Here is a 230686-nt window from a genome sequence, read left to right on the forward strand (position 1 = left end):
ATGCCTGGCCCGCACCACAGCCCGGACCTGGTCGGGAACATCCAATCGCCTAACCCGGGCAGCGGTCTCCCGCACACCGAACACCGACACCATGGCCGCCAGTTCGGCGCTGGGCGCCTCACTCACACGTGACAGGTATGCCCAGTCGGCCGTGGCGCTGCTCATCGCTTGTCCCGGAAGGTCAGTGCGAGCTTGACATCCTCGGCGGCCGGCAGATCCCGGCCGCCGAGGTCGGCCAATGTCCACGCCACACGTAGGCATCGATCGAGCGCCCGCACGCTGATCAAACCGCGTTCCATCGCATTGCGCAGCGGTTCCATAACGGCTCGTGATGGCCGGAACTCCCTGCGTAACAACGGCCCCGGGGCGTCGGCGTTGACCCGAAATCCGTAGTCGGCCCATCGTCGCGAAGCCCGTTCACGGGCCAGCAGTACGCGCTCACGGACAACCGCTGTGCCCTCGGCCGCGTCATTGAGCGCCGTTTGGCTGACCTGGTGCATTTTGACCCGAAGGTCGACCCGATCGAGAAGCGGCCCCGACAACTTGCCGAGGTACCGGCGACGCAGCTGCGCCGGACACGTGCAATCCCGCGGATTCGCCGGAGCGCACGGACACGGGTTCGCCGCGAGTACCAGTTGAAATCGAGCCGGGTAAGTGACCACGCCGTCACGCCGCGCAAGTCGAATTTCCCCATCCTCCAAGGGGGTCCGCAACGCCTCCAGCGCCGGGGTCGACAGTTCGGCACACTCATCGAGGAACAGCACCCCCCGATGGGCCATGCTGACCGCACCGGGCTTTGCCGTGCCTGAGCCACCGCCGACGAGCGCGGCGACACTGGACGTGTGGTGCGGCGCCACGAACGGCGGTTCGGTGATCAACGGCCGCCGAGCCGTCAAGAGACCCGCCACGGAATGCACGGCTGTCACCTCGAGCGCCTCTTCGTGGCGCAGCGGCGGCAGCAGGCCCGGTAAACGCTGCGCCAGCATTGTTTTCCCAATTCCGGGAGGCCCTGTCAACATCAGATGGTGTGCGCCGGCCGCAGCCAACTCGACGGCGAAGCGGGCATCCGCGTGGCCCACTACATCCGCCATGTCCGGAGCCTCGGTCACGTGCCGGTATTCCGACTGTGACACGGGATCCAGCTCACCGTCAGCACACAGCCACGCCGTCAGCTGGCGCAATGTCCGGACTCCCAGTACCTCAATACCTTCGACCAGCCCCGCCTCTCCCAGGTTGGCCTGCGGCACCACGACCGTCGGCCATCCGTCACGCTTTGCCGCCAGTACTGCCGGTAACACACCACGAACCGGACGCACTCGCCCGTCAAGCGCCAATTCACCAAGCAACAAGGTCTTTTCCAGCCGGTCTGGTGGAATCGCCTTGTTGGCCGACAGCACAGCGGTGGCAAGCGCGAGGTCGTACACCGACCCCATCTTCGGCAGCGTCGCCGGCGATAGAGCCAAGGTGAGTCGGGACGCCGGCCACGTGAACCCGCAATTGGTGATCGCCGCGCGCACCCGGTCGCGGGATTCCTGTAACGCGGCATCAGGCAGTCCAACCAGGTGCACTCCTGGTAGTCCGGCACTTATGTCCGCCTCGATCTCGACAGTCTGGCCGGTAACCGCCTTGACCGCGACGGAATACGCTCTGCCCAGCGCCATCTCATCCCACCCCGTGGATGTGGGTGAGCTCCGGTGTGGCTCCGGCCAGCCTTACCTCGATGACGTCGATGCGCACCGACGACCACGAACCCCCCTGTGCCGCGAGCCAGATACCCGCGAGCCGCCGCAGTCTGCGCAGCTTGGCGTACGTCACGGCCTCCGCGGGAGTTCCAAATCGCTGCCCGGTTCGGGTCTTCACCTCGACAAAGACCAGTAGATCGCCGCAGACCGCGACAATGTCGAGTTCCCCGTGCCGACATCGCCAATTGCGATCGAGAACTGTGAACCCGTGCTGCCGGAGGTAGTCGGCGGCCAGATCCTCTCCATGAATGCCGATCTGCGACCTGCTCAGGGAATGTGTCATGGCCCAAACCATTCCGATCGGGCCCGACAGCGATGCACTAGCGCGCTACGTCGATCGGTAGTTAATCCACAAGCGTGAGTTCATCCACAGACAGGGGGGTGCCCCTAGTTCCACATCTTGACCGGATGAACCACCGGCGCGACCTTGCCGATCGCTCCGGATGCGGGGGCCGGCAAGTCTTTTTCATTGGGCGCCGACTTGATCTCGGCATCGTGATTCGCGATGCAAACATCCTTGGCCGTCTTCGACGGCGCACAGTGCACCGGACTCCCCGATACCGTCGCGCCCGGCGAGCCCATCGGCAGGGCTACCACAACTACCGGCACAGTCATGGCGATCATTCTCGTCAGCAAAGCACCCATTGGCAGAGGATGGGGCACAAACACCGGGCTCGCAACTCGAACGCGGCCTCCCGGGCGGCAACTCCCATGACAACGCCAGGAAATCAGCCCGATCCCAACAGATCAGCGCAAGCCACACGCCGAACGTTAGCGCGGCGCGCCGTTCTCCAGCCGGTCCAGCAGCGATTCGAGCGCCTCTTCGAACTCGGTCGCGCTGTGATCCTCGCTGAGTTGTTTCTGCATGCGCTGCAGGTTGGGATAGCTCGACAGGCTGCGCAACGTCTTCTCCGGCAGTTCGTCCTCGACCGAACTCAGCGAGGCTCCGCGGGCGGACACCTCCAAGAGCAGCTGGCCCAGCAGGAAGGTGGTGTAGGCACGGTAGGCCGACACTGCGGCGCGATCGTCGAAACCGTAGGAGATCAGCGTGTCCAGGAATGTCTCCATCCACTTCATGCTCCGCAGCGGCGGCCGCACCCACGGGGCTTCCGGCGGCCGGGTAGCCAATGTCGGAAACAGATGCGGATGGCCAATGGCGATCTCCCGTACCCCGTGCGCAAGCCGCACCAGGTAGTCCTGCCAACCATCTTCCTGCCGGCGGGCCGCCAACTGATCGTCGTACAGCTTGTCCACCAAGTGGTCCACGATTCCGCCGAGCAGGTCCTGACGGCCATGCACGTGGCGATACAGGGCCATTGCCTCCACGCCACAGGCAGAACCGAGCCGCCGCATGGTCAGCTGATCCAACCCCTCGCTGTCCACCAGAGCTATCGCGGTATCGAGGATCTCGGCACGGGTCAGTGATCGCGGTCGACGCCCTTCAGCGCCACCGGCAACCGTTCCGCTTTCCGTCTCGTCCACTGCGTCCGTCACTCCCACCGTGCATTTCTGGGCTCGGGCCATGACGGCGTCCCCGTGGCGGCTTCGCCGTCCACAAAACGGTACCCCGGCCAGCTAAACACCTGGCCAGCGCCTATTTGTTTACTAAGTAGTTTACGTAGTACACAACCCTTGCTACGGTTGTTTCAGTTGCCTCACTACGGGGTAACCAAGAGCGGTTGCACCGCACACACGCACTGAAAAGGAGCGAGACATGAGCGATGACAACAAGGACAGCGGATTCGAAGCCGGGATCAAGGGCGTCGTCGAAGACGTCAAGGGCAAAGTGAAAGAGGCCGCCGGCAAGCTCACCGGCGACGAGTCGCTGGAACGCGAAGGCCAGGCACAGCAGGACAAGGCCGAGGCTCAGCGCGAGGTGGCGACCAAGGAAGCCGAAGCCGAAAAGGCCCGCGCCGAGGCCGCTGTGCACGAGGCCCGGGAAGACGCCGAGAAGTAGGACCGACACCGCAGCAGCGCGCCCATACCCACGAGAGTCAGGAAACCACAAATGATTTCACCACTGGCCGCGAACGTCGCGGCAGCGCATCTCGGTTTTGGCATCGGCTGGATCGCATGGATCGTGATCGGCGGGCTCGCCGGTTGGGTGGCCAGCAAGATCATGGACACCGATGCTCAGCAGGGCCTGCTGCTGAACATCGTGGTGGGAATCGTGGGCGCGTTGCTCGGCGGGTTCCTGCTGAGCCTGTTCGATGTCGGCACCTACGGCTTTGGCTGGGTCCTGACATTCATCACCGCATTGGTCGGTGCGTGCATTCTGCTGTTCCTCGTGCGTCTGGTCACCGGCAGACGGTGACCAGCACACATCCCAACAGTCCTCAACAGAAGGGTCGGTAGTGATTCCGTCCATATCGAAGAAGTTCGCAGTGGCCGTATTCGCGGTCACCGCTGTTTCGCTGGCAGGTTGTTCCGACGTCATCAATCAGGGGGGTGACACCACCTGCAAGGAATTTCTCACCCAAGACGACAACGCACAGAACGATGCGGTCACCAAGATGCTGAAGGACGAGAACCAACAAGAGCCCAGCGGTCTGCAAACCACGGCGGCCAAGAATTCCGCGATGGCCTATTGCAAGACTCTCGGCAACGAAAAAAGCAAGATCAAAGAAGCCCCACACATCTAACTCGGGAGCATCCCATGAAGACGCGAACAGTTAAGCCCGCCAAGGTTTTTGCCGGATGCGCCATCGCGCTCGGCGCAGCCTTGGCCGGATGTGGCACCAATAACGATGGCGGTCCCACAAGCACCAGCACCACAACGACCACCACGACGACGACCACCACGACCATCACGCCCGCACCCAGCGGCGCGCCCGAGGGCACTCCGGCCCCCGGACCGACTGGAGGTGGCGGGCCGGATGGCGGCTCGGGCGCCATTCCCGGTGGCCCGACTGGAGGCGGCGGCCCCGAAGGTGGCAGCGGAAGCATCCCGGGCGGCCCCACCGGCGGCGGCGGCCCCGAGGGCGGTGGCGGCCACATTCCGGGTGTCGGCGGCGGCCACGGCGGACCGGGCGGTGGCGGCGGGTGCGTCGACAACGTCGGTTGCGTCAGCATCCCGTAAATCACCCCACGGCCGAGCTGCGTCTGCAGGAGATCTACTCCGGCAGGCGCAGCTCTGGTTTGTCGACCTCTTCGATGTTGACGTCCTTGAACGTGATGACGCGCACGTGCTTGACGAACCGTGCCGGCCGGAACAGATCCCAGACCCACGCGTCGGACAGCCGCAGTTCGAAGTACACCTCGGAGTCGGTGTTCCGCGGAATCACCTCGACGCTATTGGCCAGGTAAAACCGTCGTTCAGTCTCCACCACATAGCTGAACTGCCCAACGATGTCCTTGTACTCGCGATATAGCGAGAGTTCCATCTCGGTTTCGTACTTTTCGAGGTCTTCGGCGCTCATAGGCCTTCCATTATCCCCCTGTATCCGATTCTCTTGGCGCAAGCGGCCGCATCAAAGAACTTCCCATGGCCGCGTTACGGACATTCACGAACGACTGTCGGTGCTGAGCCGATGGTCCCAGACGCCGCAATGCCTCGGTGTGGACGGCTGTGCTGTACCCCTTGTGTACCGCGAATCCGTATCCAGGGTGATCGGAATCCATGTTCACCATCACCCGGTCCCGGCTCACCTTCGCCAATACGCTGGCCGCCGCGATACAGGCCGCCGACGCGTCACCCCCGATCACCGGCAGCGACGGCACCGGCAATCCCGGCACCCGGAAACCGTCCGTCAGCACATACCCGGGCTTTACGCCCAGACCTGCCACCGCCCGGCGCATTCCCTCGATATTGGCCACGTGAACGCCAATGCGGTCCACCTCATCGGCAGGCACCGACACCACATGGTAGGCCTCGGCGTACCGGCAGATGAGAGGAAACAGCGTCTCGCGCATCTTCTCGGTGAGCTTCTTCGAGTCGTTAAGCGCGGCGAGGCTCTTACGCTGATTGGAGCCCAGCACACAGGCCGCGATCACCAACGGACCCGCGCAGGCCCCACGTCCCGCCTCGTCCACACCGGCGACCGGGCCTAAACCCACTCTGTCGAGCGTCAATTCGAGCGTTCGCAATCCGGATGCCTTGCGAATCACCGTGCGTGGCGGCCAGCTGGTACTCATCCCGCGAAAGCTAGGTCTGGGGATTAACCGTCTTGACCGCACCCCAACGACCGGGCGGCCATGCGATGAATCGCGCCTTGCCGATGACGTTGGCCACGGGCACCGTGCCGATGTTCGGGTCGCCGGTGCAATAGATCTTGTGGTCGATATCGACGTCGAGTCCGGCGTCGCGATCCCGGCTCTGGCAGTGCGCACGGGAGTCTCCGCTATGGGTACGGTTGTCCCCCATCATCCAGAGCTTGCCCTCGGGCACCTTGACCGGGCCGAACGGGAAACCCCAGCAGCCATCGATATTCGGACCGATGGTTTCCGGGTCAAGATAGGGCTCGTCCAGTTTCTTACCGTTGACGGTCAGGCCCGTGTTGGGACGACATTCCACGGTCTGCCCACCGGTGGCGATAACTCGTTTCACCAGGTCATTCTCATCGGGCGGAACCACACCGATAAAGGAAAGAGCGTTCTGCACGTAACGGACCGCGGTGTTGGACGAACGGATCGACCGATAGTTACCGTTCCATTCCGGCGGACCCTTGAAGACAACCACTTCGCCGGGCTGCGGCTCGGAAAATCGGAAGACCACCTTGTCGACCATGATCCGGTCGCCGGTGCATCCACGGCATCCATGCAACGTCGGCTCCATCGATTCCGACGGGATGAGATACGGCCGGGCGATGAAGTTCTGTGTGATGCAGTAAAGCACCAGAGCAATCAGCAGCAGAACGCCCACCTCACGCAGCATTCCGGATCCGCCCTCATCGGAGTCGGATGCGTCTTTGGAATCCTGCGCCGGGTCTTCGTCGGTGGAGTCCACCGCAGACACCTTCTCGGCGGCGTCGTGCTCGACATTGTCGCCGACGGTCTCGAACTGTCCAAGAGACTGACGGGAGTCATCCAACGTCACATCGCCGAAAACCTTCTCCGCCTGCGGATCCCATGCGGTAAGTCCAGTCTCGTCTTCGATGATCTTCGCCAGTCGCATCAAATGCTCGATGCGCGAGTCGAATTCATCGGACGTCGCCGAACCGTACGAAACTCCCATACCCACACCGTCCGGCGCATAGTTCACCTGCGCAGTGGTAACGGAGTCGGAGAGTTCCCAGGTGCCGTCCGAGCCCTCGAAAACCTCGGGCGCGTTCATGTCGGCGACGAGCCGGGAACGCAGATCCGACGATTCCTTCAGCGGATGTTCGTTCTCCGGAACGTGTTCGAAGTCCTGGGGAGGATGCTGACGCACGAAGTAGACGTCATAGGACACTATGGACGTCCTCTACCGGGGCGGGGCCAGTGTCCCGGCTCGGTCAGCGCTTCTCCTTGATCTTGGCCTTCTTACCGCGCAACTCGCGCAGGTAGTACAGCTTGGCGCGACGGACCGCACCGCGGGTCAAGATCTCGATGTGGTCGATGTTGGGCGAGTGCACCGGGAAGGTGCGCTCGACGCCAACGCCGTAGCTCTCCTTGCGGACGGTAAAGGTCGCGCTCACGCCACCGCCGGAACGACGCAGCACGACGCCCTTGAAGACCTGGATACGCTCCTTGGAGCCCTCGATCACCTTGACGTGCACATTGATGGTGTCGCCGGGACGGAAGTCAGGCACGTCCTCGCGCAGCGACGCCTGGTCGACAAAGTCCAGCGTGTTCATCGGTGATACATCCTCGCGGTCGCGCGGCCGGGTGGCATGCGAAAGTGCACCTCAGCCGATCATTAGTTGCTTAATCCTGTCTGGGTTCGCCGATACAGCGGCAGACAGCTAGTCAATTGTGCCAGACAGAGGCCCTTCCAGTGAAATCGCCCACCAGAGCACCCCTTGGGCAGGAGTTATCCAGGAAGTACTAGTAGGCTACCGTGACCGGAACACCCGTCACATGGGTAACCACGGGTAACAAAACCAGATTCTGACCGCAGAGGGGGTCCACGTCATGCGCGGCCAGCATCTGTTTGTGGGCTTGACGCTCACCGCAGCGACCGCGTTGACCTCTGGGTGTGTGGCGTCCGTGCGTAGCGATCCGGCCACTCCGGTGCTGGCCGTGGTGAGCGCTCCCGCGGAGACGCCTCCGGTCTTCGAGGTGGAGAGCCCCACCTCTTTTGAGACGCTCCCCGAGCGCACCACCGCGGCGACCACTCAGGCCAAGAGCGCCGGCGCCACGCTGACCGCCGTGATCAAGGATCGCGCGTCGGGTGCGGTCGTATCCAATGGCAACAACAGCACCATCGCCATCGCATCGGTGGCAAAGCTTTTCATCGCCGACGACCTGCTCATGCGTGAATCGCAGGGCGAGGTCACCCTGACCCCCGCCGATCGTGCGGCCTTCGACCGAATGCTGCAGTCCTCTGACGACAGCGCGGCCGAGGTCTTTTGGCAGCGTGGTGGCGGCAATTCGATCATCACCCGCGTGGCCGCGCGGTATGGGCTTGCCTCCACCAACGTGCCCTCCGACGGGATGTGGTGGAACACCATCAGCACTGCCAATGACCTGGTCCAGTACTACGACATGCTGCTCTCCGGCACGGGCGGGCTGCCCCCCGAGCGGGCAAACATCATCGTGGACGATCTGAGCCGCTCGACACCCAATGGCATCGACGGGTACCCACAGCGTTTCGGCATCCCCGACGGCATTCCCGGCGAACCCGTCGCGGTGAAGCAGGGCTGGATGTGCTGCGTGGGCTCGGCGTGGATGCACCTTTCGACGGGCGTCGTGGGCCCGGACCGGCGATTCATCGTGGTGGTGTCGTCACTGCAGACCGCCAACGATGTGACGGCGCGCAACACGCTAACTCAGGCCGTCGCCACCATGTTCCCCGGTGGGCGAATCGAAACCGAGTAGATCTGGGCGCCGCTCAATAGTGCGCTGACGCGACTGTTCGGCCCGCCAGGCCGCGATCTTGGCGTGATCTCCCGAGAGCAGCACCGGTGGCACATCCATCCCCCGCCAGCTCGGCGGTCTGGTGTACGACGGCCCCTCCAAGAGGCTGGCCATTCCCTCGGAGTGTGAATCTTCCTGTGCGGAAAGCGCGTTGCCCAGCACACCGGGAACCAGACGCAACACCGCTTCGATGATCACCAGAGCAGCGGCCTCGCCGCCGTTGAGTACGTAGTCACCGATCGACACCTCGCGCACCCGCATCCGTGTCGCGGCGTCGTCGGCGACGCGCTGGTCGATTCCCTCGTACCGCCCACATGCGATCACCAGATGATCTTCGGTGGACCACTGCCAGGCGGTCTCCTGGGTGAACGGGTAGCCAGCGGGTGTCGGCACCACCAAAAGCGTTTCAGATGTGCAGATCTCATCCAGCGCATCGCCCCAGACCGTCGGCTTCATCACCATGCCGGGCCCACCACCGTATGGCGAGTCATCGACGGACTTGTGCACGTCGTGCGTCCAGCGCCGCAGATCATGCACCGCGACATCGACCAAACCAGCGTCAATAGCCTTGCCCGGCAAGGACTGCCGCACGGGTTGCAGATATTCCGGGAAGATCGTGACGACGTCTATTTTCATGACGGGATTCTCACGACAGATCCAGCAGCCCTTCCGGGGGGTCAATCTCGATAACCTTGTCCGCCAAAGAGATCGACGTGACGATCGCGGAGACGAACGGCACCAGAATCTCCCGCCGCTCGGACCCACGCACCGAAAGCAATTCCCCACCGGGGGTATGCAAGACCTCGGAAACGGTGCCGACGGCGGCCCCGTCCAGAGTCCGCACCGCGAGCCCTTCGAGCTGGTGATCGTAGAACTCGTCAGGATCCTCGATCGGTGGGAGATCGGTGGTGTCCACCATGAAAAGGGTTCCCCGCAACGCATCAGCCGCGTCACGATCGGATACGCCGGCGAACCTGATCAGCAACCGCCCACTGTGCTCACGCACCGATTCGACGGTGAACCGGCGGCTGCCACCGCCACGGGGCAGCCGTCCGGTCAATACCGAACCAACAGCGAAACGCTCGTCGGGATCGTCGGTACGGACCTCCACCGACAACTCGCCGGTGACGCCGTGCGCCCTGGCGATACGCCCGACCACTAGCTCCATGGAGCTACCGGTCGGTGTCCACCACGTCGACCCGGATGCCACGGCCGCCCACACCTGCGACGAGGGTGCGCAGGGCGGTGGCGGTGCGCCCGCCCCGACCGATCACCTTTCCGAGATCGTCGGGGTGGACGTGAACCTCCACGGTGCGGCCGCGACGGTTCGTCACCAGGTCAACGCGGACATCATCGGGGTTGTCGACGATTCCTCGCACCAAGTGCTCGACGGCATCGACCACAACAGAACTCATCTGAGGTCCTATTCGCTTGCGGCGTCAGCAGACTCGGCGGCCGGCTCTTCGGCCGGAGCCTCGGCCTCGGCGGCCTCGGCCTTCTTGGGGGCCTTCTTCTTTTTCTGCTGGATGGCCTCGCCGGTGGGGGCGCCGTCGGCCTCGGCCAGGGCGGCGTTGAACAGGTCCAGCTTGCTCGGCTTGGGCTCCTTGACCTTCAGGGTGCCCTCAGCGCCGGGCAGACCCTTGAACTTCTGCCAGTCACCGGTGATCTTCAGCAGGGCCAGCACCGGATCGGTCGGCTGCGCACCAACGGACAGCCAGTACTGCGCGCGCTCGGAATCGATCTCGATCAGGCTGGGCTCTTCCTTCGGGTGGTACCGGCCGATCACCTCGATGGCACGGCCTTCGCGGCGGGTGCGGGCATCGGCGACCTGGATGCGGTACTGGGGGTTACGGATCTTCCCGAGGCGGGTGAGCTTGATCTTGACAGCCATGACTACAAATTCTCCTTGAGGTATCACGCGGCAATTCGGCGATTCATGCGGGAGTGCATGATCCGGTTTTGCCTCGCGTGGGTCTGACCACTGGTGGCCTTAGCCAAATCGCGGACCGGGCCATTGTGCCAGACCGGCGCCTACCAGCTCAAATCCCGCCGAAACTACGGTTTCTGATGCATCGCCCGAGTGGCCCGCACACAATACGGCGTGTCGGCGTCTAGGTGACGTCTCGGTGAGTTGGGCGGCTAGGTGAGTCGGCTGAAGCATTTCGTCTCGACCCGCCGGGTCAGGCGCCAACCGTGCCGGGTCCGCACGGCCGCATCGTCGTACCAAAGCCCAAGGAAAAGCACCTGTTCGGTATCGCCTGCGGGCACCATCGGGTTGAAACACAGGCTACGGACCTGCGCAGAGGAACGCTCTGCGCCACCTTCCGAATCGAAGGTGATCGACACGTTTCCCAGCATGTGCGCGTACATCGGGAACGCCGGCAACACCTGCGCCAACCACGCCTTGACGTCCGGGTACTCCCCGTCGATACCGCCCATCGCGCGATAGTCGATATAGGCATCGTTGGTGAACACTTCGTCCAGATCATCGAACTGGCGGGTGTCGATGGCGGTGGCGTAGTCGACCAAGAGCTGTTGAATCTGCAGGCGGTCGGAAACCTCGTCGAGAGTCCAAGCGGATGTCATAGCTTGTGAGCATGCCCACTCGGACCGAAATCATCACGCAATTCGTCCCGAACTCTCCGTTATGTCAGCATCTGGGAATCACGCTGACCGAGATCGGTGACGATCGCGCGGTGTTGCACATGCCTTTCAAATCCGAGCTGGCGACGATGGGCCAGACCGTGCATGGCGGCGCCATCGCGACCCTCGCCGATACCGCCGCCATGGCAGCGGCATGGGCCGACGACGTGGTGCCCGAGAAGTTCGGTGGCGCAACGGCTTCGCTTGCCGTCAACTACGTTTGCGCGGCCAACGCCGCCGACCTTACCGCGGTGGGCCAGGTGGTCCGCCGCGGTAAGCGGCTATCGAACATCGAGGTCACGGTGTGCGATTCCGCGGGCCAAGTGGTCGCAAAGGCGCTGGCCACCTACAACTTCGCCTAGGCGGCACCAACAGCGTCCCCGGCCAACAGCTCCCGGACGCGCGGGATGACCTCGGTGCCATAGAGCTCCACGTTCTGCATGCCCAACCCCGGCTGTGCGGCCTGATACACCAAGCTGAACCTGTCGGCACCGAGACCGCGAATGGTCTTGGCCATCTTGACCGCCACGGTGTCGGGCGACCCGACGTACAACGAGCCGGCCTTCACCTCCGCCAGATAATCCTCGTAGCGCGGGGCCGGCCACCCCCGCTCACGTCCGATCGTGGTGCGCAGCTCGCGGAATCCTGGCCAGTACTGCGCGATCGCCTCCTCATCCGATTCGGCGATATGCCCGGGACTGTGAATGCCCAGCGGCATCGGCTCGGTGACACCTAGCTCGCGCTGGGCGCGACGGTAGAGGTCCACGTACGGCTCAAACCGCATCGGATTGCCGCCGATGATCGCCAGGATCATCGGTATGCGGTACCGCACGCTGCGGACCACGGATTCGGGCGATCCGCCCACTCCGACCCAGGCCCGCAGCCCCTCGGCCGTCTTGGGGTAAACCTCGACGTTGTCCAATGCCGAGCGCAACGTGCCCGACCAGGTCACCGGCGCCCCCGGCAACAGCTTGGCCATCAGATCGAACTTCTCGTTGAAGAGTTCGTCGTAGTCGGCCAGGTCGTAGCCGAACAGCGGGAAGGAATCAGTGAACGATCCCCGGCCGAGCACCAATTCGGCTCGCCCATTGGAGATACCGTCGAGGGTCGCGAAGCGTTGGTACACCCGCACCGGGTCGTCGGTGCTGAGCACGGTCACGGCGGTCGCGAGGGTGATCCGCTCGGTACGAGCCGCGATGGCGGCCAGCATCGTCTCGGGCGACTCCCCCACGAACTCGGCGCGGTGGTGCTCGCCGATCGCGAAGATATCGACACCTACCTGGTCGGCTCGCACCCCCTCCTCCACGACCGCACGGATCGCTTCGGGGTTGGTCATGCCCGCGGGGACGTCGGCGAAGGTGTCCAAACCAAACTGCACGTGATGTGTCATGACCACATAAACGGACTGCAGTCCGCTTATGTTCCCAAGGCATTCCCAGCTGCGATTCATCCTGTGTTTACCCGATGCGCACCGCCCTCTGGTTCGCAGACGCTACGAATCAAGGATGAGCCGCACGCCCGAAAACAGTCCGACGACGGTCGACAACCTGCAAGCCCTGTCGGTCACCGATCTCCTGGCGGCCCGCGACCTCTATCACCACCACCTCACCAACAAACCCAACGTGGTAGGGACGGCTATCGGTCGCTATCTGATTCGTGAGCAACCCGGCGGCGCGCGCACACTCGTCAATTCGCGGGTGGAGCAGGGATTTTCCTGGCCATGCGTCATGGTCTTCATCAGCGACTGGGCGGCGCCCAAGTCGCTGACCCCGTACGACTATGTGCCCAAGCAACTGTTCATGCCCGACGGGCGCGTGGTCCCGGTGTGCAAGGTGCAAGTGGATCCGGCGCCCGTGTCCACCACCACCCCGCGGCACCCGGCCCCGGCGCGCTGGCCCACCACACTGCTGGGCGGCGGCCTGCCCGTCGTCGTCGATGTCCAGAACCAGTCGCACACCGCGACCGCGGGCTGCCTGGTCTCCGACGGCCACTCGCTGTACGCACTGACCAACCGGCACGTGTGCGGGCCCGCGGGGCAAGAGATCGACATGGTGCGAGGTCTGGCCCGCTCCCGGATCGGCGTATCCAGCGGACAACAGCTCACCAGGCTGCCTTTCGGCGAGGTGTACCCCTTCTCGATGACGAACACCTACCTCACGCTGGACATCGGACTCGTCGACGTCGATGACGCTGGGGACTGGACCTCTACCGCCTACGGCATCGGCGATATCGGCCCGATGGTCGACACCGGCGACATGACCAACGGGCTGGATTTGATCGGCCAGCCCGTGGTGGCACATGGCGCAAGCTCCGGCCTGGTGGGGGGCAAGGTCATGGCGCTGTTCTATCGATACAAGTCGGTGGGCGGTTCGGAGTATGTGTCGGACTTTCTCATCGCCCCGGATCCACAAGGGCCACAAACGGTTCCCGGCGACTCCGGGATGGTCTGGCACCTCACCGAGAACCGTGCGCGACCCGCGCCGCTGGCCGTGGAATGGGGTGGGCAGGCCTTTCTGGACGACGCCACCCGGTGCACGCTGAATTTTGCGCTCGCAACGAGCCTGAGCACGGTGTGCAATCTCCTCGACGTGGAACCTGTCGTCGGGCAACAAGATGGCGCCCAGCCGTTTTGGGGACAGACCGGGCACTACAGCATTGCAACCTTCACTCTCGATGCCATCCGCTCACCGAATCTGAAGACGCTGATGCAGGCCAATCTGGACGCCATCAGCTTCTCGCTGTCCGAGTTGGACCCCAAATCCATCGCCCAGCGCCTCAAGGAGGCCCGCAGCAACCCGGACGGCATCATTCCGCTGGCCGACGTGCCGGATCTGGTCTGGAAGAACCTGCCAAACAAGGTGGTGGGCGGCCGCGACGATCACATGGTCGGATATCGCTCACAGGGCCCCGAGCACCCATGCCACTACGCCGATATCGACGAACCCGGGCCCGACGGCTCGATCGTGCGAGACCTGTGTCTGCAGGACATCGCCAATCTCACGGTGACCAAATGGCAGCAGTTCTACGACGAGCGCGGACACCGCACGCCGGACAAACGCGGCCTGCTGCCATTCCGGGTGTGGCAGTTCTACGACGCGATGGTTGGCTTCGCCAAAAGTAGGCAGGTCGACCAGTTCGTTTGTGCGGCGGGTCTATTGGCGCACTACGTGGGCGACGCCTCGCAACCGCTGCACGGCAGTTACCTGGCAGACGGATATCCGGACGGAACGGGAGCCGGTGTCCACTCGTGCTACGAGTCAAAGATGATCGACCGATACGCCCGGCAGTTGGTGGCCGCCATACCGGCGGACCTCGCCACGCTGGGCGATCTGGAGCTGATAGACGATGGCCAGCACGCGGCACTGGCGACCGTCGAACTCATGGACCGATCGGCCCAGCGGTTGCCGCCGACTCAGCTGGTGGACGCCTTCGTGGCGTTGGGAGGCAAACCCGTGGTCGCAACCCAAGACGGGTTGTGGTCCCGGTTTGGTGAGCAAACGGGGCTCCTGATGGCCGACAGCGCCCGCACACTTGCCATGATCTGGGATAGCGCATGGGCAGCCGGCAGTGGGGACAAGATCAAAAAGTCTGCGCTGCAAGCTATTCCACATGATCGACTGCGAGAGCTGTATCAACAGCGGCAGTTCGTGGAATCGCTGGACCTGGATCATGTGGAAACCGCCCTGCGCTAGTGTCGGATCCGATGTCCACTCTGCGAATCCGTGCCCTGGCGGTGCTCAGCGTCCTGTTCTTGTCCACACTCCCTGTCGGCGTCGCCCGTGCGGACATGGCTGCCCCGCCGCCCGAGGGACCCGCGCAGGCCTGGTTGGTGGCAGATCTGGACTCGGGCCAGATCCTGGCCGCCCGCGACCCCTACGCGACCCACGCCCCCGCCAGCACCATCAAGGTGCTGCTGGCACTGGTCGCGCTCGATGAGGTGCCGATGGACGCCACGGTGGTGGCCGACGCCGCGGACGCGAAGGCCGAATGTAACTGTGTAGGCATCAAGGCGGGACAGACCTACACCGCGCGGGAGCTGCTGGACGCCGCGCTGTTGGAGTCCGGCAACGACGCGGCCAACACCCTGGCCCATCTGCTCGGCGGGCGGCAAGCCACCGTCGACAAGATGAACGCCAAGGCCGCTGCCTTGGGCGCCACCTCCACGCACACCGATTCGCCGTCCGGCCTGGACGCACCCGGCATGGACATGCGCACCAGCCCTCACGACTTGGCGGTCATCTTCCGGGCCGCGCTGGCCAATCCGGTGTTCGCCGAGATCACCGCCCAGCCGAGCGCGCCGTTCCCCGGGCGCGGATTGCACAATCAGAATGAGCTGATGTACCGCTATCCCGGCGTGATCGGCGGCAAGACGGGCTTCACCGATATCGCCCGCAAGACATATGTCGTGGCCGCCGAGCGCGACGGCAAGCGCCTGGTGGTGTCGATGATGTACGGCCTGGTACATGAGGGGGGCCCGACGTACTGGGATCAGGCCGCCAGCCTGTTCGACTGGGGCTTTGTCAATGACGGTTCGAGCAGTGTCGGTTCGCTCTAGCTCTTTGAGTTAAGCACCTGGAGCACGGTTTCGCCGGTGCGGACCCGGCACATCGCCTCGGCCAGCGCCACGGCGTCCCTGGGCGAGATCTGTGCCACCGCATTGCCGCCCGCGGCCGCCTCCTGAACAGCGGCCGATTTTGCTGTGTCATCCATGGCGTTGAAGTCTCGGCACAGCGTCTCGGCGTGCGCCGACGCCGGGAGCGAGACCGCCAAGATCCAGCTCGCCAGCACCACCCCGGCACAACGCATGCCGGGCACTTTATCGAATCTGCCCGCGCAGCATGACGAGGTCTGGACTCGCCAGCACCCCCGGACCGGTCCGGGGGTCCGCGCGGTATCCGAGGAGATCGGCCGGTGCCCCATGCTCCAGGCCCGGTCGGCCCAGCCAGCTCCGCGCCCGCCACGAGGCCGCACCCAGCGCATCGGTGGGACTCATGCCAATCCTGGTGAGTGCGGCAACCTCATCGGAGATGCGTCCGTGCGCGATCGAGCCGCCGGCATCGGTACCGGCGTAGATCGGGATACCCGCGTCGTACGCGTTTCCGAAGGTCGTGTGCAGACCCGCATACAGATCGCGCATGTGTTGCGCGTACTTCGGGTATTTACCGGCCTTGTCCGCAATACCGGGGAAGTTCTCGATATTGATGACGGTCGGGACGAGCGCGGTGCCATGTTCGACCATCAGGGCGATGGTGTCGTCGGTGAGACCGGTGCCGTGCTCGATGCAATCGATGCCGGCGTGAATGAGGCCAGGCAGCGCGTCCTCGCCGAAGACATGCGCGGTGACACGTGCACCATTGGCGTGCGCGGCATCGATGGCCTGTTTGAGGATCTTGTCCGACCATAGCGGCGCTAGATCACCGACGGCGCGATCGATCCAGTCCCCCACCAGTTTCACCCAACCGTCACCCCAACGCGCCTGGAGCGCAACAGCTTCCGGAAGTTGCGCGTCGTCCTCGATATCGAGGGGCAGCCCTGGGATGTAACGCTTGGGCTTGGCCAGGTGCCTGCCCGCCCGGATGATCCGCGGCAGGTCTTCTCGCTCGTCGAAACCACGGGTATCCACCGGTGATCCGGCGTCGCGCAGAAGCAGGGCACCCACCTCACGCTCGGCTTCGGCTTGCGCGACCGCCTCTTCGAGCGAGGTCGGCCCCTGCGGACCGATTCCCACGTGGCAGTGGGCATCGACAAGTCCGGGCAACAACCAGCCGCCGTCAAAGACGGTGTCGGCGTCCGCAATCGGCTCGATGCTGATGACGCCGTCGTGCACCCACAGATCGATTGGCTCCTCGGACGGGAGAGTACGTCCACGCAGGTGCGCGCGCATCGGGCTCAGTTCTTGGGGAACTTGAGCTTCGAGATGTCGATATCGGCCAGACCCGGGGGCAGTTCGCCCAGACCTTCGGGCATGCCGGACAGGTCGGGGAATCCGGCCGGCATTCCGCCGGGAAGCCCAGCCATACCGGGGAAGCCACCCTTCAGCTTCGGCGCAGTGGGGCCCCGTGAGCCCTTCTTGCCCTTCTTGTTGTTCTTGCCGCCCTTGCGGTTGCTCTTGCGATTGATGGCGCCCATGCCCATGCGGCCCGCCATGGACGACATCATCTTGCGCGCCTCGAAGAAGCGGTCCACCAGCTGGTTGACCTCGGATACCGCGACCCCGGAGCCGTTGGCGATACGCAGCCGGCGGGAGGCGTTGATGATCTTCGGATCGGCCCGTTCGGCGGGTGTCATACCGCGGATGATGGCCTGCACCCGGTCGAGTTGCTTATCGTCGACGGCGGCCAACGCATCCTTCATCTGGCCGGCGCCGGGCAGCATGCCCAGCAGGTTGCCGATAGGACCCATCTTGCGGATCGCCAGCATCTGCTCCAGGAAGTCCTCGAGCGTAAGTTCCCCCGAGGTGATCTTCTCGGCGGCTGCCAGGGATTGCTCGGCATCGAAGTGTTGTTCGGCCTGCTCGATCAGGGACAGCAGGTCACCCATGCCCAGAATGCGGCTGGCCATCCGATCGGGGTGGAAGACGTCGAAGTCCTCCAGCTTTTCCCCGGTCGACGCGAACAGGATCGGCGTCCCGGTGATCTCGCGTACGGAGAGCGCGGCACCACCACGGGCGTCGCCGTCGAGCTTGGTCAGCACCACGCCGGTGAACCCGACGCCTTCACGGAAGGCCTCGGCGGTGCTCACCGCGTCCTGGCCGATCATGGCGTCGAGGACGAACAGCACCTCGTCGGGGTCGACAGCATCGCGAATGCGGGCCGCCTGGTCCATTAGTTCGGCGTCGATGCCGAGACGGCCGGCGGTGTCGACGAGCACCACGTCGAAGTGCTGGGCCTTGGCATGTGCCAGGCCATCGCGAGCCACCGCGACCGGATCGCCGACCAGCGAGCCGACCTCCAGGCCTCCGTCCGCGGTACCGGGGTGAGGGGCGTAGACCGACACGCCGGCGCGCTCACCGACCACCTGCAGCTGGTTGACGGCACCGGGACGCTGCAGGTCGCAGGCCACCAGAAGTGGGGTATGCCCTTGTCCCTTAAGCCATTTCGCGAGCTTTCCGGCAAGTGTCGTCTTACCGGCACCCTGCAGACCCGCGAGCATGACAACGGTCGGCGGAGTCTTGGCAAAGGCCAGCTGGCGGGTCTCCCCACCGAGGATGCCGATCAGCTCCTCGTTGACGATCTTGACGACCTGCTGCGCCGGGTTCAGTGCACCGGACACCTCGGCGCCCTTGGCGCGCTCCTTGATGCGGGTGATGAAGGTACGGACGACGGGCAGGGCCACATCGGCTTCGAGCAGCGCCAGCCGGATGGTCCGGCAGGTCGCGTCGATATCGGCGTCGGACAGACGTCCCTTGCCCCGTAGGCCGGCAAGGGCGTCGGTCAACCGGTCAGACAGCGATTCAAACACGTCGACCAGCCTAGCTGGCCACCCTCTTCCTGCCGACACGCCGTGTTCTGCGCGAGCTACTCGACCGATGCGTCAACAAACGGCGTGTCGACGCTAGGAGGCGGCCGCCTTCTTCGGCTGCGGCGCGACCGCCGGCAGCACCGAGGCGATCGCCGCTTCCAATACCGCCTGCTCGGGTCCGGTGCTCAGGCAGAACGTGTCGACGACCGAAGAGCCGAGGGTGTTGACCTTGGCCCACGCGATGTCCACGCCGTGACGCTCCAGTGTCGCGGTGATGCGCGCCAGCAGACCCGGCGCATCGGACGTGCGGATCTCCACGATCTGCTGGTCGGCGTTGCCGGCAGGCTCGAACCACCGGATGCGGGGTGGGGCGGGCGCGTAGTTTGTGGGCACCGCCGGCGCGGCGTCCCCGACGACGCCGGTGGCGAACTGCGCGGACTCGCGTTCGCGCTCATCGAGGGCCGCGATGATGTCGGTATCGCCATCGATGGCCGAGATGAGTTGCTGGCGCAACAGCCCGGCCGCCGGAGGCGAACCAAACCGTGGCGACACCTCGAAGGTGTTGATGGCCGACCCGGCATGGCTGGCCACCGAGGCGGAAAACACCCGCAGCGAGTTCAGCGACAACACCCCGGCAGCTTTGGAGAGCAGGCCGCGCTGATCGGGCGCGATCAGGCTCACGATGTACATGTGCGGCGAACCGGCCGGCACCAGCCGCACCTGCACTCCCCCGTCGGCGGCCAATGAAAGCAGCTCCGGGTCAATGGGATCTGGTTCGGGCAGCTGCTCTCCACGCATCACGAGCCGGCATTTGCGCACCAACTCTCCGATCAGCGAGGCCTTCCAGTCGCCCCACACTCCGGGGCCGGTCGCCAGCGAATCGGCCTCGGCAAGCTGCTGCAGCAGCTCCAGAAGCAGCAGGTCACCGCCGAGTGTATTGACCACGCCATCAATGGTTTCCGGGTCAGCCAAGTCGCGCCGCGTCGCGGTGTTGGGCAGCAGCAGGTGGTACCGCACGATCTTGGAAAGCAGCTCGACGTCTGAGGGCCACAGCCCCAGCCTGGTGCCGATCTGCACGGCCAGATCCGCGCCGACGACACTGTGGTCACCGCCACGGCCCTTGCCGATGTCATGGACCAACGCGCCGAGAACCAACAGGTCGGGCCGGGAGACTCTGGTGGTGAAGGCGCTGGCCTGCACCACCGTCTCGACGAGATGCCTGTCGACGGTCCAGATGTGGACGATGTCGCGCGGGGGCAGGTCGCGCACCGGTCCCCATTCAGGAAACAGCCTGCCCCACAGCCCGGTTCGATCCAAAGCCTCGATGGTGGCCAACGCGGGACGCCCGGACTCCAGCAGCACCAGCAGATCCTTGAGAGCCTCACGGGGCCACGGCGTGCGTAGTTCGGGCGCCGACTCGGCCAAACGTGCCAGGGTGGACGCCGCAATCGGCAGACCGGTGGTCGCCGACGCCGCCGCCACCCGCAAGATCAGCGATGGGTCACGCTCAGGGCGGGCGTCGCGGGCCAGCACCACCTCGCCGGCATGCTCCACCACCCCTTCGTCGATCGGACGCCGAACCGTACGCCGCAGCGCCGAGATACCGCGCCGCGGAATGGAATTGGCGGCCGCGCGCAAACCCACATCCACCGAATAGCTGATGGTACGAGCGGCATCGGAGAGCATCCGGGCCAGATCGAAGCGATCACCGATGCGCAATGCCGCACCGATCTCGTCGGCGAACTGAGCCAGCAGCTGGTCGCGTTCCCGCCCGGCGACACGATGTAATTCGGTGCGCACATCCAGAATCACCGAATGCGCACCGTCGAAGGACTTGGCCAGCCCGCTGTCGGTGAGCTGGGCAATGGCCAACGCGCGCAACAACTGAACATCACGCAAGCCCCCGCGGCCCGACTTCAGGTCGGGTTCGGCGCGGTGGGCGATCTCGCCACTGCGCCGCCATCTGGCCTGGGTGTACTCAACCAGTTCGTCCAGTCGCGTCCGGATCTGCGAACGCCACTGCTGGCGCACGCCGCCGATCATCAGGCTGGACAGCTGCGCATCACCGGCGATATGCCTGGCGTCGAGGAGAGCCAGGGCCGCCGACATCTCCTGCCCGGCCACATGCAAGGTGTCGGCAACCGTGCGGACACTGTGATCCAGCCGAATATTGGCGTCCCACAATGGGTACCACAGGCCGTCGGCCACCTCGCTGAGAGTTTCCGGCGCAATGTTCTCGTCGTGCAACAGCACCAGATCCAGGTCTGAGTACGGCAGCATTTCGCGGCGACCCAATCCACCGAGTGCCACGATGGCGAATCCACTGGAGTCGGTGATGCCGACCTCGGCGGCCTTTGTCGTCAGCCACAGCTCATTGAGGTCGGTCATCGCCTCCCTGATAGCAGCGGCATTCAGCCGACCGCTATCGCCGAGCAGCTGCGCCCTGGCGGCCACGAGGTCCGTTGCGGCGCCCATGTGATTACCGTTCCGTTTGTCGTACTGAGCGGTTAGAGGGCATCGGCGCCCCGCTCGCCGGTGCGCACCCGCACCACCGAGTCCACCGGGCTCACCCACACCTTGCCGTCGCCGATCTTGCCGGTGCGTGCGGCGGTCACGATGACCTCCACCACCTTGTCGACGGCGCTATCGTCCACCACTACCTCGACACGAACTTTCGGCACGAAGTCCACCGAGTATTCGGCGCCGCGGTACACCTCGGTGTGGCCCTTCTGCCGGCCGTAGCCCTGCACCTCGCTCACCGTCATGCCGAGGATGCCTGCCTGCTCCAGGCCGGTCTTGACATCTTCGAGTGTGAACGGTTTGACGATCGCGGTGACCAGCTTCATGTCTTCCTCTTTCTCCCTAGTCCGAGCTGCCCGAGCTGACGTGGCGGCCGATGACCGAACCACTTCCCAGTGCGACAAAGTCGTATGCACCCTCAGCGTGTTGGGATTCGTCGGCGCCAGCCGCCTCTCCCTCGTCGCTGATGCGCAGGCCAATGGTGTACTTCACGATGAAAGCAACGATAGCGGTGCCTATCGCCGAGTAGAGCAGAACCGCCCCGGCACCAACCGCTTGACGCCACAACTGTTCTAGACCGCCGCCGTAGAAAAGGCCCGCCACTGCCGCTCCGGTCTCGGGCGCGGCGAACAAACCGATGAGCAATGTGCCGACAATTCCGCCCACCAGGTGCACACCGACCACGTCCAGGGAGTCGTCGAAGCCCAACCGGTATTTCAGGCCCACCGCCAATGCGCACAGGATGCCAGCGATGGCACCAATGGCAAGGGCGCCAAGCACATTCACCGACGAACAGGACGGCGTGATGGCCACCAAACCAGCGACGATTCCCGATGCCGCACCCAGCGAGGTGGCGTGCCCGTCGCGAATCCGCTCGGTGAGCAGCCAGCCGAGCATGGCGGCGGCGGTGGCCACGGTGGTGGTCACAAAGGTCGAACCGGCCAATCCGTTGGCGCTGGTGGCCGATCCGGCGTTGAACCCGTACCAGCCGAACCACAGCAGCCCCGCACCGAGCATGACGAACGGCAGGTTGTGGGGCCGCATCGGCGTGCCCGGCCAGCCCTTGCGCTTGCCGAGGATCAAGGCCAACACCAGACCCGCGGTACCGGCATTGATATGCACCGCGGTACCACCGGCGAAGTCGATTGCCTTGAGCTGGTTGGCAATCCAGCCGCCCTTCTCCGCAGCGGCACCATCGAAGGCGAACACCCAGTGCGCCACCGGGAAGTAGACGACGGTGACCCACAAGCCCGCGAACAGCAGCCACGATCCAAACTTCAGGCGGTCGGCGACCGCACCGGAGATGAGGGCGACGGTGATGATCGCGAACATGAGCTGAAACGCCACGAACACCGTGGCCGGGAGAGTCCCGACCAAGGGGATGTTGACCACCTCGGCGGCCTCGACGCCGTTGGCCGGGTCGGCCACCACAGCCTCGGCGGCGTTGCCACCGATGAGTCCCTTGAGTCCGAGGAACTGCGCCGGGTTGCCGAACAGGCCCGAGACGTCGTTCCCGAAGGCCATCGAGTACCCGTACAGCACCCACAGCACCGTCACCAGGCCCATGGCGCTGATACTCATCATGATCATGTTGAGCACGTTCTTCGCGCGGACCATGCCGCCGTAGAAGAAGGCCAGACCGGGTGTCATCAATAACACCAGCGCGGCGCTGGCCAGCATCCACGCGGTATCCCCGGTATTCGGGACACCCATTGACGGGAAACCATCCACTAGCGGCATTCCTCTCAGGAAATCTCAGCAGGTTGCGCTAGGAACAATGCGCAGCGGATGTTTCCGAGAGGGCGCGCGTGTGTTTCGCGTCTGTTACCGGTTGTCGTCTAGCCCAGTAGAGCGTCGACGAAGGCGGGCGGCTCGAACGGGGCCAAATCGTCCGGCCCCTCCCCCAAGCCAACCAGCTTCACCGGCACGCCGAGTTCGCGCTGCACGTGAAAGACAATGCCGCCCTTGGCTGTTCCATCAAGTTTGGTAAGTGCCACCCCGGTGATGTCTACCACGTCAGCGAACACCCGAGCCTGCGCCAACCCGTTCTGTCCGATGGTCGAGTCCAATACCAGCAGCACCTCGTCGACATCTGCGCGGCGTTCCACGACGCGCTTGATCTTGCCGAGCTCGTCCATGAGGCCGGTCTTGGTGTGCAATCGACCGGCGGTGTCGACGACCACCACGTCGGCGCCCTCCCGGATACCGGCATCGACGGCGTCGAAGGCGACCGAGGCGGGGTCGGCACCCTCGGCGCCCCGAACCACCTGCGCACCGACGCGCTGCCCCCAGGCCTGGAGCTGATCGGCGGCGGCGGCACGGAACGTGTCCGCCGCGCCCAGTACCACCCGGCGCCCGTCGGCGACAAGCACACGCGCCAGCTTGCCGACCGTGGTGGTCTTGCCGGTGCCGTTCACACCGACGATGAGCAGCACCGACGGTTTGTCGTTGTGCGGCAGCGCCTTGATCGATCGGTCAAGCTCGGGCTGCAATTCGTCGATCAGTACCTCGCGCAGCAGCGCCCGGGCCTGCGCCTCGGTGCGCACGCTGCGCGCTGCCATCTCACTGCGCAGCCTGTCCACGATCGAGGCGGTAACCGCGGTGCCGAGGTCGGCGATCAACAGGGTGTCCTCGACCTCTTCCCACGATTCCTCGTCCAGGTCGCCGGCGCCCAGCAGCCCGAGCAGACCCCGACCCACCGCGTTCTGAGAACTGGCCAGACGTCCCCGCAACCGGTCGAGCCGTCCGGCAACCGGCGCGATGTCATCGAGTACGGGCTCAGGCTTCGGGGCCGGCTCGGGTTCGGGTTCAGGCTCCGGCGCGGCCTCGGCCACAGTCTCACCGGGCACGGCCGCCTCCGCCGCCTCCGCCGTCTCAGCCGGCTCCGAGACCTCAACGGGCTCCGGTTCCGCAGCGGGCTCGGGCAGCTGGACGTTCGAGATGGTGCGCCGCGGCGCGTCGCGCGGAATTTCGGCGTCATCACCCACGGTGGGCAACGGGGCCGCTTGCGCGCCTCCCTCGCTGAAGGTGATGGTGGAACCGGCGGTGTATCCGCCGGATCGGTCGGTCGGTGTGGCGCCCTCGGTGATCCCCGTGTTTTTGTCCGAACGTGTCAGGCTGATACGACGGGAGCGGTAACGCACCAGTCCGAAGACCAATGCGGCAACAACCACGACGGCAACGATCGCAATGGCGATCCACACTTCAAGAGGCACCAGGGCATTGTTACAGGAACGCAAGAAGCGCCACATTGACGCCTGCCTGAGCGATCCAGTGCAGTACGTCACCCGCACCACGGGACTGGAGCGGCTCGACCTGCCCTATATGGCGTTACCCAACTCCAGTCTCGCCGGCGTCGACTTGTCCACCGAGTTCTTGGGCAGGCGGCTGGCTGCTCCGGTGCTCATCGGTGCCATGACCGGCGGCGCGAAGCTCGCGGCCACCATCAACCGAAACTTGGCCGCGGCCGCCCAGGAGCTCGGCATCGGCATGATGCTCGGTTCGCAGCGGGTGATGCTGGTGGAACCGGACAGCGCCGATACTTTCGCGGTACGTGAGGTCGCTCCCGACATCCTGCTCATCGGCAATATCGGGCTCGCACAGCTGGGCAACATAGCCCCGGCCGCTCAGCTCAACTCCCTGGTACGGCGGGTGGGTGCCGACGCGCTGGCGGTGCACACCAACCCCCTGCAAGAGGCCGTGCAACCCGGAGGCGATACCGACTTCACCGGGCAGGTGTATCGCCTCGCCGAACTGACCCATGCGGTCGAATTCCCGGTGCTTCTCAAGGAAGTCGGCCACGGCATCAGCGGGGCCGCCGCACGCCGGCTCGGCGGATGCCGACTGGCGGCGATCGACGTCGCGGGCGCCGGCGGCACCTCGTGGGCGCGCGTCGAGCAGTTCGTGCGGTTCGGCGCGATCACCTCTCCCGAACTTGCCGAGTGGGGCATCCCAACCGCCGAAGCCCTGGTCGAGGTGCATGCCGAGCTACCGCATATGCCCCTGATCGGATCGGGCGGCATCCGTACCGGCATGGACGCCGCCAAGGCGATCGCACTGGGCGCCAGCGTGGTGTCGGTTGCCCTGCCGCTCCTGGCTCCGGCGGTGCAGTCGCCCCAGGCCGTGGTCGCCTGGCTACAGCAGTTCCTGGACGAGCTACGCATCGCCATGCACTGCGCCGACGTCAGCACCATCGCGGATCTGCGGCGAATTTCCCTGCGTCCCCGTTCAAGCCCCCGCTAAACACGGGAAACCCGTCATACACTGCGGGAGTCACACCGTGTTGGCTGTGTGTTTTGGGTCCCAGGAGGTTCTTGGCATGAATATCCAATTCGGGGGACGTAAAAAGTTTCGGGCCCAGCAGGTTCGAGGGCTGACGCGCACCGTTGCGGTGGTCGTCGCTGTGTTGTTGGTATCCGCTGGTCTGGTGCGGGCCCCCAGTGCACGCGCCGATGGCCTACTCGATTTCACCGGAACCACCGTGTCGGGTGCGCCGTTCAACGGCGCCAGCCTCAAGGGCAAACCCGTAGTGCTGTGGTTCTGGGCGGCATACTGCCCGTTCTGCAATGGCGAGGGGCCGCATGTGAGTGCGGTGTCGGCGGCCAATCCCCGCGTCACGTTCGTCGGCATCTCCGGCCGCGGATCGGTCGGGGAAATGGAGGCGTTCATCTCGCGCTACAACCTCCATTTCACCAACCTCAATGACGCCGACGGCTCGCTGTGGCGGCAGTTCGGGGTGCCCTGGCAACCCGCGTACCTGTTCATCAACTCCAACGGAACCTCGGACTTTGTGAACAACCCCACATCGTCGATGTCCGAACAGGAGCTCAGTGACCGGGTGAAGGCACTGACCTGACGTCTCTGGCCTTCGCAGCGGGGCTGATCGCCGCGCTCAACCCGTGCGGCTTCGCCTTACTGCCGGTCTACCTCGCGCTCGTGGTGCGTGGGCCCGGTGCCGAGATCGGGAAGTCGCAGGCACTGGCCCGGGCGGTCATCGCCACGGTGGTGATGGCCGGTGGGTTCGTCGCGGTGTTCACCGTCTTCGGGCTGCTGACGGTCTCGGTGGCCTCCGTCATACAGCGTTATTTACCTTTTGTGACAGTGGTTTTCGGAATCGGCCTGGTGATTCTGGGCCTCTGGCTGCTGGCGGGCCGCGACATCATCGCATTGATGCCCAAGATGCTGGACGCGAACGCACCCACGACGCGGCTGGGCTCGATGTTCGGCTATGGGGTGGGCTACGCGGTGGCCTCGCTCTCATGCACCATCGGCCCGTTCCTGGCGGTGACGAGCACGACCTTCGAAAGTGGCTCCCTGTTCGACGGCGTCATGGTCTACCTGGCATATGCCTCCGGCATCACCCTGGTGGTGGGGACCCTGGCGGTGTCCACGGCGCTGGCCAGCACAATGCTGCTGAAGGCGATGCGCCGCGCATTGCCGTACCTGAACCGGGTCAGCGGCGCCATCCTCATCGTGGTCGGCGCATACGTCGGCTACTACGGCAGCTACGAAGTCAGGCTGTTCCACGCCAATGGCAACCCCGACGATCCGATTATCAACGCGGCCGGGAAGATTCAGCGCACCATCTCCGGCTGGGTCTATCTGCACGGCGCGTGGCCGTGGTTGTTCATCCTCGGGCTGGTGGCGGTCGGCGCGGCGATCTGGTGGCGCACCAACGTTTCGGAACCGCCGAGTAATTAGCCCGCAGGGCGTAGCATCATATGCATGACTAGCAATGAGACCATGGAATCCGAAAAGACTGGGTCCTGTGGCAACCCCAACTGCACCTGCACCGACTGTCAGTGTGGCGCCAGCTGCACCTGCGGTTCCGACAAATAGTCGGTTAGGGAATACCAGCGGCGGACAACCGCGTTCGCCGTGAGGTGACTACCACACCGGAGTTCGCCCCGTTCGGATTCTTCACTCATTACGCGACGGTGGACGCGGACCTGCTGCGGACCGTTGAGAGCCTTGGCTTTGACACCGCCTGGCTGGGCGGCTCGCCGCCTGCCGATTTGCCGTGGATCGATCCATTACTGTCCGCCACCGAGCGGATCCGGATCGTGACCGCGATCGTCAACATCTGGTCGGCGCCCGCACAGCAGGCCGCGCAGTCATGGCAACGGATCCAGCAGGCGCATCCCGGGCGTTTCATCCTGGGCATCGGCGCCGGACACCCCGAGATCGACAGTGGCGTCGCCTACAAGCCGTACAGCGGGCTGGTCGAATACCTCGACGTGCTGGACCAGGCCGGTGTCCCTCAGGAGGGCCGGGCCTTGGCCGCACTCGCGGAGAAGTCGCTGAAACTGGCGGCGCAGCGTTCGGCGCTGGCACACCCCTACCTCACGCCGCCTTCGCATACCCGTTGGGCGCGTGAACTTCTGGGGCCAGATGCGGTCATCGTGCCGGAACAGAAGGTGGTCCTCACCACGGACGCGGACGAGGCCCGCACCTTGGGCCGCCAGGCCCTGGATCTCTACCTGGGCCTGACCAACTACCTGACCATGTTGGAGCGGTTCGCCGGCAGCACGGATGATCTGGTCAAGCCCGGCAGCGACAAGCTGGTAGACACCCTGATCGCCTATGGCACACCGGAACAGATTGCGGCGCGGCTGCAGGAGCACCGGGATGCCGGCGCGACGCAGGTCGCCATTCAGGTACTGGGTGATCCGGCCGACCGCGCCAAGACGCTAGGCGTTTTGGCTCGCGAGCTGGGTCTCTAGCCCGCGCATGCGCTGCGAGACCACCTGCGTGATGCCGTCATCCCGCATGCTGACACCGTAGAGCGCGTCGGCAACTTCCATCGTCGGTTTCTGGTGAGTGATGACGATGAGCTGTGACTTCTCGCGGAGTTGCTCGAACAGGCCGATCAAGCGCTGCAGATTGACGTCATCAAGCGCCGCTTCGACCTCGTCCATCACATAGAAGGGCGAGGGTCGCGCCCGGAAGATGGCCACCAGCATGGCAACAGCGGTCAGCGACTTCTCGCCGCCGGACAGCAGCGAGAGGCGCTTGACCTTCTTGCCCGGCGGCCGCGCTTCCACCTCGATACCCGTGGTGAGCATGTCATTGGGGTCGGTGAGCACCAGTCGTCCCTCACCACCGGGAAATAGTGACGAGAAAACACCCTTGAATTCCCGCTCCACATCGGCGTAGGCCTCCGTGAACACCTGCAGGATTCGCTCGTCGACGTCGGCGACGACATCGAGGAGATCCTTGCGGGCCGCCTTGACGTCCTCGAGCTGCGTGGACAGGAAGTTGTACCGCTCTTCCAGCGCCGCAAACTCTTCCAGGGCAAGGGGATTCACCTTGCCCAGCTCGCGCAGGTCTTTCTCTGCACGCTTGGCACGCCGTTCCTGGGTATCGCGATCGAAGGGCATCGGCAGCGGTGCGCTCACCTGCTCGCCGCGCTCTCGGGCCTGCTCGTACTCATCGATCTCCTGCTGAGACGGCGGCAGCTCGATGTGCGGGCCGTACTCGGCGATGAGGTCATCCGCGGCCATTCCGAACTGTTCGAGCACCTGCTCGGAGAGCTGCTCGATGCGCAGTGCTGCTTGGGCTTTGGCGACCTCGTCACGGTGCAGCGCGTCGGTCAGGCGCGTCTGCGCCTGGGTGAGCTCGCGCACCTGATCGCGGACCGCGCCAATCGCCGAGGTGTGCTGTGCCCGGGTCGCACTGAGTTCATCCCGGCGTGCGGAAGCCGCCGCCACCACGTGCTCGAGGCGAGCCGCCACCATGCGTCCCGATTCGGCCACGGCCGCGGCGACGGCCGCCGCGCGCATCCGTGCCGCGGCAGCCCGCGCCGCCCTGGCCCGTGCTTCACGCTCAGCTACAGCGGCCCGGCGCAACGAATCAGCCTTACCGCGAACGGAGTTCACTCGCTCTTCGGAGGTGCGCACTGCCAGGCGCGCCTCGATCTCGACGGAACGGGCCTCTTCCAGCTCGATGGCCATATCGTCGCGGTCCAGCGGCTCGTCGTCGAATAAGTTGGGCGCCTCTTCGGCGTTGCGCAGCCTCGACTCGACCTCGGCCAGCTCCTCCAACGTCGTGGCGCGGCCCCGCTCCAGCTGATCGCGTTGCAGAGTGAGTTTTTTCACCTCTTCGGCGGCAGCCCGAACCTCCTGGCCGACACGCCCCAGCTGCTCGTACACCGCCGAGATTGCCGCGTCGGATTCGTTGAGCGCTGCCAACGCCTGCTCGGCGGTGTCCTGACGCGCGGTCTGCTCGGCAAGTGCGCCGGCCAACGCGGCGGAGATCTCCCCCACCTGAGTCTCGGTGGCCCGCAGCTCTTCTCTCGCAGCCTCGATGGCCGCCTGAACTTCCAGGGTGCTCTGCTTCTTGTCCGAGCCGCCGGCAACCCAGCCGGCACCGACCCGATCTCCGTCGATCGTCACCGCCCGCAGCAGCGGGTTGGCCAGCACCACGTCAATAGCGGCACCGAGTTCGTCGACAACCACCACCGAGGCGAGCATCGCCGACACCGCAGCCGCCAGCCGCTGGGGCGCCTCCACCAGATCGTTGGCCCAGTGCGCGCCAGGAGGCAGCGTGACGGCGGGGCGGGCACCCGTGTGTGCGGGCCAGTCGCCGAACACGATCGCAGCGCGGCCGCCATCCGAGGACTTGAGGGCCTTCACCGCCTCGTGCGCGGCGGCGGGGTTCTCCGCGGCCACCGCGTCCGCGGCCGGCCCCATCGCCGTGGCGATGGCTCCCTGATAGCCGGGCCGTACCTTGACCAGTTGTGCGATCGATCCGAAAATCCCGGCGCCGCTGCGGTTCTCGGCGAGCCACGCAGATCCGTCCTTGCGTTCCAGACCGATGGCCAGTGCGTCGATACGCGCCTTGAGTGAGGCGATCTGGCGTTCGGCCTGACGTTCCGCCGACTGCAGCTCGGCAACCCGCTCATTGGCGATCGACAACGACGAGATCGAACGCTCGTGGTGCTCGTCGAGCCCGACCTCGCCCTGATCGAGTTCGGCCACCCGCGCTTTGACGGTGTCGAACTCGGTCTGAGCCGCCTCGCCGCGCACCGTCGCCTCAACGATCGACTCGGTCAGCCGCTGCGCTTGACCGTCAATGGATTCCAGCCGGGTACGCATGGTGTCGACCTGGCCGGTGAGCCGGGCCAGGCCCTCCCGACGATCCGCCTCGGCCGCGACGGCCGCCATGTGCTGACGCTGTGCCTGGGCGACCGCGGATTCGCGGGCGGATAACTCGGCCTTGGCCGTGGCCAACTGTTCGGTAACGGTTTCCAGCTGTGCGATCAGCAGGCGCTCCTGCTCCGCGACACGCTCGGCCTGTGCTTCCAGCTCCTCGGGATCGGGTCCGGTCGGTGCGGCCGCCACCTCATCGAGGTGGCTGGCCCTCTCCCCGGCGATCCGGACCGTGGCGCTCACGCGCTCGGCCAGCGCCGAGAGCCGGAACCAGGTCTGCTGGGCCAGCTCGGCCTGCGGTAACAGCTCACCCAGGGCCGTCTCATGTTCTGCCAACAGCGCGGTTGCCACCTCGAGCCTGTCGGTGATCTCCGCGTGTTCCTTGCGTAGCGCCGTCTCGGCGTCGTTGGTCCCGTCGAAATCCGCACGACGGGAGACCAGGTCGTCGGCGGCCAGACGCAGACGGGCATCACGCAGGTCCGCCTGCACGGTGGCAGCGCGGCGTGCGACTTCCGCTTGGCGGCCAAGAGGTTTGAGCTGGCGTCGAAGCTCGGTGGTGAGATCGGTCAACCGCGCCAAATTGGCCGCCATCGACTCGAGCTTGCGGACGGCCTTTTCCTTGCGCTTGCGGTGCTTGAGCACACCGGCCGCCTCCTCGACGAAGGCGCGGCGATCCTCCGGCCGGGACTCCAGGATCTGCGAGAGCCGTCCCTGGCCCACGATCACATGCATTTCACGGCCGATGCCCGAATCGGACAACAGCTCCTGCACGTCCATCAGTCGACAGGTCTGGCCGTTGATCTCGTACTCGCCCGCGCCGTCCCGGAACATGCGGCGGGTAATCGACACCTCGGAGTATTCGATCGGTAGCGCATGGTCGGAGTTGTCGATCGTCAGCGTCACTTCCGCGCGCCCCAGCGGAGCACGGCTGGAGGTGCCGGCGAAGATGACGTCCTCCATCTTGCCGCCGCGCAGCGCCTTGGCGCCCTGCTCACCCATCACCCAGGTCAGGGCGTCCACGACATTGGACTTACCCGAACCATTAGGGCCGACGACACAAGTAATGCCGGGTTCCAAGCGCAGAGTCGTCGGCGAAGCAAAGGACTTGAAGCCCTTCAGCGTCAGACTCTTGAGGTGCACAGCGGGCCAGAATACCGGTCTCGGCGCTATCGCTCGCTAAACCCGGAGATGGGCTCGCCGGGCTCGTGCCAGCTATCCACGACGAGATCGACGCGACCTGGCGTTTCACCGCCATTCAACGTGGCAAGCAGCTGTTCACATGCGACCTGCGTACCCTGCGCGACGACATGTACCCGGCCGTCGCGCGTGTTCGCGGCATATCCGGTCAGGCCGAGTTCAAGGGCACGGGATCGCACCCACCACCGGAACCCGACTCCTTGGACGTGCCCGTGCACCCAGGCGGATAGACGAACCTCAGGGCTCAATACTGAAGTTCACCTCGGCTCCGGCCTTCAGCGTCCGTCCGACGGTGCATACCTGGTCGACGGCACGTTCCACGACGGTCAGCACCCGCTGGCGCTCCTCGGAGGTGAGGCCGCTCAGATCGATCACCATTTTCTCGTCGAGCACCGGGTAGCGCTCCTGCTCCCGATCGGCGGGGCCACTGACCTCGATGCGCACGCGGTAGTCCTCGCCGAGACGGCGCGCGAGCGGCTGGTCGCTGGACATTCCGCTGCAAGCCGCGAGAGCGATCTTGAGCAGCTCACCGGGGGTGAAGACCCCGTCCACCGTCTCCGATCCGATCAGCACTTCCGCGCCCCGGGAGCTGTGCCCCGTGTAGCGCCGATTGCCCGTACGCTCTACCCATAATGACGTCACGCCCGCAATGCTATGTAATCGCCGCCATCACAGCCGCGGCGACTTTCTGCGCTTCATTTTTCTGGGCGCAAACCGCCGCGGCCGAGCCGATCGTGGCGCTAGAGTCACTCTTGCTGCGTCCGTACAGCGAGGTACGGGCGCAGTTGTTGTCTGGTTCGTGGGCTCCCCGAATCGAAGAGCTGGTGTACATCCCGCCGGGCGATCCCAAGATCGTGCCGACATCCGCCATGCGTCAGACGTACACCGTGGTCGACACCTGCTTCACCAAGCGGATTACCCCGATGGGTATTTACGTCCTCCTCGCGTCGCCGGAAAACGTGGAGAAGGTGGGCGCCGACAATTTCCGCGCCACCTACGGGCAGTTGGTACCCAAGTACCGGCCCGGTTGCGACCCCGACGTCCAGCAGATCGATCTCGGCCGTCCGCCGTTCTGACGGATCACTCCTGGAAGCGATAGCCCATCCCCGCCTCGGTGAGCAGATGCTTGGGGTGCGCCGGGTCGATTTCCAGCTTGCGCCGCAGCTGCGCGAGATACACACGCAAGTAATGAGTTTCGGAGCTGTACGCCGGGCCCCATACCTCGTGCAACAGCTCCTTCTGCCCCACCAGCTTTCCACGATTGCGCACCAGCACAGCCAGCATCGACCATTCGGTGGGTGTCAGGTGTACCTCTCTGCCGTCGCGGATCACCTTGTGCGAGGAAAGATCCACGTCGAAGGTCTCGGTATGGACCACCGGCTCGGCACTGTCAGGGGTGCCTCGGCGTACCGCGGCCCGGAGCCGGGCCAAAAACTCATCCATGCCGAAGGGTTTGGTCACGTAATCGTCGGCACCGGCGTCCAACGCCTCCACCTTGTCCGCGGAATCGGTGCGGGCCGAGAGCACGATCACCGGCACGTCGGTCCAGCCACGCAGCCCGGCGAGTACCTCGGTGCCGTCCATATCGGGCAATCCGAGGTCCAGAATGACCACTTCGGGCTGGGTCTCGGCCGCCGCGCGCAGCGCTCCGGCGCCGGAGGAGGCTGTCACTACCTCATATCCGCGTGCCGACAGGTTTATGCGCATGGCGCGCAGAATCTGCGGCTCGTCGTCCACCACCAGCACCCGGGTCATCGGATCGCCCCGGTAGGAGCGGAACCAGCGCTGGGTAGATCCACGATCATGGTCAGTCCGCCGCCAGCCGTGTCGGTCGCATTCACCGTGCCCTCCATCGCTTCCACAAAACCCTTCACCACCGAAAGACCAAGCCCCACACCGACGGTGTTGTCGCGATCGCCGAGCCGCTGGAAAGCATCGAAGGCCGCGCCGCGCTTGGACGCCTCCAACCCCTTACCGTGATCGGCGACGATCACCAACGTGCGGTCATCCACCTCCTCGTGGCTGACCCGCACCTCGCCCTGTGAGTATCGCAGCGCATTGTCGACAAGGTTGGCCAACACACGTTCCAGCAGACCCGGATCTGCCCGTACCACCGCACCGCCCAAGTCCAGGTGCACCCGCTTGCGATCGTTCTCGGTGGCTCCCAACAGGGCGCGCTGCGCGATCTCGTCCACGTACACCGGCACCGCCCGGGGCTTGACGACGCCCGCGGCCAGCCGCGATGAGTCCAGCAGATTGCCCACCAACGCCGTGAGCTGATCGGCCGATTCCTCCACGGTGGCAAGCAATTCGGCGGTGTCCTCCGGCGAGAACTCGATATCGGGACTACGCAGACTCGACACCGCTGCCTTGACGGCAGCCAGTGGCGTGCGCAGGTCGTGGCTGACTGCCGAGAGCAGCGCCCGGCGCAGTCTGTCCGCCTCGGCAAGAGCGGAGGCCTGCGACGCCTCCTCGGCCAGGCGTGCGGAACGCACCAGACCGACTGCGGTTCCCGCGACCACCTGCAACACCCGGGCATCACTCGACGGCACCGGTGGCCCGTTGAGCGCCAACGCATACGCGCCATCGTCCACCCGGAATACCGAATCTGCCTCCGACTCCCGCGTGGGTGGGTCCTCCCCCACGCTGGCCACGGCCGGTCCCTCCGCGCACAGCAGGCTCACCGCGGTCTGGTTGTAGGTGGTCCGCACGCGTTCCAGCAGTGCCGACAGATCCGAATTCACCAGGACCCCGCCGGCGAAGAGCGCCAACAGTTCTGCCTCGCGGGAGGCACGCCGGGCCTGTCGCGCCCGCGTGGCGGCCGCATCCACCAGCGCCGCGACGGCGACCGCGGTCACCATCATCATCAAAATGGTCAGTGCATTATCGGTCTCGCCGATCGTGAAGCTGTACCTCGGCGCAACAAACAAGAAATTGAGCAGCAGCCCGGAAATTACCGCGGAGACCAGCGCAGTCGAGACGCCGCCGAGCAGTGAAACACCTAGTACCGCAATGAGAAACAGGGCACTCTTGCTGCCCACCCCGAAGGCGGTGTCAAAGAAATGGATGAATAACGCGGTGGCGGGTGGCACCAGAATCGCGGCCAGCCAGTTGATGATGAGCCGCTTACGTCCGTCCTGCGGCACCGACCAGCTGCGCAGCCGTCCGGAGGTGTGCCCGTGCGTCACCATGTGGACGTCGATGGCGCCGGAGTCCCGGATGACGGCGGCTGCCACCCCCTCGTCGAGGATCCGTGCCCACCGCGAACGCCGTGAGGTGCCGAGTACCAGCTGAGTCGCGTTGACGCCGCGCGCGAAGTCCAAGAGGGTCTGCGGCACATCGTCACCGGTGACCGCCTGCACGGAGGCTCCAATGTCGTTGGCCAGCCGACGCACCCGCGTCATGACCGCCGTGGAGGCCCCCACCAGGCCGTCACCACGCACCACGTGGACAACGAGAAGTTCGGCACTCGACTTGGCCGCAATACGACTAGCCCGGCGCACCAGCGTCTCTGATTCGGGCCCGCCGGTGACCGCGACCACCACACGCTCACGCGCCTCCCAGGTCTTGGTGATTCTGTTGTCGGAGCGGTATTTGGCCAGCGCCGCGTCCACCTGGTCGGCGAGCCACAACAACGCCAACTCGCGCAGGGCGGTGAGATTGCCGGTCCGGAAGTAGTTACTCAGCGCCGAGCCCACCTTCTCGGGCGCATAGACATTGCCGTGAACCATTCTGCGCCGCAACGCCTCCGGCGTGATGTCGACAAGCTCGACCTGTTCGGCCCGGCGCACCACTGCGTCAGGCACGGTTTCGCGCTGCACGATCCCGGTGATCTGTTCGACGACGTCATTCAGGCTTTCCAGGTGCTGCACGTTGATGGTGGTCAGCACGTCGATCCCCGCATCCAGGATCTCGTCGATGTCCTGCCAACGCTTGGGGTTTCGGCTGCCCGGCACATTGGTGTGTGCCATCTCATCGATGAGCACCAGGGCCGGCCTGCGCTCCAGCACGGCGTCCACGTCCAGCTCATACATCGCTGTTCCGCGGTGGACCATCTCCTTGGGTGGAATGAGCTCCAGCCCATCGAGCAGTTCGGCGGTCTTACTACGACCGTGGGTCTCTACCACCGCGGCCACCACATCGGTTCCGCGCCCGGCCCGGCGATGCGCCTCGTTGAGCATGGCGAAGGTCTTGCCTACACCGGGCGCGGCCCCCAGGTAGATCCGCAACGTCCCGCGTGCGCGAAGACCGTCAGGCACCGTCTCTCCTTCATCGGCAGGGTGGGCCGGTCAGACCCAGTGCCACGTTCAGTGTGGGGACGTTGACACGCGGCTCTCCCAGAATGCCCCATTGCCGGGAGGACGTGTGCGCATCCACGAGCTCTTTCACCCTGGCCTGGCTCAGGCCCGTCGCCGCCGCGACACGCGGTATCTGTAGTGCCGCGTATTCGGGAGTGATATCGGGATCCAGACTCGAGCCGGAACCGGTAACCGCGTCAGCGGGGACCCGCGCCGGGGTAACGCGCTCACGGGCAGCGATGGTCGCGCGCCGGGCATCGATATCCGCCTTCAATTTCTCGCTGTTGGGCCCCTGGTTCGAGGGTGCCCCAGCGGCAGGATCACCACTGGTCCGCGTATGGAAGTAGGGGTCCGCGCCGGAAGCCTGTGGATCCACACCGATGATGGCGGACCCGACGACACATCCGTTGCGGTCCTTCAGCGGCGAACCCTCGGCCGAACCGGAGTTGATGCGCCCGAAGAGCCATACCGCGGCCGGATAGGCGACGCCTAACACCACCGTCAGCGCCAGCAGCACCACCAGCCCTGCCACAGATTGACGCAACCACGCGATCGAGATTTTCGTCATTGCCAACTCACCCAATTCCCGGAATGAAACGCACGACCAGATCGATGAGCCAAATCCCTACGAAGGGGACGATCACCCCACCGAGGCCGTAGATCAACAGGTTTCGCCGCAGTAGTTCGCCCGCACCGACCGGCCGATAGCGGACCCCCTTGAGCGCCAAGGGGACCAACGCGATAATCACCAGGGCGTTGAACACGACGGCCGAGAGTATCGCCGATTGCGGGGTAGCCAGCCGCATGATGTTGAGGGCGCCGAGCTGCGGATAAATACCGCTGAACAGAGCCGGCAGGATCGCGAAGTATTTCGCGAGATCGTTGGCCAACGAGAAGGTGGTCAACGCGCCGCGGGTGATCAACAGTTGCTTGCCAATGGCCACCACATCGATGAGCTTGGTGGGATCGGAATCCAGGTCCACCATGTTCCCGGCTTCCTTGGCGGCCGAGGTGCCGGTGTTCATCGCTACACCAACGTCGGCCTGCGCCAGGGCTGGGGCATCGTTGGTGCCGTCACCGGTCATCGCGACGAGCCGGCCCGCCTGCTGCTCCTTGCGGAGCAGCTCCAGCTTGTCCTCGGGGGTCGCCTCGGCGACGAAGTCGTCGACACCGGCTTCGGCGGCGATCTGTTTGGCGGTCAACGGGTTATCGCCCGTCACCATGACGGTGCGAATACCCATGGCCCGCATCTGGGCGAAACGTTCGGCCATACCGGGCTTCACCACGTCCGAGAGCCTGATCACGCCGAGCAGCCGGGTCTCGGTGCTGTCATGATCGGCCACCACCAGCGGGGTGCCGCCCTCGCTCGCAACCTGGTCTGCGATCTTGCGGACGGCGACCACCACAGGGTCGTCCTCCTGAACACCGGAAAGACTTGCCACCCAGGTGAACACCGCATCGGAGGCACCCTTGCGGATCTGCCTGCCCTCGACCGTGTCCAATCCGCTCATTCGGGTGGAAGCGGTGAAGGCCACGAATTCACCGGCCACCGACTCCTCGATCGTCCCGGCCGCCAGCTCCACGATGCTGCGTCCCTCCGGGGTCTCGTCGGCGAGGCTCGAGGCCCGGGCCGCCGCAGCCAAGGTTTCGTGCGGAATACCTGGTGCCACCAGAAATTCCGTGGCCTGACGGTTGCCGAAGGTGATGGTGCCGGTCTTGTCCATCAGCAGTGTGTCGATATCGCCGGCGGCCTCGACGGCACGTCCGGACTTGGCCAGCACATTGTGCTGCACCAGGCGGTCCATACCCGCGATGCCGATCGCGGACATCAGCGCACCGATTGTGGTGGGGATCAGGCAGACGAGCAGCGCGATCAGCTTGATCGGATCCTGCTGCTCACCGCCGTAATTCCCCATGGGTCCGAGCGCGACAACCGCCAGCAAGAAAATGATGGTGAGCGATGCCAGCAAGATGTTGAGTGCGATCTCGTTGGGGGTCTTCTGACGCGAAGCACCCTCCACAAGCGCAATCATCCGATCTACAAACGATTCTCCTGGGGCGGCGGTGATCTGCACGACGATGCGGTCCGAGAGCACGGTGGTACCACCGGTGACGGCGCAGCGGTCGCCACCGGATTCACGGACAACCGGTGCGGACTCACCGGTGATGGCCGACTCGTCCACGGTGGCAATGCCTTCCACCACATCGCCGTCACCGGGTATTACCTGCCCCGCCTCTACCACGACGCGGTCACCCGGCCGCAGCGCGCTGCCCGGGACTTCTTCCTCGTTCTCATTGCCGTTACCGTCCCCGACCAGTCTGCGGGCGACGGTGTCGCGCTTGACCTCTCGTAGGCTCGCGGCCTGCGCCTTGCCACGGCCCTCGGCCACTGCCTCGGCCAGATTCGCGAACACCACCGTGAACCACAACCACGCGGTGATGGCCCACGCGAATATCGACGGATGCAGCACGGCCAGCACGGTGGTGGCCACCGATCCGACGGTGACCACGAACATGACCGGGTTACGAGCCATGTGCCGGGGATCGAGCTTGCGCACCGCAAGCGGCAGCGCCTTGATCAACTGGGCCGGATCGAAAACTCCGGTGGTTACCACTGCGTTTTTGCTCTTGGACACTAGAGGACTGCCTCGGCGATCGGTCCCAGCGCCAGCGCCGGGAAGAAGGTAAGTGCGGCCACCAAAAGCACTGTGCCGGTGTGCAGGCCAGCGAACATGGGGCCATGAGTGTGCAGGGTCCCAGCCGATGCCGGCGTCTTCCGCTGGGTGGCCAGCGATCCGGCCAGCGCCAACGTGAAGATGATGGGCAGGAAGCGGCCCAACAGCATCGCCATGCCGAGCGAAGCCTGGAACCAGTGGCTGGTCACCGTGAGGCCGCCGAAGGCGCTTCCGTTGTTATTGGCGGCCGAGGCGTACGCGTACAACACCTCGGAGAATCCATGTATGGACGACGGCGTACCCGGATCACCGCTGTTGCCTTGGTATCCCGTCGTTGTCGACAACGCTACGGAAATGCCGGTACCGACAAGCACGAGCGCCGGCATGACCAGCACAGACAGCGCGGCCATGGTGATCTGGCGGCGACCGATCTTCTTGCCGAGGAATTCCGGTGTCCGGCCGACCAACAGGCCGCCCACGAACACCGCGATGATGGCAAGAACCAGAATTCCGTACAAGCCGGTGCCCACACCGCCCGGCGCAATCTCACCAAGGAGCATATTCAGTATCAGCGCTCCGCCGCCCGCGGCGGTGAAGCTGTCATGCGCGGCATCCACCGCCCCCGTAGAGGTGCCGGTGGTAGACACCGCGAACAGCGCGCTTCCGGGGATACCGAACCGGACTTCCTTGCCCTCCATCATCGCGCCCGCTGCCTGCGCGGCGATACCGCGTGGGCTGGATTCGGCCCAGGTAACCAGGGCCAGCATGCCGCCGAAGAGAGTTCCCATCACCGACAGCACGGTAAGACCCTGACGCTTGTCACCCACCATGGTCGAGTAGGTGCGGGTGAGGCACACCGGGATGATGAGAATCGCCAGTATCTCAATGACATTCGATAGCGGCGTGGGGTTCTCGAATGGGTGTGCCGAATTAGCGCCCAGAATGCCCCCGCCGTTGGTTCCGATCTCCTTGATGGCCTCCTGCGAGGCCACCGGAGCCAGCGCGATGTGCTGCGCCGTCCCGTCGAGGGCCGTCGCCTCGAAGTGCGTGTACACCGATTGAATGGTTCCCTGCGACAACAAGATCAAGGCGACGGCGAAGGACAGCGGCAGCAAGATCCGCAGGCTGCCCCGGACCAGATCGACCCAGAAATTGCCAAGCTCGCCCCCGGATGTCGTGCGTACGACGCCGCGGATGAGCGCGACCGCGACCGTCAGTCCCACCGCGGCAGAGACGAAGTTCTGCACCGCCAGCCCGACCATTTGTGTCAGGTTGCTCATGGTGGTTTCCGGTGTGTACGACTGCCAGTTGGTGTTCGTCACAAAGGAGACAGCGGTATTGAACGCGACCGCGGGACTTACCGCGCCGAGACCACCCGAAAGTGGCAGCACTCCCTGGATACGTTGCAGCACATAAAGAAAAATCACGCTCGCGAAGGAAAACCCCAGCAGCGACAGGGTGTATCCCACCCATGTCTGCTCGGTCTCAGGATCCACTCGACCGACGCGATAGATGAGGCGCTCGACACGTGAGTGCTTGATGGTCGATAAGCCACTCGCACGAAGTGAATGTGGGCCCGTGAACACGCGCGCCATGTAGTCCCCAAGGGGGACATACGCGATGGCAAGCGCCAGTATGACGAAGCCGATCTGAAGACCGGCGGCCAGAGCGGAATTCACCGTTAGAACCTCTCCGGGTCAAGCAGAGCCACCACCAGATACACGACAAGGGCCGCCGACAGGACAATCAGCAAGATGTCGACGGCAGCGTTGACGGTGCCGCTCATGACAGCGCCTGTAATCCACGCACCACAGCGACGCACAAGGCGAAGCCCACGACCGTAAGGACGAGGTACCAAAAATCAGTCACGGCCAAGATCATGGCCCCGGCCAAGGGCCCTACCTGCGTTCTTTACGACCCCTTGACGCGCCCATGTGGCGCCATTGACGCGCTATTAACGCGGTTCAACCAGCCGTTGACAGCTCGGGCAGAAGTAGGACGACCGGTTCATGAAGGCCTCCCGGCGCATGGCGCGTCCACACCTGCGGCACGGTTCGCCCTCGCGCCCGTAGGCCTCCAACGAGCGGTCGAAATAACCGGATTCACCATTGACGTTGACGTACAGATCGTCGAATGACGTGCCGCCCTGAGCCAGCGCCAGGCGCATGACCGCGGCAGCGCTGTCGAGCACTTCGGTGAGCTTGGCCCGGCTCATGCCGTCGGTGAGGCGTCGCCCATGCACCCGCGCCTGCCAGAGAGCTTCATCGGCGTAGATATTTCCGACGCCGGAGACCACCGTTTGATCGAGCAGTGCGCGCTTGATCTCGGTGTGCTTCCCCCGCAATCGGGTGACAACGGCGCCTATCTCGAACAGTTCGTCCAGTGGGTCACGCGCGATATGCGCGACCGGCTCGGGAAGCTCGCTGCCGTCCACGGTGACCAGGTCGGTCACCATCCAGCCGCCGAATGTGCGTTGGTCGACGAAGCTCAATACCGATCCGTCATCGAGGGTCGCGGCGATACGCAAATGCTGAGGCCTGGAGATCGGCCCGATGAGCATCTGTCCGCTCATTCCCAGGTGCACCACCAGGGCCTGTGCGCCGCTCGAACCTTCCAAGGTCAGCCACAGGTACTTTCCCCGTCGGCCTGTACCGCTGATCTGTTGTCCGGCAAGCAGTCCGGCCAGTTCGACGGCCCCGCCGGACTGTCTGCGCACAGCACGCTCGTGGTACACCAGCGTCGATGCGATGGTCTTGCCGACAAGGTGGTGGTGCAGTCCGCGGCGAACCACCTCCACCTCGGGAAGCTCAGGCACTCACCGTGCCTTCTGCTCTTCCCTCAAGAGGCTCATCGCCGCCTTCTGCTCTTCCCCCAAGAGGCTCATCGCCGCTGATGCTGTTCCATGCCTCTGCGGCGGCCTTTTGTTCGGCCTCTTTCTTTGACCTCCCCACACCCACGCCATGTGCGGTGTCGTTGACCATCACCGTGGCGGTGAACTCCTTGTCATGGTCGGGCCCGGTTGAGGTGACCGCATACGATGGCGCACCCCAACCCTTTTCCGCAGTCAGCTCCTGCAAGCTGGTCTTCCAGTCCAGGCCGGCGCCGAGTTTGGGCGCGGTCTCCAGCAGCTCGCCGAACAACGTCAGCACCACAGCGCGCGCGGTCTCCAGACCGTGTTCCAGGTAGACCGCACCCAGAATCGACTCCATGCCATCGGCCAAAATGCTCGATTTGTCACGGCCACCGGTGTTCTCCTCACCCTTGCCCAGCAGCAAATGGGCGCCCAATCCGTCGCCGGTCAGCCCGCGCGCGACCCCGGCAAGCGCCTGGGTGTTGACGATGCTGGCACGCAACTTCGCCAAATCGCCTTCCGAACGGTCCGGGTGGCTGTGGTAAAGCGTCTCGGTAATCGTCAGACCCAGAACGGCATCCCCGAGAAACTCCAGCCTTTCGTTGGTGGGCAGGCCACCGTTCTCGTAGGCATAGCTGCGATGCGTGAGCGCAAGCGTAAGCAGCTCATCGCCGAGCTGTACACCGATCGCCGCGCGCAGGTCGTCGTGACGATGTTCGGGGGTCCGACTCACTGGTCATCACCGAAGTTGGCAAGTTTGGCCCAGCGTGGATCGATCTTGTCGTGATGATGGCCCGGTTCGGCTGTCGCCAAGGCGATTCCGCAGTCGGGGCACAGCCCCGGACAGTCGGGGCGGCACACCGGAGCAAGCTCCAAGTCGGGCACAATCGCGTCGACGATCGTCTGCTCGAGGTCGACCAGACCGTCGACGACCCGATGCACTTCGTCTTCCTCGGTGGTCGCCTCGGTCTCGCTGTCCGGATACGCGAAAAGCTCGGTGATGGTCGCATCCGCGTGTCCGGTGATCGGTTCCAGGCAGCGTGAGCATTCCCCAGCCAGATCACCGGTGATCGTTCCAGTGACGAGAACGCCCTCGGACACCGATTCCACCCGCAGGTCCATATCCACGTCCGTGCCCTCGGGGATCGCGATGAGGTCGTTGCCGATGCGCACCGGGCTTGCAAAGGTGCGCTCAATCTCCCGCATCGACCCGGGACGGCGCCCGAGCCCAAGGGCCAGGACATCAAGAACGAAAGGTCCCGGCATGTCACTTATGTTAACGCTCTTCCCCCCAGCGGCTCATCGCGAGTTAACGCTGCACGTAATCGTGCGTACCCGCGCCGGTACGCAGCTGATGGCGCCCACGGCCCACCGAACGCAGCGTGCCGTTGAGGTAATCCTCGAACTCGGCCAGCTTGTTGTCGACGTAGATGTCGCATTCACCGCGCAGCCGATCGGCCTCGGCGTGTGCCGCGTCGATCAGCCGGGTGGACTCGGCGTGAGCCGCCTGGACGACCTCGGTCTGGGCCACCAAGCGCTGCTGCTCCTTGATGCCCTCCTGCACGGCCTTGTCGTAGGAGGCATTACCGGAATCGACCAGACGGTCCGCCTCGGCCTTGGCACGTGCGATGGTGCTCTCCTGCTCACGCTTGGCGTTGGCAATCGTGCGCGCCGCCTCTTCCCTCGCCTCGCCGACGGTCTGCTCAGCGTGGTTACGCGCCTCGGCGACCATGCGATCGGCCTGCGCCTTGGCGTCGGCCAGCAGCCTGTCGGCCTCGTTGCGGGCATGGCTGAGCGTCTGCTCGGCCTCGGCGTTCGAGTTGCCGATCACCGTCTCGTGATGCTCCTTGGCCTCACGCAGCAGTGAGTCACGCGCATCGAGGACGTCCTGGGCGTCGTCGAGCTCGCCAGGAATCGCGTCCTTGATGTCATCGATCAGTTCGAGGACATCGCCGCGGGGCACGACGCATCCGGCGGTCATCGGAACGCCGCGCGCTTCTTCCACAATGGCGCCCAGTTCGTCGAGCGCTTCAAATACTCGGTACACGGCTACACCCTTCACGCGAGTTTCCACTGTTACCAGTGTGCCTGGTGTGACTGCTGTGACCGTGCTAGCTGACCGGTGTGTCGGCTATTTCTGCGCGGCCTGTTTTCTATTGTGCCTGGCCACGCAGTTTCCCGAGAAGTCGTTGGTGAACGGAAGCAGGCAGCAACGCCGAGACATCTCCCCCGTACGTCGCCACCTCCTTCGCGAGCGACGACGAGACGAACGAATACGCGGGCGCGGTAGCGACGAAAAATGTGTCGACCCCGGCGATGTGCTTGTTCATCTGAGCCATCTGAAGCTCGTACTCGAAGTCGGTGCCGGTACGCAGTCCCTTCACGATCGCGTTCAGGCCCCGTTCCCTGACAAAGTCCACCAGCAGACCCTGCCCCGACTCGACCCGCAGATTGGGCAGGTCGGCCGTGGACTCGCGGATCATCTCGATGCGCTCGTCAACGGTGAACATGCCCGCTTTGTTCGGGTTGATGAGCACGGCGACAATCACCTCGTCGAACTGCGCCGCGGCTCGTTCGAACACATCCAGGTGCCCAAGGGTCACCGGATCGAACGAGCCGGGGCACACCGCTCCCGTCATACGGCCGATTTGGTGGCCGCGCGAATGCCGATACCGCTTCCGATTTGCATCACGCCGATCACGATAAGCCAGATGCCCACTACCAGAGTGAGGGTGACGATCGAGCTGATCGGGTAAACGATGAGCACGATGCCCGCGAGGGTGGAGATGATGCCGCTGAAGATCTGCCATCCGCGTCCGGGAATATCCTTATCACTGACGGCCGTGATGGTGCCCGCGATGCCCTGTGCAATCCAGCCAACACCAATCCAGATGGCCAGCAACAGAATCGAATTCAGCTCATCCTTGAAGCACAGCACACCGAGGACGAAGGAAGCCGCCCCGGTGAGGAACAGCAGCACCCGCATGCCCGCGGACGACACCGGCAACGCAAAGGCGAACACGATCTGCGCAACACCGGATACCAATAGGTAGACGCCAAAGAAGATCGCCGCGACGAACACGGAGATCTGGGGCCATATCAATATGGCGGCACCAACGATTACCGCCAACACTCCTGACACCACCGCTGACTTCCAGAGGTGCTTGACGAGGTCCTGCCCGACATTTGTAGTCATAGGACCCAGGGTATTTCCTTGAGAACACCGATGCTGACTTATGGGCCGTAATCGGCACAGTGCGTTACGCGCTCAACATGATTCTGTTATCTCCCGGCCGGGCAGGTGAACTCAAGCTCGAAGGTGGCGGGCGTGCTCAGGCCGGCCGTTGCCGGTCCGGCAATCTTGTAGGACCGGCCCGACTTCGTGACCTCAGGCTTGGCCCCGCCATTCGACGGGCTATAGATCACCGGCTGACCATCGATGACGCCGAGGGTCAGGCTTTCCAGCGATGGGCTCTCGCCCGCCGTCAGCCTGGCGGCAATGCCGTCGCTATCGCTGCCGATATTGACAAAGGTCATCTCCCCGGCAGTAACACACTCGACGCGATTCTCGACCGTCCTGACGGCCCCGTTGACGACGACGCGAGGCCCGGCCGCAGGGGTGACGCTCGCCGAGTTCGATACCCGCTGACTGGTCTGAGACGAGTCTCGGTGCACGCCTTCCCCCGACGAGCAACCAACGAAACATGCGCCAGCCAAGACCGCGCCGCCCATCACCACTGCACTGCCGTAACGCATTAACACCCTCCCATCACCCCGCATTGTTCTGGCCCAGAATAGTTCGGCCAGGCGCTAGTCCCACCAGAAATCCCAGGTTCGGGTATCACTGATCTGGCGGGCGTAAGCGCTCAGTGTGCCCGCACCCTGATCGATGTTGTCCGGGCAGAAGCCATAGTGCTCATAGCCGACCGGAACCGCGAGGTCGGCGCCCGGCGGGCGGGTCACCTCCACCTCAATGGCATCGAAATCAACCGTCGTGAGCACGGCGCCGAATCGGTCTTCCCATGAGCGCAGCACGGCCGACAACGCCGTATCGGCGACGCCGTAGTTCACGGCATGGGCCCAGCCCAGGGCGTTCAGCGCGTCGGCCGGACGGCTTACTGGTGCCAGGATCAGCAATGAGCCCTGCGGCAGATGATCGCCGGTCAGCGGGAGCGCACGCTGCGGCGGCTGGGTGCGCTGTGCCAGCGTGATGGGCGCAACGGGCACATCGACGGTTGCCGCACCGGCCGATGAAATCTCTTTGGCCAGGAAGGATTTGATATCGACGGAACCGACATCTCCCGGCTCGGCGAGGTGTCGCAGGTCTTCGGGATCCGACCACGGCCGGCGTAAATCTCCACCCAATCCGCGAGATGCCAAGGGCCACAGACCAGTTCGGTCGAATCGGCCTGCCAGCCGAAGCCAGAGAGATTGGATGTCGACCACCGCGGTGTCGCTTACCCAGGCCAGTGGCCGGCCTGCAGGGCCGACGATCACATGTCCCGCTGGCAGCTTGATGCCGTCCACACTCCACTTGACCGCATTCTCGGGACGCGGCAGCCCTCCCGCCCGCTCAGCGTGCACGGGCACCAAAAGCTCGGCGTACGCGGGCAGATCATGCGCAGGTTGGGGGTCGCCGAACACTGTGCGCTTGCTCCAGTAGGCCTGACCGAAAAGGTAGGTCAGCCCGAGAACGAGGACGACGACCATTGCGCTCAGCGATGTCCACCCTTTTAGCCCCACCGGGCAAGATTAGCTGAGCGCGCGATTTGAGGCGCCGATCGGCACGCGGAGGGTTGGCCAGCCGCACCGGGCAGGTAGTCCCGTCGGGGCGAAACCGGCGGTACTAGAACCTCATTGGCCGGCAGCCACCGCCCCCTCTATCGGCGCGTCTTTGCGCGGGGCACGCCGGGCCCGGTTGTCCCGAAGTGCTTGCCGTGCGGATTCGAGGGTGATGTTGCGTGGATCGATCCCTTCCCTCTCAAAACCTCTCACCGCGGTCGGCAAGTAGAAACACTTCACCGGGAGGAGACGCTCGAGGACCGCATAGCACCGTCGATACATATCCATAAACCGGCGCAGCATCTCCTCGTCCTCGGGGGTCCACTCCAATGCGAACAACTCGCGCACGTGGGGCGGGTAACTACTGACAACGACCTGCCGCCGCCCAACCAGCCAGGGCCACACAAATTTCTTCATGGCCGTAGGCCACCACCGCGGCGCCAGGCGACGCTCCATGAATTGCTCCAGCATGAGCTGAGTTACCTGCGATCTCACTAAATGATTGCGCTCTACATTTTCCAGATACCGCTCGAAATCGTCGTAGGTATCCGGCTGGGGACCATCGTCCACACCCCACATGCTGTACCACTCCTTGGATTCCTCAAATATCTGCTCCTTCACCGCCCGCGGCATGTCCCCATCGAAATGCAGCCGCTCGGTCACCACCATCAAATGGTGATAAAAGAAGGTGACATGCGCGAAGTAGAAGGTTTCCGCGTTTAATGCATGAAATGTGCCATCCTGCAGGGTGCCTTTGACGGACTTATGCATATTCCGGGTCTTCAGCCCATATTTCTTGGCGTCTTCCGGAGGGTCATACACCGAGCCGTAAATGTACTCGCGGGATCTCTGGCGCCGTTTCTTGTATATCTTGGCGCGCGCCCGGAAGGAACTGTCACCGTTGAACAGGACAGACCCCGCGGTCCCCCGCCCCATCTGCGGCCACGCCCCGGCAATGGGGCCCAACACCCCGCTGCCGAAATACATCACATCAAAGCGCCCCCAATATTTCCAGATCAGGGAATCGGCAGGAATCGGATGCTGACAAAGGTCTTTCCGTGACAAACTGTTGTCGCCGGTAAATTCCGTAACCCTGACCTCTTCGGGAATCACCAGCTCTGGATCAAACGTTGTCTGCATGATTTTCTTGAATGCCTTGATACCCCGGACCACCACGTCAAACTCCTCGCGCTTGCCGATACCCCGCCACTTGCTCAACCCAGTGCCTGGCCCCTCATATGAGCACCGCCAGTTTGACTGTGACTCAGTTCACATCAGAAAGTGATGATGCTCCCGGTGACGCCCAAAAATCAAGTGAGGGCGTGAAAGGTTTCGGTGTAGACCGAATCAAGTAAGCCAAGAATGGTTGGCAGAGGGGGCTCGGCGAGGAAACGGGTGATCCCCCGATCACAGAACCGCACCGCCGCAGATTACCGAGCGACTAATTCCCGGGTTGATCGGCGGGCGGAGCTTGATCATCTGCCGTCGGCGCCGCGGGGCACTTTGCGGTGCCGACGGGGTGCTGATTCTGCATCGAGGCCAGTGTGCTCTCGGGGATCACTCCCGAGAATCTGTCGGTCACGGACTTCAGCAGCGAACCCGATCCGCAAATCTCGTTGACGGGTGACACCGGACTGGTCGGTGAAAGTACCGGGCCATCAGCCGATAACGGACCGCCGGAGGCCGTCAGGGGCCCGTTGGCCGACAGCGGGCCCGTGGGCGACAACAGCGGTCCCTCGGCCGACAACGGCCCACCGGGTGCCCCCAACCCCGCGACCGGCGCCGGCAATCCGGCAGACAGCGCATCGCTGGCCACCGACGGTGCCACCGCTGTCTTCGCGCCTCCGGGCAGCAAGTCGGCCACCGGCGACTGAGGAGTGGGCGGAGCCGGCGCATCGCCATCATCGGCCAACGCGACCCCGGCGGCAGCCAGCGACACCGCGCCGGAAGCCACCGCCACCACTACCGCTCTACACCACACGACCGGCCAGTCTAGGTGCCATCTAGCCGATGTGCTGGCCGAGCCACCCGAGGAGGCGTTGCCAGGCATCCACCGCCGCGGACGCGTTGTAGCGCGGTCCGCTGTCGTTGAAGAAGGCGTGATCGGCGCCCGGTTCGACGGCGATCTCATGCAGCAGCCCGCCCCGCCGCAGGGCGTCGGCGGCCTGATCTTTGGACGCCGTGACGCGCTCGTCGAGCTCTCCGTAGAAGGCCAGGACCGCGGCCTTGGATCGTGAAAAATCAGGATTGTCCGGAAGCGGACCATAAAACGGGGCAGCGGCGGCCAGTCTCGGCTCTCCCGCCGCCAGCAGCTGCCAAACCAGGCCGCCGCCGAAGCAGAATCCGACCGCGCCGGCGGGCTTGCCGGGAACCCGTCGCAGAATCTCGTCCACTCCGGACTTCAGGTCAGCGATAAATCTTTCCGGCGCGATCCTGCCCAGTGTTCCCGTCGCCTCGGCCGGGTCCTTAAACGCGGACGCACCACCCTCTTCCGACAACAGGTCGATGGCCAGCGACGAATATCCGACGCCCGCAAGCCGTCCCGCGACGGACCGAACCCAGTCGTTGAGCCCCTTGTTCTCGTGAATCACCAATACCGTGCCGCGAGGCTCCGCTGCCGTCGCCCAGGCACCTTGCAACGTTCCGTTGGGGCCACGCCAGGTAATCGGCTCTGTCACCACGACGTTATCCATGCCAGGCGGTGGCGCCCCGGAGTTGGCGGGCGCGGGCGCAGCGACCGGCTTGTTCCCGGTGCCACACGCCGAGATCAGCGCGCCGGCAGCGGTGGCGCCCACGCCCAGCAGGGCGAGCCGCCGAAAGGCCTCCCGCCGCGTCAGCAGTCCCTCGATATGGTCCGTGGCGATCTCTTCGGCGATATATCGCTGCAGCGGGGTCATGACGAGCAGTCTGCGCTCGACAAGTAAACGGTGGCTGTGGATCGCCTGGACGCTTACAGGGATCCCAGCTCTAGCCGGGTGCCGCCGTACTTGCGGGACATCAGTTCCCAGCCGTCCGGCCACACCGCCTCGGGTCCTGACGCATCGCGCTCCAGCACTACCAGGGCCTCGTCGGTGACCCAATGATCCGTCAACCGCGATAACAGCGCGGAAACCTCCTCGGCCGAAACCGAGTACGGCGGATCGGCAAGAACAAGGTCATAGGCGCGGTCGGGTGACATCGAAAGAAAGGTCGATACCGGGCATTGCCGCAGCACGGCACCGGGCAGCCCCACCGTCGCAATGTTGGCCGATATCACCCTGGACGCGGCGGCATTGGACTCGACGAATGTCACGTGTTGGGCTCCGCGCGAGAGCGCCTCCAGCCCCAACGCGCCAGAACCGGCGAAGAGATCGAGCACCGCGATCCCCTCAAAGTCCAGGCGCGCCTCCAGCATGCTGAACAACGCTTCTCGCACCCGATCCGTGGTGGGCCGGGTTCCCTTTGGCGGCACCGCGATCCGGCGCCCGCCCGCGACACCGGCGATAATCCGGGTCAGCTGATCACCACCAGCAGATCTCCGCCCTCGACCTGAGCAGTCTCGGTCAGCGCCACCCGCGCGACGGTACCCGCCTTGGGCGCGGTGATCGAGGCCTCCATCTTCATGGCCTCAATGGTGCCGATGGTCTCCCCTGCTGAAACCTCTTGGCCCGAGACCACGTTGAGCGTCACCACACCCGCGAAGGGCGCTGGGACATGATCGGCGTTCGCCCGGTCGGCCTTCTCCGCACTGGCCACCGCGCTCTCGATGCTTCTGTCGCGTACCTGCACCGGGCGCAGCTGCCCGTTCAGGATGCACATCACGGTGCGCATTCCATGCTCGTCTGCGTCGGATATCGCTTCGAGCCCGATGAGCAGCTCGACACCCTTCTCCAGTTTGACCCGGTGCTCCTCGCCGTATCGCAGGCCGTAGAAGAACTGGTTGGCCGAAAGCCGCGAGGTGTCGCCATACTGCTCACGGTGTGCCAGAAATTCCTTGGTGGGCCCGGGGAACAACAGACGGTTTAGCGCCGCACGCCGCGTCGCGCTATCACCGTCGAGCTGGGACTCGTCATCGGCCGTGAGCGCCACCTCGGCGCGCGCCGGCCCACGGCCTTGTAGTGCCCGGGTACGGAACGGCTCGGGCCAACCGCCGGGGGGATCGCCGAGTTCGCCGCGCAGGAATCCGATGACGGATTCGGGGATATCGAAACGACCTGGGTCAGAAGCGAATTCGTCGGCGCTCACGCCGGTGCCCACGAGTGCCAGCGCCAGATCGCCCACCACCTTGGACGACGGTGTCACCTTGACCAATCGGCCGAGCATCCGGTCAGCTGCGGCATAGCGTGCCTCGATCTCTTCGAACTGGTCGCCCAGTCCCAGCGCGATGGCCTGCTGACGCAGGTTCGACAGCTGCCCGCCCGGAATCTCGTGCGTGTACACACGGCCGGTCGGTGAGGGAAGCCCGGACTCGAAGGGGGCGTAGACCTTTCGCAATGCCTCCCAGTACGGTTCCAGATCGCATACCGAGGTCAGGGACACTCCGGTGTCGTACTCGCTGTGTGCGGCCGCTGCGACAATCGCCGACAGGGAGGGCTGGCTGGTGGTCCCGGCCATGGGTGCCGCGGCACCGTCCACCGCATCGGCACCCGCCTGCCAGGCCGCCAGGTACGTGGCCAGTTGTCCACCCGCGGTGTCATGTGTGTGGACGTGCACGGGCAGGTCGAACCGAGAGCGCAGCGCCGTCACCAAGGTCGCCGCCGCGGGCGGGCGCAGCAGGCCCGCCATGTCCTTGATCGCCAGCACATGCGCGCCCGCATCGACGATCTGCTCGGCGAGCTTGAGGTAGTAGTCCAGCGTGTACAGGTTTTCACCGGGGTTGGACAGGTCGCCGGTGTAACACATGGCCACCTCGGCCACCGAGGTACCGACCTCGCGCACCGCATCGATCGCGGGCCGCATGGCCTCGATGTTGTTGAGTGCGTCAAAGATTCGGTAGATGTCCACCCCGGTGGCACTGGCCTCGCGAATGAACGCCTTGGTCACCGTCTCGGGATACGGCGTGTACCCCACCGTGTTGCGGCCGCGTAGCAGCATCTGCAGACAGATGTTCGGGACCGCCTCACGCAGGTCGGCGAGCCGCTCCCACGGGTCTTCCTTCAGAAAGCGAAGAGCCACATCGTATGTCGCTCCCCCCCAGGCTTCGATCGAGAGCAACTCCGGTGTCAACCGTGCCACGTACGGCGCGACGGCAAGCAGACCGGTGGTGCGCACTCGGGTGGCCAGCAGCGACTGATGAGCATCTCGGAACGTAGTGTCGGTCAGGCCCACGGCCTTCTGCTCACGCAGCGCCTTCGCGAAACCCTCGGGCCCCAACGCCAACAGACGCTGACGCGAGCCGTCCGGAGGCGGTACCGATAAATCGATGGGCGGCAGCTTATCGTGCGGGTACACCGTCGAAGGCTTGGCGCCGTGCGGCTTGTTGACGGTGACGTCGGCCAGATAGTTCAGGATCTTGGTGCCGCGATCCGCGGAGGATCGCGCCGTCAGCAGCTGCGGGCGTTCCTCGATGAACGACGTCGTGACGTGTCCGGCGCGGAAGTCCGGGTCGTCCAGAACTGCTTGCAAAAACGGGATATTGGTGGCCACACCGCGGATGCGGAACTCGGCGACCGCGCGACGGGCACGAGCCACCGCAGTCTGGAAGTCCCGCCCGCGACACGTCAGCTTCACCAGCATCGAATCGAAATGCGCACCCACCTCGGCGCCGAGGGTGGTGCCACCGTCGAGGCGGATGCCCGCGCCACCGGGGCTGCGGTAGGCGGTGATTCGACCGGTGTCGGGCCGGAAGCCATTGGCAGGATCCTCGGTGGTAATCCGGCATTGCAGGGCCGCACCGCGCGGCGTGATGGAATCCTGGTGCAGACCAAGGTCATCGAGGGTTTCTCCGGAGGCGATCCGCAGCTGACTCGCCACCAGGTCCACATCGGTGATCTCCTCGGTCACCGTGTGCTCCACCTGAATTCGGGGATTCATCTCAATGAAGACGTGGTGACCGCGCTCGTCGAGCAGGAACTCAACGGTGCCGGCGCAGCTGTACCCGATGTGACGGGCGAAAGCGACAGCGTCCGAACAGATCTTCTCACGCAGTTCAGGCGGCAGGTTGGGCGCGGGAGCGAGCTCGATGACCTTCTGATGGCGCCGCTGCACGCTACAGTCGCGCTCGTAGAGGTGAATGACGTTTCCCGCGGTGTCCGCCAGGATCTGCACCTCGATATGCCGCGGGTTGATGACAGCTTGCTCCAGGAAAACCGTCGGGTCTCCGAACGCGGACTCTGCCTCGCGGCTGGCTGCCTCGATCGCCTCGCGCAGCTGATCACGCTCGGCGACCCGCCGCATACCGCGCCCGCCACCACCGGCAACGGCCTTGACGAACACCGGAAATTCCATGGACTCGGCGGCCGCCAGCAGCTCCTCAACCGATGCCGAAGGCTCCGAGGATGCCAACACCGGCAGTCCCGCCTCACGCGCAGCAGCGATGGCACGGGCCTTGTTACCCGTCAACTCCAAAACATCGGCGGGCGGCCCGACAAACGTGATGCCGGCCTCTGCGCAGGCCGCCGCGAGGTCGGGATTCTCGGACAGGAAGCCGTAGCCGGGGTAGATCGCATCGGCGCCGGCATTCCTGGCAGCGTTGACGACCTCGGAAACCGACAGATAGGCGCGGACCGGATGGCCCTTCTCACCAATCTGATAGGCCTCATCGGCCTTCAGCCGATGACCCGAGTTGCGATCTTCATAGGGGTAGACAGCGACGGTTTCGGCACCTAGTTCGTAGGCGGCACGAAATGCACGGATCGCGATCTCACCGCGGTTGGCGACAAGAACCTTCGAGAACATAGTCACTGACCGTACCGTGAGGATTGAGCGAACGCGCGTCCGCTCAATTTCACAATTCGGTTCAGACGAGTGTGATCCAGTAATCCCAGAATCGTTCGAGGATCGCGAGGACCAGCGCGACGAACCAGAACACCACCAGCGACCAGCGCCACTGGTACAGAATCCGAGCCCAGCGGTGAGATCCCAACGGCCGCAACGCTATCGAAGCGCTGACCACCAACAGCGGAATCGTGACCGACCAGACCACCATGCAATAGGGGCACAGCGCGCCGATCCGGTACAGACTCTGGAAGATCAACCAGTGGACGAAGACGGCACCCAATAGGCTGCCGATCGCCAGCCCGCTCCAGTACCAGCGCGGCAGCTGCACCCCCGCGACCGACAGCACCCCGGTCACCAACACCACCGTGAACGCCACAATGCCGATGAGCGAATTAGGGAAACCGAAGGCCGATGCCTGCTCGGTCGTCATTACCGAGCCACACGAAATGACCGGATTCAGACTGCAGGACGGCACGTACGTCGGATCGATCAGGATCTCGATCTTCTCGATGGTGAGGGCCAGCGCCGCGGCTAGCCCGGCCACCCCCGCAACGAGGACGTACCAGGCGGTCGCGGGACGGAGCGTCACTTCAGACCCGGAACAGGTCCGGTGATATCCGTGACGGCCTTGATCAAGTCGTCCGGCGTGGTGCCCTTGCCGATCTCCCAATCCTTACCGTTGATCCGGATGGTGGGTGTTGCCTGAATATTGAGCTTGGGACCGAGCTCCTTGACCATGTTGATGTACTTCTTGTCCTTGATGCACTTGGCGACCGCATCAGAGGCGCCCACAGCCTTGGCCTGATCGATCAGCCACTTGTCGTCATGCCAGGTCTTGGAGTTGACCTCATCGGGCTGCTTGCTGGGGTCGTAGAGCACGGAATGGAACTTGAGGAACAGCTCCTGAGACTGGTCGGCCACGCAGTAGGCCGCCGCCGAGGCCCGCGACGAATAGTCACGCTTGAGCCTGGGTACATCGAGGATGCCGACCATGTCGTAGTCGGCCCGCACCGCGCCGGTGTCGATGAGTTTCTTGACGGTGGGACCGAACTCCTGCTCGAACATGGCGCACGCGGGGCAGATCGGGTCCTCGATCAAGGTCAGGACCACCTTGGGCTCGGTGGTTCCTTCCTTGGTGATGAGCTTCGCCGGACCGGGAGTGACCACCTGGATCGCCTTCACCTCGCCCGCGGGCGGAGCCGGAGGGCCCTCGTCCTTCTTGTTACTCAGCACGATGAATCCGACCAACCCCACGGCGAACAGCACGACAATCGCCGTGAGCCCGATTTGAATCAACTGGCTTCGGCGCTGCTCCGCCTTCTTGAGGTCGTAGCTGGGGGGTTGCTTCGGTTTGGCCACGCGAACAGCCTACCGGGCAGGATTAGCGGGACAGATGCGCGCGCAGCGCCGAGGTCAGCTGATTCATGGCCTCCGACGGCGCGCCACCCAGCCCGGCCATGTTGTAAAAGCCATGAATCAGCGGGCCCTGTACCCGCAGGTCCACCGGCACTCCGGCGGCCCGCAGCTTCGCGGCGTATTCGTTGCCCTCGTCGCGCAGCGGATCAAAGCCCGCCGTCGTGATAAGCGCCGGCGGCAACCCCGCCAGGTCCGCGGCCAAAATCGGTGACACTTGGGGGTCCGCCTTATCGACGTCGGACCCGTCAAGATAGTGACTTTCGAATCCGTCCATGGCCGCCTTGGTGAGAAAGAACCCCTCGGCGAATAGATCCCGTGACGGCCTGCGCACCGTGAAGTCGACGGCCGGGTAGATCAGGAACTGCAGCAGCGGCAGCTGCGCGCCGGTGTCACGTGCCTGCTGCGCGACGACTGCCGCCAGATTGCCGCCCGCGCTGTCACCGCCCACCGCGATCCTGTCCGGTGCCACGCCCAGATCTCCGGCATGCTCGACGGCCCACAGGTACGCGGCCAGGCAGTCCTGCGCGGCGGCGGGTGCCTTGTGCTCGGGAGCCAGCCGATAGTCCACGGACAACACCGAGACACCGGCATCCCGACAGGTCTGGCGGCACGGCTGGTCATGGGTCTCCAGGTCACCGATCACCCAGCCGCCGCCGTGGAAGAACACCAGCAGGGCCCCGGTGTGATCATGTACCGGCTTGTAGTGCCGGACCCCGATGGGGCCGGCCGGCCCGGGGATGGAGAAGTTGCGCACCTGCCCCACCGGCGTGCTGAACTGCAGCAACCCCGCCTGCCTGCGCATATTGGCCCGGTTCTCGGCAACATCCTCTCCGCGCGATATCTCCCCCTCCCCCATCAACTCCATACCGCGCAGCAATAGCTGCGTGGTCGGGTCCAGGATGTTGCCGTCGATGATCACCTGGCGACCGGCCATGGCCCGTCGAACCGGAGTCGGGATATGCGGTGTCGCGGCGGTGCTGGCACGCAGGGCGAAGTCGCGGAAAGGGCTCACGCCACAACCGTAGCGAGAACTCCTAGGCTGCCGGTATGGATATCGGCATTGCGCTGCCCTTCATGTGCCGCGACTACACCCGCGAGTCGACGATCACTTGGGCCCGCCTCGCCGACGAGGGACCGTTCTCCACGATCTCGTCTGGTGAACGCATCTCGTATCACAACCAGGACATGTGGGTGACGCTCGCGGCCGCGGCGGCGGTCACCGAAAGGGTGCGGATACTCGCGAATGTTTCTGTGCTACCGGCACATCCGGTACCGCTCGTCGCCAAGCAGGCGGCGACGCTGGACGTATTGTCCGAGGGCCGATTCATCCTCGGGGTCGGCGTCGGCGGCCGCGAACACGACTACCGCTGCCTGGACGCATCCTTCGGGCGGCGACACCAGCGCCTCGATGACCAGGTTGCCGAGCTACGCAGGTTGTGGCGGGGCGAGCCGCCGTTCGAGGGTGCCGACCCCGTTGGGCCCGCGCCGGTACAGGACGGCGGCCCGCCCGTCGTCGCCGCGGCGATCGGGCCGAAGTCCCTGGCCCGCGCGGCACGGTGGGCAGACGGCATCACAGGATTCAGTGTCTCCGGCGCACCCGCCGAGCTCACCTACTCCGCCGATTCCGCACGCGCCGCATGGCAAGCCGCGGGCCACGCGGAACCGCCGGTGCTGTCCAGCGGTTGCTTCTACACGCTGGGCATCCCCGGCGCCGAGTCCGAACTCAAGCAGTTCACCAGCGAGTACCTCGCGATTTTCGGGACGCAGATCGCCGAAAACGTTCCGAAGACGCTGACCAACTTCGATGCCGACGCGCTGAACCGCACGCTCGACGGCGCCGAGGAGGCCGGGCTGGATGAGTTCATCCTGGTACCAGGCGCATCCGATGTCGCGGTGATCGAGGCGACGATCGAACTCATCCAGCGGCGCTGACCGTATCTGTCGGCGAATTGATTTGCCGCGCAGCGAAATCCGCGGCCTGGCTCGTCATGCCGTTGTCTCCGTACGAACCGTGGGCGGCATTGTCGCTGCCGTCCGGAGAGCAGATCGGATCCTCGGGAACGCACATATCCATGGTCTTGGCCACGTAGAGATGGCCGATATTGATCGGCGGGGCCGTGTTGTCGATGCGCTGCAGGAATCCGCTGGAGGGCTTTCCGAACAACGCCACTGCGGCGACATGATCGGCCACCTCCGCCGGCATGGGTCCGGTGATTCCCTCTGGCAGCTCGAAGCCGGGAGGCACCGCATCCGCGGTGGTGTAGGCGACAACGGCCGCGCCCTGGGAGAACCCACCCATCACAATCTTCGTATTGGGACACCGTGCTGCGACGTCCTTCACGCGGTTACTGGCGTCGATGACGCCGTCGGCCGCAGTGGCAAACGCCAAGGATGCGGGGTACTCGACGGGGTAAACCTCGACTGACTTGCCCTTGGTGCGCGCGCGTAGCGCATTGACGAACGACTCACCGGTGCCGCCGACACCCGGCGGCTCAAACGTTCCACGCGCGAACACGACCTCGACATCGGGACACGCAGCGGCAACTGCGGACGGGATGCCTACGGGCGAACTAATTAGGGCGCACATGACCACGATGGCAAGTAACCAGCCCCACCGAACTCTCTGCATTTACGACCACCACCTGTTTGGGCTTCCGTCTCTGTCTACCACAAATTCAACGGTTGTGGACAGGTGTGCGCCACCCCTTCGATAGGCCGATGTAATCAATCTCTCAGCGAAAACCTTTATTTGCAAAGCATTTACATGAGCACCTGACGGCCCGGCTCACCGCGCAGAAGGGGCCGCAGCCGACGGTCCCCAGTTATTCGGTGACCGTCATTCCGTCACCGCGCGTGCCGCCCTCAGGACGGGTACGAGGTACGTGACGGCAAAACTCCTGGCCTCATCGTCCGTCTCTACACGAAGAATCTTCGACGGCGCCAACAACAAGGTCCCGGTGATCCGCATGATGAGCTCGGCGGCCTGCCTGGCGCCCGCTTCGGAATAACCATCCCCCATCAGTCTCATGGCAAGGAGGGTCAGCACCGCTTGGTAATTGCCATGTTCCGTCGCAAACAACCCCACCGACATCGATTCGGTCTCATATTCTTTGAGGGCCGCCACCACCGGATTCACCCGGCATTCACGCATTCCCGTCACGAATAGCTCGACGACCTGGTCTTCGACATTGTCTTTCGGGTCCAGCAATGGCGCCAGCGTGACGAAGAACTGAAGCACCTCGCGACCGACGACGGCTGACACCATGTCGTCCTTATCTCCGCACCGGCGATTCAGGGTCTGTCGAGAAACATTGGCCCGCTTCGCGATATCAGCCACCGCGGCGCGCCGGAAGCCGTGCGCGACAAACTCCACGCGTGCGGCATCAAGAAGCCGCTCCCGCTCCTCGTCCTCATCCCCCAGGGCCGACTGTCCGGAAGACAACTGCGACCACACCAAGCCCAAATCCACGAGAAATCATGTTACCTCTTGACGTAGAGACACTGTTACATCTAACGTCCAATGTCTCATGCAAAAGCAATCCTTCGCAATCACCGTCGACGACGGCGTCTGTATGGGAGCCGGGTATTGCTACCGCTCGTACCCACAGCTGTTCGCAGCGGCTGCCGACGGCACGAGCCTCGCGTTAGCCACCGCCGGGGGCGAATTGCTTGATGACGCAACCAGAGCCAGTCAGATCTGCCCATCGGGCGCCATCGAGATCCACCGGGGAAAGGACTGATATTGACCACCGCTGCGCCGCAATGTCCGGCACACCGTTCCAACAGCGAAGCGGAATCAAGCGCCCATCGATTTCCAGCGCCCGCACCGCCCAGATGGTCCACCGGGCGACGCGCCGTGATCGCGTCGCTGTCGGACGATCCCTTTTGGCCGACCCGAAAGCCGCTCCGCGCGTCGTTTAGCCTGCTCACCGGCTGGGGCCGAGACCGGCCAATTCCACCAGGCCCGATCGGATTGCCGTTCATAGGCTCGGCAATTCCCATGGCACGCAACCCATACAAGTTCCTACAAGACTGTCATCGCAGATACGGAGACATCTATCGGGTGCCGCTACCGATACATCCCTTGGTCCTGGCCAACCACCCCGATCTGGTGAGCGAGTTCATGGAGAACACCGAGCTCAAATACAGCATGTCGGCCCCGATCCAAGGCAAAAGACTTCAGAAAGCAGTGGCGAGTGTCGGCTGCCCAGTTCAAGTCCTCGAAGGTCAGGCACTTCGCGATAGGCGCAAAAGGCTCATGCCCATGTTCGGCAAGAGACATCTCTCAGTGGTCTCGGACAAGTTCGTCGAAGTGTTCACCGATCGCATCGACCGATGGCTCCTCGTTGCCGATACGGGCAAGGAGGTGAACCTTCAGGCAGAGCTACCGAAGGTTGTGCTCCCGGCATTCATGTACGCGATGTTTTCGACGAGACTGTCCGATGACGAAGTCCTACATGCCGATACCGCGACTCGATCGGTCATGCGCGCCATCGCGTCTGGATTGTTTCTGGCGTCTCCGCCGAATATCTTTCCGCTACGCGGCAGGGAAAACCTGCCGGTCTCCGGGTTACGTCTTATGCGAACCATCCGGCAGATGATCCGAGACCGCCGCGCCAACCCCACCGATGACGCAGACCTGCTCAACATATTGCTCGCCGCTCGCGGCGACAGCAGTAGGCCGTTGACCGAAATCGACGTGTATTCGGAGATCATGTCGGCAATCGGTGGCGGTTACGAAACGATCGTTGCGTCGATGTCATGGACGCTAGCGCTGCTGCTGCAACACCCCGAACATCTGGACCGTCTCTACGACGAGATCTCAATTCTCCACGGTAACGCGCCTACGCCCGACGATCTACCCCGCTTACCTTGGGCACGAGCGTGTTTCGACGAGGGGCAACGACTACAGGGCGCCCCGATCAATCCGAGATATGCGATGGAGGACACCGAGCTCGGTGGGTATCCCATCCCTAAATACACCCTGGTGGCAAGCTCCCTGTACGTGGTGCACCGCGATCCGCGGTGGTGGGGCGAGAACGCCGAAACCTATGACCCGATGCAGTTCTTCGATCAAGACCGCGTGAATGCGCGTCCACGTCTGGCATTTCAGGCCTTCGGCGCCGGGCCGCATCACTGCATGGGCACGGGTATGGCCTACATGATGGCTCAGTATTTGTTGGCGATCATCTTTCAGCGCTACCGCTTGCACTTACGGCCCGGTTGGCAGCCCCGACAATTCTTCAGCTTGTCGACGCTGGTGAAAGGTGGCGTACCCGCCACGATCACCAAAGCCTAATTTCTCTTGCTCAAACCATCATAGGAAGGAATGACGTGACCAACACCAAGACAAGAGAACAGAATTCGCACCACCTGGACTGGGGCATCAAGGCTCCCCCGGGCCGGGTTCACGCACCGGTCGCCGAATCCGAGGCGCTGATCGAGCCGTTTCTGCGTCGTTGCAAGGATCAAGAGAACATGTACGTTGCCGCGGGCTTTCCGTTGGAGGGGATCACCGATTTCTGGAGTACATGGTTCGCGGCCTGGAACGAAGACTCTCCTGAAGCCCTTGAGGAATGCTGGACCCATGACCTCGTGTGGACAATTTCTAGTACGGGTCAACTCGAATATCACGGCCGGGACGCGACAGTAGACCTCGCAAGGTTTGGCTACCTTTTTGCCCGTGAGCTCGGCTTCTATCCGTGGGATGGCACCGACACGCACCTGCCGTATTACGACTTCCTCGACGGACAGGTACGCGCGGCATTTCCCTATAGTGGCGCAACCCGCACCTTCTGGCACAACGCTATTCCCTGGCCACGCAAACCTATTCGAGGATGCGGGGTCGACCGCTACCTACTGCGCAAGGAGGGCAACCGCTGGCGGATCGCACGAATCGACACCGACCAGGACGTATCTGCACCATTCCTGCAGTTACTACCATTCGCCGACGCGACTACACGCGTCATGGCATGGCTGATACGAACGCTTCCTGCGGCGGGTCGCAAGCTCGGACTGTACGACCGAGAGTCTCTCTACAGTCCGGAATACATTGCCAGCCGCCGGGCCAGGAATCTGCCGCTACGAACTGGCTCCGTCACCGTCAGTGCGGACAAGTCTGCGCCGCCTTCCTAATGGCGTTGGCTGACTGCTCGTCCACCGAAAGATGATACCCGCGAACCACTTCCGCGAACTGCATGGAGTACTGACACCAGAATTCCTTGTTCGGCGGCATCCAGCTCCCGGGCGCCTGATCGCCCTTGTCCTTGTTCACCTGGCCTTGCACCGCGATGAGATTGGCGGGATCGTTCGCAAAACGCCAGCGCGTCGCCGGCTGCCATTCGCGCGCACCCATGTCCCATGCATAGGCCAACGGCACAATGTGGTCGATCTGAACCGACTCCCCGCTCTTCGGTCCACGAGTAAACGCAATCTGCACTCCGGTGTAAGGATCATGAAGGAGGCCGGCACCCACCGCGCTCGGGCATCTGCGCGTGTACACAAAACTCTTGTCGGTCAAATCGCGATTCAGGATGTCGTTGCGCGTGTCGCAGCCGTTGCGACCGCTGGGCGCATCCGTGTCGTCGGACCAGGCATCGCCGAACTCACTGCGCTGATAGTCGCTGCCCCGTATCCGCTTGGGCACCACGATCACTCCGGCAAGCGGGTCTTGCCCAGGGGCAAGAGTGGGAATGTTCGTCTGCCCAGCAACAGCATTAGCACGTAGCAAGCGGTATCGAGTCGACACCTGATACGCCACCACCACCGCGATCGCCGCTGCGATGGCGACGATGAGCATGGTGCGATTACTCACGACTTGTCCAGGTACTCGATCTGATCGGCTACCAGGAAACGCCGAGCCATACCCGCCAAAGCGGGTTGCTGCGCCAGCTCAGGATCGTCCGCACAGGCACGCATCGCCATCTCCCGCGCCGTCTCGATCATGTCGCGGTGATCCAGCAGCGAAAGCAGCCGGAGGTTCACCGCGCGCCCAGACTGGTCACGCCCCAAGACATCACCCTCACGCCGCTCCTCCAAGTCCAGCTCGGCAAGCGTGAACCCATCGAGAGTGTCCTGCACCGCACGCAACCGGCGCCCGGCCGAGCCCGCTGGGCTGCAAGGGCTGACCAAAAGGCACAGCCCCTTATTGCCACCACGGCCAACCCGGCCCCGCAGCTGATGCAACTGGCTGATTCCGAACCTATCGGCATCCATGATGAGCATCACGGTGGCGTTGGGCACGTCCACACCGACCTCAATCACTGTCGTACACACCAGGACATCGATCTCGCCCGCGTTGAACGCCGTCATCACGGCGTCCTTCTGCTCCGAGGGCAGCCGTCCATGCAGCAGACCGATCCGTAGCCCGGGAAGCAGCGAGCCACGGATGGTCTCATACAACTCGGTGACCGGGACCGGCGGCGGACGCTTCTCCTCCGCCTCTTCCGGACCGGAGTCTTTGTCGTCGGCGTCGATTCGCGAGGCCACCACGTAGGCCTGCCGGCCCGCGGCGACCTCCTCGGCGATCCGCTCCCAGCCGCGGGCGAGCCAGCCCGGCTTCTCGCGAGTGAACACCGCTGTCGTGGTGATGGGTTGCCGCCCCCGCGGAAGCTCGCGCAACGTGGAGGTCTCCAGATCGCCGAACACGGTGAGCGCCACCGTACGCGGGATAGGCGTGGCCGTCATCACCAACAGGTGCGGCACGATGCCTTGCGAAGCCTTGGCCCGCAAGCGATCCCGCTGTTCGACGCCGAAGCGGTGCTGCTCGTCCACAACCACCAGGCCCAGATTGTGAAAGTCCACCGAGTCCTGCAGCAGCGCATGAGTTCCGATGACGATGCCCGCTAGGCCGGTCGCCACATCGGCCTTGATCTGCTTCTTCACCGCAGGCGACATCGAACCGGTGAGCAGCGCGATGCTGGTCGCATCGTCGGGTGCACCCAATTCCCCCGCCGTCGCTAAAGATCCGAGCATCGCTCGCAGTGATCGGGCATGCTGAACCGCCAACACCTCGGTGGGCGCGAGCAGCGCACACTGATACCCGGCATCGATAGCCTGCATCATCGCCAGCAATGCGACGACAGTCTTACCGGAGCCGACCTCGCCCTGAAGCAGCCTGTTCATCGGCTTGACCCCAGCGAGGTCTTCCCCGATTTCTGCCACGACGTGGCGCTGCCCCTCGGTAAGGTCGAAGGGCAACTGGCCCAAAAGATCTGCACGCAGCCCGGCTTGGGCCAGTGGCATCGGCGGGCCCGCCGAACCGATCTCACTGCCGCGCCGCATGGCCAACGCCAGTTGCAGACCCAGCGCCTCATCGAACGCCAGCCGGCGGCGCGCCTGCTTCTGTTCGGAGGCGTCCTCCGACATGTGGATCTTGCGCAGCGCCTCATCGAGGGACATCAGACCGTACTCTGCCAATACCGCGTCCGGCAGCGCCTCGGGCACCGGATCCAACTGGGTGAGCACCTGGTCGATGCAGCGGTAGATATCCCAGCTCTCCAGGTTCTTGGTTGCCGGGTAGATCGGAAACACATTGCGCTGGAAGGCCGAGATGGCCGTGGAGGCATCCCGAGCGGCCCCGGCGATGCCGCGCAGCGCGGTGCTTCCCCGCGTTTCGGTGCTCTCCCCGAGCGCGGTTTCCAGCACCAAATAGTCGGGGTGGGTCAACTGGGGCTTGCCCCGAAACTCCCCGACAGCGCCTGAGAGCATCACCCGATTACCTACCTGCAGGTCACGTTTCACCTTGTGCGGGTGAAAGAAGGTGGCCTGTACGGCATGCGGTGCACTGCCCAGCGTGACGGAGAGGAACTGCCCCTTGCGGTTACGCATTCTCTTCAGCTCCGCAGAGGTGATGAATCCCACCAGCGTGGTGTGTTCCCCAGGCTTGGCGCTTTCGCCGTCCTGTTCATCGCGCAGGCTGAAGTCAGTGCTGTATCGGCGCGGGTAGTGGTGAAGAAGGTCTTCGACAGTAATCAGACCGAATTCGGCATCGAGAACGTCGGATGCCTTGTTTCCCAATACATGATCCAGGCGATCGGAAAGTTTTGCCACTATTCCCCGTCACTCGACACCGATGTGAACCACGTCGGTGTGCTGCCCGGTGCGGTAGATCATCACCTCGACGCCTCCGTGATGCGACCGGGTGTGCTCGATCAGCGACTCGGCGAGGGAATCGTCGACCTCGTCCGACAGCAGCACGGTCACCAGCTCGCCGCCGGACGACAACATAATGCTCACCAAAGCTTTTGTGGCATTGGCGATATCGTGGTTGAGCACCAGCACCTCATCGCCGATGATGCCCATCGCGTCCCCGGGCTCACAAGTGCCGGACCACGTAAGAGCACGCTCGGTGGCCACCCGCACCAGCCCGAACCGGGTGGCACCCGCGGCCCGCGCCATGGTGTAGCTGTCGTCGACCGCCATCCGCTCGGGGTCGTGTACCGCCAACGCCGCCAGCCCCTGTGCCATAGACGCCGACGGCAGCGGGATCACCGTGATACCCCAGCCACGCGCGGCGGCGCAGACCGCCACCAACTCTTCGGCAGCCATCAATCCGTTGGGCAACACCATGATCTGGTGGGCGCCGCTGTCGACCACCGCATCCAACAGGCGTTTCGCACTGGCCGGCGGTTCGTCGACACGCAAGACTTGAGCGCCCTCACTGGAAAAAAGCGTGGCCGCTCCGTCACCCTCTGCCAATGCCAGTACCCGGCGGTGCCGGTGCCGCCCATCGTGATGCCCCCCACCCGGAACATCCAGGCCACCGCGCAGGGAGGAGATCTGGATCGACTGCGGGGTGCCAAATTTCATCCCGGCCTCGATGGCAGCCCCGGCGTCGTTCACGTGCGCGTGGACAGAGTGCCCCATCTCCCCGTCGCCGGCGATAGCGATGGAATCTCCCATCGCATCCAGCTGTGCCCTCAAATCTGCGATCTGCAGCTCGTCGCACCCACACAACAGATACATGACCTCGAACTCGGGCGGCAGTTCCCGTGGCGGATCCAGGTTCAGCCCGCCCCCTCCCCGCCCCGGCCCGGCAACCCATACCTGCGAGGGAGCGTTCTTGGGAGGCGACGGGCTGTATTCGCGCCGACTGGGCAACTCCCCTGCCACCACGGACACCAAGGCATCGAGAATGACGACAAGACCGCGCGCACCGGCATCGACCACACCGTTGTCGGCCAGCACGTCAAGCTGCTTGGGCGTCTTCTCCAGCGCCGAAACCGCAGCATCGGCCGCGGTGGTGACAAGGACCGGCAGATCATCCGATTGGGCATCATCGGCAGCATCAGCGGCGGCCGCCAGCACCGAGACGATGGTGCCCTCGACAGGCGTGCTCATGGACGCGATGACGAACTGTGAGGCCTGCCGCAACGCACGCCGCACCACCTCGGCCCCGATGGCGTCCTGGTCGTCGGCCGCGTCGGCGATCCCGCGCACGATCTGCGACAGGATCACCCCGGAGTTACCGCGGGCACCATGAACCGCCCCCCGGGCCAGCGCCGCGGCGACTTGCGCCACCGTGGCGCCCTCTCCGAGGGCCTCGGCGGCATTAACCGCCGAGCGCATGGTGAACAGCATGTTGGTGCCGGTATCGGCATCGGCGACCGGGAAAACGTTCAGTCGATTGATCTCGTCACTACGAGAAATCAGACCCTCGACAGAGGCGCGCGCCCAATCAAGCAGCGCAGCGCTGTCCAGTACCGAGAGCCGCATGTGGGAAAGCCTATCTACCGGAGCCGACAGTGTCTGATGGTCTTCGCCCGAGCCGGGTGTACCCCGCTCACGGGACCTCGTCGGTACCCATTTTGGCGTTCACCGGCCGGTCAAGCTATTCTTGCAGGGTTGTGGGCCACCCTGACTGATCAGGTCGTTGGCCGGAATCGCGAGTTTGAGGAGTTTCACTATGGCTGCCGTCTGCGACGTGTGCGGCAAGGGACCCGGCTTCGGCAAGTCGGTTTCGCACTCGCATCGGCGTACCAACCGTCGCTGGAACCCGAACATCCAGACGGTTCACGCCGTCACCTCTCCCGGTGGCAACAAGCAGCGCGTCAACGCCTGCACCTCCTGCATCAAGGCCGGCAAGGTCGTCCGCGGCGCCTGATCGCGTCCGGAACCTGCCGTGGCATCTGATTACATCGCCGTCCACAACGGCGTACTGCATATCACCATCGCCACCGCGGCGGCCGGTACCTCGCTGGACTTCACCGGCGTCGACGCCGCGGTCCAGGTGCTGCGTGATCTGCCCGCCGAAGTAGGCGCGATCCTGCTGACCAGCAGTGGGCCCAACTTCTGCGCTGGCGGCAATGTCCGTGACTTCGCCTCTGCCGAGGATAGGTCGGCCAAGCTCCACGACCTGGCCGGGCGGCTCCACGCGTTCGTGCGTGCGGTGGACGCCGCCGATCGCCCGGTAGTGGCCTCGGTCCACGGATGGGCGGCCGGCGGCGGACTCAGTCTGGTGCTGCTCGCCGATATCGCCATCGGTGGACAGTCAACCAAGCTGCGCGCCGCCTACCCGGGCATCGGGTACTCCTCCGATGGCGGCATGTCCTGGGCGCTGCCCCGCGTGGTCGGCAAGGCCCGTGCCGCGGACATTCTGCTGACGGATCGGGTTGTCGAAGCCTCCGAGGCACTGTCCATCGGGCTGTTGAGCCGGGTGGTGGCCGACGACGAGGTTCAGGCGACTGCGGTGGCCACCGCCGAGCAGCTGGCCGCCGGTCCGCGCGAAGCGCAGAACCGTATTCGTCGTCTGCTGCGCCTGAGCGCCACCAACACGCTCGATGCGCAACTCGATCTCGAGCAGACCAGCATCGCCGAGGCGTCGGTCAGCCCGACCGGTATCGAGGGCGTCGACGCCTTCGTCGGCAAACGCAAGCCCGTCTGGCCCTGAGCTAGCCGAGTTCCGCGGTCTTCGCGCCAACGCTCATCCCAGTTCCGCGGTCTTCGCGCCAACGCTCATCCCAGTTCCGCCGTCTTCGCGCCAACGCTCATCCCAGTAGCTTTCTCCGGATCCAGTTGACGACCCACGGGATCGCGAACATATCCGCGGTGACGTGCTCGCCGGGCAGCGCCCAGTAATCGACATCGGCCCCGTTGGCACGCCAGGCATCGCGCAGCGCCAGGGCACCCTCTTCCGGGATGAACAAATCGCCCACCGCCTTACTGCGCGAGCCGTGGTAGAGCAGCACAGGCATTGTCGGGGTGAGAGCGCCCGGCCGGTTTGCGGCGATAACGTGTTGTCCCAACTCCGACTCGAACGGCTTGGCGATCGCCGCGAGCAGATCCAGGTCGAATCGCAACAAACCCGCAGCGGCCAATGGAGGCTGCGGCATGTTCTTGGCACGGATCGCGCAGTAGAGCGCGAAATCCCCGAAAATCTGTACCAGTTCCGGGAATTCGCGGGCCTGGCCGATGGTGGCAGCGGCAAAAAGCCCGGCGCCCACGCCTCGGTTCATGCTGCCGTACAACAGAGCGTAGTCGGTGGGCGTTCCCCCTGCGGCCGCGCCGGCGATCCGCAGCTCCGGAGCGTAGGTGGGCTGCAGCTGCGCCGCCCACGCCGTGGCGATCGCCCCGCCGCTGTAGCCGTGCATGACGATCGGCGACTCGGCGAGATCCGGCCTTTCCGAAAGCATTCCGCGTACCGAGTCCAGCACCGCATGGCCTGCCATTTTCCCTGCCGCGTAGGACATCCGGGGGCCTTCATGGTCCGGGAACAGCACCGCGTAGTTCTGTGCCGACAGGAACGGGAACATCGGGGGGTTGTCCCGATACCACAGGTGCGTCAAACGATAAGACGGCGTGAACTTGAGCCCCAACGAGTTGATCGCCTGGTTGCGCACCACCACGGGACGAGATCCCGGACCGCGCCACGGACGCTCTGGCTCAATCAGTGCCGCGGTCACGGGCACCGGGTTGCCGGCGGTGTCGGTGGAGCGCACCATGATTCGCTGCATGGTCGCCCGGCGCAGCGGCAGGCGCGGCGTGACCCGGTCCGCGCGGACCACCTCCCCGGGTGCCAGCAGGCCCAGATCACCCGGGTCACCGTAGAAATCGTCACCGCTGATCGGAGTCGGGAGAATCGCGGCGTACGGGTCCGCGCGCTGCTGCACCGTGAGCCGGCGCGCGGCCCAGTCGTTGAGTCGATCAACCACCACGGGGCTGCGCAGCGCGGTGCCACCGGTCGCCACCGCCGCCGTGATACCGCCGAGCGCCGCGAACGCTCCCGTCGACCAACGCATTACGGCAACCGCCAGTCGACCGGCTGTGCGCCCAAACCGACCAGCAGCTCATTCGCCCGGCTGAAGGGTTTGGAACCAAAGAAGCCGCGCGAGGCCGACAATGGGGACGGGTGCACAGATTCGATGGTGGGTACGCTCGGGCCCAGCATCGGCTTGAGTGTCGCCGCGTCGCGACCCCACAGAATGGCGACCAAGGGTGCGTCGCGCGCGACAAGCGCCCGGATCGCGCATTCGGTGACGATCTCCCAACCCTTACCGCGATGGGACGCCGGGTTGCCGGGCCGTACCGTCAACACCCTGTTCAACAGCATTACCCCCTGCTCCGACCACGGTGTCAGATCTCCATTGGCCGGCTTGGGTAGGCCAAGATCACTCTGGTACTCGTCGAAGATGTTGCCCAGGCTGCGCGGCACCGGCCGTACATCGGCCGCCACCGAGAAGCTCAGCCCCATGGCATGTCCGGGTGTCGGGTAGGGGTCTTGCCCCACGATGAGCACGCGGACGTCGGCCAACGGATAGGTGAAGGCGCGCAGCACGTTTGCCCCGGAGGGCAGGTATCCGCGGCCCGAGGAGTTCTCCTCGCGGAGGAACTCTCCCATCTTGGTCACCTGGTCGGCGACGGGCCCCAGCGCATCGGCCCAGCCGGGGTCAACCAACTCGGCAAGAGGTCGGGCAGTCACGAAGAGTCAACTTAGCCGAAACGAGTCCCAACCGGTTGCCCGAGTCCATGCTGCCCCGTCAACCGTCACTCCGGGTTCCCCCACCGTTACCCGGCCGATCGGAACCCAGCCCGTCGGGACGACTCCGGGGAACATCCCGACCAGCGCATGATCCTCACCACCGGTCAAGACCCATTCCCAGGGGTCGGCGCCGAGCAGACCGGCAGCGCCCGCCACAGGCTGTAGATATGGTTCCAGGCTCGGCGAACTCAGGTCGATGTGCACCGCGCTGAGTTCGGCGATATGCGCCAGATCGGCCAGCAGACCGTCGGAGACGTCTGTCATCGCCGTCGCACCCGCCCGTGCTGCGGCCGGACCCTGGCCATACGGCGGCGCGGGCACCAGATGCACCCGCCGCAGATCTGGGAACTCGTCAATCTGTTCCTGCCACAACCGGTATCCCGCCGCAGAGGTGCCCAACGCACCACAGATCGCGACGGTATCCCCTACCACCGCTCCACTACGGGTCACCGGTGCGCGCCCCTGGAGGTCGCCGAGCACCGTGACCGAAACCACCAGTTCGCGCGCGCTCACCAGATCGCCGCCCACGATCGGTGCCTGTACCAGGGCCGCCTCCGCCCAGACTCCCTCGTTGAGCTGGTCGAGGAACGCGATATCGGTCTGCGCCGGAGCGCCCACCGCCACCACGAAGGCCGTGACCCGTCCGCCCATTGCTTCTATATCCGCGGCATTCTGTGCTACCGCTTTTCGGCCGATATCCGACGGCGATGACCATTCAAGACGAAAATGCCTGTCCTGCACCAACATATCGGTGGATACCACCACACGGCCGTCCGGCACGGTGACCACCGCGGCGTCGTCACCGGGGCCGAGCAGCACGTCGGCGCCCAGATCACGGCCCGCGGTGAGACGGCTGATCACACCGAACTCGCCGGTATCGCCCAGATTTGGCACTCGGTTAGTGTAGGCCCGTGCAATCCGAAGACGGCCCACCACGCAAGCTACTCATCGGCATCGCGGTGTTCGGCGCGATCGCGGCGCTGGCGGTGCTTTTCGGCGTCCTCAAGTACGCACAGTTTCAGAACGAGACGCGGCCCCTATCTGTTGCAAATATTCCTGCACCACAAGCGAATTCCCCTCTCTGCGTGGATATGGCCAGCGCATACCCCGGCAAGATGGCGGGCGACTGGTCACGGGTTGAGATCGCCGAGCCGAAGCCACCGGCGGCCGCGGCATGGCGCCGGGGGCAGGATTCGGTGATCGCACGCTGCGGTGTCGAGCGACCCGCGGAGTTCGCGGTTGGCACCTCTGTCGAGCAGGTCAACGGCGTGCAGTGGTTCCGGGTGAGCGATTCGGCCCTGGCGAGCACCACCTGGTTCGCGGTGGATCGCGGTGTCTACGTCGCGGTGACCGTGCCCGACGGAGCGGGCTCGGAGCCACTGGTCGAGATGTCCGACGCCATCGCCAAGGCGCTGCCCGCCGTGAAACCCGACCCGAAGCCGCTACCCCGCTGAGTCAACGCGACGCACCCTCCACCGCGAGCATGCTCAAATGTGCGGAAATGGGACCATTTCACGCACTTTTGAGCATGCTCACCAGGTGAATCAGCGAAGGCCGGTACCCCGCGCCAGCGCGGTGCGCACCATCGCGTCCAGCAGCGTCGGATAGTCCACGCCGGTCGCATCCCACATCCGCGGGTACATGGAGATGGTGGTGAACCCCGGCATGGTGTTGATCTCATTGATCAGCGGGCCATCCTCGGCGAGGAAGAAATCGACCCGGGCCAGCCCCTGGCAGTCGATCGCCCGGAACGCGGCCACGGCAAGTTCGCGGATCTGATCGCTCACGTCGTCGTCGACCTTGGCCGGTACGTCCAATTCGGCGGTGTCGTCCAGGTACTTGGTCTCGAAGTCGTAGAAGGCACCCGCAGCCGTCTGGTCCCTATTCACTCCCTCGACCCGGATTTCGCCGAGCACGCTGGCCCGAGTATCCCCGTCGGGGAACTCCAGCACTCCGCACTCCAGTTCGCGGCCGACGATCGCCGCCTCGACAATCACCTTCGGGTCGTACTGACGCGCGTGTGCGATCGCGGCAGGTAGTTCCTCCCAGGCGGTCACCCGGGACACACCGAACGACGATCCCGCCCGAGCGGGCTTGACGAATACCGGCAGCCCCAGGTCCTCGCGCTGATCCAGCGTCAGCGTGGTGTCGCGCGGGCGGATCACGGCGTACTTGCCAATCGGGAGCCCCTCGGCCGCCAGCAGCTTCTTGGTGAACTCCTTGTCCATACCGGCCGCACTCGCGAGCACACCGGCACCCACGTAGGGCACCCCGGCCAGCTCCAACAGTCCCTGAATGGTGCCATCCTCGCCATAGGGACCGTGCAGCACCGGGAACACCACATCGACCGAGGCCAGCACCTGCCCGGCGGCGCTCGAGTCCACGTTCACCAGCTGCCCCGCTCGCCGCGGATCGGTGGCGAGCAACAACTCGGTGCCGGATGCGTCGGTGACCTGAGGCAGCGTCCTGTCGCTGATCGCCAGCTGCGCGGGGTCGCCATCGGTCAGCACCCAACCGCCCTCGGGAGTAACCCCCACGGCGACTACCTCATAGACGGCCTGGTCCAGATTGCGCAGAATGCTGCCGGCGGACACGCACGAGATCGCGTGCTCACTGCTGCGCCCGCCAAAGACGAGCGCGACCTTGATCCGCTGTTGGTCTGCGCGCGAGCGGCCCACCGAGTCATTCACAGTGTCAGACCGTACCGGCTGCGAGCGCAGCCTCAATGTCGGCCAGCAGATCGTCGGTGTCCTCGATGCCCAGCGAGATGCGTGCGAAACCGTCCGGAACTGCGTCTCCCCACCGCGCCCGGCGGTCGACCGAGGTATGCACACCGCCAAAACTCGTCGACGACGCCAACAACTCGCTACGCCGTGTCAGCGCGTGTACCGCCTCGGCACTGGACAGTTCAATCGACACCAGCGAGCCGAACCGGCTCATCTGGGCGGAAGCCACGGAATACGACGGGTCGCTGGGCAGGCCCGGATAACGCACCGACGTCACGGCGGGATGTTCACGCAGCATGGTCGCCACCGCGAGCGCGTTCTGGCATTGGCGCTCGAATCGCAGTCCGGCAGTCGCGAGGCTGCGGGCACCGAGCCAGGCCTCGAACGGACCCAGGATCGCACCGGCCCGCGACCGTTCCTGGGCGACGGCGGCAACCAATTCCGCGCGGGAACCTGCGACGTATCCGGCGATCAGATCGCTGTGTCCGGACAGCGCCTTTGTCGCGCTGGCGACCACCAGGTCGGCACCCAAACCCAGGGGCCGCTGTCCCATCGGGGTGGCCGTGGTGTTGTCGACAACCAGCACTCCGCCCCGCGCGTGTGTCTCACGGGCCAGCAGTGCCAGGTCGACGACGTCAAGCCGTGGGTTGGACGGCGTCTCCGCCACCACCACATCGGCCTGTGCGGCCGCGGCCACTATCTGATCCGACGTCGCCGTGATCACGTTGATTCCCAATGCGGCAAGGTTTTCCGAGGCATAGCGCCGCGTTTGGTAGTAGCCGTCCTCCGGTACCAACAGGGTCTGCCCGGGACGGACTAGCGCGCGCAAGGTCGAGGCGATCGCGCCCATACCCGAACCGAACACCAGTGCCGCATCGGCCTGCTCCAGCGCCGCCAGACCCGATTCCCATTGCCTCCAACTGGGATTGGAGGCACGCCCGTAGGTATCCAGGGAGTCATCCTCGGGCACCGGCAGGTGGTAGGCGGAGGCGAACACCGGTCCCGCGAGAAAGGGTTGTCCGGCAACGGGTTCGGCAGTGGCGGCCACTACGGCCCGGGTCGATATCCCTGGCTCTGGCATATGCTTACTCCGGTTTGGTACTGCGCCCCAACAGCTGGGCGACGGCATCGGTGACGCTCAGTCCGCGATGACAAACGCCATGAACAGCCTCGGTGAGCGGCATCTCGACGTCATAGCTCGACGCCAGCGCCAAGATGGACTCACATGAGGTAACTCCCTCGGCGACCCTACCGCCGGCGGCGTTGCGCGCCTCTTGCAGTGTCTCGCCGTTGCCCAGCCGCATACCGAAAGTCCGGTTCCGCGAATGCGCCGAGGTACAGGTGGCCACCAGATCTCCGACGCCGGCCAGCCCCGCCAGGGTGGTGTGGCTGGCACCGAGCGCCAGTCCCAGCCGGGTGATCTCGGCCAGGCCCCGGGTGATGATCGTGGCTATCGTGTTCTCCCCCAACCCAACTCCGGCGGCCATGCCGCAGCTGAGCGCGATCACGTTCTTGCACGCGCCGCCCACCTCGCAGCCCACGACATCGGAATTGGTGTAAGGACGGAAGTAGCGGGTGGAAAAAGCACGCTGCAGTGCGACGGCCCTCGTGGAATCGGTACAGCCGATGACGGTGGCGGCGGGCTGACCCGCCGCGATCTCGCTGGCAAGATTCGGGCCGGTGAGCACCGCTACCCGGCTGGGATCGGTACCCAGCACCTGCGTGACGACCTGGCTCATCCGCATGAGTGTGCCCACCTCGATGCCCTTGGCCAGACTCACCACCGAGGAATTCGGCTCGATGAGATCGGCCCACGGGGTCAGATTCGCGCGCAACGACTGCGACGGAACGGCCAGCAAGACCAGCTCGGCGCCCTGCAGGGCCTCTTCTGCCACACCGGTGGCGACAATCGACGCGGGCAGATCCACGTCACTGAGATACACCGAGTTACGGTGCGTCGCATTGATCTCGTCGGCCAATTCGGATCGGCGTGCCCACAAACGGACATCGTGGCCCGCGTCGGCAAGCACCTTGCCCAACGCGGTCCCCCAGGAACCAGCACCCATCACCGCAGCTTTGACTGGTCGTCTTCCCGCAAGCGGCTCATCCGTGGCCATGGCAGACACCCTAGCCGGGGCTGGCACCATGGAGTACGTGGGCAGACAGGCTGGCACAGACTTCGGCGTGATCATCGCGGTCAAGAACCTGGCGACCGCGAAGAGCCGGCTGGCACCGTCCCTGCCCGCGCCGCAACGAGAGCGGTTGGTGCTGGGCATGCTCACGCACGCCATCGCCGTGGCGTTCAGCGCCGCCGGAACCGTGGCAGTGATCAGCCCCGATCCGACGGCCAAGGCGGCAGCCAGCGAGGCCGGTGCCCGGTTCATCTTCGATGACACACCCGAAGGCCACCCCGACCCGCTGAACAACGCATTGCGCAGCGCCGCCGCGCAGCTACGTGCGTCCTCACCGAATCTTGTTGTGTTGCAGGCCGACCTTCCCGTGGTAACCGCCACGGAGTTCGCGGCGGCGCTCGCGGCCGCGCGGGGCCACGCGCGCAGTTTCGTCGCCGACCGGCACGGCACGGGCACCGCGGCACTTTTCAGCACCGACGGCGACCTGAATCCGCTGTTCGGAATCGATTCGGCACAGCGGCACCGAGATTCAGGGGCCATTGAACTCACCGGAGACTGGCCCGGATTGCGTTGCGACGTGGACACCCCGGAAGATCTGGCCGTGGCCCGCGAGCTGGGGGCCGCGCTGCCGCTCTGAGCCGGCCCGATAACTCTATGATCACAAGGGTGACCACACCGAGCGTTCCCCCCGCCGCAACCACCATCGTGTCGGGTGAAGAGCTGCCCGAAGACCGGTACCTCAACCGGGAGCTCTCGTGGCTGGATTTCAACGCGCGTGTGCTCGCACTTGCCGCCGACGAATCGCTGCCCATCCTGGAACGCGCCAAATTCCTGGCAATCTTCGCCTCCAACCTGGATGAGTTTTACATGGTGCGGGTCGCCGGTCTGAAACGCCGTGACGAGACGGGCTTGTCGGTGCGTTCGGCCGACGGCCTATCCCCGCGCGAACAGCTGAAACTGATCGGTGAGCGCACGCAGGAGATTTCGGTCCAGCATGCTCGGGTATTCAGTGAGTCGGTGCGCCCCGAGCTCGCAGAAAACGGGATCTTTGTGGTCACCTGGGCTGACCTGTCGGAAAACGAGCGCAGTTATCTTTCCTCGTATTTCAATGACCAGGTCTTCCCCGTGCTCACTCCGCTGGCCGTCGACCCCGCGCACCCGTTCCCCTACATATCGGGCCTGAGCCTGAATCTGGCGATCACCGTCCAAGTTCCCGAGACAGGCGGCCAGCATTTCGCCCGAATCAAGGTGCCTGACAATGTGGATCGTTTTGTCAGACTGCGCAGCCCTGACGGCACTGAGTCACCGCAGGCTGCCCATACCGCGCGCTTTCTGCCGATGGAGGAACTCATCGCCGCGCATCTGTCGGCGCTGTTCCCCGGCCTGGAAATCGTCGAACATCACGCGTTCCGCATCACCCGGAACGCTGATTTCGAGGTCGAGGAAGATCGCGACGAGGACCTTCTGCAGGCACTTGAGCGGGAGCTGGCGCGCCGGCGGTTCGGCTCGCCGGTGCGCCTTGAGGTCGCCGACGACATGACCGAGCACATGCTCGAACTGCTACTCCGCGAGCTGGACGTAGATCCCGGTGACGTCGTGCAGGTTCCCGGCCTGCTGGATCTGTCGTGCCTGTGGCAGGTCTACGGCGTGGATCGGCCCGCCTTGAAGGATCCGACATTCGTGCCGGCGACCCATCCGGCCTTCGGGCAGGGTGAAACCCCCAAGAGCATCTTCTCCACACTGCGGGATGGGGATGTGCTCGTGCATCACCCGTATGACTCGTTCTCCACCAGCGTGCAACGATTTATCGAACAGGCCGCCGCGGATCCTCAGGTGCTGGCCATCAAGCAGACGCTGTATCGCACCTCCGGCGACTCTCCTATCGTGAACTCACTCATCGACGCCGCCGAGGCCGGTAAGCAGGTTGTCGCCCTGGTGGAGATCAAGGCACGCTTCGACGAACAGGCCAATATCAAGTGGGCGCGCGCGCTGGAAGACGCCGGCGTACACGTGGTCTACGGCTTGATCGGCCTCAAGACGCATTGCAAGACGGCCCTGGTGGTGCGCCGGGAGGGATCGGCCATCCGCAGGTACTGCCACATCGGCACCGGGAACTACAACCCGAAGACCGCCCGGCTTTACGAAGACGTCGGCCTGTTGACCAGCGCGCCGGAGATTGGCGCCGATCTCACCGACCTGTTCAACTCGCTGACCGGATACTCGCGAAAGGTCTCCTATCGCAACCTGTTAGTGGCGCCCCAGGGCATACGCGCCGGGATCGTCGAACGCATCGATCGTGAGATCGCCGCACATCGGGCCGGCCAGGAGGCCCGCATCCGGCTGAAGATGAATGCGCTTGTCGACGAGCAGGTGATCGATGCGCTGTACCGGGCTTCCCGAGCCGGGGTGCCCATCGAGGTAGTGGTACGCGGGATCTGCGCGCTCCGTCCAGGGGTTCCTGAGTACTCGGGCAGCATTACCGTCCGATCCATTCTCGGCCGGTTCCTGGAACATTCGCGCATCATTCACTTCAACGCCATCGACGAATTCTGGATCGGCAGCGCCGACATGATGCATCGTAATCTGGACCGACGGGTCGAGGTCCTCGCACGCGTCACCGATCCGAAGCTCACCGCACAGCTCGACGACATGTTCACCTCGGCGTTGGATTCCCACACCCGGTGCTGGGAGCTGCAACCCGACGGCCAGTGGTTGGCCTCGCCCGCGGACGGCGAGGAGGTGCGCGACCATCAGGTGGAGATGATGAAACGGCACCGCTCGCAGACATGACCTAGACCAGGTCCTCCCGGTCGAACAACTCTCCCCAGAAGGAGCTTTCGTGCCCGATCCGATCTCCCGGACCGGTGCGGCGGTCCTTGCCGCCGGAGCCGCGCTCTGGCGGCATCAGGAGCACCCTGAGCAGGACAACGCTGCCGGCGCCATCGAAGTAGCGCTGGTACACCGACCACGATACGACGACTGGTCACTACCCAAGGGAAAACTCGACCCCGGAGAAACGGCGGCGATCGCCGCCGTCCGCGAGATCGCCGAGGAGACGGGATTTACCGCCAGGCTCGGCCGGCGATTGCCCTCGGTGAGTTATCCGGTCAGCCAAGGCACCAAACGCGTCAAATACTGGGCAGCAGAAGCTTTGGACGGCAAGTTCGAAGCCAACGACGAAGTAGATGAGCTTCGATGGCTACCGGTAAAAGATGCGATCAAGACGGTCAGCTATGCCGTTGATCGGAAAGTGCTACGAAACTTCGCAAAGCACCAAATTGATACTCGGACATTAATCATTGTGCGGCACGCAAAGGCCGGGCGAAAAGAGCGCTATTCGGGCGATGACACCTTGCGCCCGCTGGACAAAAAAGGCCGTGCCCAAGCCGAGGCGCTCACCGGCCAACTACTTGCCTTCGGTGCCAGCGCTATTCACGCCGCCGATAGATTGCGCTGCCGACAGACTGTGGAACCGCTTGCCGAGGAGCTGAACACGGTGATCTTCAGCGAGCCCGCGCTCAGCGAGGAGGCCTACTGGGCCGACCGCAAGCGCGCGCACCGCAGAGTTCTTGAAATCGCCGAGTTGGACGGCATCCGGGTGCTGTGTACACAAGGCAAGGTCATACCGGATCTCATCGAGTGGTGGGCACAGCGCGACGGGGTCCGCCCCGATAAGTCACGCAACCGCAAGGGCAGCATGTGGGTGCTGTCGATGCGCGGCCAGAAACTGCTGGCCGCAGACCATCTGGACAGCCCGCTGCCGGCGGGCAGCTGACGGAGACCCCCAAAAAAGCAACATCGGGCCCCACCCTGAGGTGGGACCCGATGTTGTCGGGAAACTACTTGCGGCCCTTCTTGGCCGGAGCCTTCTTGGCCGGGGCCTTCTTGGCGGGAGCCTTGGTCGCGGCCTTCTTGGCCGGAGCCTTGGTCGCGGCCTTCTTGGCGGGAGCCTTGGTCACGGCCTTCTTGACCGGAGCAGCCTTCTTGACGACTGCCTTCTTGACCGGAGCCTTCTTGACAGGAGCAGCCTTCTTGACGACTGCCTTCTTGACCGGAGCCTTCTTGGCAGGCGCGGCCTTCTTGGCGGGAGCCTTCTTGGCCGGGGCGGCCTTCTTGGCAGCGGCGCGCTTGGCCGGGGCGGCGGTGGAGCCACGCTTCACAGCGGGGCCGTCGGCCGGAAGCTTCTGCGCACCAGAGACAACCGCCTTGAACTGCGCACCGGGACGGAACGTCGGCACCGACGTCGGCTTCACCTTGACGGTCTCACCGGTACGCGGGTTGCGGGCGACACGAGCGGCGCGGCGACGCTGCTCGAAAACGCCAAATCCGGTGATGGTCACGCTCTCACCCTTGTGCACGGTGCGAACGATGGTGTCGACGACGTGCTCCACCGCAGCGGTGGCCTGCCGGCGATCCGAGCCCAACTTCTGTGTCAGAACGTCGATGAGCTCTGCTTTGTTCATGTAAAACCCTCCGAAGCCAGTGGTCCACTTTGAACCGACTTCGAACACGGTAAACCCAACTGCACGTGATTTCCAAGTGCCACGCGTATTTTCGGCAAAATTCTCTGAGCTCTTTACGGAGCCATTCGCCGACCAAAAGGAATGCCTTTGCCCCCCAAGGGCGCCCAATCAGCTACTCGGATGGCTCCAAAGTACGGGGTTTGAACTCCGGCCGAGCGGCCTCAAAAGCCGCAATTTCATCGACTTTTCGCAGCGTAAGGCCTATATCGTCCAATCCTTCGAGCAGACGCCACCGCGTGTAGTCGTCAATCTCAAACGGCACCACCGCCGTTCCAGCGGTCACCGTCCGATCCTCAAGATTCACAGTGAGTTCCAAACCCGGATTCTGCTCGATGAGCTTCCAGAGCAGCTCGATGTCGGACTGACCCACCAATCCGGCGACCAGACCGGCCTTACCCGCATTGCCCCGGAAGATATCTCCGAAACGGGACGACAGTACTACTCGAAATCCATAGTCCATCAAGGCCCACACAGCGTGCTCTCGGGACGATCCGGTGCCGAATTCCGGCCCCGCGACCAGAACAGTGCCCCGGTTGAACGGTTCCAGATTGAGAATGAAGGAGGGGTCGGTACGCCAACCGGCGAAGAGCCCGTCCTCGAAACCCGTTCGGGTGACACGCTTGAGGTAGACCGCCGGGATGATCTGGTCGGTGTCCACGTTGGAACGGCGCAGCGGCACACCAATTCCGGTGTGGGTGTCGAATGCCTCCACTATTTCCTCCTGTGCCTTTTGGCAGGTGCCTATTTTACGGATTTTGCCAAATCAGCTGGCGATGAGAGCTTTCCCCTCACCGCCGTGGCCGCGGCGACGGCCGGCGATACCAGGTGGGTGCGACCGCCCTTACCCTGCCGTCCTTCGAAATTTCGGTTCGACGTCGACGCACACCGCTGACCCGGGGAAAGCTGGTCGGGGTTCATGCCCAGGCACATCGAACAGCCCGCCTGGCGCCATTGGGCACCGGCGGCGGCGAAAATCTCGCCCAGCCCCTCGGATTCGGCCTGTGCACGCACCCTCATCGAGCCGGGAACGATGAGCATGGTGACCCCTGCGGCCACCTTCCGGTCCCGCAGCACGTCCGCGACGGCCCGTAGGTCCTCGATCCGCCCGTTGGTGCAGGACCCGACGAACACGGTGTCCACCGGGATCTCACGCATGGGGGTACCCGGAGTGAGATCCATGTAGGTCAGCGCCTTCTCGGCCGCCAGCCGCTCTTCCTCGTCGGCCATCAGCTCAGGATCGGGCACGTCAGCGCCCAGAGGCACCCCCTGCCCGGGATTGGTGCCCCAGGTGACGAAGGGCGTCAAAGTACTGGCATCAATGTGTACTTCGGCGTCGAACTGGGCACCCTCGTCGGTGCGCAACGAGTCCCATTCGGCCACAGCGGCATCCCACAGCTGCCCCTTGGGGGCGTGCGGACGGTCCTTCAGATAGGCATATGTCGTCTCGTCGGGCGCGACCATTCCCGCCCGGGCACCCGCCTCAATAGACATATTGCACATAGTCATTCGGGCCTCCATCGACATCTCCTCGACGGCCTGCCCGCGATACTCCAGGACATACCCCTGCCCCCCGCCGGTGCCGATCTTGGCGATGACGGCCAAAATAACGTCCTTGCTGGTGACACCGGTCGGCAGGCTGCCATCGATGTTGATCGCCATGGTCCGAAATGGCCTCAACGGCAAGGTCTGCGTGGCCAGCACATGCTCCACTTCGGACGTCCCAATACCCATCGCCAGCGCCCCGAACGCGCCATGCGTGGAGGTGTGGCTGTCGCCACACACCACCGTGGTACCCGGCTGCGTCAATCCCAGCTGCGGACCGACCACGTGCACGATGCCCTGCTCGGCATCCCCCATGGGATGCAGGCGGATGCCGAATTCTTCGCAGTTCTTCCGAAGGGTCTCAACCTGGGTGCGGGACACCGGATCGGCGATCGGCTTGTCGATGTCGATCGTCGGCACATTGTGGTCTTCGGTCGCGATCGTCAGGTCCGGCCGGCGCACCTGGCGCCCAGCGAGCCGAAGACCATCGAATGCCTGCGGACTGGTCACCTCGTGCACCAAGTGCAGGTCGATATAGATGAGATCGGGCTCGCGCGCCTCACCCTCACCGGTTCCGCGTACCACTACGTGGGAGTCCCAGACCTTCTCTGCCAGGGTCCTGGGCTGTTGGACACTAGTCATCATTGGCTCCGTGCTGATTGCGTCTCAATATTTGGAACGTTAGTATCGTTACGTGAGACAGCATAGCGGCATCGGCGTCCTCGACAAAGCGGTGCAGGTCCTGACCGCCATAGGCGACTCGCCCTGCGGGCTCGCGGAATTGTGCGAACGCACGGGTCTCCCCCGCGCCACCGCACACCGGCTTGCGGCAGGGCTGGAGGTGCACCGACTCTTATCCCGCGACGGTGACGGGCAGTGGCAGCTCGGCGCGGGGCTTACCGAACTCGCAGCGCATGTCAACGATCCACTCCTGAGTGCCAGCGCCCAGGTGCTCCCCAAGCTGCGCGAAATCACGGGCGAGAGCGTGCAGCTGTACCGACGAGAAGGCACCGTGCGCATATGTGTGGCGGCTCTCGAACCGCCGGCGGGGCTTCGTGACACCGTGCCGGTCGGCTCGCGGCTGCCGATGTCGGCCGGATCGGGCGCCAAAGTATTACTTGCCCACAGTGATCCAGGCACGCAGGCGGCAGTGCTGCCCGGCGCGACGTTCACCGAGCGCGCTCTTGCCGATGTGCGCAAGCGCGGTTGGGCGCAGAGCGCGGCCGAGCGCGAGGCCGGGGTCGCCAGCGTTTCGGCACCTGTTCGCGATCGGCACGGCAATGTCATTGCGGCAATATCGGTTTCCGGCCCCATCGACCGGATGGGCCGACGGCCCGGGGCACGCTGGGCCGCCGATCTCGTTGCCGCCTCCGAGGCGATAACGGCCCGGCTTTAAGCTCCGAATATGGGAAGCAACCAGCGCTCGCAGATCGTCATGTCCGACGAAGAGATCACCGAGTTCATCAACAACTCACGCACCACCACCATGGCCACCGTCGGTGCCGACGGACAGCCGCACTTGGTGGCCATGTGGTACGCGGTGCTCAACGGCGAGGTGTGGTTCGAGACCAAGGCCAAGTCGCAGAAGGTGGTCAACCTCAAGCGCAATCCCACTATCACGTGTCTCATCGAGGACGGTCTCACCTACGACACCCTGCGCGGAGTCTCCATCGAGGGCCGGGCCGAGATCGTCGAGGATCCGGATGTGCTGTTCCAGGTCGGCATCAGTGTCTTCGAGCGCTACACCGCCCCATACACAGAGGAGATGAAGCCCTTTGTGGAGCAGATGCTCAACAAGCGCATCGCGGTCCGGGTACGTCCTACCCGGGTTCGGTCGTGGGATCATCGCAAGCTCGGACTGCCCGCGATGCCGCTGGGCGGGTCAACGGCCCCACAGCAGTAGGCGTCGGGGTGGGCCAGCTCGCACGCGATGCGCTCGACTCTTTCCGCGAGGGTCTGCGGCATAAGAAAATCAAACGGCCACTCAGTGATGCGCTGGTCCACCATCTGGGCACAGGCGACGCGGCCGGTCAATACGACGACCGGATCCATGAACTGCGAGCCGAAACCCTCGACATCGAGGTGGATGTCGACAAGGCCGACGTCTATCAAGCGCGCAAGTTCGTGATCTGGACCCTGCGCGGGCGCCATCCGGAGCTGACCGAGGAAGCGCTGCGCGCTTTGGGTGACTACCGCGCCGAGAACTGGCGCTAGACCTCGCTAACGAGCTGGTACCCCCGATGGGATTCGAACCCACGCTACCGCCGTGAGAGGGCGGCGTCCTAGGCCGCTAGACGACGGGGGCTAGAACATTGTCGTGCAATGCGCTCGGCGCGCAGACTTAGCAGTCTAGCTTACCGGCGCACATCCACCAAATCACTTGTCGTACAAATGATTTGCGCTGGGGTACCAGGACTCGAACCTAGAATGGCTGAACCAGAATCAGCTGTGTTGCCAATTACACCATACCCCAATGGCTTCGCAGAACCGCAGGTCAGCGAGCTGATAGCGGACTTTGGAGCCGACGAGCAGAGTACCAAACCAAGGGCCATTAACCCGAATCGGTCTGGTCACCCACCCCATTTTCCCAGCTCCGAGCGTTTCTCAGCCGTGTCAGGGTGCGCCCGGAACCCAGCAGCTCCATCGATTCGAACAGCGGCGGGCTCACCGTTGCACCCGTAACCGCGACACGCAGCGGGCCGAAAGCCTTCCGCGGTTTGAGCTCGAGCCCTTCGATGAGTGCGCTCTTGAGCGCACCCTCGATGGCAGGGGTGGTCCACGCCTCGAGTGACTCCAGCGCACCGATTGCGGCGTCCAGGACAGGCAACGAGGCCTCTCCGAGTTCCTTGCGGGCCGCGCCCGGGTCGATCGCGTACGCGTCGTCGTTGAGGAACTTCAGCAGCCCCCAGGCGTCGCCCAGCACCACGATGCGCGTCTGCACCAGATCCGCCGCCACCGCGAAGGCGCTCTCGTCGAGCCCGAGCTCGTGCCCATGCGCGGCGAAGTACGTGCGCAGCCGGGTCACGAACTCCTCCGGCGCCAACAGCCGGATGTGCTCGGCGTTGATGGCATCGGCCTTCTTCTGGTCGAATCGCGCCGGATTCGAGTTGACATCGGTGACATCGAAGGCGGTGACCATCTCGGCAAGTGAGAAGATGTCGTGATCATCGGCGATCGACCACCCCAGCAGGGCAAGGTAATTCAGCAGACCCTCGGGAATGAATCCGCGATCGCGATGAAGAAACAGGTTGGACTGCGGATCACGCTTGGACAGCTTCTTCGTGCCCTCCCCCAGCACCGACGGCAGGTGCGCGAAGGCCGGTATCGAGTCGGTCACTCCGATCCGGATCATGGCCTCGTACAAAGCGATCTGCCGCGGTGTCGAGGGCAGCAGGTCCTCGCCGCGCAGCACATGGGTGATCTTCATCAACGCGTCGTCGACCGGGTTCACCAAGGTGTACAACGGATCCCCGTTACCGCGGGTCAGCGCAAAATCAGGCACCACACCCGCCGCGAAGGTGGTCTCGCCGCGCACCAAGTCGTTCCAGGTGATGTCGTGATCGGGCATCCGCAGCCGGACGACGGGATCGCGTCCCTCCGCACGGAATGCCGCGCGCTGCTCCTCGGTGAGATCACGGTCATAGTTGTCATAGCCCAGTTTGGGATTGCGTCCCGCGGCAAGATGGCGGGCTTCGACTTCCTCCGCCGTGGAGAATGCCTCATAGGCCTCCCCCGCCTCCAGGAGCTTGCGCACCACCTCCCGATGCAGCTCCTTACGCTGTGACTGTCGGTAGGGCTCGTAGGGTCCGCCGACCTCCGGCCCTTCGTCCCAGTCCAGCCCCAGCCATCGCAAGGCATCCAGGATCGCCAGGTAGCTCTCCTCACTGTCGCGTCCGGCATCGGTGTCTTCGATGCGGAACACGAAGTCCCCACCGCAGTGTCGCGCATACGCCCAGTTGAACAGTGCGGTGCGAATCAGGCCGACGTGCGGCGTGCCCGTCGGCGACGGGCAGAAACGTACCCGGATTTTCGTGTTACTCACTCTTACTTCGCCTTCCGCACAACGGGATTGGACAGGGTTCCGATACCTTCGATAGTGACGCTCACGGTGTCCCCGTCGACAATGGGCCCGACGCCCTCGGGAGTCCCGGTGAGAATGACATCCCCGGGTAGCAGGGTCATCACCGCGGAGACCCATTCCACGATCGCTCCGACATCATGCAATAGCAAGGAGGTTCTGCTGCGCTGCCTGACCTGCCCGTTGACCTCGGTACGAATCTCGAGGTCCGCCGGATCGAGGTCGGTGACGATCCACGGCCCCAGTGGGCAAAACGTGTCGTGTCCCTTGGCCCTGGTCCACTGACCGTCGGCGCGTTGATGGTCGCGGGCGGACACGTCGTTGCCGATCGTGTACCCCAGGATGTTCTCCGCGGCACGCGCGGCGGGCACGTCCTTACACGGCCGACCGATCACGATGGCCAATTCGCCTTCGTGATGCACCTCGGTTGCGCTGGGCGGCAGCTGGATCGGCAGGCCCGGCCCGATGATGGAGGTATTCGGCTTGATGAAGATCACCGGCGACTCGGGCGGGTCGCCACCCATTTCGGCGGCGTGGGCGGCGTAGTTCTTGCCCATCGCGACAACCTTGCTCGCCAGGATGGGTGCCAGCAGCCGGACATCCGCGAGCGGCCACTGCCGTCCGGTAAAAGTGGGGGTGCCGAAGGGATGCTCGGCGATCTCGCGGGCGATCGCTGATTCTTCTCTGCCGTCTTCTCCTTCGATACTTACGAAGGCGACACCGTCTGGGCTGGCAATACGTCCTAGGCGCATTTACATAAGCCTAGTTGCCAGGCTTTGCGGCTTCCCCGGAGTCCTCATGTTGGTCGGCGCGGATGTTCGCGCGCGTGACCAACGCCACCAGGAAATCCTCCAACCGGTCCCGGGTGATGTCGAGCTCACCGCGAAACCAGGTGGTGACGAGGTCCAGCCCTCCCGAGACCAAGGTGAACGTGGCCAGGTCGAGATCGGGATCCAGCGCATCATCGGCCGGCAACAGCACACGCCCCTGATCGGCCATCACCTGTGCCAGCGTCTTGACCAGATCGCGCCGACGCGCGGCCAGACCCTCGGTGGCCTGCGACTCGACCAGCAGCCGTCCCCGGCGGGGATCGGCGGTAAGGAATCTCAGCCCACTGCCCACGGCTGCGCGAGTGCGCACCACCGGATCCTTGGATGTCGAGCTCTTGGCTATGGCCTCGATGATGGTTGCCGAGCCCGCGAGCATCTGCTCGTCGAGCATCGCCAACACCAGTTCGTCGGTGCTTCGGAAGCTCTCGTAGAAATACCGATCGTTGAGTCGAGCCTCGGCACACACCCCACGCACCGTCAGCCCCTTGACGCCACTGCCGGCGACCAGGTCCAGCGCGGCATCCAGCAGCGCCGCGCGTCGTCGCGCGCGTCGTTCGCCGGATGTGGCGCCGCCGTAGGTCCGGGATGGCATCTGCCGATTGTCGCACCGTGGTGCTTGACCTCACGCGTTTTTCTGGTGATGATTCTCACCAGATGGTGAGTCGTGTCACCAGATGGTCGCTTTCAACGAGGAGAGGACACCCTGATGGGGTCAAAGATGGCTTCGAACTGGCAGAAGCTGCCCAACCCGCCGCAACTGCGCGAATTCCCGTTCAACGTGTTCGCCCGCTTCCTCCCGGGTCGCGATATTCGTGCCACCGCTGAGCAGCGGGAGTCATTCCGCCGCTTCGCGCATGCCGGGGACCCCCTTGCGGACGCGGTCGTCGCGATGTTCGCCCGCTTCCCCGTGGGACAGGGGCGGCGCATGTTCGAAACCGCCATCGAAGAGGGCATCGACGCGGTCGAGAACCCGCCCGAAGAACTCGTCGCCTTCTTCGAACAGATCGATGCCCGGCCGTACTGGCTGGATGACAAGAAACTCGAACTGGCCGCGCGCGTCAGCATGCGCACGGGCGTGGTGGGCCTGGGCCTGGCCCTGCCCGGTCTCGCGCTGACCGGCGGCTACCTGTCGTCCCGTGCCGACAAACCCCTCGTCGGCACGGGCAATCTGCAGGCGATGGCTCCGCGCAGGCTCAATGAGACCGCGCAATGGCTCATCGACGTCACCTCCCCCGGCGGCCTAGATCGATTCTCGCCCGGGTTCAAGGGAATCCCACGCGTGCGCCTCATGCATGCGTTGGTGCGCGCCGCGATGAACCGGCGGGACGATTGGGATTATGAGGCCTGGGACAGCCCCGTCAATCAGATCCAACTCGCCGGGACACTCATGCTGTTTTCACTGGCAAACCTGGCGGGCTGTCAAGCCATGGGCATGAGCTTCTCCGACAGCGAGCGCGAGTCGGTGTTCCATTTCTGGCGATACGTGGGCCTGCTCATGGGAATTCATCCCGAGCTCGTACCTACCAGCGAGGAAGACACCTGGCGGCTGTTCTGGCTGGAAGCCGATACCGAGTTCCTGCCGGACGACGATTCATACGCACTCACCCAGGCCCTGCACGCCTCGATCCCCGGCGAGCCGGTGTTCATGCGGCTCTCTCGCACCTACCTGTCCTCATACAGCCGGCTCATTCTCGGCAAGACCAACGCCGATCGCTTAGGCCTGCCCGACAACAAACCGATGCAAGCCGCCGTCGTGGGAACCTCGGTGATGAACTGGTTTTTCGAGCGCCGCAACGTGCTGCCCGGAATGACGCGCATCAGCGAGGAGATCGGCCAGTTCGCGCGGCGCCAGATCGTCTCGCAGGGCATGTCGCAATCAGGCGGGGATCGCACCTATCGACGACACGACAATCTCGCCACCGCGAGCTAGCACGTCTCATATATTGAGACATGTATTCAATAGTTTGAGATAGGTGTGGAACCATGGTGACCATGGTTCACGTCGATGAGGTTGGTACAGCACGCCGTTGGGCGATGCTGGCCATTGCTTTGGGGTCCACCGCTGGAGCGAATGTCTTCATCAACGGTGTGGCGTTCCTCATCCCGGCCCTGCACGCCGAGCGTGGACTCGACCTGGCCAACGCGGGGCTGCTGTCCGCCATGCCGAGCTTCGGCATGGTCTTGACGCTCATCGCCTGGGGGGCACTCATCGACAAATTCGGTGAGCGCATCGCGTTGGTGAGCGGCCTGGCGCTGACCGCCGTGGCCGCGTTCGCGGCCGCGGAATCCCCGTCGCTGACCGTGACTGGCGCATTCCTGCTGCTGGGTGGGGCGGCCGCGGCCGCCTGCAACTCAGCCAGTGGACGCGTGGTGGTCGGGTGGTTCCCACCCCACCAGCGCGGGACGGTCATGGGTATCCGCCAGATGGCGCAACCGCTGGGCGTCGCGGCCGGTGCGCTCGTCATCCCGCGCATTGCCGAGGGTCACGGCGTCGCGACCGCACTGCTCTTTCCCGCGATCGTGTGCGCGGTGTCTTCAGCGGTGTGTCTGGTCGGCATCATCGACCCGCCGCGGCCGCCCCGTTCGGAGGCACCCGAGGAACATCTGGCCAATCCCTACCGCGGGTCACGCGTGCTGTGGCTGATTCACGGGGTGTCGGTGCTGTTGGTGGTCCCTCAGGTGGTCGTGTGGACCTTCACGCTGGTATGGCTGGTCACCGACAGGGGCTGGAGCATCGGCGCGGCCAGCGTGATGGTGACGGTGGCGCAACTGGTCGGTGCGCTTGGCCGGGTCGCCGCCGGAATGTGGTCCGACCGTTGGGGTTCGCGGATGAGGCCGATCCGGGCCATCGCCGCGGCCGCATCGGCGACCATGGCGTTGCTGGCCGTCACCAACCAACTCGATTGGTCCGTCAGCGTCGTCGTCATGCTGGTGGCTTCGGTGATCACCGTGTCGGACAACGGGCTTGCCTACACCTCGATCGCCGAGATCGCCGGACCATTCTGGAGCGGCCGCGCCCTGGGTGCCCAGAACACCGGCCAGCTGCTGGCCGCTGCCGTGGCGCCGCCAATATTCGGAGCCATTGCCGCGGCGGCGGGATTCTCCGCGGCATTCGCCGTGTGTGCGCTGTTCCCGCTGGCAGCAGTCGGTTTGGTGCCGGTGAAGTTGGAGCGGCCGGCCCCCTAATGCCGAATGCGAGCCCGGCGCGGATCTCCCCGCGCGAGGCTCGCATTCGATCAGGACTACAGGAAGCTGGCGATCCGATCGCCAGTCGCCGAGGTGGACAGCTTCTCCTCACCGCGGGTGGCCAGATGCTGCTCGACAGCCCTTTCGACACGGGCCGCGGCCTCGGTCTCGCCCAGGTGATCCAGCAGCAGCGAGACCGACACGATCGCGGCGGTGGGATCGGCGATCCCCTGGCCCGCGATATCGGGTGCGCTGCCGTGGACGGGCTCGAACATCGACGGGTTCTTACCCGAGCCGTCGATGTTTCCGCTTGCGGCCAAACCGATTCCACCGGTGACGGCGGCCGTCAGGTCGGTGATGATATCGCCGAACAGGTTGTCGGTGACGATGACGTCGAACCGTCCCGGATCGGTCACCATGTGGATGGTCGCGGCATCGATGTGCTGATAGGAAACCTGCACATCGGGGTACTCCGCGGCGACTTCGTTGACCGTGCGCGTCCACAACGTGCCCGCGTACTTGAGCACGTTGTTCTTGTGCACCAGCGTCAGGTTCTTGCTACGGGCCTCGGCACGCTCGAATGCGTTACGCACCACGCGCTCCACCCCGAATCGGGTGTTGAGGCTGACCTCGGTGGCCACCTCATGCGGGGTATCGACACGGATCGCACCGCCGTTGCCGGTGTACGGCCCCTCAGTGCCCTCGCGCACCACGACCAAGTCGATGGCGGGGTTCCCCGCCAGCGGGCCGGTGACACCGGGGTACAGCTTGGCCGGTCGCAGATTGATGTGGTGGTCCAGCGCGAAGCGGGTGTTCAACAGCAGCCCCCGCTCCAACACACCGCTGGGGACCGCCGGATCGCCAATGGCGCCAAGCAGAATGGCGTCGTGTCCGCGTAGCTCATCGAGCACCGAGTCGGGCATCAGCTCGCCGGTCGCCAGGTAGCGGCGAGCACCCAAGTCGTATTCGGTCTTGTCGACGCCCGGCAGTACCGCATCCAGCACCTTCACGGCCTCGCCGATGACCTCAGGACCGATGCCATCACCGGCGATGATCGCGAGTTTGGTCATGAAAGATCCACCAGCTCAAGGGTCGTCGCGCCGACGGCGGCACGGATCTCGTCCAGCACGGCATCCGGAGCAGTGCGATCAATGCGCAGGATGATGGTGGCTGCCGCACCGGAGGCGTCCTGGCTCAGCTGCGCGGCCTGGATGTTCACCTCGGCGCCACCCAGCACGGTGCCGATCTTGCCCAGGGCGCCCGGCACGTCCGCGTAGTTGATGACGAGGTTGACGCCCTCGGCACGCAGATCGAAGTTGCGACCGTTGATCTGGACGATCTTTTGCACCAGTTGCGGGCCTGACAAGGTGCCGGCGACGTTGATCACGGAGCCGTCGGCATACACGGCGCGCACATCGACGACACTGCGGTGGTTCGGGCTCTCGGTGGCCGTGGTGATCTCCGCACTCACGCCACGCTCTTCGGCGATCGACGGAGCGTTCACGAACGTCACCTGGTCCTCGATCACCGACGAGAACAGTCCACGCAACGCGGAAAGCTTCAGCACCGCAACATCTTCGGAAGCCAACTCACCGCGGACATCAACCGACAACGAGGTAGGCAGCTGCTCGGAAACGGCTCCGATGAGCACGCCGAGCTTGCGCACCACCTCAAGCCACGGCGCCACCTCTTCGCTGACGACGCCCCCGCCGACGTTGACGGCGTCCGGCACGAACTCGCCCGCCAGGGCCAGCTGCACGCTTGCGGCCACGTCGGTGCCCGCGCGATCCTGCGCCTCGCTGGTGGAGGCGCCCAGGTGCGGGGTCACCACCACCTGGTCGAGTTCGAACAGCGGGCTGTCGGTGCACGGCTCGGTGGAGAACACGTCGAGGCCGGCGCCGCGGACGTGACCACTACGAATGGCATCGGCCAGGGCTGCCTCGTCGATGAGCCCACCGCGCGCGGCATTGACGATGATGACACCCGGCTTGGTCTTGGCGAGGGCCTCCTTGCCGATCAGGCCCGCGGTCTCCGGCGTCTTGGGCAGGTGCACCGAAATGAAATCTGCCCGACCCAAAAGTTCGTCGAGTGTCAGCAGTTCGATACCGAGCTGGGCAGCACGAGCGGCCGAGACGTAGGGGTCGTACGCGACGATGTGCGTGCCGAACGCGGCGAGCCGCTGCGCGAACAACTGCCCGATGCGGCCCAGGCCCACGACGCCGACGGTCTTACCGAATATCTCGGTGCCGTTGAACGACGAGCGCTTCCAGGTGTGCGCCTTGAGCGAGGCGTCAGCCGCCGGGATCTGCCGCGCGGTGGCCAGCAGCAGGGTCACGGCGTGCTCGGCCGCGCTGTGGATGTTCGAGGTGGGGGCGTTGACCACCAGAACACCACGGGCAGTGGCGGCCTTGACGTCGACATTGTCGAGTCCGACGCCGGCACGCGCGACGATCTTGAGCTTGGTTCCGGCGGCCAGCACCTCGGCGTCAACCGTGGTGGCCGAGCGCACCAGAAGCGCATCAGCCTCGGGTACCGCGGCCAGCAGCGCGGGGCGGTCAGGGCCATCGACCCAGCGCACCTCCACACCATCTCCGAGTGCTTCGACGGTCGACGGGGCAAGTTTGTCGGCAATCAACACGACTGGACGTTCGCTCACGTCGTCACAGCCTAGTGCGGACCATCAGGAGGCTTACATCACACCTGGTCTAGTACCCGATCTGCGTCGCCACCGCGCGTAGTGCCGTGATATCGGGATTGGGGTGAAATGCGCGGATAAGTTCGTCGGTGAGCGGCTTCCGGTCCATGACCTGTTGCACGGCGGACTCGGGTACAACATGGCCCTGCGCCGGGTACAACCAGTCCAGTTCCTTGGATGCGTGCCAGTCGATCAGCGGATCGAATAAGTGCTCACCTCCATCGCCGTGGTACCCCCACTGCGTGCGCTCCGGGTTGCCGTGGCGCCATGCGACGTCCGCGGGGCCGCGCCAGACACAAACGGTCATTTGTGGAGCGCCGTCGTAGTAGCCGTAGAGATCGGGGTTTTTCAGATCCGACCTAAACCGCTCCGGCAGATCACCGACCAGACCCGGCCAGTAATCGTCCTCGTTGTAGGTACTCAAATCCGATTCATGGTCGAAGCCCCGGAGGAAAACACCGTCAGTGGCCGAGAAGACGATCGACCACTCGTCGCCTCCCCCGTTCTGGTACTTCACAAGATCGTCACCGGAACGCCAATTCGGTTGGTAGACAGTGCCGATATCGTCCCTGGCGAGAGCTCGGCCCTCGACCAAGGCGTCGAGCAGCGCGACTACGCGACATCGTCTGCGCAACTCCGCGGAATCCGGAAGCTTCCCGGCGAACTCCACAACACTGGCGCCGCCCTCCGCCTTGTGCGCAGATTTGGGGGCAGAGCATGCGGGGATAGCCTGGCCCGACAAGGCAACTGCACTTGCCACAAGCCACCCGCGCCGACTGATCATCACGGCCACACGTGCAGCCTAGCCGCCTTCAGGCAAACAGCCAGCACTCCGGGCCAGCCGCCAACCGGAGAGTGTGGGTGACTGGCTCCCTAACGTCACTTGTGGTGGGGTATCCATGCGGTGGTCCCGTGGGCGTGTATTCGGGTGGTCCAACCGTGGCCTAGGAGGCGGCGTGAACCCGGTGCACTTCCTCTCCGGCTGAGCAATATCGTGTCGATTATCGCGCTGGCCTCCGGAAATTCCGACCAGGGTTGCCTTCATTTAAACGACGCCGCGGGTTCCGCGTGTGTGCGGCGGTGCGCTGCGTATGGCGTAGGCCGCCGCGGCGCTGGCCGCGGTGAAGACGCTGTAGCTCAGCGGCACTTCGGCGCCAAGTGACAGCGCCATCGCTATTCCAAATGTTATGAGCAGCAAGCAACTCACCGCGCCGACCAGACTGGGCTTCCATCCGATCAGAAGCAGAATCCCCAGGATCACTTCGGCGGCGGTGGACGCCCATGCAATCACCGTCAACGGCCATCCAGAAACAAATGGAATCATCTGGTTGACGTAGGCGGCGAAAGAAGCCATGTTTCCCCAGGTCCCCTGTCCGAACGGCTCCCACCACCCGAAGCGGTCGGCAACGGCGGACAGAAAGGCCGCCGCGAGCGACACGCGTAGCGCTACCTCGACGAGCCGGATCCGATCAATCTTGTGCATGGACTCTCTTTTCATCTCCGGCTCGGCGGCGCAGTTGCGGTGTCATCGAGGGTGAGTGGGCCGTCTCCGGTATCGAGCAGGAAGACCGCTAGTAATTCCGCAGGTTCTGTGGCGCTGGCATTTTCACTGATCGTGTGGTGCGCGCCGGGGGCTTCATGCCAGGTCTCCCCCGCGTGATAGACACGCGCAGGCTCTGCGTCAACTTGGCTGCGAATCGCTCCGGAAACCACATAGGCCATGATGAACGCGGACTTCGCGTGATGGTGGGCTTCACTTTTTGTTCCCGGCGGATAGCTGACAGTAACTGATATCAATGATTTGCCTGGCACGTTGGTCTGTTGATCGAATACTTGTCGGACGACAGGGCTTTCGCCCGCATTCTGCGGTGCGGGCTCGGCACAGGCTGTTGGCGCGAGCATCACGGCAACGCCCAGAGTTACGGGTAGAATCTTCAGAGTCATTTGGCCTCAACCTCTTTCGAATCGACATGGTGAACTGAGTACGACCAGGTAGCACCGCGACCCTAGACAGCCGCTATTTGGACGATCGTCTTGCCGGGAGTCTTTCGATCGATATCGAAGGCGCTCAACGCATCCTCAAGGGGGATTACCGATCCGATGTTCTGACGGATTCGCCCGTCGCGCAGTTTGTTCTCCAAGATAGTGAGCTGTCTGCGGTCCGCCTCAACGACAAAGAAAACGGCCCGTGCGCCCTCGGGGATGACACGCGGGGGTTCGGCGATGGTGATCAACGCGCCTCCGGCACGCACCAGTTGCGCTGAGCGATCGAGGATCTCCCCACCAATCACATCGAATACAACGTCGACCTGGCCGATGTCTTCGAGTGTGTCAGTGGTCAGGTCGACGAAATCGTCGGCTTTTAGGCCCAAGACCTGATCACGTTGGCCGCCGCGTCCGGTGCCGATGACGTGAGCTCCCGCCTCGTGTGCAAGCTGCACGGCCACAGAACCGACCGCACCTGCCGCACCATGTATGAGAACGCTCTGCCCCGCGACGATGTGTCCGTGGAGGAATAGCCCTTGCCAGGCCGTCAGACCGGAAACGGGTAGGGCGGCCGCAACCGTGTGGTCCACATCGGCCGACAGAGGAGCCAGATTCCGCGCTTCCACCGCGACGTACTGCGCCAACGCGCCATTGCGCGTCCAGTCCGTGATGCCAAAGACTCGCTGCCCCACAGTCAACCCCGTTGTGCCGTAGCCTAGTTCGACCACGATGCCCGATACCTCGTGCCCTGGGATGCTCGGGCCTCGGCTCCGGCCCGAACGGTCGGCCCAGGTTCCTGGCCAATCGAGCTCCCCGGGAGTGAATCCGGCGGCGTGCACCTGGACGATGACGTCGTTCTCTGCGGCATGGGGATAGGGCACTGCCGTCAACGACAGTCCGGCCCCCTTCGCGCCCTGTTCGGCAACGATCGCTTTCATGACTTTCGCGTTACCCGGGTCCGGCATATTCGTCCTTTCGTCCGTGTTGTCCTTCCATCACAGCCGCCGGGAGTCATCTAGTCCAACAGATCTTTTTGATAGATTCCATCTACAAAACAGATGAGGGTGGCGGATGGAACTTCGACAGTTGGAGCATTTCGTGGCCGTTGCTGGCGAGATGAGCTTCTCTCGAGCCGTGCAGCGCGCCCACGTTGTTCAGTCCGCGCTGTCCACGTCGGTGGGCAAGTTGGAGAAAGAGCTCGGAGTCGAATTGTTCGACCGAACGCGGCAACAGATCCGATTGACTCCAGCCGGAGAGCTTTTCCACACTCATGCGACCCGGGTGATTCAGGCCGCTCGGTACGCCAAAGATTCCATCGGCAACTTCCGTGGCGAGCTGACCGGCACTGTCGATCTCGGCGCACTTATTACCTTCGGCCCGTTAGATGTACCCAAAATGCTGGGCCAATTCCACCGCGAATACCCGCTGGTTCAAATCAGGCTGCGCCAAAGCCAGAGCGGCTCGAACGCATATCTTTCGGCCATCGCCGACGGAACCCTTGATCTGGCTCTCGTCTCAGCACCCGATCGGTTTCCAGCAGGCATCCAGATGCGGCTGCTGTGCCAAGAGCCCATGATGTTTGTCTGCCGACCCGACCATCGGCTGGCGCAACGACGTCACGTCACCGTCACCGAACTCGTCGACGAGCACCTTATTGGTTTTCCGCCTCAATTCAGCTTGCGCCGCATAGTGGAGGACGCCTTCACTGCTGCAGGCGTTACGGCATTCACACCGCACGAAGTCGCCCTCGAATACGCGATCGCCGCCAGTTTGGTCCATCACGGGCTGGGCACTATCTTCATGCCCGCCAGCGAAGCGGCCCAATTCCCACACCTGCGCGCGCTAGCCGTACGCCCAGCCATCATATGGAAGATCTACCTGGCCTCCGCCGAACAATCCCAGCTCGGACCAGCCAGCGCCCAACTTGCAGAACACCTCGTCGCATCGGCCCACGCTCAAACGAACTCACCCAAGACATAGGCGCTCCACTCAAGGCGAGCGAAAGCGGATGGCGACGAATGCCGCGCCGCCTCTGCCGTACGCGCAGAGGCGGCGCAGTCGATGAGACCCTGCTATTCAGAAAGACAGTCACGGTATACGCGACGAGGATCTGTAATGGCCCCACCTGACGCATACTGCATCCTGTTATTCATCACCCGTCCCGGGAATGGCCTGAATGGCTAGGTTCGCGCCTGCGTCGATGCCGCATGGTGAGTGATTGCCTCCATGGCGTCGGCGAGGGTGAGGATCGAAACTCCCAGCAGCACGATGTCCTTGATGAGAAACTGCCCGGTCATGGACAGGAAAGGAAAGCCGCCGGCCGACGCTTCACCGACGCCTGGTGTCGTGATCAGAAACGACAACGTGCTGACGAAAAGCACTATCGCCAAAGCACTTCCGGCTAGCGACACCCGTGGATACCAGGGCTTCACCACCAGTAATACGGCAGTGACTATCTCTACGACACCGAGGATCGATGAAAAGGTCTGGACACTGAACACGCCGTAAAGCCAACCCATGAAGGGACTGTTGGCCACCAAGGGCTGAATGTTGAGGGCCTCGTAGGAGCAGAATTTGAATATTCCGATCCAACCGATGACGATGGCCAGCCCGTAGCGAGCCACGATATGCGCCAGAGCGCGAACGACGGGGGCATTGTTTTGGCATACGACGCTCAGCGCGTCGGTTCTGGTGGACATTTTCGATACCTTTCGTATGAGAACGTTCAGATGAATTGGGTTGCGTGATGCGGTTCAGGCGAAGGTGAAGAGCCTGTCGTGGTCCAACCGTGAAATCGGGTTGTTGTATGTGTTCGCGGCGTCCGGGTATCCGAGTGCCAGCAGTACCGTTGTGGTGTATCCGGTTTCTCGGATTTTGAATGCCTCATCGACAGTGGCCGGGTCGAAACCTTCCAGCGGCGTGGCATCGAAACCCAGCTCGGCGGCGGCCATCATGGTCATGCCCAACGCCAGATAGGTCTGCTTCTCCATCCAGTGGGTTAGGTCCTTGTAGCCATAGGTCCTCAGGTTCAGGAAGTCGCGGGTCATTGATTCCCACCGCGACTGCTTCGCGGGGTCCGGGAACCTGCCATCGGCTTTCTCTTTGCCGAACACCTCTTCGAGGTGGCTATCGGGCACGTCGGCCCTGGTGGTGAAGACCAGGACATGCGAGGCGTCCCGGATCTTGCCGCCGTTGTCGAGGAACCGTTCGCCCAGATTGCCTGCGAGCCGCTCCTTGCCTTCGGGCGTGCCGAGCACGTAGTAACGACTAGCCTGCACGTTCACCGATGACGGAACCGTCCTCAGGAACCGCAACAATTGCTGCAGGGACTCGGCCGGAATGGTCTTGCTGGAGTCGAAATATCTCGTGAGGTGCTTACTCATGAGGTTGTCGAGGTTCATGTCAATTTACTTTCCTTGCAAGGTGTTTGAGCGTCACGCGGCGGTGCCGGCCGCCGGGATGTCGATGACGGTTTGGTTGACATTGTTGATGTAGTTGGTCAGCAGGGTCTGAACGGCGACGGTGACAATCGCCAAGATCTGCGAGTCCGCGTAGCCGGCGCCCCGCACGGCGGCCAGATCGGAATCGCCGACCTTCCCACGGGTTTCGACCACCCGCTGAGCGAAGCGCGCGACGGCGGCCCGCTTGGGGTCGATCGAGCTTCCCGATCGCGCCAGGTCGATGTCGTCGCTCGACATGCCACCGAGTTCGGCCGATACGTACGAGTGCACCGCCAGGCAGTAGTCGCAGCCGTTGGCTTCGGATACCGCGAGCGCGATGGTGTGGCGGGTCTTGGCATCCAGCACTCGCCCCAGGCTGCCCTGCAAGGACATGACGACATCCAGGACTGCCGGATTCGACGCGAGCATCGCGAACATGTTCGGTACGAAGCCGAACTGCCTACCGACAGTGCCCAGGGCGCTCTCCGCCTCTGCGGTGATGTCTTCCGAGGCAGGGGTGGTCAGACGTGACATGGCGGATCAACCTCCAGTAGGTGTGTGCATGGATTTTCTGGGCTGTTTAGCCCACTCCTGAAGTGAACACCTATAGAATTGGGCTGTCAAGCCCAATTTTGGTATCGTGGTAACCATGAACGGCAAAACGGCAGTCCAGCGGCACCGCAAGCTGACCGAAAAGGGCCAGGCGACACGAGCTCGAATCCTCGAACAAGCCGCGGAACTCATCCACACCAAGGGCGTCGCCGCGACGAACAACGAGCAACTCCGCCGTGTCACAGGCATCAGTGGATCGCAGCTCAACCACTACTTCCCCACCAAAGAGAGCCTCGTCATGGCGGTAATCGAATGGCAGACCGAACAGGTCATGCGCTTTTATGGCAGTGAGCAATTCGCCGGCTTCGACACCATCGAGGCGCTTCGATCCTGGGTGGACTACTACGTCACCCACGAGAGCGCCTACCGAGACGGCTGCACCCTCGGATCGCTGGCGAGCCAGATAATCAAGTCGGATTTACAGGTTCACGACGAGCTGGCTCGAGCATTCGACCAGTGGCGGAACATCTTCCGAGACGGACTCCGGCGGATGCAGAGCCTCGGCAGACTCAGCGCCACCGCAGACCCAACGCAACTGGCCGACCTCCTGCTATCCGCCTTCCAGGGCGGCATGCTCCTTACTCAGGTGCAGCGGGACGTCACCCCACTCAAGAATGCCCTACACGCGGCCATCGACCACGTACAAACCTTCGCGGAGTAGACACACAAGATCAATAAGCGGATGACGTTCGCAGCGCCGCCCGGAAAGGCCGAGCCTGTGTTCGTACGCCATAAGGCCATATTCATGACTTTTTAGGTGTCGATGTGCCCGTCGGGCCGCCTCAGTCATTCGGTGATGTGGTGTGGGGCGGCGAAACAGGCAGAGGTCATCGCAGCGATTCAATCCTCATCGCCAATAACGCCGTCCATTCCACGACATAGTCCTCGTCGGCGATATCGCGGGCGGCCCCGCGAAACACCGCGCTGGTCGCACGCTTGCCCAGCAGGGCGTTGACACCAAGCACACCAATGGATTCCGCGTCCTGCTTGCTGATATCAGGCGCCCAGCCCTGCACCCAATCACTCAGTTCTCCGTACAGGCCGTCGAATAGCGCCGCATACGCATGGTCGAGACGCGCCGGGCGACCAGATGGGACGCTGGATGCGATCTGCAACAGTTGCGACTCCTCATCGAGAACCGCCAGCACGTAACGACCCATCATGGTCAGCTCATTGCGTAGGTCGCCGAGTCCACCGAAGAGCGCACGGATATCACGCATCGCCCGGCGACGGTCCAGCTGCCGATCGATGCCTGCCTCCAGCAACGCTTCCTTGGACTTGAAGTGGTGGTACAACCCGCCAGAGCCCGGCGTGAGGCCGGCCGCCTTCTCGATCTGCGCAACGCTGGTGGCCTTGTACCCCTGCTCGCCGAAAAGCCTCATGGCCTCGGTGACCAGGCGTTCTTTCGTGGAAATCTCACCCATTGACGCCTCCAAAGTAATCACTTAGTCTCACTCAGTGAGTACTTTAACACCCGGGACGGGTCATCGGTAGGAGGACGCCATGGCGGAGGAGCCAGTACCCAGGGGACGGATCCGGCGCACCATGCCACTGGCAGGCTTCACCGCCCGCGCAGCGGGCGGACGACTCGTCGCGGGCCTACGCGAAAAGGCCGGAGACACCGGAGCCGTCGACCGCTTCCATCACCGCACAGCCGAGCGCTACACCGAACTCCTCGGGCACTCCAAAGGCGTTCTGATGAAGGCAGGACAGATCTTTTCGAGCATCGATATGAACGGTGCCGACGGCGGAATCTCGCCGTACGAGCAGGCATTGACTCGACTTCAAACCCAATCGCCGCCCATGGCCCCCGCATTGGCGCGTAGTGTCCTCGAATCTGAGCTCCGCGTACCTACAAGCCAGGCGTACGCCAGTTTCACCGACGATCCGATCTCTGCGGCCTCGATCGGCCAGGTTCACCGTGCGACGCTTCACGATGGCCGTGATGTCGTCGTGAAGATTCAATACCCCGGTGTGGCACAGGCGATTCAAGATGACCTCGCCAACACCGAGCTGGTCACCACATTCTTGCGAGTCACCTTTGCGCTGTTGGACCGCAGATACGCGATCGATCTTCCTGCGACGGCACGAGATATCTCGGCTCAAATCAAGGAGGAACTGGACTATAAGCAGGAGGCGGAGAATATCTCCGCGTTCCACCGGCTGTTCGCCGGGCACCCGTTCATCCGGGTACCCCAGGCAGTACCGGAGCTGTCCACGCGCCGAGTCCTCACGATGACCTATGTCGACGGGATCGACTGGACCGAAGCGCAACAAGCCGACCAAGAGCTGAAAAATACTTGGGCGGAGGCACTGTGGAGATTCAGCCTTGCACCGCTGCAACATGCTTGCGCCTTCTACACAGATCTGCATCCCGGCAACTACCGGTTCGGACTGGACGGTAGCCTCGGAATTGTCGATTTCGGATCCGTCAAGAACCTTCGGGAGAGCCATCGTCTCGCCTGGATTCGGATGGTCGCCGCAAGCATCCAACAGCGACCTGCCGATCTCCACTCCACGATGAAAGAAGCGGGCTTCCTTGCCGCCCACTCCAGCATGTCCGCCGACGAAGCTCTCCGCTGGATGAATGAGATCAACGCTGACGCAACGCTGCCACAGCCGGTCACCTACACACCGCAATTGATAGACCGCAACCTCACCGCGCTGGACAGCTCGCTATCGCGTCGCATCTCCCTACCCCCCGAGCTCATCTACCTGGTGCGTTTCCCACTCGGCGTCCGGTCTGCAATGTCAAAACTCGGGGCCACCGTGAGCTCCCGATCCGCTGCTGCCGACATGATCGGAATCGCGGAACCAGATACCGCCCTTGGCATTCGACATGTTGCCTGGGTGAAGGAACGCGGCCTACCGTTCGGTCTGGACCCACGCGAGCAGTCAGAGGTTGGTGCCCGGTTATGAGTGACCGTCACATTCCCCGGGGACGGATCCGGCGCACCATGCCACTGGCAGGCTTCACCGCCCGTGCAGCAGGCGGCCGACTCGTCGCGGGCCTACGTGAAAAAGCTGGCGACACCGGAGCCATCAACCGTTTCCACGAGAGAACAGCCGAGCGCTACACCGAACTCCTCGGGCACTCCAAAGGTGTCCTGATGAAAGCCGGGCAGATCTTCTCGGTCGCCGATATCGCTTCCCATGGATATGCCCAACTCACGCCATATCAGAACGCATTAACGCGCCTACAGGCCGACGCACCGCCAATGCATCCGCTCTTGGCACGGCAAGCCTTGGAGGAGGACCTGGGGCGGCCCGTGGAGGATCTGTTCTCCGCCTTCTGCGACGATCCCATCGCTGCGGCATCGATCGGCCAGGTGCACCGGGCGACCCTGCACGACGGTCGGCAGGTCGCGGTCAAGATTCAGTATCCGGGTGTGGCCCAAGCCATTAGGCATGACCTGTCGAACGCCGAACTCATGGCCACCTTCCTGCGCTTCGCGACCGGCATCGCCGGGCCCAAGCCACAACTGGATCATCGCCAGATGGCCGACGAGGTTGCCGCGCGTATATCCGAGGAACTGGACTACCGGCACGAGGCTGCCAATATCCAGGCGTTCGCCGCCTTGTACGACGGCCATCCCTTTATCCGGATACCCGAGGTGATTTCCGGAGCATCCGGAAATCGGGTGCTCACCATGACCTACCTGGACGGTCTGGACTGGACGGCTGCACAGCAGGCCGACCAGGATCTCAAGAACGTTTGGGTTGAAGCTATCTGGCGCTTCAGCACTGGGTCGTTTCGGCATGCCAACCTGTTTCATGCCGATCCGCACCCGGGCAACTATCGGTTCGGGTTGGACGGGTCAGTCGGTTTTGTCGATTTCGGCTGCATCAAAGTAGTCCCCGAGCCCCTCCGGTATCGGCTTGTCCGAATGATCCGTGCCGCCGCCGACGAACGTCGGGAAGACCTGCGCCAGTTGATGGTCGACGCTGGCTACTTCGCCGCCGACTCGCCGCTTTCGTCCCAGGACGTCTTTGACTGGCTCGGGTCAACCGTGCAAGACATCCGTGCTCCTCAACCCGTCACTTTTACCCGTGAGGTTTCCACCAGCGCCACCCGGTCGCTGCTGAATTTCCAGACGCTGCATCAAATGTCGATACCCAGTGACTTGGTATTCCTAGCACGGATCAACCTCAATATCAGCGCGCTGTCGGCCACGCTCAACGCGACGGGGCACACGCGCGCACTGCTCGATGATCTCGACGGGGTCGGCGAACCCGTTTCCCCGTTAGGTAGACAGCATATCGCGTGGGTGCGTGACCGCGGCCTACCCTTCGGATTGGATCGCCATGACCACTGCTAACCCCGTCACCCCGCGAATCCCCTGGGATTCCCGAGATCCTTATGTCTACCTCGAAGACTTACGAGCCCACGGTGACGTGGTCTTAGACGAAAATGCCGGTACCTGGGTGGTTCTCGGCTATCAGCCCGCCCGCGAGGTGCTAGGTGGTTCCGGCTGGTCGAGCGATCCACTCGCAAGCCCCCAGCTGCGGGCACAGGCTCCCGAATTCCTCGATTCGTCCGGCTTCGGCAGGAACATGCTCTTCGCCGACGAACCAGACCACACCGAGCTCAGGGGGACCGTCCGCGACGTGTTCACCCCAGGGTTCATCGCCGGCCTGCGGGAGGGCGTACACACCATCGCCTCGCATGTTGTCGAATACCCCTCCACAGGAGAATATTTCGACTTCATGGCCGATATCGCCCTGCCTCTGCCGATCGCCATCATCGGCGAATGGCTTGGCCTCGACGACTCGTCGGCCGCTGTCCTGCGCCAGGAATCCCCGGCCATCATTCAGATGCTCGGCGCCTTCGCCGACGTCGATACGGTCATGGCTGGCACCGCCGCCGGCGTCACCCTCGCCACCGAACTACTGCCTCTGGCGGCCGACCGCCGCGCACACCCGGGCGACGACCTGCTCAGCCTGATCGCGTCCAACACCGACCTACCCCTGGAAGACGTCGTCACAACGGCCCTCATTATCGCCATAGCGGGCCATGAGACAACGGCAAACCTGTTAGGAGCAAGCATGGTTCGGCTGCTGACTCCACGTCCCGACGGCACCCGGCTGGCAGATGATATCGATCCTGACGACCCCACGGTTATCACCGAGCTGCTTCGGCTGGACGGTCCGGTCCTGGCCACCGCACGCGTGGCGACCAGGGCACACACCCTCGCCGGCAATACCATAGAGGGGGGACAGACTGTGTTGATCGCGATTGCCGCCGCCAACCGCGATCCACAGGTGTTCGTGGACCCCGCCGTCTTCCGGCGTGATCGCACGAGCCCGCCACTGGCCTTCGGGTACGGCACACACCACTGCCTGGGCTCGGCGCTGGCCCGGCTGGAGACCACGTTAGTCCTGCGCGAGGTGCTGGCACGTCAACCGGTGATAACAGGCCCCGTAAGCTGGCGCGACACTCCCGCGATTCGGGGACCACGCAGCATCCCGATGCGCTTCCAAACGTAGCTGACGCTGCCGCATAGGAATCATCTGCGCCGCTACAACAATCCGAGCATCTGCAGATCGGTGACGTATTTGAGAATGATCGGTGCCGAGATATGTGGAATATCCTGGTCTGAACCAATTTTCGCGCGGCGTACGGCGGCCTGAAACCGATCGGCGGGCGCATAGGACCCGCATGTCGGTGCCGGCGCCCGCAGCTGTCCATGCTGCTTCAATACCATCAACATCTGGAGCACCGAATTCTGGCGCTGCGGGTTCGGTAACGCGCGCAGACCGGCCTCGAACCGCTGCAACCAGACTCCGAAGTTACCGACTCGCTCGATCGGATGACCCGCCTCTACCAACCAGTCGACGAACTGGTCGATTCCGACGCCGTCGTCATGCGGGTTCATCACGTGATAGGTCTCAAACCCATCGGTTGCTTGAGAACCCAAGGTGGCAATCGCCTCTGCGACGAATTCCACCGGTAGACCGTCGAAGTGCGCTCGCTGCCGATTGCCGTGCATGTCAAGCTGATAGAACGATTCGGGCGCAACACCGGTAGCCATGATGCTCAGCACCATCCGGCTGATCGTATCGGCCATATTCAGTTGGCCCGCGTAGCTTGTGTCGGCCATGACCATGCTGGAACGAAATACCGCGACCGGCAGCCCGAACATATCGTGCGCTTCCCTGAGGAGCACCTCGGCCGCCCACTTACTATTGGCATAGCCGTTGGCGTAACCGGCGTCGAGTACGCGACTGGGGCTGATTTCGCGAATGTCGGCGACTTCGGTGAACTTTGACCGATCCACCTGCCGGCCAACATCGGACGTTGACACAAATGTGTAGGGCTTGAGCTTGGCCGTCAGGGCGAGCCGGATCAACTCGGCGGTCCCGACGACGTTGGGTCGGAAAAGTTCCTCATAGGGCAGGACGCTGTTGACGAAGGCCGCCGAATCCACGACCAGGTCGACGGATTCGGCGAGGTGCTCCCATGTCTGCGGCTCTAGTCCCAAATGTGGCTCGCCCTTGTCACCCGCGACGACCTTCAGCCGATCGGCGGCCAACCTGCGGAAAAGGGCCATGAGGCCTGGATCGCCACTGTCGAAGGATTTTTCGAGACGGCTGCGCGCTTCTTCATGAGACGAGCCCCGCACCAAGCAGGTCAGCGTGCCGCCGGCATGCTCCATCTCTCGTAGCCAATGCAGCACCAGGTGGCGCCCGAGGAATCCGGTGGCTCCGGTCAACAGGATCTCTCTCACGTCACCTCGCGGATGGCGTCGTGAGCGGTTGGCTATCAGTGCCGTGACATCGACAAATTTGTCTAGCGTGAGATCGGTGGCCATCACCTGAGTGACTCCCCGCCCGTGTACCGACGCACAGCTCGTTCGTGAACTTTCGGCGATAGGAGACGCACTCACGGCACCATTCAGGCGGGCGCTCAAGCTTCTCACCGACGGTGCGTCGAAAATTGTCCACACTTCTAGGTCGACGTCGAGAGCCGTGTTGATCGCCGCGACGACCCTCATGGCCGAGATTGAATCTCCACCGACGTCGAAGAAGGAGTCCTCGACCCCGATCCGCTCGAGACCAAGTGTGTGGGCATAGATATCGGCGATGGTCCGCTCAACGGGGCTCACCGGCTCTCGATAGCGTGCGGCGTCGTGATAGACGGGCGCGGGCAATGAACGTTTGTCGAGCTTGCCATTGATGGTGAGGGGTATTGCGTCGACCGCGACCACCGCGGCCGGAACCATATACTGCGGAAGTCGCTCCCCCAGTAGGGTTCTGAGCATAGTGGGGTCTGCGGTTCCGGTGACGTAGCCGACGAGACGCTTGTCGCCGGGGCGGTCCTCCCGGACGATGACCGCCGCGTGTTCCACGCCGTCCAACTCGGCCAGCGCCGACCGGATCTCATCGAGCTCGATCCGATAGCCGCGAATCTTGACCTGCTCATCGGTGCGCCCCAGATACTGAAGCTGGCCGTCTTCGCTGTATCGCGCCAGATCGCCGGTGCGATACATTCGCACGCCCGGACGTCCGAACGGGCATGCCACAAAACGTGACCCGGTCAGCCCGGATCGATGCACATAACCGACTCCCACCCCCGATCCGGCCAAATACAGCTCGCCGACTACGCCGGGCGGTACCGGCCGCAACCAGCCATCGAGAACGAACGTAGCCCCGCCGCGCACCGGTGAACCGATAGGCACCGGACTTGTTTTGGGCGACAAGGGCATGCTGATCGCGGCATAGATCGTCGCCTCCGTCGGACCGTAAGCGTTCAGCATCAGGCGGCCAGGCGCCCACCGGTCCACCACCTCCGGCGGGCACGGCTCACCCGCCACGACGACGGCCATGTCGTCCACGCCGTCCCAATCCAGCATTCCTATCGCAGAAGGTGTTTGATGCAGAACACTGACCTTCTCGGTGACCAGCAGATCGTGCAGATGCTGTGGTGAGCCCGCTACAGCCTCTGGTACCACCATCAGGCGCGCGCCGTGCAGTAGGGCGCCCCAGACCTCCCAGACCGAAACGTCGAAGACCATCGAGTGCCACTGCGACCACACCTGGCCCGGGCCCGCGGGCAAGCCGACGGGCAACGTCTCCAATAATTGGGTGACATTACGGTGGGTCACGGCTACCCCTTTCGGCGTACCCGTCGTACCCGAGGTGTAAATCGTGTACGCGATGTCGTCCGGCCGGGGTGCCTGCAACGAAACCGCGGCGGGCTCGTCGACAACGTGCTCGTCGATTACGAGAACGGGAATACTCGATCCGGCCAGGCGTTGGCGCAACTCGGCTGTGGTGGCCACGGCGATCGGTGCGGCATCGGCGAGCATGAATTCCAGCCGCGCCACCGGTACCGCCGGATCAATCGGCAGGTAGGCGGCGCCCGTCTTCAGCACCGCCAGTAGCGCGACGATCGCGTCATCGGAGCGCGGCACCATCAGCGCTATCGATTCTCCGGGTCCGGCCCCGCGCGAGGCCAGCAGCTGCGCCAACCGATTGGCCGCGTGATCGAGCTCGCGATAGGTCATCGACCGGCCTTGGAACGTCAGTGCCACCGCCTGCGGTGCACGGTCGACCTGTCGCGCGAACACCTCCGGGATCGAACTCGAGGCAGCTGTGGCACATGCCAGTACAGCCCGATTGCCCCAACTGTCCAGTCGACCGCGCTCTGCCACCTCGAGCACATCAATCGATAGGACTCGCCGCGCCGGGGCCGCGGTCATCGCCCCCAGAATCCGCCGGAGTCGTTGGACCAGCGCGCCTATGTCGGCGACATCAAACGCGTCGGTGTCGTATTCGATGCGAATGCCGAGCTCATGACCGGGCAGCGCCATCACCGACAGCGGGTAATGGTTGTATTCACGGCTGGTGAATTCGGTGATCCCCAGCTCATGCGTACCCATGAAGGTGCTGACGTCCACCGGGTAGTTCTCGTACAGAAAGAGGGTGTCGAACAGACGATCGTGGCCGGCTAGATGATGAATCTCGTTGAGCGCCAGATGTTCATGTTCAAGAAGATCGTTGTGGATGCTCTGCATGTCGCGCAGCAAATCAGCCACTGTGGTGGTCGCTGTGGCCCGCGCTCGCACCGGCACGGTGTTGATCAGCAGACCCACAACAGAGTCGGCTCCCGTCAACAGCGCCGGTCGACCCGATACCACTGTGCCAAAGGCGACGTCATGCGCTCCGGTCTGCACCATGAGCAACTGTGCCCACGCCGCCCGCAAAACCGTGCTGACCGTGGTGTGCTGCGAGCGCGCAAGATCGCCCAAGGCCCGGGTGGTCTCGGCTGAGATCCGATACGACGCGACACCGCGCGAGCCCGGAACAGATCGCGGAGCAACAAGCGTAGGGGCCTCGAAACCCTCCAGGGCTTTACGCCACGCCGCGCGTGCGGCCTCACGATCTTGCTGAGCCAACCAGCTGACGAAGCCACGGTAGGACGGCGCGGGAGCAAGGGCCTGGCCGAAGTAAATTGCGAAGATCTCGCGCAACAGAATCGGCAGTGACCACCCATCGATCACTACGTGATGGAAGGTCAGGATGAACCGGTGCTTGTCGCCTCCGGTACGCACCAATGCCGACCGGAACGTCGACTTGCCCGCAAGATCGCACGCGGCAACACGCTCGGCGGCGCAGAAGCGCTCCAACTCCTCAGTGGATTCGAATTCGGTTTGTTGCCAACAGATCATCGGGTCGGCCGGGATCACCTGAACCGGCTCACCGAACCGCGTGCAGAATCGCGCCACCAGATTCGGGTGCCGCTTCACGACAGCGTGCATCGCGTTGTACAGCCGGCGCGGATCGACGGCTCCGGTCATCGTGAGGTTCAACTGCACCGCATAGATATCGGCGAGGGCCGTACCTGCCGCGGCACTGTCCGCACGTGCCGCAATGGCGGAGTGAAACAGCAATCCTTGCTGCACCGGCGTGAGCGGCAGCACGTCTGCGACACGAAGACACTTCGTCAGCTCGTCGAGCTCGCCTTGAGTCAGCCGGGCGGGCAGGATGTCGGACGGGGTCAGCCCGCCACCGCCGGTGCGCACGTGAGTGCAGATACCCACGAGTGCCTCAAACCACAGCCGGCTCAACCGCTGAACTTGGATCGCGTCTACCAGCGACGGCGCCCATGTCCAGACCGCCTGTAGCCGCGGGCCTGACTCCACGCTTGACTCCAGGATGCCGGCGTTGAGCTCCACCGTGTGGGCCATGGGCATCGGGACCGTCGAGGACGCGCTCGTCCAGGACAGCCCCTCGTGGCTGATCGTCCAAATATCTTCTGAAGCCTCCGTCGCCCCAGCGCCCAGCCGTCCGAGATAGTTGAATCCGATGGCGGAGTCCGAATGCGGCAGGGCCACTTCCGGATTCAGATATCGCAGCAGGCCGTAGGACAATGGGTCCGGGAGGCCGCGCAGCTGCTCCTTCACCGACTTCACGACGAGGCCCAACGCGGAGTCGCCACCGCTGACCTGCGCCCACGAAAGGTCACCCACCGACAGCGCCGCCGGATATTTGGCGGTGAACCATCCCACCGTCCGAGACAGATCAATATCGGCGGCCAGCTCTTCGGCGCGGCCATGGCCTTCGAGGTCGATGCCGATGGGAGCACCGCCCGCACCCAGGAATTCGTTCCAGGCCAGTGCAAAGGCGATGAGCAAAACGTCTTGCACCCCAGCATGGAACGCGGCCGGTACCTCACCGAGCAGCATCCGTGTGACGTCGGCGTCCAGAGCCACCGACAACGTGCCCGCGACGGCGTAGGTGTCTACGCCGGGCCGAACCACCGGCAGCGCGGGCGGTACCGCCGACACCGACCGCCAGACATCCGCCGACTCCACCACACCCGCGCTTAGTGCCTGCTCCCGAAGCAGTGACGCCCATCGAGCGAAAGACGTCCCTGCTCCCGAGAGCGCCACGTCCAGACCGCTGCGACGTTGCGCCCAGGCGACATTCAAGTCTTCCAACAGGATGCGCCACGACACCCCGTCCACCGCCAGGTGATGAATCACCAACGCCAGCTTGCCCTCGGCGGGCGCCCACAAGGCGCTGAGCATCGCTCCGGCTCCCGGATCCAAGCGCGAACACGCTGCTTCCACGGCCTCATCGGAGAGCGCTTCGACAGTACGAATACACGCTCGCGCATCCACAGCGCCCTTCTCGGGCACGCGTAGTGACCACCCACCGTCATTGTTTTCGGCGTGCAATCGGAGAGTCCCGTGGTGGTCCAGCAGCGCCTGAAGCAGAACAACGATGTCGGCTTCAGCGGCTCCTGCCGGGGCCTGCAGGACCACCGTCTGATTGAACCGCTCAACGGGGCCCGGCACGCTATGCAACCAGTGCATGATGGGGGTCGGCGCGACGGGCCCGATGCCATCGTCCACATTCCGGATCTCGTTCTCGGCCAACGTGACCACCCGGGACAACCGGGCCACGGTCTGCTCCACGAAGATGTCCCGCGGACGGCACAAGACACCAGCCGCCCGCGCCCGGCCGGCAACTTGCATCGCCAGAATACTGTCGCCGCCGAGGTCGAAGAACGAGTCGTCGGCGCCAACCCGATCAACACCGAGCACTTGGGCATATATGCCCGCTAGTGCCTCCTCGACGGGAGTGGACGGCGCCCGGAAATCCACACCGGAGTATTCGGGTGCGGGCAGCCCTTGCTTGTCCAGCTTGCCATTCACGGTCACCGGCAACGTCTGCAGCGCCACCACGGCAACCGGAACCATGTAAGCCGGGAGTTGCTCGGCCAGTGCGGCACGAGCACCGACCGGATCTGCGCCTCCGGTGATGTAGCCGACGATCCGCTTGTCGCCGGGACGGTCTTCGCGGACGATCACCGCCGCCTGCCGTACCCCGTCCAGTCGCACGAGTGCGGCCTGAATCTCGCCGAGTTCGATCCGATATCCGCGGATCTTGATCTGCTCGTCGGCCCGCCCCAGATACTGCAGTTGCCCGTCGGCGCCCCATGACACCAGATCCCCCGTCCGATACATACGGTCGCCCGGCATCCCGAACGGACAAGCCACGAACCGAGCCCCCGTCAATGCCGTACGGCGCCAATAACCCGACCCGACGCCCGCGCCCGCCAGATATAACTCGCCGATAACCCCGTCCGGGACCGGTCGCAGCCACCGATCGAGCACAAAGGACGCCGCATGCGCCACCGGTGAGCCGATGGGGACCCCATGCCCTTCCGATCCTGCGCTCAGGGGTGCGCTCTTGCACGCCCACATGGTGGTTTCCGTCGGGCCATAGACGTTGACCATCACCCGGCCCGGAGCCCACCGATCCACCAACTCGGGCGGGCAGGGCTCGGCACCGATCACCAACGCCGTCGCTTCCAGGCCATCCGGCGAGAGCACCCCCGCCGCCGACGGCGTTTGGCTCATGACGGTGACTCGCTCCCCCATCAAGAGGTCGTGAAAATCCTCCGGTGTGCGCGCCACGGAGTCGGGTACGACCACCAGGCGGCCACCGTGCAGAAGCGCACCCCAGATCTCCCAGACCGAGAAGTCGAACGCGTAGGAATGGAACTGCGTCCACACCTGGCCAGGTGCCAACTCCACACCGATGTCCAGCCTGTCGAACAACTGAACGACGTTGCGTTGAGTAACCGCAACGCCTTTGGGAACACCAGTGGTACCCGATGTGTAAATGAGATGGGCAAGGTCTTCTGGAGACGGCATCGGTGGAGCCGTGCAGGGCTGAGTACACACAGCGGGATCGTCGACATCGAGCACCGGCACCCCCAGCCCATGCAGCCGGTGCGCCAGAACGGCCGTAGTCACCGCGGCGACAGGAGCTGCGTCGGTGAGCATGAACTCGATCCGTGTGGTCGGGAGCGCGGGATCGATCGGCAGATAGGCCGCACCCGACTTGAGGACAGCGAGGATCGCCACTATCGCCTCGGTCGAGCGCGGAAAAAGCAGGGCCACAAACTGTCCCGGGCCTGCGCCTGCGCCCACGAGCAGGTGGGACAACCGGTTCGCGGCCTCATCGAGTTCGCGGTACGTCATGGACTGACCATCGAAGGTCAGCGCCAATGCCTCAGGAGTGCACTCCACTTGCCGCGCGAACACCGCAGGAATCGACGGCATCGTGTCCGGGCACTCTTTCAGCACCGCCTGGTTGCCCCACGTGGCCAGCTGGGCATGCTCGTCGTCATCGAGCAGGTCCAACGACGACAATGTCCGGCTGGGATCAACGCTCATGACCGCCCCTCGCGTCAGCTTTCAGCGCAACCCGCGGAGGACAATTGGTCGACCAGCCGTTATCCGCATCGCCGATCCACTTCTCACCCCGCCGGTACCGCGATCCTGATTGAACTGCGGTGCTCGCAGGCGGTACAACCTTTCGACCGACACCGAAATGTCGACTTCGTTGCCGTCCGCCATCGACGGCTTCACCCAGCGCGACGTTTCTCGGGCGCGCCAGAAAGTATGGGCATATGGTGGTGGAATGCTCGTCATAGCGGTCCGGAGCAGGCTGTAGGTCAGCGTGCTACGCCTCATTTTCACCGCGAATGACCTTGCCTTGACCCGGTTTCTGCCTATGCCCGCCCCCTTGTTGGAAATGAAATTTGCGACACGCGCGCTACGGCGTGGGATTCGTACCCCGTGGGGTGAGCGGTGGCGTTGCCATGCGTTGGCGGCGTTCCCGATCGCGACGGCGCCGGGGCGGGCAGTGGTGAGCCACTTTTCGTGGTCATTGTCGCCGACCGTGCTGGGTGACGATTTCGACGAAGGCATGCAATCCATAGAAAAACTGGACCGGCGGCAGGCACAGGCAGAGTTGGCCGTCTTCGGACGCGGGCCCACCGAAGGCGCAGGGGCGCCACACTATCTCCGGCACGCCATCGCGGGCGATCGTGAGGCCACTAGGGCGTTGGGGCGCATGACAAAAGACGCATACAGGGCGGTGCTGGAACCGTACTGGCCGGAAATCCAGGCGAACCATCAGATCGAACTTGTCAGGCAAGGGCGCGCGATGGCGCGCCATGGCGTGCGGGCCGCACTCGGCATGATCATTCCAGGGGCGCGCTGGAATGGTGATTGTCTCGAAATCGACAGTCCGCAACGGCACACCATCGCGTTACGCGGTCGCGGCATGGTCTTGACGCCCAGCATTTTCTGGGCTGGGCCACCGCTGGTCGGCGAACTCGACGAACAGCCGGTGGTCCTCGCGTATCCCGCACCCATCGATTTGACCCTCACTATCGGCACCGAATCCGATCCGCTCGCGGCGATTCTCGGATCGACCCGGGCGGCCGTGTTGCGCCTGCTGGCTGAGCAACACACCACCGGTGACATCGCCCGCAATCTCGGGATCAGCCCCGCGTCGGCCTCGGAGCACACCTCGGCGCTGCGGCACGCCCGCTTGGTGCGCAGCCGTCGCGACGGCAAGGCGGTCATTCACGACGCCACCGCCCTGGGAATGGACCTGATCGACGCCAACCGCCGGTAGCCGGCAGTGGCGGTTACAGCATCGGAGCCACCTCGGTAACAATTGCGCGCGGCGCTGTTGACAACTGGCGTTGTTAACGTTTCCAATACTAGGTAGCAAACCGCTCCCTGGGAGGCAACGATGCCAAGCACAGCTGCACACGCCACAACACCACGTTCGGCAGGCATGCCGCCGCGAGGTGACGCCAAAGCCCGGATCTGGCGGCGCGGAGAGGGCGCCACCCCCGCCGGTCAACGCACCGGCCCCGACGGGCATCCCGATTTCGGGTATTTCGGCCCCGATTCGGTGACCTGGAGGGTATTCCTGCACCCCTCGGTGGCACCCATGATCGTCCTGGTGACCGCGCTGCTGGAGGGCAGTCACGAGGGATTGCAAGCCGTGGAGATCAACCACGATCCGGTGTTCACCAAGAGCAAGCGCAATCAGGTCGACTTCGATGACACGGTCAAACGCATTCAGCGCACCGCCGGCGTCCCGATACCGATCATCTTCGGTGACACCGCGAGTGCCGATGCCCTCGCCGCGCACCTGCGCCACTATCACCGCAATATGAAGGGCATCATCCCGGGCACCGATCGACCCTACGACGCCCAGGGCCCCGCGCTGGTGCTCTTCGCGCACGTGACGATCATGCATGCGGCGCTGCGGATCTACGAGAACACACCCGCGCCGGGGCGCCTCATCCCCCGGCGGCTACCCAAGGCCGAACGGGACCAATTCTTTGCCGAGGTAAAGACATTCGCAGAGCTCATGGGCGCCGATCCGGACACCGTGCCGGTGACCTCCGATGAGGTGGCGGCCTACTACGAATCCATCGAGTCCGAATACCGGATGGTGAAGGGATTCGTGCCGGGCGGCGCGCGATTCGCACTATCGGTGATCAGAAACGCGCGAGGATTCGGCGGGCTAACGGCCGCCGCCGTCGCCGCGATCACCCTCGTCACCGCGGTGCCCTCGGTGGCGGTGGTTCCGCCAAAGGTGCGGCGCCATTTGGGAATTCCGCGGATCGCCGACCCGGTGCTGGCCATGCTGCTGCGGGTGGCGCAGCCCGCCTTCGTACCGTTCACACTCGAGCCGCTGGCTCGGGAGATCTCCCGGCTGTTCATCGGAGACGACGGTATTACGTTGGGAGAGAACGCCCGCGAGCTCATGGAGCGCTCGGCGTAGCGCTCACACCCGCAGCGCGGTGAACGGCGCGACGGGGATCAGTCTGATGACGAACCAGGCGACAAAGACCACCGCGATGATGGCCGGTGTCCGCCCGCGCAACCAGGGCGGATTCCAGCCTGATTCCCCCCGCCAGCGGCTGGCGGTCCACGCGACGAAACAGGCCGCGAGGAAACCCGCGGCCACCAGACCAACGGCGTTGTACCGCAGTGCGCCCAGCACGTCGCCATGCATCAGCGAGTAGGCCATGCGCAGTCCCCCGCAACCGGGGCAGTCAAGTCCGGTGAGTGCCTTGAGCGGGCACACCGGCAGCACTCCCCCGGGAGTCGTCGGGTCGCCGAACCAGACCGCTGCGCAGCCCGCAGCCGCTGCGCCCGCCACGACGGCGGGGGCAGCCAGGCGGGAGACGACGGTGGATGGACGGGAGGTGGTCATCGCGTTCCAGTATCCACCGTTCCGGGTATGGCCACAGTCGCATACTCGACGGACACCATTCCCGTCGAGCACAGACCGCGGAAACGCAAAAGCCCCCGTCACTCCGGAGAGTGCGGGGGCCTTGCGTTCAGATCAACAGAGACTAAGCGGTCTCGGTGATGGGCCGGTCGACCCAGCTCATCAGGTCGCGCAGCTTCTTGCCGGTGACCTCGATCGGGTGCTCGGCGTTCTCCTTGCGCAGACCCTCGAGCTCCTTGTTGCCACCCTCGACGTTGGCGACGAGGCGCTTGACGAAGGTGCCGTCCTGGATCTCCTTGAGGATCTGGCGCATCCGGTCCTTGGTCCCGGCATCGATAACACGGGGACCGCTCAAATATCCACCGAACTCAGCGGTGTCGGACACCGAGTAGTTCATGCGGGCGATGCCACCCTCGTACATCAGGTCGACGATCAGCTTGAGTTCGTGCAGCACCTCGAAGTACGCCATCTCGGGGGCGTAGCCGGCCTCCACCATGACGTCGAATCCGGTCTTGACCAGTTCCTCGGTGCCACCGCAGAGCACGGCCTGCTCACCGAACAGATCGGTCTCGGTCTCTTCCTTGAAATCGGTCTTGATGACGCCGGCGCGGGTGCCACCGATGCCCTTGGCGTACGACAGCGCGAGGGCCTGGCCCTCACCCTTGGGGTCCTGGTGCACGGCGATCAGTGCGGGCACACCCTTGCCGTCGACGAACTGGCGACGCACCAGGTGGCCGGGGCCCTTCGGGGCGACCATGGCAACGGTGACGTTGGCCGGAGGCTTGATCAGCCCGAAGTGGATGTTCAGACCGTGTCCGAAGAACAGCGCATCGCCGTCCTTGAGGTGCGGCTCGATCTCGTTCTTGAAGATCTCGGCCTGCGCGGTGTCGGGCGCCAGGATCATGATGACGTCGGCCCACTTGGCGACCTCTTCGGGGGTATCGACCTCCAGCCCCTGCTCGGTGACCTTCTCGCGCGACTTGGAGCCCTCACGCAGGCCGACCTTCACCTGAACGCCGGAGTCGCGCAGGCTCAGCGAGTGCGCGTGCCCCTGGCTGCCGTACCCGATAACGCCGACCTTACGTCCCTGAATGAGGGTCAGGTCCGCATCGTCGTCGTAGAACATCTCAACTGCCACTTGCTTGATTCCCTTCGGCTTTTCTCTTCGGTACTTCTCTTTTAAGTACTACTTGGCGGCGGCGATAGACCGCGGGCCGCGCGAGAGCGCGACAACGCCGGATTGCACGATCTCCCGAATACCGTACGGGTCGAGCATCCGCAGCAGTGCATCCAGCTTGGACTGGGTGCCCGTCGCCTCGATGGTCACCGACTCCGGCGACACATCGACCACCTTGGCGCGGAACAGGTTCACCACTTCGATGACCTGTGCACGCACCGTCGCGTCGGCGCGCACCTTGACGAGCATCAGCTCGCGCGCCACCGAGTTGTCCTCGTCCTGTTCGACGATCTTGATCACGTTGATGAGCTTGTTCAGCTGCTTGGTGACCTGTTCGAGCGGAAAATCGTCGACGGTGACGACGATTGTCATGCGCGAAACGTCTTTGAGCTCCGTCGGGCCCACCGCCAGCGAGGCGATGTTGAAGCCACGGCGGGAAAACAGTGCGGCGACGCGGGCGAGCACACCGGGACGGTCCTCGACCAGAACGCTCAGGGTGTGGGTACTTGTCATTCGTCTGCCACCAATTCGTCGTCGTCGAACAGCGGCCGGATGCCCCGGGCCGCCTGGATCTCGTCATTGCTGGTGCCGGCGGCGACCATGGGCCACACCTGAGCGTCGGCACCGACGATGAAGTCGATGACCACCGGGCGGTCATTGATGGCGCGCGCCTCTTCGATCACCTTGGCCACGTCTTCTTCACGCTCGCAACGCAATCCGACACAACCCAGCGCCTCGGCCAGCTTCACGAAATCGGGGATGCGGCGCGAGTGTGTCGCCAGATCCGTCTGCGAGTAGCGCTCCTCGTAGAACAGGGTCTGCCACTGGCGCACCATGCCCAGATTGCCGTTGTTGATGAGCGCGACCTTGATGGGCACACCCTCGATGGCGCAGGTCGCCAGCTCCTGGTTGGTCATCTGGAAGCAGCCGTCACCGTCGATGGCCCACACCTCGGCCTCGGGCCGCGCCATCTTGGCGCCCATGGCGGCGGGCACCGCGAAGCCCATGGTGCCCAGGCCCCCGGAGTTGAGCCAGGTGCGCGGGTTCTCGTATTTGATGAACTGCGCGGCCCACATCTGGTGCTGACCCACACCCGCCACGTACACCGCGTCGGGTCCGGCGATCTTGCCCAGCGTTTCGATGACGAACTCCGGGCCCAGGCTGCCGTCGTGCTGCGCGTCGTATCCCAGCGGATACGTCTTGCGGACATCCGACAGGTACTCCCACCATTCGGAGAGAGGATCGGCCACCGTGCCGGCAGCGCGGTCCGCCCGGATCGCCTCGATCAGCTCGATGATGACGTTCTTCACGTCGCCGACGATCGGCACATCGGCATGCCGGTTCTTACCGATCTCGGCCGGGTCGATGTCGGCGTGAATCACCTTGGCCTCCGGCGCAAACGAGTCCAGCTGCCCGGTAACCCGGTCATCGAATCGGGCACCCAGGGTGATCAGCAGATCGCTGCGCTGCAGTGCGGCCACCGCACCGACCGTGCCGTGCATCCCGGGCATACCCATGTGCAGCTCGTGGCTGTCGGGGAATGCACCGCGCGCCATAAGGGTGGTGACGACGGGGATGCCGGTCAGTTCGGCCAATTCCTTGAGTTCCGGGGAGGCGTCCGCACGGATGACACCGCCGCCGACGTACAGCACCGGGCGCTTGGCGGCGGCGATGAGCCGGACCGCCTCACGAACCTGCTTGCCGTGCGGCTTGGTGACCGGCTTGTAGCCGGGCAGGTAGATCTGCGGCGGCCAGCTGAACGTGGTCTGTGCCTGCAGGATGTCCTTGGGGATGTCCACGAGCACCGCACCGGGACGGCCGCTCTGCGCGATGTAGAAGGCCTCGGCGATCACCTTCGGGATGTCCTCGGCGTTGCTCACCAGGAAGTTGTGCTTGGTGATGGGCATCGTGATGCCGGAGATGTCGGCTTCCTGGAAAGCATCCGTACCGATGAGGCCGCGACCCACCTGGCCGGTGATCGCCACAACCGGGATCGAGTCCATCTGCGCGTCGGCCAGCGGGGTGACCAGGTTGGTGGCACCGGGGCCGGAGGTGGCCATCATGACGCCGACCTTGCCGTTGGCATGCGCGTAACCGCTGGCGGCATGCCCGGCACCCTGCTCATGACGCACCAGCACGTGGCGCACCTTGGTGGAGTCGTAGAGCGGGTCGTAGACGGGCAGGACCGCACCACCGGGAATGCCGAAGATCACTTCGACGCCGAGCTCCTCAAGCGACCGCACTACCGACTGCGCGCCGGTGACGCGCTGGGGTGCGACGGTGTTGGGTTCCGGGGCTGTTCCTGGGGCCCGCCCAGAAGCAGAAGCCGGCTTGGGCTTTGCGGGAGCGCTCATTGGTGGTCTGTCCTCTTGTTGTGGCCGTACTGAAAACCTATGGCAACAAAAAACCCCCGCCAGCGGTCTGCTGTACGAGGGTTGCGCGTCGAGTGTGCGCGAGTTGCCTTGGACTCGGGCTACGCGTCGACGCGCATACCGATTACTACGAGCAAGGCTTGGTTGTTCACAACGCGCACGGTAGTCGTTTCTGGAGGTCCGAGTCAAATCCCGTTCCGCCTGCGACGCACCGAATGAGAAGCAGACCCCACCGTCGGCGACAATGAAGCAATGGCCGAGGCGAAACGCACAGTGATCCGGACGTCCCCGATGGCGCACTTTGTCACCGGGTTTCTGGCCCTGGGCATGTTGAGCTTTGTCCTCGCACTTCCCATCCTGGCGCCGCTGCTGCTCATCCCGATCGGCCTGTCGTACGCGATCGCGCGCTACCGCACCGCCGTGAACGCCGAGTCCGCACAGATACGGACCCTGACGTCCACCAAAACAGTGCCGTGGTCGCAGATCGAAGGTCTCACCTTCGACAAACACGCCTGGGCGCAGGCCAAGCTCACCGACGGCAGCACCATCCGGTTTCCCGGCGTCACCTTCTCCACCCTGCCGATCCTGTCCGCCGCCAGCAATGGCCGCGTCCCTAATCCCTACGAGGGCGTCAGGCGCGACTAGGCGGCGACCGCCCGCTCCTGGATGCCCCAGGGCGCCCCGAACGTATTGAGCCGATCCAGGAACGGCAGGCTGTCGAACGCCTCCGGCCCCAACACACCGGCGCCGCTCCACACGCCCTCGGCCAGCAGCTCCAGAGCCACCACCGGGTTCACCGCGGTCTGCCACACCACGCATTGCGCGCCATCGCGGGCCATCGTCCATTCGTTGTCGACGACATGGTGCAGATAGACCTCCCGGGGCCGACCGTCTTTGCCGGTGCCGGTGACCCAGAGACCAGCACAGGTGGCGCCACGCATCAGGTGCCCGAGCCCAGCCGGATCGGGTAAGCATGCGGCCACCACATCGCGTGGGCTGACGGCCGCGGTGCCGCCGTTGGCGTGCACACTCACCGGGGCGGTGCTGTCCAAACCGACCAGGTGCAGGGTGCGCAGCACGTTGATGAACTCGGCACCGAGCCCGTACTTGAACGTGACCCGCCGGGCGTTGACCCAGCGCGGCATGAGCACCACTTCCTCATGCTCGACGTTGACGCACTCGACAGGGCCGATACCGCCCGGGAAATCGAAAACCTCAGGCTCACTGAAGGGTTCGGTGGTGAAGAATCCCTTGCCGCGTTCCCAGATAAGGGGCGGGTTGAGGCATTCCTCGATGGTGGTCCAGATGGAGAACGAAGGGGCGAACCGATACCCCCGCACCTCCAGGTTGGAGCCGTCCCGGGTACCCAACTCGTCGATCTCGGAGAACAGGTGATCGGCGGCGTACCGCGCGAACACATCACTGAGACCCGGCTCCACACCGATGCCCACCAACGCCAACAGCCCTGCGGCCTTCCACTTTTCGGTGGCCGCGAACTGCTCATCTCCCAGCATGACGCCGGGCAGCTCGTAGGGCTTGTCCGGATGACGATGCGACAGACTCATCGCCATGTCGAGGTAGGTCACCCCTGCCGCGAAACAGCCGTCGAACACACTCATGACGAAGCGGGGATCGACCGCGTTGAGCGCGTGGGTGATTCGGTGTTCTCGGCACAGCGCGGTCACATCGTCGGCGCAGGAGGCGTCGATCCGGGCCGCCATGAATCGGGAATCTCCGAGACGGTCCACCACCGCCTGCGCTCGCGCGATGTCGTAATCCGCGATCACCAGGGCCTCGAAGAAATCCCGCCGCGCCGCGATGAAGGCGGCCGCACTACCCACTCCCCCGGCGCCCACGATCAGTATTCGCATGGCTATAACCGGGCCCAGGCTTCGGTGAGCACACCACGCAGAATCTGCTCGATCGCTTCGAATTCTCGGGGCCCGCTGATCAACGGTGGCGCAAGCTGAATGACCGGGTCACCCCGGTCGTCGGCGCGGCAGTACAAGCCCGCGTCCCAGAGCGCCGCGGACAGGAAGCCGCGCAGTAGTCTTTCGCTTTCTTCGTCACTGAAGGTGGTCTTGGCGGCTTTGTCTTTGACCAGCTCGATTCCGTAGAAGTATCCCTCACCACGCACGTCACCGACGATCGGCAGGTCGTAGAGCTTCTCCAAGGTGGCGCGGAATACGGGCGCGTTCTCCCGCACCCGGTCGTTGAGTCCCTCGCGCTCGAAGATATCCAGATTGGCCAGTGCCACTGCCGCCGAAACAGGATGTCCGCCAAATGTGTACCCGTGCGGGAAGGTGGTCTTGCCGTCGTTGAACGGTTCAAACAGTCGGTCGGTGGCGATCATCGCGCCGATCGGCGAATAGCCGGATGTCATGCCCTTGGCACAGGTGACGATGTCGGGCTGGTATCCGAAGTCCTCGCAGGCGAACATCGACCCGATGCGGCCGAAGGCACAGATCACCTCGTCGGATACCAACAGCACGTCGTACTCGTCGCAGATTTCACGCACCCGTTCGAAGTAGCCCGGTGGCGGCGGAAAGCAACCACCGGCATTCTGCACGGGTTCCAGGAACACCGCCGCGACGGTATCGGGCCCCTCGAACTCGATGGCCTCGGCGATCCTATCGGCACAGTATTGCCCGAATGCCTTGGAGTCGTGCGCATATGGTTCCGGTGCGCGATAGAAGTTGGTGTTGGGCGCGCGAAAGCCGCCCGGTGTCAGCGGCTCGAACGGCGCCTTGAACGCGGGCAATCCGGTGATCGCCAGCGCACCCTGCGGGGTGCCGTGGTAGGCGATGGCCCGCGAGATCACTTTGTGTTTTCCGGGTTTTCCGGTCAGCTTGAAGAACTGTTTGGCCAGCTTCCACGCGCTTTCCACCGCCTCTCCGCCACCGGTGGTGAAGAAGACACGGTTCAGGTCGCCCGGCGCGTACCCGGCGAGGCGATCAGCGAGCTCGATCGCCGGCTCGGTGGCATAAGACCACAGCGGGAAGTAGGCGAGTTTTTCGGCTTGACGGGCCGCGGCCTGCGCCAGTTCGGCACGGCCATGCCCGGCCTGCACGACGAATAGCCCCGACAATCCGTCGATATAGCTCTTGCCACGATCGTCCCAAATCCTCACCCCCTCACCCCGGGTGATGATCGGCGGCGCGATACCGGCACCGTGACGGGCGAAGTGCCCCCACAGATGCCGCGAGGACTTCGCGTGCAGATCGCCGGAAAGGTCTTGTACTACATCGACGGATGTCACCGTGTACCCCAATTATATTGCTGTTTAACTAATTTCAGATAGACCAGGGTTTCCGTGGAGGTCACTCCTGGCACCGCGCGGATCTGCTTGTTGAGCAGGTCCAACAGGTCGTCGTCGTCCTCGCAGACCACCTCGACGATCGCGTCGAAAGTGCCCGCGGTGAGCACCACGTAATCGACGGCTTCCAGTTCGGACAGACGGTCGGCCACCTCGGTGGTGTCTCCTGAGCATCTGATGCCGATCATCGCCTGACGCTTGAATCCGAGCTGCATGGGATCGGTGACGGCGACGATCTGCATGACACCTGCATCGATCATCCGTTGCACACGTTGGCGCACGGCGGCCTCGGAGAGCCCTACCGACTTGCCGATGGTCGCGTAGGGGCGCCGCCCATCTTGCTGAAGCTCCTCGACTATCGCCTTGGAAACCTCGTCGAGCGGGAATGCCGCGGAGCCGTTGCTCGGGTCGGCGACCCGCAACAGTCGTCGTGTCTTGTTGGCCACGAGCTTGATTGTGCACGGATTCCGTCGTATTTCGCAACGGTTATCGATGAATAGGCGTGAATAGCGCAGATTTGACGATGGAATCGGTGGATGTCAGGCCTCCGATTAGATAGCGTGGGCAGGGTGAGTGTTCCCAGCAGCTGGATCAACGGCCGACCCGTCGCGACACACGGAGACACCCATCGTGTGATCAATCCGGCAACCGGCGAGGCCGTCGCAGACCTGAAACTGGCCACTACCGCCGATGTCGACGCGGCGGTGGCGGCAGCACGCGCCGCCGGGCCCGCCTGGGCCTCGTCCACGCCGGTCGACCGTTCCAGCGTCTTGGCCAAGTTGGCCGCCGTCCTTTCCGCAAATGCCGACACACTGGTTGCCGACGAGGTGGCGCAGACCGGCAAGCCGGTGCGTTTGGCCTCCGAATTCGATGTACCCGGAAGCATCGACAATGTCGAGTTTTTCGCGGGTGCCGCAAGGCATCTGGAAGGCAAGGCAACGGCCGAGTATTCCGCCGACCACACCTCCAGCATTCGGCGCGAGGCCGCCGGGGTGGTCGCCACCATCACCCCGTGGAATTACCCGCTCCAGATGGCGGTGTGGAAGGTGCTGCCCGCGCTGGCGGCGGGATGCACCGTGGTGATCAAGCCCAGTGAGCTGACCCCGCTGACCACACTGACCCTGGCACGCCTTGCGGCCGAGGCCGGGTTACCCGAGGGCGTACTCAACGTTGTCACCGGGCGCGGCGACGACGTGGGCTACGCGCTCGCCAGCCACCCGGATGTCGATCTGGTGACCTTCACCGGTTCCACGGCAGTAGGACGAAAGGTGATGGCGGCCGCGGCAGTTCACGGTCATCGAACCCAGCTGGAGCTCGGCGGCAAGGCTCCGTTCGTGGTTTTCGATGACGCCGACATGGATGCCGCGATCGCGGGCGCGGTTGCCGGAGCGATCATCAACTCAGGCCAGGACTGCACGGCCGCCACGCGGGCCCTCGTCGCCCGCGACTTGTATGACGACTTCGTCGCCGGCGTCGGCGAGGTGATGAGCAAGGTCGTCGTCGGCGATCCCCTCGATCCGGATACCGATATCGGGCCACTGATCTCGGCCGCCCATCGCGCCAAGGTATCGAGCATCGTGGACCGCGCCCCGGCGCAGGGTGGCCGAATAGTCACCGGCGCGACCGCTCCAGATCTGCCGGGTTCCTTCTATCGGCCCACACTGATCGCCGACGTCGCGGAGACGTCCGAGGTCTACCGCGACGAAATCTTCGGACCGGTACTGACCGTGCGCCCGTTTACCGATGATGATGACGCGCTACGACAGGCCAACGACACCGCATATGGCCTTGCCGCCTCGGCCTGGACCCGTGATGTGTATCGCGCACAACGTGCGTCACGCGAAATCAGGGCCGGATGCGTATGGATCAACGACCACATTCCGATCATCAGCGAGATGCCACACGGTGGCTTCGGCGCCTCCGGATTCGGCAAGGACATGTCCGACTACTCCCTCGAGGAGTATCTCACCGTCAAGCACGTGATGAGCGACATCACCGGCACCGCAGACAAAGACTGGCACCGAACAATTTTCGCCAAACGTTAAGCGCGCGCGTCCATATTGTCGTTGATGAGCGCCGCAAGGCGGGTCAGACTGTCGGTCATCGCACGACGATCGGCGACGGAGAGTTCCTCGAAAACCTCCTGCTGCCGTGCCCGAAAGGCCGACTGCGCCTTGATCACCCGCGCGCGCCCGCCAGACGTCAGCCCCACCAATACCAATCGATCATCGGATGATGAGCGGGTGCGCGCGACTACCCCCCGCTCTTCCAGCTGCTTGAGCGCACGGGTGGCCGTCGGCACCGCCACGCCCGCCGTCCCGGCGAGCCTGCTCACGGACATCGACTCCTGATCAAGCAGCGGCGCCAGCAGCTCAAGCTGCGAACGACTCATGCCCGCCTGTGTCCCCGCGGGCGATGTCCTGCCCCGGCGCATGGCGAAGTAGAGCGCATCCGTGGCCGCCACCAGCTCTTCGATCTCACGGGCGCTGTCCCCACTCGACTGTCTTGGCACCTACCCAGTGTAGGGGTTAGCATGGTAATAGTTAGCATGCTAACTTAATCGGGTGAAGCCAGTGAAAGGACGGACACATGCGGGTAGCGATCATCGGCGCCGGGATTGGTGGACTCACCGCAGCAGCAGCGTTGCGCGCCAACGATATCGACGTCATCGTCTATGAAAAGGCACACGAACTACGCGAAGTGGGGGCGGGCGTGGTCATTGCGAACAATGGTCTGCGTGCGCTCGACGAAGTGGGATTGGGTGATCGCGTGCGCGCCGTCGGCACACAGATCCGGCGCACGCTCTGGCACACCTGGCAGGGAGAAAGCGTTCCGGTACCGCCCGCGTGGCCGGCGGTGAGCCCCGATCGCCCGGTGACCTCCCTACCCGTGCATCGTGGCGAATTGCAGCATGCCTTGCTGGGCGCATTGCCCGCGGGGACCGTACAGCTGGGACGTCCCTGCCAGGACATCGTCGAGACGGCCGATGAAGTGCGCATCATCTTCGCCGACGGTTCCGAAGAACGCGCGGATGTGGCGGTGGGCGCAGATGGCATCCACTCCGCCGTGCAGCGCGTGGTAGCCGATCCGGTCGAGCTGTCCAGCGACGGCATCATGGCCTATCGCGGCCTGATTCCCGTCGAACGCCTCGATGGCGTCATCGATCTGAATTCCATGCAGATGTGGTTGGGCCCCGGGCGCAGCTTCTTGATCTATCCGGTCTCGCGGGGACGGCTGCTCAATGTGGTGGCGTTCACCCCGAGCAACCTGGATGCCGAGGAATCCTGGACCGCCCCAGGCGATGTGGCGGAGTTGTCCGCCGAGTTCGCAGGGTGGGACCAGCCGGTCCAGCGAGTCGCCGGAGCAATGACCGAGACCTTCCGGTGGGGGCTGTATGACCGGAAGCCGTTGAACCGCTGGACAACCGATCGGATCGCGCTACTCGGGGATGCCGCGCATCCGATGACACCGCACCTCGGTCAGGGCGCCAACATGTCGATAGAGGACGCCGTCGTGCTGGCCACCGTGCTCGCGGGGGCATCCGCGACCGAAGTCCCCCGGCGACTGTCGTTGTACGAATCCCTGCGACGTGACCGCACCAGCCGGGTGCAGCGCAATGCCCGTCAGTCTGGGCGCGTCTATCGCTCCGTCGACCTGACGGCACAACAGCAGGCCGCACAGCTCACCGAGATCCTGGCCGACAACTGGATTCCGGACTACGACGCCGCCGCGACAGCCGGAACGGCACTGGCCACGCTCTAGTCCTTGGTGAATTCCTCGCCCGTTTGCGGATTTACCGCCACCTCTCCTTCCGGGAGGTTGGACAGGTCACCCGCGATGACGGTCTGCTGCGCCTCGACGGCGTCCGGTAGCCCGAAATGGGTCGTCGCCGCGGCGGGGGCCAGCACGAGATCGGCGCTGCGCCGTGGCAACGTCTGTCCTTGGAAGAACGGCGGGGCCGCCACCCGCCACAGCATCATCAGCACCACCCCCAGGACCAGGGCACCGACGCCGACTACCGCGACGGCCCCGACGCCGAACACGGTGACGTTGTTGCCGTCGTCGTCAATGAGCCAGTTCGGCTTGGCGTACTGGATGAGCCCGTAGATGAAAACGACCGTCAGGGTGGCCCCGCCCGCCAACGGCATCACGCCGCGCATCATCAGGTCACGGAAGCTGGTGGTCAGTCTCTTGCGGTAAAACCACGCGCACGCGAAACCGGTGAGCCCGTAGTAGAAGGCGATCATCAACCCGACCGAACCGATGAGCGCGGTCAACAGGTTGGTGCTGATCGCGGTGAACAGCACGTAGAAGACGATGGAAATCGCACCCATCGCAATCGTGGACGTCGACGGCGTCAGGTACGTGCGGTGAATCGACGCAAACGAATCCGGCAATGCCTTGTACACACCCATCGAAAGGGTCGTGCGGGCCGTCGGCAGGATCGTGGTCTGCGTGCAGGCCGAGGCCGACGTCAGGATGGACGCCGACAGCAACAACATCCCAAGATGCCCGACAAAGCTGTCGCCGAACAGTTCCGGGCCGATGGCCTTGAATACGTCGGCGGCGTTCTCCTGATTGCCCAGCCCGACACCCTCGGTGCCCACACCGGCGAATGCCACTGCGGCCACGCTCACCAGCGCATAGGTGGCCAGCAGCAAGAACGTCGAGATGACTGCCGCACGGCCCGGTGTGCGCCCGGGGTCGTCCGACTCCTCGTTGCAGGCCACGGCGGTGTCCCAGCCCCAGTAGATGAAGATCGTTGTCAGCACTGCGGGGGCGATGACGGTGCCGAAGTCCATGCCACCGGGCCAGAACCAGGACAGCGACGGCAGCAGCGAGTAGCTCTCGGCGTTATGTGTGTAGACCTTGATCAGGGCGACCACCGCGAAGGCGATCAACACCACCACCTCGACGGTGAGCAGCCAGTACTGCAGCCGCGCCGATACTTCGATGCCCCGATAACAGATGTAGGTCATGATCACGATCCAGATGACGCCCGCGACCGTGGACCACAGCACGCTGTCGGCCAGGCCCGAGGCCGCCGACCAGCCGAGGTCTCCGACAAAAGTGAACGAGTAGGCACCGGCGACCTGGGCGAGGTTGGCCAGGCAGATCACGTCGGCGGCGATGATGCCCCAGCCGCCCAGCCATCCGACGATCGGCCCGAAGGTGCGCGAGGCCCAGGTGAAGGTGGTGCCGCAGTCCGGTTCGGCCTTGTTCAGCTCCTGGTAGGCCACCGCGATGAGATACATCGGGATGAACGAGATCAGCACGATCGCGGGCGCCTTGACCCCGGCGAGCAGGGCGCCGCCGCTGGCGACAATCAGTCCGAGCGTCGCGGCGAGACTGTAGGCGGGCGCGGTGGAGGCAAGCCCGACCACCACGCTGGACAACAGACCCAGCGCTCCGCCCTTGAGTCCCTTGCTCTCTACCGGGATATCTGAACTCATGCGCAGCAGAATACGGTTTCCGTTGAACTTTCGCCCAACATGAGCGGAATTCGTTTAGGCATTGCGCTCAGGCATCGGATTCCGCAATCAGCGAGTCGGCTCGCCGAAACTACGGTTTATGACGCATTTCCCGAGTAGCCGACGCACAACACGGCGTGTCGGCGCGGAGCGGCAGGCTAGGCCAGCGGGTTTGTCCCGTTGAGGAACACCCAGATGGCCGCGGCGCCTCCAAAGCCCAGCACCACGGCGGCGAAGGAACCGATGAACGGCCGGCGAGCCCAGCCGCGACCGGCATCAAACCCATACCGACCAGGACCGACGAGGATCACCGCGACAATCGCGACGATCATCAGCAGCTCGAACTCGTGCCCCTCCGGCCAGAAGATGGCGTAGCGATTGGCCTTATCGGACACCATGTCGGATAGCAGCACATTCACCGTGAATGCCAACGCGGCCGCACCCGCCAGCGGCGTCAGCAGACCCAGCACCAGTAGCACCCCGGCGCCCAGCTCCGCCGTCACGCCGACATAGGTAAGGATGTCGGCGTATTTGAAGCCGCGGTCACCGAGGGTTGCTTCAAAACCGCTCAGCCCCGTGCCGCCCCACCAGCCGAAGACCTTGCGCAGACCATGGGCGATGAGTACCGCGCCGACCCCGACACGCAGCAACAACAGCCCCAAATCCTGGGTACCGCGACGATCGCCCGCCGGATCCTGGGTGCCCCACGGCGCCGCGTGACGCGCGTGCACCGCCTCGGCGGATATCTGAGTGGTGGCAGGTTCGGCGTAGGGCAGCGGCGCTGGATCGTACAACGGTCCAACCTCTTTCACATTGTGGGAGCTCGTCAGCCTCTCCGCCTGGTACTGCGGGATTGCCGTGGTCTCGAAGTCGCCGCCGTAGGTAGCCGACGGCACATCATCTTCAGGGTCGACCAGTTCGGGCGGCTTACGCCACACCTGCGGATCGTCTGAATGGCCGGTCACGGGCCCCAGCGTAAGTCCAATGGAGGCCCGAATGTGGCGAGCAACGCCGTAAGGTCCGTAATCTTGCGGGCATGCTCATTCGCTCCAGCCCCGCGACGGGACCGACCAATGAGCCATCGGGGAGAAAACTGCTTGTCGGTTCGATGGCGGCACTGGCCGCAGCGGTGACGCTGCTTTCGGGCTGCGTGCGGTTCGATCCCACCCAGGATCAGCCGTTCACCGAGGTTCCCCGGCGCGGGGTTGCGCAGACCACGACCACCCCGCCGCCGCCATTGCCGGGTAAACCGTTTCCCAAGCAGTGCCCCGCCGAGGGAGTGATGCAGGGATGCCTGGAAGCCACCAGCGGCCTCATCATGGGCAGCGACGGCAAGACCGCCCTGGTCGCCGAGCGCGCGACCGGTGTCATCAAAGAGATCGCGACGAGCGCCGAGCCCAAGATCAAGACGACCATCCCCGTCGACCCGTCCGGCGACGGCGGCCTGTCCGATATCGTGCTGTCCCCCTCGTATCAGCAGGACCGGCTGATGTACGCCTACATCAGCACCCCGACCGACAATCGGGTGGTGCGCGTCGCCGACGGCGATGTGCCCAAGGACATCCTCACCGGGATCCCCAAGGGCCCGACGGGCAACGCCGGGTCGCTGGCGTTCACCAGCCCCACCACACTGGTCGTCCAGACCGGGACGGGCGGTAACGCCGGCGCCGCCAATGATCCGAACTCTCTGGCCGGCAAAGTCATCCGCATCGAGCAGCCCACCACCGTGGGCCAGACCCCGCCCACGACCGCGATGAGCGGCCTCGGCGACGGCGGCGCCATGTGCGTGGACGCCGCCAACGGAGCGCTGTACGTCACTGATCGCGCGCCGGCGGGCGACCGGCTGCAGAAGCTCACCAAGGACGGCAAGATCTCAACGGTGTGGACCTGGCCGGACAAGCCGGGGGTGGCCGGATGCGCCGCACTGGACAGCTCGGTGATGGTCAACCTGGTGTTCAACCAGACCACTGTGGTGGTGCGCCAGAACCCCGAAACCGGAGCTGTCACAGGCGATCCCGAGGTACTGCGACAAAAGGAACAGCACGGTCACGTGCGGGCCCTCAAACTCTCGGCCGACGGCAACGTCTGGGGCGGTTCCATCAACAAGGACTTCGGTACCGCCACCGACACCGAGGACGTGGTCTTCCCACTGTTCCCCAAGGGCGGCGGATTCCCCCGCGCCAACGACGACCTGGACTAACTAGGCCTGGCCACAGGCCTTGAGCACCAAGTCCTTGACCAGCGCGGCGTCGGCCTGACCCTTGGTGGCCTTCATCACCGCGCCGACAATGGCGCCCGCGGCGGCGACCTTGCCATCGCGGATCTTCTGGGCGACATCGGGGTTGGCGGCCAGCGCCTCATCGACAGCAGCCTGGATCACCGAGTCGTCGCGCACCACGACCAGACCGCGATCCTTCATCACCTGCTCGGGCTCGCCCTCACCGGCGAGTACGCCGTCGACGACCTGCCGCGCCAACTTGTTGGACAGCTTGCCGTCCTTGATCAACGCGACCACGGCGGCCACCTGAGTGGGCGTGATGGGCAGGTCCGCCAGTTCAACCTCACGCGAGTTGGCCTGCTGCACCAGGTAGTTGCCCCACCAGGAGCGTGCGTCCTCACTGCTGGCGCCCTCGGCGACGGTGGCCTGCACCAGTTCGACCGCCCCGTTGTTGATCAGGTCGCGCATCACCTCGTCGGAGACGCCCCACTCCTGCTGGATACGGCCCAGCCGCAGCCAGGGCAGCTCCGGGAGGGTGCCGCGCAGCTTCTCGATGAGCTCCGCGCTGGGCGCTACGGGCTCGAGGTCGGGCTCCGGGAAGTACCGGTAGTCCTCGGCGGTCTCCTTGCGGCGTCCGGCGCTGGTGGAGCCGTCCTGCTCGAGGAAGTGCCGCGTCTCCTGAATGACGTCCTCGCCCGCGTCTAGAACCGCTGCCTGGCGCCGCATCTCGTAACGCACCGCCACCTCGACGCTCTTGAGCGAGTTGACGTTCTTGGTCTCGGTCCGGGTTCCGAACTCACCGGCGCCGGTGGGCATCAGCGACACATTCGCGTCGCAGCGCATCGACCCATGGTCCATGCGCACATCGGAGACATCCAAGGCGCGCAACAGATCCCGCAATGCCGTCACGTAGGCGCGGGCGATCTCCGGGGCGCGCTGCCCCGTCCCCTCGATAGGTTTGGTGACGATCTCGACCAGCGGCACACCCGCACGGTTGTAGTCGAGCAGCGACTCGGTGGCGCCGGAGATGCGGCCCGTCTCGCTACCGATGTGGGTCAGCTTGCCGGTGTCCTCTTCCATGTGCGCGCGCTCGATATGCACCCGCCACGTGGTGCCGTCTTCCAGCGGAACATCGAGGTAGCCGTTGAACGCGATCGGCTCGTCGTACTGGGAGATCTGATAGTTCTTCGGCTGATCCGGGTAGAAATAGTTCTTGCGGGCGAATCGGCCCCAGGGAGCGATCTCGCAGTTCAGCGCCAGACCGATCCGGATGGCGGATTCGACGGCCTTTTCGTTGACGACCGGCAGCGAGCCCGGCAGACCCAGGCAGACGGGGCAAATCTGGGTATTGGGTTCCGCGCCGAAGGTGGTCGGGCAGCCACAGAACATCTTGGTGGCCGTGGACAGTTCGACGTGAACCTCCATACCGAGCACCGGCTCGTATCGGGTCAGCACGTCGTCGTAGTCCAGCAGTTCTGTCATGCTGCGATCCTAATAGGTCGGCTTGAGTGGCCGAACAGACACGTTATGCGCAGAAATCGCAGGTAGCGTCGGCTCAGCCGAAGAACGCGGCGGCATCCTCGTAGCGGTTTTTGGGGACCAGCTTGAGCTGACGGGTCGCTTCCGCCAGTGGTACCCGCCCGATGTCTTGGCCGCGCAGCGACACCATCACTCCGAACTCCCCCGCGTGCGCGGCGTCGGCGGCGTTGACGCCGAATCGGGTGGCGAGCACCCGGTCGAAGGGTGTGGGAGTGCCCCCACGCTGCACATGCCCCAGCACCGTGGTGCGCACCTCTTTGTTGATGCGCTTCTCGATCTCTACTCCCAGCTGCTGCGCCACCCCGGTGAATCGCTGATGCCCAAACTCGTCAATTCCCCCGTCGCGCAGCTCCATTGAGCCCTCGGCCGGCTTGGCGCCCTCGGCCACCACACAGATGAAATGCGAATCCCCGCGCTGGAACCGGCCTTTGATCAGCCGACAGACCTCATCCACATCGAACGGCACTTCGGGGATCAGCGTCATATGCGCACCCGAGGCCAGTCCCGCGTGCAACGCGATCCAGCCCGCATGCCGACCCATCACCTCGACCAGCATGACGCGCTGATGGGATTCGGCTGTGCTGTGCAACCGGTCGATTGCCTCGGTGGCGATGGTCAGCGCCGTATCGAATCCGAATGTGACATCGGTGCAATCGATATCGTTATCGATGGTCTTGGGCACCCCGACCACGGGAACGTTCTCGTCGGCCAGCCAGCTGGCGGCGGTGAGGGTGCCTTCTCCGCCGATCGGGATCAGCACATCGATCCCGTTGTCGTCGAGGGTCTGCTTGATCTGATCCAGTCCGGCACGCAGCCGGTCGGGGTTGGTGCGTGCGGTACCGAGCACCGTCCCGCCCTTGGTGAGCAGCCGATCATTGCGATCGTCGTTGTGAAGGTGGATTCTGCGGTTCTCCAATAGACCACGCCAACCGTCCTGGAAGCCCACGACCTGCGAGTTGTAGCGGTTGGCGCAGGTTCGCACCACCGCGCGGATCACCGCATTCAGGCCCGGACAATCGCCGCCACCGGTGAGAACTCCGATACGCATAGCCCCATCATGCCCGTGACCGCGCCCGGCGGCAGCGCTACGAGGCCCGCGGTATCCGACTCGGAATGCTCAGCCGGAACCCGTCCCAGACCGTGCGCCGGTCGCCGCCCAGGTTCTGCTCGACGCGAAGTTCGCGGTCGAAGACCAGCACCGGCCAATCCGGGCCGCGATAGGGCGGCCAGTCCCCGCTAGGAACCCCGTTGCGCGCGAAGGCCACCCACCGCTGTTGCACATCATCGACAACCCGCGACGCGTCTCTGTGGGTGAAGCTGCCGGTCAGGATCGGGCCTGCGGGGCCCCGATAATTGCCGAAAACCGCAAGCAGCTCGGTGGCGTGCGATCCCTCCAGACCGGCGGCCCGCACCGGCCAGGGTGCGTAGTCGAACTGGTACACGTACACGGGTGCGAAATGTTGGTGAGCCTGGGCAATCCGCCAGACCGAGGAGGTGAAGAACATATCCCCGGCCAGTCGCAGCCGCGCCTGCATCGACGGGTATCCCACGTAGGCGGCGGTAATCCGTTCCTGGTAGCCGGGGCCTCCGCGGCCGAGTATCTCCAGCTGTTCGGCCTCCGACAGCGGCATCACCTTGATCGCCTTGGTGAAGAGCTTGGCCTCGTCGGCGTTACTGCCGATGATCAGCGGAACCCTGTGCGCTTCACCGCCTTCGATGGACTCGACGGGCTTCTTCGGCAGATAGTTCCCGTCGACCGACGGACCGAACGGGAATCCGCCCTCGGCGATCAGCTTTCGCTGCGCGCGCAGAAGCTGCCGTGGTGAGGCGTTCAGGACGGTCGCGGCGGCATTATCGGATGTAGCGCCGAGGATTTCGGCGAACCTGCGGGCATCGTAGGCCACCGAATCGGCGTCGGCCGCCAAACCGCTCGCGGTGCTCTGGATGATCGCCTTATGAAAAAGTCCCGCGGCGGCAGGCGTGGCCATCAAGGTCTCGACGCCACTGCCCCCGGCGCTCTCACCGAAGATGGTGACGTTCTCCGGATCCCCACCAAAGGCAGCGATGTTCTCGCGCACCCACTGCAGCGCGAGAACGAGGTCACGCAGGTACAGGTTGCTCTCAATGACGTGCCTGTCGTCGGATAACGACGATAAATCGAAGGCACCGAACGCACCCACGCGGTAATTCGCCGACACATAGACACATCCGCGGCGCGCCAGAATCGATCCCTCATACGGCGGACTGCTGGAGCTACCGAGGAAATAGCCGCCGCCATAGATGTAGAACATCACCGGCAGCGGCCCGTCGGGCAGCTGTTCGGGAGCAACCACATTGAGTGTCAGGCAGTCCTCACTGCGCTGCTTCTGCGGCGTGAAAATTTTGGGCTGGTAGGGCGCCGCACCAAATCTCTTGCAGCGCCGCACCCCCTCCCACGGCTGCGCGGGGCGTGGTGCCCGTAGGCGTAGTGGGCCCACCGGCGGTTCGGCGTAAGGGATGCCACGGAAGCGGCGCATGCCGCGCCTGACGAAACCTTCCACCTCGCCGTTGTTTGTCACTACACGTAGGGGCGCCGATGCCATGGGAGCGAACCTAGCGGGGCCCACCGGCCAGCGCTAGTCACGCGAGGGGGCGGATCTACGCCACGCGTCACCGAAAAACCCGGGAGTGGCGAACAGGAAGCTCAACGTGCCCGTGAACAAGACCACGGCCATCGCGCTGCCGGCCGCAGTGACGCGCGGGTACCACGGATAAGCCGCGATCATCAGGGCCGCAATAATTTCCATGGTTCCCAGGGCACGTGACACGGCAGCGGCACGGGCGTAATCGAAAATCCATCTCATCGATGGGCTGTGCTCGATGAGCGCTCACGAGTCCATCTTCAGATACTTGCCAACCTTATCCAGGCCAATCTCGCACCGGCCCAAAGACTTTCGTCAGTTGTTCAGATCCGGGCACGAGACGTCGACGTACACGGTGGTGGACGACATCGCGCTGGACTGTCCTGCGGGCGGTGCCGATACGCCGTGCACATCCGTCACCGTGCACTGTGACAACGGCGCGGACACGCTGCCGTTGAGTTGCACCGAATACCCCTGCTTCTGCAGATTTGTCACCGTGTCGCCAGCGTTACCGCCCCCGGTGCTCGTGGACGCCGCGGCCGTACCCGCCAATCCCATGGCGGCCACGGCGAAAGCGGAAGCGGTGATGGCGGTGAATGCGAACCTCTTCATGATGAACTCCTTGAGAGTTGTGCCGCGGACTGGTTCCGGCGACAACACAAGGCTCGGCCCGCAAGGCGTTTGTTCCTTGAGCGCACACTGAAGATTCGATGCAAGAAATCGACGGCAGATGACAACCCGAAACAGGGCTGTGAACTGCTATTTCCGTATCTCAACGGCTCCGGGCGCTATCGGTGCGCCAAGGAAACTCTGAAGTTTCGATGAAGAAACGCGGCCCAGGCACCGCGACCTTCGACCTGGGCCAAGCTCTCGGTGCACCATTGGCGCATGGACGGTTCATCTCGCACTGCCGCCGCAGGTCCCGTACCGGACTACCGGGCACTGGTGGTCGACGACGAAGTGCCGCTGGCAGAGGTGGTCGCCAGTTATCTCAAGCGAGAATCCTTCGAAGTTCATCTCGCACACGACGGCCGCCGCGCACTCGATCTGGCGCGCGAGGTCGATCCCGACGTGGTGATCCTCGATATCGGCCTGCCCGGCGTGGACGGCATCGAGGTCTGCCGGCAACTCCGCGTCTTCTCAGACGCCTACGTGGTCATGCTGACCGCCCGCGACACCGAGGTGGACACCATCGTCGGCCTGTCGGTGGGAGCCGACGATTACGTCACCAAGCCCTTCAGCCCGCGGGAGGTCGTCGCCCGGGTGCGCGCCATGCTCCGCCGGCCCCGCCGCGCGCCGGAATCGCCAGCGGCAGTGACTCCGGAACTGAGCCCTCCCCGCGTCTTCGGAGCGTTGCGCATCAATGTCGACGGCCGCGAGGTGCACGTCGGAGAAAGGCCAGTCACATTGACCCGCACGGAATTTGACGTCCTGGCCGCGCTGTCATCCCGGCCGGGCATCGTGCTGAGCAGAAAGCAACTGCTCGACACGGTGTGGGGCGACACCTGGGTGGGCAACGACAACATTGTCGATGTCCACGTCGGGCATCTGCGTCAGAAGCTGGGCGATAGCCCCTCCCAGCCGCGATACGTGATGACCGTCCGCGGTGTCGGCTATCGCATGGGGACCGGATCGTGACACGTCCCCGATACGGCATCGGCCTGCGCCTGCTGGTGGTGAACTCACTGGTGGTCCTGGCCGGAATAGCCACGACCAGCGTGGTCGCCGCGATCGTCGGGCCGCCGATGTTCCGCCGCCTCATGGATCAACAGGTATCGCCCGGCGCCGGGAACGATCACCCCTATGAGCGTGCCTTCCGCGATGCCACCGCGATGTCCATCGGGTTCGCGGTCGCGGTGTCGGCCCTGGCCGCGCTCACGCTCAGTTGGTATCTGAGCCATCGAGTGCATCGCTCGGCCACCGCGCTGTCGCAGGCGGCCTCCGCCGTTGCCGACGGGAATTACGACATTCGGGTGCCGCCACCCCGGTTGGGCAAGGAATTCGACGCCGTCGCCGCGGCGTTCAACAAGATGGCGCAGCGGCTCGGCGCGGTGGACGAGGCGCGTAGACAGATGCTGGCGGACCTGGCTCACGAGATACGGACGCCCGTGGCGGTGCTTGAGGCGTACATGGAAGCGGTGGAAGACGGTGTGCAACAACTGGATCAGCAGACGGTCGCGACGCTACGGGACCAGACCCGTCGACTGACGCGGTTCAGTATCGACGTCAACGCGCTGTCGGTCGCCGAGAGCCGCACCACGTCGATTGACGCGAGATCGGTGTCTCCGGCCGATTTGGTCACTACCGCGGTCGCCGCGTTCGCGCCGCGCTATCAGACAAAGGGAGTCATCCTCACTTCTCACGCCGACGACGGGCTGCCCGATGTATGGGCCGATCCTGAACGCATGGGCCAGGTGCTGAGCAACCTGCTCGACAACGCCCTACGTCACACCGGCCCGGGCGGCCAGGTCACCGTGACGGCGACAGCGACCGGCACCGGCGCCACGATCGCCGTCGCCGACACCGGCGACGGAGTTCCGGCCGAGCATCTGGACCGACTGTTCGATCGCTTCTATCGCGCCGATGCCGCCCGCGATCGGCAGCACGGTGGAGCAGGTATCGGGTTGTCGATCGCCAAGGCACTTGTCGAGGCGCACGAGGGACGCATCGAGGCGCACAGCGCGGGACACGCGGCCGGGACCACCTTCACCGTGTCTCTGCCCCGTCCGAGCGATCATCCGGAAAAAGCACCCGGTCAGCGGCCCGGCTGAATCACCGTGGGACGCGTCTTGGTGGCGGGGATGGTTGCCAGCGGCGCCTTGTTATCGGGGTCCGGCGCCGAGCTCATGTGCGGGTCATTGGAGTGGATGCAGGCCTTGTCGGTCTGCACCGAGCAGCTCAACCGCTGGGCCGAGCTGTCACCGGGAGCCTGCAGCACCGCCGGTGTGGCCGCGAACACACCGCAGAGCGAGATGGTCGCGACGCACGACGATAGGCGGGGCATGCACTTCACGGTACGCAGCAGACGGCCGGGAATCGCCCCTTATCAACTGCCAGTTACCTGTGCGTTCCTACAGCGCTGCGGGCAACGCCCCACGGGCGGTTTCATAGGCAGCACCCACGCGGTACAACCGGTCGTCGGCGAGCGCGGGGGCCATGATCTGCAGACCCACCGGCAACCCGTCGTCGGCAGAAAGACCTGAGGGCACCGACATTCCGCAGTGTCCGGCCAGGTTCAGCGGCAGGGTGCACAAGTCGAACTGGTACATCGCCAGCGGGTCATCGACCTTCTCCCCCAACCGGAATGCGGTGGTGGGGGTGGCCGGGGTGACCAGCACGTCGACCTGCTCGTAGGCCCGCTCCAGATCGCGCTTGATCAGGGTGCGCACCTTCTGTGCCCGGCCGTAGTAGGCGTCGTAGTACCCGGCGGACAGTGCATAGGTGCCGATCATGATGCGGCGCTTGACCTCTGGTCCAAAGCCTGCCGCCCGGGTGAGCGCCATGACTTCCTCGGCGCTATGCGTTCCGTCGTCCCCGACCCGCATGCCGTACCGCATGGCGTCGAAGCGCGCCAGATTGGACGACACCTCCGACGGCAGGATCAAGTAATAGGCCGGCAACGCGTATTCGAAGTGCGGACAGGACACCTCAACCACATCGGCGCCCAATGCGGTGAGCTGCTCGACGGCCGCGTCGAACGACGCCATCACACCCGGTTGGTACCCGTCGCCACGCAGCTGAGTGACCACACCGACGCGGACACCCTTGAGGTCTCCCGAGGCACCGGCGCGAGCCGCGGCCACGACATCGGGTACCGGTTCGTCGACGGACGTGGAGTCGCGCGGATCGTGGCCCGCGATCACCTGGTGCAAGAGCGCGGTGTCCAAAACCGTGCGCGCGCAAGGACCGCCCTGATCCAGCGATGACGCACAGGCGACCAGGCCGAAACGCGAAACTGTTCCATAGGTGGGCTTCACCCCGACGGTCGCGGTGAGTGCGGCGGGCTGCCGGATGGAGCCACCGGTGTCGGTGCCTATGGCCAGCGGAGCCTGGAAAGCGGCCAACGCGGCCGCGCTACCACCGCCCGAACCGCCCGGAACCCGCTCAACGTCCCAGGGATTGCGGGTGGGTCCGTATGCGGAGTTCTCGGTGGAAGAGCCCATCGCGAACTCGTCCATGTTCGTCTTACCCAGGATCGGTATCCCGGCCCCGCGCAGCCGCGCCGTCACGGTTGCGTCGTAGGGCGGCACCCAGTTCTCAAGGATCTTGGAACCACAGGTGGTCGGCATGTCCCGAGTGGTGAAGACGTCCTTGAGCGCCAGCGGGACACCGGCCAGTCCCGACGGCACCGAGCCCGCCGCGATGGCGTCATCGACGTCTTTCGCGGCGGCCAGCGCCTGCTCCCCCGCAACATGCAGGAAGGCCCGGTACGTCTCGTCGGTGCTGGCGATCTGATCCAGATGCGCACGTGTCACCTCGACGGAGGAGACCTCGCCCGAATGGATCAGTGCGGCCAGCGCCGCGGCGTCCTGCCTGATCAGGTCGGTCACTCTTCTTCCCCCAAAATCTGCGGCACCGCGAAACGTCCCTCGGCCACCCGGGGCGCCGCGGCCAGCGCCTCCTCCGGGGTAAGGCATTCGGCGATCACATCGGGCCGTGTGACATTGACCGCATCAAGCGGCGAGCTCGTGGCATCTACCTCGTCGAGCTCATCGGTGGAAACTGCACTGATCTGGCTGACGTGGCCGAGGATCGCGTCGAGTTGCCCGGCGTATCCGTCCAGCTCAGCGTCGGTCAGCGCAAGCCGGGCCAGTCTGGCCAGGTGCGCGACCTCGTCACGGGATATGGCGCTCACGGCTAGATAGCCTAGAGGGCGGCTGTGTCTGACCTGTGCCACAGTGTTGGACGTGCCGTCATATCTGCTGCGCCTACAGCTCGCTGACCGTCCCGGAAGTCTGGGGTCGGTCGCCGTTGCGCTCGGCACCGTGGGCGCAGACATTCTGTCCCTGGATGTCGTCGAGCGCGGCCCGGGCTATGCCATCGACGACCTGGTCATCGACCTTCCGCCCGGCTCCATGCCCGATTCGTTGATCACCGCCGCCGAGGCCCTGAACGGGGTGCATGTGCATTCCATCCGCCCGCACACCGGCCTGCTGGAGGCGCATCGGGAACTGGAGCTGATCGACAGGGTGGCCGCCGCCGCGGCATCCGCGCGCCTCGAGGTGCTCGCCCAAGAAGCCCCCCATGTGCTGCGCGCGAATTGGTGCACCGTGGTGCGGCAGGACGGCACCGGATTCATCCGGGTGGCCGGAAGCGCGGGCGCCCCCGAGACCCAGGCCACCTCCGCTCCTTGGCTGCCGCTGAGCCGTGCACAGGTCCTCGAAACCACTGCCGAATGGGTGCCTCAACTATGGAAGGACATGGACACCACGTTGGCCGCGGCGCCATTGGGATCGGGTGATACCGCAGTGGTGCTTGGTCGTCCCGGCGGCCCCGAGTTCCGCCCCTCGGAGGTGGCTCGTTTGGGCTATCTGGCCGGGATCGTCGCCACCTTGGTGCGGTAGCGGTCGGTTCACAGCAACGGCACAGCCAATTCCCTGAGTCGCCCGGCACACTCACTGACGTGACTGACACTGACGCGTCCATGAGCCGGACACGGGAACGACTCATCTTGGCAGCCATTCTGCTGACGATCACCGTGGTCTACCTGTGGGACATCAGCCAGAACGGATGGTCCAACGCCTTCTACGCGGCAGCGGTCCAATCGGGTAGCGAGAGCTGGAAGGCATGGTTCTTCGGTAGCTTCGATCCGCAGAACTACGTGACCGTCGACAAGCCGGCGGGCGGCCTGTGGCTAATGGGATTGTCCGCCAGGCTCTTTGGCTTCTCGAGCGCCAGCATGCTCATTCCGCAGGCCATCCTGGCGATAGCCAGCGCCGCCTTGATCCGTGCGGCGGTGCGGCGCCAGGCCGGCCCCGGCGCGGGCCTGCTCGCGGCAGCCCTGTTCGCCCTCATCCCGGTGGTCTCGGTGATGTTCCGGCACTCAAATCCCGACGCCCCGATGGTGTTCGGCATGGTGTTAGCCGCCTACTTCACCACACGCGCCATCGATTCCAAGCGCTCGCGCAGTGCCGCCGGCTGGCTGGCACTGGCTGGAGCGGGTATCGGGTTCGCATTCCTGTGCAAGACCCTCGAAGGCCTGCTGGTGGCTCCCGCACTGCTGCTGGCCTACCTGGTGTCTGCCAAGTGGCCTTGGAAGACGACGCTTCTGCACATCCTCGGCGCGGGCGTGGCGCTGCTGGCCTCCTCGGGATGGTGGATGGCCGCGGTAGCGCTGACCCCGGCAGCCAGTCGTCCCTACGTCGACAACTCCACGGATAACAGTGAATGGACGCTGGCAGTCGGTTACAACGGCCTGGATCGTCTGCTGGGCGGCGACTCGCAGGGCATGGGCGGCGGCCGGGGCAGCGGTCCGGGGTTCTCGGGCACCCCGGGCATCTTCCGGCTATTCCAGGACACCCAGGCCGATCACATCGCGTGGCTGCTACCCACGGCATTCATCGCGCTGATCCTCGGCGTGATCATCGCCGGCAAGACACCACAAACCGGCGGCTGGTTGGGCCGCGCGCGTGCCGTCACCACCAATCCCGCGGGGGCAGGGCTGGTTTTATGGGGTACCTGGATGGTGTCCAACTACGTGATCCTGAGCTATATGGCCAAGCAGTTCCACCCGTACTACACCTCGGCCATGGCCCCGGCCATCGCCGGCTGCGTGGCCATCGGCACGGTGCTGTTGTGGCGGCACCGATCCGAGCGGATCGGCACGTTCGGGCTCAGTGCCCTTACGCTCAGTGCCACCGTCATGGCGTTCGTGCTGCTGCGGCGCATACCGACATGGCAGCCCTGGCTGCGGTGGGTGCTACTGATCGGCGGCCTGGTGGTGGCCATAGCGCTCACGCTTGGCGTGCTGGAGCGAAATTCACGCCTGCGTTACGCCATTGCGACTCTGGCGCTTGCGGTTTCGTTGGGGGGATCGATCGCGTTCACCCTCGCCAATGTCACCACGCCGAAGCTGGGCGGGCTGTCGACATCGGGTCCGGCGATCGCCGAGGACGATAAGTTCGGCGGTCAGTCACCCGAGCCGCTCGATCCTGCGCTGGCCGCGTTGATCAAGGATTCCGGCGCCCGCTGGCCGGTGGCAACCACCAACACCCGTACGGCCGCGCCTATTCAGCTGGATACCGATGCCCCGGTGATGGCGATCGGCGGATTCTCCGGGCGCGACAACCCGATCACCCTGCAACAGTTCATCGACTACACCCAGGACGGCACCGTCCAGTTCTATGCCGAATCCGTCAAGGACAAAGACAAGGACAAAGATCAACCGCCGAAGGACGATGAGCCAAAACGGGTAGCCGACGAAATCCAGAAATGGGTCGAGAACCACTTCTCTTCAAAGGATTACGGCGACTTGCGAGTGTTCGACCTCTCGATTCCGCCGAAATCATAGAGTTGCGGGGCAGAATCTGGCCGCCTGCACCGCCACGCTACGCGGGCGGCCCGTCGGCCAGCAAGGCCCGGAATCCATCCTCGTCGAGGATGGTCACCCCGAGCTCAACGGCCTTGTCATACTTGGATCCCGGCGAATCTCCGACAACCACGAACGCTGTCTTCTTGGACACCGAACTCGCGGACTTGCCGCCCCGGGCGATGATGGCCTCCTTGGCCTCGTCGCGCGAAAAGCCTGGGAGCGAACCGGTTACGACGATGGACAACCCTTCCAGGTTGCGCGGTATGGAGTCGTCACGCTCATCGGCAGTCCGCACGCCCGCGGCGCGCCACTTGTCGACGATGGCGCGATGCCAGTCGACGCTGAACCAATCCACCACCGCGGCTGCGATCGTGGCCCCTACCCCCTCGACCGCCGCCAACTGTTCGACGGAGGCACCCTCGATGGCTTCCAGATCGCCGAATTCGGTGGCCAACGCGCGCGCCGCGGTGGGACCGACATGGCGGATCGAAAGCGCCACCAGCACCCGCCACAACGGCTGTTGCTTCGCCTTGTCGAGGTTGTCCAGCAGCCGGGCCCCGTTGGCGGACAGTGCACCGCTCTTGGTCTTGAACAGATCGGTGCGCAGCAGGTCATCAGCGGTGAGGCCGAACAGATCCCCCTCATCCTCGATCACACCGGCCGCGAGCAGCGCTATTGCCGCCTCATAGCCGAGGGCTTCGATATCGAAGGCGCCGCGTCCCGCCACATGGAACACCCGCTCCCGCAGTTGCGCAGGACAGCTACGCGAGTTGGGGCAACGAATGTCGGCATCGCCCTCCTTCTCGTGGGCCAGTGTGGTACCGCATTCGGGACACGCTGTGGGCATGACGAATTCGCGCTCATTGCCGTTTCTCAGATCGGCAACCGGACCCAGCACCTCGGGAATCACGTCGCCGGCCTTGCGAATCACCACCGTGTCGCCGATCAGCACACCCTTGCGCTTGACTTCGGAGGCATTGTGCAGGGTCGCCAACGACACCGTCGATCCGGCTACCTTGACCGGAGTCATGTACGCGAACGGGGTGACCCTGCCGGTGCGGCCCACGCTCACCCGGATGTCGAGCAGTTCGGTTGTCGCCTCCTCCGGCGGGTACTTGTAGGCGATAGCCCAGCGGGGTGCGCGCGAGGTACTGCCGAGGCGGCGCTGCAGCGCAACCGTGTCGACCTTCACGACGACACCGTCGATCTCGTGTTCCACGTCGTGGCGATGTTCCGCCCAGTAGTTGACACGTTCCTGCACTTTGGCAATGCCCCGCACCTTGGTGGTGTGCGTCGAGACGGGTAATCCCCACTCCCCCAATGCCAAGTACGCATCATGCAAGCTCTCCGGCGAAAAGCCTTCGGCCCGGCCGAGCCCGTGACAGATCATCCGCAGCCGCCGCCTGGCCGTGATCGCCGGGTTCTTCTGCCGCAGGCTGCCCGCGGCACTGTTACGAGGGTTCGCGAACGGCGGTTTGCTTTCCTCGACGAGAGAAGCGTTCAGCGCCTCGAAATCCTCCAGCCGGAAGAACACTTCACCGCGCACCTCCAGGAGCGCGGGTATCGGATATTTCTCAGACTTCGCAAGCCTTTCCGGCACGTCCTCGATGGTCCGGGCGTTCAGGGTGACATCCTCACCGCTACGCCCGTCCCCACGAGTGGCCCCGCGTACCAGCACGCCGTTCTCGTACACCAGCGAGAGCGCCACACCGTCGATCTTCAGCTCGCACAGGTATTCCGGCTCCTGACCGATATCGCCACGCACCCGGGCATCCCAGGCCGTCAATTCATCGGAACTGAATGCGTTGTCCAAACTCAGCATTCGCTCCAGGTGATCGACCGATCTGAATTCGGTGACAAATCCCGCGCCGCCGACCAACTGCGTCGGCGAATCCGGTGTGCGCAGCTCGGGGTACTGCTCTTCCAGCGCGGTCAGCCGCCGTAGCAGCTCGTCGAACTGTCCGTCAGAAATGACGGGGGCGTCCTTGACGTAGTAGCGGAACTGATGGCCGCGCACCTCTTCGGCCAGCTCGCCCCATTGGCGCTGGATGTCGGAATCCATACCCGGCAGGCTAACGGACCCGCCCGACAGCGCCCCAACCCTACGATGTGCCCATGGGCACGCACCCCATCATGTTCACCGAGGACGATCCCGGTCTGGCTGAGCTGCGCCGACTGGCGCTCGCGCTACCGGAAGCCGCCGAACAGATCTCCTGGGGCCGCCCCGTCTTCAAGGCCGGCAAGATCTTCGCGATGTTCGGCGGAAACGCCAAGGGCGCCACCAAGGGCACCATGATCGCCCATCCGTACTCAGTGCTGGTCAAGGTCGACGATTCCGAACGTCTCGCGCTGGTACAGGACGAACGCTTCTACTACCCGGCCTACATGGGGCCCTACGGCTGGCTCGGGCTGGACTTCGCCATCGCCGAGGTCGACTGGGACGAAGTCGCCGAACTCCTGGATGCGTCATACCGGCTGATCGCGTCCAAACGGCTGATCAAGCTGCTCGATCAGCGCCCGCCGGGTGGGCCTGATCGTTAACCAGAGCTCAGCACCTCCTGGAGCGGCGCCGATCTTTTGACAAAGTTGGCGAGCTCATTGAGAATTTGCTAACTCGCCGACAAAACCTGGTGGGTAGATGATCATCGATTACTCAGAAGAGCCAAAATTGCTTCACTGACACTGAGGCGCTTGGCAGATCACAGGGGGGCTACCGATGTTTGGTATTGCTGGCAGATTCCCACTGGCGGCGGCTCCGGCTGCCGTGCTGGTGGCAGCAGCACTGATATGGACTGTGCCCACCGCAATCGCGCACGCCGACGCGCCGCTGGTGTATCCCGGCATGAGAATCAACCAGGGCACACAAAGCTGCACACTGGGCTTCGTCGATCCAGGTGCTCGGATCGGGCTCACCGCGGGGCATTGCGCACTCGACTCCGACGGGCCGGTCTACGACGACAGCGGCAACCGCGTCGGCACAGCGGACATCGCACACTTCGAGCCCACCCCGCAGGACAAGAGCTTCGCCGAGCAACCCCCCATCGACTACGAGGGCATTGCCTTTTACGAGGGCATACCAATCAACAACGTGCTTCCCAACGGCCTTGTCCTGGAATCCAACCCAAAAATCGTGCCGGCAATCGGCATGCCGGTATGCCGTAGCGGTGTTACCACCGGGGAAGCGTGTGGGGTCATCCTCGAGACCACTGACAGCCTCTTGGTCATCGACGGGCTTCCCGCCGACCACGGTGACTCCGGCAGTCCGGTCTATGCCATCACCGAGCCCGGCCGCGCGGCGATCGTGGGGATTACCACCGAAGTGCTAACCAGCAAGTCAACGGGCCAGCGGGCAACGATGGCGATCTCCTGGCGGGCGATTTGGCGTCAGATCAAGAGCGATATCGACCGAGTGGGACACGCGGATATGCCACCGGACCCACCCAGGAACGCCCGCGAGCCGGCGGGAGACGTTCCCGCCGAACCGCCGACCAGTGATGTCTGACTCGATGAGAGCGCGCGGGGCGGTGCACACCAGCGCAGGTGTGGTCCCGCCAGGCCGGATCGGCGCTCGCTGGTGGACAACGCAACGCAAACTCGAGCGCCCCTCATACATCACAAGTGGCGAATTCTTAGCCTGAGCACATGACCTTCAACATCGCATGATGCGCGAGTACTGGCAATCTCATCGGGCGCTGTCGACCATCTGCATCGCAAAGACAGAAACGAAGGTGCCTCTAGGGCTACCCGTTACCTGAGCACGGTTCCTCCGCCAGTCCGTCGCCAATTCGCATAGGCTCGTAGCGACACGGAGAGTCGTGCCGCGTGCTCTCCTCATGCTGGTCGGGGCTTTGTTGACGGTGAACGTGGCAGACAGAGAGCTACGGCGTGACCAGTGTCGGCGATAAGGGTCGACGAACCGGCCCATGGGGACGGCTGACGGCGTATGCCGCGGCCGTCGCCGCCCTATCCGGGATAGGCCTTGCCAACCCGATTGCCGCACATGCCGATCCACTGATCTACCCGGGTATGGAGATCATCCAGCGGCCGCCCGGCAAAGAATCGCTGAGCTGCACGCTCGGTTTCGTGGATCCCGCCGCACGCGTTGGAGTCACCGCGGGCCACTGCGGCGGCAACGGGCCGGTGTTCACCAGCGACGGCGTCCGTATCGGACAGCTCGCGGTGGCCCAGTCCAACATCAAGCCCGAGGGGCCGCTGGCGCGCGACGACTATCGGATCGACTATGAGGGCATCGCCTTCGACGACGGCGTACCGATCAACAACGTACTGCCCAACGGGCTGCGTCTCGGAGTCGATCCCGCCGTCGTGCCCCGGGATGGCCTGCCGGTATGCCGGGTGGGAATCACCACCGGAGAGGCCTGCGGGGCCATCGCGGGATTCGGCAACGGCTGGTTCCTCGTCGACGGCGTGCCCGCCGAGCACGGGGACTCCGGCAGTGCCGTGTACACCGTCACCTCACCGGGCAACGCGGCCATCGTAGGAATCGTCAGCGCACGCTTCACGGCCAATCAGACCCGACGGGAATCCACCGTGGCGCTGTCCTGGCCGACGGTGCAACAGCAGATCCGAAACGACATTGCGGCCTCGCGCCGGCCCGAGATCGCCAGCCCGGTGGCGAGCAACCCACAGCCACCACCGCCGGCAATCAACCCGCAGGCACCACCGATGGTTCTACCCCCGGCGCCTTCCGACGACCGTCCCAGCGGTCCCGCGAGAATGGTTGTCCCCTAACCGTCATGCGCCCGTTTTTGTGGATAGCCACCATCGTTGCTGTGCTGTGCGTGCTCCCCGCCGTGAATCCAGCACCCGTGCACGCCGAGCCGCCACTGGTGTACCCCGGCATGCTGATCTACCAGGGCTCGCTCAGTTGCACGCTCGGTTACGTGGACCCCGCGCTTCGTGTGGGCATCACCGCCGGGCATTGCTTCAACGGCGACGGCATTATCCGCAACGGCGACGGGGCCGCCGTGGGGCACAAGGTGCTGGCGCACGACAACCGTCCCCCCGAGGGGCCGGTATACGAGAACGAGTACACCATCGACTACGAGGCCATCTCGATCGACGACGGACTGCCCGTCAACGATGTCCTGGCCAATGGCCAACGGCTCGAACGCGATGACACGGTGATCCCCGATGTCGGCATGCCGGTGTGCCGTACCGGCTTCACCACGGGCGACGCCTGCGGATCGGTGACACGAATTGGCAACGGCTGGTTCAGGTTCAACGGTCCGGTGATCGCCAAGGGCGATTCCGGGGGGCCGGTCTACACCCACGTGGGCGACCGCACCGTGCTCGTCGGCATCATTCGCGGTTTCATGACAAGCCAGTCCGGTGACGATGTCCAGTCGTGGGCGATGTCGTGGCCTTCGGTCATCAAACAGCTTCGCGAAGACCGCAAGGGCCTGCTGCCCGCGTGAACCCGTAGGCTCACGCCCATGGCTGATTCTCTTCACGCAAGCGGCTCATCGGTGTCTGATTCTCTTCGCGCAAGCGGCTCATCGGTGTCTGATTCTCTTCACGCAAGCGGCTCATCGGCCGACGGCTGGAAAGCCTTCACCGTCGAGACCACCGGGCATATCGCACAGGTCACCCTCATCGGCCCCGGCAAGGGCAATGCGATGGGCCCCGACTTTTGGCGAGAGCTACCGCTGATCTTCACCGAGCTCGACGCCGACCCCGAGGTACGGGCGGTGGTGCTCGCGGCCGCCGGTCGGCACTTCAGCTACGGATTGGACCTGCCGGCGATGGCGGGCACCTTCATGCCGCTTATGGCCGAGAAGGCACTGGCCAAACCGCGCACAGACTTCCTCGACGAGATCCGCCGGCTACAAGCCTCAGTGACAGCCGTCGCCGACTGCCGCAAGCCGGTGATCGCGGCAATTCAAGGCTGGTGCATCGGTGGCGGGGTGGATCTCATCGCCGCCGCCGATATCCGGTACGCCAGCTCCGAGGCAAAGTTCAGCGTGCGCGAGGCCAAGGTGGCGATTGTGGCCGATATCGGTTCGCTGCACCGGCTTCCGCCGATCATCGGTGACGGCCACCTGCGCGAACTGGCGTTCACCGGCAAGGACATCGACGCTGCCCGGGCCGAGAAGATCGGTCTCGTCAACGACGTGTTCGACACCCCCGAAGCGACGCTGGCCGCCGCGCATGCCACCGCGGCCGAGATCGCGGCGAATCCCCCGCTGGTGGTGCAGGGCGTCAAGGACGTCCTGGGGCGCGAGCGCGAGAACGTCGTGGCCGACGGCCTCAAGTACGTCTCCACCTGGAATGCCGCGTTCCTGCCGTCGGAGGATCTACAGGAGGCCATCGGCGCGGTCTTCGAGAAGCGGGAACCCGACTTCAAGGGGCGCTAGGCGCGGTAGCGGCCCCAGTGCACGGCATCCTCCAGGGGGCGCCCTGTGCGCCAGCCAAACCGCTCCAGGTCGGGCCGTTCGGCGAATTCACGTACCGGACCCACACACAACCAGGCGATCGGCCGGATATGCGCGGGCGCGTCAATCAGTTCGGCCAGGAACTGTTCCTCGTAGAAGGACACCCAGCCGACACCGATCCCCTCGGTGACGGCCGCGAGCCACAGGTTCTGGATCGCCAGCACCGCGGAGAAGAGCCCCGCGTCGGAGATGGTGTGACGGCCGAGGATATGCGGACCACCGCGCCCATGGTCGTAGGTGACCACCACCCCGGTGCCACTCTCACGAATACCTTCAATCTTGATGGGGTCGAAGGTGTTTCGCCGCCCTTCGGGAAGGCTGTCGGCGAATCTCTGGCGTTGCAGAGCGACATGCGCGGCGAAGTCATCCAGCATGCCTGGTTCGCGTATCACCACGAAATCCCATGGCTGACTATTTCCGACACTGGGCGCACGGTGCGCGGCCTGCAGCAGCTTCATCAACGTCGCGTCGTCGACAACCTGACCGGTGAACTCGGCGCGCACGTCCCGGCGGGTGGCAATGGCTTGGTAGACGTCCATCACAGCGCATCCGGGTCGGCGTCGATCAGGTCACTGACCTTGCGCGTCAATTCGGTTGCCTTACGAGCCCATTGAAGGTCAGTACCGGCAAGCCCACAGCCGGCGCTGACTCCGACCCGGTCACGCAGCATGGCTCGACCGAAACCCAGCTTGTCGGCAAGCGCCGCGGTGCGCGTCGCCAGCACATCGGACGATATCGGAGTCGAGGGCGCCTGCGCGGGAATCACGCCCAGCACCACGGCCTTTCCGGTGTCCAGCACCGAGGCCAGCCCGTCAAGTGCATGCGCATCGGCGAGGTGCGCGACATCTATCGCGATGGCGCGAATATTGGCTTCGCGCAACAGCTCCCATGGAGGGTCAGAGGCGCAACAATGCACCAACAGCTCACCCCCCACCGCCTCGGCGCACTGGTCCAACAGTGCGGTCGCGGTCGGCACGTCGACCGGATGCACCGGTGAGAACATGCTGGTGCCGGACAGCCTGCCGTCCAGCGCCGCAGGCAGAGACGGCTCGTCGATCTGTACCATCACGGGCACACCTAGCCTGCGAGACAGCGTGGCTCGATGCTGCGCCAGGCCTTCGGCCAACGACGCCGCCACGTCCCGGACGGCCCCGGGGTCGGTGATCGCGCGGTGGCCGTTGGGCAGTTCCAGCTCTGCGGCGAGCGTTACCGGCCCCGGCCCCTGAACCTTGACGGCACGTTCACTGCCACGATGTCCGCCGCGCTCCCATTCCTCCTCAAGCGCATCCATATCCTCGTCGAGAAAGCCGCGCGCCCGCCGAACCACGGCGCCGGGGCGAGCGGTAGTCCGGTACCCGGTGGGTGACACGTCGATGGCGATATCGACCAGCAGCGCGCCGGCACGGCCGATCAGATCGGCACCAACGCCGCGCGCCGGCAGTTCCACCAAATGCGGCAGCGGCAGCTCGGCCACCACGATCTCGGTCGCGTCACGCGCCTGTTGACCAGGCCACGAACCCAGACCAGTTCCCTTCGCCCACATACTCACAGACAAGACGTTAGGCGCCATGGGCCAGGAGATCCTCGATCGGCCCCTTGGCGAAGTAGATGACGAACAACATCGCCACCACATACAGCAGCGGATGCACCGACCGAAATCTGCCACGTGCGAGCGCCAGAACCACCCAGCTGATGAACCCGACGCCGATCCCGTTGGCAATCGAGTAGGTGAACGGCATCGTCACCACTGTGAGAAAGCAGGGCAACGCGTAGTCGAACCGGGTTAGGTCCACGCTGCGCAACTGCCCGATCATCATCGCGCCGACCACCACCAGAGCCGGCGCCGCCGCCTCCAGCGGCACCACCGAATACAGCGGTGTGAAGAACATGGCCGCCAGGAACAGCAGCCCGGTAACAACGTTGGCCAGCCCGGTGCGTGCGCCCTCCGCGATTCCGGAGGCCGACTCGACATATACGGTGTTGGAGGACGAGGAGGAGACACCACCGATCACCGCTCCGACACCCTCCACAGTGAGCGCCCGCCCGATGCCCGGCAACGTGCCGTGCTCGTCGGCCAGGCCGGCCTCCTTGCCCAGGCCCGTCATGGTGCCCATGGCATCGAAGAAGTTGGAGAGCACCAACGCGAACACCAGCACCGTCGCCGACAGCACGCCCACCCGCGTAAAGGCACCGAAAAGGTCGACCTGGCCCAGCAGACTCAGATCCGGCATGCCGCCCGCCGATGACGGCCAATCGGGCACGGTGAGATTCCAGCCCTTGGCATCGGTGGGTTGCGCACCCCGGCCGCACAACGCCTGCGCGATCATCGATACGACAGTCATCGCCACGATGCCGATGAGCAATCCGCCACGGACCTTGCGCACCACCAGGATTCCCATCAGCAGCACACCCGCGGCAAAAATCAGCGTCGGGATGGTGGCCACCGAGTTGTCGATACCCAGCCCTACCGGCACGGTGGTGTTTGCGGCATCGGGGACGCGACGCACAAAGCCGGCGTCGACAAAGCCGATGAATGCGATGAAGCATCCGATACCCGCGGCGATCGCCGCTTTCAGCTCGTCGGGAATCGCATGGAAAACCGCAGTACGAAATCCTGAAATGCCAAGCGCCACAATGATCAGGCCGTCGACAATCACCAACCCCATCGCCTCGGGCCACGTCATCTGGGGAGCGAATGACACTGCCAGCAGACTGTTGATGCCCAGTCCGGCGGCAAGCGCGAACGGGTAGTTGGCGACGAATCCGAACAGGATCGACATGACACCGGCAGCCAGGGCCGTGACCGCCGCTACCTGTCCCACCGGGAGCACGTGGCCCAGCACATCCACGTTGTGCGCGCGTCCCGGCTCGCCACCGATGATGAGCGGGTTGAGTACCACGATGTAGGCCATCGCGAAGAAGGTGACGACCCCGCCACGAATCTCTCGCCCGAGAGTCGACTGCCGTTCAGTTATCCGGAAGAACCGGTCCAGGAGCGCAGTCATAGCCGTTGAACGTACAGGCCACGGCTAACAAACGCCCACCGGTGCATTCGGCGAGAGGGGACTTTCCCACCCGCAGTGAGGGACCTTCGTCACTAGAGGCACCGCGGACATGCTCGGTCAAATATAAGTGTCACTTTCAGACACAGATAATCCCGCAACCGAGGAACGCATCCATGGCCCAGAAGGAATTCACCGACCTCGAGCTCCTACACGAGCTCGAACCCGTGGTCGAGGAGAACACTCATCGCCACCTCGGCGTATTCAAAGAGTGGAACCCGCACGACTACATCCCCTGGTCGGACGGCAAGAACTACAAGGCCCTGGGCGGGCAGGACTGGGATCCGGAGCAGTGCAAGCTGTCCGAGGTCGCGAGGGTGGCCATGGTCACCAACCTGCTCACCGAGGACAACCTGCCCGCCTATCACCGCGAGATCGCCATGAACTTCACCATGGACGGCCCGTGGGGCACCTGGGTCAACCGCTGGACCGCCGAGGAAAACCGGCACAGCATCGCCATCCGCGACTACCTGGTGGTCACCCGCTCGGTGGACCCGGTGGAACTGGAGAAGCTACGGATGGAGCAGATGACCCGCGGCTTCTCCCCCGGCCAGAACCGCCAGGGCGGCGACGAACTCTTCGCCGAGAGCCTGTTCGACTCGGTGGCCTACGTGTCCTTTCAAGAGTTGGCCACCCGCGTCTCGCACCGCAACACCGGGGTCGCGTGTGCCGAGCCGATCGCGCAGGAGCTGCTCAAACACATCTCCAACGACGAGAACCTGCACATGATCTTCTACCGCAACATGGTCGAGGCAGGTCTCGAGATCGCGCCCAACCAGGCGGTGAAATCCATCCATAAGGTGCTCGACAACTTCACGATGCCCGGCTACACGATTCCTGGCTTTCGCCGCAATGCCGTCACCATCGCCACCGGCGGTGTCTACGACCCACAACTGCACCTTGCCGAGGTTGTGCAACCCGTGCTGCGTAAGTGGCGCATCTTCGAACGCGACGACATCAACGGTGAGGGCGAGTGGTACCGCGAAGACCTGGACCGCATCATCACCGACCTCAAGAAGACGGCCTCCGACTTCGATGAGGTCAAGGCCAAGTACCTGGAACGCCAGGCCAAGCGCGCAGAACGCCAGGCCGCCAAAGTCTAGCTCTCTCCGCTCCCCGTAACGTCGACATGGGCAAACGGCGATATGCCGTTCAGTACCATTGATCGGGGCCATCTTCCGGCCGGCGGGTAGAAGAGGGAATACATGCGCGCGCTCAGGACGCTTTCGACGATGATCGGCCTCGCGGCGGTGGTGGCGGCGACAGCGGCCGTCCCCCCGATCGCGTCCGCCGAGCCCGCCGCGGGAGCGCAGCTGGTGGCGATCGGTGACTCGTTCATGGCGGCGGGTTCCAACGCGGCCGCAATCACCGGCCCCGTCGGCACCGCCTGCAACCAGGCCACAGATAACGTCGCGCATCTGGTGGCCTCGTCGTTCCCGCAGATGACATTCGCCGATTACTCGTGCGTGGGCGCGCTCACCACCGACGTTTATGCCCCGTCCACTCGCGGCCCGCAGAACGTCGGGCTGTCGCCCGCCACCAAGGTGGCGATCGTGTCCATCGGGGGAAACGACGCAGGCTTCGAGCAGATCGCCACCGACTGCCTCTTCGCGTTGAGCTGCCCGCCGGAGAAGAAGGCTCAGTTCAGTGCCAACGTGGCCTCGGTAGGACCGAAGCTGACGGGTGCGTACGCCGCGATACGCCAGGCGGCACCGAACGCCCGCGTATTCACCGTTGGCTACCTGCCGATCCTCCCTCCGGATGCCAAGGGATGTCTGGTCGGGCTGATCAATACCCAAGAGACCATCAATTTCCTCAACGGGCTACAGCGCCAGCTGAACGACACAATCGTCGCCGAGTCTTCCAAAGCTGGCTTCACTCCGGTCATCCCGGCGACCAGCAGCGACCACAGCGTATGCGCCGCGGATTTCCAGCGCTACGTGTCGATGACGGGTGCCGGTGCCGGCGATGAGGGAATTCCCATGCACCCCACTGCTCCTGGCCGCCAGTATGTGGCCGAGCGCGTGGCGATCGCCATGCGTTCCGCGGGGGTTCAGGGCACCTAGTCGCGCGTGATGACGGCGCTGCCGAGCACTTCGTCGCCCTCGGCGTCGGGCCGGTACAGCACCACCGTCTGCCCTGGAGCCACACCCCGCAGAGCGGTGCGCAACCGGACGTGAATCCGCTCGGCCCCCGGCTCGACGATGGCATCCACTACTGACCCGTGTGCGCGGACCTGCACCTGACACTCGATGGGTTGGCCCGGGACCCGGCCGGAGGTCCAGACCACCGGCTCTCCGCCGAACTCCCAAATCTCAAGATCTTCAACGGTTCCCACCCGGACGGTGGCAGTCTCGGCATCGATCGACGTGACGTATCGGGGGCGGCCATCAGCGGCGGGCCCGACCAGCCCCAGTCCCTTGCGCTGACCGATGGTGAACTCATGCACGCCGGCATGGGTCGCCAGCACACTGCCGTCCGCGTCCACCACATTCCCTCGGCGCACGCCGATCCGTGCACCCAGGAACGCCTGGGTGTCACCGGAAGGAATGAAACAGATGTCATGACTGTCGGGCTTGTTCGCCACCAGCAGGCCACGCTGTTCGGCCTCCGCCCGGATATCGGGTTTGGGACTGTCGCCCACCGGGAACATCGCGCGGCGCAACTGTTCTGGGGTCAGCACCCCCAGCACGTACGACTGGTCCTTGTCCGCGTCCACCGCGCGGCGCAGCCTGCCATCCTGCAGACGCGCGTAATGGCCGGTGGCCACCGCGTCGAAGCCCAGCGCGACGGCCCTATCTGCCAGCGCCGCGAACTTGATCTTCTCGTTGCATTTCACGCACGGATTCGGGGTGCGGCCCTCGGCGTACGCCTCAACGAAATCGTCGATGACGTCCTCTTTGAATCGATCAGCGAAATCCCATACATAGAACGGGATTCCGAGCATATCGGCGACGCGCCGCGCATCGGCGGCATCCTCCTTGGAGCAGCATCCGCGAGATCCCGTGCGCAGTGTGCCCGGCGCGGCCGACAACGCCAGGTGCACGCCGACCACCTCATGTCCGGCATCGACCATGCGGGCGGCAGCCACCGAGGAGTCGACTCCCCCGCTCATCGCCGCAAGAATTTTCACGACCGCCCCCCGGCGCTGGCGAGGGCAGCGGCACGCGCCCGGGGAACGGCAGCATGAAGCGCCTCGAGCGCACGGTCCACGTCCGACGGGACGGAGGTGTGCCCGAAGGTGAAGCGCAACGATCCACGCGCGACTTCGGGGTCTATACCCATTTCGATGAGCACATGCGACGGGCGTGCCACACCCGCCGTGCACGCCGAGCCCGTCGAGCATTCGATGCCGTTGGCATCCAATAACATCAGCAGGGAATCGCCTTCACATCCGGCAAAGGTGAAATGCGCATTCCCGGGCAACCTGCCGCTGCCGGGCGCACCATTGAGGGTGGCGCCCTCGATCTGTGTCAGTACTTGGTCGATCAACGAATCCCTTAGTCCGGCCATGGCGGCCGCGCTCTCGCACCGTTCGGCGACCGCAGCGACAAGCGCAGTCGACATCGCCACGATGGCCGCGGTGTCGGGCGTGCCGGACCTGATATCCCGTTCGTGACCACCACCGTGTAGCAATGGCACACAAGCGATTTCACGCCGAAGCAGCAAGGCGCCGACTCCCATCGGACCACCGAATTTGTGCGCGGCCACACTGATCGCCGACAGCCCGCTAAGCGCGAAATCGACGTCGAGCTGGCCGACCGCACCAATGGCATCGCTGTGCATAGGAACATCGAATTCTGCTGCAATGGACGATAATTCGTAGATCGGGTTGATGGTGCCGACCTCATTGTTGGCCCACATCACTGTGATGAGTGCGACGTCGTCATGCTCGGCAAGAGCTGCGCGCAGTGCCCCGGGCGTCACGGTGCCGGCCTGGTCGACGGGCAGCCAGGTCACCGCGGCGCCCTCGTGATCGGCGAGCCACTGCACAGCATCCAGCACGGCGTGGTGCTCCACGGCACTGGCAATGATGCGTCGACGGCGCGCGTCAGCGCCGCGGCGTGCCCAGTAGATGCCTTTGACGGCCAGGTTGTCGCTCTCGGTGCCACCGGCGGTGAAGATCACCTCCGACGGCCGGGCCCCCAGGGCCGCCGCGATCGACTCACGCGATTCCTCCACCCGCCGGCGCGCATCGCGGCCAGCCCCGTGTAAGGAGGCGGCGTTTCCGGTCTGTGCCATGGTGGCGGCCATCGCCTCGATGGCATCGGGGCGCATCGGGGTGGTGGCGGCATGGTCCAGGTAGACCGATCGGGACATAACGCATCCAGGATAGCGGGCGGATACCCAAGGTCAGATTCGACGGAGGCGAGCACGCCCGCCGCCATCACGTCGGGCGTTCCCACGTGAGACGGCCCGCCTATGAGCGACAAACTGCCCGCGAGTCGGCACTGTCGCTTGTAGCTGGCCGCCAAGACATGCGTTTTCCCGCAGACCAGAGCCGGTGATCAGGCCGCGATCGGCTCCGGGCGTTCGGGATGCTCCGGGTGATGGTGGCTGTGGACCTGCGGGATCTGATCCCCGGCCCGCACGGCCGTCTCACAGCGTGCGGCCAGATCGCGGCGGCTCTCGCCGGGTAATTGCAGCCCCGCCACCCGAATATGCGCCACCGTCATCCGCGTGGCGGTGAGCCGGCGAATGGACGCCATCAGGGTGTCCTCGCCAACGTACGCCGGCACGGTCGACAACTCGCCGTTCAGGTGGTGATAGGTCAACCGCAACGGCTGCACCGGCCGTTGCGCATCGACCGCGGCCTGAAACATCGCGGGGCGGAATGACCCGTACGCACGACCACACCAGGTGGTGCCCTCCGGGAAGGCCACCACCGTCTGGCCGGCACGCAGCCGTGCGGCAACGGTGCCCACCACCCGGGGCAAGGTGCGCAGGTTTCCCCGCTCGATCGGAATGACACGCATCATCCGGGCGATGACGCCCAGGCCCGGCCAATCGATCAGGTCCGCGCGAGCCACGAACGAGCCCGGAAGCACGGCGCCGATCGCGAACACGTCGACCCAGGAGACGTGACCTGCCACCACCAGGGAGCCCCGGATATCGCGAATCGGCCCGCCGGAGACCGAGATGCGTACGCCAAGGCAGCGCAACATCAGCCGGCAGTAACCACGCTGCCAGCGGACCCGCCCAGGAAGCGGAATCCCCAACAGCGGTGCAAGTGTCAACAGCGTGATCGCCATAGCGATACGCGATGTGGTCCGGAAGGTGCGCGTAAACCTGCCGGGCTCGTCGATGAGGTTGGCCCGCATGCAGCTTTCGTCACAGGTTGCCTTCGGCAGCCAGGCGTGAGCGTATTCGGGTGCCATCGCTACTCCGATTCCGAAGGCACCGTGGTAGCGCCGATTTCCGAGGCCGCCCCCACCGATCTCAGCCGTTTGAGGTATCGCACATCGGCTTCGTTCTTGTTGAGCAGGGCCATGAAGTCGGCCACACCGAAGTCGGGGTCGTGCGCGGGCTCTCCAAGAACCTTCGCCCCAAGCCGCAGGTATCCACGCATCAGCGCAGGGACCTGCACCTTGGCCGGCGGGGCGATGTCATCAAGGCCCATCCCGCCGACCACGACCGGGTTGTAGGGCCGCACCGTGTACTGCGGGGCCGCGGCATGCCGCTTCATCACGAAGTCACGCACGGCACGCACCTGGCTACCGGGAGCCTGTTCGGGGCTGTCCTGCATCGGAACCGACACACATCCGGTGACATACGTGTAGTCGCAGCGATCCAGGTAGGCCAGGATCCCCGCCCACATCAGCAGCACCACCGCGCCGTTGCGGTGATCGCCCCGCACCACGGCCCGACCCATCTCCACCAACTGAGGCCGCAGCGAGTCGAGTCCGCTGATATCGAATTCCGTTGCACTGTAGAGTCCTCCGGCCGCAATAGCCCCCGGCGGAGGAAGCATCCGGTAGCAGCCCACCACATCGCCGGAGACGTCCTCGCGTACCAGGAGGTGGTCGCAGTGCTCGTCGAAACGGTCGGCATCGCGTCCCTCGAACGCCTCCGGAGTGCTGGCGAGCTGGAATCCCGGCTCACTGCTGAATACGTCGTACCGAAGCCGTTGTACGGCATCGATATCGGCGGAATCGTTCGACAACAGCAGGGTGTACCGGGGCCCCAGCGCGGCCTCCCCGGTCTTCCCCGCCACCTCTGGCATGGATTGATCTGCGGCGATGAGAACTGACGCGGTACTCATGACTGCGAGATTCGCGGAGTTATGCGGCGGAACGGCATCAGAAGCGTGTCGTGTCCATGCACGATCCGTTAATTGCGGCGTTCAGTACGCCAAATGCGTGCTTGCGGAAGTGAATCCCTAAAGCAAACGTTGAGCCAACAGAAACTACGCGGGCACGCTCTTGCAGGTCACCGACGTGCCATCCAGTCGGCGAACCGGGTCTGTGTCAGCACGCCGTCGTCGCCGGTGACCAGGCTGAAGTCATCGACCGGCGTTCCGAAGTAGGTAGCGCCTGAATCCACCACGACCGGCCGATCGTCGCCGCGTGCGGCGAGCACCGCCCCGGCCATATCTGCGAAGGAAAACTTCTCGGGCCCACCGATGTTGATGATGCCATTGCGAGGTGCCGCCGCTGCGGCATGCGCCACCTGCGTGGAGACGTCGTCCACGGCGATCAGCTGGATCCTGGCATCGGGCACGCGTACCTCGTCGCCGACCACGAGCGTGTCGGTGATCGCCTCCGCGAACTCCTGAAACTGCGTCGCGCGCACGATCGTGTACGGCAGGCCCGAGCCGACGATGATCTTTTCCTGCGCCACCTTGGCACGCATGTAACCGCTCTCGGGCAGGCCGTCCGCCCCGACGATGGACAAGGCGACATAGTGCCCGACACCGGTCGCCTTCGCGGCGTCGACGAGATTGCGCGCGGAGGCGGTGAAGAAGTCCATGACTGGTCCGTCCTCGAACGAGGGCGAATTGACAACGTCAATGACCACAGCCGATCCGGTCAGCGCGTCCACCAGTCCCTCACCGGTCAACACATTCGCTCCCGATGACAACGACGCCGCCACCACATCATGTCCGTCCGCGATGAGCAACGACACGACCCGGGAACCGATTTGGCCGGTAGCACCGACAACTGTGATTTTCATTGTGTGATTACCTTTCTGGTCACACAAACAACGCTCGCAGGTCGACGCCGTGTTCGCGCCCTGGAAAGTCCGTAGTCGTTCGGCCCGAACGGGGCAATCGATAAACTTCGACCCAACTCATCAACTTCGGCGGAGCACGCAATCAACAGCTATCCGGAATCGCGTCTGTGCGGTCGAACCCAAGAATGCTCGGCGCTGGACCGCCTGATGACGGCCTCCCGCTCAGGGCCCAGCCAGGTTCTCGTGCTGCGCGGCCAAGCTGGTGTCGGCAAGACGGCGCTGTTGCGGTACGTGCTGGGGAAAGCATCGGGGCAACTGATCGCCCAGGCCTCCGGCATTCAATCGGAGATGGAGCTGGCCTTCGCGGGATTACAACAGTTCTGCGCGCCCCTGACGAAGTACTCCGGGGCGATACCCGACCCGCAGCGTGAGGCACTCACCATCGCGTTCGGAACCCGTAGCGGCCCCCCGCCCGATCGCTTTCTGATCGGATTGGCGGTGCTGAGCCTGCTGGCAGCGGCCGCCGAGCATCAGCCCGTGCTGTGCGTGATCGACGACGCACAATGGCTTGACCGGGTCTCCCTGCAGACCCTGGCCTTTGTCACCCGGCGCCTGGGCAGTGAACCGGTCGCCATGCTGTTCGCGGTACGTGACGGCACCGATAGCGAACTCGCCGGGCTGCCCGAACTCACCGTGCACGGCCTGCGCGCGGCCGACGCCGGCACGCTGCTGGACTCGGTCATCCCAGGGCTCCTCGATGAACGTGTTCGCGACCGCATCGTGGCCGAGACGCAAGGCAACCCGCTGGCACTGCTGGAACTGCCCCGGGACATGACCGCCGAAGAGCTGGCCGGCGGTTTCGGGTGGCCGGACGGCGGTCGGCTGGCGGGGCAGATCGAGCAGACGTTCCTCCGGCGAGTCCAACAGCTTCCCGCGCACACCCAAACACTATTGCTGGCCGCGGCAACCGATCCGCTCGGCGACGTGACGTTGTTGGCGCGCGCCGCCCAACAGCTCGGAATTCCGATGCATGCGATCGCACCCGCCGAGGCGGCCGATCTTGTGGAGCTGAGCACCCGGGTGCGCTTCCGCCATCCGTTGGTGCGTTCGGCTGTCTACATCAGCGCAAATCCCTTGGAACGCAGAAGAATTCATGGCGTCCTGGCCGGCGCCACGGACCCGGGCGCCGATCCCGATCGTCGGGCATGGCACCGCGCGCATGCGGCCGCGGGTACCGATGAGGCCATCGCGTGGGAGTTGGAGCAGTCCGCCGGCCGCGCTCAGGCCAAGGGCGGCGTCTTGGCTGCTGCCGCGTTCCTACAGCGCGCGACCGAACTCACCGCGGATCCGGCGGCGCGGGGCCGGCGGGCGCTGGCCGCCGCCCAGTCGAAATACGACGCGGCCGCCTTTGACGCCGCCCGCGAGCTGCTCGGCGTTGCGGACATGACCCCGCTGGATCCGTTGGCACGAGCCCGTGCGACACGACTGCGCGCGAAGATCGCATTCGCCGAAAGCCGGGTGGGCGCTTTCGGTTCCGTCACCGTGTCCGAAGCCGCAATCGGCCTGGTGGAGGCTGCTAGATGCCTGGAAAACCTCGATGACAACCTGGCCCGGGAAACCTACCTGGACGCGGTGGGCGCCGCCATGTACGGCGGCCGGCTGTGCCCCCGTGGAGGCGCCGTAGAGGTGGCCGAACCGGCCCGTCTGGCGCCCGCCGGGGCGCAGCCCGCAAGACCCTCGGACCTGCTACTCGACGGCCTTGCCCGGCGAATCACGCATGGCGCCGCGGCGAGTGCGCAGACACTGGGCGAAGCGCTCACACTCATCCGCTGTGAAGCCGACCGTCCGGCGAACACCAGCTGGATGGAGCAGGCGTTTCCCATCGCCCTCGAATCCGCCACCCATGAAGTGTGGGACGACGACATGTGGCATCACCTCGCCACGCGTGCGGTCCATATCGCCCGTGAAGTCGGCGCCCTCTCGCTGCTGCCGGCAGCTCTCATCTATCGCGCGGGTATGCACGTGCACGCCGGCGAGCTCGACGCCGCGGCCGAACTGGTCCAGGAGGCCGACGCCATCTCGGCCGCGACAGGCCACGCACCCATCAGGTACCACTCCTTGATCCTGGCGGCCTGGCGCGGTAGCGAGCCCACGGCTATTCGGCTGATCGATGAGGCCATGCGCGATGGGGCGGCCCGAGGCGAGGGCAGACTGCTCGGCGCGATGGGCTACGCGGCCGGGGTGCTCAACAACAGCCTCGGCCGCTACGAGCTCGCCTTTATGGCGGCACGAAGAGCTTGTGAGCATGAGGATCTCGGGTTATACAGCTGGTGCCTGATCGAATTGATCGAGGCGGCCGTGCGCTGCGGCGAGCACGACACCGCGGTGAAGGCATTCGGCCAACTCGAAGAGCGCGCATTGGCCGCACAAAGCGACTGGTCTCAGGGGATGGTGGCACGCTCCCGTGCACTGATCACCGTCGGCCATGACGCCGAGCCCCACTACCGGGAGGCGATCCAGCGACTCACCAACACGAGGATTTCCGCCCACCTCGCCCGTGCCCACCTGATTTACGGCGAGTGGTTGCGCCGTTGCAATCGACGCTCGGACGCCCGCACGGAACTCACAGCGGCACACGGAAGTTTCGTCAACATGGGCACGGCGGCCTTCGCCGAACGCGCCGAACGCGAGCTTCGCGCCACCGGCGCGAAGGTCCGGAAGCGTTCTGCCAGTTCAGAAAAGGCGCTGACAGCGCAAGAGGCGCAGATCGCCCGAATGGCAGGCCAGGGCTTGACCAATCAGGAGATCGCCGCCCAGCTGTTCATCAGCTCGCACACTGTGGAGTGGCATCTGCGGAAAGTATTCGCCAAGCGCGGCATCACCTCTCGCAGGCAACTGCGCAGTGGCCGCTAGGCCCCGGCGACCACAGAAATCCCCATGAACGCCGAAAGGACTATCCAGCGCCCTCGACGCGGTGGTCTGGGGCTCTGGATAGTCCAGTGGCGTAACGTCAGCCGTCCCGAAGACGGACTTAGCCCTTGCGGGCCTTCACGGCGTCGGTGAGCTGCGGTGCGACGTTGAACAGATCGCCCACCACGCCGAAGTCGGCGATCTCGAAGATGGGGGCTTCCTCGTCCTTGTTGACCGCGACGATGGTCTTCGACGTCTGCATACCGGCGCGGTGCTGGATGGCGCCCGAGATACCCAGGGCGATGTACAGCTGAGGCGACACAGTCTTACCGGTCTGACCCACCTGGAACTGGCCCGGGTAGTAGCCCGAGTCGACGGCGGCACGCGAGGCGCCGACGGCGGCACCGAGCGAGTCGGCCAGAGCCTCCACGACGCTGAACTTGTCGGCGCTACCGACACCACGACCGCCGGACACGACGATGCTGGCCTCGGTGAGCTCCGGACGGTCGCCGCCGACCACCGGCTGGCGAGAGGTGACCTTGGTGGCGTTCTCGGCGGGCGCGGGTACCTCGACGGCGACCTGCTCGCCCGCACCGGCGGCAGGCGCAGCTTCCACCGCACCCGGACGCACCGTGATGACAGGGGCATCGCCGTTGGCCTGGGCCTCAACGGTGAACGCGCCACCGAAGATCGAGTGCAGAGCCTTGCCACCCTCACGGACCTCGACCACGTCGGTCAGCAGGCCCGAGCCCAGGCGTGCGGCCAGACGTCCGGCGACCTCTTTGCCCTCGGTGGTGGCGGCGATCAGGATGCCCGCGGGGCTGGCGGTTTCGGCCAGCGCAGCAAGGATGTCGACCTTAGGGGTCACCAGGTAGCTGTCGACGACATCGGACTCGGCGACGTAGATCTTGGCGGCGCCGGCCTCCTTGAGTCCGTCGATCAGCGGCGCGGCGGTACCGGCGGGACCGGCAACGACGGCCGAGGGCTCGCCCAGGACGCGGGCGGCGGTGATGAGCTCGGCGCTGACCTTCTTCAGCGCACCCTCTGAATGCTCAACGAGCACAAGTACTTCAGCCATATCGATTCTCGTTACTCTCTCGTTTGGGTATTAAGGGGGTCGATTTAGATGATCTTTTGGGCAACCAGGAATTCGGCGACCTTGGTGCCGCCCTCGCCCTCGTCGGTGATCTTCTCGCCCGCGGTCTTGGCGGCCTTGGGGGTCGAGGACAGCACGGTGGACCCGGCGTTCGCGACGCCCACCTCGTCGGCCTCCACGCCGATCTCGGCGAGGGTCAGCACGGCGACTTCCTTCTTCTTGGCGGCCATGATGCCCTTGAAGGACGGGAAGCGGGGCTCGTTGATCTTCTCGGTGACGCTGACGATCGCCGGCAGGGTGGCCTCGACCTCGAACACGCCCTCGTCGGTCTCACGCTCGCCCTTGACGACGCCACCTTCGACGGTCAGCTTGCGCAGGTGGGTCAGCTGCGGCAGGCCCAGGTACTCGGCGATGATCGCCGGAATGGCGCCCGAGCGGCCGTCAGTTGCCTCGTTACCGGCGATAACCAGCTCAACACCCTCGACCTGACCCAGCGCGCGGGCCAGGGCCCAGCCGGTCTGAATGGCGTCGGATCCGTGCAGACCCGGGTCGAGCAGGTGAACTGCCTTATCGGCCCCCATGGACAGCGCCTTGCGGATGGCCTCGGTGGCCTTTTCCGGTCCGGCGGAGACCACGGTCACGACCGAGTCGCCGCCCTCGCGCTCCTTGATGAGCAGCGCTTCTTCAACGGCACGCTCGTTGATCTCGTCCAGCACCGCGTCGGCGGCTTCCCGGTCGAGCGTGAAGTCACCGTCGGTGAGCTTGCGCTCCGACCACGTGTCTGGGACCTGCTTGATCAGGACCGCGATGTTCGTCATGAGTCTCCGATCGTCCTTCCTCTTCGCTGTCTGCCAGCGGTGTGCTGGCCATCTGCTCTGTGCTTCCATGCGCACCCACGCCCGCCGGTCGCACTGTCACATTTTCGTGACTAATCCGGCTGATCTTATTACTCACGGGTAACATACGGAGTTCGCCCGTACACCATAGCCGGTTCACTCCTGGTTTCCGGCCTGTGATCTGGGCCACCAGTATTAAGACACGGCGTTCACCCGATAGCCTGCCTAACGATGAACTCGCACCTGACCGACCCGCACCCGGCCGATCCGCTCCGCACAAGCGGCCCATCGGCCGAAGATCCGGACGCCACGCTGGCGCTGACCGGAGAGCGGACCGTGCCCGGCATCGCCGAGGAGAACTACTGGTTCCGCCGCCATGAGGTCGTCTACGAGCGGCTCAGCAGCCTGTGCGCGGGACGTCGCGTGTTGGAGGCGGGCAGCGGTGAGGGCTACGGCGCCGACATGCTGGCGCAAGTGGCCCAGCACGTCATCGGACTGGACTACGACGAGTCTGCGATCGCACACGTGAAGGCTCGCTACCCGCGGGTGGATATGCGGGCCGGAAACCTGGCGGACCTACCACTGGCCGACGGATCGGTGGACGTGGTGGTGAACTTCCAGGTGATCGAACACCTGTGGGATCAGGGCCAGTTCATCCGCGAATGCGCCCGCGTCCTGCGGCCCGGCGGATCGCTTCTGATCAGCACGCCGAATCGCATCACCTTCTCCCCCGGCCGCGACACCCCGCTGAACCCCTTCCACACGCGCGAGCTCAACGGTGCCGAACTCACCGAACTCCTTGAGGAGAACGGGTTCTCACTGGAGTCGATGAACGGAGTTTTTCACGGACCGCGGTTGCGCGAGCTCGACGCCAAATACGGCGGTTCGATCATCGACGCGCAAATCGAGCGCGCCGTCGCGGGCGCGCCGTGGCCGCAGGAGCTACTGGCGGACATCACCGGTCTGACCACCGAGGATTTCGAAATTGTCGACGCCGGTGAGCGCGATATCGACGCGAGCCTGGACCTGGTTGCCATTGCGGTGATTCCGTGACGCCATCCAAGAAGCCCGTTCCAGGCCTTTTCACCATGGTGCTACATACACACCTGCCGTGGCTGGCCAACCATGGGCGCTGGCCGGTCGGCGAGGAGTGGCTATACCAGTCTTGGTCCGCCGCATACCTGCCGCTGTTCAAGGTGTTGCGCACACTGGCCGCCGAGGGCCGGGAGAACCTGCTCACGCTGGGCATCACCCCCGTGGTGGCCGCGCAGCTAGACGATCCGCACTGCTTGACCGGGCTGCACAGCTGGCTCGCCAACTGGCAGCTGCGTGCATTCGAGGCTTCCACAATCAGCAGCACCGATGCCGAACCAGGCACCGCGTCGAGCCCGGAAATGTTGCGAGCGTTCGGAGTTCGCGAGTATCAGACTGCTACCGCTGCCCTCGATGAGTTCGACACGTACTGGCGTCACGGCGGCAGCGGGCCGCTGCGCAACCTGATCGATGCCAAAGCCATCGAACTGCTGGGCGGCCCACTGGCTCATCCGTTCCAGCCGCTGTTGCACCCGCGCCTGCGCGAGTTCGCACTGCGCGAAGGATTGGCAGATGCCGCACAGCGTTTCGGGCATGCACCCACCGGTATTTGGGCGCCCGAGTGCGCCTACGCCCCGGGTATGGAAGAGGGCTACGCGGCGGCAGGCGTCAAGCACTTCATGGTGGATGGTCCGTCCCTACAGGGAGACACGTCCCTGGGCCGCACGGTGGGCGACTCCGACGTGGTTGCCTTCGGCCGCGACCTGGCGGTGAGCTACCGCGTGTGGTCCCCGAAGTCCGGATATCCGGGCCATGCCGCCTACCGCGACTTCCACACCTATGACCATGACACCGGACTCAAGCCGGCCCGTGTCACCGGACGCAATGTGCCATCGGAATCCAAGGCACCCTATGACCCCGAGCGCGCCAATGCCGCGATCGACATCCATGTCCGCGATTTCGTGGACACCGTCCGCCAGCGTCTCGTCGACGAATCCAGCCGCATCGGGCGGCCCGCGCACGTCATCGCCGCCTTCGACACCGAGCTCTATGGACACTGGTGGTACGAAGGGCCCACCTGGCTAGAACGGGTGCTGCGCGCGCTACCCGAAGCCGGTATTCAGGTGGGCACGCTGGAGCAGGCCCGCGAGCAGGGATATGTGGGCGAGCCGTTCGACTTGCCCGCCAGTTCATGGGGCTCCGGCAAGGATTGGCATGTGTGGAACGGCGAGAAGGTAGCCGACCTGGTGCAGTTGAACACCGAGGTCGTCGACACCGCGCTCACCGCGGTGGACAAGGCTCTCAACGAGCAACCCGCGCCGCATACCCGCAACCGGGTGGCCGATCAGATATTGCGCGAAGCGCTGTTGACCGTGTCCAGCGACTGGCCGTTCATGGTCAGCAAGGATTCGGCGGCCGACTACGCGCGCTACCGCGCGCACCTGCACGCACACGCCACCCGCGAGATTGCCGGCGCCCTGGCCAGCGGACGTCACGACGTGGCATCTCGATTGGCGGACGGTTGGAATCGCGCGGACGGATTGTTCGGCGCGCTTGATGCCCGGAGGCTGCCCCGATGAACATGGCCCTTGCCCGAGAGGCTCATCTCAACACGGTCTTCGCCCGAGAGGCTCATCTCAACACGGTCTTCGCCCGAGAGGCTCATCTCAACACGGTCTTCGCCCGAGAGGCTCATCTATGAGAATTCTGATGGTCTCGTGGGAGTACCCGCCGGTGGTCATCGGCGGACTGGGCCGACACGTGCATCACCTGTCCACCGAATTGGCCGCCGCCGGGCACGACGTGGTGGTGCTGACCCGCCGCCCCTCGGGCACCGACCCGTCGAGTCATCCGACCTCCGACGAAATTTCCGAAGGCGTCCGTGTGGTCGCTGCCGCCGAGGACCCCCACGACTTCGACTTCGGCACCGACATGATGGCCTGGACGCTCGCCATGGGACACGCCATGGTGCGGGCGGGATTAGCCCTGGGCCTCAAGGGATCCGGTGATTGGCGCCCCGACGTGGTCCATGCGCATGACTGGCTGGTCGCCCACCCCGCTATCGCGCTGGCCGAACATTTCGATGTCCCGCTGGTGTCCACGCTGCACGCCACCGAGGCCGGCCGCCACAGCGGCTGGGTGTCTGGGCGCATCAGCCGGCAGGTGCACTCGGTGGAATGGTGGCTGGCTCGCGAATCGGACTCGCTGATCACCTGCTCGGCCTCGATGCTCGACGAGGTGACTCAGCTATTTGGGCCGGAGCTGCCACAGGTCCACGTCATCCGCAACGGAATCGACGTCACTCGTTGGGTCTTCGCGCCCCGACCACCCGCAGACGGCACTCCTCCGGTACTGCTTTTTGTGGGGCGGCTCGAATACGAGAAGGGCATCCACGACGCGATCGCGGCGCTGCCCAAGATTCGCCGTGCGCACCCCGGAACCGTGCTGGCGGTGGCCGGCGATGGTACACAACAGGATTGGCTGCTGGAACAGGCGCGCAAGTACAAGGTCGTAAAGTCTGTCCAGTTCCTGGGCACCCTCGACCATTCGGAGTTGCTGCACTGGTTACATCATGCCGACGCCATCCTACTGCCCAGCCACTACGAACCGTTCGGCATCGTGGCACTGGAGGCCGCGGCCGCGGGTACTCCCCTGGTGACCTCGACCGTCGGCGGTCTCGGCGAGGCAGTCATCGATGGTGAGACGGGAATGTCCTTTGCGCCACGCGACGTGGCAGGTATTGCCGAGGCGGTCACTCGCACGCTCGACGACCCTGCCGCTGCCGCCGAGCGGGCGGTAGCCGCACGGGCGCGGCTCACCGCGGACTTCGATTGGGCCACTGTCGCCGACGAAACCGCACAGGTGTATTTGGCGGCCAAGCGTCGCGAGCGAGAGCCGCTGGGCCGCAGCGTCATCGTCGAGCGTCCCCTGCCGGACCGGTAAACCAGCTATCCCCCAGTAACAGAAAGTGAGCCGCAAATGACGGCTGGTGCGGCGGCTCGCGTTGCCAAACTGTTCGAGTCCGATCCCCAATTCCGGGCAGCCATGCCGGATCCAGCGGTGATGGACTCGCTGCTGGCGCCCGGCCTGCGTTTATCCCAGGTACTCCACGCGTTGCTCAGCGGTTACGCGGAGCGCCCGGTGATGGGTTTCCGGTCCCGCGAGTCGGTGGTCGACACCGCCACCGGCCGCACGGTCGACCGGCTGCTCCCTGCCTTTGAAACCATCACCTATGGGCAACTCCTGGAAGACATCTCGGCCATCCTCGCGGAGTGGCAGCATGGCGACATTCCCATGGGCGCCGGCGACTTCATCGCCACCATCGGCTTCTCCAGTCCCGACTACGTCACCCTGGATCTGGCCACCCTCATGAATGGTTCGGTCTCGATCCCACTGCAGCACAACACATCTGTGGCGCAGCTGCGGATGATGCTGGAGGAGACCAGCCCACGCCTGGTGGCGGCGAGCGCGGACTGCCTGGATCTCGCGGTCGAGGCAGCTGTCGGGCTTACCGATCTGCGACGGGTTGTGGTGTTCGATTACCGCGCCGAGACCGACGATCATCGCGAAAAACTGGCCACGGCAAGAGAACGCTTGCACGCGGCCGGTATGGACGTTGTAGTCGAACCGCTCGCAGAGGTGATCGGGAGAGGACGAGACCTACCCGAACCCGTGCTGTACACGGCCGGGGACGATCAGCGCACGGCCCTGATCATGTACACCTCCGGTAGCACCGGCGCGCCCAAGGGGGCGATGTTCACCGAGTGGACGGTGACCCGCTTCTGGTCCTCGGGCGCCGCCCCCAACCGGGACACCCCGATCATCAACGTGAACTTCCTGCCGCTCAACCACCTTGCGGGCCGGGTAGGACTGCTGACGGCCTTCATTCCCGGCGGCACATGCTACTTCGTCCCCGAGAGCGATCTGTCCACCCTGTTCGAGGACTGGCAGCTGGCACGGCCCACCCATATGGGTGTGGTTCCCCGTGTCGTCGACATGCTCTTCCAGCACTACCAAACGCGAGTGGACGCACTGATGGCCGGGGGAACCGACGTCGACACCGCCGATCGGCTAGCCAAAACCGAACTGCGCGAAGATGTCCTGGGCGGGCGTGTGGTCGCCGGCATGCTCGCCACCGCGCCGTTGTCCCCCGAGATGAAGGCTTTCCTGGAGTCCTCATTGGACTTTCATCTGCTTGATCTGTACGGCCTGACCGAGGTCGGCGGCGTGTTCCGAGACGGCAAGATTTCCCGGCCGCCGGTGCTCGACTACAAGCTCGTCGATGTTCCTGAGCTCGGGTACTACACCACCGACAAGCCCCATCCGCGTGGCGAATTGCTGGTCAAGAGTGCCACCGCAACGCCCGGCTACTACAAGCGTCCCGACGTCACCGCCGAGGTGTTCGACGCCGATGGCTACTACCGCACGGGCGATGTCATGGCGGAGGTCGCGCCGGACCAATTGGTGTACGTGGACAGGCGCAATAACGTCATCAAGCTCGCCCAGGGCGAGTTCGTCGCGGTCGCCAATTTGGAAACGGTCTATGTGGGTGCGCCGCTGGTGCGCCAGATCTTCGTCTACGGCAACAGCGAACGCGCATACCTCCTCGCCGTTGTGGTGCCCACCGAGGAAGCCCTGCGGGCACACCCGGACCCCGTCGAACTGAAGAATTCGATCCGGGAGTCACTGCAGCGGACCGCCCGCTCCAACCACCTGCATTCCTACGAGCTGCCCGCCGACTTCATTATCGAAACCACTCCATTCACGATCGAGAGTGGGATGCTTGCGGCTGTCGGTAAGCCGATACGTCCCAAGATGATCGAGCACTACGGCGACCGGCTCGAGCAGCTCTACGTCGACCTCGCCGAGGCACGCGTCCAGGAACTGCGGCAGCTCCGCGATACGGCGCAACAACGCCCGGTCCTCGATACCGTCACCGAGGCCGCCCAGGCCCTCCTCGGCATGTCTGCGGACGCCGTCCGTCCCGACCACCACTTCATCGACCTCGGCGGAGATTCGCTGTCCGCGTTGACATTCTCCAATCTTCTTCGAGACCTCTTCGACGTCGAGGTTCCGGTCGGTGTGATCACCGGCCCGGCGGCCGATCTGCGCAAGCTCGCCGCTTACATCCAGCACGAACGGGAGCACAGCACCGCGACCGCTGCCAGCGTGCACGGGCTCGACACCACCGTCATCAGCGCCACCGAACTGACACTCGACAAGTTCATCGACGCCGAGACACTCCACAACGCTTCGCAACTCGACGTGCCGGCGGGCGCGGTAGCTACCGTTCTGCTCACCGGCGCCAACGGATATCTCGGAAGATTCCTCTGCCTGGAGTGGCTGCAACGGCTGTCCCAGACAGGTGGACAACTGATCTGCCTGGTCCGCGGCGACAACGCCGATCAAGCCCTCGCGCGCCTCGTTGCCGCCTACGGCGACACCGATCGCACACTGCTCGAGGAGTTCCACACCCTGGCTCGACGGCACCTGCGCGTGATCGCCGCCGATATCGCTCAGCCGCGCTTCGGCGTGGATGACGCCACCTGGGAGCAGCTGGCCCGCGATGTCGACAAGATCGTGCATCCGGCCGCGCTGGTCAACCACGTGCTGCCCTACAACCAGCTGTTCGGCCCCAATGTGTTTGGCACGGCGGAGGTTATCCGGCTGGCCCTGACCACCCGGATCAAGCCGGTGACCTATCTGTCGACGATGGCCGTGGCCATGACCGTGCCCGATTTCGACGAGGACGGGGACATCCGCACGGTGAGTCCCACCCGGCATATCGACCCCGGCTACGCCAACGGGTACGCCAACAGCAAATGGGCCGGCGAGGTGCTGCTGCGGGAGGCACACGACATATGCGGCCTGCCGGTCAGCGTGTTCCGGTCCGACATGATCCTGACGCACCGCCGTTACAGCGGACAACTCAACGTCACCGACGCCTTCACCCGCATGCTGCTGAGCCTGGTGCTCACCGGCATCGCGCCGCGAAGCTTTTACCAAGGCGATGGCAGCGGTGCCCGCCCACGCGCTCACTACGAGGGGCTGCCGGTCGATTTCGTCACCGAAGCCATTACCAGCCTCGGCCTGTCCTCGTCCGAGGGATTTCGCTCGTACGACGTCATGAATCCTCACGATGACGGCATTTCTGTGGACACCTTTGTCGACTGGCTCATGGAAGATGGGCATTCCATCGACATCATCGACAACTACGACGAATGGCTGTCCCGTTTCGAGACGGCATTGCGAGGTCTGCCCGACGAGCAGCGGCGCGCCTCAGTACTTCCGCTCCTCGATGCGTATCGGATACCGGGCAACCCGCGCCGTGCTGCCGCCACGCCCAATCATGTATTCCGGAAAGCCGTACAGGAGAACAACATCGGAGGTGACGGCGCCGATATTCCGCAAATCGATCGTGCGCTGATCGCCAAATACATCGCCGATCTACGAGCACACAGGCTGCTGTGAGCGCATGCGCACCAAGCGCTTCCTCAGCGGCGTGACTTGAGCAGCTTCATCGTGAGCCGCGAGTCGACACGGGCTATGGCCGGGTCACCCATCAGCTTGACACTCAACCACTGCTCATAGGCGGCAAGGTCGGCTGTCTGCACCCGGATGAAATAGTCCGGAATGCCGAACATTCGCCTCAGCTCGGCGACTTCGTCCATCGCCACCAGGCGCTCCTCGAAAGACGCAACCGTGGCAAGGTCTTTGGCCACCAGATCTGCGTAGATGATCACCTCGAAGTCGCGGCCCAGCGCCGCCGGATTCACCAGTGCGGTATAGCCCGTAATGACACCCTCGGCTTCCAACCGGCGCACCCGCCGCAGGCACGGGGCCGGAGTAAGGCCAACCCGGTCCGCCAATTCCTGGTTCGTCAGCCGCCCATGATCCTGAAGCTGATCGATTATTGCGCGATCTAGCTTGTCCATGCATCTATATTGCCTCACAGACCGGATTGGAAGCAATATCGACAACCATCGTGCGTGTTATCCACTCTATGATTGCTGCATGAGCCAGGAGGTGTTGTCGCCGAGATCCCCACGGGGCGATGAGCTGCTCAAAGCCGCCCGCCACGCGGGCGTGGTGTGGGCTGGACTATTTGCCCTCGGTATCGGGTTGGGAGTGGTCGTCACCGCCCACGGCCTCCCCTGGTGGCTGGCCCCGCTCATCTCGGGGGTACTGTTCGCGGGCTCGGTCGAGTTCATCCTGATCGGCATGTTGTCCGCCGGCGCCTCGGTTCCCGCGATCGCCCTGACGACATTTCTCGTCAATTCGCGCCACCTCTTCTATGGCCTGTCCTTCCCCCTCGACCGAATCGGCAGCCGGATCGGTAAGTCGTACAGCATGTTCGCGCTGTGTGACGAGGCGTACGCGTTGATCACCGCACTGGACGAGCAGGCATTGAGCTCCCGGCGGATCCTGTGGACCCAGTTCGGCCTACACCTTTCGTGGGTTGCGGGTGCGACAGCCGGCGGCCTTGCCGGTGCCTCGTTCCTGAGCGGACTCAAGGGCCTTGATTTCGTGCTCATCGCGATGTTCTTGGTGCTCACCATTGACACCTACCGCTCCCGCCCCGATAGGAGGGGCGCGGCGCTCGCCGTCACGGCAGCCCTCGTGGCACTGGTGCTTGTGCCCGGCGCGATGGTGCTCGTGGCAATGTGCGGCTACACCGTCACTCTCGTGGCCCGGCACTACGTGACCCGCGTCCCCCACGCGAGGCCGCAGGCCTCCCATGCCTGAACTTGCTTACATCGCCGCGGCGTTGTCCTCTGCCGTAGCGATTACGTTCGCACTGCGCGCGCTACCGTTCGCCGCGCGAAGCGCCATAAAGAACAACGAGCTGGCCATCAACCTAGGTCGCTGGATGCCATTGGGCGCCACTGTGATTCTCGCCGTGTACTGCCTGTCGACAATCGACTTCACCGCTCCCGCACACGGGACCGGACCGATCCTCGGAGCAGCCGTGACGGTTGGCATGCACTTGTGGCGGCGCAACGCGGTGCTGAGCATTGTCGTCGGCACCGCCGCGTGCCTACTTGTCACCAACCTGACCTAGACGCCCGTCGTGGCGATCGCGCCCGCTAACGCACGCCTCATCTCACCGAGGCCGAGGAATGTCACCGAAGTTCTAGAGGTCGCCGAACAGCCAAGGCCCAGAGCGGTTGTGACCCAGGTCTACTGCCGCGTGTATGCCGGACCCTCCGGTAACAATTGCTTGTTGACCAACCGGTGCCAGCGCCGTTGTCGATACCGGAAAATCGCCGCCGCGCCGCCGGCGGCCGCTGCGCTGAACATCCCCGCATCAATATCGATGGAATCGCTGTAACGGCACCGTCCCCGGCCAATCGGCTCCACGTGCAGGGTGTGATTCCAGGTGCGCAGAATCCCGCCGCTCTCGTTGGTTCGTACGGTGCGATTGTCCGCGTCTACTTCGACCACATGAATCGTATGACGGTACAACGGGATCAGATGCAGGCCCCACAGCCACGCGGTGCCGGCCTCGCCCACCCGCAGGGGCTCGGTACGCCCCGAAAGCGCCGGGATGCCGAACAGACCGCGACACAGATACAGAAAGGTGCCGGCATATTGCATGGCATTCCAGACCCGGTCGGCATCGGTGGGCAGTTCAGTTTCCAGATAAACCGTCTTCATCTACGTTTCCTCCCATAGCGCCAGCTCAAACACTATTATGAGTAATTACTCGCATTGGCGATACTCGCTTTCGGGGAGGGCTTCGACATCATGTCCAGCAGCCGGCTACAGCCGCGCAAGCAGCCCCGACAGGACCGTGCGGAGGCGACCCGCCGACGCATCCTGGAGGCGGCTGCTCACGTTTTCGCCGACTTCGGCTATGCGGCGGGTACCACAAATCGCATCGCCGAGCGGGCAGAGATTTCGATCGGGTCGCTGTACCAGTACTTCCCCAACAAGGACGCGATCCTCGTCGAGCTCATGACCGCCCACACTCACCGGGGGTTCGCGCTCATTCACCAGCATCTGGCGGCCGGGCTGCCCGATACGATCGAAGACACTGTGCGGGTGTTCGTAGGATCCGCGATAGCCAATCATCGGGACAGCCCTCGGCTGCACAGGGTGCTGTTCGAAGAGGCGCCGCGTCCTCCGGAATTCCTGGCGATGCTGCACCGGTCCGAGGATGCCGTCATCGCGGCTGCCGAGGCAGTACTGGCCGCCCATCCCGAAGTACGGGTAACTGAAACCGACACGGCAGCAAGGATGGTGGTAGCGACCATCGAGTCACTGGTGCACCGCCTGATCGCGGGGCCGCGCCCGATCGACCCGCAACTGTTCGAAGATCAGCTGGTCGATATGCTCACGCGCTATCTGACCGGTTGACCATCAGTGCAAATGGTCGGCGATCTGCCCCTGCTCGCCGAAAAGCTCCGCATTCCACTTGGCTATCAGCTCGCTGTTGTCAACGTCGTCAGGATGAAAATCCTTGCGGCTGTAGGAAAGTAGCCGACGAAAGACCGCGCGCGAGAAGAATGGGGAGCCAAAGAGCCGGACTGCGCTGCGGTAGGTGATGCGCGGATTGTAGAAGTCCCGGTCCCGCAACAACGATGCCAAGGACGCGCACGCGGCGAGTGTGAAGAACCCAAAAGTGGTGAACCACATGGCAAAAACTCGCATGCGGTTAGTGCCGCCGATGGCCTGATAGACCTCAAATGCCACCGTGCGATGCTCGGACTCCTCCAACGCATGCCACAGCAGCATGGATCGCACCTCGCCCTGTCCCAACATCTGCTGCGCCCGCTCATCACTCAGGAGCGTCTCGGCCAGGATCGCGGTGTAGTGCTCCAGCGCCGCGGTCATCGCGATGCAATACCTTGGCGAGGAATAGCGGGTGCGCGCCGCCAAGACCTTGCGGGTCGCCCGATCGACAAACGCGGTGGGATATCCCATCTCCTGCAGGCGTTCATTGAGCGCCCGATGCTCACGACTGTGCGCCGCTTCCTGGCCGACGAACCCGGCGACCTGCTTTTTGAGCTCAGGATCGGTGATCTGGCCGGCCACGGCGCGCACCGAGCGGATCATGAACGCCTCGCCCTCGGGGAAGGCTCCCGAAAGCACCGAGACCACGTGACTCATCCCCAGGTCGTCCTGCACGTAGTGCCGTCGCATAGCGCCGGCCGGGTAGCGGAACCTGATGCGCCGCGTCTTGATGTCCCGTTGCACGATCAGCTCCGCTAGTGCAGGTGGCCGGCCAGCTGCCCGTTCTCGCCGAACAGCTCGGCATGCCACTTCTCGATGAGCTCGGTGTTATCGGAGTCGTTGGGATGGAATCCCGGGCGATTGTATTCACCAATGCGGCGCCGCACCGTACGACTCAGAAACGGCAAATGCCGCAAAGCCGCAATGCTTTTCACCAACCGGACAGGGTTGTAGGCGGCCTTGTCACGCATCAGTGAGATCAGCGTCTCAAAGAACGTGGTGTAGATGAAGGCGATGGTCGTGCGTCGCATCACCCAGATACGCAGCCGCTCGCTACCACCGACCGCGCGGTAAACGTCGAACGTCACGCTGCGATGCTCGGCTTCTTCGAAGGCGTGCCACAGCAGCATGCGCCGCACTTCACCTTCGCCGAGCATGTCCAGGGCACGCTGGTCGGTCAGCAGCGTCTCGGCGAGCACCGCGGTGTAGTGCTCCAGTGCGGCGGTTACGGCCAGGGTGTAGATCGGCGGATAGTTACGGGTCTGGAAATTGAATATCCGGCGGGCCAGCCGCTCCACGAAGGCGGTGGGATATCCCATCTCCTGCAGGCGCTCGTTGAGCTCGCGATGCTCGCGTCCGTGTGTCATTTCCTGGCCGATGAACCCCGCGACCTGCTTCTTGAGTTCGGGATCGGTGATCTGATCGGAGTAACGCCGGACCGAGCGGATAAAGAACTCTTCCCCCTCAGGGAACACCGCCGACAGCATCGCCATCATGTGACTTGACACCAGGTCACCCTGCACGAAATGGCGCTCCAGCGAACCCGGCTGATAGCGAAACTTGATACGGCGGGTCTTGATCGGCCTGTCCATACTCAGCTTCCCACTACCCCGCAATGACTGATCTTGGTTGGCATCACCAACGTCGCTCAGGGTACCGCAAGCCGATGGAGTCCCGATGACTCACGGCTTGATATATACCAATATCGGTATATATTTGGCGGATGGCGCGCACTCCCACGACCGCAGACGCGTTCAACGCGATCGCGGAGGCAAGCCGGCGTGACCTTCTCAGCGCCATCGGTACGGACGAGGTCACGGTGAACGAGCTGGTGTCACGAACCCGAATGAGCCAACCTCAAGTGTCCAAGCACTTGAGCGTGCTTCGTGCCGTCGATCTGGTGCGGGCGCGCTCACATGGGCGACATCGCTTCTACCGCGTCAATGGCGCAGCGCTACGCCCCGTCCACGACTGGGTCGCCGCGTTCGAACGCGCCTGGAACGAACGCCTCGACCGGCTCGACATGCTGCTCACCGAACTCAAGGAGGAGAAATCATGAGTACCCGCCACGGCAGCGCCACCGTCGTATTGCCTTCGGACACAACGATTCTCATCACCCGATCATTCGACGCGCCGGCGGCACTGATCTTCCGCGCGCTCACCGAACCCGAGCTGGTCACGCGCTGGTGGGGATTCGAGGACGCGCAGTGGGAAGTCTGCGAGATCGATCTGCGGGTAGGCGGGACCTGGCGCTACGTGGTGCGCCAACCCTGTGAGTCCGAGCCGGACAGGGAGGTCGCGTTTCATGGCGAATATCGCGAGCTCGATCCGCCGCATCGGCTGGTCAGCACCGAGGTGTTCGAAGGAGTTCCGGAGGGCGAGGCTGTCGTTTCCACGACCCTGGATGAAGTCGACGGGGTCACGACGATGCGTGTCCTGGTGCAACACACTTGCAAGGAACACCGCGACGGGCACGTCGAATCGGGCATGGAGGTCGGCATGCAGGTCAGCTACAACCGCATCGAAGATCTGCTTCGCGACCTCGGATGACAAAAACTGGCCTGAAATAGTGTGCCCACGGCACGCGTTGCAGCCACGGTGACCAACCAATTCACCTTTGAGTACATCAGCAAGAACCCACAATGGGTCGGCGAGCAGATCGAGGTCTACGAATCCAGCGGCGGCGTCGAGGGCACCACGCTGGAGGGGCTGCCCGTCGTGATCTTGTACACCATTGGGGCGAAGTCGGGACAGATCCGTAAGGCGCCGCTCATGCGCGTGGAGCACGACGGCGTGTACCTGGCGGTCGGCTCAATCGGCGGGGCGCCGAAGAATCCGGCCTGGGTGGCGAATCTGCGCGCCAACCCGGTATTCGAACTGCGCGATGGCGAAGACGTACAAACTGTGCGTGCCGAGGAGATCACCAATGAGGCTGAACGTGCCGCGTGGTGGGAGCGTGCCGTAGCCGCCTTCCCGCCTTACGCGGAGTACACAACACGGACGACCCGGGTGTTCCCCCTGTTCACACTCACTCCGGTGAGTTAGCGGCCGCCTTCTTGCGTTCGATATCGGCCAGCGCCTCGGCCAGCTGCGCACGCTGGGCACCCGAGGCGTCCCAGGCCACCTTCCGGTTCTTGACCACCTTGGCCGGCGCGCCGACCGCAATCGAGTAGTCCGGTATCACGCCCTTGACCACGGCGTGAGCACCCAGCACGCAACCGCGCCCGACGATCGTGTCGCGCAGGATGGTCACTTTGGCGGCGATCCAGGTGTCCGGTCCGATGCGCACCGGAGACTTGACGATGCCCTGATCCTTGATCGGGTAGGTGATGTCTTCCATCCGATGGTCGAAGTCGCAGACGTAGCACCAGTCGGCCATGAGGGCCGAGTCGCCGAACTCGATATCGATGTAGGCGTTGACGACGTTGTCCTTGCCGAAGACCACCTTGTCGCCGAGGCGCAGGGAGCCCTCGTGGGCACGCAGCGAGTTCCCGTCACCGATGTGCACCCATCGGCCGATCTCCATCCGCGCCAACTCGGGGGTGCAGTGGATCTCGACGTTCTTGCCGAGGAACAACATGCCACGCGTGACGATGTGCGGGTTGGCGAGCTTGAACTTGAGTAGTCGCCAGTAACGCACCAGGTACCACGGGGTGTATGCCTTGTTGGCGATCACCCAGCGCAGCGAGTCCCTGGTCAGGAATTTCGCTTGCAACGGGTCCCGCAGGCGCTGCCCGCGCCACCGCTTGTGCAGGGGAGCGCCCCACATCGTCGTCATGGCCGCACAGCCTACGGGACGCGGCGGGACGCACACGCTACCCTGCGATGGGCCGGACCGCCCCCTAAGGAAGGAGTGCCTCACCGTGCTTTCCCGGGCACGAGTACTCGCGAGCATCGCCCTCGCGGCGCTCCTCACCATCACCGGCTGTTCCGGTGACGATTCGTGGATCAACATCAAAGCAGCACCCGGATGGTCCGCCTCCTACGCCGACGCGCACAACAGCAGCTACACGGCCACTGAGGGCGCTCGTGAGCTGACTCTGGAGTGGAGCCGGAACACCAAGGGCCAGATACGCAGTGCCGCCGCCATCGGCATCGACAATTTCATCGCGGTCAGCGCCGACACCCCATCCGGCTGCACACTGATGGAGTGGGAGGACAACAGGGCAGCACGCCAACGTTGGTGCACCCGGATGATCACCGGGAGCCCGTGGTCCGGGCCGCTTGCCGACGGCTATAACAACCTCTACGTGGGCCAGCCCGGAGCCGTGGTCTCCTTCCCCCCCACCCAATGGATTCGGTGGCGTAAACCCGTCATCGGCGCCCCCACCACACCCAAGATCGTGGAGCCCGGCCGGCTCCTGATCGTCACGCACCTGGGCCAGATATTGATCTTCGATGCCCAGCGCGGTGAGGTCGTCGGAACGCCGATGGATCTGCTCGAAGGGGTCGATCCGGCCGATCCACGACGCGGTCTGGAGGATTGCGAACCGGCTCGGCCCAAGTGCCCGATATCGGCCTCCCCCGCCTACGATCCAGCGACCGGCACCATCGTGACCACGCTGTGGCAGCCGGACAAGCCGGTGCCCGTGCTGTTGGGCATCACCTACGACGCCGACGGCAAGGTGACCCTGAAGCACAAGTGGGCCAGCAAGATCATCGATGAGGGTGTGATCGGTTCACCGGTGATGTCCAACGACGGTGAGACCGTCTACATCAACGATCGCAAGGGCTCGCTGCACGCGATGCACACCTTCGACGGCAGCCAGAAATGGTCACTGCCGCTGGGGTTCAACGCGACCACACCGCCGTCGGTGGCACCGGACGGAACGATCATCGCCGGAACCGGCGACAAGGCCACCCTGGTGGGCATCAAGGATTCGGGCGCCAAGGGTGAAATCGCCTGGCGCCGCGACGACCTCGTTCCACTTTCGACGTCGAGTCAGGCCGCCGGAAACGTGGGTTATGCCGTCGTCAGGGACGGCGATAAGGGCCTGGCCCTCGTGGTGTTCAACACCCCGGACGGGGCTACCATCAACCGCTATCCACTGCCCGATGCCACAGGATTTCCGGTGGGGATTTCGATCGGACCGGACCAGCGTGTCATCGTCACGCTGAGCGAGGGTCTGGTGTACGGGTTCCGCCCGGAGACCTAGCCGCGCAGACGAAAGCCTTTGCACCACTGCCTATTCGGGTGATAACAACAGACAAGGGCACACTGCCGCGCAACTTCAGCCTGGTGCGTAACAACGCGGGGTCCAGATCAACGCCACGGACGGTGATCTCGACGGCCCCGCAGTCCCGGGCGGCCAGGGCCTGACGCAGCCGCTTCTCACTGTAGGGCAGCGAATCGAGCACCCGGTAGCCCTGCACACCGGCTGGCACACAATCCCCGGATAGATAGGCAATGCGGGCGTCCAGCTGCCACAGACCGTGTCGCGCGGCGTACTGACGCACCAGGCCCGCACGCACCACCGCGCCGTCCGGATCGATGATCCACTCGCCCGCACCGGCCACCGCGCAGTCATCGGGGTCGGCGTCGGTCAGCTGGTAGCCCGTACCAATGGTCGCCAGCACGGTGGCACGCCGCCGCGCGCCCGCCAATCCGGCCGACCACAGGCACGCCTCGCGGACGCCACCGTCCAATGACACCACCTCGATCTCACCGTCGAAACCCGTCTGTTCCCGCAGATCGGCAAAGTCCAGTCCCGGAGCGCATTTGACCACCAGGTCGCGATCGGCATAGCTCCGCAGCACGGCGTCCAGCGGCGGTGAGTAGGCGGATGGATCGAACCGCCGGCGCCCACCGGCGCGGCGCCCCGGATCGGCGATGACCACCTGAGCACGACTGGAGGGGGCCAACGCATCGGCCCTGCACACCAGGACATGTTCGCCGATATTATTGCGCGCCATTGCCGTTCGCACCGGATCGATATCGCTCCCGATGACTGCCGCCGCGACGCCATCAAGGGCCGCAAGCTCTGCCCCGACCGAGCACGTGACATCGTGCACCACCAAGCCGGCCAGCCGGGCGGCCCGATGTCTGGCCACCGCGGCCGGGGTGGCCTGCTGCAGGGCGTCATCGGTGAACAGCCAGTGGTCAACGCGGCCCAGCTTGGCTGCCGCCTTGCGGCGCAGCTGCACCGTCTGCGCCAAAACTGCTGCGTGATCACCGAATTCGTTGCGCAGGGCCGCCGTGTCGGCCACCAGGGTGCCCGCCGAGAACGTATACGTGGAGGCCCGGGCCAGGTCTGCGGCGCCCGCCTCCGACGACAGGTATGCGACGTCGGAGAGATCGAACACCGGCAGCTATCGGAAGATCAGGACGGCTTGATCCCGGTGATCATCACGTTGTAGTACCAGCCCTTCGGCACCACATGACGCCACACGTTCTCGTCCACCCAGCTCAGCGCCTTCCAGCCGTTGAAGGCAAATTTCGCCCAGCCCCAACCCAGCTTGCCGGGCGGCACCGTCGACTCGAATGTGCGCACCGGCCACCCCAGCATGGCGGCGGTGAATTCCTCACTAGCGGTCCGTACCGCGACGGCGCCGGCATTGGCGGCCATCTTCTCCAGGTCAGCGGGATCAAAGGTGTGCAGGTCAACTACCCATTCCAGGGCCGCGGCACGCGAATTCTCGTCGAGCTCCTCCTGCGGACGCCGCCAACTCTCCAGACCAGGCAGCTTCATTGCCTGGACCGTGGCCTTCCAGGTCAGGTCCGCGAGCGCGCGGGCGTACAGATTTCCGACCGTGGTGGGCTCGCCGGCGAAGACGAACCGGCCACCCGGCTTGAGTACCCGGAGTACCTCGCGCAACGACAGCTCGACATCCGGGATGTGGTGCAGCACGGCGTGGCCCACCACCAGATCGAAGGTGTTGTCGTCGTAGGGAATCCGCTCGGCATCGGCAACCCGGCCATCGACGTCCAGACCCAGCTCCTGGCCGGTGCGAGTGGCAACCTTGACCATGCCCGGGGACAGGTCGGTGACCGAGCCACGGCGCGCGACACCCGCCTGCATCAGGTTCAGCAGAAAGAACCCGGTGCCGCAGCCAAGCTCCAGGGCGCGGTCATAGGGCAGCTCACGTTGATCCTCGACGGGGACGATGGCGTCGAACCGGCCGCGGGCGTAGTCGATGCAGCGCTGGTCGTAGGAGATGGACCACTTCTCGTCGTAGGTTTCTGCTTCCCAGTCGTGATAGAGGATCTGGGCGAGTTTGTTGTCCTCGAAAGCGGCGGCGACCTGCTCGGCGGTGGCCTTTGTGGTCGGCTGGCCGTCCAGCCCCGTAATCTCCGTCATGGCCGTCAGCCTAACTCCTGGTTAGGCTCCCCTGAACCGGGCCGTCCCCGGGCCGATCTCGAGCTGAGCGGTGACGCCGTCCGCGCGGTCCTGTGTCGCGAACACCTGGCAAAACAGCTCACGTTCCTTGTCCAGCCCAGCGGCCAGCGGACCGTCGAATCCATGGTCGATGGCCTCCTTGGCGGCAGCGAGCGCCAGCGGCGGCCCATCGACAAAGCGCCGGGCCCAGCTCGCGGCCTCTGTATACACATCGTCGGGCGCCACCACCTGATCGATGAGTCCAGCGCCCCGTGCTTCGTCAGCTCCCACGAAGCGGCCGCTGAAGACCATCTCCTTGGCCCGGCTCAGACCCACCACACGCGCCAGTCGGACAGTCCCACCGCCACCCGGAATCATGCCGACCAGGATCTCCGGCGAACCCACCTTGACGTTGTCCCCTGCGATCCGCCAGTCGGCCGTCAGGGCCAGCTCCAGTCCGCTGCCCAGCGCATACCCCGTGATCGCGGCGATCGTGGGTTTGGCCAGCTCCGCCACCGCGGTAAGCGCAGCCTGCCGATCACCGGCACTGCGCGCCATCTCATCGGCGGATAGCTCCGAAAGTTCCGCCAAATCGTCACCGGCGCAGAAAATCTCGTGTCCCCCATAGACGATGACAACCCTGATGTCTGCGCGTGCGTTCACCTCCGCGGCGGCCTGGGCCAGTTCGCGATACATCTGCCGGGTGAACGTGTTGGTGGGCGGCCGCGACAATGCGATGGTGCCGATGCCGGGATGCTCGGGCGCGGTGCGCACCGACACGAATTCGGGCTCGATCATGACAGCTCCGGCCCGGTCACCTCGGGGATTTCGACCGCACCCTGCCGGGCTGCTTCGTATCGATCGACGTCGTCGAATTGGACGAACCACCGGCCATCCTGCTCGGTGAGGATCGGCATGATCGGCGCAATGCTGCGTGCCACCCCCAGTACCTCGGCAACCGATGCGCCCGCCGAGGAGACGGCGTCTAGCTGCGACCAGGTGGGCGGAAGCAGGAAACTGCGCCGCTCGGTGAAGGCCGCGATCGCGGCCGCGGGGGTCTGCCACCCGGATGCGACGGCCTCGGTGTTGTTGCCGTCGGCGTCCTGCCCCGCCGGCAGCGCCGCCACAAAGAAGAACGTGTCATAGCGACGTGGTTCGGCCTCCGGGGTGATCCAGTTGGCCCAGGGACGCAGCAAGTCCGCCCGCAACTGAAGGCCTTCACGCTGCAGGAACTCGGCAAAGGATAACGTCTTGTCGGACAGGTCCTTGCGCGCCTGGTGGTAGACGGCGGCGTCCTCGACTATCGAGTTTTCCGAGGTCCCCGCGAACAGCACCCCGCATTCTTCGAAGGTCTCGCGCGCGGCAGCACAGACCAGGGCTGACGCCAGCTCCGGCGTGACGCCGAACTGTTGCGCCCACCAGTCGACATCCGGGCCGAGCCACGGCACATCGGCGTGCATGTCGCGGGAATCCACCCCGCCGCCCGGAAACACGGTCATCCCACCGGCAAAGGCCATGGCGTTGTCCCGACGCATCAGAAACGCTTCGACGCCGACGGCCCCGTCACGGATCAATACGACGGTGGCCGCCGGCTTTGGCTCGGGTGGTGTCGCTGCTGTCATGGGGAGAATTCCTTCACTTTGCGCGCTACTGCGCACGGTGGGCTGCCCTGGCGCGGGCACGTCGCGCGAAGTAACGCCCGTCGATCATCTCAACCACGATCGACTGGCCGAACGCGCGGGACAGATTCTCACTGGTCATCACATCGGCCAGCAGGCCCTGAGCGACAATCCCGCCCTCGGACAGCAACAATGCGTGACTGAACCCTGGCGGAATTTCCTCCACATGATGAGTCACCAAAACCATGGCGGGTGCGTCCGGATCGGCGGCAAGCTCACCCAGCCGCGCGACAAGTTCCTCACGCCCACCCAGATCCAGGCCTGCGGCCGGTTCATCGAGGAGCAACAGCTCCGGATCGGTCATCAACGCCCGCGCGATGAGCACCCGCTTGCGCTCCCCCTCGGACAGCGTCCCGTACGTACGATCCGACAGATGCTCGGCACCAAGGGTTTCGAGCATGTCCACGGCACGGGCGGTATCGATCTCTTCGTATTCTTCGCGCCAGCGGCCCAGCACCGCGTATCCGGCCGACACCACCAGATCGCGAACCACCTCGTTATCGGGAATGCGCTGCGCCAGCGCGGCCGAACTCAGGCCGATCCTCGACTTGAGTTCAGCGACGTCGACACGGCCCAGCCGCTCGCCGAGAATCGCCGCATACCCAGAGGTGGGGTGCTCCATGGCCGCCGCGATTCGCAGCAACGATGTCTTCCCGGCGCCGTTGGGGCCGAGAACCACCCAGCGTTCGTCGAGCTCGACCGACCAGGTGACCGGGCCTACCAACACCTTGCGGTTGCGGCGCAGCAGCACATCGCGGAAATCGAGCAGAAGGTCCGGATCAATTTCGGCCACTGGGTCATCGTGCCGTATCCCGCCGCGCGAGCGGTCAGCGGGAGCCCTATAGCGCGTCATCTCCGACATGCGCCCAGACCTGTATCGCGTATCCTCACTCATACGTTAGCAATCTCGGAGGGAATTCCAGGCAACCACATGACAAACGACTTCGATCCGGATCCTTACCTGGAGACGGTGCAGAGCATCGGGCTTGCTAACCATCGGCTCATCGCGCAGCTCGATGCGGAGGCATCTCAGATTCAGCAACGTGCCGCTGACGGCGAAGATCGATCGTGGATATGGGATGACCTCAAGGTGTGGCGTCGCCGAGTTGATGCTTTTCAATCGCAGCTGCGTCGCGACACCACCGCGCTGGGCCGCCTGATCGACGCTAATCGGCGAATCAAAGGATCGGATCAGACTGCCGATATCGGCACATCAAAACTTGATTATTCGCCCGACAGCAACCGCAATACGCTCCATCCCTTCAAGGACTCGCGATCTCAGGAGGAATTCGTCTCCAGACTTAACCGAGTGTTCGCGGTCCTACACTCACCTGGGCGCGGCCCGTACTCAAATAGCGAATTTCTTGTCTTCATGCGAACGGGCGGCACCGTCGTCTCGGCACCTTATCTGTCGCAGTTGCGCAACGGGCAGCGAGGCCGGCCCTCACTGCAGGCGTTGGAGAGCATCGCGCATGCCTTTCGCATCGATGTCCGTTACTTCATCGATAGTGGCTACGCCGATGAGCTGGAGTCAGATCTGAGTGCGCTCGAACTCGCCCACAACCCGGCGGCGGCCGAGCTGACATCCAAACTGCTCGAACTGCCTGAGCCCGTTCGCGACCAGTTACTCGCCGATGCGGAGTCCTTCGATCGCCGCAATCAGACCGCGACATCCTGAGCTGAATCCAGCGGAGTGGACCGTGATTCGGCGTTGCGCTGCGTACTGAGCACCGGGCCCCAGCCACTGACGGCCAAGAGCCGCCGCGGCACCAGTCGCAGCACGAGCTGAATGAGGGGCCCAATGCCGAAGGCGTAGAGCAGTGTCCCGGCGCCCACATTTCCACCGAGTAGCCACCCCGTACCCACTGCGAGCACCTCGATGATGGTCCGGATGAGACGTACGGACCGACCGGTGCGATGTACCAGGCCAGTTGTCAGTCCATCACGGGGCCCGGCGCCGAGTCCCGCACCCACGTAGAGCACCGAGGCGATGGCGTTCAACACCACCCCGCTCAGCAGAAACGACACCCGGACCGGCATCGCCGGCGACTCCGGCAACCAGGCAAGAGCAGTATCGACGGCTATCGCGATGACGATGATATTGGCGATGGTTCCGACACCGGGCTTATTGCGCAACGGGATCCACATGAGAAGCACCACCACACCGGTCACCGCCGAGGCAAGCCCGATGCTCATTCCGGTGCGCATCGCCAACCCTTGATGGAACACATCCCACGGATCCAATCCAAGGCCAGCGCGCACCATGAGCGCCATCGAGAATCCGTACAGATACAGACCCACCATCAGCGCGGTGCCGCGCGCGCTCCAACCAATCCATTTACCGCTCACGGGCCAATATTGTCGGCCAACTGGCTTGTCATTCAATAGCCAGTTGAGCCACACTGGCTTTTATGCCCGATCGAGTGGTCACCGCCGAAACCCTGGCCCGTCACCTAGGCCAGTGGCGCACCGCAGGTTCCGCAGGACCTGCCTATGGGGCCTTGGCCGACGCGATACGGCTTCTCGTCATCGACGGACGACTGCCCCTGGGCGTCCGGATCCCCAGTGAGCGAGCACTGGCCAGCGCCCTACATGTCAGCCGCACCACCGTAACCACTGCCTATGCCGAACTACGTGAGAGCGGCTATCTGCGTGGCCGCCAGGGTGCACGCAGCACCACAGCACTGCCCGGGCCCGATCGAACAGGCTCGGCCACAACGGGATTGATGAGCCCCATGGTCGACCTACAGAATGCCGCCACGGCCGCACCGGCTGCCGCGGTGCTTGAGGCGTACCAGGCGGCACTGACCACGCTGCCCACTCACCTCCGGGGCATCGGTCATGAGCTGGTGGGTATTCCGGAGCTGCGGCCCCGCATCGCTGAACACTTCTCGCGGCGCGGACTGCCCACCACCGAGGACCAGATCATGGTCACCTGCGGCGCTCAGCAGGCCATCGCGCTACTCCTCGGGGCATTCGTGGAACCCGGAGACCGTGTGCTGGTGGAGCAGCCGACCTACCACGGCGCCCTGGACGCCATCTCTCAGCGGGGTGCACGTCCGGTGCCCGTGCCCATGCACACGCATGAGCGCGACTCCGGCTGGGACATGACCGGTATGGAGACCACCATCCGCCAGACGGCGCCAAACCTGGCGTACTTGGTGCTGGACAACCACAACCCCACCGGCCTAACGATGCCACTGGGGCAGCGAAAGGCATTGGCCGACATCATTTCCCAGACCAGAACACGCACCGTCGTGGACGAGTCACTCGTAGGCGTTTGGCACCAAAACCACACACCCGCGCCAATGGCCGCATTGGTGTCCCGTCCCGAGCTGGTGGTCACTATCGGTTCCATGTCGAAGTCGTTTTGGGGCGGAATGCGCGTCGGGTGGATTCGTGCCGACCGCACCACCATTGCCCGTCTCGCCGCGGTGCGCTCGGCCATGGATACCGGCACACCGATCCTGGAGCAGCTTGCCGCCGCCGAACTGCTGGAACGTGCCGAGGAGGTTGAGGCCGCGCAGCGCGAAACTCTTCGTGCGCGCCGCGCCCTGGTGGTGAGCGAGCTGCACCGCCGGCTCCCGGAATGGGAACTACAAGAGGCCGACGGCGGGCTGTGTATCTGGGCCCGGCTGCCGGCACCGATGAGCACCGCACTTGCCGCCGCAGCCGCGCGCCTCGGGGTCCGCATTGCCGCCGGACCACGGTTTGGGGTCGGCGGATCGCTGGAGCGCTTTGTGCGGTTGCCGTTCACACAGCACGACGATCAGTTGTTGCGCGGCGTGGAACTGCTCGCCCAGGCCTGGCACACCGTTACCGGCGCACTCCCCCTTGCCGATTCGACGATGGTGGGCTGACGTCCGCGCACCGCACCGCACCGCACCGCGAGCATGCCCAAATGTGCCTAAATACCGCATATTTGGGCACATTTGGGCATGCTCGCGCCAGGAAAGGTCAGTCGTCGGGAATGTCGACGCGGCGCACACCGCCATCGACGGCGTCGGCCGCCTCGATCTCGGCCCGGGTGATGCCCAGGATGAACAGCACCACATCCAGATACGGCTGGCTGACCGAGGCATCGGCCACCTTGCGCAACGCCGGTTTGGCGTTGAAAGCCACGCCGAGACCAGCGGCCGACAGCATGTCGATATCGTTCGCACCATCACCGACGGCCACGGTCTGCGCCAGCGGGACACCGGCCTCATACGCGAATTGCCGCAACGCCTTGGCCTTACCGGGACGGTCCACGACCTCCCCGATCACCCTTCCGGTGAGCTTGCCGTCCACGATCTCCAGAACGTTGGCCGCCACGAAATCCAGGGCCAGTTCGTGGGCCAGGGGGTCGATCACCTGGCGGAATCCACCCGAAACCACGCCGCACGAGTACCCCAGCCGACGCAGGGTCCGGATGGTGGTGCGGGCACCTGGAGTGAGTACCAATTCATCGGCGACATCCTCGAGCACCGACTCGGGCAGACCGGCCAGCGTGGCCACGCGCTGATGTAGCGACTGGGCGAAGTCCAGCTCGCCGCGCATGGCAGCCTCGGTGATGGCAGCGACCTGCTCCCGTGCCCCGGCCCGATCGGCCAGCATCTCGATGACCTCACCCTGGATCAGGGTCGAGTCCACGTCGAACACGATGAGCCGCTTGGCCCGTCGGTCCAGGCTGCTGTGCTCGACGGCGATGTCCACCGGCTCGTCGGTCGCCACCTGCGCCATGGCCGTGTGCAGATCGACATCGGTCAGCCGGTTCTGCGGCACGGTGACCCGCAGCTCCAGGCCCGTGACCGGGTAGTCGGCGATGCCACGGATCAGGTCGATATTGATCCCCAGCGCGGCGAGCTCGCGGGCCACAGCACCGAACGCGCGGGCGGTCACTGGCCGCCCCAGCACCACAATGGTGTGCGTCGACGGATCCTTGATCACCGAACTGTCCCCGCCGAATTCGACGTCGACGTCGAACCCGAGGGTGTGCATGGCCTCTTCGAGCTCGTCCTGTAGCGCTTCGACCGCATCGCTGCGGCCCTGCGCCTTCACCAGCACACCGAGGGTCAGCTTGCCGCGAATGACAACCTGTTCGACGTTCAGCAGGTCGACGCCATGGCGGGACAACACCCCCATGAGTACCGAGGTGACGCCGGGCTTGTCGGCCCCGGTGACGGTGACAAGAACCGTGACGCGGTTATTCACAACAGAGTGTCGCGGCCTTATTAGTGGCCGCCACCCACGTGTGCCTCGGCGCGCATGCGCTCAGACATGTGCGGGTAGTGCAGCTCGAACGCCGGGCGCTCGGAACGAATCCGGGGCAGCTCGGAGAAGTTGTGCCGCGGCGGCGGGCAGCTGGTGGCCCACTCCAGGGAGTTGCCGTAGCCCCACGGATCGTCGACCGTGACAACCTCGCCGTAGCGGTAGCTCTTGAACACGTTCCACAAGAACGGCAGCGTCGAGGCACCGAGGATGAAGGCACCGACCGTCGAGAACGAGTTCAGGAAGGTGAAGCCGTCGGTGGGCAGGTAGTCGGCGTACCGGCGCGGCATCCCCTGGTTACCCAGCCAGTGCTGCACCAGGAACGTCGAGTGGAAGCCGATGAAGGTCAGCCAGAAGTGGAACTTGCCCAGGCGCTCATCGAGCAGACGGCCCGTCATCTTTGGGAACCAGAAGTAGATGCCGGCGTAGGTCGCGAACACGATGGTGCCGAAGAGCACGTAGTGGAAGTGCGCGATCACGAAGTACGAGTCGGTGACGTGGAAGTCGACCGGGGGCATGGCCAGCAGCACGCCGGTCAGACCACCGAAGAGGAACGTGACCAAGAAGCCGACGGAGAAGATCATCGGGGTCTCGAAGGTCAGTTGCCCCTTCCACATGGTGCCGATCCAGTTGAAGAACTTGATACCAGTGGGAACCGCGATCAGGAACGTCATGAAGGAGAAGAACGGCAGCAGCACCGCGCCGGTCGCGTACATGTGGTGCGCCCACACCGCGATGGACAGCGCGGCAATACCCAGGGTCGCGTAGATCAGCGTGGTGTAACCGAAGATCGGCTTGCGGCTGAACACCGGGAAGATCTCCGACACGATGCCAAAGAACGGCAGCGCGATGATGTAGACCTCGGGGTGCCCGAAGAACCAGAACAAGTGCTGCCACAGCAGAACCCCGCCGTTAGCAGGATCGAACACGTGGGCGCCCAAGTGGCGGTCGGCGGCCAGACCGAACAGCGCGGCGGTCAGCAGCGGGAAGGCCAGCAGCACCAGCACGCTGGTCACCAGGATGTTCCAGGTGAAGATCGGCATCCGGAACATCGTCATACCCGGGGCACGCATACACACGACCGTGGTGATCATGTTTACCGCGCCCAGGATGGTGCCCAGACCACCGACTGCCAGACCCATGATCCACAGATCAGCGCCGGCGCCCGGGGAGTGAATGGCGTCGGTCAGCGGCGTGTAGGCGGTCCAGCCGAAGTCGGCGGCACCACCAGGGGTGATGAAGCCTGCGATACCGATCAGGGCCCCGAAGAGGAACAGCCAGAAGGAGAAGGCGTTCAGTCGCGGGAAGGCGACGTCGGGGGCGCCGATCTGCAGCGGCAGCACCACGTTCGCGAAGCCGAACACGATGGGCGTGGCGTAGAACAGCAGCATCACGGTGCCGTGCATGGTGAACAGCTGGTTGAACTGCTCGTTGGAGAGGAACTGCAGCCCCGGCACGGCCAGTTCGGCGCGCATGAACAGCGCCATCAAGCCACCGATGAGGAAGAACGCGAAGCACGCGACCAGGTACATGATGCCGATCAACTTGTGATCGGTGGTCGTGATCAATCGATAGATCAGCGTGCCCCGTGCGCCCATACGGGGCGGGAACGGGCGGCTGGCCTGCAATCCACCAATCGGGGGTGCTTCGGCGGTCACGGCTCCTCCGTTTCCTTGTAGCGCGCAGTCGATCCAGTGACTGCTTGTCTGTCGTGAATCCTAGCCCGCGCCACCCCCGATCGCGGAGCGGGTCCTACACAGAGTCGTATTTGAGTGACGCAACCGCGCTCACCGGGCTCTTTCGCGGTCCTACCCGCGTGTTCGAGGGCTCGCCCGGTAAGTTCGACCGCGTGCAGACGGCGAGGTTGTGGGGCGCTGCCGCGATATCGGCGGCACTGGTGACGGCGACGGTGTCGGGCTGTACCGAGAAACCCACCAATGAGACCCCGAGCACTCTGGCGACCAGCACAACGAAGATCGCCAGTGCCGGCGTGTTGGGCAACGCACGCAAGCCCGACGAGTCCTGTGCGAAGGATGCCGCGGCCGTCGATCCGTCCGCGCCCCGCGAGGTACGACATGCCCAAGGCGAGACCGAAGTGCCCGAAGACGCCAAACGCATCGTGGTTCTCGATGCCGGCGCGATCGACACGCTCTGCGCACTGGGACTGCAGGACCGGATCGTTGGAGTGGCGCTGGCGGACCAAGCGGCCGCTCCCCCGTCGTACCTGGGCACCACGGTCCACAACCTGCCGTCGATCGGACCGATGGCGTCGCCGGATCTGGCCAAGATCGGTGCCGCCAAGCCCGATTTGATTCTGAGTTCGGCCGGTGAGCAGAACTCCTACCTCGACCTGAGCGCCATCGCACCCACCGTGATCGTCTCCGGGCACGATCTGGCCGAGCACGTTCGCTTGGTGGGCAAGGCCACCAGGCGAACGGCCGACACCGACAAGTTGTGGACCGGGTTCGTCGACGCGGCCAAAAAGGTAGGCCGCGAGAACGACGCCGCGCACTTCCAGGCCTCCATCGTGCAGTTCACCGACCAGACCGTGCGGGTATACGGCGCGAACAACTTCCCGGCCTCGGTGCTCGCCACCGTGGGGCTAGATCGCCCTGCCACGCAACGATTTACCGATACACCGTTCATCGAGATCGGCACGGAGGACTTCTCGGCGGCAGAAGGCGACATCATCTACGTCTCGTTCACCAGTTCATCGGCCAAGGATCGCGCGGCCCGGATTTTTGGCAGCAAGCCCTGGATGGCGCTGGGCGCCACGCGCGATAACCGGGTGTTCGCGGTCAACAACGAGGTCTGGCAGACCGGGGATGGAATCGTCGCGGGCCGCGGAATTCTCGACGACTTGCAGTGGGTCAACGCGCCGATCAACTAGCTGCCGAGATCGCACCGCTCCAGCCCAGGGCCCCAGGCGCTACGCTCCCGGCATGTACCACGTACTGCAGCTGACCTATACCCAACCGATCGACGTGGTGGACGGTGTCCGCCCCGCACATCTGGAGTGGCTCGATGCCGAGATCGCGGCAGGCAACATACTGATCAGCGGCCGCAACGAGGCGGGTACCGGCGGCGTGTTGATCACCGGCGATATTAGCGCCGAGAATGCGCAGGCCCTGATCGCCGCCGATCCCTACACCGCGGCCGGAGTGGCCGAATACACCCGGACCGGTTTCAACGCGGGTCGCAAAGCAGACATAATCCCGTGAGCGACAACCGATTTCCTGAGAATAGGTGGGGCAACCCCGACAGCACGCTATCCCGGCTCGCGGCCAAGTTCGCCGCCACCAAGCCGGGTTCGTGGGTCATCCGGAAGCTGACACCACTGGACCGAGCCGTCATGCAGCGCACCGGAAGTCGCTATACCGTGCTGGGCCCGCTGGGATTGTCGACCTTGTTGCTCACCACCACCGGCCGCAAGTCCGGGCGGCCCAGGGTATCACCGCTGCTGTACTTGCACGACGGTGACCGAATTGCATTGGTGGGCAGCAACTTCGGCCAGGAGAAGCACCCGGCGTGGACCGCCAATCTGCTGGCGGACCCCCGCGCCAAGGTGACGCTGGCCGGCCAAACCATCGAGGTGCTGGCAACTCCCCTCGAGGGCCCCGAACGCGACGACTACTACCGCCGCTTCGAGTCGATGCTGGAGGTCTACTCGGCCTATAAGGGTCGCACCGGACGGGAAATCAGGGTCTTCACCCTCGAACGCATTAACTAAAGCTACTCGTTACAGTCAGTACGCGTACTACATGTACCGGTATTAACCAGGATATTTGCCGCGATTTTTCTATAATTACCCCGATGTCGTCCATTTTGGGCTAACGTTCCCCGCAGCCTGCGGAAGGACGGAACGTGATCCAGGAACGCATCGACATCGCTGTCGCCGCTCGGCCGGAGACGGTCCTCGAAGTACTCAAGGACGTCGAATCCGTCGACCGTTGGCTGCGCCCACATCTACCGGCCTGGCCTCCGGTCACGAGCAATATGACGGTCGTCGAGTCGTTTGAGGACGGCTCGCCGCGGCTGGTGCGAACGGTCAGTTCCACCCTGGGAATCTCGGATGATTCCCTGACCGAGTACCAGTGGTATCCGGACGGTTGCCAACTAACCCTGCTAGAAAGCAAGACGCTGCGCCACAACGTCAGCCGATTCACGGTCATTCCCGACGAGCCCGAATCGCGACTGACCGCCGAGATCGCACTCGATCTCAAGATCAGGCTACCGGGACTGTTGGAGCGCCAGCTCAAGAAAACTCAAGTGGGGTTCGTCAAGAGTTTCCAGCGCGCACTTGCCGCGGAATCAGCTCGGCGCGAATGCCGTTCCTAACATCGAGGATTCGCTAACCTGTCGTCCGGCGTTTGACCGAACGCAGGATATGGTTGGTCGCCAACACATGTCCGCGCGTACCGATCACCAGAGTTCGGTAGATCCGGCCACGCAGCCCAGGAAAATCGGCATAGGTCTGAGCACGCAGCTGGGTACCACCATCATGGGTATCGCCGAGCTCGAATATCAGTTCGTATCGCGAAAAGTGATGCTGCCCTGCCAAACTCAACTGTCGGCCGGGCACGACACCGGCAATGGCGAAGCCCGCACGCGGACGCGCCCCCAACAACGTCCCGAGCGCACTGCGCTCCGAGGACTGCAAGAACCCATCGACGTAACGTCGCAGACCGTCCCAGACCCGGACCCGTGGCGCGTCGATGCGGATCGCATGCTCGTCAATATAGGATAAATGTTCCATATCTCACGGTCTACCAGAATTAGGACGAACATTCCATATGGCCCCCGAACGCAAACATGCCAGCGATGCCATCCTCGATGCGGCGCGTTCGCTCCTACTCGACGGCGGTCCCCGCGCCGCAACCATCGCCGCCATCGCCGGTGCGTCCGGCGCCCCGCCCGGAACGCTGAATCACCGCTTCGGCAATCGCGCGGCGATCATGTCGGCGACATGGCTGCGCGCGGTCGAACGTTTCCATGAGCACGCGCTGCGCGCACTGCATTCCGCTGGTGACCCCGTGGAAACCGCAGTGGCACTTTCACTCTCGGTGCCTGCCTTCGCACGCGCCTATCCGGAGGACGCCCGGCTGCTGCTTTCCCTGCGCAGCGCCGACATCCTTGGCGCCGAGGCGAACTCCACGCTTGACGAGATGAACGCACCGTTGTTCACCGCCATGCGCGACCTGACCCGGGCCATATACCAGCGCGGTGACGCGCGCTCGCGCGACCGGCTTCTGCGAGCCGTGGTGGACTTGCCGTATGCCGCCGTTCGCCGCCACATGCCCACACTGCCCGGATGGCTCGAAGAAGACCTGGCGGCAGCGGTCCGCGCACTCTTGGCATCGCGATGACTGATCGTCGGCGCCATCGGCTGGTTGCCCCCGCACTCATGCTCGTCAGCGGGACATCGATGTATATCGGCGCGGCAGCCGGCGTCAGCCTATTCCGCTGGCTCGACCCGGCCAGCGTGGCATGGCTACGGATATGCGGTGCGGCACTGGTATTCCTGGCCATCGCCCGGCCAGGCCGCGCGGCCTGGCAAGGTCGGGCATTCTGGTGGGCAAGCAGCTTCGGCGTGATCACCGCGCTCATGAACATGTCGTTCTATCTGGCCATCGATCGCCTCCCGCTGGGTACCGCGGTGGCGATCGAATTCCTTGGGCCGATCGGCGTGGCGGCCATGGGATCGCGTTCCCTGCGTGAAGGGTTCTCCGTGCTGGCAGCACTCGTCGGCGTGCTCCTGATCGCCGACGTTCAGCTCGCCGCCGAACCCGCGGGAATGGCTTTCGCACTACTCGCCGCGCTGTTCTGGGCCGGGTACATCGTCGTCGGAAAACGTGTTGCATTACAAGGAAAACCGGCCGATTCACTCGCGATTGGCTTCACGGTCGCCATGGTGGTGACGTCGCCGGTCCTGGCTTATGGGATCGCGGGCGCCCATGGCGGCATCCCGATTCCCCGCATCCTGGCGCTGGGCCTACTGATGGGTGTGCTCTCCAACGTCATCCCGTACGGACTCGACCAAGTGATCTTGCGGCGCGCCGGTCAAAGCTACTTCGCGGTGCTGCTGGCACTCCTACCGCTCTCGGCGACCGCGATCGGCGTACTCGTCATGCACCAGATTCCTAGCACCCCCGAGCTACTCGGCATCCTCGCGATCGTGGTGGCTGTCGCCGCACGCCGAGACGCCCCACCGGGTGGTAACTTGGCCATATGACTAACTTGGCCGATCGGCCAAATTCCGCACGGGGCGATCGTCGGCGCACGCAGCTGGTGCGTGCCGGCGTGGAACTACTGTCCGAGGGAGGCTGGCCCGCGGTGACCACCCGTGCGGTCGCCGCCCGCGCAGGCACCAATCCCGGCCTGATCCACTACCACTTCGGCGGCCTGCCGGGCCTGCACTGCGCGGTCGCCCGCGAAACCTGCGAGTTGGTGATCAGCCCGCTGGTCGCGACGTTTCTCGACGCACCCGATACCCGCGCCGCTCTGCACGCGATGCGGGACGCGCTGCCCCAGGCCGCGAGTGACGACAACGCGATGCACCTGGCCGTCGAGCTCATCGCCGGAGCGACCCGCGATGCCGACTTGGGCGCCGCACTGGGCACCAAACTCAAAGAGGTACGTGCCGAGATCGCCGACCACGTGCGACTGCGCCACCCGGATTGGCCCCGGCGACGAGCGGCCGGGATGGCAACACTGATCGTCGCGTTCATGGACGGCCTGGTGCTACACCACACCGTCGACCCCAATATCGAGACGGCCGAAGCGTTTTCACTGCTGGAAAGTCTGCTGGACGAGGAGTAGTTCGTGAAAAAGATCCAAAAACCCAAACCCCCAACTGGATTCCAGCGCCTGCTGTGGCGACTGCCTATCACGCTGTTTCGGGCCCATCTCGGCTTTCTGGTGACCAAACGAATCATGCTGCTGACCCATACCGGCCGGGCCTCAGGCCGACCCCGTCAAGCCGCACTCGAGGTCGTCGAACACGGCGACGACGGCAGCATTGTCGCGGCCTCGGGCTTTGGCCGTGCCGCCGACTGGTACAAGAACGTTCGCAAGACGCCCGAGGTCACCATCCAGGTCGGCGGCCGCGCTCATCGCGCGCGGGCCGCAGAGCTGTCCACCGACGAAGGCGGTGACCTCATGGCGCACTACGCGATGAGGCGCCCGCGCTCGGCCAAACAACTGAGTCGTCTGATGGGCTTTGAGGTCGACGGCTCCGCCGACGACTTTCGCGAGGTAGGGCGCGCCATCCCGTTTGTGAGGTTCACCCCCATGCCGTAACCGTGTTGCCAGGACGTGCTCAGCTCGTGCCCGTACACTCCGCGAACAACTGGATAGTGACGGATTCGGAGGGCATTGATCGATGAAGACAGCGACCGACTGGGGCACCGAGCTATGGAGATCGCTGGTTTGGATCGGTTGGGTCTGGCCGCTCACCGCGGCGATCTTTGTCACCATCGCTTTCTTGATCATCCAGTTCACCCAGTGGGGACGGCAATTCTGGCGTATCACGGGTCAGTACTTCACCACCCGCGCGGGGCGGGGCGGCTTGGTTCTGCTGGGACTGGTGCTGCTCTCCGTCGTGGTGAATGTCCGCCTGTCGGTGGTATTCACCTATTACTACAACGACATGTCCGCGTCGATTCAGTACATCGTCCAGGCACTGGCCCGCGATGGCCAGGGCATGCCAGAGGCCAAGGCATTCTTCTGGCTCAACATCCGGCGGTTCTGCCTATTGGCGGGTATCAACATCGCAGTGGTGGTAACAGACTTCTATCTGTTGCAGGCGTTCATCATTCGATGGCGTGTGTGGCTTACCGAGCGCATCACAGTGGACTGGCTATCGAAGCGGGCGTTCTACCGTTCGCGGTTCATCGACAACACCATTGACAACCCAGACCAGCGAATCCAGGCCGATATCAACAACTTCGTTGCCATGTCGAGCGCACCGGAGCAGCTGCAGAGCTCTTCGCTGCATCTTGCATTCGGTGCCGTCAACGCATGCATCTCGTTGCCGTCCTTCACCATTATTCTGTGGAACCTGTCGGGCCCGCTGAACATCTTTGGCTATGAAATGCCAAGAGCCCTTGTATTTCTCACCTACATCTACGTGATCGTCACCACCTTGATCGCCTTCCGGATCGGGCGCCCACTGATCCGCAGATTCTTCCTGAACGAACGCCTCAACGCCATGTTCCGTTACGCGCTGGTGCGCCTGCGTGACACCTCGGAAAGCGTGGCCTTCTACCGCGGCGAGAGGGCCGAGTCCAAACAACTCAAGAGCCGATTCGACGCGATCATCGCTAACTTCTGGCAGCTGGTCTATCGGAGTATGGGATTCACCGGCTGGAACTTCGCGGTGTCCCAAACCGCCGCGGTCTTCAACTCGGTGCTGCAGGTGCCACGGCTCATCGCCGGGCAGATCACCTATGGCGACGTGAGCCAAAGCGCCAGCGCCGTGGGCCAACTGCAGACTTCGCTGTCATTCTTCCGCAATGCCTACGACAACTTCGCCGCTTACCGCGCGACAGTCATGCGTCTGGACGGCCTGCTCACAGCCGACTCTCAATCGCGCGAACTGCCCATGCTAGAGCCGGGCGATCAGGAAGACGGCGTCACGCTGAACAACATCTACGTACGTAAGCCCAACGGCGACAGCTTGATCGATGACCTGAACCTCGATCTCGCTGCGGGAGATGCGCTGTTGATCAAGGGGCAGTCAGGTAGCGGCAAAACCACTCTGCTGCGCTCCCTCGCCGGGCTGTGGCCGTACACCGATGGCGATTGGGCCCGCCCCGGCGGTGATCACGAGACCATGTTCATCTCACAGCTGCCCTACCTGCCGCTTGGCAACTTGCGCGATGCCCTCTCCTATCCCGCCGAGTCGGGCAGCTTCTCCGACGAGGAGTTACTCCAGACCTTGGAGAAGGTGTCCCTTGCCCACCTCGCCGACCGCCTCGATGAGGAAGCAGACTGGATCAAGGTGCTCTCCCCCGGTGAACAACAACGCGTCGCCTTCGCACGCATCTTGCTCATCAAACCCAAGGCCGTCTTCATGGACGAGTCGACATCCTCACTCGACGAAGGGCTTGAGTTCTCGCTCTACCGTCTACTGCGCAGCGAACTGCCCGGCTGCACGCTTGTCAGCGTCGGCCACCGCAGCACCATCGATCAGCACCACAACCAGAAGCTTCAGCTGGATGCCGAGGGCCGGTGGTCTCTATCACCGCTATGAGCCAGGGCGGGAATAAGTGGACCCGAGTAGGCTTTCAATCGGTAGCTTCGTTAACTATCGCAAAAGGATGCATATATGGTCACCGTGTCGGCTTATGCCGCGACATCCGGTAAGGACCCCCTGGTTCCCACCACGATCGAGCGTCGTGAGGTCGGTCCCCACGATGTCTTCATCGACATCAAGTTCGCCGGTATCTGTCACTCCGATATCCACACCGTCCGCGACGAGTGGGGACGCGCCAACTACCCCATCGTCCCTGGTCATGAGATCGCCGGTGTCATCACCGAGGTAGGCTCCGAGGTAACCAAATTCAAGCCGGGCGACCACGCCGGCGTCGGCTGCTTCGTCAACTCGTGCCGTGAGTGTCCCAGCTGCCTGGCCGGACTCGAGCAGTTCTGCGAGCGGGGCATGGTGGGCACCTACGGCGCCAAGGATCGTGACGGCACCCAGACCCAGGGCGGGTACAGCCAGGCCATCGTCGTCGACGAGAATTACGTCCTGCGGATCCCCGACAGCCTTCCTCTGGACGCGGCAGCCCCGCTGCTGTGCGCCGGTATCACCACCTTCTCACCCCTGCGGCACTGGAATGCCGGCCCCGGCAAGCGCGTGGCGGTCGTCGGGCTGGGCGGCCTGGGTCACATGGCCGTCAAGCTGGGCAAGGCGATGGGCGCCGAGGTGACGGTGCTGAGCCAGTCACTCAAGAAGATGGAAGACGGCCTGCGACTGGGTGCCAGCCATTACTACGCGACCGCAGACCCCGACACCTTCAAGTCGCTGCGCAACAGCTTCGACCTAATCCTCAACACCGTGTCCTCCAACTTGGATATGGGCAAGTACTTGGGACTGCTGGGCGTTGACGGAACACTGGTGGAGCTCGGCCTGCCTGAGAACCCGATCGAGGTTCCCGGCTTCCCGCTGCTCACCAACCGGCGCAGCATCTCGGGTTCGTTGATCGGCGGAATTCCGGAAACCCAAGAGATGCTTGACTTCTGCGCGAAGCACGGCATTGGTTCGGAGATCGAGGTCATCGATGCCTCGTACATCAACGAGGCCTACGAGCGTGTGGTGGCCAGCGATGTGCGATACCGCTTCGTCATCGATACCCAAACCCTCTGAGACGCTTCGAAATTATCACCCCGAGTACAACCGGTGACTGATGCCGTCGGGGTGCCGATGCTGAGGGGATGACCCGCGTCATCCGTTTCAACGCGTTCGATATGAATTGTGTTGCGCACCAATCCCCCGGCCTATGGCGGCACCCCGACGACCAGTCCTGGCGGTACAAAGACCTGTCCTACTGGACAAACCTTGCCACGCTGTTGGAGCGCGGCCGTTTCGACGGACTGTTCATCGCCGATGTGCTTGGCACCTATGACATCTACGGCGCCAGCGACGAAGCAGCCATCCGCCAGGCAGCGCAGATTCCGGTCGCCGATCCTCTCTTGTTGGTCTCGGCGATGGCGCTGGTCACCGAGCACCTAGGCTTTGGTGTCACCACGGGTACCGGCTTCGAGCATCCATATCCGTTCGCGCGCAGGCTGTCCACCCTCGATCATCTCACCGGTGGACGGGTCGGGTGGAACGTCGTCACCGGATATCTACCGGCCGCCGCTCGCAACATGGGTCAGACCGACCAGCCGGCACACGATGCCAGGTACGACCACGCCGACGAGTATCTCGAGGTGCTCTACAAGTTGTGGGAAGGCTCCTGGGAGGACGACGCCGTCGTCCGCGATGCCGCACGGGGCGTCTTCACCGACCCCGACAAGGTGCATCACATCGGTCACGAGGGCACACACTTCACCGTCCCCGGGGTGCACTTGGTAGAACCGTCACCGCAGCGCACTCCCGTGATCTATCAGGCCGGATCCTCGCCGCGGGGGGTGCGCTTTGCCGCGGAGAACGCCGAGGCGGTATTCACCGCCGCCCCCACCAAAGAACTGCTGCGGCAGACAGTGACCACCATCCGTCGCGAGCTGGAGCTTGCCGGACGGGATCCCTACTCCGCCAAAATTTTCAACCTCACCACGGTGGTCACCGGAGAGAACTCCGAAGCGGCACATGCCAAACACGCCGAGCTGCTTGGCTACGGCAGCGCCGAAGGTGCGCTGGTGTTCATGTCCGGCTGGATGGGTGTGGACCTGGCCCGCTACGGTCTGGATGAACCGATCGGAAATGTGGACTCCAACGCCATCCTGTCGGCGGTGGCGGCATTTCAGGCAGCCACCGCGGACGGCCGTGAGTGGAAAGTGCGCGATATCGCCGAGTGGGGCGAGATCGGCGGGATGGGACCGCGCATCGTCGGCTCCGGCACCGAGGTGGCCGACACCCTGCAGGAGTGGGTGGAGGAAACCGATGTCGACGGCTTCAACCTGGCGTATGCGATCACTCCGGGTACCTTCGAGGATTTCATCGAGTACGTGGTACCGGTGCTGACCGAGCGTGGTGCCTATCAAAGCTCCTACACCCCAGGAACATTGCGTCACAAGCTGCTGGGCCACGGCGACCGGCTACCCGAGGAGCATCGGGGCGCCAAGTATCGGATCGGTGGACCGTTATCGACGATCATCGACCGGCCGTCGACGGTGCCGTCCTCATCGGGTTCCACGGCGCCAGCCCCGACGCCCGGGCGGTAGTTTCCATGCATGAAGAACAGCGTCGCACTGGGCATGTGCTTCTCGGCCGCATTGCTGTGCGCGGCAACCGCTAGCACCGGTTGCGCTGCCGCCGCACCGCCCTCGGGGTTCCCCGATATCAGCGGGCTCCCCGCTGTCGATTCCCGACAGTATTTCAGCGTTAAGGTCTATCGGTTCGCGACACCCGAGGGTGTCTTATGTGAAAGCGCCGGATGGAATCCGTACTTTCAGTGGACCTGCGTTGGACCCCGGGGCGCCGGGGCGGCGCAACTAGATCTGGGAACCTACGCACGGAACAACGGCACCCCCGCGACAGTCAGCGAATCGCAAAGCAATCCCGATGTATCCCGTGTCCCAGTGCTACCCGCCAATCATCAAGTACGGATCGCCGCCCCCGTGCACAACAACGACGGCGTCCAGACCATATTGACATGTGCCACCCCGGCGGCCAAGACCACAGCATGTCTGGTGGACGACCTCCACGGTACCCACGGATTTGTGCTGAGCCCAGAACGCAACTGGGCGTTCTAGTTAGGCGTTGAGCGCGGTGGAGTCCACGCCGGCGAGCGGCCAGCCACCGGCCGCCAGGCGCGAGGCGACACGCGAAATGTCTTGAGCGGTCGGCTCATCCTTCGTCACGTCCGCGATGAACTTCTCGATCTCGTCCTTGCTCACCACACCGTCGATCTGTGCGGATGACTCGGGATCGGTCAGCTTGGCGACCACTTCCTGCACCTGCTCTTCGGTCAGGGTGCGGCGCAGCAGCGCCAACAGGGGGAACCGATCCGTGGGAGGTACGCCCTCCGGGTATCCGGCCGACAGCCAGGACAGGATCGAACCGATAATCGATGTGCTCGTCACGGTAATAGTGTCCCCGCAGCAGGTTCACAGCGCGAGGTGACATCTGCACAGTTCACCGGCCGTTCATTTGTCCCGGACGAACAGCCGCAAAAGCCCCCGACGCGCCGGGCGCGTGGGGGCTTTGCGTCTTGTGGCGAGAACCGGGCTAGAAGTCCCAATCCTCGTCTTCGGTGTTCACGGCCTTGCCGATGACGTACGACGAACCCGAGCCGGAGAAGAAGTCGTGGTTCTCGTCGGCGTTCGGCGATAGAGCGGACAGGATCGCCGGGTTGACGTCGGTCTCCTCGCGCGGGAAAAGCGCCTCATAGCCCAGGTTCATCAGGGCCTTGTTGGCGTTGTAGCGCAGGAACTTCTTGACGTCCTCGGTAAGCCCAACCTCGTCGTAAAGATCTTCGGTGTAATCGGTTTCGTTCTCGTACAGCTCGTAGAGCAGGTCGTACGTGTACTCCTTGATCTCGGCACGCTTGGCCTCATCGACGCGCTCCAGACCACGCTGGAACTTGTAACCGATGTAGTACCCGTGCACGGCCTCATCGCGGATGATGAGCCGGATCATGTCGGCGGTGTTGGTGAGTTTGGCGCGGCTGGACCAATACATCGGAAGGTAGAAGCCGGAGTAGAACAGGAAGCTCTCCAGCAAGGTCGAGGCAACCTTGCGCTTGAGCGGCTCGTCACCCCGGTAGTACTCCATGACGATCTCGGCCTTGCGTTGCAGGTTCGGGTTCTCCTCCGACCAGCGGAACGCGTCATCGATCTCACGCGTGGAGCACAGCGTCGAGAAAATCGAGCTGTAGCTCTTGGCGTGCACCGACTCCATGAACGCGATGTTGGTGTACACCGCCTCCTCGTGCGGAGTGATCGCGTCGGGGATCAGACTGACCGCACCAACGGTGCCCTGAATGGTGTCCAGCAGCGTCAGGCCCGTGAAAACCCGCATGGTCAACTGCTTTTCATGGTCGGTCAGCGTGTTCCAGGACTGAATGTCATTGGACACCGGCACCTTCTCGGGCAGCCAAAAGTTACCGGTAAGCCGGTCCCAGACTTCGGCATCCTTTTCATCGGGAACCCGATTCCAGTTGATCGCCGAGACGCGGCTGACCAGCTTCAGTTTTTCACTCACGAGACCACTCCTGGAGAACGTTGAACAAGTTCGCGGGATTCGCTGACTGTGGAACAGACACTACCCCTAGGGGGCGACATCCCGGCGCAACACAACGTGTTGTGGTTAAGCGTGTCGAACCCATTCCCGAGAATTTCCGGTGACACAAACTTGACACGTGTAAAGTCCGTGGTCATGGACAAAATCACGGGCAAAAACATCGCCATCACCGGTGCCGCGCGCGGTATCGGCTACGCCACCGCCACCGCTCTCTTGCGGCGCGGGGCCCGGGTGGTGATCGGTGACCGTGATGTGGAGGCACTCGGGTCGGCCGTGGAGGGGCTCAAAGAAGAGGGCAATGTCGACGCACATCCGCTGGATGTCACCGACCCGGCGTCGTTCAAGCGTTTCCTCGAGGCTGCCAGCGCCGGCGGTCCCATCGACGTGCTCGTCAACAATGCCGGCGTCATGCCGATCGGACCATTCCTCTCCACGAGTGACCGCGCCATCCGATCGATGCTGGAGGTGAACCTGTACGGCGTGATCAACGGCTGTCAGCTGGCGCTGCCGGAGATGGTGGCCCGCCGCCGCGGTCAGGTCGTCAACATCGCCTCCGTCGCCGGCCTGATGGCGGTACCCGGCATGGCCGTTTATAACGCGTCCAAGTTCGGGGTAGTCGGACTCTCGCGCGCTCTCAGTGATGAGTTCGCTCCACAAGGAGTCCAGGTCAGCGCGGTGCTACCGACTTTTACCAATACCGAGCTGATCGCTGGCACCGATTCCACCGGCGCCCAGAAGCCCGTCGAGCCCGAGGACATCGCCGCGGCGGTGGTGCGCATCATCGAGAAGCCCCGCGTCCAGGTCACCGTGCCCAAGCCGCTGGGCGCCGTCACGACCATCGTCAATTCGCTTCCTACCGGGGTCCGCAGGTTCATGAGCAAGAAGACCGGTACCGACCGCGTCTTTCTCGATTTCGACACCAGCGCACGCACCGCATACGAGAACCGTGCCGGTTCGAGCCTGGGTGTGACCAAACCCGACGGCGAATAGACGCGCTCGCGGCCCTTACTATTTGTTATGTGAGCGAGAAGCACTACGACATTGCGGTAGTCGGCGGGGGCCCGGCCGGGTCATCTGCGGCCTGGCAGGCCGCCCGCACGGGTGCCCGCGTGGTGCTCGTCGACAAGGCCGAGTTCCCGCGGGATAAGCCCTGCGGTGATGGGCTGACCGCCCGCGCGGTGAGCTACCTGCAGAAGATGGGTCTGGCCCAGGAGGTTGCCCAATTCCACCGGGTCGACGGGGTGCGGGTCGACAGCGGGAGCATCTGGGAACTGACCTTCCCGAAGCGTCCGGGCATGCCCGATCACGGGCATGTGGTGCGGCGGCCCGAGCTGGACACCCTGCTGCTCAAGCACGCCGAATCCGCCGGTGTCGAGGTGCGCCAGTCCACCGAAGCGGTGGGACCGGTGGGCGATGGGGATCTGGTCAAGGGTGTCGAGGTCAAGACGGCCAACGGATCCCGCGAAACCATCTCGGCGGACGCGGTGATCGTCGCGGATGGCGCCTACTCCCCCTTCAAACGCGCGATGAACATCGACTCTGAATACAAGGGATACAGCGCGATCGCGATCCGCGCCGAGATGACGGCCAACCGCGAAGATTCCAACATGCTGGACATCGACCTGCGGATCCACCACAAGCAGGACGCACTGCCCGGATACGGCTGGGTGTTCCCACTGGGCGGCGGACGCATCAACATCGGCATCGGATACGTCAACAGCTACCGGAGGTGGCAGGACGTCAACGCCGCGCAGGTGCTGGACACCTACATGAACAAGCTGCCCAAAGAATGGGAGCTGCCCAATCTTGCCGAACTGCGCAAGAACAAGGGCGTGCGCGCATGGCGCTTGCCCATGGGATTCACCGCCTGGCCGCCGTGGCGGCCGGGCGTGCTCTTCGCGGGCGACTCGCTGGGCGCGGGCAAGCCCGCCAGTGGCGCCGGTATCTCCAAGGCACTCGAATCCGGTTTGGCCGCAGGCGAATGCGCGGTGGCCGCGTTGCAGAACGCCGGACCGCAGGACTTCATCAATTATGAGCAGCGGATGAATGAGGCCTGGGGCAAGGAGTACAAACGCGGCCGGCTGATGCACCGCGCCATCGGCAACCCGTGGCTGTGCGCGCAGGGCATCAAGCTCATCGACAACGACCTGTTCCGTGACCGGATGCTCAAGGTGCTGTACAAGCGAGCACAGGGCCCCGGACACAAGACGTCGCACTAGTACCGCCGTGTGGTCCATCCGGCGGCGGGAGATGGTGCTTGCCACCGGACTATCCACTGTCGCAGGGTTTCTCGACGCGATCGGATTTGTGCACCTGGGCGGGTACTTTTTGTCCTTCATGAGTGGCAACACGACCAGGATGGCGGCGTCGACGGCCACCCTGAACTGGGAGTCCGCGTATAAGGCAGCCGGTTTGATCGGCATGTTCTTCATCGGGGTGATGATCGGTGCGATCGCCTCGCGGGTAAGTGGCGAACATGAGCGAATTGCCGTGTTGGCCGTAGCCTCGACAACCGTTGCCGCGGCGGCGATCACCCAAGAATCGGGGGCCGGCGTCGCGGCGTTGCTCGTCACCTCGCTGGCGATGGGCGCGATGAACTCGGTGTTTCAGCGCTCCGGCGAGGTCCAGGTAGGGCTCACCTACATCACGGGCACGGTGGTGAAGGCCGGGCAGCGGCTGGTCGATGCGTTCTTTGGCGGGCCCCGCTGGGTTTGGCTGCGTTACATCACGCTCTGGGCGGGGCTGACTGTCGGCGCCGTGTTGGGCGCCGCGACGTATCACCGCATCGGGCTCGACGCACTGTGGGTCGGGTTGGTCCTTCTGGTTGTCTCCACCGTCAGCACCTGGGTGGCGCGGCGCGTGAGCTCCCCCGTCTCAAATTCGGACTAGGTCGAGTACGCGCTCAACGTGGGCGGCATCCCCGTCGACCGCCAAGCGCGACAAGGGAACCCGGTGCCACAGCGCCAGAAGCAGATCGGACGTCGACGCCGTGATGGTGGCGTCCGGTGCGCCGTCGTCATCCACGATGCCGATACTGTCCGCGTCAGCCCGTAGCAGCCAGGAACCGGCGGCGTCGTCGGCTTTCAGGAGTATTCGCACTCCCCGTAGCTCTTCCGGGGTGCCGCCATCGCGCCCGATGCGCCGGGGCGTGAAAACCTCCGACCACTCGCCGATCCCGTCTGTCGCCAGTGCCGCGTCGAGGGGATCGACATCCCAGCCGCGATAGGCGTGCCCAATATCCCAGCGGTGCACCGCCACCTCCTGAGCCTGACGACGGAACCAGAACCGCACCGGCCGCTCGCCGAAAGGCGACTTCGTCGGCGCGTCAAGGTCACTCGAGGCCAGCGTGGCAATCAGCTTGTCGGCTCGCTCGGTGTACCACTCGAGGACGTCCTCCCCCGCCGGCGCCTCGGGGTCCAGGTCTGTGTACGGAACCTTTTGGCCGACAATGACTCCCACCGCCCAGCGGTGTACGCCGCCCAGGTGAGCGACCAGATCGCGCGCCGTCCATCCCGGGCAGGATGGCGCGTCCTGGGTGAGATATTCGGGCGGGGTCGCGGCGACGGCCGCGATCCCCTTGCGCAGTGCTTCCAACCATTCGTCGGGGGTCACGCGGTCATTAGATCACTGACGAGCCTGAATCTCGCGACGATTTTCAGGCTCAGCGCCGACCACGCTTCGGTCGGCCTGGGTCGCGGGCGACCTTGCCCGCCGCAGCGCGAGCAGCCTGTTTTGCGAGGGTCTTCTCCCGCGCGGTGCGCTTCGGGGCCGACCCGGCCTTTCCTCGCGATGAATCCGGTTTGCGACCCCGCACAATCCCGATGAACTCCTCGACAAGTGGCGGCTGCTGGCCGTCCGGAAAGGCCAGTGCTACCGGGCACGTAGGTGCGTCGGCGATAGGCCGGTACGTGAGGTCCTTGCGGTGATGCAGCCGTGCCAGCGACTGCGGAACGATGAGTGCGCCGAGCCCGGCGGCAACAAGTTCTATTGCGTCCGCGGTGGTCTCAGGCCGGTGACCGACGGGGATGCCGGGGGCGTCCGCCCACGCCAGGACGTCATCGAGCGGCAGCAGCGTCGGCTCGCCATCGAGATCTGCGGCGGTGATCACGTCGACGGCGCTGAGAAGGTGATCGGTGGGTATCACGGCCACCGTCGTTTCTTCGTAGAGAGGAATAAGCGCCAGCCCCGAGGTCTCGGCCGGCGGCCGGAGCAACGCGATGTCGACGGCGCCGTCCCGCACCACATCGGCCGCTTCGGCGGCGGTGACGGCGCGCAATTGCAGGGAGACATCGGGATGACGTTGCGTCCAGATCCGTGCCCACTTCGCGGGCGTCCCACCGGGGACGTACCCGAGGGTGAGTGAGGGCGAGGTCACTGCCTCAGGCTACCGATAGGCTGATGCCATGAGCAGGCCGAACGCGCAGTCCATGAAACCCGCCACGGCGGCGAAGAAGCTGGATGTGTACCTACAAGCGACGCCTGCGGAGTTCCAGGAGAATGCGATCACCCGTGCCGAGCTCGCTGCGTTGCAGGAGGATCCACCGCAGTGGCTCAAGGATCTACGCAAGAACGGACCGCACCCGAAGAACCTCGTGGCGGCCAAGCTGGGTGTTTCGATCTCGGGTCTGTCCCGGGGCGGCGTCGAGGAAGCGCTCACCACCGAGCAGATCAATCAGCTGCTCGAAGAGAAGCCGGAATGGCTGATCGCAGAACGCGAAAGCTATCAGAATGTGTTGCGTGAAGAGCGACGCCTGAAGGCGCTGCATGCGGACAAGGCCCGCAAGGACTGAGCCTTACACGGAGCGGCGCCGCAGACCAGGCGGTTAGCCTCAGGCCATGGAGCATCGGATCTTCCGCACCCCCGTCGCCTCGGTCTATCCGCACTACCTCTCGAAGGTCGAACGCAAGGGTCGCACGCAAGCGGAACTCGACGAGGTCATCCGATGGCTGACCGGCTTCGACGAGACGACGCTGCGCCGCCGTCTCACGGACGGGGCGACGTTCGCGGAGTTCTTTTCCGACGCGTCGCTGAACCCGGATGCCTCGCTCATCACAGGCGTCGTGTGCGGAGTGAAGGTACAGGAGGTCGACGACCCACTGATGCGAAAGATCCGCTACCTCGACAAGCTCGTAGACGAACTCGCGCGGGGTAAGCCTCTGGAGAAGGTCCTGCGCGGCTCGCAGCACCAGTCATAGACCCAGCCGTAATCGGAAACATCTACAACAGTCGCCCACAGGGCCCAGCTTTTGTTGACTACCACAGGCACAAACTGGGCTACACATGCTCTCCAACCGAGATGACCAGAGTCGAAGTCGGGCTATTTATGTCGATGTACTGATGTGCAGCTGACTTGGCCCCGGTCAGCGACTCTGTCAACGCAATAAGTTCACTCAGTTTTTCATCATCAAATCGCCAGACAATAACTTGCTGGCTGAATTCTATATCTGCCGAACCTTTTTGTCGCACTATCTGATTTACAACGCCCCCGCTGTCGAAAGAGGACCTACCCGCTTCCTGCGCGGTACGTAACGCGGACTCGAACACACGCAGGCCATCTTGATCCCCGGATACAAGAGTCGCCTCGTCACCGAAGTAGCTATAAGGACCGATATTTATCACAGTCATTATCCACCTATTCTAGGGGCAGATCGCCTATCGGAAAGTTTTGCCATGGCGAGTTCGGCACATTGTGCGGGTTATAGCCCCAGTGCTGATTGTGGTACTTATCGGCTGGAGCAAATCGCCACTCACCGCCCTTTTGATTCCACAGGCTCTGCGCACCTTTTGCCTGCCCACTAGGCCGACTAGCGGCTCCGGGCGTCACCTCCCCTTCGACGGGAGGGGTAATTCCCTCTGGCGGCAGACACCGATTCGGCGATCCGTCGGCGGCACCAGGAGAAGAACCCGTACTGGGAGAAGACCTGCAAGGAGAGGCTCTTTCGATTTGCTACGTTGTGCCGGTGACAACGACCGATGACCGCAGCGATCTATCGGCGTATTGGCGGCTCAAATTCGATTTCTACGACCGCTACGGCACACGGTTCACACCGGACGCCGTGGCCGCCGCTCAGGCCCGGCCCCTCGCAACCAAGATGCGGTCGGTCATCAACCTACCCGCATTGTTCTTCGGGCCCATCTACTTCGTGGCGAAGGGGATGTGGCGCAAGGCGATAACGTTAACGCTGTTCAACGTGGCTCTTGGAGTTGTTCTCTACCTGGCATTTCCGCCCTTGGGTTTCAGCGGATTGACATCCAACGGTGCGCTGTACATGATCCTGGCCGGCCCGGCCTACTACCGCCATCGAGTGGTGGGCAGCCGATCATGGAATCCACTCGACGGTATCGGCTGGCGCTTCAATCACGAGATGCGGGAAGCTGGGAAACAGCGCCGCAAGTAGGACGATCACGCCGTCGCGAGTGACCTTCGACATGCAAGCGGGCCAGGAGAATCCTCCTGGCCCGCTTGTTATCCAAAACCTCTACAGCATGCAGGACACGCAGCCCTCGACCTCGGTGCCCTCCAGCGCCATCTGGCGCAACCGGATGTAGTACAGCGTCTTGATTCCCTTGCGCCAAGCGTAAATCTGCGCCTTGTTCACGTCGCGCGTGCTGGCGGTGTCCTTGAAGAACAGCGTCAGCGACAAACCCTGATCCACGTGCTGAGTGGCCGCGGCGTAGGTGTCGATGATCTTCTCGTAGCCGATCTCGTACGCGTCCTGGTAGTACTCCAGGTTGTCGTTCGTCAGGTACGGCGCCGGATAGTAGGCCCGGCCGATCTTGCCTTCCTTACGGATCTCGATCTTCGAGGCAACCGGGTGAATCGACGACGTCGAGTGGTTGATGTAGGAGATCGATCCCGTCGGCGGCACCGCCTGCAGATTCTGGTTGTAGATGCCGTGCTGCTGCACCGATTCCTTCAACCGCAGCCAATCATCCTGTGTCGGAATGCGAATCCCGGCATCGGCAAACAGCTGACGCACCTTCTCGGTCTTCGGCTCCCACACCTGGTCGGTGTATTTGTCGAAGAACTCGCCGCTGGCGTACTTCGACCTGTCGAACCCGCCGAACTTCGTACCGCGCTCAATGGCAATGCGGTTCGACGCCCTCAGCGCGTGGTAAAGCACGGTGTAGAAGTAGATGTTGGTGAAATCCACACCCTCTTCCGAACCGTAGAAAATCCGCTCGCGCGCCAAATAGCCGTGCAGGTTCATCTGCCCCAGACCGATGGCATGAGAGTCGTTGTTGCCCTGCTCGATTGACGGCACCGACCAGATGTGGGTCTGATCGGACACCGCGGTCAGTGCACGGATCGCCACCTCGATGGTCTGCGCGAAGTCCGGCGAATCCATCGTCTTGGCAATGTTGAGCGAACCCAGATTGCACGAAATATCCTTGCCCACCTTGGCGTAGGACAGATCGTCGTTGAACAGCGAGGGCGTCGATACCTGCAGGATCTCCGAGCACAGGTTCGAGTGAGTGATCTTGCCCTCGATGGGGTTGGCCCGGTTCACGGTGTCCTCGTACATGATGTACGGGTAGCCCGACTCGAACTGCAGCTCGGCCAGGGTCTGGAAGAACTCACGCGCCTTGATCTTCGTCTTGCGGATCTGGCCGTTATCGACCATCTCGTAATACTTTTCGGTGACGTTGATGTCGGCGAACGGCACCCCATAGGTACGCTCGACGTCATACGGCGAGAACAAGTACATGTCCTCGTTCTTCTTGGCCAGCTCAAAGGTGATGTCCGGAATCACCACGCCCAACGAGAGTGTCTTGATCCGAATCTTTTCATCGGCGTTCTCACGCTTGGTGTCCAAGAACCGGTAGATGTCCGGGTGGTGCGCATGCAGGTAGACCGCACCGGCACCCTGGCGGGCACCGAGCTGATTGGCATAGGAGAAGGAGTCCTCCAACAGCTTCATGATCGGGATGACACCCGAACTCTGGTTCTCGATGTTCTTGATCGGCGCCCCGTGCTCGCGAATATTGGTGAGCAGCAAGGCAACACCGCCACCGCGCTTGGACAGCTGCAGTGCCGAGTTGATGGAGCGGCCGATGGACTCCATGTTGTCCTCGATGCGCAGCAGGAAGCAGGACACCGGCTCGCCGCGCTGCTTCTTACCCGAGTTGAGGAAGGTCGGGGTGGCCGGCTGGAAGCGTCCGTCGATGATCTCGTCGACCAGCTTCTCGGCCAGCTGCAGATCGCCGGCGGCCAGGGTCAGCGCCACCATGACGACGCGATCCTCGAAGCGCTCCAGGTAGCGCTTCCCGTCGAACGTCTTGAGCGTGTATGAGGTGTAGTACTTGAACGCGCCCAGGAAGGTCGGGAATCGGAACTTCTTGGCGTACGCCCGGTCCAGCAGCGACTTCACGAAGTTGCGCGAGTACTGGTCGAGCACCTCACGCTCGTAGTACTCCTTCTCGATCAGGTAATCGAGCTTCTCGTCCTGATTGTGGAAGAAGACCGTGTTCTGGTTGACGTGCTGCAGAAAGTACTGCCGCGCCGCCGCCGCGTCCTTGTCGAACTGGATCTTGCCCTCTGCGTCATACAGATTGAGCATCGCGTTGAGTGCGTGATAGTCCAGCTCGCCGTGAGCCGAGCCGTGCGCAGCGGTCACTGGTTCTGCAGTTGTCGCGGTTGGCGCCACGGTGTGTCCTTCCAAAATTCATCGAGTCCGTCGAGCACTTGCTCTACGTCTTCAGCAGTGCCCATGAGTTCAAAGCGATACAGATACGGCACGTCACACTTGGCCGAGATGACCTTGCCCGCGTAGCAGTACTCCGCGCCGAAATTGGTGTTCCCGGCCGCGATAACACCGCGGATCAAGGATCGGTTGTTTTCGTTGTTGAGGAATTTGACGACCTGTTTGGGGACGTATCCCCCGGCCTTGCCAGGCACCGGATGCCCGCCGCCGTAGGTCGGCACGATCAGAACATAAGGAGTGTCGACTTCGATATCGCCGCGCAGCGGGATCCGGATGGCGGGACAGGGTCCCTCTCCCCGCGCTTCGCTTGCCCTCGCCAACTTCTGGACGAAGCGGTGGGTGTTCTCCGACACGCTGGAGAAATAGACCAAATGGGCCATGCCCGGCTCCCGTACTACGTGCTACTTATCAAGCAGAGACGGCGACAGCACCGGCGAGCGCCTTGATGCGGTCGGGACGGAATCCCGACCAGTGATCGTCACCGGCCACGACCACAGGTGCCTGCAGGTAGCCGAGCGCCATCACGTAATCGCGGGCCTCGGGGACCTCGGTGATGTCCACGACGTTGTACTCGATGCCTTGCTTGTCGAGGGCCTTGTACGTCGCGTTGCACTGTACGCAGGCGGGCTTGGTGTAGACGGTGATGCTCATGCGTAGCTCCTCAGCGAATCGATCGTGGACATCTCAACAAAGTTTTCAGCAGTCCCGAGCCCGGGAAAATTCCGCGCCGCCCGTGGTGGCTGAGCGCCGGGATTGTCCAGAAGTTCTGGCGAAAATCCGGGCCGGGCGGACCGGATTCGTTCCCGGCCTTTCGGTGTTCCAGACACTACACCTAGTGTCCGACAATCGGAACTCATACAAGATGTTCTGAACAACATTCATGAAATTCCCTGGTCGTGAGACTTCCAGCCCTACAAACCCCGGCGTGTCGCCAGGGCGGCGTGTCCGGCCGCGCGGCCATGGCTGGAACATATGGGGTGTCTACCACCAGGTACCGACACCGGCTAGCAGACCGCCCACCCCCGGGCAAACGATGTCGCCCGGCGAGTCTGTGGAAACTGTGAAGTTCTGTGGACGAAATTGGGGATAGATCCAGATCCGGCGGCAGCGGCCCTGGTTGTCGGCCGCCATAGCGCGCAGGTGGCTTTCGGGTACCCGGCCCGTCCGAGGGCTAATCTGTTCGCCGGGAACATGCCTCAGTGCTTCACGGCAGCGGACGCGGGCAGACTAAGCTGCGACGCCAAGGACTGCCGGTTTTCTCAACGGCGCGACAATCATCAGCACCGGAGGTAGTCCCACGATGACCTCATCCCCGGCAGAGCCGCGGCAGATGGCCGATGGACAAGTCAGCCCGCGCCGCGTATTCATGGCCAGCGCGGTCGGGTCTGCCATCGAGTTCTACGACTTCTATATCTATGGCACCGCGGCCGCACTCGTATTCCCGGCCGTCTTCTTCCCGAATCTCAGCCATTCCCTGGCGCTCTTCGCCTCTATCGCCACCTTCAGCACGGCATTCTTGGCCCGGCCCATCGGTGCCGCCCTGTTCGGCCACTATGGAGACCGCTTCAGCCGCAAAGGCACCTTGGTGGTCACGCTGATCACCATGGGGCTCGCGACCATGGCGGTCGGCCTGGTTCCCGGCGCCGCCACCATCGGGGCAGCCGCGCCGACCGCCATCGTCATACTGCGACTGGTGCAAGGCCTTGCGGTCGGAGGCGAGTGGAGCGGCGCGGCGTTACTTTCCGCCGAATACTCGCCGAGCCAGAACCGCGGCCGCGCCGCCACCGCCGTGCCGATCGGAACCTCGACGGGGCTATTGCTCAGCAGCCTGGTCTTCCTCATCGTCAGCCTGACGATCGGAGAAGACAGTCCCGCGTTCCTGTCGTGGGGATGGCGCGTGCCCTTTATTGCCAGCGGCCTGCTGGTGGCGGTGGGTCTGTACATCCGGCTCCAGATCGCCGAGACGCCCCAGTTCGTGGAGGCGAAGGCTCACCACCAGCTGGTCAAATCGCCACTGCGACATGTCATCACAGAGAGCCCCCGCACCCTGGTGCTGACCAGCGGCACCATGCTGATCATCTTCACGCTGTCCTTCATGACCAATACATACTTTCCGGGATTCGCCAGATCGGAATTGCACTTCTCCCGGGCCGCCATCCTGGCTGCCGGAGCCTTGGGGGCTGTCGTTCTCATGGTGTCGGCGACTGCCGGAGGAATTCTCAGCGACCGGCTGGGCCGCCGCACAGTCATATTGAGCAGCATGACCTTGACGCTCCCTTGGACGCTACTGGTCACTCCCCTGCTGACCAGCGGCCCATTCTGGGCCTACCTGGCAGCCATGGCACTCACCTATGTGTTGTTCGGGCTCGCATTCGGCCCGATGGCGAGCTTCCTTCCGGAGTCCTATCCGGTAGGTACCCGCTACAGCGGCACCGGGGTGGCGTTCAACGTGGCCGGCGTGTTCGGGGGCGCCATACCGCCGTTGATCGCCGGACCGTTGCAGAACACACTGGGCAGCTGGGCGGTCGGACTCATGCTGCTGGTGATATGCGCCATCAGCGTCGCCTCTATCTCCGGTATGCGAGAAACGTGGGCCGGATCGGCACGCTGAACCGCTCAGCCTGCGATACGCAATTGCCCGTCACCGATTCACGATGACGGGCAACCGGACCGCACTGATTAGGCGGTGGTCAACGCGTCCAATGCCTTGGTCAGCTCAGCGACCGTCTCGGCATGCTCACGCGGGTGCTTGCCATCGAACGCCGACGACGGCACGGCGAGCTTGACGTCTTCGAGCACGTTGGCGGTCGCGATCCCAGCCGCCTTGCGGGTCTCATCGATCGCCCAGATGCCGCCATAGCGGCCCGCCGAGGTTCCGATCACAACTGTCGGCTTGCCCTTGAAGACACTCGATCCAAAGGGACGCGAGAGCCAGTCGATCGCGTTCTTCAGCGAGCTGGAAATGGTGCCATTGTTCTCCGGACTCACCAGCAGCACCGCGTCGGCATCCGCGACGGCCGCACGCAGGGCCTCTGCGGCGGCGGGAGCACCCTCACCGTCGATGTCCTCGTTGTAGTGCGGCAGATCAGCCAGTCCCTCATAGATGGTCACACTCACACCGGCCGGCGCGTGTTCGGCAGCGGCCTCCGCGAGCTGCCGGTTGACCGATGCCTTACGCAGGCTTCCGACGATTGCCAGCACGTTCTTCTCTGCCACTTTCTCGGCCATGGGGAACACCTTTCATCAGAGCGGCGCGTTTGTCGCACCTACATCCTGCTTCTTTGTCACGTTCTACAATACGGACCGTGGTCCGCTTCATTCCCAGCGGCTACTATCAATCTGTTATGCCTGGTCAAGAAATACCCCTGCTTTCTGTCGACCTTGCGCAGAATCCCGTCCGCGAGCGAGCCATCGCAACCCGCAACCGCGCCCTGCTGCTGGACGCCGCCCGCCAGCTGCTCGACGAGGTAGGCCCGGACGGAATGTCGATGGATGCCGTCGCCCACGCCGCAGGCGTGGGTAAGGGCACGCTGTTTCGCCGCTTCGGCAGCCGCACGGGACTCCTGTTGGCACTGCTCGACCACGAGGAGCACATCGAGCAGCAGGCGTTCATGTTCGGACCACCACCCCTTGGCCCTGATGCTCCCCCACTGACCCGGCTCATCGCGTTCGGACGGGCACGACTGGCATTCCTGGAACGCCACCTGGACCTTGCCCGCGCCACCACCGCGGACACCGATGCCTGGCACAACGCACCACCGACCCTGCTGGTCCGCGCACACATCCGGGCGCTGCTGGCCCAGCTCGAATGCACCGGCGATCTCGACGCACAGACCCACGCCCTGATGTCGATCATCGATCCCGGATACGTGTATTTCGCCACCAACTCCAACGGCCAGTCGGTCGCCCAACTCGGCGACGCGTGGGAGGACCTGGTGCACAAGCTGTGCGCACGCTGACCGAGCGTTCTACAGTCGGGCCATGAGCAGCCTTCGCGAAGAGATCCGGTCCGCCCTCGACGTCTCCCCCACGATCGATCCGGCGGCCGAGGTGTCACGACGGGTGGGCTTCCTCAAGGATTATTTAAGGGCCAGCAGCACAAAGGGATTCGTCCTCGGCATCTCCGGCGGGCAGGACAGTGCGCTGGCCGGGCGACTGTGCCAGCTGGCGGCACAGGAATCGCGGCTCGAAGGAGTGGCCGCCGAGTTCATCGCGGTGCGGCTGCCATACGGCGTGCAGGCCGATGAAGAAGATGCCCAAGTGGCCCTTCGCTTTATCGACCCCGACCGCACCATCGTCATCAACATCAAGGAAACCTCCGACGCTGCGACCAAGGCGGTCGCCGAGGCACTCGGCGAGACCCCGACGGACTTCGTGCGCGGCAACATCAAAGCCCGGGAGCGGATGGTCGTCCAGTACGCGGCTGCCGGCCAACACCGGCTACTGGTCGTCGGCACCGACCACGCGGCCGAGGCTGTCACAGGGTTCTTCACCAAGTTCGGCGACGGCGGAGTCGATGTCACCCCACTTACTGGACTCACCAAACGCCAAGGCGCGCAAATCCTTTCTCACCTCGGCGCACCGGACAGCATTTCCCATAAGGTGCCCACAGCCGATCTGGAGGACGATCGGCCCGCTCTTCCCGACGAGGTCGCCCTGGGCGTCACCTACGCGCAGATCGACGACTATCTGGAGGGCAAGGCCGTCACCGTCGAGGCCGCCGACCGCATTGAGCGGTGGTACCTACAGACCCGTCACAAGCGGGCGCAGCCGGTCACGCCATTTGACGGTTGGTGGCGTTAGGAGTCCCGCGGCGACGACGCCGAACCTGTCTTCTGGAATCCGGGCCGCAGCGCGTTGGTAAACGCGTAGTTGGCCACCCGCATCGCGACGCTGTACGGCCACCACAATGTGCGCTTGAACAGATACAGCGCCCGGATATCGACCGAGGTGTACACCAGATAGCGGTTGTGCCGAATGCCGTACAGGATCCGATCGGCCACCTTCTCCGGGCTCACCGCGTGGCCCACGAACCGCCCGATCCATCGGGCCACATTCTCGTTCTCACGATCCACGCCCGCGATGTCGACGGTGCGCACCAGCGGAGTGTTGACGGCACCCGGCACCACCACCGTGACGCCGATTTTGTATCGCGCGAGATCGAAGCGCAGCACCTCCGAAACCCCGCGCAGGCCGTACTTGCTGGCGCTGTACGCCGCATGCCACGGCAGGGCGACAATCCCGGCCGCCGAGGAGACATTCACGATCTGGCCACCCTTGCGGGCCTTGATCATCGCGGGCACAAAACTCTCGATGACGTGGATGGGGCCCATCAGGTTGATGTCCACCACGGAACGCCACTGCTGGTGACTGAGCCTGTCGACGGAGCCCCATACGGAAATGCCCGCGATGTTGAGCAGGACATCCATGCTCGGGTGCGTCGCGAGGATGTCCGAGGCGAAGGCGGCCACCGCCTCGTGATCGGAGATGTCGAGCGCTCGGTAGGCGCTGACCTTCCCTCCGGCCGCCTTGATCTCCTCGACAACAGACTCGAGCCCGTCGGCCGCTCGATCGGTCAAAAACAGCTCGGCACCCTCGCGCCCCAGCCGCAGCGCGGTGGCCCGTCCGATACCGCTCGCGGCTCCCGTAACAAAGCAGCGCTTACCGGTGAATTCGTACGCCATTACTGAACCGTACCGGCCGAGAATCTTGAATTTCTGCGCGGTCCAATAGCAAACGGTACCTTCAAATGATGACCTTTCATGGCACGCAATCTCGGCGACGTTGGTTACCGTGGGCAACTACAATTGCAGTAGCACTGATGGCAACCGTGGCGTGCTCGGGGAACTCACCTTCGCGTACCGAGGCACCCGATTCTGGGCGTTACCCCGCCACTGCGGCACCCACCTACACCCAGACGCCGGCGGCCCCGTTGCGCGATTCGCTACAGCAGGCTCCCCAGTACGGGCCGCCGACCGAATCCAAACGCGACATCGTCAAGACCGGAAGCATGACGATCACCGTCCCCAATCCCTCCGAGGCGGCCGACAAGGCCGCCGGACTCACCGAGGCAGCCAACGGCCGAGTCGAGAGCCGCTCGGAAGACGCGGGGTCGCGGGCAGACCGTGCACAGACATCGATCGTGCTGCGGATCCCCGCGGCCAAGCTCGACGGCGTGCTGCGTGATCTCAAGGAGCTCGGGAAGGTCAAGTCCGCCGATACCAAGAGCGATGACGTGACCTCGCAGCGAGTCGACCTGGATGCCCGGATCGCGGCACTACAGACGTCCGTCGACCGGCTGCTCGGGATCATGCGCGATTCCAAGGACACCGATGCGTTGATCAAGGCCGAGAGCGAACTGTCCAAGCGCCAGGCCGAACTGGACAGTCTGCGCGCACAGCGCAATCAGCTCGGTGAGCAGGTCGCCTACAGCTCGATCACCGTCACGTTCCGCGCCGAGGAGGTCGGCCTGCCGCCGACGCCGCCGAAGTATCAGGGGTTCTTCGGGGAAATAGAGCGCGGCTGGGATGGGCTGGTAGCGGCCGCCAACAGCGTGCTACTGCTGTTCGGACTGCTGCTGCCCTGGCTGGGCGCACTCGCGGTCCTCGGCGGACTCGGTTACGGCATTCGCCATGCGGTACTGCGGCGCCGGTCCGGGCCTACCCAGTCACCGCCCCAGAAGGCTCACACGCCATAGGGTTTCGACGGTGGCGATGGCCCGCGCGGGATCGGTGTTCCGCCCCACGAACGAGCTGTCACCCGAAACCGTGGACGCGGTCAACGCCACCAGCGACCGCACCAACGCCGGCAGGTCGTCGGAGATCGGTTGCGCACCGCGCTCTTTCACCTCGGTCTCGGCGATCTTGAGGATCTTCTCGATGACCACATCGGTGAGGTCGTCGAGCAGTCCAGCAATGGTCGGATCGGTGATCCGCGCCTCCTGGCACGCCTTCATCAACGGGTCGTTGTGCGCGAAGGAGGCCGCGGCACTGCCCACCATTCGGTGGGCGAACTGCTCGGGAGTCTCTTCCTCACCGCGCGGCGCGAAGTAGTGGGTGAGCTCATCGAGCTCGGCGAAGGCGTCACCGACCATTTGCGCGAGTACCGAGTACTTGCTGTCGAAGTAGAAGTAGAACCCGGATCTACCGACGCCTGCCCGCTCACTGATCGCGCTGACCGAGAGGTCGGCGAAGCTGTGGTTTTCCGCGATGAGTTCGGCGACAGCCGTCATGATCGCGTCCCGCTGGCGATCGCCGCGGGTCTGCGTGCCACTGCGCGCTGGACTGACCACTTGCACAGTTTGCACCGAAACACCGTACGAACAGAACTTGACACCCGTCAAGTCCTGTGGCGAAGATGAGCTAGAGCACATCGACGTGCTTGCCGCGAGCGAAGGAGCGACGCCCCATGGCGACGATCAGCAGCACCGATTACCTCATCGACCAGGCTAAACGCCGCCTCCCCACCATGAACACCCTTCCGGGGATGGGCTATATCGAGAATTACCTCAATAACCGCGAATGGCCGATGACGGAATTGGCCGCGCCGCCACCTGGTAGCGGCCTCAAGCCGGTGATGGGCGATCAGGGTCTGCCGATGCTCGGGCACATGGTCGAGATGTTCCGCGGTGGCATCGACTGGGTGCTCAACATGTACCAGGAGCGTGGACCGGTCAGCTGGACACAGACACCTATAGGAAAGATCGTCGCGGCGCTGGGGCCCGATGCCACGCAGGCCGTCTTCAGCAATGCCAACAAGGACTTCTCTCAGCAGGGCTGGGTACCGGTGATCGGCCCCTTCTTCAACCGTGGCCTGATGCTGCTGGACTTCCAGGAGCATCGCGAGCACCGGCTGATCATGCAGCAGGCCTTCCTGCGCAGTCGGCTGGCCGGCTACGTGGAGCAGATCGATGCGGTCGCCAGCGAGATCGTCGCCCAGTGGCCGACGAACGACAACCGTTTCCTGTTCTACCCGGCCATCAAGGAATTGACCTTGGACGTGGCCTCCGTGGTGTTCATGGGCAACGAGCCCCACGCTCAGCATGAACGGCTCGAAAAGGTCAACAAGGCATTCGTGGCGACCACCCGCGCCGGCGGCGCCATCTTCCGGTTCGGCCTTCCGCCCTTCAAATGGTGGCAGGGCTTGCAGGGGCGCAAACTGCTCGAGGAGTATTTCGCCGAGCGAGTCGGTATTGCCCGACAGAAAACCGAAGGCGCGGACATGCTGACGGCGCTGTGCCATGCGGAGACCGACGAAGGCGACGCCTTCACCGACACCGACATCGTCAACCACATGATCTTCCTGATGATGGCCGCGCACGACACCACCACGTCGACCACAACGACAATGGCGTACTACCTGGCCGCCAATCCCGAGTGGCAAGAACGAGTTCGGGACGAGTCGGACCGCCTGGGCGACGGTCCCTTGGACATCGACTCGCTGGAGAAGCTGGAGAGCCTGGACTTGGTGATGAACGAAGCGCTGCGGCTCGTGACCCCGCTGCCGTTCAACATCCGTTCCACGGTCCGCGATACCGATCTACTCGGCTTCCACATCCCGGCCGGCACCATGATCAACATCTGGCCGGGCATGAACCATCGGTTGCCCGAATTGTGGACAGAGCCGGACAAGTTCGACCCCGATCGCTTCTCCGAACCGCGCAATGAGCACAAGCGCCACCGATACGCGTTCTCGCCGTTCGGCGGGGGTGCGCACAAGTGCATCGGCATGGTGTTCGGACAGCTGGAGATCAAGGCCGTCATGCACCGGCTGCTGCGGCGGTACCGGTTTGAGCTGGCCCATCCCCACTACCAGCCCAAGTGGGACTACGCCGGCATGCCGCTGCCCATTGACGGCATGCCCATCATCCTGCGCCCCTTGCACTGAGCGCAGGGGTCAGCGCGCCAGACGGTTGGCGCAGGCGGTGACCGCCTTGAGTGAGGACGTGGTGGCGTCGGGAGCGCGGCCCATCGCCCAAGCGGTGCCCAAGCCGTTGGTGCCACGGATGAATGTGCACGTTTGATCGCCATCGCGCAGCTGATGGAAGCTGAGCGTTTCCATCGGTATGCCGTGTTCGGACAGCATGGCGGTCAGCGCCGCCATGGGTCCGCACGCGCTGACCGTCGCCGACTCGATGCACTCACCGATCGTCAGCGTCGCCTGGTAGGTGCCGCCGGTCTGGGACCACTGGCCCAACCGCAGCGCGCCGCCGCTGCGCTCATAGGTCTGGCAGAACGAGGCCCACGACATATCGCCTGCCTCCTCGCGCAGCCCACGTGGCAGTGGGACGCCGAAGCGTGCCGTAAACGGATCGATCTGCGGGGAGATGGTGGTGTCAGAGTGCATGTGCGGTCTTTCATCCGGAGTGGAAGGCGACCGACAGGTAGTAGCTTCGACCCACAGCGAGGGGTCGGTCTGGATCAGACCCCGCTGCGGGTTGCTACTACGAGTTGACCGGAGAAGTACAGCACGAGAAGCCACAGTAGACGCGGCGTCTGATTAGCGCAAATACTTTCCCAGGACCAGCATCGATCGCTCGCGGTCGGGATCGGGCGGGTCGTCGATGAGGGTGCGCAGACGCTCGGTGATGGTGTCACCGTCCAGGTGCGTGCCGATGAGCACCAGACTCGCCCCCGACGAGAAATCCGATGCCCTCCCGACTTTGTCGAAGCTGATGTGGTCTCCCACGGTATGCACCGCGAGCGTCCTGTCGCCCAGTCGCACCAGCCCCTTGATCCGGTATACGCCGGCCGGCTGACTGTCGAGAAACTCGATAAGTCGCCGTGGATGCAGCGGCTGTTCCGTCGCGAATTCGACAGTCTCGTAGTGATGGTGCGCGTGATGCTCATGGCTGTGATCCTCGCGAATGAGGTCCTCGAGCGAGAGCTGACCGACAGGCTCGGGGCGCTCCTTCTTGTCGAACAACAGCCGGGGGTCGACGTCGGCTCCGGTGGTCTCCACGATCGACGCCCGTGGATTGCGTTCCTTGACGACAGCGCGCAGATGGGTACGGTCCCCGGCGTCTGCCAGGTCAATCTTGTTGAGAACCACGAGATCCGCCAGGTCCAGGTGCTGAGCGATCTCCGGGTGCCGGACGGCGACGTCCTCGTACTGAGCGGTGTCCACGACGGTGACCAGTCCCCCGTAACCGATGCGCCGGTCCTCGGCCGTCGCCGCGAGCACCATGCGCACCAAAGGCAGCGGCTCGGCCAGCCCGCTGGCCTCGATGACGATCGCGTCGATGTCCCGGCCGGCAAGAGCGCTCAGCATGCCGCCCAGTTCGTCATCATCGGCGGTACAGCACAGGCATCCATTGGACATGGTCATGGTCGAGTCGACCTGGCCCGCAACCAGCATGGCATCGATGTTGATGGCACCGAAGTCGTTGACTACCACGCCGATTCGCACGCCCAGGGTGTTGCGCAGCAGATTGTTCAGCAGTGTCGTCTTACCGGCACCCAAGAACCCGGAGACGATGGTGACCGGGATCAAGCTATGTTCTCGACACTTCTCCGCACACGGCCCAGTCTAGGTAAAGCCGTCAACTAGTTGATGGTCGAGATGATGCCGCCGTTGACGAAAATAGTCTGCGCCGTCGTCCACCCCGATTCCGGAAGGACCAACAGCCTGGCCACCGGCAGGATGTCATCACCGCGCCCGATCTGTCCGTTGATACTCATCGACTCCAGCCAGGCGATGTTCTCGTCGGATTCGGCCGGATAGAAAAAGCTGGTCTGCAAGGGGCCCGGCGCGATGCAGTTCGCGGTGATCCCGCGCCCACCAACCTCTTTGGCCAATGCCTTGGTGAAATGCTCGACGGGAGCCTTGGACCCGGCGTACGCACTGTAGGTGGGTGCCAGTGCCCCGACCATCGTGGTGACAAAGCTCAGGATCCGGCCGTTGTCGGCCATCCGGCGCGCCGCCTCACGCATCATGAAGAACACCGTCTTGGCGTTGGCGTTGAAGACCCCGTCATATTCGTCTTCGGTGATATCCGCCAAAGGTTTCCGCACGATCATGCCGGCGGTGTTGATCAGGATGTCCCATCGGCCGAACGCTTCGAAGGCGGCATCGGCAAGCTTGGTGCAGTTCTCGGGGACGGACAGATCCGCCTGGAAGCTCACCGCGTCGCTACCGGACTCCTGAATCTGCCGAACAACCCGCTCCGCCTGCTGGGCCTTGCTATCGCTGCGATAGTGCACGACAACTTGGGCGCCGTCCTGGGCCAGTGTCCGCGCAAGCGCCGCACCCATATTGGCCGATGCGCCGGTGATCACGGCGACCTTCCCTCGCAGCGGCTGTTCCTGCGGCCGATAGGGCTGAACCGGATCGATGGTGTGTGGGATGTCGACCATATCCACTCCTGGTAGCAATCAGTCGCCCACGCGGGCAAGCCCCAACGCTATGAGATCTACCTAGCCCGAGCCAACAAAAGATTGTTGACAGCTAACAAGTGGGCCTTGTGAGACTCCCGCCCGGGAATGCCCGAACCACCGGCACAGTTGTCGGTCGTGGGCCCACGAAAGGAACACCATGCCGCAGAAGGTCGTCATCGCCGGTGGTCACGGACAGATCGCCGCGCACCTGATCCGCCTGCTCGCGGCGCGCGGCGACACGGCCGTCGCGCTGATCCGCAATCCCGATCACGCTGCCGATGTCGAGGCGTGGGGTGGACTACCGCTGGTTCTGGACCTGGAGTCCACCGACGCTGACGACGTGGCCGGCGCCCTCGCGGGTGCCGATGCCGCCGTATTCGCCGCCGGTGCTGGACCCGGCAGCGGTCCGGCCCGCAAGGACACCGTTGATCGCGCCGCCGCTGTGCTCTTGGCCACCGCGGCGGAGCAGGCCCAGGTGCACCGCTTCATTCAGATCAGCGCCTTCGGCGCCGGCGAGCCCGCGCCCACCGAGGGCGACGAGTCCTGGATCGCCTATGTGATCGCCAAGACGGCCGCCGAGGAGGACTTGCGCACCCGCGACCGGCTGGACTGGACAATCCTGCGCCCGGGCCTGCTCACCGATACAGCCCCAACCGGTTCAGTTACCTTGTCGGCCAGCAAGATCGAGCGCGGATCCGTCCCTCGCGCCGATGTCGCGGCGGTGGTGGCCGAGCTGCTGGGAGCACCGAACACGGTGCACGAGATCCTGTTCCTGACCGAAGGGACCGCGCCGATCGCCAGTGCGGTAGCCGGGCTCTAAGCGGCGCACGGGGTGGGAATGGAGGCCGACCGCCGAGCGCTCGTCGCTCTAGCCGGTCAGGTTCTCGGGCTCGGCCCAGCCGATCAGCTCGTCACGGGCCCGGGCTACCCGCGAACGAATGGTGCCGATGGCACAGCCGCAGACATCGGCTGTCTCGGCGTACGACAAGCCGACCACCTGGGTCAGCACCAACGCCTCGCGCCGGTCATCGTCAAGCGCGGCCAGCAGCGACTTGAGCTCCACCAGCTCCTCGAACCGGTGCGTGGGGCGGCGCAGCGAAGCTTCCTCGAGGTCTGCACCATGTGCGATGCGCGGCCGGGACTTCAGATGACGAATATGGTCGGCCACCACCCGGCGCGCGATCGACAGCAGCCAGGTGCGCACCGTCGAGCGCCCAGCGAAGCGCGGTAGAGCGCCGAGAGCCCTGAGATATGTCTCTTGGGTAAGGTCGTCGGCGACGCCGGAATCAGCCAGGTAGGCAACGAATCGCCACACGTCGCCCTGGGTCGCCTTGACCAAAGATTCGAGCGCGGACTGGTCGCCACGGCCAGCGGACAGCGCAAGCTCAAGCAGCTGCTCGTCGTCGGTGCCGGTGGCCACGAGTCCTACTCTATGTCGTAGACGTTCGGGGGTGAACAGCGGGAACTCTTTAACCGATTCATCCGACCAATATCCCGTGACTTATACCGAGGACCGGCCCGATGCTCGCGAGTCCCAGCCGGACACCGTGTGGGGGCGATTCGCACCGATCGTACTGCGCCTGCACTTCTATGCGGGGCTCCTCGTCGGCCCGTTTCTGCTGATCGCGGCCCTGACCGGACTGGCATACGCCCTGGTAGGGCAGGTCGATGCCGCCGTCTATCGGCACGAACTCAAGGTCGATTCGGTGGGCCCCCAGCAATTGCCACTGTCACAACAGGTGTCGGTGGCGACCGCTGCGCAGCCGTCCGGCACGGTGACCTCGATCCGTCCCCCGGCGAACCCCGACGACACCACCCGGGTGGTGCTGGCCGTCCCGGATGTTCCCGAGGATTACTCCCGCACCGTGTTCGTCGACCCGTACAGCGGCGAGATTCGCGGCACACTGACCACCTACGGCGAGTGGCTGCCGGTGCGTGCCTGGTTCGACGAACTGCACCGAAACCTGCATCTGGGCGCGATCGGGCGCAACTACAGCGAGCTTGCGGCCAGCTGGCTCTGGGTGGTCGCCCTGGGTGGGCTGTTCCTGTGGATCGGTTACCGCCGCCGCACCGGCCGGTTGCGGCGGATCGCGGTGCCCGATCGCGACGCCACCCCGCGCCGGCGCAGATTGACCTGGCACGGCGCCGTCGGTGTCTGGATAGTTGTTGGGCTGCTGGCCCTTTCGGTCACCGGGCTCACCTGGTCGCGCTACGCCGGTACCAATATCGGCGACCTCACGCAGGCCATTCGGCCAGGCTTATCGACCGAACTCGATCCGGCCTCGGCCACACCGATGACCGGGCATGAACACCATGGCGCCGCGGCCACGTCGCGTGGTGAGCCGCTTGCCGGGATCAACACGGTGCTGCAGACAGTGCGTGATGCCGGGCTGCGCGGCCCGCTCTGGATGACGCCGCCGCCGGCGCCCAATACCGCGTGGCTGGTCTCGGAACGTAAGCGCAGCATCCCTACCCAGCTCGACGCCATCACCGTGAACCCATCCAGCGGGGAGATCACCGGGCGCAGCAATTTCTCGGAGTGGTCATTGCTGCAGAAGTCGACGGAATGGGCGATAGACGGCCACATGGGCGTCCTGTTCGGCATCCCCAATCAGATCCTGGTAGCCCTCGTCGTGATCGGTCTCATCACCGTCATCACTCGCGGCTACCTGATGTGGTGGCGCAGGCGCCCCACCAAGAGTGGGCGCTGGCCGGTGCCGCCGCGACGAGGCGGCCTGCTCGCGCTCAAGCCGTTAGAGCTGGCGATCCTGGCCGTGGTCGTCGTCGGGGTTGGCTGGTTCATGCCGCTACTGGGAATCTCGTTGGCCGCGTTCCTCGCCATCGACCTTGCCGGCGGATTGGTGGCGAGCCGCCGCGGGACCGCGGCCTCAGGCGGCTGAGTTATCGGCGGAGCGCAGGTGTCGCTCCCCCGCTGCCACCTCGTCAAGGAACACGGCACGGTGCTGATTGGGCGGCGTACGGCCGGCCCGGTAGTCGCGCAGAACCAGCAGCGCGAAGATCAATCCGAGTAGCACCGGCAAGTGGCTGATGATGCGGGCAAGCGTGACCTGATCGTTGACGGCATCGTTGATGACATACCCGGTGAGCACGAGCGCGAACGCACCCAACACCGTTGCCATGCCGGCTGCGGCGGCAGGTCGCACCCCGGCGATCACCATGGCCACACCCAGGGCCACCACCCAGGCGGTGGATTCGTTCATGAGGTGTGCACCCGTCATCGCGCCATGATGGTGGGCCGAGACCATGCCGAAGTCGATTCCCGCGACCTGCATTCCGGCCACACCGAGCTGAAGTAACCCGATGAGCACCAACGCGCACCGGTTGATGTTGTGCCGCGCCCAGTGGGCGTATCGCGCCATCGGCGTAAGGGGCTCGACGGCGGCGGCCGCCAGGATCTGTCCGGTCAGATCGCGGGTCGGGGCCGAACGTGCGTACGCGAACTGGCGGTCGAGCCCGCGGGCCCGCCCCAGCCATTCGCGGCAGGAAGCGCAGGAGAGCACATGCTCATCCAGCCGCTTACGCGCGACGCTTGCCTGCTCACCATCGACCCATGCCGACAGCTGCTCGCGCACTTCCTGACAGTTCACCACTCCATCGTCGCCTATCGCGCCGACCGGCGTGTGAAGACCCCCTGATCTATACGCGTTTACAGGGCTCCAAGCAGCTGATTCGAGTCAGCCACCGCACCGAAGACCCCGCCCTGCATGGTCACCATCTTCAGCGCGGCGGCGTGATTGCCCGCATCGGTGGCGCCGGTGCAGTCGGACAAGATGAGACATTCGAATCCGCGATCGTTCGCTTCACGCATGGTCGTGTGTACGCAGACGTCGGTGGTAATACCAGTCAGCACGATGTACCGGATGCCACGGGTACGCAACACCAAGTCGAGATCGGTTGCGTAGAAGGCTCCCTTGCCGGGCTTGTCGATGATCGGTTCACCCGGTAGCGGCGCAACCTCCGGCACAATCTCCCAGCCCGGCTCGCCCTTCACCAAGATTCGCCCGCAGGGCCCCGCGACGCCGATCTCGGCGCCAATGCGGGCCGACCGCCAGCGCTTGTTGGCAGGCAGGTCCGAGAGGTCCGGCCGGTGACCCTCACGCGTGTGAATGATCGTCATCCCTACCGCCCGCGCTGCCGCGAGCACGCGAGCCGTCGGTTCCAATCCGGCACGTGTCAGCGATAAGTCATAGCCCATCGTGTCGACGTATCCGCCGCGGCCACAGAAGTCGACCTGCCAGTCGATGCACAGTACGGCGGTGCGACCGGGATCCACGGGGCCGTCAAACGGCCACGGATAGGGCTGCGCGTCGACCTGCCCCGTCATGCCGGCACGCCCCGCCGCGCGCCGCGAGCGGCTGCGAGGTACACAAGCGCGGCGGTCGCGATTCCCGTCAGGGCGTCAGAAAGCTGCGGCGCCCACAGGTGGGCGGCCAACGCCGACGCCGCGCCCGCCGCCCACGCCCCGAAGGACTCCCAACGAATTGCGGCATCACGGACGGCTATCCCGAAACGGGGCAACACCAACTGGTCGAGGATGAGCACCGTCCCGATCGGTGGAACCACCACACCCAAGAGCGTCAGCCACTGCTCGAAGTGCGACCACACTCCCAGCACGGCCAACAACACTCCCGCCGCACCCAACAGCACGGCAAGCAATCGCATCGTGTGACCGGTGAGCTGGCTCCATCCGACGGCACCGTTGTACAGGCAATGTGTGCAGACCGAGCCCAGGTTCACGAAGACGAACACGATCGACACCGGTACCAACCAGCCGCCGGTGTCGATCAGCGTACCGAGGAAATTGCCGCCGTCGGTCGCGGGTGAACGTGCGGCGCCCAGGGCGACGATCACACCGCCGACGACCATGGCCGCACAGTTCCCGATCGGGAAGGCCGCAACGGAAGCCCAAAAGCCTTGCCGTCCATTGCGAGACCATCGCGTGAAGTCAGCGGTCATGGTTCCCGAATCGATGAAGCAGGCAACTACCAATGTCACCGCGGCGCCCATGCTCATGGCGGCAACACCCGCTCCCCCACGGTACTCGACCGCATCGGAGATCGTCGAATCACGCAGGGCTAGAACGATTGCCGTGATGCCCAGCAGTAGATAAAGCGGCGCCGCGATCAGCCCTATCGCTGAGAGCGCCCTGATGCCAACGAGCGTCACCGCTACGTATCCGACGCCCGCGGCCAGCGCCGTCCACCGGGCATCCCATCCGGCACAGGTGGCCAGAACCGAGCCCGTCAAACCCGTCTGGAATGCGAACCAGCCGATCACCACGGTGGCCAGGAAGCCGCAAACCACTCGGTATCCGCCACGCCCGAACGTCTCAATCGCGGTGAGCCCGAAGTTCTTTCCCGTCTTGCCCGCCAGATAGCTCAAGGCTCCGACGTAGGCCGTCAGGACGGCATTGCCCAATGCGATCGCCAGCATGCCGCGCCAGAAGCCCAACGAATAGACGATGAGTCCACCGAAAACGGCGCAGGTGAGGATCATCGGGAATCCGAGCCACACCGCCGCGACGGACAGCAGGCTTCGTCGCGAGTGCGGTGGGACCGGCTCATTCTCGTATTCCGAGGCCGGCGATTCGGGTGCGTCAGCGGAAATTACGTCGATATCTACTGTGGCGGCGGCTTTTATCGTCATCGCCGCACAGGATCTCGGCGTGATGTTGCGTACGCGGTCCGCGCCGGTTACGTGTAAGTGACGACGGTACGTACGCGGGGTCGAGCCGCCTAGACGTGCGCTCCCCAGCCGAATACCCGCGAGGTCAGCAGCACCAGACCCAAGGACACCGCTGCCACCACCACCAGACCGATCACCGCCACCACCAGGGGGGGCCAACCGCTGCGGGCGATCTCCCGGAAGTTGGTATTCAGTCCGACTCCGGCGAAGGTCAGCAGGAAGGCCCACTTGGACACGTTGACCAGGTTGTTGACCTGACCCTTTGTCAGCCACCCGAGGGTAACGATGGTTGAGACCGCCAGGAAGCCGAGCACGAACTTGGGAAACTTGTCCCACACGAACGCAGCCTTGGCCTTGATCCCGGGAGCGAGAGTCTCCGCCTCACCGCGAGCAGCCCAGTACAGCGCGAACCCGAGCACCACGAACCCAATGAGCGCGTTGCGCGTGGATTTGACGACCGTCGCGATGTCACCCGCATGCTCGGAGTACAGACGGCCGGTGGCGACGGTTTCGGCGGTGTTGTCGACGGCTAGACCGGCCCACAGCCCGAACTCGTAATCACTCAGGCCAAGGCCATGCCCGATAGCCGGCAGGGTGAACAACGCCACCGCACCGAGCGCCAGAATGGATGCGATGGCGTAGCTGACGTCAGAATTGCGCGCCCGGATCGCCCCCTTGGCCGCGATGATTGCCGAGACCCCGCAGATGGAGGTTCCGATGGCCAGCAGCGAACCCAGCTTTCCGCTGAGGCCAAACCATTTGGCGGCCAAGAGGATGATGGCGCCCGCCACGGTCATGTCCACCAGGATCTGCACCAGGCTGGTGCCACCCAGTTTGAGAACGTCTCCGAGTACGAATCGCGCACCCAGCGCGACGATTCCGATCTTCAGCCAGAACTCGTAGGTCTGCACTCCGGGCCGGAAGATCCGGTGCAGCCCGACGGTGTTGGTGATCAACAGTCCGATCACGATGGCCCACAACACATATTCGATATCGGGCACCGTCCAGTGCTGCGCCTTGGCCAGGTCTTTCCACCAGATCTGCGCGTACTTGCCCAGCAGTCCCACGCCGATGAGCAGCAGGATGCCGGGTACATAGTCCAGCGGCCGCGGTGAGGTGAAGCTCTCTTCGGGGTTTTCGAATGCCTCATCGGCGGTGTGCGCCTCGGCCTTTGACGTCATCGGATCACCACGGAATCTTCGGCAGGACGTTCGCAACCGCCAGTAGGGCGATCACTCCGGCGATGATGGTCGCCCACCAATCGATACTGATGCGCGCGATCAGCGATGTAGAGGGCCGGGCGTCGGCAGATGCCGCGGCTCCGGAGTGTTCGTCGGTCACGCACGGGAATCTTTCTGGGGCGCCACCAGGCTCGCAAGAGATCCGCTCGCATTGAGTCGAGGCAGGGTCTCGGATCGAACTTGACACCCTGTCAAGTACAGTCGACGGCGCCCGCAGACAACGCCGTCGGAAGGTCCCGTCCGTGTACCCAGGTGCCCACGCCGCCCAGTTCCCCGACAAGCCCGCCGTGGTGATGGCCGGCTCCGGAGCCACGCTTACCTACGGAGAGCTGGACAGGCAGTCCCGCCGGTTGGCGCGGCACTGGTATGACAGCGGCCTACGCAAGGGCGATCACGTGGCGCTGCTCAGCGACAACGTTCCCGAGGTCTTCGTCGTGTACTGGGCTGCACTGCGGTCCGGGCTGTACATCACGTCGGTCAACCATCATTTGGCGCCCGCAGAGGTGAGTTACATCGTCAACGATTCCGGCTCCTCGGCGCTCGTCGTCGCCGCGGGTGTACGCGAACAGGCCGAGGCGATCCTCGACGACACTCCGGCGGTCACGCTGCGGCTGGCGTTCGGCGGTGACGTCCGCGGATACGACTCGTATGAAGACGCGCTCGACGGCGCCTCCGACGAACCGCTGCCTGCGCAGCCCGCCGGGTCGGACATGCTGTACTCCTCGGGCACGACCGGCCGTCCCAAGGGAATCAAGGTTCCGCTCACGGACCGGCAGGTCGATGAGCCGAATCCCTTCGCAATGCTGTTCGCGCATCTCTACGGATTCAATGCCGAGACCGTATACCTGTCGCCGGCGCCGATTTATCATGCTGCGCCGCTGCGGTTCTGCGGCTTCGTCCAGTCCATGGGTGGCACCGCGGTGGTGATGGAACGCTTCGAAGCCGAAGAGGCGCTGGCAGCCATTGAGAAGTACCGCATTACCCACAGCCAATGGGTACCGACGATGTTCGTTCGAATGCTGAAGCTGCCCAAGGAAATACGTGATCGTTACGATGTTTCCTCCTTGAAGGTCGCCGTTCACGCCGCTGCCCCATGCCCAGTTGAGGTCAAACAATCGATGATCGATTGGTGGGGCCCGATTCTGTACGAGTACTACTCCTCCACCGAGGGCAATGGGGTTACCTTCATCGACTGCGCAACCTGGCTCAAGCGGCCCGGGTCCGTGGGCAGTGCCGCGCTCGGGGTGCTGCACATCTGCGACGAGACGGGTGCAGAGTTACCCGCCGGCGAGGCCGGGCTGGTGTACTTCGAGCGCGAAGAACTTCCGTTCTCGTATCACAATGACGACGAAAAGACCCGCAGTGCTTGCCATCCCGCTCATGACACGTGGACGACCACGGGCGATATCGGGTACGTCGACGAAGACGGGTTCCTGTATCTGACCGATCGCAAGGCATTCATGATCATCTCCGGCGGCGTGAACATCTACCCTCAGGAGATCGAGAACGCACTGGCGCTGCACCCGGCGGTACTGGATGTCGCCGTCATCGGGGTGCCCGATGCCGAGATGGGCGAATCGGTGAAGGCGGTGGTGCAGCCCGCGGACTCGTCGGCAGCTCCGCGTGAGCTCGCCGCCGAACTCACCGACTTTCTCCGCGAGCGTATCGCCCGGTACAAGGTGCCCCGTAGCTTTGACTTCACCGATACCCTTCCGCGCACCCCCACCGGTAAGCTGGCCAAAGGACTGCTGCGCCAGAAATATTGGGAGGGGGCTCAATGAGGACGGTTGCCACGATTTGCGTTGTCGCGGGGTTACTGGCGGGATGCTCGACGCCTGCCGCCGAGGAAGGCCCGTCCACCCCGCCCGGCACGACCGTTCCGACCGTTGTGCCGGGCGTAATGCCGAATCTCGCCGGATTGCAGTGGAGTGATGTAAAACCCCTGCTACGTAAGCTGGGCAGGGTCAATGTCACCACTAAAGAGGTTCCCGTGAACGACGCCGAGCAGAAATCGCGGATCGTCTCGCAAGACCCCGCGGCCGGGGCACATCTTGAGCCAGGCGCAAAGATCGTTCTCACCTTCGGCACCTAAGACGCGAGCTCTAGCTCGAAAGCTACTGGGGAAGGCCCTTTTTCACCAGATCAATGATCCAGTCCGGCGAGACTTCGTCGTCGACTAGACCCTCAATCGCGATCCCTTTGGCGAGCGCCAATATGGCGCGGGCCAAAGTCTCAGGCGCAGCCGGGAGCGGGTTTCCACTCTCCGCCTCCACATGCCCCAGAAGCACAGAAAGTGCCTGCCTGGCCAGCTGATCCCTGGCGGCGAGCTGCTGCCGCAGTTCCGGATTTGCCCGGGCAGACAACGCGACTTCGGATTTGAAGAGCGCCCAACGCCGGTCCCCCATCGATTTGGTCAGCCACGTCTCGAATCGGGTGAACCGCTCGGGCGGCAAGTCCGCGGCAACGGCCGCGATTTCCTGGAACTGCTCCTCGGTGTGCGCGTCAAGGACGGCGAGTGCCAGATCTTCCTTGCTTCTGAAGTTCGAGTACAGGGCACCCCTGCTGAACCCGGCCGCCTCGGCGACCTGGTCGGTCGACGTCGCCACGTAGCCGTTTTCCAGGTAGAGCCGCGTGGCCGATTCGATCAGCTTGGCGCGGGTCAGCTCCTGCGACTCGGTCCGGCTCAGGCGTTTCGACACCAGGTCAATGTACCGACTCCGACCGCAACGCCCACCCCTTGACAGGACTGCGCACCGTTGAAATGCTTCTCGCATTCAAATACCATGTGTTTTTGAATACACAGCGTCCACTCAATGAGGAGGGTCATGAGTACATATCCAGATCGCCCCGTCGCCGGGTCACGAATAGTCATCACCGGCGCAACCAATGGGATCGGCAAAGAGATCGCCCGTGCACTGGTTCGGCGTGGCGCCCTGCTGACCCTGCTGGCCCGCGACCCAGCCAAGGCCAGCGCAACGGTCCGTGAACTCGCGGCGGAGAACGGGGCGATCACCGCACCCGAATACATTCAGGCCGACCTCGCCGACCTGGACTCAGTACGGGCCGCAGCGCACGAAATCGCCACGACACACCCCCGGATCGACACGCTGGTGAACAACGCCGGTATCCACTCCCTCTCGGGCAGGACCAGCGCGGACGGCTTCGACCTGATGACAGCGACCAACCACCTCGGGCCTTTTCTGCTGACCAACCTTCTGCTTGAACCGATCGTCGCCGCGGAACGCGCCCGTATCGTCATCACAGCCTCCGAGGCCCACCGTTCATGGCCCCGCATAGACCTGGAGCGATTCGCGGAAGCACGCCGCTACAACGCGATCCGCTCAGAAATTCGGTACGGACAGTCGAAGCTGATGAACATCCTTTTTACCCAGGAACTTTCGCGACGCCTCGACGGTACCGGGGTGACGGCCAACTGCTTCTGCCCAGGCATGGTGTCGACCGGACTCGTCCGGGACAGCCGTGTCCTGACTGCGGTCGCGGGCTTGGCCTCGCGCACACCGTTTGTTCGCCGACCGGATCAGGGAGCCAGGATGGGCCTCCGGTTGGTGCTCGACGAGGACCTCGCCACCACTACCGGGCAGTTCTTCACCTCTACCCCCGGCCTGGGTCAGCTCCCGGCCGTGCGGATCCGCTCCGACCAGAAAGCACAAGAAGAGTTGTGGCGACGATCCGGGGAGTTGGTGAGTCTGTAACTCCGTGTCTGCGTGGCCTGCGTGGCCGTCTTCGGGTACAGAGAAGGCATGCGACTGTGGTCCCTCCATCCTGGGAATCTCGACGCCAGGGGGCTGGTCGCATGCTGGCGCGAAACCTTGTTGGCCCAAAAGGTGTTGCAGGGGCGTACGCGCGGCTACCGTAACCATCCGCAGCTGGAGCGGTTCAAGTCGTTGGATAGGCCGCTCGCCGGGATCGGTGCATACCTGGTTGGTCTTGTCGATGAGGCCGACCGGCGCGGCTATCGATTCAACCGCGCGCTGATCGACATACCTGCCACCGTCTCCGAACCTTTGATCGATGTTCATCGCGGGCAACTGGCCTACGAACGATGGCTGCTGGACACCAAACTGGCACAACGCGATCCGGACCTACTTGCCACTAGCAATCCCCGCCGACTGCGCCCGCATCCCATCTTTCGGCCGGTTCGCGGCAACATCGAAGACTGGGAAAAGGTGCTGCCCACTTATCAGGCGTGAGGTATCACCGGCCGGTCAGCGCCGCCGCGTAGAGCCTGAGCTCGTCGCCAACATTGGCCATGGTGGCGGCGCCTTCGATTTCCATCGCCGCCTCGAACCTGTCACGAACCTCCTCGATGGTGAGCTGCGAGGAAGTCACTCCCCGTGCCTCACCGAGGAAGACTCGCGCGAATCGTCCACCGCCGGCGCTGAAACTGAGACCCGAGCACGGCACATCTTCGGATACCAGGTATGCGGCAACGGGCGCCACCAACGCGGCCGGGAAGGTGTCGCGGAGCCAGCTCAGCGCCGGCTCCGGCATGTTCTCCACCATCCGGGTGAACCCCACCGGCAGTAGCGCATTCACCTTGATGCCATATGCCGGGCCGGCCAGCCCCAAATTGGTGGTCATGCCGACCATTCCGGCCTTCGCGGTTGGATAGGTGCAGGCCTCCCCCTGCCCGAATATGCTCCCGGATGAGATGTTCAGGATCCGTCCGTAGCCCTGATCGACCATGGCCTTCCACGCCGGGCGCAGCACGTTGAACGGCCCGAGTAACTGAACTCCGAACACGGTGTCCACGTCCTCGTCGGTGAGTTCGGCGAAAGTC

The 230686-nt window shown here is 64.3% G+C and carries 233 protein-coding genes and 2 tRNA genes (2 of these 235 running past the window's edge); 93 read left to right on the forward strand and 142 right to left on the reverse strand.

Annotation, left to right across the window (positions count from 1 at the left end; translation table 11 throughout):
- The 5 genes from dprA to MAB_RS16295 form a co-directional block, all read right to left on the reverse strand.
- A protein-coding gene (gene dprA, locus MAB_RS16275; protein WP_005081583.1) for a DNA-processing protein DprA crosses the window boundary here: on the reverse strand, nt 1-165 show its start. The gene continues 972 nt to the left of window position 1, outside the view; the window shows 165 of its 1137 coding nt (coding positions 1-165); it begins with the start codon at nt 163-165; the stop codon falls past the left edge of the window.
- On the reverse strand, nt 162-1661 hold the full coding sequence (locus MAB_RS16280) for a YifB family Mg chelatase-like AAA ATPase (protein WP_005111670.1): 1500 nt from the start codon (nt 1659-1661) through the stop codon (nt 162-164). The genes dprA and MAB_RS16280 overlap by 4 nt, the downstream gene beginning before the upstream one ends.
- A gap of 1 nt (nt 1662) precedes the next feature.
- Entirely contained in the window at nt 1663-2025 is a 363-nt protein-coding gene (locus MAB_RS16285; RefSeq protein ID WP_005081582.1) for a YraN family protein, read from the reverse strand.
- Between the two features lie 104 nt (nt 2026-2129).
- A complete protein-coding gene (locus MAB_RS16290; RefSeq protein ID WP_005056992.1) occupies nt 2130-2366 on the reverse strand; it encodes a hypothetical protein in 237 nt (78 codons plus the stop codon).
- A gap of 147 nt (nt 2367-2513) precedes the next feature.
- On the reverse strand, nt 2514-3266 hold the full coding sequence (locus MAB_RS16295) for a TetR/AcrR family transcriptional regulator (protein ID WP_005133116.1): 753 nt from the start codon (nt 3264-3266) through the stop codon (nt 2514-2516).
- Nucleotides 3267-3456: 190 nt separating this feature from the next.
- Here MAB_RS16295 and mbp1 point away from each other — a divergent pair, with 190 nt between their 5' ends.
- Genes mbp1 through MAB_RS16315 form a run of 4 tightly spaced genes read left to right on the forward strand, consistent with a single transcriptional unit; the run spans nt 3457 to nt 4821 of the window.
- The gene (gene mbp1, locus MAB_RS16300; protein WP_005056990.1) at nt 3457-3699 is read left to right on the forward strand and encodes a microaggregate-binding protein 1; all 243 of its coding nucleotides are present in this window, start codon (nt 3457-3459) and stop codon (nt 3697-3699) included.
- Nucleotides 3700-3750: 51 nt separating this feature from the next.
- Complete coding sequence (locus MAB_RS16305) at nt 3751-4056, forward strand: GlsB/YeaQ/YmgE family stress response membrane protein (RefSeq protein ID WP_005056989.1); 306 nt, start codon at nt 3751-3753, stop codon at nt 4054-4056.
- 40 nt (nt 4057-4096) lie between these two features.
- Nucleotides 4097-4384 carry a hypothetical protein gene (locus tag MAB_RS16310; protein ID WP_005081575.1) on the forward strand — a complete coding sequence of 96 codons (288 nt, stop codon included), beginning with the start codon at nt 4097-4099 and terminating at the stop codon, nt 4382-4384.
- A 14-nt stretch (nt 4385-4398) separates the two neighbouring features.
- Nucleotides 4399-4821, forward strand: coding sequence for a hypothetical protein (locus tag MAB_RS16315; protein ID WP_005069579.1), 423 nt, complete (start codon nt 4399-4401; stop codon nt 4819-4821).
- 34 nt (nt 4822-4855) lie between these two features.
- On the opposite strand, the gene MAB_RS16320 is transcribed toward MAB_RS16315, so the two are convergent.
- Genes MAB_RS16320 through rplS form a run of 4 tightly spaced genes read right to left on the reverse strand, consistent with a single transcriptional unit; the run spans nt 4856 to nt 7516 of the window.
- Nucleotides 4856-5161, reverse strand: coding sequence for a DUF2469 domain-containing protein (locus tag MAB_RS16320; RefSeq protein WP_005056986.1), 306 nt, complete (start codon nt 5159-5161; stop codon nt 4856-4858).
- Nucleotides 5162-5171: 10 nt separating this feature from the next.
- Nucleotides 5172-5876 (reverse strand): ribonuclease HII, encoded by a 705-nt coding sequence (locus tag MAB_RS16325; protein WP_005087713.1) that lies wholly within the window; start codon nt 5874-5876, stop codon nt 5172-5174.
- Nucleotides 5877-5886: 10 nt separating this feature from the next.
- The gene (gene lepB / locus MAB_RS16330) at nt 5887-7131 is read right to left on the reverse strand and encodes a signal peptidase I (RefSeq protein WP_005111673.1); all 1245 of its coding nucleotides are present in this window, start codon (nt 7129-7131) and stop codon (nt 5887-5889) included.
- Nucleotides 7132-7174: 43 nt separating this feature from the next.
- On the reverse strand, nt 7175-7516 hold the full coding sequence (gene rplS, locus MAB_RS16335) for a 50S ribosomal protein L19 (protein WP_005056983.1): 342 nt from the start codon (nt 7514-7516) through the stop codon (nt 7175-7177).
- Between the two features lie 277 nt (nt 7517-7793).
- Here rplS and MAB_RS16340 point away from each other — a divergent pair, with 277 nt between their 5' ends.
- Nucleotides 7794-8699 carry a serine hydrolase gene (locus MAB_RS16340; RefSeq protein ID WP_005081570.1) on the forward strand — a complete coding sequence of 302 codons (906 nt, stop codon included), beginning with the start codon at nt 7794-7796 and terminating at the stop codon, nt 8697-8699.
- On the opposite strand, the gene trmD is transcribed toward MAB_RS16340, so the two are convergent.
- From trmD to MAB_RS16365, 5 genes are all read right to left on the reverse strand, one after another.
- Nucleotides 8646-9374: a tRNA (guanosine(37)-N1)-methyltransferase TrmD gene (gene trmD, locus MAB_RS16345; protein ID WP_012296649.1), complete on the reverse strand. Its 729-nt coding sequence runs from the start codon at nt 9372-9374 to the stop codon at nt 8646-8648. The two genes, MAB_RS16340 and trmD, sit on opposite strands and share 54 nt — an antisense overlap.
- A gap of 10 nt (nt 9375-9384) precedes the next feature.
- Nucleotides 9385-9906 carry a ribosome maturation factor RimM gene (gene rimM, locus MAB_RS16350; protein WP_005111677.1) on the reverse strand — a complete coding sequence of 174 codons (522 nt, stop codon included), beginning with the start codon at nt 9904-9906 and terminating at the stop codon, nt 9385-9387.
- A 4-nt stretch (nt 9907-9910) separates the two neighbouring features.
- Nucleotides 9911-10153: an RNA-binding protein gene (locus MAB_RS16355; protein ID WP_005081564.1), complete on the reverse strand. Its 243-nt coding sequence runs from the start codon at nt 10151-10153 to the stop codon at nt 9911-9913.
- 8 nt (nt 10154-10161) lie between these two features.
- Nucleotides 10162-10629: a 30S ribosomal protein S16 gene (gene rpsP / locus MAB_RS16360; RefSeq protein ID WP_005111678.1), complete on the reverse strand. Its 468-nt coding sequence runs from the start codon at nt 10627-10629 to the stop codon at nt 10162-10164.
- A gap of 248 nt (nt 10630-10877) precedes the next feature.
- Nucleotides 10878-11324, reverse strand: coding sequence for a nuclear transport factor 2 family protein (locus MAB_RS16365; protein WP_005056977.1), 447 nt, complete (start codon nt 11322-11324; stop codon nt 10878-10880).
- An 11-nt stretch (nt 11325-11335) separates the two neighbouring features.
- Here MAB_RS16365 and MAB_RS16370 point away from each other — a divergent pair, with 11 nt between their 5' ends.
- Nucleotides 11336-11743, forward strand: a complete 408-nt coding sequence (locus tag MAB_RS16370) for a PaaI family thioesterase (RefSeq protein WP_005081558.1) — start codon at nt 11336-11338, stop codon at nt 11741-11743.
- Here the strand turns inward: MAB_RS16370 and MAB_RS16375 are convergent.
- The gene (locus MAB_RS16375) at nt 11740-12759 is read right to left on the reverse strand and encodes an LLM class flavin-dependent oxidoreductase (protein ID WP_005093909.1); all 1020 of its coding nucleotides are present in this window, start codon (nt 12757-12759) and stop codon (nt 11740-11742) included. The genes MAB_RS16370 and MAB_RS16375 overlap by 4 nt on opposite strands.
- 127 nt (nt 12760-12886) lie before the next feature.
- On the opposite strand from MAB_RS16375, the gene MAB_RS16380 reads away from it, so the two are divergent.
- Both MAB_RS16380 and MAB_RS16385 read left to right on the forward strand, forming a co-directional pair.
- Nucleotides 12887-15073, forward strand: a complete 2187-nt coding sequence (locus MAB_RS16380; protein WP_005111681.1) for a Nal1-like putative serine protease — start codon at nt 12887-12889, stop codon at nt 15071-15073.
- The gene (locus tag MAB_RS16385; protein ID WP_005076957.1) at nt 15073-15936 is read left to right on the forward strand and encodes a D-alanyl-D-alanine carboxypeptidase family protein; all 864 of its coding nucleotides are present in this window, start codon (nt 15073-15075) and stop codon (nt 15934-15936) included. Before MAB_RS16380 ends, MAB_RS16385 begins: the two co-directional genes overlap by 1 nt.
- Here the strand turns inward: MAB_RS16385 and MAB_RS16390 are convergent.
- The 7 genes from MAB_RS16390 to ftsY all read right to left on the reverse strand — a co-directional run bounded on the left by MAB_RS16390 (nt 15933) and on the right by ftsY (nt 24613).
- The gene (locus tag MAB_RS16390; protein ID WP_005093912.1) at nt 15933-16196 is read right to left on the reverse strand and encodes a hypothetical protein; all 264 of its coding nucleotides are present in this window, start codon (nt 16194-16196) and stop codon (nt 15933-15935) included. The genes MAB_RS16385 and MAB_RS16390 overlap by 4 nt on opposite strands.
- 1 nt (nt 16197) lies before the next feature.
- Nucleotides 16198-17265 carry an amidohydrolase family protein gene (locus tag MAB_RS16395; RefSeq protein WP_005111684.1) on the reverse strand — a complete coding sequence of 356 codons (1068 nt, stop codon included), beginning with the start codon at nt 17263-17265 and terminating at the stop codon, nt 16198-16200.
- A gap of 5 nt (nt 17266-17270) precedes the next feature.
- A complete protein-coding gene (gene ffh / locus MAB_RS16400) occupies nt 17271-18842 on the reverse strand; it encodes a signal recognition particle protein (RefSeq protein WP_005069602.1) in 1572 nt (523 codons plus the stop codon).
- Nucleotides 18843-18935: 93 nt separating this feature from the next.
- Nucleotides 18936-21317: a [protein-PII] uridylyltransferase gene (locus MAB_RS16405; protein WP_005081546.1), complete on the reverse strand. Its 2382-nt coding sequence runs from the start codon at nt 21315-21317 to the stop codon at nt 18936-18938.
- A 32-nt stretch (nt 21318-21349) separates the two neighbouring features.
- Nucleotides 21350-21688 (reverse strand): P-II family nitrogen regulator, encoded by a 339-nt coding sequence (locus MAB_RS16410; protein ID WP_005056967.1) that lies wholly within the window; start codon nt 21686-21688, stop codon nt 21350-21352.
- 16 nt (nt 21689-21704) lie between these two features.
- On the reverse strand, nt 21705-23075 hold the full coding sequence (locus tag MAB_RS16415; RefSeq protein WP_005087724.1) for an ammonium transporter: 1371 nt from the start codon (nt 23073-23075) through the stop codon (nt 21705-21707).
- Between the two features lie 125 nt (nt 23076-23200).
- A complete protein-coding gene (gene ftsY, locus MAB_RS16420; protein WP_017555423.1) occupies nt 23201-24613 on the reverse strand; it encodes a signal recognition particle-docking protein FtsY in 1413 nt (470 codons plus the stop codon).
- A gap of 22 nt (nt 24614-24635) precedes the next feature.
- On the opposite strand from ftsY, the gene fni reads away from it, so the two are divergent.
- From fni to MAB_RS16440, 4 genes are all read left to right on the forward strand, one after another.
- Entirely contained in the window at nt 24636-25604 is a 969-nt protein-coding gene (gene fni / locus MAB_RS16425; RefSeq protein ID WP_005087725.1) for a type 2 isopentenyl-diphosphate Delta-isomerase, read from the forward strand.
- Between the two features lie 76 nt (nt 25605-25680).
- Nucleotides 25681-26217: a protein disulfide oxidoreductase gene (locus MAB_RS16430; RefSeq protein ID WP_005087726.1), complete on the forward strand. Its 537-nt coding sequence runs from the start codon at nt 25681-25683 to the stop codon at nt 26215-26217.
- Nucleotides 26214-27062 carry a cytochrome c biogenesis CcdA family protein gene (locus MAB_RS16435; protein WP_074232805.1) on the forward strand — a complete coding sequence of 283 codons (849 nt, stop codon included), beginning with the start codon at nt 26214-26216 and terminating at the stop codon, nt 27060-27062. Before MAB_RS16430 ends, MAB_RS16435 begins: the two co-directional genes overlap by 4 nt.
- Nucleotides 27063-27244: 182 nt before the next feature.
- The gene (locus tag MAB_RS16440; protein ID WP_005081536.1) at nt 27245-28084 is read left to right on the forward strand and encodes a TIGR03620 family F420-dependent LLM class oxidoreductase; all 840 of its coding nucleotides are present in this window, start codon (nt 27245-27247) and stop codon (nt 28082-28084) included.
- On the opposite strand, the gene smc is transcribed toward MAB_RS16440, so the two are convergent.
- The 3 genes from smc to MAB_RS16455 are packed head-to-tail and all read right to left on the reverse strand — an operon-like array spanning nt 28052 to nt 32350.
- Nucleotides 28052-31651, reverse strand: coding sequence for a chromosome segregation protein SMC (gene smc / locus MAB_RS16445; RefSeq protein WP_005111689.1), 3600 nt, complete (start codon nt 31649-31651; stop codon nt 28052-28054). The genes MAB_RS16440 and smc overlap by 33 nt on opposite strands.
- 26 nt (nt 31652-31677) lie before the next feature.
- On the reverse strand, nt 31678-31956 hold the full coding sequence (locus MAB_RS16450; RefSeq protein ID WP_005087730.1) for an acylphosphatase: 279 nt from the start codon (nt 31954-31956) through the stop codon (nt 31678-31680).
- Nucleotides 31946-32350 (reverse strand): OsmC family protein, encoded by a 405-nt coding sequence (locus MAB_RS16455; RefSeq protein WP_032667764.1) that lies wholly within the window; start codon nt 32348-32350, stop codon nt 31946-31948. Before MAB_RS16455 ends, MAB_RS16450 begins: the two co-directional genes overlap by 11 nt.
- Here MAB_RS16455 and MAB_RS16460 point away from each other — a divergent pair.
- Entirely contained in the window at nt 32341-32784 is a 444-nt protein-coding gene (locus MAB_RS16460) for a hypothetical protein (protein WP_005056955.1), read from the forward strand. The genes MAB_RS16455 and MAB_RS16460 overlap by 10 nt on opposite strands.
- A gap of 4 nt (nt 32785-32788) precedes the next feature.
- Here MAB_RS16460 and MAB_RS16465 read toward each other — a convergent pair whose 3' ends face one another.
- The 22 genes from MAB_RS16465 to MAB_RS16570 form a co-directional block, all read right to left on the reverse strand.
- Complete coding sequence (locus MAB_RS16465; protein ID WP_005081527.1) at nt 32789-33463, reverse strand: response regulator; 675 nt, start codon at nt 33461-33463, stop codon at nt 32789-32791.
- Nucleotides 33460-35967 carry a sensor histidine kinase gene (locus tag MAB_RS16470; RefSeq protein WP_005111695.1) on the reverse strand — a complete coding sequence of 836 codons (2508 nt, stop codon included), beginning with the start codon at nt 35965-35967 and terminating at the stop codon, nt 33460-33462. The genes MAB_RS16465 and MAB_RS16470 overlap by 4 nt, the downstream gene beginning before the upstream one ends.
- Nucleotides 35968-35977: 10 nt before the next feature.
- Nucleotides 35978-36574: a potassium-transporting ATPase subunit C gene (locus tag MAB_RS16475; RefSeq protein WP_005087732.1), complete on the reverse strand. Its 597-nt coding sequence runs from the start codon at nt 36572-36574 to the stop codon at nt 35978-35980.
- A gap of 7 nt (nt 36575-36581) precedes the next feature.
- A complete protein-coding gene (gene kdpB, locus MAB_RS16480; protein WP_012296651.1) occupies nt 36582-38642 on the reverse strand; it encodes a potassium-transporting ATPase subunit KdpB in 2061 nt (686 codons plus the stop codon).
- A complete protein-coding gene (gene kdpA, locus MAB_RS16485) occupies nt 38642-40360 on the reverse strand; it encodes a potassium-transporting ATPase subunit KdpA (RefSeq protein WP_005111699.1) in 1719 nt (572 codons plus the stop codon). The genes kdpB and kdpA overlap by 1 nt, the downstream gene beginning before the upstream one ends.
- Before the next feature lie 2 nt (nt 40361-40362).
- The gene (gene kdpF, locus MAB_RS16490) at nt 40363-40467 is read right to left on the reverse strand and encodes a K(+)-transporting ATPase subunit F (RefSeq protein WP_017206659.1); all 105 of its coding nucleotides are present in this window, start codon (nt 40465-40467) and stop codon (nt 40363-40365) included.
- A 168-nt stretch (nt 40468-40635) separates the two neighbouring features.
- Nucleotides 40636-41496, reverse strand: a complete 861-nt coding sequence (mutM, locus tag MAB_RS16495; protein ID WP_005087736.1) for a bifunctional DNA-formamidopyrimidine glycosylase/DNA-(apurinic or apyrimidinic site) lyase — start codon at nt 41494-41496, stop codon at nt 40636-40638.
- The gene (gene rnc, locus MAB_RS16500) at nt 41489-42265 is read right to left on the reverse strand and encodes a ribonuclease III (protein WP_005081515.1); all 777 of its coding nucleotides are present in this window, start codon (nt 42263-42265) and stop codon (nt 41489-41491) included. The genes mutM and rnc overlap by 8 nt, the downstream gene beginning before the upstream one ends.
- Nucleotides 42262-42798, reverse strand: a complete 537-nt coding sequence (locus MAB_RS16505; protein WP_005056944.1) for a YceD family protein — start codon at nt 42796-42798, stop codon at nt 42262-42264. The genes rnc and MAB_RS16505 overlap by 4 nt, the downstream gene beginning before the upstream one ends.
- Nucleotides 42799-42841: 43 nt before the next feature.
- Entirely contained in the window at nt 42842-43579 is a 738-nt protein-coding gene (gene sepIVA, locus MAB_RS16510; RefSeq protein ID WP_005056943.1) for a cell division protein SepIVA, read from the reverse strand.
- 106 nt (nt 43580-43685) lie between these two features.
- On the reverse strand, nt 43686-44171 hold the full coding sequence (gene coaD / locus MAB_RS16515; RefSeq protein WP_005056942.1) for a pantetheine-phosphate adenylyltransferase: 486 nt from the start codon (nt 44169-44171) through the stop codon (nt 43686-43688).
- Entirely contained in the window at nt 44168-44728 is a 561-nt protein-coding gene (locus MAB_RS16520; RefSeq protein ID WP_005115357.1) for an HdeD family acid-resistance protein, read from the reverse strand. Before MAB_RS16520 ends, coaD begins: the two co-directional genes overlap by 4 nt.
- Nucleotides 44729-44814: 86 nt before the next feature.
- Nucleotides 44815-45288 carry a lipoprotein LpqH gene (locus MAB_RS16525; RefSeq protein ID WP_005125529.1) on the reverse strand — a complete coding sequence of 158 codons (474 nt, stop codon included), beginning with the start codon at nt 45286-45288 and terminating at the stop codon, nt 44815-44817.
- Between the two features lie 54 nt (nt 45289-45342).
- On the reverse strand, nt 45343-46242 hold the full coding sequence (locus tag MAB_RS16530) for a DUF4253 domain-containing protein (protein WP_005111709.1): 900 nt from the start codon (nt 46240-46242) through the stop codon (nt 45343-45345).
- Nucleotides 46243-46386: 144 nt separating this feature from the next.
- Nucleotides 46387-47532, reverse strand: a complete 1146-nt coding sequence (locus tag MAB_RS16535) for an oxygenase MpaB family protein (protein ID WP_005081508.1) — start codon at nt 47530-47532, stop codon at nt 46387-46389.
- 223 nt (nt 47533-47755) lie between these two features.
- Entirely contained in the window at nt 47756-48277 is a 522-nt protein-coding gene (locus tag MAB_RS16540; RefSeq protein ID WP_005111711.1) for a hypothetical protein, read from the reverse strand.
- A gap of 40 nt (nt 48278-48317) precedes the next feature.
- Nucleotides 48318-49211, reverse strand: a complete 894-nt coding sequence (locus MAB_RS16545) for a dienelactone hydrolase family protein (RefSeq protein WP_005093930.1) — start codon at nt 49209-49211, stop codon at nt 48318-48320.
- Nucleotides 49212-49264: 53 nt separating this feature from the next.
- Nucleotides 49265-49810, reverse strand: a complete 546-nt coding sequence (gene rsmD, locus MAB_RS16550; protein ID WP_032668502.1) for a 16S rRNA (guanine(966)-N(2))-methyltransferase RsmD — start codon at nt 49808-49810, stop codon at nt 49265-49267.
- A complete protein-coding gene (locus tag MAB_RS16555) occupies nt 49807-53190 on the reverse strand; it encodes a pyruvate carboxylase (RefSeq protein ID WP_005081500.1) in 3384 nt (1127 codons plus the stop codon). The genes rsmD and MAB_RS16555 overlap by 4 nt, the downstream gene beginning before the upstream one ends.
- 61 nt (nt 53191-53251) lie before the next feature.
- Nucleotides 53252-53821 carry a vitamin K epoxide reductase family protein gene (locus MAB_RS16560; protein WP_005081498.1) on the reverse strand — a complete coding sequence of 190 codons (570 nt, stop codon included), beginning with the start codon at nt 53819-53821 and terminating at the stop codon, nt 53252-53254.
- Entirely contained in the window at nt 53818-54591 is a 774-nt protein-coding gene (locus tag MAB_RS16565; protein ID WP_005081495.1) for a DsbA family protein, read from the reverse strand. The genes MAB_RS16560 and MAB_RS16565 overlap by 4 nt, the downstream gene beginning before the upstream one ends.
- A gap of 22 nt (nt 54592-54613) precedes the next feature.
- Complete coding sequence (locus tag MAB_RS16570; protein ID WP_005056930.1) at nt 54614-55660, reverse strand: alpha/beta hydrolase; 1047 nt, start codon at nt 55658-55660, stop codon at nt 54614-54616.
- A 35-nt stretch (nt 55661-55695) separates the two neighbouring features.
- Between MAB_RS16570 and MAB_RS16575 the strand changes: the two genes are divergently transcribed.
- Nucleotides 55696-56580, forward strand: a complete 885-nt coding sequence (locus tag MAB_RS16575; protein ID WP_005081490.1) for an LLM class flavin-dependent oxidoreductase — start codon at nt 55696-55698, stop codon at nt 56578-56580.
- On the opposite strand, the gene MAB_RS16580 is transcribed toward MAB_RS16575, so the two are convergent.
- Together MAB_RS16580 and MAB_RS16585 are read right to left on the reverse strand one after the other, a co-directional pair.
- On the reverse strand, nt 56564-57277 hold the full coding sequence (locus tag MAB_RS16580; protein ID WP_005093934.1) for a cutinase family protein: 714 nt from the start codon (nt 57275-57277) through the stop codon (nt 56564-56566). The two genes, MAB_RS16575 and MAB_RS16580, sit on opposite strands and share 17 nt — an antisense overlap.
- A gap of 207 nt (nt 57278-57484) precedes the next feature.
- Nucleotides 57485-58117 carry a TetR/AcrR family transcriptional regulator gene (locus MAB_RS16585; protein WP_005081487.1) on the reverse strand — a complete coding sequence of 211 codons (633 nt, stop codon included), beginning with the start codon at nt 58115-58117 and terminating at the stop codon, nt 57485-57487.
- A 58-nt stretch (nt 58118-58175) separates the two neighbouring features.
- Between MAB_RS16585 and MAB_RS16590 the strand changes: the two genes are divergently transcribed.
- From MAB_RS16590 to MAB_RS16600, 3 genes are all read left to right on the forward strand, one after another.
- Nucleotides 58176-58388 carry a ferredoxin gene (locus MAB_RS16590; protein ID WP_005081484.1) on the forward strand — a complete coding sequence of 71 codons (213 nt, stop codon included), beginning with the start codon at nt 58176-58178 and terminating at the stop codon, nt 58386-58388.
- Between the two features lie 227 nt (nt 58389-58615).
- Entirely contained in the window at nt 58616-59947 is a 1332-nt protein-coding gene (locus tag MAB_RS16595; protein WP_255764554.1) for a cytochrome P450, read from the forward strand.
- A gap of 35 nt (nt 59948-59982) precedes the next feature.
- Complete coding sequence (locus MAB_RS16600; protein ID WP_005081481.1) at nt 59983-60783, forward strand: nuclear transport factor 2 family protein; 801 nt, start codon at nt 59983-59985, stop codon at nt 60781-60783.
- Here MAB_RS16600 and MAB_RS16605 read toward each other — a convergent pair.
- Genes MAB_RS16605 through MAB_RS16615 form a run of 3 tightly spaced genes read right to left on the reverse strand, consistent with a single transcriptional unit; the run spans nt 60752 to nt 65364 of the window.
- Nucleotides 60752-61462, reverse strand: coding sequence for an HNH endonuclease family protein (locus MAB_RS16605; protein ID WP_005111719.1), 711 nt, complete (start codon nt 61460-61462; stop codon nt 60752-60754). The genes MAB_RS16600 and MAB_RS16605 overlap by 32 nt on opposite strands.
- Nucleotides 61459-63699: an ATP-dependent DNA helicase RecG gene (gene recG / locus MAB_RS16610; protein ID WP_005093937.1), complete on the reverse strand. Its 2241-nt coding sequence runs from the start codon at nt 63697-63699 to the stop codon at nt 61459-61461. Before recG ends, MAB_RS16605 begins: the two co-directional genes overlap by 4 nt.
- Nucleotides 63700-63708: 9 nt before the next feature.
- Nucleotides 63709-65364: a DAK2 domain-containing protein gene (locus MAB_RS16615; RefSeq protein ID WP_005081474.1), complete on the reverse strand. Its 1656-nt coding sequence runs from the start codon at nt 65362-65364 to the stop codon at nt 63709-63711.
- Between the two features lie 190 nt (nt 65365-65554).
- Between MAB_RS16615 and rpmB the strand changes: the two genes are divergently transcribed.
- Nucleotides 65555-65752: a 50S ribosomal protein L28 gene (gene rpmB, locus MAB_RS16620; RefSeq protein WP_005056915.1), complete on the forward strand. Its 198-nt coding sequence runs from the start codon at nt 65555-65557 to the stop codon at nt 65750-65752.
- Between the two features lie 18 nt (nt 65753-65770).
- A complete protein-coding gene (locus MAB_RS16625) occupies nt 65771-66538 on the forward strand; it encodes an enoyl-CoA hydratase/isomerase family protein (RefSeq protein ID WP_005081472.1) in 768 nt (255 codons plus the stop codon).
- A gap of 97 nt (nt 66539-66635) precedes the next feature.
- Here MAB_RS16625 and MAB_RS16630 read toward each other — a convergent pair whose 3' ends face one another.
- Genes MAB_RS16630 through MAB_RS16640 form a run of 3 tightly spaced genes read right to left on the reverse strand, consistent with a single transcriptional unit; the run spans nt 66636 to nt 69520 of the window.
- The gene (locus tag MAB_RS16630; RefSeq protein ID WP_005056912.1) at nt 66636-67886 is read right to left on the reverse strand and encodes a lipase family protein; all 1251 of its coding nucleotides are present in this window, start codon (nt 67884-67886) and stop codon (nt 66636-66638) included.
- Nucleotides 67886-68566, reverse strand: coding sequence for a uracil-DNA glycosylase (locus MAB_RS16635; protein WP_005056911.1), 681 nt, complete (start codon nt 68564-68566; stop codon nt 67886-67888). The genes MAB_RS16630 and MAB_RS16635 overlap by 1 nt, the downstream gene beginning before the upstream one ends.
- Before the next feature lie 6 nt (nt 68567-68572).
- A complete protein-coding gene (locus MAB_RS16640; protein ID WP_005056910.1) occupies nt 68573-69520 on the reverse strand; it encodes a thiamine-phosphate kinase in 948 nt (315 codons plus the stop codon).
- Between the two features lie 17 nt (nt 69521-69537).
- Between MAB_RS16640 and MAB_RS16645 the strand changes: the two genes are divergently transcribed.
- On the forward strand, nt 69538-70080 hold the full coding sequence (locus MAB_RS16645; protein ID WP_005081467.1) for a DUF3515 domain-containing protein: 543 nt from the start codon (nt 69538-69540) through the stop codon (nt 70078-70080).
- A 90-nt stretch (nt 70081-70170) separates the two neighbouring features.
- On the opposite strand, the gene MAB_RS16650 is transcribed toward MAB_RS16645, so the two are convergent.
- Genes MAB_RS16650 through MAB_RS16660 form a run of 3 tightly spaced genes read right to left on the reverse strand, consistent with a single transcriptional unit; the run spans nt 70171 to nt 73418 of the window.
- On the reverse strand, nt 70171-71316 hold the full coding sequence (locus tag MAB_RS16650) for a D-alanine--D-alanine ligase family protein (RefSeq protein ID WP_005087758.1): 1146 nt from the start codon (nt 71314-71316) through the stop codon (nt 70171-70173).
- A 4-nt stretch (nt 71317-71320) separates the two neighbouring features.
- Nucleotides 71321-72433, reverse strand: coding sequence for a cystathionine gamma-lyase (locus tag MAB_RS16655; protein WP_005111723.1), 1113 nt, complete (start codon nt 72431-72433; stop codon nt 71321-71323).
- Between the two features lie 4 nt (nt 72434-72437).
- Nucleotides 72438-73418, reverse strand: a complete 981-nt coding sequence (locus MAB_RS16660; protein ID WP_005056906.1) for an NAD(P)H-dependent glycerol-3-phosphate dehydrogenase — start codon at nt 73416-73418, stop codon at nt 72438-72440.
- Between the two features lie 79 nt (nt 73419-73497).
- Here MAB_RS16660 and cofC point away from each other — a divergent pair, with 79 nt between their 5' ends.
- From cofC to mutT1, 3 genes are read left to right on the forward strand one after another with little or no spacing between them, the layout of a single operon-like run.
- Entirely contained in the window at nt 73498-74121 is a 624-nt protein-coding gene (gene cofC, locus MAB_RS16665; RefSeq protein ID WP_005081461.1) for a 2-phospho-L-lactate guanylyltransferase, read from the forward strand.
- Nucleotides 74118-76274, forward strand: coding sequence for an RNA degradosome polyphosphate kinase (locus tag MAB_RS16670; RefSeq protein ID WP_071997873.1), 2157 nt, complete (start codon nt 74118-74120; stop codon nt 76272-76274). The genes cofC and MAB_RS16670 overlap by 4 nt, the downstream gene beginning before the upstream one ends.
- 49 nt (nt 76275-76323) lie before the next feature.
- The gene (gene mutT1, locus MAB_RS16675; protein WP_005093939.1) at nt 76324-77259 is read left to right on the forward strand and encodes an 8-oxo-(d)GTP phosphatase MutT1; all 936 of its coding nucleotides are present in this window, start codon (nt 76324-76326) and stop codon (nt 77257-77259) included.
- 64 nt (nt 77260-77323) lie between these two features.
- Here mutT1 and MAB_RS16680 read toward each other — a convergent pair whose 3' ends face one another.
- From MAB_RS16680 to leuC, 3 genes are all read right to left on the reverse strand, one after another.
- Nucleotides 77324-77947: an HU family DNA-binding protein gene (locus MAB_RS16680; protein ID WP_005081455.1), complete on the reverse strand. Its 624-nt coding sequence runs from the start codon at nt 77945-77947 to the stop codon at nt 77324-77326.
- 172 nt (nt 77948-78119) lie between these two features.
- A complete protein-coding gene (gene leuD / locus MAB_RS16685) occupies nt 78120-78719 on the reverse strand; it encodes a 3-isopropylmalate dehydratase small subunit (RefSeq protein WP_005056901.1) in 600 nt (199 codons plus the stop codon).
- A gap of 29 nt (nt 78720-78748) precedes the next feature.
- Nucleotides 78749-80194 (reverse strand): 3-isopropylmalate dehydratase large subunit, encoded by a 1446-nt coding sequence (leuC, locus tag MAB_RS16690; protein ID WP_005105840.1) that lies wholly within the window; start codon nt 80192-80194, stop codon nt 78749-78751.
- A 49-nt stretch (nt 80195-80243) separates the two neighbouring features.
- On the opposite strand from leuC, the gene MAB_RS16695 reads away from it, so the two are divergent.
- The 3 genes from MAB_RS16695 to MAB_RS16705 are packed head-to-tail and all read left to right on the forward strand — an operon-like array spanning nt 80244 to nt 81763.
- The gene (locus MAB_RS16695; RefSeq protein ID WP_005056899.1) at nt 80244-80945 is read left to right on the forward strand and encodes an IclR family transcriptional regulator; all 702 of its coding nucleotides are present in this window, start codon (nt 80244-80246) and stop codon (nt 80943-80945) included.
- Between the two features lie 9 nt (nt 80946-80954).
- The gene (locus tag MAB_RS16700; protein ID WP_005081451.1) at nt 80955-81452 is read left to right on the forward strand and encodes a pyridoxamine 5'-phosphate oxidase family protein; all 498 of its coding nucleotides are present in this window, start codon (nt 80955-80957) and stop codon (nt 81450-81452) included.
- A gap of 8 nt (nt 81453-81460) precedes the next feature.
- The gene (locus tag MAB_RS16705) at nt 81461-81763 is read left to right on the forward strand and encodes a hypothetical protein (RefSeq protein WP_005081450.1); all 303 of its coding nucleotides are present in this window, start codon (nt 81461-81463) and stop codon (nt 81761-81763) included.
- Between the two features lie 15 nt (nt 81764-81778).
- Here MAB_RS16705 and MAB_RS16710 read toward each other — a convergent pair.
- From MAB_RS16710 to MAB_RS16730, 5 genes are all read right to left on the reverse strand, one after another.
- Nucleotides 81779-81854, reverse strand: a tRNA-Glu gene (locus MAB_RS16710).
- A gap of 96 nt (nt 81855-81950) precedes the next feature.
- Nucleotides 81951-82022, reverse strand: a tRNA-Gln gene (locus tag MAB_RS16715).
- Nucleotides 82023-82100: 78 nt separating this feature from the next.
- The gene (gene gltX / locus MAB_RS16720) at nt 82101-83591 is read right to left on the reverse strand and encodes a glutamate--tRNA ligase (protein WP_005081448.1); all 1491 of its coding nucleotides are present in this window, start codon (nt 83589-83591) and stop codon (nt 82101-82103) included.
- Between the two features lie 2 nt (nt 83592-83593).
- Nucleotides 83594-84379: a fumarylacetoacetate hydrolase family protein gene (locus MAB_RS16725; protein WP_005056890.1), complete on the reverse strand. Its 786-nt coding sequence runs from the start codon at nt 84377-84379 to the stop codon at nt 83594-83596.
- A 10-nt stretch (nt 84380-84389) separates the two neighbouring features.
- A complete protein-coding gene (locus MAB_RS16730; protein ID WP_005056889.1) occupies nt 84390-85049 on the reverse strand; it encodes a TetR/AcrR family transcriptional regulator in 660 nt (219 codons plus the stop codon).
- 114 nt (nt 85050-85163) lie between these two features.
- Between MAB_RS16730 and MAB_RS16735 the strand changes: the two genes are divergently transcribed.
- Complete coding sequence (locus MAB_RS16735; RefSeq protein ID WP_005081446.1) at nt 85164-86387, forward strand: oxygenase MpaB family protein; 1224 nt, start codon at nt 85164-85166, stop codon at nt 86385-86387.
- 53 nt (nt 86388-86440) lie between these two features.
- Nucleotides 86441-87643 carry an MFS transporter gene (locus MAB_RS16740; RefSeq protein ID WP_005077087.1) on the forward strand — a complete coding sequence of 401 codons (1203 nt, stop codon included), beginning with the start codon at nt 86441-86443 and terminating at the stop codon, nt 87641-87643.
- 56 nt (nt 87644-87699) lie between these two features.
- Here the strand turns inward: MAB_RS16740 and MAB_RS16745 are convergent, their stop codons facing one another.
- The 6 genes from MAB_RS16745 to MAB_RS16770 all read right to left on the reverse strand — a co-directional run bounded on the left by MAB_RS16745 (nt 87700) and on the right by MAB_RS16770 (nt 93262).
- A complete protein-coding gene (locus MAB_RS16745) occupies nt 87700-88713 on the reverse strand; it encodes a 3-isopropylmalate dehydrogenase (RefSeq protein WP_005111728.1) in 1014 nt (337 codons plus the stop codon).
- Nucleotides 88710-90299, reverse strand: coding sequence for a phosphoglycerate dehydrogenase (serA, locus tag MAB_RS16750; protein WP_005081440.1), 1590 nt, complete (start codon nt 90297-90299; stop codon nt 88710-88712). Before serA ends, MAB_RS16745 begins: the two co-directional genes overlap by 4 nt.
- Before the next feature lie 49 nt (nt 90300-90348).
- A complete protein-coding gene (locus MAB_RS16755) occupies nt 90349-91008 on the reverse strand; it encodes a hypothetical protein (RefSeq protein ID WP_005087905.1) in 660 nt (219 codons plus the stop codon).
- Between the two features lie 375 nt (nt 91009-91383).
- Entirely contained in the window at nt 91384-91821 is a 438-nt protein-coding gene (locus MAB_RS16760) for a MauE/DoxX family redox-associated membrane protein (protein ID WP_005111730.1), read from the reverse strand.
- Nucleotides 91822-91832: 11 nt separating this feature from the next.
- A complete protein-coding gene (locus tag MAB_RS16765) occupies nt 91833-92282 on the reverse strand; it encodes a cupin domain-containing protein (protein ID WP_005114522.1) in 450 nt (149 codons plus the stop codon).
- A 62-nt stretch (nt 92283-92344) separates the two neighbouring features.
- The gene (locus MAB_RS16770; RefSeq protein WP_005111734.1) at nt 92345-93262 is read right to left on the reverse strand and encodes an NADP-dependent oxidoreductase; all 918 of its coding nucleotides are present in this window, start codon (nt 93260-93262) and stop codon (nt 92345-92347) included.
- A gap of 133 nt (nt 93263-93395) precedes the next feature.
- Between MAB_RS16770 and MAB_RS16775 the strand changes: the two genes are divergently transcribed.
- Nucleotides 93396-94304 (forward strand): LysR family transcriptional regulator, encoded by a 909-nt coding sequence (locus tag MAB_RS16775; protein WP_005056879.1) that lies wholly within the window; start codon nt 93396-93398, stop codon nt 94302-94304.
- A gap of 200 nt (nt 94305-94504) precedes the next feature.
- Here MAB_RS16775 and MAB_RS16780 read toward each other — a convergent pair whose 3' ends face one another.
- From MAB_RS16780 to MAB_RS16790, 3 genes are read right to left on the reverse strand one after another with little or no spacing between them, the layout of a single operon-like run.
- Nucleotides 94505-95023, reverse strand: a complete 519-nt coding sequence (locus MAB_RS16780) for a YkgB family protein (protein ID WP_005111736.1) — start codon at nt 95021-95023, stop codon at nt 94505-94507.
- A gap of 54 nt (nt 95024-95077) precedes the next feature.
- A complete protein-coding gene (locus MAB_RS16785; protein WP_005056877.1) occupies nt 95078-95725 on the reverse strand; it encodes a nitroreductase family protein in 648 nt (215 codons plus the stop codon).
- Between the two features lie 33 nt (nt 95726-95758).
- Complete coding sequence (locus MAB_RS16790; protein WP_005056876.1) at nt 95759-96298, reverse strand: carboxymuconolactone decarboxylase family protein; 540 nt, start codon at nt 96296-96298, stop codon at nt 95759-95761.
- Between the two features lie 115 nt (nt 96299-96413).
- On the opposite strand from MAB_RS16790, the gene MAB_RS16795 reads away from it, so the two are divergent.
- Nucleotides 96414-97037 carry a TetR/AcrR family transcriptional regulator gene (locus MAB_RS16795; RefSeq protein WP_005056875.1) on the forward strand — a complete coding sequence of 208 codons (624 nt, stop codon included), beginning with the start codon at nt 96414-96416 and terminating at the stop codon, nt 97035-97037.
- 166 nt (nt 97038-97203) lie between these two features.
- Here MAB_RS16795 and MAB_RS16800 read toward each other — a convergent pair whose 3' ends face one another.
- The gene (locus tag MAB_RS16800; protein ID WP_005056874.1) at nt 97204-97800 is read right to left on the reverse strand and encodes a TetR/AcrR family transcriptional regulator; all 597 of its coding nucleotides are present in this window, start codon (nt 97798-97800) and stop codon (nt 97204-97206) included.
- A gap of 79 nt (nt 97801-97879) precedes the next feature.
- Here MAB_RS16800 and MAB_RS16805 point away from each other — a divergent pair, with 79 nt between their 5' ends.
- From MAB_RS16805 to MAB_RS16815, 3 genes are read left to right on the forward strand one after another with little or no spacing between them, the layout of a single operon-like run.
- Entirely contained in the window at nt 97880-99295 is a 1416-nt protein-coding gene (locus MAB_RS16805; RefSeq protein ID WP_005077101.1) for an ABC1 kinase family protein, read from the forward strand.
- Entirely contained in the window at nt 99292-100695 is a 1404-nt protein-coding gene (locus tag MAB_RS16810; protein WP_005056872.1) for an ABC1 kinase family protein, read from the forward strand. Before MAB_RS16805 ends, MAB_RS16810 begins: the two co-directional genes overlap by 4 nt.
- On the forward strand, nt 100682-101863 hold the full coding sequence (locus MAB_RS16815) for a cytochrome P450 (protein WP_012296654.1): 1182 nt from the start codon (nt 100682-100684) through the stop codon (nt 101861-101863). Before MAB_RS16810 ends, MAB_RS16815 begins: the two co-directional genes overlap by 14 nt.
- Before the next feature lie 32 nt (nt 101864-101895).
- Here the strand turns inward: MAB_RS16815 and MAB_RS16820 are convergent, their stop codons facing one another.
- Nucleotides 101896-109569: a non-ribosomal peptide synthetase gene (locus tag MAB_RS16820; RefSeq protein WP_012296655.1), complete on the reverse strand. Its 7674-nt coding sequence runs from the start codon at nt 109567-109569 to the stop codon at nt 101896-101898.
- A 286-nt stretch (nt 109570-109855) separates the two neighbouring features.
- Between MAB_RS16820 and MAB_RS16825 the strand changes: the two genes are divergently transcribed.
- A complete protein-coding gene (locus tag MAB_RS16825) occupies nt 109856-110821 on the forward strand; it encodes an ArsR/SmtB family transcription factor (RefSeq protein ID WP_005125531.1) in 966 nt (321 codons plus the stop codon).
- 120 nt (nt 110822-110941) lie between these two features.
- Nucleotides 110942-111988: an oxygenase MpaB family protein gene (locus MAB_RS16830; protein ID WP_005111745.1), complete on the forward strand. Its 1047-nt coding sequence runs from the start codon at nt 110942-110944 to the stop codon at nt 111986-111988.
- A gap of 3 nt (nt 111989-111991) precedes the next feature.
- Here the strand turns inward: MAB_RS16830 and MAB_RS16835 are convergent, their stop codons facing one another.
- The 4 genes from MAB_RS16835 to MAB_RS16850 form a co-directional block, all read right to left on the reverse strand.
- Nucleotides 111992-112423 carry a DUF2752 domain-containing protein gene (locus MAB_RS16835; RefSeq protein ID WP_005111747.1) on the reverse strand — a complete coding sequence of 144 codons (432 nt, stop codon included), beginning with the start codon at nt 112421-112423 and terminating at the stop codon, nt 111992-111994.
- A 142-nt stretch (nt 112424-112565) separates the two neighbouring features.
- Nucleotides 112566-113567: a ketol-acid reductoisomerase gene (gene ilvC / locus MAB_RS16840; RefSeq protein WP_005069737.1), complete on the reverse strand. Its 1002-nt coding sequence runs from the start codon at nt 113565-113567 to the stop codon at nt 112566-112568.
- A 60-nt stretch (nt 113568-113627) separates the two neighbouring features.
- On the reverse strand, nt 113628-114131 hold the full coding sequence (gene ilvN, locus MAB_RS16845) for an acetolactate synthase small subunit (RefSeq protein WP_005056841.1): 504 nt from the start codon (nt 114129-114131) through the stop codon (nt 113628-113630).
- Nucleotides 114128-115972, reverse strand: a complete 1845-nt coding sequence (locus MAB_RS16850; protein WP_012296656.1) for an acetolactate synthase large subunit — start codon at nt 115970-115972, stop codon at nt 114128-114130. The genes ilvN and MAB_RS16850 overlap by 4 nt, the downstream gene beginning before the upstream one ends.
- 270 nt (nt 115973-116242) lie before the next feature.
- On the opposite strand from MAB_RS16850, the gene MAB_RS16855 reads away from it, so the two are divergent.
- Nucleotides 116243-116635, forward strand: a complete 393-nt coding sequence (locus MAB_RS16855; RefSeq protein ID WP_005111750.1) for a PH domain-containing protein — start codon at nt 116243-116245, stop codon at nt 116633-116635.
- Here the strand turns inward: MAB_RS16855 and MAB_RS16860 are convergent.
- From MAB_RS16860 to MAB_RS16870, 3 genes are read right to left on the reverse strand one after another with little or no spacing between them, the layout of a single operon-like run.
- Entirely contained in the window at nt 116632-117861 is a 1230-nt protein-coding gene (locus tag MAB_RS16860) for a saccharopine dehydrogenase family protein (protein ID WP_005111752.1), read from the reverse strand. The two genes, MAB_RS16855 and MAB_RS16860, sit on opposite strands and share 4 nt — an antisense overlap.
- Before the next feature lie 2 nt (nt 117862-117863).
- A complete protein-coding gene (locus tag MAB_RS16865; RefSeq protein WP_005093964.1) occupies nt 117864-119249 on the reverse strand; it encodes an aspartate aminotransferase family protein in 1386 nt (461 codons plus the stop codon).
- A complete protein-coding gene (locus MAB_RS16870) occupies nt 119246-119752 on the reverse strand; it encodes an Lrp/AsnC family transcriptional regulator (RefSeq protein ID WP_005111753.1) in 507 nt (168 codons plus the stop codon). Before MAB_RS16870 ends, MAB_RS16865 begins: the two co-directional genes overlap by 4 nt.
- Nucleotides 119753-119875: 123 nt before the next feature.
- On the opposite strand from MAB_RS16870, the gene MAB_RS16875 reads away from it, so the two are divergent.
- Complete coding sequence (locus tag MAB_RS16875) at nt 119876-121351, forward strand: aminobutyraldehyde dehydrogenase (protein ID WP_005130390.1); 1476 nt, start codon at nt 119876-119878, stop codon at nt 121349-121351.
- Here the strand turns inward: MAB_RS16875 and MAB_RS16880 are convergent.
- Nucleotides 121348-121818, reverse strand: a complete 471-nt coding sequence (locus MAB_RS16880) for a MarR family winged helix-turn-helix transcriptional regulator (protein ID WP_005093965.1) — start codon at nt 121816-121818, stop codon at nt 121348-121350. The two genes, MAB_RS16875 and MAB_RS16880, sit on opposite strands and share 4 nt — an antisense overlap.
- 77 nt (nt 121819-121895) lie before the next feature.
- Here MAB_RS16880 and MAB_RS16885 point away from each other — a divergent pair, with 77 nt between their 5' ends.
- Nucleotides 121896-123068: an FAD-dependent monooxygenase gene (locus tag MAB_RS16885; protein WP_005081395.1), complete on the forward strand. Its 1173-nt coding sequence runs from the start codon at nt 121896-121898 to the stop codon at nt 123066-123068.
- Here MAB_RS16885 and MAB_RS16890 read toward each other — a convergent pair.
- Nucleotides 123065-124759, reverse strand: coding sequence for an APC family permease (locus tag MAB_RS16890; RefSeq protein ID WP_005081393.1), 1695 nt, complete (start codon nt 124757-124759; stop codon nt 123065-123067). The genes MAB_RS16885 and MAB_RS16890 overlap by 4 nt on opposite strands.
- Before the next feature lie 176 nt (nt 124760-124935).
- Nucleotides 124936-125742 carry a DoxX family protein gene (locus MAB_RS16895; RefSeq protein WP_005081390.1) on the reverse strand — a complete coding sequence of 269 codons (807 nt, stop codon included), beginning with the start codon at nt 125740-125742 and terminating at the stop codon, nt 124936-124938.
- A gap of 71 nt (nt 125743-125813) precedes the next feature.
- Between MAB_RS16895 and MAB_RS16900 the strand changes: the two genes are divergently transcribed.
- Nucleotides 125814-126977, forward strand: a complete 1164-nt coding sequence (locus MAB_RS16900) for a PQQ-dependent sugar dehydrogenase (RefSeq protein WP_005091650.1) — start codon at nt 125814-125816, stop codon at nt 126975-126977.
- On the opposite strand, the gene gatB is transcribed toward MAB_RS16900, so the two are convergent.
- The 5 genes from gatB to MAB_RS16925 form a co-directional block, all read right to left on the reverse strand.
- On the reverse strand, nt 126978-128477 hold the full coding sequence (gene gatB, locus MAB_RS16905) for an Asp-tRNA(Asn)/Glu-tRNA(Gln) amidotransferase subunit GatB (RefSeq protein WP_005093966.1): 1500 nt from the start codon (nt 128475-128477) through the stop codon (nt 126978-126980).
- A gap of 73 nt (nt 128478-128550) precedes the next feature.
- On the reverse strand, nt 128551-129582 hold the full coding sequence (locus MAB_RS16910) for an ATP-dependent 6-phosphofructokinase (protein ID WP_005056808.1): 1032 nt from the start codon (nt 129580-129582) through the stop codon (nt 128551-128553).
- Nucleotides 129583-129619: 37 nt separating this feature from the next.
- The gene (locus tag MAB_RS16915) at nt 129620-131116 is read right to left on the reverse strand and encodes a carboxylesterase/lipase family protein (protein ID WP_005111757.1); all 1497 of its coding nucleotides are present in this window, start codon (nt 131114-131116) and stop codon (nt 129620-129622) included.
- A 33-nt stretch (nt 131117-131149) separates the two neighbouring features.
- Nucleotides 131150-131377 carry a DUF417 family protein gene (locus tag MAB_RS16920; protein WP_005081384.1) on the reverse strand — a complete coding sequence of 76 codons (228 nt, stop codon included), beginning with the start codon at nt 131375-131377 and terminating at the stop codon, nt 131150-131152.
- Nucleotides 131378-131470: 93 nt separating this feature from the next.
- Nucleotides 131471-131767 carry a hypothetical protein gene (locus tag MAB_RS16925; protein ID WP_005081381.1) on the reverse strand — a complete coding sequence of 99 codons (297 nt, stop codon included), beginning with the start codon at nt 131765-131767 and terminating at the stop codon, nt 131471-131473.
- 276 nt (nt 131768-132043) lie between these two features.
- Between MAB_RS16925 and MAB_RS16930 the strand changes: the two genes are divergently transcribed.
- Entirely contained in the window at nt 132044-132793 is a 750-nt protein-coding gene (locus tag MAB_RS16930; protein WP_005111761.1) for a response regulator transcription factor, read from the forward strand.
- Nucleotides 132790-133926 carry a HAMP domain-containing sensor histidine kinase gene (locus MAB_RS16935; RefSeq protein ID WP_005091654.1) on the forward strand — a complete coding sequence of 379 codons (1137 nt, stop codon included), beginning with the start codon at nt 132790-132792 and terminating at the stop codon, nt 133924-133926. The genes MAB_RS16930 and MAB_RS16935 overlap by 4 nt, the downstream gene beginning before the upstream one ends.
- On the opposite strand, the gene MAB_RS16940 is transcribed toward MAB_RS16935, so the two are convergent.
- The 3 genes from MAB_RS16940 to gatC form a co-directional block, all read right to left on the reverse strand.
- Nucleotides 133911-134114: a hypothetical protein gene (locus tag MAB_RS16940; protein ID WP_005111762.1), complete on the reverse strand. Its 204-nt coding sequence runs from the start codon at nt 134112-134114 to the stop codon at nt 133911-133913. The genes MAB_RS16935 and MAB_RS16940 overlap by 16 nt on opposite strands.
- A 112-nt stretch (nt 134115-134226) precedes the next feature.
- Nucleotides 134227-135705 (reverse strand): Asp-tRNA(Asn)/Glu-tRNA(Gln) amidotransferase subunit GatA, encoded by a 1479-nt coding sequence (gatA, locus tag MAB_RS16945; protein ID WP_005081368.1) that lies wholly within the window; start codon nt 135703-135705, stop codon nt 134227-134229.
- Nucleotides 135702-136010: an Asp-tRNA(Asn)/Glu-tRNA(Gln) amidotransferase subunit GatC gene (gatC, locus tag MAB_RS16950; protein ID WP_005056788.1), complete on the reverse strand. Its 309-nt coding sequence runs from the start codon at nt 136008-136010 to the stop codon at nt 135702-135704. The genes gatA and gatC overlap by 4 nt, the downstream gene beginning before the upstream one ends.
- 52 nt (nt 136011-136062) lie before the next feature.
- On the opposite strand from gatC, the gene MAB_RS16955 reads away from it, so the two are divergent.
- Together MAB_RS16955 and MAB_RS16960 are read left to right on the forward strand one after the other, a co-directional pair.
- Nucleotides 136063-136719 carry an ACT domain-containing protein gene (locus MAB_RS16955; protein WP_005133144.1) on the forward strand — a complete coding sequence of 219 codons (657 nt, stop codon included), beginning with the start codon at nt 136063-136065 and terminating at the stop codon, nt 136717-136719.
- A gap of 80 nt (nt 136720-136799) precedes the next feature.
- Nucleotides 136800-138665 carry a glycosyltransferase family 39 protein gene (locus MAB_RS16960; protein ID WP_005114528.1) on the forward strand — a complete coding sequence of 622 codons (1866 nt, stop codon included), beginning with the start codon at nt 136800-136802 and terminating at the stop codon, nt 138663-138665.
- Between the two features lie 37 nt (nt 138666-138702).
- On the opposite strand, the gene ligA is transcribed toward MAB_RS16960, so the two are convergent.
- Nucleotides 138703-140748 (reverse strand): NAD-dependent DNA ligase LigA, encoded by a 2046-nt coding sequence (gene ligA / locus MAB_RS16965; protein WP_005111766.1) that lies wholly within the window; start codon nt 140746-140748, stop codon nt 138703-138705.
- A gap of 53 nt (nt 140749-140801) precedes the next feature.
- On the opposite strand from ligA, the gene MAB_RS16970 reads away from it, so the two are divergent.
- The 5 genes from MAB_RS16970 to MAB_RS16990 all read left to right on the forward strand — a co-directional run bounded on the left by MAB_RS16970 (nt 140802) and on the right by MAB_RS16990 (nt 145060).
- Nucleotides 140802-141227 (forward strand): MmcQ/YjbR family DNA-binding protein, encoded by a 426-nt coding sequence (locus tag MAB_RS16970; protein WP_005093972.1) that lies wholly within the window; start codon nt 140802-140804, stop codon nt 141225-141227.
- 175 nt (nt 141228-141402) lie between these two features.
- On the forward strand, nt 141403-142188 hold the full coding sequence (locus MAB_RS16975) for an Rv1815 family serine proteinase (protein ID WP_005093973.1): 786 nt from the start codon (nt 141403-141405) through the stop codon (nt 142186-142188).
- A 383-nt stretch (nt 142189-142571) separates the two neighbouring features.
- Nucleotides 142572-143435: an Rv1815 family serine proteinase gene (locus MAB_RS16980; RefSeq protein WP_005081359.1), complete on the forward strand. Its 864-nt coding sequence runs from the start codon at nt 142572-142574 to the stop codon at nt 143433-143435.
- A gap of 5 nt (nt 143436-143440) precedes the next feature.
- Nucleotides 143441-144121, forward strand: a complete 681-nt coding sequence (locus tag MAB_RS16985) for an Rv1815 family serine proteinase (RefSeq protein WP_005093974.1) — start codon at nt 143441-143443, stop codon at nt 144119-144121.
- Between the two features lie 18 nt (nt 144122-144139).
- Nucleotides 144140-145060, forward strand: a complete 921-nt coding sequence (locus MAB_RS16990; protein WP_005111769.1) for a crotonase/enoyl-CoA hydratase family protein — start codon at nt 144140-144142, stop codon at nt 145058-145060.
- On the opposite strand, the gene bluB is transcribed toward MAB_RS16990, so the two are convergent.
- The 3 genes from bluB to MAB_RS17005 are packed head-to-tail and all read right to left on the reverse strand — an operon-like array spanning nt 145057 to nt 148143.
- Nucleotides 145057-145677 carry a 5,6-dimethylbenzimidazole synthase gene (bluB, locus tag MAB_RS16995; RefSeq protein WP_005077141.1) on the reverse strand — a complete coding sequence of 207 codons (621 nt, stop codon included), beginning with the start codon at nt 145675-145677 and terminating at the stop codon, nt 145057-145059. The genes MAB_RS16990 and bluB overlap by 4 nt on opposite strands.
- Entirely contained in the window at nt 145677-146681 is a 1005-nt protein-coding gene (locus MAB_RS17000; protein WP_005093977.1) for a methionine synthase, read from the reverse strand. Before MAB_RS17000 ends, bluB begins: the two co-directional genes overlap by 1 nt.
- 16 nt (nt 146682-146697) lie before the next feature.
- The gene (locus MAB_RS17005) at nt 146698-148143 is read right to left on the reverse strand and encodes an NCS2 family permease (RefSeq protein WP_005081351.1); all 1446 of its coding nucleotides are present in this window, start codon (nt 148141-148143) and stop codon (nt 146698-146700) included.
- A 173-nt stretch (nt 148144-148316) separates the two neighbouring features.
- Here MAB_RS17005 and MAB_RS17010 point away from each other — a divergent pair, with 173 nt between their 5' ends.
- Complete coding sequence (locus MAB_RS17010) at nt 148317-149303, forward strand: acyl-ACP desaturase (protein WP_005081350.1); 987 nt, start codon at nt 148317-148319, stop codon at nt 149301-149303.
- A gap of 102 nt (nt 149304-149405) precedes the next feature.
- Nucleotides 149406-150266 carry an SGNH/GDSL hydrolase family protein gene (locus MAB_RS17015; RefSeq protein WP_005056756.1) on the forward strand — a complete coding sequence of 287 codons (861 nt, stop codon included), beginning with the start codon at nt 149406-149408 and terminating at the stop codon, nt 150264-150266.
- Here the strand turns inward: MAB_RS17015 and mnmA are convergent.
- The 5 genes from mnmA to MAB_RS17040 all read right to left on the reverse strand — a co-directional run bounded on the left by mnmA (nt 150263) and on the right by MAB_RS17040 (nt 155373).
- On the reverse strand, nt 150263-151333 hold the full coding sequence (mnmA, locus tag MAB_RS17020; protein WP_005093979.1) for a tRNA 2-thiouridine(34) synthase MnmA: 1071 nt from the start codon (nt 151331-151333) through the stop codon (nt 150263-150265). The genes MAB_RS17015 and mnmA overlap by 4 nt on opposite strands.
- Nucleotides 151330-152520 carry a cysteine desulfurase family protein gene (locus MAB_RS17025; protein WP_005081348.1) on the reverse strand — a complete coding sequence of 397 codons (1191 nt, stop codon included), beginning with the start codon at nt 152518-152520 and terminating at the stop codon, nt 151330-151332. Before MAB_RS17025 ends, mnmA begins: the two co-directional genes overlap by 4 nt.
- Nucleotides 152521-152708: 188 nt before the next feature.
- Nucleotides 152709-153578: a lysophospholipid acyltransferase family protein gene (locus MAB_RS17030; RefSeq protein WP_005081343.1), complete on the reverse strand. Its 870-nt coding sequence runs from the start codon at nt 153576-153578 to the stop codon at nt 152709-152711.
- Nucleotides 153579-153580: 2 nt separating this feature from the next.
- Nucleotides 153581-154462, reverse strand: a complete 882-nt coding sequence (locus MAB_RS17035; protein ID WP_005081337.1) for a GNAT family N-acetyltransferase — start codon at nt 154460-154462, stop codon at nt 153581-153583.
- Between the two features lie 167 nt (nt 154463-154629).
- Nucleotides 154630-155373 carry an SDR family oxidoreductase gene (locus tag MAB_RS17040; protein ID WP_005093980.1) on the reverse strand — a complete coding sequence of 248 codons (744 nt, stop codon included), beginning with the start codon at nt 155371-155373 and terminating at the stop codon, nt 154630-154632.
- A 207-nt stretch (nt 155374-155580) separates the two neighbouring features.
- Between MAB_RS17040 and MAB_RS17045 the strand changes: the two genes are divergently transcribed.
- Complete coding sequence (locus tag MAB_RS17045) at nt 155581-158286, forward strand: helix-turn-helix transcriptional regulator (RefSeq protein WP_005081334.1); 2706 nt, start codon at nt 155581-155583, stop codon at nt 158284-158286.
- A gap of 118 nt (nt 158287-158404) precedes the next feature.
- Here MAB_RS17045 and MAB_RS17050 read toward each other — a convergent pair whose 3' ends face one another.
- Both MAB_RS17050 and MAB_RS17055 read right to left on the reverse strand, forming a co-directional pair.
- Nucleotides 158405-159361, reverse strand: coding sequence for an electron transfer flavoprotein subunit alpha/FixB family protein (locus MAB_RS17050; RefSeq protein WP_005056737.1), 957 nt, complete (start codon nt 159359-159361; stop codon nt 158405-158407).
- A gap of 44 nt (nt 159362-159405) precedes the next feature.
- Nucleotides 159406-160197: an electron transfer flavoprotein subunit beta/FixA family protein gene (locus MAB_RS17055; RefSeq protein ID WP_005056735.1), complete on the reverse strand. Its 792-nt coding sequence runs from the start codon at nt 160195-160197 to the stop codon at nt 159406-159408.
- A 249-nt stretch (nt 160198-160446) separates the two neighbouring features.
- On the opposite strand from MAB_RS17055, the gene MAB_RS17060 reads away from it, so the two are divergent.
- The 4 genes from MAB_RS17060 to car all read left to right on the forward strand — a co-directional run bounded on the left by MAB_RS17060 (nt 160447) and on the right by car (nt 167718).
- Nucleotides 160447-161268: a class I SAM-dependent methyltransferase gene (locus MAB_RS17060; protein WP_005086476.1), complete on the forward strand. Its 822-nt coding sequence runs from the start codon at nt 160447-160449 to the stop codon at nt 161266-161268.
- Nucleotides 161269-161303: 35 nt separating this feature from the next.
- Nucleotides 161304-162827 carry a 1,4-alpha-glucan branching protein domain-containing protein gene (locus tag MAB_RS17065; RefSeq protein WP_005135407.1) on the forward strand — a complete coding sequence of 508 codons (1524 nt, stop codon included), beginning with the start codon at nt 161304-161306 and terminating at the stop codon, nt 162825-162827.
- A 118-nt stretch (nt 162828-162945) separates the two neighbouring features.
- Nucleotides 162946-164190: a glycosyltransferase family 4 protein gene (locus MAB_RS17070; RefSeq protein WP_005056727.1), complete on the forward strand. Its 1245-nt coding sequence runs from the start codon at nt 162946-162948 to the stop codon at nt 164188-164190.
- Between the two features lie 36 nt (nt 164191-164226).
- Nucleotides 164227-167718 (forward strand): carboxylic acid reductase, encoded by a 3492-nt coding sequence (car, locus tag MAB_RS17075; protein ID WP_005111775.1) that lies wholly within the window; start codon nt 164227-164229, stop codon nt 167716-167718.
- A 23-nt stretch (nt 167719-167741) separates the two neighbouring features.
- Here the strand turns inward: car and MAB_RS17080 are convergent, their stop codons facing one another.
- The gene (locus MAB_RS17080) at nt 167742-168182 is read right to left on the reverse strand and encodes an Lrp/AsnC family transcriptional regulator (RefSeq protein WP_005056723.1); all 441 of its coding nucleotides are present in this window, start codon (nt 168180-168182) and stop codon (nt 167742-167744) included.
- 79 nt (nt 168183-168261) lie between these two features.
- Here MAB_RS17080 and MAB_RS17085 point away from each other — a divergent pair, with 79 nt between their 5' ends.
- Both MAB_RS17085 and MAB_RS17090 read left to right on the forward strand, forming a co-directional pair.
- Nucleotides 168262-168993, forward strand: coding sequence for an AzlC family ABC transporter permease (locus MAB_RS17085; protein ID WP_005111777.1), 732 nt, complete (start codon nt 168262-168264; stop codon nt 168991-168993).
- The gene (locus MAB_RS17090; protein ID WP_005081319.1) at nt 168986-169309 is read left to right on the forward strand and encodes a branched-chain amino acid transporter permease; all 324 of its coding nucleotides are present in this window, start codon (nt 168986-168988) and stop codon (nt 169307-169309) included. The genes MAB_RS17085 and MAB_RS17090 overlap by 8 nt, the downstream gene beginning before the upstream one ends.
- Nucleotides 169310-169428: 119 nt before the next feature.
- Here MAB_RS17090 and MAB_RS17095 read toward each other — a convergent pair whose 3' ends face one another.
- Complete coding sequence (locus MAB_RS17095) at nt 169429-169905, reverse strand: hypothetical protein (RefSeq protein ID WP_005081314.1); 477 nt, start codon at nt 169903-169905, stop codon at nt 169429-169431.
- 54 nt (nt 169906-169959) lie between these two features.
- Here MAB_RS17095 and MAB_RS17100 point away from each other — a divergent pair, with 54 nt between their 5' ends.
- Nucleotides 169960-170607, forward strand: coding sequence for a TetR/AcrR family transcriptional regulator (locus tag MAB_RS17100; RefSeq protein WP_005111779.1), 648 nt, complete (start codon nt 169960-169962; stop codon nt 170605-170607).
- 3 nt (nt 170608-170610) lie between these two features.
- Here MAB_RS17100 and MAB_RS17105 read toward each other — a convergent pair whose 3' ends face one another.
- A complete protein-coding gene (locus tag MAB_RS17105) occupies nt 170611-171447 on the reverse strand; it encodes a metal-dependent hydrolase (protein ID WP_005111781.1) in 837 nt (278 codons plus the stop codon).
- Nucleotides 171448-171458: 11 nt separating this feature from the next.
- Entirely contained in the window at nt 171459-172295 is an 837-nt protein-coding gene (locus tag MAB_RS17110) for a metal-dependent hydrolase (protein WP_005056709.1), read from the reverse strand.
- 131 nt (nt 172296-172426) lie between these two features.
- Here MAB_RS17110 and MAB_RS17115 point away from each other — a divergent pair, with 131 nt between their 5' ends.
- The 3 genes from MAB_RS17115 to MAB_RS17125 are packed head-to-tail and all read left to right on the forward strand — an operon-like array spanning nt 172427 to nt 173748.
- Nucleotides 172427-172762, forward strand: coding sequence for an ArsR/SmtB family transcription factor (locus MAB_RS17115; protein ID WP_005081309.1), 336 nt, complete (start codon nt 172427-172429; stop codon nt 172760-172762).
- Nucleotides 172759-173253 (forward strand): SRPBCC family protein, encoded by a 495-nt coding sequence (locus MAB_RS17120; RefSeq protein ID WP_005081306.1) that lies wholly within the window; start codon nt 172759-172761, stop codon nt 173251-173253. The genes MAB_RS17115 and MAB_RS17120 overlap by 4 nt, the downstream gene beginning before the upstream one ends.
- A gap of 48 nt (nt 173254-173301) precedes the next feature.
- Complete coding sequence (locus MAB_RS17125; RefSeq protein ID WP_005086470.1) at nt 173302-173748, forward strand: nitroreductase family deazaflavin-dependent oxidoreductase; 447 nt, start codon at nt 173302-173304, stop codon at nt 173746-173748.
- Here MAB_RS17125 and MAB_RS17130 read toward each other — a convergent pair.
- Nucleotides 173732-174481, reverse strand: coding sequence for an acyltransferase (locus MAB_RS17130; RefSeq protein ID WP_005111782.1), 750 nt, complete (start codon nt 174479-174481; stop codon nt 173732-173734). The two genes, MAB_RS17125 and MAB_RS17130, sit on opposite strands and share 17 nt — an antisense overlap.
- 85 nt (nt 174482-174566) lie before the next feature.
- On the opposite strand from MAB_RS17130, the gene MAB_RS17135 reads away from it, so the two are divergent.
- Complete coding sequence (locus MAB_RS17135; protein WP_005111784.1) at nt 174567-175859, forward strand: outer membrane protein assembly factor BamB family protein; 1293 nt, start codon at nt 174567-174569, stop codon at nt 175857-175859.
- On the opposite strand, the gene MAB_RS17140 is transcribed toward MAB_RS17135, so the two are convergent.
- The 5 genes from MAB_RS17140 to MAB_RS17160 are packed head-to-tail and all read right to left on the reverse strand — an operon-like array spanning nt 175813 to nt 180491.
- Entirely contained in the window at nt 175813-177006 is a 1194-nt protein-coding gene (locus tag MAB_RS17140; protein ID WP_005093988.1) for a THUMP-like domain-containing protein, read from the reverse strand. The genes MAB_RS17135 and MAB_RS17140 overlap by 47 nt on opposite strands.
- Before the next feature lie 17 nt (nt 177007-177023).
- Nucleotides 177024-178001 carry a class I SAM-dependent methyltransferase gene (locus MAB_RS17145; RefSeq protein WP_005056694.1) on the reverse strand — a complete coding sequence of 326 codons (978 nt, stop codon included), beginning with the start codon at nt 177999-178001 and terminating at the stop codon, nt 177024-177026.
- A gap of 21 nt (nt 178002-178022) precedes the next feature.
- Nucleotides 178023-178817, reverse strand: coding sequence for an enoyl-CoA hydratase-related protein (locus tag MAB_RS17150; RefSeq protein WP_005111786.1), 795 nt, complete (start codon nt 178815-178817; stop codon nt 178023-178025).
- Nucleotides 178814-179641: an NUDIX hydrolase gene (locus tag MAB_RS17155; protein ID WP_005069846.1), complete on the reverse strand. Its 828-nt coding sequence runs from the start codon at nt 179639-179641 to the stop codon at nt 178814-178816. Before MAB_RS17155 ends, MAB_RS17150 begins: the two co-directional genes overlap by 4 nt.
- A 25-nt stretch (nt 179642-179666) precedes the next feature.
- The gene (locus tag MAB_RS17160) at nt 179667-180491 is read right to left on the reverse strand and encodes an ABC transporter ATP-binding protein (RefSeq protein WP_005086465.1); all 825 of its coding nucleotides are present in this window, start codon (nt 180489-180491) and stop codon (nt 179667-179669) included.
- 138 nt (nt 180492-180629) lie between these two features.
- Between MAB_RS17160 and MAB_RS17165 the strand changes: the two genes are divergently transcribed.
- On the forward strand, nt 180630-181376 hold the full coding sequence (locus MAB_RS17165) for a helix-turn-helix domain-containing protein (protein WP_005086464.1): 747 nt from the start codon (nt 180630-180632) through the stop codon (nt 181374-181376).
- On the opposite strand, the gene yczE is transcribed toward MAB_RS17165, so the two are convergent.
- Nucleotides 181358-182047 (reverse strand): membrane protein YczE, encoded by a 690-nt coding sequence (yczE, locus tag MAB_RS17170; protein ID WP_005114536.1) that lies wholly within the window; start codon nt 182045-182047, stop codon nt 181358-181360. The genes MAB_RS17165 and yczE overlap by 19 nt on opposite strands.
- Before the next feature lie 62 nt (nt 182048-182109).
- Here yczE and yczR point away from each other — a divergent pair, with 62 nt between their 5' ends.
- Entirely contained in the window at nt 182110-183558 is a 1449-nt protein-coding gene (gene yczR, locus MAB_RS17175; protein WP_005111789.1) for a MocR-like transcription factor YczR, read from the forward strand.
- Nucleotides 183559-183655: 97 nt separating this feature from the next.
- On the opposite strand, the gene serB is transcribed toward yczR, so the two are convergent.
- The gene (gene serB, locus MAB_RS17180; protein ID WP_005056675.1) at nt 183656-184891 is read right to left on the reverse strand and encodes a phosphoserine phosphatase SerB; all 1236 of its coding nucleotides are present in this window, start codon (nt 184889-184891) and stop codon (nt 183656-183658) included.
- A gap of 20 nt (nt 184892-184911) precedes the next feature.
- A complete protein-coding gene (gene ctaD / locus MAB_RS17185; protein WP_005056670.1) occupies nt 184912-186606 on the reverse strand; it encodes an aa3-type cytochrome oxidase subunit I in 1695 nt (564 codons plus the stop codon).
- Nucleotides 186607-186764: 158 nt separating this feature from the next.
- Here ctaD and MAB_RS17190 point away from each other — a divergent pair, with 158 nt between their 5' ends.
- From MAB_RS17190 to MAB_RS17205, 4 genes are all read left to right on the forward strand, one after another.
- Complete coding sequence (locus tag MAB_RS17190) at nt 186765-187838, forward strand: ABC transporter substrate-binding protein (protein ID WP_005081278.1); 1074 nt, start codon at nt 186765-186767, stop codon at nt 187836-187838.
- A 52-nt stretch (nt 187839-187890) separates the two neighbouring features.
- Nucleotides 187891-188169, forward strand: a complete 279-nt coding sequence (locus MAB_RS17195; RefSeq protein WP_005056666.1) for a YciI family protein — start codon at nt 187891-187893, stop codon at nt 188167-188169.
- Nucleotides 188166-188678 (forward strand): nitroreductase/quinone reductase family protein, encoded by a 513-nt coding sequence (locus MAB_RS17200; RefSeq protein WP_005111791.1) that lies wholly within the window; start codon nt 188166-188168, stop codon nt 188676-188678. Before MAB_RS17195 ends, MAB_RS17200 begins: the two co-directional genes overlap by 4 nt.
- A 134-nt stretch (nt 188679-188812) precedes the next feature.
- Entirely contained in the window at nt 188813-189286 is a 474-nt protein-coding gene (locus MAB_RS17205) for an SRPBCC family protein (RefSeq protein ID WP_005077181.1), read from the forward strand.
- A 13-nt stretch (nt 189287-189299) separates the two neighbouring features.
- Here MAB_RS17205 and MAB_RS17210 read toward each other — a convergent pair whose 3' ends face one another.
- Nucleotides 189300-189704 (reverse strand): hypothetical protein, encoded by a 405-nt coding sequence (locus MAB_RS17210; RefSeq protein WP_005090389.1) that lies wholly within the window; start codon nt 189702-189704, stop codon nt 189300-189302.
- A 37-nt stretch (nt 189705-189741) separates the two neighbouring features.
- Here MAB_RS17210 and MAB_RS17215 point away from each other — a divergent pair, with 37 nt between their 5' ends.
- The 8 genes from MAB_RS17215 to MAB_RS17250 all read left to right on the forward strand — a co-directional run bounded on the left by MAB_RS17215 (nt 189742) and on the right by MAB_RS17250 (nt 197368).
- Complete coding sequence (locus MAB_RS17215) at nt 189742-190314, forward strand: TetR family transcriptional regulator (protein ID WP_005090391.1); 573 nt, start codon at nt 189742-189744, stop codon at nt 190312-190314.
- Nucleotides 190311-191180, forward strand: a complete 870-nt coding sequence (locus tag MAB_RS17220; protein WP_005111794.1) for an EamA family transporter — start codon at nt 190311-190313, stop codon at nt 191178-191180. The genes MAB_RS17215 and MAB_RS17220 overlap by 4 nt, the downstream gene beginning before the upstream one ends.
- Nucleotides 191177-191767, forward strand: coding sequence for a TetR/AcrR family transcriptional regulator (locus tag MAB_RS17225; protein ID WP_005111797.1), 591 nt, complete (start codon nt 191177-191179; stop codon nt 191765-191767). The genes MAB_RS17220 and MAB_RS17225 overlap by 4 nt, the downstream gene beginning before the upstream one ends.
- A 3-nt stretch (nt 191768-191770) precedes the next feature.
- Complete coding sequence (locus MAB_RS17230) at nt 191771-192247, forward strand: nitroreductase family deazaflavin-dependent oxidoreductase (protein WP_005090395.1); 477 nt, start codon at nt 191771-191773, stop codon at nt 192245-192247.
- A gap of 82 nt (nt 192248-192329) precedes the next feature.
- Entirely contained in the window at nt 192330-194201 is a 1872-nt protein-coding gene (locus tag MAB_RS17235; RefSeq protein WP_005111800.1) for an ABC transporter ATP-binding protein/permease, read from the forward strand.
- 75 nt (nt 194202-194276) lie between these two features.
- Nucleotides 194277-195317, forward strand: coding sequence for an NAD(P)-dependent alcohol dehydrogenase (locus MAB_RS17240; protein ID WP_005056643.1), 1041 nt, complete (start codon nt 194277-194279; stop codon nt 195315-195317).
- A gap of 68 nt (nt 195318-195385) precedes the next feature.
- On the forward strand, nt 195386-196837 hold the full coding sequence (locus tag MAB_RS17245; RefSeq protein WP_005081235.1) for an LLM class flavin-dependent oxidoreductase: 1452 nt from the start codon (nt 195386-195388) through the stop codon (nt 196835-196837).
- A 9-nt stretch (nt 196838-196846) separates the two neighbouring features.
- On the forward strand, nt 196847-197368 hold the full coding sequence (locus MAB_RS17250; RefSeq protein ID WP_005081234.1) for a hypothetical protein: 522 nt from the start codon (nt 196847-196849) through the stop codon (nt 197366-197368).
- Here the strand turns inward: MAB_RS17250 and MAB_RS17255 are convergent, their stop codons facing one another.
- Complete coding sequence (locus MAB_RS17255) at nt 197369-197698, reverse strand: DUF3349 domain-containing protein (RefSeq protein ID WP_005077192.1); 330 nt, start codon at nt 197696-197698, stop codon at nt 197369-197371. It abuts the gene before it with no gap.
- Nucleotides 197699-197843: 145 nt separating this feature from the next.
- Entirely contained in the window at nt 197844-198818 is a 975-nt protein-coding gene (gene nrdF, locus MAB_RS17260) for a class 1b ribonucleoside-diphosphate reductase subunit beta (protein WP_005056634.1), read from the reverse strand.
- 174 nt (nt 198819-198992) lie between these two features.
- Between nrdF and MAB_RS17265 the strand changes: the two genes are divergently transcribed.
- From MAB_RS17265 to MAB_RS17275, 3 genes are read left to right on the forward strand one after another with little or no spacing between them, the layout of a single operon-like run.
- A complete protein-coding gene (locus MAB_RS17265) occupies nt 198993-199847 on the forward strand; it encodes an SDR family oxidoreductase (protein WP_005090402.1) in 855 nt (284 codons plus the stop codon).
- Between the two features lie 29 nt (nt 199848-199876).
- Nucleotides 199877-201076, forward strand: coding sequence for a geranylgeranyl reductase family protein (locus MAB_RS17270; protein ID WP_005093999.1), 1200 nt, complete (start codon nt 199877-199879; stop codon nt 201074-201076).
- A gap of 31 nt (nt 201077-201107) precedes the next feature.
- Nucleotides 201108-201746 (forward strand): YoaK family protein, encoded by a 639-nt coding sequence (locus MAB_RS17275; protein WP_005081233.1) that lies wholly within the window; start codon nt 201108-201110, stop codon nt 201744-201746.
- Here the strand turns inward: MAB_RS17275 and MAB_RS17280 are convergent.
- Both MAB_RS17280 and MAB_RS17285 read right to left on the reverse strand, forming a co-directional pair.
- Nucleotides 201732-202469 carry a maleylpyruvate isomerase family mycothiol-dependent enzyme gene (locus tag MAB_RS17280; protein ID WP_005094000.1) on the reverse strand — a complete coding sequence of 246 codons (738 nt, stop codon included), beginning with the start codon at nt 202467-202469 and terminating at the stop codon, nt 201732-201734. The two genes, MAB_RS17275 and MAB_RS17280, sit on opposite strands and share 15 nt — an antisense overlap.
- A gap of 49 nt (nt 202470-202518) precedes the next feature.
- Nucleotides 202519-203232: a LysR family substrate-binding domain-containing protein gene (locus tag MAB_RS17285; protein ID WP_005111803.1), complete on the reverse strand. Its 714-nt coding sequence runs from the start codon at nt 203230-203232 to the stop codon at nt 202519-202521.
- Nucleotides 203233-203260: 28 nt separating this feature from the next.
- On the opposite strand from MAB_RS17285, the gene MAB_RS17290 reads away from it, so the two are divergent.
- Nucleotides 203261-203647, forward strand: coding sequence for a DUF5997 family protein (locus MAB_RS17290; protein WP_005090410.1), 387 nt, complete (start codon nt 203261-203263; stop codon nt 203645-203647).
- A 46-nt stretch (nt 203648-203693) separates the two neighbouring features.
- On the forward strand, nt 203694-204053 hold the full coding sequence (locus tag MAB_RS17295; RefSeq protein WP_005090412.1) for a DUF2200 domain-containing protein: 360 nt from the start codon (nt 203694-203696) through the stop codon (nt 204051-204053).
- A 79-nt stretch (nt 204054-204132) separates the two neighbouring features.
- Here MAB_RS17295 and MAB_RS17300 read toward each other — a convergent pair whose 3' ends face one another.
- Nucleotides 204133-204483, reverse strand: coding sequence for a hypothetical protein (locus tag MAB_RS17300; RefSeq protein WP_005094002.1), 351 nt, complete (start codon nt 204481-204483; stop codon nt 204133-204135).
- A gap of 329 nt (nt 204484-204812) precedes the next feature.
- Here MAB_RS17300 and MAB_RS17305 point away from each other — a divergent pair, with 329 nt between their 5' ends.
- A complete protein-coding gene (locus tag MAB_RS17305) occupies nt 204813-205256 on the forward strand; it encodes a DUF2628 domain-containing protein (protein WP_005056603.1) in 444 nt (147 codons plus the stop codon).
- 81 nt (nt 205257-205337) lie between these two features.
- On the opposite strand, the gene nrdE is transcribed toward MAB_RS17305, so the two are convergent.
- From nrdE to MAB_RS17320, 3 genes are read right to left on the reverse strand one after another with little or no spacing between them, the layout of a single operon-like run.
- A complete protein-coding gene (nrdE, locus tag MAB_RS17310; protein ID WP_005090417.1) occupies nt 205338-207419 on the reverse strand; it encodes a class 1b ribonucleoside-diphosphate reductase subunit alpha in 2082 nt (693 codons plus the stop codon).
- 53 nt (nt 207420-207472) lie between these two features.
- Nucleotides 207473-207943 (reverse strand): class Ib ribonucleoside-diphosphate reductase assembly flavoprotein NrdI, encoded by a 471-nt coding sequence (gene nrdI, locus MAB_RS17315; protein ID WP_005056600.1) that lies wholly within the window; start codon nt 207941-207943, stop codon nt 207473-207475.
- 28 nt (nt 207944-207971) lie between these two features.
- A complete protein-coding gene (locus tag MAB_RS17320; RefSeq protein ID WP_005056596.1) occupies nt 207972-208214 on the reverse strand; it encodes a redoxin NrdH in 243 nt (80 codons plus the stop codon).
- Between the two features lie 649 nt (nt 208215-208863).
- Here MAB_RS17320 and MAB_RS17325 point away from each other — a divergent pair.
- The gene (locus tag MAB_RS17325; protein WP_005081191.1) at nt 208864-210174 is read left to right on the forward strand and encodes an MFS transporter; all 1311 of its coding nucleotides are present in this window, start codon (nt 208864-208866) and stop codon (nt 210172-210174) included.
- A gap of 68 nt (nt 210175-210242) precedes the next feature.
- Here MAB_RS17325 and MAB_RS17330 read toward each other — a convergent pair whose 3' ends face one another.
- Nucleotides 210243-210791, reverse strand: coding sequence for an NAD(P)H-dependent oxidoreductase (locus tag MAB_RS17330; RefSeq protein WP_012296663.1), 549 nt, complete (start codon nt 210789-210791; stop codon nt 210243-210245).
- 116 nt (nt 210792-210907) lie between these two features.
- Between MAB_RS17330 and MAB_RS17335 the strand changes: the two genes are divergently transcribed.
- Entirely contained in the window at nt 210908-211522 is a 615-nt protein-coding gene (locus tag MAB_RS17335; protein ID WP_005111807.1) for a TetR/AcrR family transcriptional regulator, read from the forward strand.
- Between the two features lie 22 nt (nt 211523-211544).
- On the forward strand, nt 211545-212366 hold the full coding sequence (gene nadE, locus MAB_RS17340) for an ammonia-dependent NAD(+) synthetase (protein ID WP_005081185.1): 822 nt from the start codon (nt 211545-211547) through the stop codon (nt 212364-212366).
- On the opposite strand, the gene MAB_RS17345 is transcribed toward nadE, so the two are convergent.
- Entirely contained in the window at nt 212363-213247 is an 885-nt protein-coding gene (locus tag MAB_RS17345; RefSeq protein WP_005077221.1) for an SDR family oxidoreductase, read from the reverse strand. The two genes, nadE and MAB_RS17345, sit on opposite strands and share 4 nt — an antisense overlap.
- Before the next feature lie 137 nt (nt 213248-213384).
- Here MAB_RS17345 and MAB_RS17350 point away from each other — a divergent pair, with 137 nt between their 5' ends.
- Nucleotides 213385-214260, forward strand: coding sequence for a DUF4349 domain-containing protein (locus MAB_RS17350; protein ID WP_005077222.1), 876 nt, complete (start codon nt 213385-213387; stop codon nt 214258-214260).
- Here MAB_RS17350 and MAB_RS17355 read toward each other — a convergent pair.
- Nucleotides 214231-214854 carry a TetR/AcrR family transcriptional regulator gene (locus tag MAB_RS17355; protein WP_005056583.1) on the reverse strand — a complete coding sequence of 208 codons (624 nt, stop codon included), beginning with the start codon at nt 214852-214854 and terminating at the stop codon, nt 214231-214233. The two genes, MAB_RS17350 and MAB_RS17355, sit on opposite strands and share 30 nt — an antisense overlap.
- Before the next feature lie 116 nt (nt 214855-214970).
- Here MAB_RS17355 and MAB_RS17360 point away from each other — a divergent pair, with 116 nt between their 5' ends.
- Complete coding sequence (locus MAB_RS17360; protein WP_005056581.1) at nt 214971-216449, forward strand: cytochrome P450; 1479 nt, start codon at nt 214971-214973, stop codon at nt 216447-216449.
- Between the two features lie 9 nt (nt 216450-216458).
- Here the strand turns inward: MAB_RS17360 and MAB_RS17365 are convergent, their stop codons facing one another.
- The 3 genes from MAB_RS17365 to MAB_RS17375 all read right to left on the reverse strand — a co-directional run bounded on the left by MAB_RS17365 (nt 216459) and on the right by MAB_RS17375 (nt 218917).
- A complete protein-coding gene (locus tag MAB_RS17365; RefSeq protein ID WP_005111810.1) occupies nt 216459-216908 on the reverse strand; it encodes a 2-isopropylmalate synthase in 450 nt (149 codons plus the stop codon).
- A gap of 153 nt (nt 216909-217061) precedes the next feature.
- Complete coding sequence (locus tag MAB_RS17370; RefSeq protein WP_005081179.1) at nt 217062-218054, reverse strand: CobW family GTP-binding protein; 993 nt, start codon at nt 218052-218054, stop codon at nt 217062-217064.
- 53 nt (nt 218055-218107) lie between these two features.
- A complete protein-coding gene (locus tag MAB_RS17375; protein WP_005056573.1) occupies nt 218108-218917 on the reverse strand; it encodes an SDR family oxidoreductase in 810 nt (269 codons plus the stop codon).
- A gap of 178 nt (nt 218918-219095) precedes the next feature.
- Between MAB_RS17375 and MAB_RS17380 the strand changes: the two genes are divergently transcribed.
- A complete protein-coding gene (locus MAB_RS17380; RefSeq protein WP_005081176.1) occupies nt 219096-219758 on the forward strand; it encodes an NAD(P)H-binding protein in 663 nt (220 codons plus the stop codon).
- Between the two features lie 48 nt (nt 219759-219806).
- Here MAB_RS17380 and sigC read toward each other — a convergent pair whose 3' ends face one another.
- Nucleotides 219807-220358 (reverse strand): RNA polymerase sigma factor SigC, encoded by a 552-nt coding sequence (gene sigC / locus MAB_RS17385; protein WP_005056568.1) that lies wholly within the window; start codon nt 220356-220358, stop codon nt 219807-219809.
- Nucleotides 220359-220434: 76 nt separating this feature from the next.
- On the opposite strand from sigC, the gene MAB_RS17390 reads away from it, so the two are divergent.
- Nucleotides 220435-221838 carry a PepSY-associated TM helix domain-containing protein gene (locus MAB_RS17390; RefSeq protein ID WP_005114546.1) on the forward strand — a complete coding sequence of 468 codons (1404 nt, stop codon included), beginning with the start codon at nt 220435-220437 and terminating at the stop codon, nt 221836-221838.
- Here MAB_RS17390 and MAB_RS17395 read toward each other — a convergent pair.
- The 5 genes from MAB_RS17395 to MAB_RS17415 all read right to left on the reverse strand — a co-directional run bounded on the left by MAB_RS17395 (nt 221827) and on the right by MAB_RS17415 (nt 225985).
- Nucleotides 221827-222546 (reverse strand): DUF2275 domain-containing protein, encoded by a 720-nt coding sequence (locus MAB_RS17395; protein ID WP_005094014.1) that lies wholly within the window; start codon nt 222544-222546, stop codon nt 221827-221829. The genes MAB_RS17390 and MAB_RS17395 overlap by 12 nt on opposite strands.
- A gap of 59 nt (nt 222547-222605) precedes the next feature.
- The gene (gene biuH / locus MAB_RS17400; protein ID WP_005081171.1) at nt 222606-223283 is read right to left on the reverse strand and encodes a biuret amidohydrolase; all 678 of its coding nucleotides are present in this window, start codon (nt 223281-223283) and stop codon (nt 222606-222608) included.
- Complete coding sequence (locus MAB_RS17405) at nt 223280-224605, reverse strand: cytosine permease (RefSeq protein ID WP_005111813.1); 1326 nt, start codon at nt 224603-224605, stop codon at nt 223280-223282. The genes biuH and MAB_RS17405 overlap by 4 nt, the downstream gene beginning before the upstream one ends.
- An 89-nt stretch (nt 224606-224694) precedes the next feature.
- Nucleotides 224695-225825, reverse strand: a complete 1131-nt coding sequence (locus tag MAB_RS17410; protein WP_005111816.1) for a YeiH family protein — start codon at nt 225823-225825, stop codon at nt 224695-224697.
- A gap of 4 nt (nt 225826-225829) precedes the next feature.
- Nucleotides 225830-225985, reverse strand: coding sequence for a hypothetical protein (locus MAB_RS17415; protein ID WP_005081166.1), 156 nt, complete (start codon nt 225983-225985; stop codon nt 225830-225832).
- 142 nt (nt 225986-226127) lie between these two features.
- On the opposite strand from MAB_RS17415, the gene MAB_RS17420 reads away from it, so the two are divergent.
- Together MAB_RS17420 and MAB_RS17425 are read left to right on the forward strand one after the other, a co-directional pair.
- Nucleotides 226128-227666: an acyl-CoA synthetase gene (locus tag MAB_RS17420; RefSeq protein WP_005094018.1), complete on the forward strand. Its 1539-nt coding sequence runs from the start codon at nt 226128-226130 to the stop codon at nt 227664-227666.
- Between the two features lie 119 nt (nt 227667-227785).
- Nucleotides 227786-227977 (forward strand): PASTA domain-containing protein, encoded by a 192-nt coding sequence (locus MAB_RS17425; RefSeq protein WP_005077235.1) that lies wholly within the window; start codon nt 227786-227788, stop codon nt 227975-227977.
- Nucleotides 227978-227999: 22 nt separating this feature from the next.
- Here the strand turns inward: MAB_RS17425 and MAB_RS17430 are convergent, their stop codons facing one another.
- On the reverse strand, nt 228000-228584 hold the full coding sequence (locus tag MAB_RS17430) for a TetR/AcrR family transcriptional regulator (protein WP_005077236.1): 585 nt from the start codon (nt 228582-228584) through the stop codon (nt 228000-228002).
- Between the two features lie 126 nt (nt 228585-228710).
- Between MAB_RS17430 and MAB_RS17435 the strand changes: the two genes are divergently transcribed.
- Both MAB_RS17435 and MAB_RS17440 read left to right on the forward strand, forming a co-directional pair.
- Nucleotides 228711-229598 carry an SDR family NAD(P)-dependent oxidoreductase gene (locus MAB_RS17435; protein WP_005111818.1) on the forward strand — a complete coding sequence of 296 codons (888 nt, stop codon included), beginning with the start codon at nt 228711-228713 and terminating at the stop codon, nt 229596-229598.
- Nucleotides 229599-229646: 48 nt separating this feature from the next.
- Entirely contained in the window at nt 229647-230096 is a 450-nt protein-coding gene (locus tag MAB_RS17440) for a pyrimidine dimer DNA glycosylase/endonuclease V (RefSeq protein ID WP_005081158.1), read from the forward strand.
- Between the two features lie 4 nt (nt 230097-230100).
- Here the strand turns inward: MAB_RS17440 and MAB_RS17445 are convergent, their stop codons facing one another.
- Nucleotides 230101-230686 carry the 3' portion of an SDR family NAD(P)-dependent oxidoreductase gene (locus tag MAB_RS17445; RefSeq protein WP_005081156.1) on the reverse strand. The gene runs 338 nt beyond the window's last position, so the window shows 586 of its 924 coding nt (coding positions 339-924); its start codon lies beyond the right edge, outside the window; its stop codon occupies nt 230101-230103.

It is taken from the genome of Mycobacteroides abscessus ATCC 19977 (assembly GCF_000069185.1).
Lineage (GTDB): Bacteria > Actinomycetota > Actinomycetes > Mycobacteriales > Mycobacteriaceae > Mycobacterium > Mycobacterium abscessus.

Excerpts from the sequence above, each read along its gene's own strand:
- MAB_RS16280 (WP_005111670.1), bottom strand. The coding sequence starts at position 1,661 with ATGGCGCTGGGCAGAGCGTATTCCGTCGCGGTCAAGGCGGTTACCGGC.
- MAB_RS16285 (WP_005081582.1), bottom strand. The coding sequence starts at position 2,025 with ATGACACATTCCCTGAGCAGGTCGCAGATCGGCATTCATGGAGAGGAT.
- MAB_RS16290 (WP_005056992.1), bottom strand. The coding sequence starts at position 2,366 with ATGATCGCCATGACTGTGCCGGTAGTTGTGGTAGCCCTGCCGATGGGC.
- MAB_RS16295 (WP_005133116.1), bottom strand. The coding sequence starts at position 3,266 with ATGGCCCGAGCCCAGAAATGCACGGTGGGAGTGACGGACGCAGTGGAC.
- mbp1 (WP_005056990.1), top strand. The coding sequence starts at position 3,457 with ATGAGCGATGACAACAAGGACAGCGGATTCGAAGCCGGGATCAAGGGC.
- MAB_RS16305 (WP_005056989.1), top strand. The coding sequence starts at position 3,751 with ATGATTTCACCACTGGCCGCGAACGTCGCGGCAGCGCATCTCGGTTTT.
- MAB_RS16315 (WP_005069579.1), top strand. The coding sequence starts at position 4,399 with ATGAAGACGCGAACAGTTAAGCCCGCCAAGGTTTTTGCCGGATGCGCC.
- MAB_RS16320 (WP_005056986.1), bottom strand. The coding sequence starts at position 5,161 with ATGAGCGCCGAAGACCTCGAAAAGTACGAAACCGAGATGGAACTCTCG.
- MAB_RS16325 (WP_005087713.1), bottom strand. The coding sequence starts at position 5,876 with ATGAGTACCAGCTGGCCGCCACGCACGGTGATTCGCAAGGCATCCGGA.
- rplS (WP_005056983.1), bottom strand. The coding sequence starts at position 7,516 with ATGAACACGCTGGACTTTGTCGACCAGGCGTCGCTGCGCGAGGACGTG.
- MAB_RS16340 (WP_005081570.1), top strand. The coding sequence starts at position 7,794 with ATGCGCGGCCAGCATCTGTTTGTGGGCTTGACGCTCACCGCAGCGACC.
- trmD (WP_012296649.1), bottom strand. The coding sequence starts at position 9,374 with ATGAAAATAGACGTCGTCACGATCTTCCCGGAATATCTGCAACCCGTG.
- rimM (WP_005111677.1), bottom strand. The coding sequence starts at position 9,906 with ATGGAGCTAGTGGTCGGGCGTATCGCCAGGGCGCACGGCGTCACCGGC.
- MAB_RS16355 (WP_005081564.1), bottom strand. The coding sequence starts at position 10,153 with ATGAGTTCTGTTGTGGTCGATGCCGTCGAGCACTTGGTGCGAGGAATC.
- rpsP (WP_005111678.1), bottom strand. The coding sequence starts at position 10,629 with ATGGCTGTCAAGATCAAGCTCACCCGCCTCGGGAAGATCCGTAACCCC.
- MAB_RS16365 (WP_005056977.1), bottom strand. The coding sequence starts at position 11,324 with ATGACATCCGCTTGGACTCTCGACGAGGTTTCCGACCGCCTGCAGATT.
- MAB_RS16370 (WP_005081558.1), top strand. The coding sequence starts at position 11,336 with ATGCCCACTCGGACCGAAATCATCACGCAATTCGTCCCGAACTCTCCG.
- MAB_RS16380 (WP_005111681.1), top strand. The coding sequence starts at position 12,887 with ATGAGCCGCACGCCCGAAAACAGTCCGACGACGGTCGACAACCTGCAA.
- MAB_RS16395 (WP_005111684.1), bottom strand. The coding sequence starts at position 17,265 with ATGCGCGCGCACCTGCGTGGACGTACTCTCCCGTCCGAGGAGCCAATC.
- MAB_RS16405 (WP_005081546.1), bottom strand. The coding sequence starts at position 21,317 with ATGGGCGCCGCAACGGACCTCGTGGCCGCCAGGGCGCAGCTGCTCGGC.
- MAB_RS16410 (WP_005056967.1), bottom strand. The coding sequence starts at position 21,688 with ATGAAGCTGGTCACCGCGATCGTCAAACCGTTCACACTCGAAGATGTC.
- MAB_RS16415 (WP_005087724.1), bottom strand. The coding sequence starts at position 23,075 with ATGGGTGTCCCGAATACCGGGGATACCGCGTGGATGCTGGCCAGCGCC.
- ftsY (WP_017555423.1), bottom strand. The coding sequence starts at position 24,613 with ATGTGGCGCTTCTTGCGTTCCTGTAACAATGCCCTGGTGCCTCTTGAA.
- MAB_RS16430 (WP_005087726.1), top strand. The coding sequence starts at position 25,681 with ATGAATATCCAATTCGGGGGACGTAAAAAGTTTCGGGCCCAGCAGGTT.
- MAB_RS16460 (WP_005056955.1), top strand. The coding sequence starts at position 32,341 with ATGACGTCACGCCCGCAATGCTATGTAATCGCCGCCATCACAGCCGCG.
- MAB_RS16465 (WP_005081527.1), bottom strand. The coding sequence starts at position 33,463 with ATGACCCGGGTGCTGGTGGTGGACGACGAGCCGCAGATTCTGCGCGCC.
- MAB_RS16475 (WP_005087732.1), bottom strand. The coding sequence starts at position 36,574 with ATGACGAAAATCTCGATCGCGTGGTTGCGTCAATCTGTGGCAGGGCTG.
- kdpF (WP_017206659.1), bottom strand. The coding sequence starts at position 40,467 with ATGAGCGGCACCGTCAACGCTGCCGTCGACATCTTGCTGATTGTCCTG.
- MAB_RS16505 (WP_005056944.1), bottom strand. The coding sequence starts at position 42,798 with ATGCCGGGACCTTTCGTTCTTGATGTCCTGGCCCTTGGGCTCGGGCGC.
- coaD (WP_005056942.1), bottom strand. The coding sequence starts at position 44,171 with ATGACGGGAGCGGTGTGCCCCGGCTCGTTCGATCCGGTGACCCTTGGG.
- MAB_RS16520 (WP_005115357.1), bottom strand. The coding sequence starts at position 44,728 with ATGACTACAAATGTCGGGCAGGACCTCGTCAAGCACCTCTGGAAGTCA.
- MAB_RS16525 (WP_005125529.1), bottom strand. The coding sequence starts at position 45,288 with ATGCGTTACGGCAGTGCAGTGGTGATGGGCGGCGCGGTCTTGGCTGGC.
- MAB_RS16530 (WP_005111709.1), bottom strand. The coding sequence starts at position 46,242 with ATGGTCGTCGTCCTCGTTCTCGGGCTGACCTACCTTTTCGGTCAGGCC.
- MAB_RS16545 (WP_005093930.1), bottom strand. The coding sequence starts at position 49,211 with ATGACCCCGCTGCAGCGATATATCGCCGAAGAGATCGCCACGGACCAT.
- MAB_RS16555 (WP_005081500.1), bottom strand. The coding sequence starts at position 53,190 with ATGTTCTCGAAGGTTCTTGTCGCCAACCGCGGTGAGATCGCGATCCGT.
- MAB_RS16575 (WP_005081490.1), top strand. The coding sequence starts at position 55,696 with ATGGATATCGGCATTGCGCTGCCCTTCATGTGCCGCGACTACACCCGC.
- MAB_RS16580 (WP_005093934.1), bottom strand. The coding sequence starts at position 57,277 with ATGCAGAGAGTTCGGTGGGGCTGGTTACTTGCCATCGTGGTCATGTGC.
- MAB_RS16590 (WP_005081484.1), top strand. The coding sequence starts at position 58,176 with ATGCAAAAGCAATCCTTCGCAATCACCGTCGACGACGGCGTCTGTATG.
- MAB_RS16615 (WP_005081474.1), bottom strand. The coding sequence starts at position 65,364 with ATGCGGCTCTCGGTACTGGACAGCGCTGCGCTGCTTGATTGGGCGCGC.
- rpmB (WP_005056915.1), top strand. The coding sequence starts at position 65,555 with ATGGCTGCCGTCTGCGACGTGTGCGGCAAGGGACCCGGCTTCGGCAAG.
- MAB_RS16630 (WP_005056912.1), bottom strand. The coding sequence starts at position 67,886 with ATGCGTTGGTCGACGGGAGCGTTCGCGGCGCTCGGCGGTATCACGGCG.
- MAB_RS16655 (WP_005111723.1), bottom strand. The coding sequence starts at position 72,433 with ATGCCAGAGCCAGGGATATCGACCCGGGCCGTAGTGGCCGCCACTGCC.
- MAB_RS16660 (WP_005056906.1), bottom strand. The coding sequence starts at position 73,418 with ATGGGTGCTGGTTCCTGGGGGACCGCGTTGGGCAAGGTGCTTGCCGAC.
- cofC (WP_005081461.1), top strand. The coding sequence starts at position 73,498 with ATGGAGTACGTGGGCAGACAGGCTGGCACAGACTTCGGCGTGATCATC.
- MAB_RS16680 (WP_005081455.1), bottom strand. The coding sequence starts at position 77,947 with ATGAACAAAGCAGAGCTCATCGACGTTCTGACACAGAAGTTGGGCTCG.
- leuC (WP_005105840.1), bottom strand. The coding sequence starts at position 80,194 with ATGATGACTAGTGTCCAACAGCCCAGGACCCTGGCAGAGAAGGTCTGG.
- MAB_RS16700 (WP_005081451.1), top strand. The coding sequence starts at position 80,955 with ATGGGAAGCAACCAGCGCTCGCAGATCGTCATGTCCGACGAAGAGATC.
- MAB_RS16725 (WP_005056890.1), bottom strand. The coding sequence starts at position 84,379 with ATGCGCCTAGGACGTATTGCCAGCCCAGACGGTGTCGCCTTCGTAAGT.
- MAB_RS16730 (WP_005056889.1), bottom strand. The coding sequence starts at position 85,049 with ATGCCATCCCGGACCTACGGCGGCGCCACATCCGGCGAACGACGCGCG.
- MAB_RS16735 (WP_005081446.1), top strand. The coding sequence starts at position 85,164 with ATGGGGTCAAAGATGGCTTCGAACTGGCAGAAGCTGCCCAACCCGCCG.
- MAB_RS16740 (WP_005077087.1), top strand. The coding sequence starts at position 86,441 with ATGGTGACCATGGTTCACGTCGATGAGGTTGGTACAGCACGCCGTTGG.
- MAB_RS16745 (WP_005111728.1), bottom strand. The coding sequence starts at position 88,713 with ATGACCAAACTCGCGATCATCGCCGGTGATGGCATCGGTCCTGAGGTC.
- MAB_RS16760 (WP_005111730.1), bottom strand. The coding sequence starts at position 91,821 with ATGCACAAGATTGATCGGATCCGGCTCGTCGAGGTAGCGCTACGCGTG.
- MAB_RS16765 (WP_005114522.1), bottom strand. The coding sequence starts at position 92,282 with ATGACTCTGAAGATTCTACCCGTAACTCTGGGCGTTGCCGTGATGCTC.
- MAB_RS16770 (WP_005111734.1), bottom strand. The coding sequence starts at position 93,262 with ATGAAAGCGATCGTTGCCGAACAGGGCGCGAAGGGGGCCGGACTGTCG.
- MAB_RS16775 (WP_005056879.1), top strand. The coding sequence starts at position 93,396 with ATGGAACTTCGACAGTTGGAGCATTTCGTGGCCGTTGCTGGCGAGATG.
- MAB_RS16780 (WP_005111736.1), bottom strand. The coding sequence starts at position 95,023 with ATGTCCACCAGAACCGACGCGCTGAGCGTCGTATGCCAAAACAATGCC.
- MAB_RS16785 (WP_005056877.1), bottom strand. The coding sequence starts at position 95,725 with ATGAACCTCGACAACCTCATGAGTAAGCACCTCACGAGATATTTCGAC.
- MAB_RS16790 (WP_005056876.1), bottom strand. The coding sequence starts at position 96,298 with ATGTCACGTCTGACCACCCCTGCCTCGGAAGACATCACCGCAGAGGCG.
- MAB_RS16795 (WP_005056875.1), top strand. The coding sequence starts at position 96,414 with ATGAACGGCAAAACGGCAGTCCAGCGGCACCGCAAGCTGACCGAAAAG.
- MAB_RS16800 (WP_005056874.1), bottom strand. The coding sequence starts at position 97,800 with ATGGGTGAGATTTCCACGAAAGAACGCCTGGTCACCGAGGCCATGAGG.
- MAB_RS16805 (WP_005077101.1), top strand. The coding sequence starts at position 97,880 with ATGGCGGAGGAGCCAGTACCCAGGGGACGGATCCGGCGCACCATGCCA.
- MAB_RS16810 (WP_005056872.1), top strand. The coding sequence starts at position 99,292 with ATGAGTGACCGTCACATTCCCCGGGGACGGATCCGGCGCACCATGCCA.
- MAB_RS16815 (WP_012296654.1), top strand. The coding sequence starts at position 100,682 with ATGACCACTGCTAACCCCGTCACCCCGCGAATCCCCTGGGATTCCCGA.
- MAB_RS16820 (WP_012296655.1), bottom strand. The coding sequence starts at position 109,569 with ATGAGCGTTGATCCCAGCCGGACATTGTCGTCGTTGGACCTGCTCGAT.
- MAB_RS16830 (WP_005111745.1), top strand. The coding sequence starts at position 110,942 with ATGCCAAGCACAGCTGCACACGCCACAACACCACGTTCGGCAGGCATG.
- MAB_RS16835 (WP_005111747.1), bottom strand. The coding sequence starts at position 112,423 with ATGACCACCTCCCGTCCATCCACCGTCGTCTCCCGCCTGGCTGCCCCC.
- ilvC (WP_005069737.1), bottom strand. The coding sequence starts at position 113,567 with ATGTTCTACGACGACGATGCGGACCTGACCCTCATTCAGGGACGTAAG.
- ilvN (WP_005056841.1), bottom strand. The coding sequence starts at position 114,131 with ATGACAAGTACCCACACCCTGAGCGTTCTGGTCGAGGACCGTCCCGGT.
- MAB_RS16850 (WP_012296656.1), bottom strand. The coding sequence starts at position 115,972 with ATGAGCGCTCCCGCAAAGCCCAAGCCGGCTTCTGCTTCTGGGCGGGCC.
- MAB_RS16855 (WP_005111750.1), top strand. The coding sequence starts at position 116,243 with ATGGCCGAGGCGAAACGCACAGTGATCCGGACGTCCCCGATGGCGCAC.
- MAB_RS16860 (WP_005111752.1), bottom strand. The coding sequence starts at position 117,861 with ATGCGAATACTGATCGTGGGCGCCGGGGGAGTGGGTAGTGCGGCCGCC.
- MAB_RS16885 (WP_005081395.1), top strand. The coding sequence starts at position 121,896 with ATGCGGGTAGCGATCATCGGCGCCGGGATTGGTGGACTCACCGCAGCA.
- MAB_RS16890 (WP_005081393.1), bottom strand. The coding sequence starts at position 124,759 with ATGAGTTCAGATATCCCGGTAGAGAGCAAGGGACTCAAGGGCGGAGCG.
- MAB_RS16900 (WP_005091650.1), top strand. The coding sequence starts at position 125,814 with ATGCTCATTCGCTCCAGCCCCGCGACGGGACCGACCAATGAGCCATCG.
- gatB (WP_005093966.1), bottom strand. The coding sequence starts at position 128,477 with ATGACAGAACTGCTGGACTACGACGACGTGCTGACCCGATACGAGCCG.
- MAB_RS16910 (WP_005056808.1), bottom strand. The coding sequence starts at position 129,582 with ATGCGTATCGGAGTTCTCACCGGTGGCGGCGATTGTCCGGGCCTGAAT.
- MAB_RS16915 (WP_005111757.1), bottom strand. The coding sequence starts at position 131,116 with ATGGCATCGGCGCCCCTACGTGTAGTGACAAACAACGGCGAGGTGGAA.
- MAB_RS16920 (WP_005081384.1), bottom strand. The coding sequence starts at position 131,377 with ATGAGATGGATTTTCGATTACGCCCGTGCCGCTGCCGTGTCACGTGCC.
- MAB_RS16925 (WP_005081381.1), bottom strand. The coding sequence starts at position 131,767 with ATGAAGAGGTTCGCATTCACCGCCATCACCGCTTCCGCTTTCGCCGTG.
- MAB_RS16930 (WP_005111761.1), top strand. The coding sequence starts at position 132,044 with ATGGACGGTTCATCTCGCACTGCCGCCGCAGGTCCCGTACCGGACTAC.
- MAB_RS16960 (WP_005114528.1), top strand. The coding sequence starts at position 136,800 with ATGAGCCGGACACGGGAACGACTCATCTTGGCAGCCATTCTGCTGACG.
- ligA (WP_005111766.1), bottom strand. The coding sequence starts at position 140,748 with ATGGATTCCGACATCCAGCGCCAATGGGGCGAGCTGGCCGAAGAGGTG.
- MAB_RS16970 (WP_005093972.1), top strand. The coding sequence starts at position 140,802 with ATGGGCACGCACCCCATCATGTTCACCGAGGACGATCCCGGTCTGGCT.
- MAB_RS16975 (WP_005093973.1), top strand. The coding sequence starts at position 141,403 with ATGTTTGGTATTGCTGGCAGATTCCCACTGGCGGCGGCTCCGGCTGCC.
- MAB_RS16985 (WP_005093974.1), top strand. The coding sequence starts at position 143,441 with ATGCGCCCGTTTTTGTGGATAGCCACCATCGTTGCTGTGCTGTGCGTG.
- MAB_RS16990 (WP_005111769.1), top strand. The coding sequence starts at position 144,140 with ATGGCTGATTCTCTTCACGCAAGCGGCTCATCGGTGTCTGATTCTCTT.
- bluB (WP_005077141.1), bottom strand. The coding sequence starts at position 145,677 with ATGGACGTCTACCAAGCCATTGCCACCCGCCGGGACGTGCGCGCCGAG.
- MAB_RS17000 (WP_005093977.1), bottom strand. The coding sequence starts at position 146,681 with ATGTGGGCGAAGGGAACTGGTCTGGGTTCGTGGCCTGGTCAACAGGCG.
- MAB_RS17005 (WP_005081351.1), bottom strand. The coding sequence starts at position 148,143 with ATGACTGCGCTCCTGGACCGGTTCTTCCGGATAACTGAACGGCAGTCG.
- MAB_RS17010 (WP_005081350.1), top strand. The coding sequence starts at position 148,317 with ATGGCCCAGAAGGAATTCACCGACCTCGAGCTCCTACACGAGCTCGAA.
- MAB_RS17015 (WP_005056756.1), top strand. The coding sequence starts at position 149,406 with ATGCGCGCGCTCAGGACGCTTTCGACGATGATCGGCCTCGCGGCGGTG.
- MAB_RS17025 (WP_005081348.1), bottom strand. The coding sequence starts at position 152,520 with ATGTCCCGATCGGTCTACCTGGACCATGCCGCCACCACCCCGATGCGC.
- MAB_RS17030 (WP_005081343.1), bottom strand. The coding sequence starts at position 153,578 with ATGGCACCCGAATACGCTCACGCCTGGCTGCCGAAGGCAACCTGTGAC.
- MAB_RS17035 (WP_005081337.1), bottom strand. The coding sequence starts at position 154,462 with ATGAGTACCGCGTCAGTTCTCATCGCCGCAGATCAATCCATGCCAGAG.
- MAB_RS17040 (WP_005093980.1), bottom strand. The coding sequence starts at position 155,373 with ATGAAAATCACAGTTGTCGGTGCTACCGGCCAAATCGGTTCCCGGGTC.
- MAB_RS17045 (WP_005081334.1), top strand. The coding sequence starts at position 155,581 with ATGACGGCCTCCCGCTCAGGGCCCAGCCAGGTTCTCGTGCTGCGCGGC.
- MAB_RS17050 (WP_005056737.1), bottom strand. The coding sequence starts at position 159,361 with ATGGCTGAAGTACTTGTGCTCGTTGAGCATTCAGAGGGTGCGCTGAAG.
- MAB_RS17055 (WP_005056735.1), bottom strand. The coding sequence starts at position 160,197 with ATGACGAACATCGCGGTCCTGATCAAGCAGGTCCCAGACACGTGGTCG.
- MAB_RS17060 (WP_005086476.1), top strand. The coding sequence starts at position 160,447 with ATGAACTCGCACCTGACCGACCCGCACCCGGCCGATCCGCTCCGCACA.
- MAB_RS17065 (WP_005135407.1), top strand. The coding sequence starts at position 161,304 with ATGGTGCTACATACACACCTGCCGTGGCTGGCCAACCATGGGCGCTGG.
- MAB_RS17070 (WP_005056727.1), top strand. The coding sequence starts at position 162,946 with ATGAGAATTCTGATGGTCTCGTGGGAGTACCCGCCGGTGGTCATCGGC.
- car (WP_005111775.1), top strand. The coding sequence starts at position 164,227 with ATGACGGCTGGTGCGGCGGCTCGCGTTGCCAAACTGTTCGAGTCCGAT.
- MAB_RS17080 (WP_005056723.1), bottom strand. The coding sequence starts at position 168,182 with ATGGACAAGCTAGATCGCGCAATAATCGATCAGCTTCAGGATCATGGG.
- MAB_RS17085 (WP_005111777.1), top strand. The coding sequence starts at position 168,262 with ATGAGCCAGGAGGTGTTGTCGCCGAGATCCCCACGGGGCGATGAGCTG.
- MAB_RS17090 (WP_005081319.1), top strand. The coding sequence starts at position 168,986 with ATGCCTGAACTTGCTTACATCGCCGCGGCGTTGTCCTCTGCCGTAGCG.
- MAB_RS17095 (WP_005081314.1), bottom strand. The coding sequence starts at position 169,905 with ATGAAGACGGTTTATCTGGAAACTGAACTGCCCACCGATGCCGACCGG.
- MAB_RS17110 (WP_005056709.1), bottom strand. The coding sequence starts at position 172,295 with ATGGACAGGCCGATCAAGACCCGCCGTATCAAGTTTCGCTATCAGCCG.
- MAB_RS17115 (WP_005081309.1), top strand. The coding sequence starts at position 172,427 with ATGGCGCGCACTCCCACGACCGCAGACGCGTTCAACGCGATCGCGGAG.
- MAB_RS17120 (WP_005081306.1), top strand. The coding sequence starts at position 172,759 with ATGAGTACCCGCCACGGCAGCGCCACCGTCGTATTGCCTTCGGACACA.
- MAB_RS17130 (WP_005111782.1), bottom strand. The coding sequence starts at position 174,481 with ATGACGACGATGTGGGGCGCTCCCCTGCACAAGCGGTGGCGCGGGCAG.
- MAB_RS17145 (WP_005056694.1), bottom strand. The coding sequence starts at position 178,001 with ATGACGGAGATTACGGGGCTGGACGGCCAGCCGACCACAAAGGCCACC.
- MAB_RS17150 (WP_005111786.1), bottom strand. The coding sequence starts at position 178,817 with ATGATCGAGCCCGAATTCGTGTCGGTGCGCACCGCGCCCGAGCATCCC.
- MAB_RS17155 (WP_005069846.1), bottom strand. The coding sequence starts at position 179,641 with ATGACAGCAGCGACACCACCCGAGCCAAAGCCGGCGGCCACCGTCGTA.
- MAB_RS17165 (WP_005086464.1), top strand. The coding sequence starts at position 180,630 with ATGACAAACGACTTCGATCCGGATCCTTACCTGGAGACGGTGCAGAGC.
- yczR (WP_005111789.1), top strand. The coding sequence starts at position 182,110 with ATGCCCGATCGAGTGGTCACCGCCGAAACCCTGGCCCGTCACCTAGGC.
- MAB_RS17195 (WP_005056666.1), top strand. The coding sequence starts at position 187,891 with ATGTACCACGTACTGCAGCTGACCTATACCCAACCGATCGACGTGGTG.
- MAB_RS17210 (WP_005090389.1), bottom strand. The coding sequence starts at position 189,704 with ATGGAACATTTATCCTATATTGACGAGCATGCGATCCGCATCGACGCG.
- MAB_RS17215 (WP_005090391.1), top strand. The coding sequence starts at position 189,742 with ATGGCCCCCGAACGCAAACATGCCAGCGATGCCATCCTCGATGCGGCG.
- MAB_RS17220 (WP_005111794.1), top strand. The coding sequence starts at position 190,311 with ATGACTGATCGTCGGCGCCATCGGCTGGTTGCCCCCGCACTCATGCTC.
- MAB_RS17225 (WP_005111797.1), top strand. The coding sequence starts at position 191,177 with ATGACTAACTTGGCCGATCGGCCAAATTCCGCACGGGGCGATCGTCGG.
- MAB_RS17235 (WP_005111800.1), top strand. The coding sequence starts at position 192,330 with ATGAAGACAGCGACCGACTGGGGCACCGAGCTATGGAGATCGCTGGTT.
- MAB_RS17240 (WP_005056643.1), top strand. The coding sequence starts at position 194,277 with ATGGTCACCGTGTCGGCTTATGCCGCGACATCCGGTAAGGACCCCCTG.
- MAB_RS17245 (WP_005081235.1), top strand. The coding sequence starts at position 195,386 with ATGACCCGCGTCATCCGTTTCAACGCGTTCGATATGAATTGTGTTGCG.
- MAB_RS17250 (WP_005081234.1), top strand. The coding sequence starts at position 196,847 with ATGAAGAACAGCGTCGCACTGGGCATGTGCTTCTCGGCCGCATTGCTG.
- MAB_RS17265 (WP_005090402.1), top strand. The coding sequence starts at position 198,993 with ATGGACAAAATCACGGGCAAAAACATCGCCATCACCGGTGCCGCGCGC.
- MAB_RS17275 (WP_005081233.1), top strand. The coding sequence starts at position 201,108 with ATGGTGCTTGCCACCGGACTATCCACTGTCGCAGGGTTTCTCGACGCG.
- MAB_RS17290 (WP_005090410.1), top strand. The coding sequence starts at position 203,261 with ATGAGCAGGCCGAACGCGCAGTCCATGAAACCCGCCACGGCGGCGAAG.
- MAB_RS17295 (WP_005090412.1), top strand. The coding sequence starts at position 203,694 with ATGGAGCATCGGATCTTCCGCACCCCCGTCGCCTCGGTCTATCCGCAC.
- MAB_RS17300 (WP_005094002.1), bottom strand. The coding sequence starts at position 204,483 with ATGACTGTGATAAATATCGGTCCTTATAGCTACTTCGGTGACGAGGCG.
- nrdE (WP_005090417.1), bottom strand. The coding sequence starts at position 207,419 with ATGCTCAATCTGTATGACGCAGAGGGCAAGATCCAGTTCGACAAGGAC.
- nrdI (WP_005056600.1), bottom strand. The coding sequence starts at position 207,943 with ATGGCCCATTTGGTCTATTTCTCCAGCGTGTCGGAGAACACCCACCGC.
- MAB_RS17320 (WP_005056596.1), bottom strand. The coding sequence starts at position 208,214 with ATGAGCATCACCGTCTACACCAAGCCCGCCTGCGTACAGTGCAACGCG.
- MAB_RS17325 (WP_005081191.1), top strand. The coding sequence starts at position 208,864 with ATGACCTCATCCCCGGCAGAGCCGCGGCAGATGGCCGATGGACAAGTC.
- MAB_RS17330 (WP_012296663.1), bottom strand. The coding sequence starts at position 210,791 with ATGGCCGAGAAAGTGGCAGAGAAGAACGTGCTGGCAATCGTCGGAAGC.
- MAB_RS17335 (WP_005111807.1), top strand. The coding sequence starts at position 210,908 with ATGCCTGGTCAAGAAATACCCCTGCTTTCTGTCGACCTTGCGCAGAAT.
- nadE (WP_005081185.1), top strand. The coding sequence starts at position 211,545 with ATGAGCAGCCTTCGCGAAGAGATCCGGTCCGCCCTCGACGTCTCCCCC.
- MAB_RS17345 (WP_005077221.1), bottom strand. The coding sequence starts at position 213,247 with ATGGCGTACGAATTCACCGGTAAGCGCTGCTTTGTTACGGGAGCCGCG.
- MAB_RS17350 (WP_005077222.1), top strand. The coding sequence starts at position 213,385 with ATGGCAACCGTGGCGTGCTCGGGGAACTCACCTTCGCGTACCGAGGCA.
- MAB_RS17360 (WP_005056581.1), top strand. The coding sequence starts at position 214,971 with ATGGCGACGATCAGCAGCACCGATTACCTCATCGACCAGGCTAAACGC.
- MAB_RS17365 (WP_005111810.1), bottom strand. The coding sequence starts at position 216,908 with ATGCACTCTGACACCACCATCTCCCCGCAGATCGATCCGTTTACGGCA.
- MAB_RS17375 (WP_005056573.1), bottom strand. The coding sequence starts at position 218,917 with ATGGTCGACATCCCACACACCATCGATCCGGTTCAGCCCTATCGGCCG.
- MAB_RS17380 (WP_005081176.1), top strand. The coding sequence starts at position 219,096 with ATGCCGCAGAAGGTCGTCATCGCCGGTGGTCACGGACAGATCGCCGCG.
- biuH (WP_005081171.1), bottom strand. The coding sequence starts at position 223,283 with ATGACGGGGCAGGTCGACGCGCAGCCCTATCCGTGGCCGTTTGACGGC.
- MAB_RS17405 (WP_005111813.1), bottom strand. The coding sequence starts at position 224,605 with ATGACGATAAAAGCCGCCGCCACAGTAGATATCGACGTAATTTCCGCT.
- MAB_RS17410 (WP_005111816.1), bottom strand. The coding sequence starts at position 225,825 with ATGACGTCAAAGGCCGAGGCGCACACCGCCGATGAGGCATTCGAAAAC.
- MAB_RS17425 (WP_005077235.1), top strand. The coding sequence starts at position 227,786 with ATGCCGAATCTCGCCGGATTGCAGTGGAGTGATGTAAAACCCCTGCTA.
- MAB_RS17435 (WP_005111818.1), top strand. The coding sequence starts at position 228,711 with ATGAGTACATATCCAGATCGCCCCGTCGCCGGGTCACGAATAGTCATC.
- MAB_RS17440 (WP_005081158.1), top strand. The coding sequence starts at position 229,647 with ATGCGACTGTGGTCCCTCCATCCTGGGAATCTCGACGCCAGGGGGCTG.